215 protein-coding genes, 2 tRNA genes and 1 pseudogene (2 of these 218 running past the window's edge) are annotated in these 222,252 nt (G+C 66.2%); 97 read left to right on the forward strand and 121 right to left on the reverse strand.

Going from position 1 to position 222,252, the window contains the following annotated elements:
* The 4 genes from WAB17_RS05255 to WAB17_RS05270 form a co-directional block, all read right to left on the reverse strand.
* On the reverse strand, nt 1-99 hold the 5' end (the start) of the coding sequence (locus tag WAB17_RS05255) for an Hsp33 family molecular chaperone HslO (protein WP_435418965.1). 807 nt of this gene lie to the left of the window's left edge; 99 of the gene's 906 nt are visible here — the first part of the coding sequence; it begins with the start codon at nt 97-99; its stop codon lies beyond the left edge, outside the window.
* A gap of 48 nt (nt 100-147) precedes the next feature.
* Complete coding sequence (argF, locus tag WAB17_RS05260; protein WP_435418966.1) at nt 148-1,089, reverse strand: ornithine carbamoyltransferase; 942 nt, start codon at nt 1,087-1,089, stop codon at nt 148-150.
* Entirely contained in the window at nt 1,089-2,282 is a 1,194-nt protein-coding gene (locus WAB17_RS05265; protein WP_435418967.1) for an aspartate aminotransferase family protein, read from the reverse strand. Before WAB17_RS05265 ends, argF begins: the two co-directional genes overlap by 1 nt.
* A gap of 125 nt (nt 2,283-2,407) precedes the next feature.
* On the reverse strand, nt 2,408-3,184 hold the full coding sequence (locus WAB17_RS05270) for a cold-shock protein (protein WP_435418968.1): 777 nt from the start codon (nt 3,182-3,184) through the stop codon (nt 2,408-2,410).
* A gap of 276 nt (nt 3,185-3,460) precedes the next feature.
* On the opposite strand from WAB17_RS05270, the gene WAB17_RS05275 reads away from it, so the two are divergent.
* Nucleotides 3,461-3,901, forward strand: a complete 441-nt coding sequence (locus WAB17_RS05275) for a TIGR01244 family sulfur transferase (protein ID WP_435418969.1) — start codon at nt 3,461-3,463, stop codon at nt 3,899-3,901.
* 3 nt (nt 3,902-3,904) lie between these two features.
* On the opposite strand, the gene WAB17_RS05280 is transcribed toward WAB17_RS05275, so the two are convergent.
* Nucleotides 3,905-5,353, reverse strand: coding sequence for an amidohydrolase (locus WAB17_RS05280; RefSeq protein ID WP_435418970.1), 1,449 nt, complete (start codon nt 5,351-5,353; stop codon nt 3,905-3,907).
* Nucleotides 5,354-5,430: 77 nt separating this feature from the next.
* Between WAB17_RS05280 and WAB17_RS05285 the strand changes: the two genes are divergently transcribed.
* Genes WAB17_RS05285 through WAB17_RS05300 form a run of 4 tightly spaced genes read left to right on the forward strand, consistent with a single transcriptional unit; the run spans nt 5,431 to nt 8,781 of the window.
* A complete protein-coding gene (locus WAB17_RS05285; protein WP_435418971.1) occupies nt 5,431-5,865 on the forward strand; it encodes a hypothetical protein in 435 nt (144 codons plus the stop codon).
* Nucleotides 5,858-6,790: a sterol desaturase family protein gene (locus tag WAB17_RS05290; RefSeq protein WP_435418972.1), complete on the forward strand. Its 933-nt coding sequence runs from the start codon at nt 5,858-5,860 to the stop codon at nt 6,788-6,790. Before WAB17_RS05285 ends, WAB17_RS05290 begins: the two co-directional genes overlap by 8 nt.
* A 24-nt stretch (nt 6,791-6,814) precedes the next feature.
* Nucleotides 6,815-8,413: a GMC family oxidoreductase gene (locus WAB17_RS05295; protein WP_435418973.1), complete on the forward strand. Its 1,599-nt coding sequence runs from the start codon at nt 6,815-6,817 to the stop codon at nt 8,411-8,413.
* Nucleotides 8,414-8,448: 35 nt separating this feature from the next.
* On the forward strand, nt 8,449-8,781 hold the full coding sequence (locus WAB17_RS05300) for a DUF1232 domain-containing protein (RefSeq protein ID WP_435418974.1): 333 nt from the start codon (nt 8,449-8,451) through the stop codon (nt 8,779-8,781).
* A 57-nt stretch (nt 8,782-8,838) separates the two neighbouring features.
* On the opposite strand, the gene WAB17_RS05305 is transcribed toward WAB17_RS05300, so the two are convergent.
* The 15 genes from WAB17_RS05305 to WAB17_RS05375 form a co-directional block, all read right to left on the reverse strand.
* Nucleotides 8,839-11,229: a TonB-dependent receptor gene (locus WAB17_RS05305; protein ID WP_435418975.1), complete on the reverse strand. Its 2,391-nt coding sequence runs from the start codon at nt 11,227-11,229 to the stop codon at nt 8,839-8,841.
* 253 nt (nt 11,230-11,482) lie between these two features.
* Nucleotides 11,483-12,805, reverse strand: coding sequence for an ammonium transporter (locus WAB17_RS05310; protein ID WP_435418976.1), 1,323 nt, complete (start codon nt 12,803-12,805; stop codon nt 11,483-11,485).
* Between the two features lie 17 nt (nt 12,806-12,822).
* Nucleotides 12,823-13,161, reverse strand: coding sequence for a P-II family nitrogen regulator (locus WAB17_RS05315; protein ID WP_435418977.1), 339 nt, complete (start codon nt 13,159-13,161; stop codon nt 12,823-12,825).
* A 129-nt stretch (nt 13,162-13,290) separates the two neighbouring features.
* Nucleotides 13,291-13,995 (reverse strand): endonuclease/exonuclease/phosphatase family protein, encoded by a 705-nt coding sequence (locus WAB17_RS05320; protein ID WP_435418978.1) that lies wholly within the window; start codon nt 13,993-13,995, stop codon nt 13,291-13,293.
* A 10-nt stretch (nt 13,996-14,005) separates the two neighbouring features.
* Nucleotides 14,006-14,581 (reverse strand): pyridoxamine 5'-phosphate oxidase family protein, encoded by a 576-nt coding sequence (locus WAB17_RS05325; RefSeq protein WP_435418979.1) that lies wholly within the window; start codon nt 14,579-14,581, stop codon nt 14,006-14,008.
* A 31-nt stretch (nt 14,582-14,612) separates the two neighbouring features.
* A complete protein-coding gene (locus WAB17_RS05330; RefSeq protein WP_435418980.1) occupies nt 14,613-16,157 on the reverse strand; it encodes a peptide chain release factor 3 in 1,545 nt (514 codons plus the stop codon).
* A gap of 20 nt (nt 16,158-16,177) precedes the next feature.
* Nucleotides 16,178-18,565 (reverse strand): phenylalanine--tRNA ligase subunit beta, encoded by a 2,388-nt coding sequence (pheT, locus tag WAB17_RS05335; RefSeq protein ID WP_435418981.1) that lies wholly within the window; start codon nt 18,563-18,565, stop codon nt 16,178-16,180.
* Nucleotides 18,562-19,674: a phenylalanine--tRNA ligase subunit alpha gene (pheS, locus tag WAB17_RS05340; RefSeq protein WP_435418982.1), complete on the reverse strand. Its 1,113-nt coding sequence runs from the start codon at nt 19,672-19,674 to the stop codon at nt 18,562-18,564. Before pheS ends, pheT begins: the two co-directional genes overlap by 4 nt.
* 53 nt (nt 19,675-19,727) lie before the next feature.
* Nucleotides 19,728-20,651 (reverse strand): helix-turn-helix domain-containing protein, encoded by a 924-nt coding sequence (locus WAB17_RS05345; protein WP_435418983.1) that lies wholly within the window; start codon nt 20,649-20,651, stop codon nt 19,728-19,730.
* A gap of 114 nt (nt 20,652-20,765) precedes the next feature.
* Nucleotides 20,766-21,761, reverse strand: a complete 996-nt coding sequence (locus WAB17_RS05350; protein ID WP_435418984.1) for a glycosyltransferase family 2 protein — start codon at nt 21,759-21,761, stop codon at nt 20,766-20,768.
* A 32-nt stretch (nt 21,762-21,793) separates the two neighbouring features.
* Entirely contained in the window at nt 21,794-23,269 is a 1,476-nt protein-coding gene (locus tag WAB17_RS05355; protein WP_435418985.1) for an SGNH/GDSL hydrolase family protein, read from the reverse strand.
* The gene (locus WAB17_RS05360) at nt 23,269-23,619 is read right to left on the reverse strand and encodes a hypothetical protein (RefSeq protein ID WP_435418986.1); all 351 of its coding nucleotides are present in this window, start codon (nt 23,617-23,619) and stop codon (nt 23,269-23,271) included. Before WAB17_RS05360 ends, WAB17_RS05355 begins: the two co-directional genes overlap by 1 nt.
* A 67-nt stretch (nt 23,620-23,686) precedes the next feature.
* Nucleotides 23,687-24,835 (reverse strand): glycosyltransferase, encoded by a 1,149-nt coding sequence (locus WAB17_RS05365; RefSeq protein ID WP_435418987.1) that lies wholly within the window; start codon nt 24,833-24,835, stop codon nt 23,687-23,689.
* Nucleotides 24,832-26,226, reverse strand: coding sequence for a hypothetical protein (locus WAB17_RS05370; protein ID WP_435418988.1), 1,395 nt, complete (start codon nt 26,224-26,226; stop codon nt 24,832-24,834). Before WAB17_RS05370 ends, WAB17_RS05365 begins: the two co-directional genes overlap by 4 nt.
* A complete protein-coding gene (locus WAB17_RS05375; protein ID WP_435418989.1) occupies nt 26,223-27,458 on the reverse strand; it encodes a WcaI family glycosyltransferase in 1,236 nt (411 codons plus the stop codon). Before WAB17_RS05375 ends, WAB17_RS05370 begins: the two co-directional genes overlap by 4 nt.
* A 157-nt stretch (nt 27,459-27,615) precedes the next feature.
* On the opposite strand from WAB17_RS05375, the gene WAB17_RS05380 reads away from it, so the two are divergent.
* The gene (locus WAB17_RS05380; RefSeq protein ID WP_435418990.1) at nt 27,616-27,855 is read left to right on the forward strand and encodes a hypothetical protein; all 240 of its coding nucleotides are present in this window, start codon (nt 27,616-27,618) and stop codon (nt 27,853-27,855) included.
* A 75-nt stretch (nt 27,856-27,930) separates the two neighbouring features.
* On the opposite strand, the gene WAB17_RS05385 is transcribed toward WAB17_RS05380, so the two are convergent.
* From WAB17_RS05385 to WAB17_RS05405, 5 genes are all read right to left on the reverse strand, one after another.
* Nucleotides 27,931-29,382 carry a sugar transferase gene (locus WAB17_RS05385; protein ID WP_435418991.1) on the reverse strand — a complete coding sequence of 484 codons (1,452 nt, stop codon included), beginning with the start codon at nt 29,380-29,382 and terminating at the stop codon, nt 27,931-27,933.
* Between the two features lie 68 nt (nt 29,383-29,450).
* The gene (locus WAB17_RS05390; RefSeq protein WP_435418992.1) at nt 29,451-30,488 is read right to left on the reverse strand and encodes a DNA polymerase III subunit delta; all 1,038 of its coding nucleotides are present in this window, start codon (nt 30,486-30,488) and stop codon (nt 29,451-29,453) included.
* Nucleotides 30,485-30,976 carry an LPS assembly lipoprotein LptE gene (gene lptE, locus WAB17_RS05395; protein ID WP_435418993.1) on the reverse strand — a complete coding sequence of 164 codons (492 nt, stop codon included), beginning with the start codon at nt 30,974-30,976 and terminating at the stop codon, nt 30,485-30,487. Before lptE ends, WAB17_RS05390 begins: the two co-directional genes overlap by 4 nt.
* Nucleotides 30,976-33,489, reverse strand: coding sequence for a leucine--tRNA ligase (gene leuS / locus WAB17_RS05400; RefSeq protein ID WP_435418994.1), 2,514 nt, complete (start codon nt 33,487-33,489; stop codon nt 30,976-30,978). Before leuS ends, lptE begins: the two co-directional genes overlap by 1 nt.
* A gap of 66 nt (nt 33,490-33,555) precedes the next feature.
* Complete coding sequence (locus tag WAB17_RS05405) at nt 33,556-34,008, reverse strand: DUF3576 domain-containing protein (protein WP_435418995.1); 453 nt, start codon at nt 34,006-34,008, stop codon at nt 33,556-33,558.
* Between the two features lie 346 nt (nt 34,009-34,354).
* Between WAB17_RS05405 and WAB17_RS05410 the strand changes: the two genes are divergently transcribed.
* Both WAB17_RS05410 and phbB read left to right on the forward strand, forming a co-directional pair.
* Nucleotides 34,355-35,089 carry a hypothetical protein gene (locus WAB17_RS05410; RefSeq protein ID WP_435418996.1) on the forward strand — a complete coding sequence of 245 codons (735 nt, stop codon included), beginning with the start codon at nt 34,355-34,357 and terminating at the stop codon, nt 35,087-35,089.
* 125 nt (nt 35,090-35,214) lie between these two features.
* Nucleotides 35,215-35,937 carry an acetoacetyl-CoA reductase gene (gene phbB / locus WAB17_RS05415; RefSeq protein WP_435418997.1) on the forward strand — a complete coding sequence of 241 codons (723 nt, stop codon included), beginning with the start codon at nt 35,215-35,217 and terminating at the stop codon, nt 35,935-35,937.
* Between the two features lie 81 nt (nt 35,938-36,018).
* Here phbB and WAB17_RS05420 read toward each other — a convergent pair whose 3' ends face one another.
* Nucleotides 36,019-36,828, reverse strand: coding sequence for a DUF4019 domain-containing protein (locus WAB17_RS05420; RefSeq protein ID WP_435418998.1), 810 nt, complete (start codon nt 36,826-36,828; stop codon nt 36,019-36,021).
* Between the two features lie 86 nt (nt 36,829-36,914).
* Here WAB17_RS05420 and WAB17_RS05425 point away from each other — a divergent pair, with 86 nt between their 5' ends.
* On the forward strand, nt 36,915-37,151 hold the full coding sequence (locus WAB17_RS05425; protein WP_435418999.1) for a ribbon-helix-helix domain-containing protein: 237 nt from the start codon (nt 36,915-36,917) through the stop codon (nt 37,149-37,151).
* Here the strand turns inward: WAB17_RS05425 and WAB17_RS05430 are convergent.
* Entirely contained in the window at nt 37,145-37,369 is a 225-nt protein-coding gene (locus WAB17_RS05430) for a hypothetical protein (RefSeq protein WP_435419000.1), read from the reverse strand. The genes WAB17_RS05425 and WAB17_RS05430 overlap by 7 nt on opposite strands.
* A gap of 58 nt (nt 37,370-37,427) precedes the next feature.
* Entirely contained in the window at nt 37,428-38,711 is a 1,284-nt protein-coding gene (gene murA / locus WAB17_RS05435; protein WP_435419001.1) for a UDP-N-acetylglucosamine 1-carboxyvinyltransferase, read from the reverse strand.
* Nucleotides 38,712-38,822: 111 nt separating this feature from the next.
* Here murA and WAB17_RS05440 point away from each other — a divergent pair, with 111 nt between their 5' ends.
* A complete protein-coding gene (locus WAB17_RS05440; protein ID WP_435419002.1) occupies nt 38,823-39,704 on the forward strand; it encodes a UTP--glucose-1-phosphate uridylyltransferase in 882 nt (293 codons plus the stop codon).
* Nucleotides 39,705-39,970: 266 nt separating this feature from the next.
* On the opposite strand, the gene WAB17_RS05445 is transcribed toward WAB17_RS05440, so the two are convergent.
* From WAB17_RS05445 to glnE, 9 genes are all read right to left on the reverse strand, one after another.
* Nucleotides 39,971-41,704, reverse strand: coding sequence for a flotillin family protein (locus tag WAB17_RS05445; protein WP_435419336.1), 1,734 nt, complete (start codon nt 41,702-41,704; stop codon nt 39,971-39,973).
* 63 nt (nt 41,705-41,767) lie between these two features.
* Entirely contained in the window at nt 41,768-42,400 is a 633-nt protein-coding gene (locus tag WAB17_RS05450; RefSeq protein WP_435419003.1) for a YqiJ family protein, read from the reverse strand.
* A gap of 136 nt (nt 42,401-42,536) precedes the next feature.
* Nucleotides 42,537-43,271: an SDR family NAD(P)-dependent oxidoreductase gene (locus tag WAB17_RS05455; RefSeq protein WP_435419004.1), complete on the reverse strand. Its 735-nt coding sequence runs from the start codon at nt 43,269-43,271 to the stop codon at nt 42,537-42,539.
* Nucleotides 43,268-44,578 (reverse strand): cytochrome P450, encoded by a 1,311-nt coding sequence (locus WAB17_RS05460; protein ID WP_435419337.1) that lies wholly within the window; start codon nt 44,576-44,578, stop codon nt 43,268-43,270. The genes WAB17_RS05455 and WAB17_RS05460 overlap by 4 nt, the downstream gene beginning before the upstream one ends.
* Nucleotides 44,578-46,122 carry an acyl-CoA synthetase gene (locus WAB17_RS05465; protein WP_435419005.1) on the reverse strand — a complete coding sequence of 515 codons (1,545 nt, stop codon included), beginning with the start codon at nt 46,120-46,122 and terminating at the stop codon, nt 44,578-44,580. Before WAB17_RS05465 ends, WAB17_RS05460 begins: the two co-directional genes overlap by 1 nt.
* 164 nt (nt 46,123-46,286) lie before the next feature.
* Nucleotides 46,287-46,958, reverse strand: coding sequence for a M23 family metallopeptidase (locus WAB17_RS05470; protein WP_435419006.1), 672 nt, complete (start codon nt 46,956-46,958; stop codon nt 46,287-46,289).
* Between the two features lie 134 nt (nt 46,959-47,092).
* Nucleotides 47,093-47,884 carry a ferritin-like domain-containing protein gene (locus WAB17_RS05475; RefSeq protein WP_435419338.1) on the reverse strand — a complete coding sequence of 264 codons (792 nt, stop codon included), beginning with the start codon at nt 47,882-47,884 and terminating at the stop codon, nt 47,093-47,095.
* An 8-nt stretch (nt 47,885-47,892) separates the two neighbouring features.
* Nucleotides 47,893-48,366, reverse strand: coding sequence for a peroxiredoxin (locus WAB17_RS05480; protein WP_435419007.1), 474 nt, complete (start codon nt 48,364-48,366; stop codon nt 47,893-47,895).
* Nucleotides 48,363-51,053 carry a bifunctional [glutamate--ammonia ligase]-adenylyl-L-tyrosine phosphorylase/[glutamate--ammonia-ligase] adenylyltransferase gene (glnE, locus tag WAB17_RS05485; RefSeq protein ID WP_435419008.1) on the reverse strand — a complete coding sequence of 897 codons (2,691 nt, stop codon included), beginning with the start codon at nt 51,051-51,053 and terminating at the stop codon, nt 48,363-48,365. Before glnE ends, WAB17_RS05480 begins: the two co-directional genes overlap by 4 nt.
* Before the next feature lie 107 nt (nt 51,054-51,160).
* Between glnE and WAB17_RS05490 the strand changes: the two genes are divergently transcribed.
* From WAB17_RS05490 to WAB17_RS05500, 3 genes are all read left to right on the forward strand, one after another.
* On the forward strand, nt 51,161-52,849 hold the full coding sequence (locus WAB17_RS05490) for a M28 family metallopeptidase (protein WP_435419009.1): 1,689 nt from the start codon (nt 51,161-51,163) through the stop codon (nt 52,847-52,849).
* A gap of 43 nt (nt 52,850-52,892) precedes the next feature.
* Complete coding sequence (locus WAB17_RS05495; protein ID WP_435419010.1) at nt 52,893-53,870, forward strand: agmatine deiminase family protein; 978 nt, start codon at nt 52,893-52,895, stop codon at nt 53,868-53,870.
* 229 nt (nt 53,871-54,099) lie between these two features.
* Nucleotides 54,100-54,879 (forward strand): DUF1223 domain-containing protein, encoded by a 780-nt coding sequence (locus WAB17_RS05500; RefSeq protein WP_435419011.1) that lies wholly within the window; start codon nt 54,100-54,102, stop codon nt 54,877-54,879.
* Here WAB17_RS05500 and WAB17_RS05505 read toward each other — a convergent pair.
* The 4 genes from WAB17_RS05505 to WAB17_RS05520 form a co-directional block, all read right to left on the reverse strand.
* On the reverse strand, nt 54,876-55,616 hold the full coding sequence (locus tag WAB17_RS05505) for a TSUP family transporter (protein ID WP_435419012.1): 741 nt from the start codon (nt 55,614-55,616) through the stop codon (nt 54,876-54,878). The two genes, WAB17_RS05500 and WAB17_RS05505, sit on opposite strands and share 4 nt — an antisense overlap.
* Before the next feature lie 18 nt (nt 55,617-55,634).
* Nucleotides 55,635-57,632 (reverse strand): threonine--tRNA ligase, encoded by a 1,998-nt coding sequence (gene thrS / locus WAB17_RS05510; RefSeq protein ID WP_435419013.1) that lies wholly within the window; start codon nt 57,630-57,632, stop codon nt 55,635-55,637.
* A gap of 298 nt (nt 57,633-57,930) precedes the next feature.
* Nucleotides 57,931-58,188: a hypothetical protein gene (locus WAB17_RS05515; RefSeq protein WP_435419014.1), complete on the reverse strand. Its 258-nt coding sequence runs from the start codon at nt 58,186-58,188 to the stop codon at nt 57,931-57,933.
* A 51-nt stretch (nt 58,189-58,239) separates the two neighbouring features.
* Nucleotides 58,240-59,895, reverse strand: coding sequence for an alkaline phosphatase D family protein (locus tag WAB17_RS05520; protein ID WP_435419015.1), 1,656 nt, complete (start codon nt 59,893-59,895; stop codon nt 58,240-58,242).
* Between the two features lie 64 nt (nt 59,896-59,959).
* On the opposite strand from WAB17_RS05520, the gene WAB17_RS05525 reads away from it, so the two are divergent.
* The 5 genes from WAB17_RS05525 to WAB17_RS05545 all read left to right on the forward strand — a co-directional run bounded on the left by WAB17_RS05525 (nt 59,960) and on the right by WAB17_RS05545 (nt 68,975).
* On the forward strand, nt 59,960-60,691 hold the full coding sequence (locus tag WAB17_RS05525) for an alpha/beta fold hydrolase (protein ID WP_435419016.1): 732 nt from the start codon (nt 59,960-59,962) through the stop codon (nt 60,689-60,691).
* Entirely contained in the window at nt 60,688-61,680 is a 993-nt protein-coding gene (locus WAB17_RS05530; RefSeq protein ID WP_435419017.1) for an LLM class flavin-dependent oxidoreductase, read from the forward strand. The genes WAB17_RS05525 and WAB17_RS05530 overlap by 4 nt, the downstream gene beginning before the upstream one ends.
* Before the next feature lie 132 nt (nt 61,681-61,812).
* On the forward strand, nt 61,813-66,528 hold the full coding sequence (locus WAB17_RS05535; RefSeq protein ID WP_435419018.1) for an NAD-glutamate dehydrogenase: 4,716 nt from the start codon (nt 61,813-61,815) through the stop codon (nt 66,526-66,528).
* A gap of 55 nt (nt 66,529-66,583) precedes the next feature.
* On the forward strand, nt 66,584-67,810 hold the full coding sequence (locus WAB17_RS05540) for an NAD(P)/FAD-dependent oxidoreductase (protein WP_435419019.1): 1,227 nt from the start codon (nt 66,584-66,586) through the stop codon (nt 67,808-67,810).
* Nucleotides 67,811-67,814: 4 nt separating this feature from the next.
* Nucleotides 67,815-68,975 (forward strand): CaiB/BaiF CoA transferase family protein, encoded by a 1,161-nt coding sequence (locus WAB17_RS05545; RefSeq protein ID WP_435419020.1) that lies wholly within the window; start codon nt 67,815-67,817, stop codon nt 68,973-68,975.
* On the opposite strand, the gene queG is transcribed toward WAB17_RS05545, so the two are convergent.
* On the reverse strand, nt 68,962-70,008 hold the full coding sequence (gene queG, locus WAB17_RS05550) for a tRNA epoxyqueuosine(34) reductase QueG (protein WP_435419021.1): 1,047 nt from the start codon (nt 70,006-70,008) through the stop codon (nt 68,962-68,964). The two genes, WAB17_RS05545 and queG, sit on opposite strands and share 14 nt — an antisense overlap.
* Before the next feature lie 101 nt (nt 70,009-70,109).
* Here queG and WAB17_RS05555 point away from each other — a divergent pair, with 101 nt between their 5' ends.
* The 4 genes from WAB17_RS05555 to msrB all read left to right on the forward strand — a co-directional run bounded on the left by WAB17_RS05555 (nt 70,110) and on the right by msrB (nt 74,369).
* Complete coding sequence (locus tag WAB17_RS05555) at nt 70,110-71,081, forward strand: ABC transporter ATP-binding protein (protein WP_435419339.1); 972 nt, start codon at nt 70,110-70,112, stop codon at nt 71,079-71,081.
* The gene (locus WAB17_RS05560) at nt 71,078-72,313 is read left to right on the forward strand and encodes an ABC transporter permease (protein ID WP_435419022.1); all 1,236 of its coding nucleotides are present in this window, start codon (nt 71,078-71,080) and stop codon (nt 72,311-72,313) included. Before WAB17_RS05555 ends, WAB17_RS05560 begins: the two co-directional genes overlap by 4 nt.
* 154 nt (nt 72,314-72,467) lie before the next feature.
* Complete coding sequence (locus WAB17_RS05565; protein ID WP_435419023.1) at nt 72,468-73,805, forward strand: cytochrome P450; 1,338 nt, start codon at nt 72,468-72,470, stop codon at nt 73,803-73,805.
* A gap of 69 nt (nt 73,806-73,874) precedes the next feature.
* Nucleotides 73,875-74,369: a peptide-methionine (R)-S-oxide reductase MsrB gene (gene msrB / locus WAB17_RS05570; protein WP_435419024.1), complete on the forward strand. Its 495-nt coding sequence runs from the start codon at nt 73,875-73,877 to the stop codon at nt 74,367-74,369.
* On the opposite strand, the gene WAB17_RS05575 is transcribed toward msrB, so the two are convergent.
* From WAB17_RS05575 to WAB17_RS05605, 7 genes are all read right to left on the reverse strand, one after another.
* On the reverse strand, nt 74,335-76,140 hold the full coding sequence (locus WAB17_RS05575) for a hypothetical protein (protein WP_435419025.1): 1,806 nt from the start codon (nt 76,138-76,140) through the stop codon (nt 74,335-74,337). The genes msrB and WAB17_RS05575 overlap by 35 nt on opposite strands.
* A 3-nt stretch (nt 76,141-76,143) precedes the next feature.
* Nucleotides 76,144-76,584, reverse strand: a complete 441-nt coding sequence (locus WAB17_RS05580; protein WP_435419026.1) for a GtrA family protein — start codon at nt 76,582-76,584, stop codon at nt 76,144-76,146.
* Entirely contained in the window at nt 76,584-78,176 is a 1,593-nt protein-coding gene (locus tag WAB17_RS05585) for an NAD(P)/FAD-dependent oxidoreductase (RefSeq protein WP_435419027.1), read from the reverse strand. Before WAB17_RS05585 ends, WAB17_RS05580 begins: the two co-directional genes overlap by 1 nt.
* Before the next feature lie 105 nt (nt 78,177-78,281).
* Nucleotides 78,282-78,905: a PilZ domain-containing protein gene (locus WAB17_RS05590; RefSeq protein ID WP_435419028.1), complete on the reverse strand. Its 624-nt coding sequence runs from the start codon at nt 78,903-78,905 to the stop codon at nt 78,282-78,284.
* A gap of 170 nt (nt 78,906-79,075) precedes the next feature.
* A tRNA-Leu gene (locus tag WAB17_RS05595) sits at nt 79,076-79,157 on the reverse strand.
* A gap of 80 nt (nt 79,158-79,237) precedes the next feature.
* A complete protein-coding gene (locus tag WAB17_RS05600; RefSeq protein ID WP_435419029.1) occupies nt 79,238-79,516 on the reverse strand; it encodes an integration host factor subunit beta in 279 nt (92 codons plus the stop codon).
* Nucleotides 79,517-79,686: 170 nt separating this feature from the next.
* A complete protein-coding gene (locus WAB17_RS05605; RefSeq protein ID WP_435419030.1) occupies nt 79,687-80,034 on the reverse strand; it encodes a GntR family transcriptional regulator in 348 nt (115 codons plus the stop codon).
* A gap of 201 nt (nt 80,035-80,235) precedes the next feature.
* On the opposite strand from WAB17_RS05605, the gene WAB17_RS05610 reads away from it, so the two are divergent.
* From WAB17_RS05610 to WAB17_RS05630, 5 genes are read left to right on the forward strand one after another with little or no spacing between them, the layout of a single operon-like run.
* Nucleotides 80,236-81,780 carry a peptide MFS transporter gene (locus WAB17_RS05610; RefSeq protein WP_435419031.1) on the forward strand — a complete coding sequence of 515 codons (1,545 nt, stop codon included), beginning with the start codon at nt 80,236-80,238 and terminating at the stop codon, nt 81,778-81,780.
* A gap of 23 nt (nt 81,781-81,803) precedes the next feature.
* A complete protein-coding gene (locus WAB17_RS05615) occupies nt 81,804-83,168 on the forward strand; it encodes an amidohydrolase (RefSeq protein ID WP_435419032.1) in 1,365 nt (454 codons plus the stop codon).
* A complete protein-coding gene (locus WAB17_RS05620) occupies nt 83,165-84,496 on the forward strand; it encodes an amidohydrolase family protein (protein ID WP_435419033.1) in 1,332 nt (443 codons plus the stop codon). The genes WAB17_RS05615 and WAB17_RS05620 overlap by 4 nt, the downstream gene beginning before the upstream one ends.
* The gene (locus tag WAB17_RS05625) at nt 84,493-84,957 is read left to right on the forward strand and encodes an FKBP-type peptidyl-prolyl cis-trans isomerase (RefSeq protein ID WP_435419034.1); all 465 of its coding nucleotides are present in this window, start codon (nt 84,493-84,495) and stop codon (nt 84,955-84,957) included. The genes WAB17_RS05620 and WAB17_RS05625 overlap by 4 nt, the downstream gene beginning before the upstream one ends.
* A gap of 27 nt (nt 84,958-84,984) precedes the next feature.
* A complete protein-coding gene (locus WAB17_RS05630; RefSeq protein WP_435419035.1) occupies nt 84,985-85,668 on the forward strand; it encodes an NnrU family protein in 684 nt (227 codons plus the stop codon).
* 1 nt (nt 85,669) lies between these two features.
* Here the strand turns inward: WAB17_RS05630 and dxs are convergent, their stop codons facing one another.
* The 7 genes from dxs to rpe all read right to left on the reverse strand — a co-directional run bounded on the left by dxs (nt 85,670) and on the right by rpe (nt 93,294).
* A complete protein-coding gene (gene dxs, locus WAB17_RS05635) occupies nt 85,670-87,607 on the reverse strand; it encodes a 1-deoxy-D-xylulose-5-phosphate synthase (RefSeq protein ID WP_435419036.1) in 1,938 nt (645 codons plus the stop codon).
* Nucleotides 87,608-87,685: 78 nt separating this feature from the next.
* Nucleotides 87,686-88,162 carry a Fur family transcriptional regulator gene (locus WAB17_RS05640; RefSeq protein WP_435419037.1) on the reverse strand — a complete coding sequence of 159 codons (477 nt, stop codon included), beginning with the start codon at nt 88,160-88,162 and terminating at the stop codon, nt 87,686-87,688.
* Nucleotides 88,163-88,199: 37 nt separating this feature from the next.
* Nucleotides 88,200-88,841, reverse strand: a complete 642-nt coding sequence (gene msrA, locus WAB17_RS05645; RefSeq protein ID WP_435419038.1) for a peptide-methionine (S)-S-oxide reductase MsrA — start codon at nt 88,839-88,841, stop codon at nt 88,200-88,202.
* A gap of 38 nt (nt 88,842-88,879) precedes the next feature.
* Nucleotides 88,880-89,014, reverse strand: coding sequence for a hypothetical protein (locus tag WAB17_RS05650; protein WP_435419039.1), 135 nt, complete (start codon nt 89,012-89,014; stop codon nt 88,880-88,882).
* 170 nt (nt 89,015-89,184) lie between these two features.
* A complete protein-coding gene (purH, locus tag WAB17_RS05655) occupies nt 89,185-90,771 on the reverse strand; it encodes a bifunctional phosphoribosylaminoimidazolecarboxamide formyltransferase/IMP cyclohydrolase (protein ID WP_435419040.1) in 1,587 nt (528 codons plus the stop codon).
* Between the two features lie 4 nt (nt 90,772-90,775).
* Nucleotides 90,776-92,632, reverse strand: coding sequence for a heparinase II/III family protein (locus WAB17_RS05660; protein ID WP_435419041.1), 1,857 nt, complete (start codon nt 92,630-92,632; stop codon nt 90,776-90,778).
* Entirely contained in the window at nt 92,629-93,294 is a 666-nt protein-coding gene (gene rpe / locus WAB17_RS05665; RefSeq protein ID WP_435419340.1) for a ribulose-phosphate 3-epimerase, read from the reverse strand. The genes WAB17_RS05660 and rpe overlap by 4 nt, the downstream gene beginning before the upstream one ends.
* A gap of 183 nt (nt 93,295-93,477) precedes the next feature.
* Between rpe and WAB17_RS05670 the strand changes: the two genes are divergently transcribed.
* The 5 genes from WAB17_RS05670 to WAB17_RS05690 all read left to right on the forward strand — a co-directional run bounded on the left by WAB17_RS05670 (nt 93,478) and on the right by WAB17_RS05690 (nt 98,624).
* Entirely contained in the window at nt 93,478-93,744 is a 267-nt protein-coding gene (locus tag WAB17_RS05670; protein ID WP_435419042.1) for a PqqD family protein, read from the forward strand.
* 150 nt (nt 93,745-93,894) lie between these two features.
* Nucleotides 93,895-94,041 carry a hypothetical protein gene (locus tag WAB17_RS05675; RefSeq protein ID WP_435419043.1) on the forward strand — a complete coding sequence of 49 codons (147 nt, stop codon included), beginning with the start codon at nt 93,895-93,897 and terminating at the stop codon, nt 94,039-94,041.
* 319 nt (nt 94,042-94,360) lie between these two features.
* A complete protein-coding gene (locus tag WAB17_RS05680) occupies nt 94,361-96,229 on the forward strand; it encodes an asparagine synthase-related protein (protein ID WP_435419044.1) in 1,869 nt (622 codons plus the stop codon).
* A 63-nt stretch (nt 96,230-96,292) separates the two neighbouring features.
* The gene (locus tag WAB17_RS05685) at nt 96,293-97,987 is read left to right on the forward strand and encodes an ABC transporter ATP-binding protein (protein ID WP_435419045.1); all 1,695 of its coding nucleotides are present in this window, start codon (nt 96,293-96,295) and stop codon (nt 97,985-97,987) included.
* 139 nt (nt 97,988-98,126) lie between these two features.
* Nucleotides 98,127-98,624: a DUF2141 domain-containing protein gene (locus tag WAB17_RS05690; RefSeq protein ID WP_435419046.1), complete on the forward strand. Its 498-nt coding sequence runs from the start codon at nt 98,127-98,129 to the stop codon at nt 98,622-98,624.
* A gap of 3 nt (nt 98,625-98,627) precedes the next feature.
* Here WAB17_RS05690 and WAB17_RS05695 read toward each other — a convergent pair whose 3' ends face one another.
* Together WAB17_RS05695 and WAB17_RS05700 are read right to left on the reverse strand one after the other, a co-directional pair.
* Entirely contained in the window at nt 98,628-99,524 is an 897-nt protein-coding gene (locus tag WAB17_RS05695; RefSeq protein ID WP_435419047.1) for a hypothetical protein, read from the reverse strand.
* Nucleotides 99,521-100,501 (reverse strand): diacylglycerol/lipid kinase family protein, encoded by a 981-nt coding sequence (locus WAB17_RS05700; RefSeq protein ID WP_435419048.1) that lies wholly within the window; start codon nt 100,499-100,501, stop codon nt 99,521-99,523. Before WAB17_RS05700 ends, WAB17_RS05695 begins: the two co-directional genes overlap by 4 nt.
* Nucleotides 100,502-100,668: 167 nt before the next feature.
* Here WAB17_RS05700 and WAB17_RS05705 point away from each other — a divergent pair, with 167 nt between their 5' ends.
* Entirely contained in the window at nt 100,669-102,207 is a 1,539-nt protein-coding gene (locus WAB17_RS05705; protein WP_435419049.1) for a fatty acid--CoA ligase, read from the forward strand.
* Between the two features lie 146 nt (nt 102,208-102,353).
* On the opposite strand, the gene WAB17_RS05710 is transcribed toward WAB17_RS05705, so the two are convergent.
* A tRNA-Arg gene (locus WAB17_RS05710) sits at nt 102,354-102,430 on the reverse strand.
* 122 nt (nt 102,431-102,552) lie between these two features.
* On the opposite strand from WAB17_RS05710, the gene WAB17_RS05715 reads away from it, so the two are divergent.
* The 9 genes and pseudogenes from WAB17_RS05715 to WAB17_RS05755 all read left to right on the forward strand — a co-directional run bounded on the left by WAB17_RS05715 (nt 102,553) and on the right by WAB17_RS05755 (nt 110,838).
* The gene (locus WAB17_RS05715; protein WP_435419050.1) at nt 102,553-102,951 is read left to right on the forward strand and encodes a hypothetical protein; all 399 of its coding nucleotides are present in this window, start codon (nt 102,553-102,555) and stop codon (nt 102,949-102,951) included.
* A gap of 59 nt (nt 102,952-103,010) precedes the next feature.
* Complete coding sequence (locus tag WAB17_RS05720) at nt 103,011-103,514, forward strand: MmcB family DNA repair protein (RefSeq protein WP_435419051.1); 504 nt, start codon at nt 103,011-103,013, stop codon at nt 103,512-103,514.
* Between the two features lie 40 nt (nt 103,515-103,554).
* A complete protein-coding gene (locus WAB17_RS05725) occupies nt 103,555-104,277 on the forward strand; it encodes a sterol desaturase family protein (RefSeq protein WP_435419052.1) in 723 nt (240 codons plus the stop codon).
* Nucleotides 104,235-104,696: a DUF2141 domain-containing protein gene (locus tag WAB17_RS05730; RefSeq protein WP_435419053.1), complete on the forward strand. Its 462-nt coding sequence runs from the start codon at nt 104,235-104,237 to the stop codon at nt 104,694-104,696. The genes WAB17_RS05725 and WAB17_RS05730 overlap by 43 nt, the downstream gene beginning before the upstream one ends.
* A gap of 106 nt (nt 104,697-104,802) precedes the next feature.
* Nucleotides 104,803-105,582, forward strand: a pseudogene (locus tag WAB17_RS05735) (PAS domain-containing protein); the annotation flags it as partial.
* A gap of 1,214 nt (nt 105,583-106,796) precedes the next feature.
* Nucleotides 106,797-107,786 (forward strand): alpha/beta hydrolase, encoded by a 990-nt coding sequence (locus tag WAB17_RS05740; protein ID WP_435419054.1) that lies wholly within the window; start codon nt 106,797-106,799, stop codon nt 107,784-107,786.
* A 9-nt stretch (nt 107,787-107,795) separates the two neighbouring features.
* Nucleotides 107,796-109,151: a M48 family metalloprotease gene (locus WAB17_RS05745; protein ID WP_435419055.1), complete on the forward strand. Its 1,356-nt coding sequence runs from the start codon at nt 107,796-107,798 to the stop codon at nt 109,149-109,151.
* Between the two features lie 11 nt (nt 109,152-109,162).
* The gene (locus WAB17_RS05750) at nt 109,163-109,867 is read left to right on the forward strand and encodes a DsbA family protein (protein WP_435419056.1); all 705 of its coding nucleotides are present in this window, start codon (nt 109,163-109,165) and stop codon (nt 109,865-109,867) included.
* Nucleotides 109,864-110,838 carry a hypothetical protein gene (locus WAB17_RS05755; RefSeq protein WP_435419057.1) on the forward strand — a complete coding sequence of 325 codons (975 nt, stop codon included), beginning with the start codon at nt 109,864-109,866 and terminating at the stop codon, nt 110,836-110,838. The genes WAB17_RS05750 and WAB17_RS05755 overlap by 4 nt, the downstream gene beginning before the upstream one ends.
* Nucleotides 110,839-110,841: 3 nt before the next feature.
* Here WAB17_RS05755 and WAB17_RS05760 read toward each other — a convergent pair whose 3' ends face one another.
* Entirely contained in the window at nt 110,842-111,459 is a 618-nt protein-coding gene (locus tag WAB17_RS05760; protein WP_435419058.1) for an HD domain-containing protein, read from the reverse strand.
* A gap of 90 nt (nt 111,460-111,549) precedes the next feature.
* Here WAB17_RS05760 and WAB17_RS05765 point away from each other — a divergent pair, with 90 nt between their 5' ends.
* Nucleotides 111,550-112,746, forward strand: a complete 1,197-nt coding sequence (locus WAB17_RS05765; protein WP_435419059.1) for a sensor histidine kinase — start codon at nt 111,550-111,552, stop codon at nt 112,744-112,746.
* Between the two features lie 3 nt (nt 112,747-112,749).
* Nucleotides 112,750-113,547 carry a LytR/AlgR family response regulator transcription factor gene (locus tag WAB17_RS05770; protein ID WP_435419060.1) on the forward strand — a complete coding sequence of 266 codons (798 nt, stop codon included), beginning with the start codon at nt 112,750-112,752 and terminating at the stop codon, nt 113,545-113,547.
* Nucleotides 113,548-113,574: 27 nt separating this feature from the next.
* On the opposite strand, the gene WAB17_RS05775 is transcribed toward WAB17_RS05770, so the two are convergent.
* The gene (locus tag WAB17_RS05775; protein ID WP_435419341.1) at nt 113,575-114,942 is read right to left on the reverse strand and encodes an aldehyde dehydrogenase family protein; all 1,368 of its coding nucleotides are present in this window, start codon (nt 114,940-114,942) and stop codon (nt 113,575-113,577) included.
* A gap of 102 nt (nt 114,943-115,044) precedes the next feature.
* Here WAB17_RS05775 and nadC point away from each other — a divergent pair, with 102 nt between their 5' ends.
* Entirely contained in the window at nt 115,045-115,908 is an 864-nt protein-coding gene (nadC, locus tag WAB17_RS05780; RefSeq protein WP_435419061.1) for a carboxylating nicotinate-nucleotide diphosphorylase, read from the forward strand.
* A gap of 26 nt (nt 115,909-115,934) precedes the next feature.
* Nucleotides 115,935-116,603: a ribonuclease T2 family protein gene (locus tag WAB17_RS05785; protein WP_435419062.1), complete on the forward strand. Its 669-nt coding sequence runs from the start codon at nt 115,935-115,937 to the stop codon at nt 116,601-116,603.
* Here WAB17_RS05785 and WAB17_RS05790 read toward each other — a convergent pair.
* Nucleotides 116,600-117,055, reverse strand: coding sequence for a nucleoside deaminase (locus WAB17_RS05790; RefSeq protein ID WP_435419063.1), 456 nt, complete (start codon nt 117,053-117,055; stop codon nt 116,600-116,602). The genes WAB17_RS05785 and WAB17_RS05790 overlap by 4 nt on opposite strands.
* Nucleotides 117,056-117,175: 120 nt before the next feature.
* Between WAB17_RS05790 and rpmB the strand changes: the two genes are divergently transcribed.
* Nucleotides 117,176-117,472: a 50S ribosomal protein L28 gene (gene rpmB, locus WAB17_RS05795; RefSeq protein WP_435419064.1), complete on the forward strand. Its 297-nt coding sequence runs from the start codon at nt 117,176-117,178 to the stop codon at nt 117,470-117,472.
* A gap of 60 nt (nt 117,473-117,532) precedes the next feature.
* Here the strand turns inward: rpmB and WAB17_RS05800 are convergent, their stop codons facing one another.
* From WAB17_RS05800 to xseA, 4 genes are read right to left on the reverse strand one after another with little or no spacing between them, the layout of a single operon-like run.
* Nucleotides 117,533-118,507, reverse strand: coding sequence for an esterase-like activity of phytase family protein (locus tag WAB17_RS05800; protein WP_435419065.1), 975 nt, complete (start codon nt 118,505-118,507; stop codon nt 117,533-117,535).
* A gap of 13 nt (nt 118,508-118,520) precedes the next feature.
* A complete protein-coding gene (locus WAB17_RS05805) occupies nt 118,521-119,387 on the reverse strand; it encodes a M23 family metallopeptidase (protein ID WP_435419066.1) in 867 nt (288 codons plus the stop codon).
* Nucleotides 119,387-119,590, reverse strand: coding sequence for a DUF2093 domain-containing protein (locus WAB17_RS05810; protein WP_435419067.1), 204 nt, complete (start codon nt 119,588-119,590; stop codon nt 119,387-119,389). The genes WAB17_RS05805 and WAB17_RS05810 overlap by 1 nt, the downstream gene beginning before the upstream one ends.
* Nucleotides 119,591-119,614: 24 nt before the next feature.
* The gene (gene xseA / locus WAB17_RS05815; protein ID WP_435419068.1) at nt 119,615-121,078 is read right to left on the reverse strand and encodes an exodeoxyribonuclease VII large subunit; all 1,464 of its coding nucleotides are present in this window, start codon (nt 121,076-121,078) and stop codon (nt 119,615-119,617) included.
* Between xseA and purD the strand changes: the two genes are divergently transcribed.
* Nucleotides 121,077-122,363 (forward strand): phosphoribosylamine--glycine ligase, encoded by a 1,287-nt coding sequence (gene purD, locus WAB17_RS05820; RefSeq protein ID WP_435419069.1) that lies wholly within the window; start codon nt 121,077-121,079, stop codon nt 122,361-122,363. The genes xseA and purD overlap by 2 nt on opposite strands.
* A 159-nt stretch (nt 122,364-122,522) precedes the next feature.
* On the opposite strand, the gene WAB17_RS05825 is transcribed toward purD, so the two are convergent.
* The gene (locus WAB17_RS05825) at nt 122,523-123,338 is read right to left on the reverse strand and encodes a hypothetical protein (protein ID WP_435419070.1); all 816 of its coding nucleotides are present in this window, start codon (nt 123,336-123,338) and stop codon (nt 122,523-122,525) included.
* A 135-nt stretch (nt 123,339-123,473) separates the two neighbouring features.
* Nucleotides 123,474-124,469, reverse strand: coding sequence for an adenosine kinase (locus WAB17_RS05830; RefSeq protein WP_435419071.1), 996 nt, complete (start codon nt 124,467-124,469; stop codon nt 123,474-123,476).
* Nucleotides 124,470-124,608: 139 nt separating this feature from the next.
* Here WAB17_RS05830 and WAB17_RS05835 point away from each other — a divergent pair, with 139 nt between their 5' ends.
* On the forward strand, nt 124,609-125,316 hold the full coding sequence (locus WAB17_RS05835; RefSeq protein WP_435419072.1) for an EI24 domain-containing protein: 708 nt from the start codon (nt 124,609-124,611) through the stop codon (nt 125,314-125,316).
* The gene (locus WAB17_RS05840) at nt 125,309-125,761 is read left to right on the forward strand and encodes a hypothetical protein (protein ID WP_435419073.1); all 453 of its coding nucleotides are present in this window, start codon (nt 125,309-125,311) and stop codon (nt 125,759-125,761) included. The genes WAB17_RS05835 and WAB17_RS05840 overlap by 8 nt, the downstream gene beginning before the upstream one ends.
* Nucleotides 125,762-125,764: 3 nt before the next feature.
* Here WAB17_RS05840 and WAB17_RS05845 read toward each other — a convergent pair whose 3' ends face one another.
* The 12 genes from WAB17_RS05845 to WAB17_RS05900 form a co-directional block, all read right to left on the reverse strand.
* Nucleotides 125,765-126,124 (reverse strand): HesB/IscA family protein, encoded by a 360-nt coding sequence (locus WAB17_RS05845; protein ID WP_435419074.1) that lies wholly within the window; start codon nt 126,122-126,124, stop codon nt 125,765-125,767.
* A complete protein-coding gene (locus WAB17_RS05850) occupies nt 126,124-126,642 on the reverse strand; it encodes an SUF system Fe-S cluster assembly protein (protein ID WP_435419075.1) in 519 nt (172 codons plus the stop codon). The genes WAB17_RS05845 and WAB17_RS05850 overlap by 1 nt, the downstream gene beginning before the upstream one ends.
* The gene (locus WAB17_RS05855) at nt 126,639-127,856 is read right to left on the reverse strand and encodes an aminotransferase class V-fold PLP-dependent enzyme (RefSeq protein ID WP_435419076.1); all 1,218 of its coding nucleotides are present in this window, start codon (nt 127,854-127,856) and stop codon (nt 126,639-126,641) included. The genes WAB17_RS05850 and WAB17_RS05855 overlap by 4 nt, the downstream gene beginning before the upstream one ends.
* The gene (locus WAB17_RS05860; RefSeq protein ID WP_435419077.1) at nt 127,853-128,620 is read right to left on the reverse strand and encodes a SufD family Fe-S cluster assembly protein; all 768 of its coding nucleotides are present in this window, start codon (nt 128,618-128,620) and stop codon (nt 127,853-127,855) included. The genes WAB17_RS05855 and WAB17_RS05860 overlap by 4 nt, the downstream gene beginning before the upstream one ends.
* Nucleotides 128,613-129,374 (reverse strand): Fe-S cluster assembly ATPase SufC, encoded by a 762-nt coding sequence (gene sufC / locus WAB17_RS05865; RefSeq protein ID WP_435419078.1) that lies wholly within the window; start codon nt 129,372-129,374, stop codon nt 128,613-128,615. The genes WAB17_RS05860 and sufC overlap by 8 nt, the downstream gene beginning before the upstream one ends.
* On the reverse strand, nt 129,361-130,008 hold the full coding sequence (locus WAB17_RS05870; RefSeq protein WP_435419079.1) for a hypothetical protein: 648 nt from the start codon (nt 130,006-130,008) through the stop codon (nt 129,361-129,363). Before WAB17_RS05870 ends, sufC begins: the two co-directional genes overlap by 14 nt.
* The gene (locus WAB17_RS05875) at nt 130,005-130,550 is read right to left on the reverse strand and encodes a DUF559 domain-containing protein (protein ID WP_435419080.1); all 546 of its coding nucleotides are present in this window, start codon (nt 130,548-130,550) and stop codon (nt 130,005-130,007) included. Before WAB17_RS05875 ends, WAB17_RS05870 begins: the two co-directional genes overlap by 4 nt.
* A complete protein-coding gene (gene sufB / locus WAB17_RS05880; protein WP_435419081.1) occupies nt 130,547-132,043 on the reverse strand; it encodes a Fe-S cluster assembly protein SufB in 1,497 nt (498 codons plus the stop codon). The genes WAB17_RS05875 and sufB overlap by 4 nt, the downstream gene beginning before the upstream one ends.
* The gene (locus tag WAB17_RS05885) at nt 132,040-132,450 is read right to left on the reverse strand and encodes an SUF system Fe-S cluster assembly regulator (RefSeq protein ID WP_435419082.1); all 411 of its coding nucleotides are present in this window, start codon (nt 132,448-132,450) and stop codon (nt 132,040-132,042) included. The genes sufB and WAB17_RS05885 overlap by 4 nt, the downstream gene beginning before the upstream one ends.
* A 113-nt stretch (nt 132,451-132,563) precedes the next feature.
* On the reverse strand, nt 132,564-133,505 hold the full coding sequence (locus WAB17_RS05890; RefSeq protein ID WP_435419083.1) for a helix-turn-helix domain-containing protein: 942 nt from the start codon (nt 133,503-133,505) through the stop codon (nt 132,564-132,566).
* Nucleotides 133,506-133,605: 100 nt separating this feature from the next.
* The gene (locus WAB17_RS05895) at nt 133,606-134,481 is read right to left on the reverse strand and encodes a helix-turn-helix domain-containing protein (protein WP_435419084.1); all 876 of its coding nucleotides are present in this window, start codon (nt 134,479-134,481) and stop codon (nt 133,606-133,608) included.
* Nucleotides 134,481-136,316: a DUF885 domain-containing protein gene (locus WAB17_RS05900; RefSeq protein ID WP_435419085.1), complete on the reverse strand. Its 1,836-nt coding sequence runs from the start codon at nt 136,314-136,316 to the stop codon at nt 134,481-134,483. Before WAB17_RS05900 ends, WAB17_RS05895 begins: the two co-directional genes overlap by 1 nt.
* Before the next feature lie 266 nt (nt 136,317-136,582).
* On the opposite strand from WAB17_RS05900, the gene WAB17_RS05905 reads away from it, so the two are divergent.
* The 3 genes from WAB17_RS05905 to WAB17_RS05915 are packed head-to-tail and all read left to right on the forward strand — an operon-like array spanning nt 136,583 to nt 141,284.
* Nucleotides 136,583-137,611, forward strand: coding sequence for a quinone-dependent dihydroorotate dehydrogenase (locus WAB17_RS05905; protein ID WP_435419086.1), 1,029 nt, complete (start codon nt 136,583-136,585; stop codon nt 137,609-137,611).
* A gap of 9 nt (nt 137,612-137,620) precedes the next feature.
* Nucleotides 137,621-139,372 (forward strand): gamma-glutamyltransferase, encoded by a 1,752-nt coding sequence (gene ggt / locus WAB17_RS05910; RefSeq protein ID WP_435419087.1) that lies wholly within the window; start codon nt 137,621-137,623, stop codon nt 139,370-139,372.
* A gap of 58 nt (nt 139,373-139,430) precedes the next feature.
* Nucleotides 139,431-141,284 carry an AMP-dependent synthetase/ligase gene (locus WAB17_RS05915; RefSeq protein ID WP_435419088.1) on the forward strand — a complete coding sequence of 618 codons (1,854 nt, stop codon included), beginning with the start codon at nt 139,431-139,433 and terminating at the stop codon, nt 141,282-141,284.
* Here WAB17_RS05915 and WAB17_RS05920 read toward each other — a convergent pair.
* The 5 genes from WAB17_RS05920 to WAB17_RS05940 all read right to left on the reverse strand — a co-directional run bounded on the left by WAB17_RS05920 (nt 141,214) and on the right by WAB17_RS05940 (nt 144,087).
* Nucleotides 141,214-141,753: a hypothetical protein gene (locus WAB17_RS05920; RefSeq protein WP_435419089.1), complete on the reverse strand. Its 540-nt coding sequence runs from the start codon at nt 141,751-141,753 to the stop codon at nt 141,214-141,216. The genes WAB17_RS05915 and WAB17_RS05920 overlap by 71 nt on opposite strands.
* Before the next feature lie 19 nt (nt 141,754-141,772).
* Entirely contained in the window at nt 141,773-142,300 is a 528-nt protein-coding gene (locus WAB17_RS05925; protein ID WP_435419090.1) for a hypothetical protein, read from the reverse strand.
* Nucleotides 142,301-142,429: 129 nt separating this feature from the next.
* Nucleotides 142,430-142,600 (reverse strand): CsbD family protein, encoded by a 171-nt coding sequence (locus tag WAB17_RS05930; protein ID WP_435419091.1) that lies wholly within the window; start codon nt 142,598-142,600, stop codon nt 142,430-142,432.
* Nucleotides 142,601-142,708: 108 nt separating this feature from the next.
* Complete coding sequence (thiS, locus tag WAB17_RS05935) at nt 142,709-143,686, reverse strand: sulfur carrier protein ThiS (protein WP_435419092.1); 978 nt, start codon at nt 143,684-143,686, stop codon at nt 142,709-142,711.
* A gap of 17 nt (nt 143,687-143,703) precedes the next feature.
* Nucleotides 143,704-144,087, reverse strand: a complete 384-nt coding sequence (locus tag WAB17_RS05940; protein WP_435419093.1) for a MerC domain-containing protein — start codon at nt 144,085-144,087, stop codon at nt 143,704-143,706.
* A gap of 82 nt (nt 144,088-144,169) precedes the next feature.
* On the opposite strand from WAB17_RS05940, the gene WAB17_RS05945 reads away from it, so the two are divergent.
* The 4 genes from WAB17_RS05945 (at nt 144,170) to rpsI (ending at nt 146,851) form a co-directional block, all read left to right on the forward strand.
* Nucleotides 144,170-145,246 carry a COX15/CtaA family protein gene (locus tag WAB17_RS05945; protein WP_435419094.1) on the forward strand — a complete coding sequence of 359 codons (1,077 nt, stop codon included), beginning with the start codon at nt 144,170-144,172 and terminating at the stop codon, nt 145,244-145,246.
* Nucleotides 145,246-145,566, forward strand: a complete 321-nt coding sequence (gene cutA / locus WAB17_RS05950) for a divalent-cation tolerance protein CutA (protein ID WP_435419095.1) — start codon at nt 145,246-145,248, stop codon at nt 145,564-145,566. Before WAB17_RS05945 ends, cutA begins: the two co-directional genes overlap by 1 nt.
* A gap of 155 nt (nt 145,567-145,721) precedes the next feature.
* Nucleotides 145,722-146,201 (forward strand): 50S ribosomal protein L13, encoded by a 480-nt coding sequence (gene rplM, locus WAB17_RS05955; protein ID WP_435419096.1) that lies wholly within the window; start codon nt 145,722-145,724, stop codon nt 146,199-146,201.
* Entirely contained in the window at nt 146,201-146,851 is a 651-nt protein-coding gene (rpsI, locus tag WAB17_RS05960; protein WP_435419097.1) for a 30S ribosomal protein S9, read from the forward strand. Before rplM ends, rpsI begins: the two co-directional genes overlap by 1 nt.
* 60 nt (nt 146,852-146,911) lie before the next feature.
* On the opposite strand, the gene WAB17_RS05965 is transcribed toward rpsI, so the two are convergent.
* From WAB17_RS05965 to WAB17_RS05980, 4 genes are read right to left on the reverse strand one after another with little or no spacing between them, the layout of a single operon-like run.
* Entirely contained in the window at nt 146,912-147,715 is an 804-nt protein-coding gene (locus tag WAB17_RS05965; protein WP_435419098.1) for a lipid II flippase Amj family protein, read from the reverse strand.
* Nucleotides 147,716-147,755: 40 nt separating this feature from the next.
* Complete coding sequence (locus WAB17_RS05970; protein ID WP_435419099.1) at nt 147,756-148,613, reverse strand: metallophosphoesterase family protein; 858 nt, start codon at nt 148,611-148,613, stop codon at nt 147,756-147,758.
* Nucleotides 148,606-149,448: a diacylglycerol kinase family protein gene (locus WAB17_RS05975; RefSeq protein ID WP_435419100.1), complete on the reverse strand. Its 843-nt coding sequence runs from the start codon at nt 149,446-149,448 to the stop codon at nt 148,606-148,608. The genes WAB17_RS05970 and WAB17_RS05975 overlap by 8 nt, the downstream gene beginning before the upstream one ends.
* Before the next feature lie 58 nt (nt 149,449-149,506).
* Nucleotides 149,507-149,773 (reverse strand): hypothetical protein, encoded by a 267-nt coding sequence (locus tag WAB17_RS05980; protein ID WP_435419101.1) that lies wholly within the window; start codon nt 149,771-149,773, stop codon nt 149,507-149,509.
* A gap of 204 nt (nt 149,774-149,977) precedes the next feature.
* Between WAB17_RS05980 and WAB17_RS05985 the strand changes: the two genes are divergently transcribed.
* Nucleotides 149,978-150,283, forward strand: a complete 306-nt coding sequence (locus tag WAB17_RS05985) for a UrcA family protein (RefSeq protein ID WP_435419102.1) — start codon at nt 149,978-149,980, stop codon at nt 150,281-150,283.
* A gap of 191 nt (nt 150,284-150,474) precedes the next feature.
* Here WAB17_RS05985 and WAB17_RS05990 read toward each other — a convergent pair whose 3' ends face one another.
* The 3 genes from WAB17_RS05990 to WAB17_RS06000 form a co-directional block, all read right to left on the reverse strand.
* Complete coding sequence (locus WAB17_RS05990; protein ID WP_435419103.1) at nt 150,475-151,224, reverse strand: LytR/AlgR family response regulator transcription factor; 750 nt, start codon at nt 151,222-151,224, stop codon at nt 150,475-150,477.
* Nucleotides 151,221-152,459 carry a sensor histidine kinase gene (locus WAB17_RS05995; protein WP_435419104.1) on the reverse strand — a complete coding sequence of 413 codons (1,239 nt, stop codon included), beginning with the start codon at nt 152,457-152,459 and terminating at the stop codon, nt 151,221-151,223. The genes WAB17_RS05990 and WAB17_RS05995 overlap by 4 nt, the downstream gene beginning before the upstream one ends.
* A gap of 96 nt (nt 152,460-152,555) precedes the next feature.
* The gene (locus WAB17_RS06000; RefSeq protein ID WP_435419342.1) at nt 152,556-154,067 is read right to left on the reverse strand and encodes a fumarate hydratase; all 1,512 of its coding nucleotides are present in this window, start codon (nt 154,065-154,067) and stop codon (nt 152,556-152,558) included.
* Between the two features lie 183 nt (nt 154,068-154,250).
* Here WAB17_RS06000 and WAB17_RS06005 point away from each other — a divergent pair, with 183 nt between their 5' ends.
* The 5 genes from WAB17_RS06005 to WAB17_RS06025 all read left to right on the forward strand — a co-directional run bounded on the left by WAB17_RS06005 (nt 154,251) and on the right by WAB17_RS06025 (nt 159,471).
* Entirely contained in the window at nt 154,251-154,862 is a 612-nt protein-coding gene (locus WAB17_RS06005; RefSeq protein WP_435419105.1) for a protein-L-isoaspartate O-methyltransferase family protein, read from the forward strand.
* 2 nt (nt 154,863-154,864) lie between these two features.
* Nucleotides 154,865-156,331, forward strand: coding sequence for a TolC family outer membrane protein (locus WAB17_RS06010; RefSeq protein WP_435419106.1), 1,467 nt, complete (start codon nt 154,865-154,867; stop codon nt 156,329-156,331).
* Between the two features lie 43 nt (nt 156,332-156,374).
* Nucleotides 156,375-156,857, forward strand: a complete 483-nt coding sequence (locus tag WAB17_RS06015) for a DUF2497 domain-containing protein (protein ID WP_435419107.1) — start codon at nt 156,375-156,377, stop codon at nt 156,855-156,857.
* A gap of 62 nt (nt 156,858-156,919) precedes the next feature.
* Complete coding sequence (locus tag WAB17_RS06020; RefSeq protein ID WP_435419108.1) at nt 156,920-159,103, forward strand: prolyl oligopeptidase family serine peptidase; 2,184 nt, start codon at nt 156,920-156,922, stop codon at nt 159,101-159,103.
* Complete coding sequence (locus WAB17_RS06025) at nt 159,100-159,471, forward strand: (2Fe-2S) ferredoxin domain-containing protein (RefSeq protein WP_435419109.1); 372 nt, start codon at nt 159,100-159,102, stop codon at nt 159,469-159,471. Before WAB17_RS06020 ends, WAB17_RS06025 begins: the two co-directional genes overlap by 4 nt.
* A gap of 10 nt (nt 159,472-159,481) precedes the next feature.
* On the opposite strand, the gene WAB17_RS06030 is transcribed toward WAB17_RS06025, so the two are convergent.
* Nucleotides 159,482-159,775 carry an Rnf-Nqr domain containing protein gene (locus WAB17_RS06030; protein ID WP_435419110.1) on the reverse strand — a complete coding sequence of 98 codons (294 nt, stop codon included), beginning with the start codon at nt 159,773-159,775 and terminating at the stop codon, nt 159,482-159,484.
* Between the two features lie 98 nt (nt 159,776-159,873).
* Here WAB17_RS06030 and WAB17_RS06035 point away from each other — a divergent pair, with 98 nt between their 5' ends.
* The 3 genes from WAB17_RS06035 (at nt 159,874) to xth (ending at nt 161,577) form a co-directional block, all read left to right on the forward strand.
* Nucleotides 159,874-160,305 (forward strand): CBS domain-containing protein, encoded by a 432-nt coding sequence (locus tag WAB17_RS06035; protein WP_435419111.1) that lies wholly within the window; start codon nt 159,874-159,876, stop codon nt 160,303-160,305.
* A 31-nt stretch (nt 160,306-160,336) separates the two neighbouring features.
* On the forward strand, nt 160,337-160,678 hold the full coding sequence (locus WAB17_RS06040) for a HesB/IscA family protein (protein WP_435419112.1): 342 nt from the start codon (nt 160,337-160,339) through the stop codon (nt 160,676-160,678).
* A gap of 101 nt (nt 160,679-160,779) precedes the next feature.
* Nucleotides 160,780-161,577: an exodeoxyribonuclease III gene (xth, locus tag WAB17_RS06045; protein WP_435419113.1), complete on the forward strand. Its 798-nt coding sequence runs from the start codon at nt 160,780-160,782 to the stop codon at nt 161,575-161,577.
* 75 nt (nt 161,578-161,652) lie between these two features.
* On the opposite strand, the gene WAB17_RS06050 is transcribed toward xth, so the two are convergent.
* The 10 genes from WAB17_RS06050 to WAB17_RS06095 form a co-directional block, all read right to left on the reverse strand.
* Nucleotides 161,653-162,321, reverse strand: coding sequence for a cell wall hydrolase (locus tag WAB17_RS06050; protein ID WP_435419114.1), 669 nt, complete (start codon nt 162,319-162,321; stop codon nt 161,653-161,655).
* A gap of 198 nt (nt 162,322-162,519) precedes the next feature.
* The gene (locus tag WAB17_RS06055) at nt 162,520-162,858 is read right to left on the reverse strand and encodes a DUF1491 family protein (RefSeq protein WP_435419115.1); all 339 of its coding nucleotides are present in this window, start codon (nt 162,856-162,858) and stop codon (nt 162,520-162,522) included.
* Nucleotides 162,851-163,339: a PaaI family thioesterase gene (locus tag WAB17_RS06060; RefSeq protein ID WP_435419116.1), complete on the reverse strand. Its 489-nt coding sequence runs from the start codon at nt 163,337-163,339 to the stop codon at nt 162,851-162,853. Before WAB17_RS06060 ends, WAB17_RS06055 begins: the two co-directional genes overlap by 8 nt.
* Nucleotides 163,314-163,775 (reverse strand): PTS sugar transporter subunit IIA, encoded by a 462-nt coding sequence (locus WAB17_RS06065; protein WP_435419117.1) that lies wholly within the window; start codon nt 163,773-163,775, stop codon nt 163,314-163,316. Before WAB17_RS06065 ends, WAB17_RS06060 begins: the two co-directional genes overlap by 26 nt.
* Before the next feature lie 92 nt (nt 163,776-163,867).
* A complete protein-coding gene (hpf, locus tag WAB17_RS06070; RefSeq protein WP_435419118.1) occupies nt 163,868-164,437 on the reverse strand; it encodes a ribosome hibernation-promoting factor, HPF/YfiA family in 570 nt (189 codons plus the stop codon).
* 43 nt (nt 164,438-164,480) lie between these two features.
* The gene (dnaQ, locus tag WAB17_RS06075) at nt 164,481-165,170 is read right to left on the reverse strand and encodes a DNA polymerase III subunit epsilon (protein WP_435419119.1); all 690 of its coding nucleotides are present in this window, start codon (nt 165,168-165,170) and stop codon (nt 164,481-164,483) included.
* A gap of 44 nt (nt 165,171-165,214) precedes the next feature.
* Entirely contained in the window at nt 165,215-165,814 is a 600-nt protein-coding gene (gene coaE / locus WAB17_RS06080; protein ID WP_435419120.1) for a dephospho-CoA kinase, read from the reverse strand.
* A complete protein-coding gene (locus WAB17_RS06085) occupies nt 165,811-166,668 on the reverse strand; it encodes a shikimate dehydrogenase family protein (RefSeq protein ID WP_435419121.1) in 858 nt (285 codons plus the stop codon). Before WAB17_RS06085 ends, coaE begins: the two co-directional genes overlap by 4 nt.
* Entirely contained in the window at nt 166,665-167,252 is a 588-nt protein-coding gene (locus WAB17_RS06090; RefSeq protein WP_435419122.1) for a Maf family protein, read from the reverse strand. Before WAB17_RS06090 ends, WAB17_RS06085 begins: the two co-directional genes overlap by 4 nt.
* The gene (locus tag WAB17_RS06095) at nt 167,249-168,085 is read right to left on the reverse strand and encodes a pyruvate, water dikinase regulatory protein (RefSeq protein ID WP_435419123.1); all 837 of its coding nucleotides are present in this window, start codon (nt 168,083-168,085) and stop codon (nt 167,249-167,251) included. The genes WAB17_RS06090 and WAB17_RS06095 overlap by 4 nt, the downstream gene beginning before the upstream one ends.
* 321 nt (nt 168,086-168,406) lie before the next feature.
* Here WAB17_RS06095 and hemE point away from each other — a divergent pair, with 321 nt between their 5' ends.
* From hemE to WAB17_RS06120, 5 genes are all read left to right on the forward strand, one after another.
* On the forward strand, nt 168,407-169,432 hold the full coding sequence (hemE, locus tag WAB17_RS06100) for a uroporphyrinogen decarboxylase (RefSeq protein WP_435419124.1): 1,026 nt from the start codon (nt 168,407-168,409) through the stop codon (nt 169,430-169,432).
* A gap of 22 nt (nt 169,433-169,454) precedes the next feature.
* Nucleotides 169,455-169,898 (forward strand): CopD family protein, encoded by a 444-nt coding sequence (locus tag WAB17_RS06105; protein WP_435419125.1) that lies wholly within the window; start codon nt 169,455-169,457, stop codon nt 169,896-169,898.
* A gap of 173 nt (nt 169,899-170,071) precedes the next feature.
* Nucleotides 170,072-171,337, forward strand: coding sequence for a transcription termination factor Rho (gene rho, locus WAB17_RS06110; RefSeq protein ID WP_435419126.1), 1,266 nt, complete (start codon nt 170,072-170,074; stop codon nt 171,335-171,337).
* A 92-nt stretch (nt 171,338-171,429) separates the two neighbouring features.
* Entirely contained in the window at nt 171,430-171,819 is a 390-nt protein-coding gene (locus WAB17_RS06115) for a BLUF domain-containing protein (RefSeq protein ID WP_435419127.1), read from the forward strand.
* A 2-nt stretch (nt 171,820-171,821) separates the two neighbouring features.
* A complete protein-coding gene (locus tag WAB17_RS06120; protein WP_435419128.1) occupies nt 171,822-172,349 on the forward strand; it encodes an AAA family ATPase in 528 nt (175 codons plus the stop codon).
* Here the strand turns inward: WAB17_RS06120 and WAB17_RS06125 are convergent.
* Nucleotides 172,346-172,750 carry a nuclear transport factor 2 family protein gene (locus WAB17_RS06125; protein WP_435419129.1) on the reverse strand — a complete coding sequence of 135 codons (405 nt, stop codon included), beginning with the start codon at nt 172,748-172,750 and terminating at the stop codon, nt 172,346-172,348. The two genes, WAB17_RS06120 and WAB17_RS06125, sit on opposite strands and share 4 nt — an antisense overlap.
* A gap of 13 nt (nt 172,751-172,763) precedes the next feature.
* On the reverse strand, nt 172,764-173,462 hold the full coding sequence (locus tag WAB17_RS06130; RefSeq protein WP_435419130.1) for a dienelactone hydrolase family protein: 699 nt from the start codon (nt 173,460-173,462) through the stop codon (nt 172,764-172,766).
* 123 nt (nt 173,463-173,585) lie between these two features.
* Here WAB17_RS06130 and WAB17_RS06135 point away from each other — a divergent pair, with 123 nt between their 5' ends.
* The 12 genes from WAB17_RS06135 to WAB17_RS06190 all read left to right on the forward strand — a co-directional run bounded on the left by WAB17_RS06135 (nt 173,586) and on the right by WAB17_RS06190 (nt 191,103).
* Complete coding sequence (locus tag WAB17_RS06135; RefSeq protein ID WP_435419131.1) at nt 173,586-173,846, forward strand: DUF6489 family protein; 261 nt, start codon at nt 173,586-173,588, stop codon at nt 173,844-173,846.
* 23 nt (nt 173,847-173,869) lie between these two features.
* Nucleotides 173,870-175,147: a tRNA uridine-5-carboxymethylaminomethyl(34) synthesis GTPase MnmE gene (gene mnmE, locus WAB17_RS06140; protein ID WP_435419343.1), complete on the forward strand. Its 1,278-nt coding sequence runs from the start codon at nt 173,870-173,872 to the stop codon at nt 175,145-175,147.
* 69 nt (nt 175,148-175,216) lie between these two features.
* Nucleotides 175,217-177,070, forward strand: coding sequence for a tRNA uridine-5-carboxymethylaminomethyl(34) synthesis enzyme MnmG (gene mnmG, locus WAB17_RS06145; protein ID WP_435419132.1), 1,854 nt, complete (start codon nt 175,217-175,219; stop codon nt 177,068-177,070).
* Nucleotides 177,067-177,714, forward strand: coding sequence for a 16S rRNA (guanine(527)-N(7))-methyltransferase RsmG (gene rsmG, locus WAB17_RS06150; RefSeq protein WP_435419133.1), 648 nt, complete (start codon nt 177,067-177,069; stop codon nt 177,712-177,714). The genes mnmG and rsmG overlap by 4 nt, the downstream gene beginning before the upstream one ends.
* A complete protein-coding gene (locus tag WAB17_RS06155; RefSeq protein WP_435419134.1) occupies nt 177,711-178,487 on the forward strand; it encodes a ParA family protein in 777 nt (258 codons plus the stop codon). Before rsmG ends, WAB17_RS06155 begins: the two co-directional genes overlap by 4 nt.
* Nucleotides 178,484-179,455: a ParB/RepB/Spo0J family partition protein gene (locus WAB17_RS06160; RefSeq protein ID WP_435419135.1), complete on the forward strand. Its 972-nt coding sequence runs from the start codon at nt 178,484-178,486 to the stop codon at nt 179,453-179,455. The genes WAB17_RS06155 and WAB17_RS06160 overlap by 4 nt, the downstream gene beginning before the upstream one ends.
* 304 nt (nt 179,456-179,759) lie before the next feature.
* A complete protein-coding gene (locus WAB17_RS06165; protein WP_435419136.1) occupies nt 179,760-182,342 on the forward strand; it encodes a hypothetical protein in 2,583 nt (860 codons plus the stop codon).
* A gap of 2 nt (nt 182,343-182,344) precedes the next feature.
* Nucleotides 182,345-182,725: a response regulator gene (locus tag WAB17_RS06170; RefSeq protein ID WP_435419137.1), complete on the forward strand. Its 381-nt coding sequence runs from the start codon at nt 182,345-182,347 to the stop codon at nt 182,723-182,725.
* Between the two features lie 8 nt (nt 182,726-182,733).
* On the forward strand, nt 182,734-185,334 hold the full coding sequence (locus WAB17_RS06175; protein ID WP_435419138.1) for a poly-gamma-glutamate biosynthesis protein PgsC/CapC: 2,601 nt from the start codon (nt 182,734-182,736) through the stop codon (nt 185,332-185,334).
* A complete protein-coding gene (locus WAB17_RS06180) occupies nt 185,331-186,104 on the forward strand; it encodes a hypothetical protein (protein ID WP_435419139.1) in 774 nt (257 codons plus the stop codon). The genes WAB17_RS06175 and WAB17_RS06180 overlap by 4 nt, the downstream gene beginning before the upstream one ends.
* Nucleotides 186,101-186,964, forward strand: coding sequence for a hypothetical protein (locus WAB17_RS06185; protein ID WP_435419140.1), 864 nt, complete (start codon nt 186,101-186,103; stop codon nt 186,962-186,964). The genes WAB17_RS06180 and WAB17_RS06185 overlap by 4 nt, the downstream gene beginning before the upstream one ends.
* The gene (locus WAB17_RS06190) at nt 186,961-191,103 is read left to right on the forward strand and encodes a hypothetical protein (protein WP_435419141.1); all 4,143 of its coding nucleotides are present in this window, start codon (nt 186,961-186,963) and stop codon (nt 191,101-191,103) included. Before WAB17_RS06185 ends, WAB17_RS06190 begins: the two co-directional genes overlap by 4 nt.
* 36 nt (nt 191,104-191,139) lie before the next feature.
* Here WAB17_RS06190 and WAB17_RS06195 read toward each other — a convergent pair whose 3' ends face one another.
* The 4 genes from WAB17_RS06195 to WAB17_RS06210 all read right to left on the reverse strand — a co-directional run bounded on the left by WAB17_RS06195 (nt 191,140) and on the right by WAB17_RS06210 (nt 194,544).
* Complete coding sequence (locus tag WAB17_RS06195; protein WP_435419142.1) at nt 191,140-192,078, reverse strand: hypothetical protein; 939 nt, start codon at nt 192,076-192,078, stop codon at nt 191,140-191,142.
* Nucleotides 192,075-192,848 (reverse strand): response regulator, encoded by a 774-nt coding sequence (locus tag WAB17_RS06200; RefSeq protein ID WP_435419143.1) that lies wholly within the window; start codon nt 192,846-192,848, stop codon nt 192,075-192,077. Before WAB17_RS06200 ends, WAB17_RS06195 begins: the two co-directional genes overlap by 4 nt.
* 79 nt (nt 192,849-192,927) lie before the next feature.
* Nucleotides 192,928-193,926 (reverse strand): glycine zipper 2TM domain-containing protein, encoded by a 999-nt coding sequence (locus WAB17_RS06205; protein WP_435419144.1) that lies wholly within the window; start codon nt 193,924-193,926, stop codon nt 192,928-192,930.
* 126 nt (nt 193,927-194,052) lie between these two features.
* Nucleotides 194,053-194,544, reverse strand: a complete 492-nt coding sequence (locus tag WAB17_RS06210) for a GAF domain-containing protein (RefSeq protein WP_435419145.1) — start codon at nt 194,542-194,544, stop codon at nt 194,053-194,055.
* Nucleotides 194,545-194,637: 93 nt separating this feature from the next.
* Here WAB17_RS06210 and WAB17_RS06215 point away from each other — a divergent pair, with 93 nt between their 5' ends.
* Nucleotides 194,638-196,104: a PQQ-dependent sugar dehydrogenase gene (locus tag WAB17_RS06215; protein ID WP_435419146.1), complete on the forward strand. Its 1,467-nt coding sequence runs from the start codon at nt 194,638-194,640 to the stop codon at nt 196,102-196,104.
* 6 nt (nt 196,105-196,110) lie between these two features.
* On the opposite strand, the gene WAB17_RS06220 is transcribed toward WAB17_RS06215, so the two are convergent.
* Both WAB17_RS06220 and WAB17_RS06225 read right to left on the reverse strand, forming a co-directional pair.
* Complete coding sequence (locus WAB17_RS06220; protein ID WP_435419147.1) at nt 196,111-196,935, reverse strand: DUF815 domain-containing protein; 825 nt, start codon at nt 196,933-196,935, stop codon at nt 196,111-196,113.
* Nucleotides 196,936-196,947: 12 nt separating this feature from the next.
* On the reverse strand, nt 196,948-198,687 hold the full coding sequence (locus WAB17_RS06225) for an acyl-CoA dehydrogenase (protein WP_435419344.1): 1,740 nt from the start codon (nt 198,685-198,687) through the stop codon (nt 196,948-196,950).
* Nucleotides 198,688-198,754: 67 nt separating this feature from the next.
* On the opposite strand from WAB17_RS06225, the gene WAB17_RS06230 reads away from it, so the two are divergent.
* Nucleotides 198,755-199,699, forward strand: coding sequence for an L-threonylcarbamoyladenylate synthase (locus WAB17_RS06230; protein WP_435419148.1), 945 nt, complete (start codon nt 198,755-198,757; stop codon nt 199,697-199,699).
* On the opposite strand, the gene WAB17_RS06235 is transcribed toward WAB17_RS06230, so the two are convergent.
* The 6 genes from WAB17_RS06235 to WAB17_RS06260 form a co-directional block, all read right to left on the reverse strand.
* Complete coding sequence (locus WAB17_RS06235) at nt 199,700-200,047, reverse strand: hypothetical protein (protein ID WP_435419149.1); 348 nt, start codon at nt 200,045-200,047, stop codon at nt 199,700-199,702. It lies immediately after the preceding gene.
* Nucleotides 200,048-200,097: 50 nt separating this feature from the next.
* Nucleotides 200,098-200,925, reverse strand: coding sequence for a head GIN domain-containing protein (locus WAB17_RS06240; RefSeq protein ID WP_435419150.1), 828 nt, complete (start codon nt 200,923-200,925; stop codon nt 200,098-200,100).
* A 126-nt stretch (nt 200,926-201,051) separates the two neighbouring features.
* A complete protein-coding gene (locus WAB17_RS06245; RefSeq protein WP_435419151.1) occupies nt 201,052-201,585 on the reverse strand; it encodes a CarD family transcriptional regulator in 534 nt (177 codons plus the stop codon).
* Between the two features lie 270 nt (nt 201,586-201,855).
* Nucleotides 201,856-202,194 (reverse strand): ferredoxin FdxA, encoded by a 339-nt coding sequence (gene fdxA, locus WAB17_RS06250; RefSeq protein WP_435419152.1) that lies wholly within the window; start codon nt 202,192-202,194, stop codon nt 201,856-201,858.
* Nucleotides 202,195-202,246: 52 nt separating this feature from the next.
* Nucleotides 202,247-202,513 (reverse strand): RNA-binding S4 domain-containing protein, encoded by a 267-nt coding sequence (locus WAB17_RS06255; protein ID WP_435419153.1) that lies wholly within the window; start codon nt 202,511-202,513, stop codon nt 202,247-202,249.
* Nucleotides 202,513-205,092 carry a helicase-related protein gene (locus WAB17_RS06260; protein WP_435419154.1) on the reverse strand — a complete coding sequence of 860 codons (2,580 nt, stop codon included), beginning with the start codon at nt 205,090-205,092 and terminating at the stop codon, nt 202,513-202,515. Before WAB17_RS06260 ends, WAB17_RS06255 begins: the two co-directional genes overlap by 1 nt.
* 129 nt (nt 205,093-205,221) lie before the next feature.
* On the opposite strand from WAB17_RS06260, the gene WAB17_RS06265 reads away from it, so the two are divergent.
* The 6 genes from WAB17_RS06265 to WAB17_RS06290 are packed head-to-tail and all read left to right on the forward strand — an operon-like array spanning nt 205,222 to nt 211,930.
* Entirely contained in the window at nt 205,222-206,928 is a 1,707-nt protein-coding gene (locus tag WAB17_RS06265) for a M23 family metallopeptidase (RefSeq protein WP_435419155.1), read from the forward strand.
* A 55-nt stretch (nt 206,929-206,983) separates the two neighbouring features.
* Nucleotides 206,984-207,979, forward strand: a complete 996-nt coding sequence (hemB, locus tag WAB17_RS06270; protein ID WP_435419156.1) for a porphobilinogen synthase — start codon at nt 206,984-206,986, stop codon at nt 207,977-207,979.
* A gap of 8 nt (nt 207,980-207,987) precedes the next feature.
* A complete protein-coding gene (locus WAB17_RS06275; protein WP_435419157.1) occupies nt 207,988-208,545 on the forward strand; it encodes a GNAT family N-acetyltransferase in 558 nt (185 codons plus the stop codon).
* Nucleotides 208,542-210,767, forward strand: a complete 2,226-nt coding sequence (locus tag WAB17_RS06280; RefSeq protein WP_435419158.1) for a spermidine synthase — start codon at nt 208,542-208,544, stop codon at nt 210,765-210,767. Before WAB17_RS06275 ends, WAB17_RS06280 begins: the two co-directional genes overlap by 4 nt.
* Before the next feature lie 12 nt (nt 210,768-210,779).
* A complete protein-coding gene (locus tag WAB17_RS06285; protein WP_435419159.1) occupies nt 210,780-211,367 on the forward strand; it encodes a GNAT family N-acetyltransferase in 588 nt (195 codons plus the stop codon).
* On the forward strand, nt 211,364-211,930 hold the full coding sequence (locus WAB17_RS06290; RefSeq protein WP_435419160.1) for a gamma carbonic anhydrase family protein: 567 nt from the start codon (nt 211,364-211,366) through the stop codon (nt 211,928-211,930). The genes WAB17_RS06285 and WAB17_RS06290 overlap by 4 nt, the downstream gene beginning before the upstream one ends.
* 3 nt (nt 211,931-211,933) lie before the next feature.
* Here WAB17_RS06290 and WAB17_RS06295 read toward each other — a convergent pair whose 3' ends face one another.
* From WAB17_RS06295 to WAB17_RS06310, 4 genes are all read right to left on the reverse strand, one after another.
* Nucleotides 211,934-213,544: a cisplatin damage response ATP-dependent DNA ligase gene (locus WAB17_RS06295; protein WP_435419161.1), complete on the reverse strand. Its 1,611-nt coding sequence runs from the start codon at nt 213,542-213,544 to the stop codon at nt 211,934-211,936.
* Nucleotides 213,545-213,547: 3 nt separating this feature from the next.
* Nucleotides 213,548-214,579 (reverse strand): ligase-associated DNA damage response exonuclease, encoded by a 1,032-nt coding sequence (locus tag WAB17_RS06300; protein WP_435419162.1) that lies wholly within the window; start codon nt 214,577-214,579, stop codon nt 213,548-213,550.
* 66 nt (nt 214,580-214,645) lie between these two features.
* Complete coding sequence (gene clpA / locus WAB17_RS06305; protein ID WP_435419163.1) at nt 214,646-217,015, reverse strand: ATP-dependent Clp protease ATP-binding subunit ClpA; 2,370 nt, start codon at nt 217,013-217,015, stop codon at nt 214,646-214,648.
* A gap of 139 nt (nt 217,016-217,154) precedes the next feature.
* A complete protein-coding gene (locus WAB17_RS06310; protein ID WP_435419165.1) occupies nt 217,155-217,358 on the reverse strand; it encodes a DUF1192 family protein in 204 nt (67 codons plus the stop codon).
* A 123-nt stretch (nt 217,359-217,481) separates the two neighbouring features.
* Between WAB17_RS06310 and WAB17_RS06315 the strand changes: the two genes are divergently transcribed.
* The 6 genes from WAB17_RS06315 to WAB17_RS06340 form a co-directional block, all read left to right on the forward strand.
* Complete coding sequence (locus WAB17_RS06315) at nt 217,482-218,492, forward strand: NAD(P)H-quinone oxidoreductase (RefSeq protein WP_435419166.1); 1,011 nt, start codon at nt 217,482-217,484, stop codon at nt 218,490-218,492.
* Nucleotides 218,485-219,102, forward strand: coding sequence for a glutathione S-transferase family protein (locus WAB17_RS06320; protein ID WP_435419167.1), 618 nt, complete (start codon nt 218,485-218,487; stop codon nt 219,100-219,102). The genes WAB17_RS06315 and WAB17_RS06320 overlap by 8 nt, the downstream gene beginning before the upstream one ends.
* Nucleotides 219,103-219,213: 111 nt before the next feature.
* Entirely contained in the window at nt 219,214-220,107 is an 894-nt protein-coding gene (locus tag WAB17_RS06325; protein ID WP_435419168.1) for a UDP-2,3-diacylglucosamine diphosphatase, read from the forward strand.
* A 101-nt stretch (nt 220,108-220,208) separates the two neighbouring features.
* A complete protein-coding gene (locus WAB17_RS06330; protein ID WP_435419345.1) occupies nt 220,209-221,192 on the forward strand; it encodes a glycosyltransferase family 4 protein in 984 nt (327 codons plus the stop codon).
* Between the two features lie 119 nt (nt 221,193-221,311).
* The gene (locus WAB17_RS06335) at nt 221,312-222,022 is read left to right on the forward strand and encodes a DUF1013 domain-containing protein (protein ID WP_435419169.1); all 711 of its coding nucleotides are present in this window, start codon (nt 221,312-221,314) and stop codon (nt 222,020-222,022) included.
* 98 nt (nt 222,023-222,120) lie between these two features.
* Nucleotides 222,121-222,252 carry the beginning of a long-chain-fatty-acid--CoA ligase gene (locus tag WAB17_RS06340; RefSeq protein WP_435419170.1) on the forward strand. It continues 1,539 nt past the right edge of the window, so the window shows 132 of its 1,671 coding nt (coding positions 1-132); it begins with the start codon at nt 222,121-222,123; the stop codon falls past the right edge of the window.

Below are 222,252 nucleotides of genomic sequence, written 5' to 3' on the forward strand. Positions count from 1 at the left end.
AAGCCGCACGACCCGGCCGCGCGCATTGCGACCGGGAATGGTAAAGGTCAGCAGGCGATCCTCATGGGTCTCGCCATCATCGATCAGATAGTCGCTCATTCGCGCGGATATGGGCAATGCCCGGGCGGAAAGTAAGGGGTGGCCTGGTCAGAGCTTCCCGAAGCACCACAGCAGAACGGACTTCTGGGCATGGATGCGGTTCTCCGCCTCGTCGAACACCACCGATTGCGGCCCCTCGATCACGCTCCCGGTCACTTCCTCGCCGACATGTGCCGGCAGGCAGTGGAGGAAGATGGCGTCGGGCCTGGCCTGCGCCATCAGCCCGTCGTTGACCTGGAACGGGGCCATGGCCGCCAGCTTGTTGTGCGCATGGTCCTGCCCCATCGACACCCAGGTGTCGGTCACGACCACATCCGCCCCGCTGGCCGCCTCGGCCGCATCCCGTGTCAGCGTGACGGTCGCGCCACCCGCGCGCGCCATGTCGACGAAGCGCTGCTCCGGCTCGTAGCCCTGAGGCACCCCGATGCGGACGTTGAACTTCATCAGCCCTGCCGCCTCGAGAATCGAGTGCAGAACGTTGTTCCCGTCGCCAAGCCACGCGATTTCCAGTCCGGGCAGGGCCTTGCGATGCTCGATCATCGTCAACAGGTCGGCGACGATCTGGCAGGGATGCGAGGCATCGGTCAGCCCGTTGATGACCGGCACTGTAGCGTGGCGAGCCATTTCCTCGATCTTGGCATGGTCGTCGGTACGGATCATGATCGCGTCGACCATCCGGCTAAGCACCCTAGCGGTGTCGGCGATACTCTCGCCCCGCCCCAGCTGCATCGCGCCTGCCTCCATCACCATGGCGCTGCCGCCGAGCTGGCGGATGGCAATATCGAAGCTGGCCCGCGTCCGTGTGCTGCTCTTCTCGAAGATCATCGCCAGGACGTGGTCCCTGAGCGGCGTATCGGTATCCGGCTTGCCCTTGGGCCACCCCTGTCGCGCCGCCTTGCGGTCGATCGCGTCACCGATCATGGCCGCGATCGCATCGCCGCCTGCATCGGTCAGGTCGAGGAAGTGACGAACACTCGGTTCAGTGGGCATCAGGCCGCCTCGGGTACCACGAAATCGGCCGCGCCCGCCGACAGCTTGTCGAAGAATTCGTCAATCTCGGCATCGCCAACAACCAGCGGCGGCAGGATGCGCAGGGTGTTGTCGCCCGCCGCCACGGTCAGCAACTGGTGGTTGTCGCGCAGGTGGACGTAGAACGGGCGGCTTTCGACCTTCATCTTGAGGCCGAGCATCAGTCCCTTGCCGCGCACCAGTTCGAACAGGTCGGGATAATTGCCGATGAACTGTTCGAGCCGGGTACGGATCCGTTCGCCCTTCTCGCGTACTTCGGCGAGGAATTCGTCGTTGGCCACAGCCTCCATCACTGCCATGCCGGCCGCCATGGCGAGCGGGTTGCCGCCGTAGGTCGAACCGTGAGTGCCGAACACCATGCCGCGCGCGGCCTTTTCGGTGGCGAGGCAGGCGCCGAGCGGGAAGCCGCCACCTATGCCCTTGGCGGTGGCAAGGATGTCGGGTTCGATGCCGTACTGCTCGTAGGCATAGAGCGTGCCGGTGCGGGCGACCCCGCACTGCACTTCGTCGAGCACCAGCATCAGGTCATGCTCGTCGCAGATCGCGCGCAGGCCCTTCATGAACTCGTCGGAGGCCGGGCGGATGCCGCCCTCGCCCTGGATCGGTTCGACCAGGAAACCGGCGGTCTTCGGGCCGACGAGGCTCTTCGCCATCTCCAGATTGTCGAACTCGCAATACTGGAACCCGGCCAGCAGCGGCAGGAAGCCCTTGTGCATCTTGTCCTGGCTCGAGGCGCTGATGGTCGCCATCGTCCGGCCGTGGAAGGCATTGTGGAAGGTGATGAGCTCGGTCCGCTCCGGATTGCCGCCTTCGCTCTGGTGATAGGCGCGCGCGGTCTTGATCGCGCATTCGACCGCCTCGGCCCCGGAATTCGTGAAGAACACCGTGTCGGCAAAGGTCTTGTCGACCAGCCTTTGCGCCAGCTCCTCGCCCTGCGGGCTCCCATAGAGGTTGGAGACGTGCATCAGCGTCGCCGCCTGCCGCTGGATTGCGCCGATCAGCCCTTCGTGGCTGTGCCCCAGCAGGTTCACCGCGATGCCGCTGGCGAAATCGAGGTAGCGCGTGCCGTCCTCGTCGATCAGGTGGCAGTGCTCGCCGCGCACCGGGCGCACGCCGCTGCGGGGATAGACGGGCATCAGGGCGGTAATGGTCATTGCTTGGGCGTCCTCACGCAGATCGGGAAGTTCAACGACAAATGGCGACCCCTCGCAGGGCCGCCATTGCCGTGTATCTAGGTGCCTTGGCGATGCAGGTCAAACCTGCCGCGCCGTAGCCGGGGTCATTCGCTCACGGGAACGAGGTTGACCGCCGAATGCTTGCCACGTCGGTCGACTTCGAGGTCGAATTCGTACCGCTCGCCTTCGTTGAGCTCGCGCAGGCCCGAACGCTCGACCGCACTGATGTGCACGAAGGCGTCGGGCTGGCCGTCGTCGCGAACGAGGAAGCCGAAGCCCTTCATCGCGTTAAAGAACTTGACCGTGCCAGTGGCCTTTTCGCCGGTCAGCTCGCGGCGCGGGGCCGCAGGTTCGCGTGCCGCGACTGCAATGACGTCGCCGACGACCTGCAGGTCCTGCGCCGAAACCTTTCCGCCGCGGTCGACGAGATTGTATTCGAGCTCCTGCCCTTCAGCGAGGCCTTCGAGGCCGGCGCGTTCGACAGCGCTGATGTGGACGAACACGTCCTCGCCGCCGCCATCCTGCTGGATGAAGCCGAAACCCTTCTGGCTGTTGAAGAACTTGACCGTGCCCTTGCCGGTGCCGACCACCTGGGCGGGCATGCGGCTGAAGCCGCCGCCACCGCCGCCGCCGCCACGGGGGCCACCGCCGAAACCGCCGCGATCGCCACCACGATCGCCGCCGCCGAAGCCGCCGCGTCCACCGCCGCCGCCGCGATCGCCGCCACCGAAGCCGCCACGGTCACCGAAACCGCCGCCGCCGAACCTGTCCGACGGGGGACCGCCGAAATCGCCGCCACCGCCGAAGGGATCGAAACCCTCTTCGCCGAACCCGTCCCGCTTGTCGCGTCCACGCCCGCGACGCCCTCTGTCGTAACCCATAATCCAGTCAGTACCTTGCCACGCACGCCCACTCATATGCACGGACAGGAAAACCGGACGGCGAGGCGTCCCTGTCCACCGGTATGCGAGCTGCCAGGGTTGATTTTCCCGGAAGTTCCCACCCTCATTTCTTCGCACCATAGCCGACAAAGCCGCCCTGTGCGAATACTTTAACGCTGGGCAGGCAATAGCCCGCGATTGTGACATTGTGACAACTTGCGCCGGCGCGCGGGTGCGGGCATCACGCCGCCAGCCACCGCAATGCAAGGACCAGCCATGGCAGATTTCCGTCGCCTGTCGGACAGCATGTTCGCAAGCCCCCAGATCACCGCCGGCGAAGTGGCGGAGGCAGCTGCCCTGGGAATTGCCCTGATCGTCAACAACCGGCCCGACGGCGAATCGCCCGACCAGCCTGACGGTGCCGAGATAGAAGCGGCGGCTCGGGCCCATGGCATGGATTATGTCGCGATCCCGGTTACCGCTGCAGGGTTCAGCGGCCCGCAGGTCGAGGCAATGAACGCAGCCCTTTCGGGCAGCCGGGGCCCCGTTCTCGCCTATTGCCGCTCGGGTACGCGCTCTACCCTGCTGTGGTCGCTGGCCGAAGCTGCCAAAGGCACCGACCTCGACACCATCGCGGACCGCGCCGCGCAGGCGGGGTACGACGTGTCCCCGGTCAGGCCGGCAATGGAGATGCTGGCCGGGAAGGCCGGCGGCTGAGCATTACTGCCGGTAATCGAGCGGCGGATCGCGGTCGCCGAGCAAGGACTTGTACTCGTAATCCGCGCCCCGCGCCGCATCGAATTCCGCTCTGGCAGCGGCCCGCAAGGCAGGATCGGTGAACAGTTCCACCGCCATCAGCGTCATCGCCTTGGCCGCGACCAGCGCGCCCTTGGCCCCGATCGAATTGCCACTGGCGGCAACCGCCTGCCAGCTGTGCGCGCTGGTCCCCGGAACCCATGTGGCGGTCCGGACACCAACAGTCGGGGTGGCCCAGGAGACATCGCCTACATCGGTCGACCCGTAACCGAGCGATTTGGCGTAGGGCTGGACCTCGGCCGCGGACCCAATCGGCCGCGCGGCATCGCCCAGCGACTTCGATATCTCTTCCGCCCATTCGCGCTCGTCTGCGGAATACCGGACCCCGCCGATCTGGCGCAGCTTGGCATCCATCACCCGCGCAAGCGTCTCGTTGACCAGCAGCGAATTGTTACCGTGAATGACTCCCCATTCGACCTGCGTGCCCGTGCCCATGGCCGCGCCCTTCGCAGCCACTTCGAGCCGCGACCAGAGGGCCTCGACTTCCCCCGCGTCCGAATGCCGGACGTAATAGAACACCTCGGCAAAGTCAGGCACGACATTGGGTGCTGAACCGCCTTCGGTGATGACGTAGTGGATGCGGCTGTCCATGCTGGTGTGCTCTCGCAGCATGTTGACCATCATGTTCATCGCCTCGACCCCGTCGAGCGCGCTTCGACCCCGCTCCGGTGCCCCTGCGGCGTGCGAGGAGACCCCCTTGAAACGGAACTTGGCCGAACGATTGGCCAGGCTGGTCTGCGCGGCCGCGCTGTTCTCGTCCGCGGCGTGCCAGTGGATGGCGATATCGACATCGTCGAACAGGCCTTCGCGGGTCATATAGACCTTGCCCGAGCCGCCTTCCTCGGCCGGCGTGCCATAGAGTCTGATCCGGCCCGGCGTGCCGGTTTGCTCGAGCCACTTCTTCGTCGCGATGGCGGCCGTCAGCGAACCGGCGGCGAACAGATTGTGGCCGCAGGCATGCCCGGCGGCCTTTTCGGCGACCGGGTCACGCATGGCAGACGTCGACTGGGTGATGCCCGGCAAGGCGTCGTATTCGGCCAGGATGGCGATCACCGGACCGCCGCTGCCCCATTCGGCGACGAACGCCGTCGGAATCCCGGCCACGCCCTCGGTGACGGTGAAGCCCGCACCACGCAGCTCGTCCTTCAACAGATTGCTGGAGCGCAATTCGAGATAGCCGAGCTCCGCATAGTCCCATATCTGCTTCGCTACCCGCTCGGTCCGCCCGGCTTCTGCCTCCACGGCGGCGAGCGGGTCAGGTGCGGCATCGGTGCCGGCCTGGGCCCACGCTGGCGTTGCAGCGAACATGGCGAGGGCCGGGGCGAGGGCGGGGGCTACGAGAGCAAGTTTCATGGGACAGTCTCCTCGGACCTGTACTTGCCGCGTGCAGCCGCCGAAGGGAAGCCACCGCTCGACAGATTTCCTGCGGCGTGGCAATCGGCCCAGCGATGAATCCGCTGCTGTTCCTCGCGTCGCTCGTGGCCATCCTGGCGCTGGCCGGGCTCGCCCACTGGCTCAGGCTTGGAGCGCCGCCGCGACTGGCAACTGATGCCGATGCACGCGCCGCGGCTGCCGAGGCCGTCGACGGTTTCGAAGCAACCAGGATCGGGCTCGACCGCAATGGGACAAGCGCGCTGTTGCACGACAGCGACGGGCGGGTGCTGCTGCTCAAGCCGCACGGCAACTTTTTCGCCGGTCGCCTTCTGAATGCCTCGTCTCACACTGAACGCTGGATCGACCAGGGCAGGACCTGCCTCCGCATCGTCAGCGGCGAAAAGCGCTTCGGCAGTGTCACGCTCGAAGTCGACGATCCGGACCGTTGGGTCGCAGCGATCGATGCGCTAGGCTCAGTCGATCGTGCCTGACTTTTCTCCCACCGAATATGCCGTGCCCGGATTCGTCGCGCTGGTGCTGATCGAAATGCTGTGGGCGTGGAAGAAACGCCCCGACGCTTACGAGCCGAAGGATACCCTCGTTAGCCTCGCCTTCGGCCTGGGCAGCACGGTGGCGGGGGCACTGCTCGGCGGGTTGGCCCTGTGGGTCTTCATCGCCGCCTACGAGATCCGCCTGTTCGACATCGGCTGGGAATGGTGGGCCTGGGCACTGTGCTTCGTGCTCGACGATCTCGCCTATTACTGGGTCCACCGCGCCGGACACCGCATCCGCTGGTTCTGGGCCAGCCACGTCAACCATCATTCCAGCCAGCACTACAATCTCTCGACCGCGTTGCGGCAGAGCTGGACCGGGGCCTTCACCCTGGGATTCCTCTTCACCCTGCCGCTGGTGCTGCTCGGCTTCCCAATCGCGATGATCCTGATTTGCAAGGGTTTCAACCTGATCTACCAGTTCTGGATCCATACCGAGGCAATCCGGCGGATGCCGCGCTGGTTCGAGGCGGTGATGAACACGCCCAGCCACCACCGGGTCCACCACGCGACCAATCCGCGCTATCTCGACCGCAATTACGCCGGCGTTTTCATTGTCTGGGACAAGCTGTTCGGCACGTTCCAGCCGGAAGTCGATGACGAGAAGATTCGCTACGGGATCGTCAAGCAGCTCGGCAGCTTCAACCTGCTGTGGGCGGTGTTCCACGAATGGATCGGCATCGCCCAGGACCTGTGGCGTGCACCTTGGGGCAGCAAGCTCGGCTACCTGTTGCGCGAGCCAGGCTGGACCCACGACGGCAGCCGCGACACCTCCGACACAATCCGCGCGCGCTGGCTGGCACGGCAAGCCGGAACGCCCGCTACGGCCGAAAAGCCGATTGAACGGGCGGGCGAGCCTGCGTAACACTCCCGTCAAAGGGAGAGCTCGATGAACCGATACGATTATATCGTCATTGGCGGTGGAAGCGCGGGCAGCGCCGTTGCCGGCCGGCTGGCGGTAGACGGCACCCGCAAGGTGTGCCTGCTCGAAGCCGGCGGCCGCAATGACAACATGCTGGTCAAGACGCCCGGTTTCATGCCGTTCCTGCTCAAGAACACCAATTACCGCTATGAAACGGTGCCGCAGAAGGGGCTCAACGGGCGCATCGGTTACCAGCCGCGGGGCAAGGGTCTCGGCGGGTCTTCCGCCATCAACGCGATGGTCTACATTCGCGGCAACCGCTGGGATTATGACAACTGGGCGGCGATGGGCTGTGACGGCTGGTCATACGACGACGTCCTCCCCTGGTTCATCAAGGCCGAAGGCAATGTGCGCGGGGCCGACAGGTACCACGGCGAGAGCGGGCCCCTGTTCGTCTCCGACCAGACAGCGGCCAACCCGACCAGCCATTCCTTCGTTGAGGCGGCGGCGCAATTGCAGCTACCGTGCAACAACGACTTCAACGGCGAAAAACAGGAAGGCTTCGGCCTCTACCAGGTGACACAGCGACAGGGCGAACGCTGGTCCGCCGCGCGCGCCTATGTCGAACCGCTTCGCGGTACGCCCAACTTCGCCATCAGGACGAAGACGCTCGTCGAGCGGCTCATCATCGACAATGGCAAGGTGACCGGCGTGGCCGTGCGCACCGGCGGCTTCGGCGGCAAGCGCGAAATCCTGACGGCGCGCAAGGGCGTGATCCTGTCGGCTGGCGCATTCAATTCGCCCCAGATCCTGATGCTCTCGGGCATCGGCCCGGCGGAGCACCTGAAATCCCATGGCATCGCCGTGAAGCTCGACAAGCCTGCTGTGGGCAGCAACCTGCAGGACCATATCGACTACGTGTCGGGCTGGGAAACCGAGAGCAAGGTACCCATCGGCGATTCGCTCGAAGGTACGGCGCGGATGGCCAAGGCAATCATCGAGCACCGGCGCAAGCGCACCGGCATCATGACCACGCCCTACGCCGAAGCGGGTGGTTTCTGGACGGTCATGCCGGATAGCCCGGCACCCGATGTGCAATGGCATTTCGTCCCCGCCGTGCTCGAAGACCACGGGCGCGAGAAGGTGAAGGGCCACGGCTTTTCGCTGCACGCCTGCGTGCTCCGCCCCGAAAGCCGCGGCACGGTTCGGCTTGGCTCGTCCGACCCTGCGGCACCGCCGCTGATCGATCCCAATTTCCTCGACGACGATCGCGATATTGCCGTGATGCGCGAAGGTGTGCGGCTGTCGCACCGGATTGTCGAAGGTCCAGCCCTGCGCGATTACAAACCGACCGATCGCCACCCCGTCGATCTCGATGACAATGCGCAGTTGGACGAGCTGATCCGCAACCGCGCGGACACCGTCTACCACCCTGTCGGAACTTGTCGGATGGGCGCGGACGAGGATGCCGTTGTCGATACCAGGCTGAAGGCCCGGGGGATCGACGGGCTATGGATCGCCGATGCGTCGATCATGCCCAAGATCGTCAGCGGCAACACCAATGCGCCGAGCATCATGATCGGCGAACGCTGCGCCGATTTCGTCATCGCGGCGGAGCGCGCCTGACGCCGGGACCATCATGGCGCGACCGGCTGCGGTCGTTGAAGCGCGAAGCCCTCGTCGTCTGGCTGGCCGCGAGGGACAGGCGGACACCGGTGGTGTGCAAGGCGGTCGCCCTGGTGGTTGCCGCCTATGCGTTCAGCCCCGTCGACCTGATCCCGGACTTCATTCCCGTCCTCGGACTGCTCGACGACCTCCTGCTGGTGCCGGCGGGCGTATGGCTCGCGCTGCGACTGGCACCCACCGCGCTGGTGGAAGAGTGGCGACAGGACGCCGCCTCGCTGGCGGAAAAGCCGGTCTCGAGAGTGGGCGTGCTCATCGTTTGCGCCGTCTGGCTCGGTGCGGCGCTTGCATGCTGGATCGCTTGGCGCTGATACGACAAGGCCGGGAGCAACGCCCCCGGCCTTGCCTGTGGCCCGTTTCCGGACCTGTCAGAATTCCTTGCGAGCGGTGAAACCGATCGTCCGCGGCTGCCCGACATTGTAGCCGAGCCGCGCGCGCCCGCCGCGCTCGCGGTCGAAGCTCAGCTGGACGTTCTCGTCGAGCAGGTTGTTGGCATAGAGCGTGAAGCTGTAACCGCTGTCCAGTTCCAGGCCGACGCTCATGTTCACCAGTTCGTAGCTGTCGAGCAGCAGGTCGACGGTGGTCGACGCACTGGCCGGTGCCCCGTTGAACGGCAGGCCGTGCACGAAGGTGCGCGGGTTGTTCTCCTGGTCCGCCGGCTGGGTGTAACGCGATCCCACATGGGTCACCGAGGCGGCGATGAAGGCCTGCGCATTGTCGCCGACCGGCCACTCGTAGCTGCCGCTGGCGGCAAGCTGCAGTTTCGGCACGGACGGCAGGCGGTTGCCTTCGCGGATGCCCGTGGCAGGGGCCAGCGCACCTGGCAGGGTGGTGTCGAATTCCGCTTCGACATAGCTGCCCGACAGGTTGAAGTTCAGGCCGTCCAGCGGCGAGTAGCCGAACTCGGCCTCGACCCCTGCGGTATGCGCCTCGGGCACGTTGAAGACGATGCGCGAGGAGCAGCTACCGGCATCCAGCGTCACCTGCAAATTGCTGATGTCGTTGTAGAAGCCGGCCGCATTGAAGGTGAAGCCGTCGCCCTGGGTCTTGATGCCCAGTTCGTAGTTCCACAGCTTCTCGTCGTCGTAGGACTGGAAGCCGCCGAACAGCGCCAGGTCCTGCGCGTTGCAAAGCGGCGTGTTGAGCGGATCGTTGACCCCGCCGAGGCGGAAGCCCTGCGATGCCTGGGCGTTGATGGTGACGCTGGGGCTTAGCTCGTAACTGAGCAGGACGCGCGGGGTGAAGCCGCTCGACGAGGTTTTGTCGACCACGCCCGCATCGCCATTGGCGAACAGGCCGCCAGTGGTGATGATGCGCGTCTCGTCGAAATCGTAATACCGCCCGCCGGCCGTGACCGTCAGCGCGTCGGTCAGGTCGAAGCTGGCTTCACCGAACACGGCGAACTGCTTGATGTCGTAGGGCAGGTCCGAATTGAACGGCGAATCCGCGGGGAATCCGTTCGCAACCGCGGCGGAGGTGCCGGCGCCAAAGCGGGCGTCGGTGAAGGCATCGTAGCCGGGCGTCGGAAGCCGCTGCGCATAGACGCGATCGACTTCGGAATAGAACGCGCCGAGGAGCCACTGCAGCGGGCCGGTGCTGTTGGACGACAGGCGCACTTCCTGCGTGATGGTCTCGAGCTTGGTGGTATCGCGCAGGTTCGACGGCAGGAATACCGCCGAGGCCGGATAGCCGAGATCCACCGAGACCGAACCGGTCAGGGCGCTGGCATCGCGGCTGACGAGGATGTCGCGGTTGATGTAGGAACTGACCGACGTCAGCGTGACCGGGCCGAGATCGGCCTCTGCCGTGATGTCGAACAGCATGGTCTCGTCCTCGAACGCCTCGCGCAGCCGCAAGTGCTGCTCGCGTTCGCCGAGCTGGACGGGATTGGTCGAGTCCGGATTGGCGTAGAGGTTCCAGATTTCCTCGCGGTTGAAGCCGTCGGCCTTGACCGTCTGGAACACGAAGCGCGGGGTGATGCTGAAGCCGGTACCGGAATCGACGGTAAAGGCGATGCGGCCGCCATAGCGCTCGCCCCCGTTGACATTGTCGCCGCCGGCGGGGCCGAAGGCGTCGATGAACCCGGCATACTTGGTGTAGTAGCCGACGATGCGGGCGGCCACCACGTCACTGACGGGGAAGTTGAAGGCACCTTTCAGATGCGCCCCGAAATCGTCTTCGTCGACAGTGTTGAAATTGGCTTCGAACGTGCCTTCGGTCACGCCGATCGTGGGCTGGTTGGTGATGTAGCGGATCGTCCCGCCGACCGATCCGGAACCGAACAGCGTACCCTGCGGGCCGCGCAGCGTTTCCACGCGGTTGAGGTCGAACAGGTCGAGATCGGGCGTGAACAGCGACAGCGAAATGACGCTTTCGTCGAGATAGACGCCGACCTGTTCCTTCACGCCCGGCTGGTCGCGCACGACCTGCCCCGCGGATACGCCGCGAACCGAAACCTGGCTCTGGCCCGGCCCGAGGTTCTGCACGGTCAGGCCGGCCACGTTGCGCGACAGGTCTTCCAGCGTCACCGCACCCGACTTCTGGATGTCTTCCTGCGTCTGGGCATTGATCGAGAAGGGAACGTCCTGGATCGTCGCGTCGCGCTTGGTCGCGGTCACGACGATGACATTGCCGGATCCGCCTTCGGCAGCGGGCTGCTCGGCTTCCTGTGCCAGCGCCGGTGTCGTCGCAGCCAGCGCGCAGCTTGCCATCAGCAGGTGGCGGATACGCAAGGTGGTATGGGATTTCGCAGCGCTCATCGTTGGTCTCCTGCAGTGCGGGTCTCGGGCCCGATGCGCCGGAACTGCATACGAATGCGTTAAAACGCAATCCCGGCCCCGCGGCCGGCCGTCAAAGTCCGGGCAGGTGTGTCGGGCGAGTCACACAGCCGTCACATCGAAAAAAGGGGCCGGAGCTGGTCGCTCCGGCCCTTCGAGGCGTTGTTCGCAGGAGGAACATCGGATGGCGGGGACGGTTGGGAGAGGAGAGGCCGCCCCCGCCAATTCGGTTGGCTCAGTTGTAGGCGCGTTCCCCGTGTTCGGAGATGTCGAGCCCGTTGACTTCGGTTTCCTCGTCGACCCGAAGGCCTGTGACTGCCTTGGCGATGAAGATGGCGATGGCAGTGCCGATGCCTGCAATGACGATGGTGGTCGCCACTGTCAGCAGCTGGGTCACCATCTGCGCGCCGACAACATAATCGTCTCCTCCCGGTCCACCGAGGGCCGGCGAGTAGACAATAGCCGTACCCAGTGCGCCAACGATGCCACCAATACCGTGGATGCCGAATGCATCCAGCGAGTCGTCATAACCGAGCTTCGGCTTCAGCTTGGCGACCGCGAAATAGCACACCGCCGAGGCAACGATCCCGAGCAGGATGGCGCCGAAGGGGCCGCTGTTGCCGGCCGCCGGAGTCACCGCGACGAGGCCGGCTATCACGCCAGAGCAGAAGCCCAGTGCGGAGCCCTTGTGACCGGCCAGCTTCTCGATCACCATCCAGGTCAGTGCACCGGCGGCGGTGGCGACGAAAGTGTTGATCATCGCAAGGCCGGCCGAGGCATTGGCTTCCAATGCCGAGCCGGCGTTGAAGCCGAACCAGCCCACCCACAGCAGGCCCGTACCGACCATGGTCAGCGTGAGGCTGTGCGGCATCATCGGTTCTGTCGGGTAGCCGCGGCGCTTGCCGAGGATATAGGCAGCAACCAGTGCCGAGACGCCGGCGTTGATGTGCACCACGGTGCCTCCGGCGAAGTCGAGCGCGCCCATCACGAAGAACAGGCCGCGCGCTTCCCACACCATGTGAGCGATGGGGAAATAGACGATCGTCAGCCAGATGGTGACGAACACCATGACAGCCGAGAATTTCATCCGCTCAACCGTGGCGCCGAGTACGAGCGCAGCAGTGATGGCAGCGAAGGTCATCTGGAAGCTGATGAAGACATATTCGCTTATGACGACCCCGTCGGTGAAGGTTGCACCAGTCGAATCTGCCGTCACCCCGGCGAGGAAGAACTTGCCCCAACTGATATAGGCGTTGCCTTCCGGTCCGAAGGCGAGGCCGTAGCCCCACATCACCCAGATGAGCATCGCGAGCGCCGCAGTGGCACCGATCTGCGTCATGGTGCTGAGCATGTTCTTGCTGCGGGTCAGGCCGCCGTAGAACAGCGCGAGGCCCGGAAGGATCATCAGCAGCACGAGGATCGTGGAAGTCATCATCCAGGCGTTGTTGCCGGGATCAGGGACAGGCGCCGCCCCGGCGGCTTCCTGCGCCAAGGCAGCGGTGCTTGCGAGGCCGGCTACAGCCAGCGCGCCGGCGCTGCGAAGAAACTTGCGGATCATGGTCATTTCCCCCCGGATCACAGTGCGGTTTCGCCCGTTTCGCCGGTGCGAATGCGGGTTGCGTTGGCAAGGTCGAGCACGAAAATCTTGCCATCGCCGATGGCATCGGTCGCTGCGGTCGCTTGGATGGTCTCGACGATCTGCGGTGCGAGGCCGTCGCTGGCGGCAATCTCGATCTTCACCTTGGGCAGCATGTTCGTGGAATATTCGGCCCCGCGATAAATTTCGGTCTGGCCCTTCTGCCGGCCGAAGCCCTTGACCTCGGTCACGGTCATACCGGCGACACCGATCTTCCCGAGCGCTTCACGCACCTCGTCGAGTTTGAACGGCTTGATGACGGCGATGATGAATTTCATCGGGTCCCCCTGATGGATGGCCGGGCCAAGTCCCGGTCTTCGCACATGCAGCAAGACACGTGCCAAACCGCGCTCAGGGTGTTCGACGGGCGCGCGCAGGTGTAAGCGCGCACGATAAATGCCTATTTTCTAGGCATCGCCTAATATTTGTGCTTCGAGCCATATGGGCAAGTGGTCGGATGCGACCGCAGCCGTTGCGCTGTGGTGCACCCCATGGGAGGCGACTTTCCAGCCGGGCGAAAGGGCGATGCGGTCGAAGCGCGCAACGGGGCGTCGACTGGGGAAACTGGGGCCCGGGGCGATCACGTCCCACGCGCCGAAATGCCTGATCGCCCCGCTTTGCGCCGTCCACTGGTTGAAGTCCCCCAGCAGCACAGTCGGGCAAGCCGCAGGGTGCGCCTCGCAGTGCCCGAGGATCGCGCGGACCTGGTCCGACCGGCGCAGGCCGGACAGGTCGAGATGTGTGCCGACGACGCGGAAGTTGTTGCCGCCATGCGCAAGCACGGCGCAGACCGCACCGCGCGGTTCGAGCGTCGGGATCTCGAGCGGCTCGCTTTCGACAACGTCGATATCGCGCCGAACCAGCAAGGCATTGCCGTGCCAGCCGATCGAGCGAGGCCGGCGGGACACCGGCACCACTTTCCAGTGCGTATCATCGAGCGCGGCCCGCGGCAGCACGCTTTCGCGTTCCCCGAACCGCCGGTCGGCCTCCTGCAGGGCGATGACATCGGCATTGATTTCGCGCAGCACGGCGATGATGCGGGCAGGATCGCGCCGGCCATCGATCCCGACCGCCTTGTGAATGTTGTAGCTCGCGAATTTGAGTGCCGGCATCCCGCCCATGCTAGTCCGGCCGCGTCCCCGGCGCGCCTTCGATGTAGCGATCGGTCGCACGCGCGGGCAGGCCGTCGATGCTGGCGATGCGGGTACTCATCTTCGCCTCCCACTCGCGCGGGTCGGACCCTGCATGCGCCTTGAGCAGCGTCTTGCGCTCGGCCTCCATGCTCATCAGCGGAACGCCCCAGCCGCAGCTGGTCTGGACGCTCTCGACATCGATGACGAAGATCTGCCGCGTGCCCGGCATCAGCGTGAAATGCGCGGCCAGCGCGTCCCATTCCTCGTCCTGCGGCAGCACGGCACGGCCCCGCCCATAAATCCGCAGGATCAGCGCCGGCTGCTGGAAATTGCAGAACATCAGCGTGATGCGGCCATCGGCCCTGAGATGCGCGTGGGTCTCGTTGCCAGACCCGCCCAGATCAAGATAGGCCACCACCGTGGGTGTCAGCACGCGAAAGGCGTCGTATCCCTTGGGGCTGAGGTTGATCCGCGCGCCCGGCGCCGAAGTGGCGACGAAGAACACGGGCTGCTGATCGATCATCGCGACATGCTTGTCGCTCAGCGCGTCGAAGAATTCGGCCATGACGCGATGCTACGCGGCATCGCCAAACTTGTCACCGCTCCTTGGTGGCGGAGAAGGTCAACTCGGGGTTTTTCTCGGCCTGGTAGTTCACGTCCCAGGGGCTCTTGGCAAGGAACACCAGGTCGCCGTCGCGGTCGCGGGCAAGGTTGGCGCGGTTGAAGCTTTCGAACTCGGTCACCGCCTTGCCGTCGCCCTTGACCCAGCGCGCGGTGGCGAAGGGCGAAGCTTCGAGGAAGGCATCGACCTTGTATTCGGCCTCGAGCCGGCTGATCAGCACTTCGAGCTGGAGCTGGCCGACCACACCGACGATCCACTGCGCGCCGATTTCCGGATAGAATACCTGGATCACGCCCTCTTCGGAGAGGTCGTCGAGTGCCTTGCGCAACTGCTTGGTCTTGGTCGGATCGCGCAGCACCACGCGGCGCAGGATCTCCGGCGCGAAATTGGGTAGGCCGGTAAAGCGCACCTGGTTCTTCTCGCTGAGCGTATCTCCCACCCGCAGCGTGCCGTGGTTGGGGATGCCGATGATGTCACCGGCCTCGGCGGTATCGGCCAGCTCGCGGTCCTGCGCGAAGAACAGGATCGGCGAATGGATCGCGATCGGCTTGCCGAGGCCGCTCGGCGTCAGCTTCATGCCGCGTTTGAAGGTGCCCGAAACCTGCCGCATGAAGGCGATCCGGTCGCGGTGGTTGGGGTCCATATTGGCCTGCACCTTGAAGATGAAGCCGGTCACCTCGTCATGGCCCGGGCTGATCGTCTGCTCGCCGGCCGGTTGCGGACGCGGCGGCGGGGCATAACGGGCAATCGCGTCGATCAGCTGCTCGATGCCGAAATTCTTGAGCGCCGAGCCGAAGAACACCGGAGTCAGGTCGCCGTTGCGATAGGCTTCGAGATCGAACTCGGGATAGCCGGCCTTCGCCAGCTCCAGTTCCTCGGCGAATTGCTCGGGGATGGCCGCGCCCATGTCGACCTTGCCGAGGAATTCGCGCGAGCCGCCTTCGGGCCGTGCGATGCCGCCGGTCGCGAAGTCGAGGATGCCCTCGAACTGCCCGCCCATGCCGATGGGCCAGCTCTGCGGCGAAACGTCGAGCGCGAGCTGGTCGGCCACTTCGTCGAGCAGTTCGAAGCCCTCACGCCCTTCGCGGTCGACCTTGTTGACGAAGGTGATGATCGGCACGCTGCGCAGGCGGCACACCTCGAACAGCTTCAGTGTCTGCGGCTCGATGCCCTTTGCCGCATCGATGACCATGATGGCCGAATCGACCGCGGTCAGCGTGCGGTAGGTATCTTCGGAAAAGTCCTCGTGCCCCGGTGTGTCGAGCAGGTTGAAGGTGATGGTTTCAACCCCAGAGTCTGTGGCATAGTCCTTCTCGAAGGTCATCACGCTGGAGGTGACCGAGATGCCGCGCTGTTGCTCGATCTTCATCCAGTCGGACCGCGCCCGGCGGGCCTCGCCGCGCGCCTTGACCGCGCCGGCCTGATGAATCGCACCGCCTTGCAGCAGCAGTTTTTCCGTCAGCGTGGTCTTGCCCGCGTCAGGGTGCGAGATGATCGCGAAGGTACGGCGGTTGGACATAGGTTTTCCAGCGCGCGGGGTTAGCCGCGCAGCTCCGCTCCCAGTTTCGCAGCCGATGCAACCAACGCGTCGGAGATCGCCTTGATCTCGGCATCGGTAAAGGTCTTCTCGCCCGGTTGCAGCGTCGCTTCGATCGCGACCGACTTCTTGCCCTCGGGCACGCCCTGCCCGGCGAAGACATCGAAGATGCGGGCATCGGTGATTGCCGCCTTGTCGGCCCCGCGCACCGTGCGGGCCAGTTCGCCGGCCGCAAGGTCTGCGGGCACGAGGAAAGCGAAGTCGCGGGTGATCGATTGCAATGCCGGCGGGGCATAGGCCTCGCGCGCGAAGCCGCTGCTTTTCTTCGCCGGAATGGCGTCGAGGAAGATCTCGACCGCCACCACCGGCCCATCGATGTCGAAGGCCTTGAGCGTCGCCGGATGCAGCGCACCGAAACGGGCCAGGACGTTCTTGGGCCCGAGCCGCAGCGTGGCCGACTGGCCCGGGTGGAACTGGCCTCCCGCCTCGCCGAAGACCATCAGCTTGTCGACCGGGGCACCCGCCGCCGCGAGCAAGGCCTCGGCCTCGGCCTTGGCATCATAGGCATCGAAGCCCTGCGCCTTGCCGTTGGACCAGCCGCGCGGGGTCTTCTCGCCCGCCAGCACCACGCCCAGCGTCGGCTTCTCGTCGCTCGAACCATCCGCCGCGCGGAAGTACCGCCGCCCGATTTCGAACAGGCGCGAGCCGTCGGCGCCGCGATCGGCGTTGCGCTTGGCGGCGGCGAGCAGGCCGGGGATGAGCGAGGGGCGCATCGCCTTCATGTCCTCGCTGATCGGGTTCTCCAGCGCCCACAACGGCGCGCCGTCAGCGAAGTGTTCTGCATCGGGCACGGGCAGGAACGACCAGGTCACCGCCTCGTGCATCCCGCGCGCGGCTGCAGTGCGGCGCAGCTTGCGCTCGAGCGCCTGTTGCGGGGTCGCCGTAGGCCGCGCAACGCCATCGGCACGCGGCAGGGCGGCGCTGGCAACATTGTCGAGCCCGACGATGCGGACGACTTCCTCGACGAGGTCGGCCGGGCCTTCGATGTCGTGGCGGCGCAACGGGCAGGTGACCTGCCAATCCGCGCCGACCTCGAAACCCAGCGACGCGAGAATACGCTTTTGCTCGTCTTCGGCGACATCGATCCCGCCGAGACGCTTCGTCAGCGTAGGGTCGAATGTGACCACCAGCGGCTCGCTCGGCGCAGCACCGGCGCGAACGACGTCCGAGGCCTCGCCCCCGGCCAGCTCGACGATCAGCCCCGTCAGAAGGTCGAGACCCTCATCGAGGAATGCCGGATCGACCCCGCGCTCGAAGCGGGTGCGGGCATCGGACGACAGGCCCAACTTGCGCCCGGTCACCCCGATGCGCTCCGGATTGAAATAGGCGATCTCGAGCAGAACGTCGGTGGTGTCGTCGCCGACCCCCGAATGCTCGCCGCCCATGATCCCGGCGATATCGTGCACGCCGTTGTCGTCGGCGATCACCGTCATGGTGCTGTCGAGCGTGTAGGTCTTCTCGTTGAGCGCGAGCACCTCCTCGCCATCCCTGGCCCGCCGCGCGACGATGGCGCCGGTCAGCTTGGCGAGGTCATAGGCATGCGCCGGACGGCCATAACCGAGCATCAGGTAGTTGGTGAGGTCGACCAGCAGCGAGATGGGCCTCTGGCCCGCGCTGATCAGGCGCTGCTGCAGCCAGTCGGGCGAGGAACCGTTCTTCACACCCTTGACCACGCGGCCGTAGAACGCCGGGCAACCCTCCGGATCGTCGGTCCGGATTTCGACGGGGCAGGCGTCCGCCGTCTCGAACGAGGGGATCGCGATCGGCTTGAGCGTCCCCAGCCCAGCCGCCGCCAAGTCACGGGCGATGCCGTAGACGCCCATGCAATCGGGGCGGTTGGGCGTAATCGCCACATCGATCACCGGGGAGGCGCCATGGTATTCGGCGAAGCTCGTGCCGACCGGCGCATCGGCGGGCAGTTCGATGATGCCGTTGTGCTCGTCGCCCAGCTCGAGCTCGCGCACCGAGCACATCATGCCGTTCGATTCGACCCCGCGGATGGCGCTCTTGCGCAGTTCCATGCCATTGGCGGGGACGACCGCGCCCGGCAGGCCCAGCACACCCTTCATGCCCGCACGGGCATTGGGCGCACCGCAGACGACCTGCAGCGGAGTGCCTTCACCGGCGTTGACGGTGAGCACCTGCAGCTTGTCGGCATCGGGGTGCGGCACAGCGGTCAGCACTTCGGCGACGCGGAATCCGGCGAGCTTCTCCGCCGGATCCTCGACTCCTTCGACCTCATGGCCAATGCGGTTGAGCCCCTCGACGATCTCCGTCAGGCTCGCCGTGGTTTCGAGATGGTCCCTGAGCCAGGTCAGCGAGAACTTCATGCCCGTGCTCCCACGCCTGCCGACAGGGTCGGTTGGTCGAACGGGCTGAAGCCATAATGGCCCAGCCACCGCGGATCGCCGTCGAAGAAGGCGCGCAGATCGTCCATGCCGTATTTCAGCATGGCGAGCCGGTCGACGCCGACGCCGAAGGCGAAGCCCTGCCACTCGTCAGGGTCGAGCCCCGCCATCTCAATAACGCGGCGGTTGACCATGCCTGACCCAAGCAGTTCCATCCAGCCATGGCCCGGCGCATTGCCGTCTCCGCCAAGGACGCGCCTGATCCCATTGGGCCCGCCGACATCCTGCCAACCCACATCGACCTCGACCGATGGCTCGGTGAAGGGGAAGTAGCTCGGGCGCAGGCGCAGGACGATATCCTCACGCTCGAAGAAGGCCTTGAGGAAGGTTTCCAGCGTCCACTTGAGGTGGCCGAGGTGGATATCCTTGTCGATCACCAGCCCTTCGATCTGGTGGAACATCGGGGTGTGGGTGGCGTCGCTGTCAGACCGGTAAACCCGGCCCGGCGCGATGATGCGGATCGGTGCGCCCTGCGCCATCATGCTGCGAATCTGCACCGGTGAGGTATGCGTGCGCAGCAACATGCGGCGACCCTCTGCATCCACATCGGGAAAGTAGAAGGTGTCATGCATCGCCCGTGCCGGGTGAGTCTCGGCCATGTTGAGCGCGGTGAAATTGTGCCAGTCGTCCTCGATCTCCGGCCCCGTAGCGACGGAGAAGCCGAGATCGGCGAAGATTTCCGCCAGCTCGTCCATCACCTGGCTGACCGGATGGACCGAGCCCATCGGCGAGGCCGGAGCGGGCAGCGTCAGGTCCAGCAATTCGGTGGCAAGGCGCGCTTCCAGCGCCGCGCTTTCCATCGCATCCTTCTTCGCCGCCAGCGCATCGGCGACGGCGGTGCGCAGGCCCTGAACCTTCGGCGCCTCGGTCTGGCGCTGTTCCGCACTCATCGCGCCTAGCGTCTTCATCAGGCCCGAGATCGAGCCCTGCTTGCCGAGGAATTCCACCCGCAGCGCTTCGAGCTGGGCAGCATCGCCCGCCGCGTCGATGCGCGCCAGCGCGTCCTGCTGCAGTGTTTGCAAATCGGTCATTCGGTCCTCGGCTTCAGTCTTGCGCGGTGCCTCTAGCGGCATGTGCGCAATTGCTAAAGCCCAGTTTCGGCCTCGCGCGGCCGGTCGGGATGGAACAGTGCCTGCATGGCCACGCCTGCGCCCGCACTGGTCACTGCCACCGCTGCGCCGACGACCGGGTGCGACAGACCGGCATATTCGCTCGGCGTCATGTGCATGATGGCGCGGAAATCGCGAATGAATTGCGCCTGATCCCAGTAATTGGGGTCGAGCGAATTGATCCAGCGCAGCGAGGGATCGAGCATGTATTTCCCGAGGCTGCGCAGGAACCTTTGACGGCGCAGCAGGGCACCGGGCGAGAACCCGAAGTGCCGCTTGCAGAAGCGCCCGAGCGTCCGGTCGGTCATGTTCACCGCTTCCGCCAGTTCGGCAGCGGATGCGATGTCTTCCGACACGATGTGCAGGTGCACCGCCTGCACTCTTGCCTCGACCGGTCGCCGTCTGGCCAGCAGGGGACGAAATGTCTGTGCAACCAGATCGGCCGCCTGCTCCATGTCGTCGATCTCGTGGCGCAGCGTCGCGAGCATCGCCGGCAGAGACGGATCGAGGGCGCAGGCGGCGGTGTCGGCGAAGCGGTTGGCCATCCCGTCCGCAGGCTGGTCGATGAACCGGGCCCAGCCTGCCGGGGTCAGCCCGATGCCCCAGAACCGCCCACCGGCGACGCGCAGGTGGGTGACCCGGTCCGTCGCGCCCGACAGGATGTTCGCGGGAACCTTCGCCAGCGGCGCGGTGCCGATCGCAGCCGTATAGGTCTCCGCACTACCTGTCCTGAGATTTGCCTCTTCCGGCGGCAACCAGTCTTCGATCACTGTCTCCGCATCGACCTCCGTCCTGTATAAGGACGAGATGTAGGGCGCGAGATCGGGCGCCACGGACGAGAGCCGCAGGCGCAGGCCGTCGTGCGAGTATTCCGTTGTCGGCAATATCCTATCGGCCACGCAACCCTCTTTTCCGGTCGACACTATGGAAGATTGTAAAAGGGTTGCAAGCCCATGATTGCAAAGGCGCTTTCGCATTAGCGCTGCGTTCGCCTCGCTGTGGAGGAGGTCGGCTCAGGCCTCCGGGATGGTGTTTCCTGGCCGGCCAAGCCCAGCGCCCCGAGAGAACGCGCGCAAGTCATGGCCGGTCGCCGCCGAAAGCGCATCGATCTTCGCGTCCATGCCGCCAGCATCCGCCATGGCTGCCTCCAGCTCGACCCGCTTCGCATCGACCAGGAAACGGTACCAGAAGCCCTGTAGCACATGGTAGATCAGCCCCGCCTTTCCGTCGAGGAAGCCAAGTTGGCAGATATACCGGTAGAGGAAGTAGAGCAGCGGCCCGATTCCGGTCGGCAGGCGATTGTACCAGCCGGTTTTATGCGCCCGTGCACGCCGGGCCTGCGCGGTACTGGCGAGGGCTGCACCGTCGCACGCCTCGAACAGCCCGTATTTGCCGATCAGCGCATCGAGCGCCTCGCGCGTGGCATATCCATTGTGCTTGTCGGTGAAGTAGCCGAGACCATGCTCGTTCTGGTCGACGAAAGTGCCCGGGACGTGCAGGATTTCGCCTTGCTCGACGACGATGTGTTCGTCCATCCAGCGCTGCTCTATGTTCCCCAGGCCGGTGCGCCAGATGCGCAGCAATCGCAGCGGCCAGCGCCCGCCATGCCGGATCCAGCGGCCCATGAAGTGGTGTTGCCGATCGAGGCTGATGGCCGTCGTGGCGGGATCCAGCCCCGGCAGGAGACCGGACAGGGTAGCGACGAGATCCTCGCCCAGCCATTCGTCGGCATCGAGCCGCATGGTCCAGTCGGTGTCGATTCCGCAGTTGTCGAGCACCCACTGGAACTGGTCGGCGTAGTTGAGCCACGCCCGTTCGACCACCTCGGCCCCCTGTGCGCGGGCTATCTCGACCGTGCGGTCGGCAGAGCCGCTGTCGACGACGATGGTCCGCATCGCCAGCGGCGCAATGGAGGCAAGGGCCCGGGCGAGGTGGCGCTCTTCGTTCCGGGCCAGAATCACGACGGTGAGCGAGACACGGCTGCGAGCGATCGTGGGGGCGGACGACATGGCCAAGCCTTAGCCTCCGCCCCCGCCGCCCGCTAGAGCGACGCGCGTTCCCGCAGGTGATGGCGCAGCAGGCTCGCGTTGACCGCGCCGAGCGCGCGGTTGCCGTCGGCATTGTAGTGGAAATTGTCCCACCCGACGAAGCGCGGCGCATTGCCCCAGGTATCCGGGCCTACGGTCTCGCCACCTGCAGGGACGTGGCCGGTCACGAAACAGGGGCCGACCTCCCTGACCGGTTCGCCGACGGCGTGGGCGTAACGGGTCGCACCGTCGAAGCCGTAGATCAGCCGTCCGGCGACATAGCCGACGCTGGTGATCGCGACGCGTTCGCGCGTTGCCCCCGTCCCGATCTCGACCACCGAACCGACGCGCAAGTTCGTTGAAGGGCTATCCGTTGCAGTGTTGCAGGTTATCCCGTTGGGATAGCTGACGGTGGCCGGGTGGCCGTCATTGCCAGGGTTGCCGGCAGGCACGGCCATCACCAGGCTCGTCTCGACGCCAACGGGGTCGCCGCCGAAGGCCAGCGGCAGTTCGACAGGGGACAGCCAGCTCCCGCCGCCCTTGCCAATCCCGGCGCGTATCGCATCGAGGACATCAAGGGACCCGGAAGGCCAGCTCTCGATCCCGAACGCGGTGTTGGCCCCTCCCACGACGAGGGTCTGCGGCAGATGGCGGCGGATCCTTTCCACTGTCAGCTCCGCCGCGGCCTCGACGGCGGCAGGGGATTTGCCCCAATCGTTGAGGCCGGCCTGGATGAAGACGACTTCCGGGCGATAGGGCACGAGGTCGGGGAGTACCCGGTCTGGCAGCGCGAGCGCCGCGCCATAGCCATCGGCAACGAAGCCGGTCCCGCCCACGCCGCTCGGCCAGACATCGTCCCAGCCCAGTGCGTGGCCGAACCAGACCGGCCAGTTGGCCGGGTCAGGCGTCGTGAAGCTGTCGCCGAACACGATGCAGCGCGGTCCGCGAAGGCTAGCGGCATAAATCGTGTCCGACGGCGCGGTGAAGATGCCGCAAAAGGCCATCTGCCAGGAAATGATGTCGATCCGGCGGCAGGCGACGGAACCGAAATCGACCGAGACCAGCGTCTGGCCTGAGGTGACGTGGGGTTCCAGCGACACGAACCTGTTGTCGACCCGCAGGAGGAAGCCGAAGGGGTTGTTCTGGACCTCGATCTCCAGCCGGCTGCCTTCGTGATGAAACGACCATTGCTGGCCAAGCCCCGAACGTTGCCCCGGCAGGCCGTAGGTGCAGGTTTCCGCGTCGGCAAATCCATAGCCTGCCGGTCGCGTGCCCGGCAGGCCGCGGCAGAAACTGAAGGCGCCGCCCTGCACCGACGAAGCGATGGGGTAGAAGACCGAACCGCTCGATGACGGCCAGTAGCGGGGCAGGGTGGCAGCAGGCGACTGCGTGATGACCGGGGCCGGATCGGCAAGCTGCAGCGGGGCAAGCTGGGGCGGCAGCAGCGCGGGCCGGGCCGGGGCCGGGCGGGGGATGTGCAGCGCCCCCATCAGTCGAGCACCCAGGCGGTTACCAGCGCGGACGTCTGCTCCGCCTGCAGCGAAACGACCGCCAGCGGCAAGAGGGTGAGGCCGGGCGACAAGGTCAGGGACAGCGACGAACCACTGCCGAGGATGAAGGTGGCCGACCCCGCGCTGTCGCAGTCCACCAGCAAGCCGCGCCCGGGAGCCACTGGCGAATCGGGAAACAGCGGGCGCGCATCCGTGTAGGCCCTTTCCGCGACGGGCAGGGGATGGGACGGGCCGACGCTCTCGGCAGGCTCTCCGATGTTGCCGGTGGCGATTGCGGTCAGGGGAACAAAGCGTGCGGGGTGCCGCACGGGGGGAAGGGTTTCAGGCATGACGACTCCTTTCGAGCCGCCCCGCTAACCGTTTTGGTTACCTGTAGGAAAGTTCTTTCACCAATATTTATCGGGCCATGGCTGCAATGACCTGCTTTGCTGTTTCGCGGATGTCGAAACGATCCCGGAACAGCTGCGCTGCCCGCATGCCCATCGCCTCCCGCTCTTCGGGCGCAAGTGCCTGTATCGTGCGCAGGGCCTGCGCGGTGCAGGCGGCATCGGCCGTGGCCACGACCCCGGCGCCACTGGCGCTGACATGGTCGTGGATGGCAACCTGGTCGCTGATCACCACGGGCCTGCCGCAGCCCAGCGCCTCGGCAACGGCAACGCCGAAGTTTTCCTGGAACGACGGCAGGACCATGGCATCGCAGGCGTGGAGCGCCCCCCACTTGGCCGCCCCGGACAGCATGCCCGGCCAGTGGACCCGCCCGGCAACCCCGAGCGCCGCCGCCCTCGATTTCAGCTGCGCGACATAGGCAGGCTCTCCGGGACCGGCCATGACGAGTTGCAGAACCGGGTCGATGGTCGCTGCGGCAAAGGCTTCGAGCAGGATTTCGCAGCCCTTCTTGGGATGGAGCCGGCCGAGGAACAGCAGGTAACGATTGGCTGCAAGGGTCGGCACGGCATGCCCGAACGCGCTGCGCATGGCCGGATCGAAGGCCGGCGGGCGCGCGGTCCCGAACCCCACGACGCACTCGCGCATGTCGCGCCATCCTGGCCAGGCGCCGGCGGCCAGCGCCCGCTCCGATTCCGCGGTGAAGAACACCGCTTGCGCGCTCCGCAGCAGGGGTCCCTCGTTGACGCGGAACAATTGCCGCTTGACCCATTCCTTGCGCGGCTGGGCGGTGCGGAACCAGGGGTCGAGCATGCCGTGCGGGAACACCCCGTAGGGTACCTTTCCGCCCGGAAGCGCGAGGCGCGCCGCAAGCGTCGCCGCATTCCAAAGGCCATCGACGATCACGGCGTCATAGGTGCCGACATTCCGGCGCAACCATCCGATTGCCCCGCCCGGCCAGGTAAGGCGGTTCGCGCTGCGGTGACCCATGGCGAAAACGGGCGAGGGACAGGACCGGACCCAGGGCTCTTCGGGCGGATCGAGGGTCAGGAGATGCTGCACATGGCCGAGCTCGCGATAGGCCTCGCCCAGCCGCAACACCCCTTCCGTGACCCCGCCCTTCGCCGGGTCGCAATCGGCGACGACATGGAGGATTCTCACGCGCCCGCCCGCGCCCCCTGGCCTAACGGCGCGCGCGATGCGCCGCGCCGGAACAGGGGAGCGAGGACCAGCCTGCCACCATGGATGGTGATCGTCCACGACAGCACGACCAGCTGGAATGCCACCAGCACGCGCTCCGTAGCCCCGAACGGGCTGAATAACACCGACCAGACCAGAGAGACCGAGCAATAGACGACCAGGGGCATCAGCGGCTCGACCCGCCTCAGCAACGAATAGAGCGCTACGAAAGGCAGCAGCAGAACCCACAGCCAGAACAGCCCCCCGGCGATGCCGGCCTCGACCCATGCCCCCATCAGATAGCTGTGCGTCGGGATGAGCCGCTGCTTGCCCTGCCCGGGGTCGAATACGGGAAGGCCCAGCTTCAGCTTGGTGGCGTAGTGCAGGCCGACGTAATAGGGGTCCTTCGCCCAGCTGCCATGGCCGATGATAGGGGAATCGGCGATGGCCCGGACGGACACCAGGCTTTCGGTCCGTCCGCCCAGGAGCAGCGGCACCTCGCCCGAAGTCTGGTCGCGATACTTGATGAGCGCCTCCCGCCCCAGCGCGCCGGTCTCGACGGCTTGCCCGTAAATCCCGGTCGCGCCGACCGCTGCGGCCACGCCGAACAACAGCATCACCGAATAGATCCCCGCCGTCAGGCGCTCGCGAAGACGGACTGAACGGGCGAACACCAGTGCCGCCGCGGCAAGGATGGCGCAGATGAACAGGACCCCGAAGGCCGACCGGGCGGATTGCAGCAACAGGAACACGGCGATCGCCAGGAACAGCAGCGGCGCGAGGTACCTGAGGCGGGGAAAAACGACCGACGCGATCACGAGGCTGCCGATGGTGAGGAGAACCAGCGCGCGATCATAGCCGAATTTCCAGGCGTCGCTCTCGAAATCCTCCGGCACGCCGAAGATCGCGGCGACACCGACCCCCATCGCGAAGGCCACGAGATAGGCCCGGCGACGCGGCAGCCAGAGCCAGAGCGCGAACAACTGCGCGGCAAAGAAAACGATCTTGGCCCATCCGCGCATGAGGTCTTCGATCGGCGTTGCGCGGTACAGGTCGGTCACCACCTGGCCGGTCAGCCATACGCCCAGCAGCACCGCAAGCGGCCAGATACGCGCCAGCCTGGCGTAGGCATCCGGCAGCCGGAGCAGCAGGACCAGAAGCAGGGGGAATGCCAGCAGGTCGATCAGGTAGAGCTGGCCCACGAGCTCGAACATGACGAGCTGACTGAAGGGATAGAGGAAAGCGATCAGGACCCACGGGTCCATCCGGACGGTGGGCTCTGCGGCAAGGCGTGGGGGCGCGAGACTGGCACGAGGCGTCGGCGTCGGCAGGCGCAAGGCCCCGGGCGGCGGATTGCGCGGCGTACGGCTCATCGAGGCGAACCCGCCAGTGTCGCCTCGACGCTGTCGACGAAATTGCGCAGGATCGCCTCGCGCGACCAACGCTCATCGGCCCGCCCACGCGCCGCCTGCCCGAGCGCTTTGCGCCGGGGCCCGTCCTCGGCGAGGCCGACCACTGCCTGCGCCAGCGACGCGGCATCGCCAGCGGGCGTGCGGATGCCGCAGCCCTCCATTTCCAGCGCCAGCGAAGTTCCCTCGTCCGCCGTCGCGATGACCGGTCGCCCCGAGGCGAGCATGTTCGCGAGCTTGGACGGCAGCACCAGGTCGGCCGCATCGGCGAGTTGGGGTAGGAGATGCATATCGGCCATTGCGAGCAATTCCGGCAAGCGTTCGCGCGGCTGGAGCGGGCGCCAGTGCAGGTTGGACGAGGCCGCGGCCGCAGCGCGCACTTCCCCTGCTGCCGGCCCTTCGCCGACAACCGCGAGGTGAATGTCCCTCCTGCCCTCCAAGGCCCTGGCCGCCTCCAGAATGATCCCGATCCCCTGCTTGCGCGCGAGATTGCCGGAATAGAGCGCCAAGGTTCCTTCGGGCAAGCCGAGACTGCGGCGCATCGCGCTGCCCTCGGCGGCTTCCGCCCCGACCCCGGGTTCGGCCCAGTTGCGCAGCTCCATCAGCCCGTCCCCGTGTCCGCGCTTCTGCCCGGCTTTCGCCAGCATGGCCGGGCCGATCGTGCTGACCCGGTCGAAGCGCCGCAGTACCGCGCGCTCGAAGCGCAGGCCGAGCCGGGTAGCCGCGCCGGGCAGGAGCCCGGTGGCGAGCGCGGCTTCCACTTCGAAATCCTGGATATGCAGCCACGACACGGCCCCCGATCGCCGCGCCAGCCGGAGAGCAACGGGCGCGGCCAGCAGGGACGGGGCGATCGCGATGACGAGATCGGGCCTGCCGCCTGCATGCCTCGCAAGGGGGGCCAGCCCTCGCCGGGCGTTGGCGGCGAAGCTGGCATAATGGAGCAACCGGCTGACGGTCCCGGGGTTGGGCGGGACATGATGCGGGACGCGCAACACCTCGACTCCGCTCTCGTGCGAAAGGCGGAAGGACTGCGGGTAGTCGTCATAGCGCCGCCATTGCGGGTAATAGGGGACGCCGCAGACCACGCCCACGCGGTGCCCGCGCGCGGCCAGGGCTTCGGCCCAGCCAGCCGTGTAGGGCCCGATGCCGATCGGCTCGGGCGCGTAGTTCAGCCCGACTAGCCAGATCGACGCCATGGGGCTGCTATCGGGCCGGTGCGAACGAAAATCCAGTCCCGCACGCCCGTGGATGCCGGGAAAGGGTGCCGCACGGGCCTTGGGCGAGTGAAGGGATTCCTTGACCAATTTCGCTTAGAGGATAATGTGCGACGCCATGGTTACGGGAGTTCGAACAATGAAATCACTGCTGCCAATCGCAGTTGCCGCAGCCATGATTACGAGCTCCACTGCCGGGCATGCCGCGACGCGTCCCGAACCGACCCGGCTTTCGCCGCCCGTGGCCGATACCAATGCCATCGCCAATCCCGAAGACGACCGGCGCGAAGTTCCCTTCGAGCTGATCCTTCTCGGCCTTGGCGGCCTGCTCGGCGTGCTGCTGTTCGCCGCCAGCGGAAACGGCAACAGCCCCCGCTGACCGCCCTTCCGTTTCCGAAGCAAGGAAGGCCGCATCCCAGCGGCCTTTTTCTTGCGCACCTTGCCGGCAGATCGTTCAATAGGCGCGGTCGTGGCGCAGCACCATCAGCGTCCGCAGCACGATGGCGAGATCGCCCTTGAGGCTCCAGTCGGCGAGATATTCCAGGTCGGCCTGCAACCGTTCGGACAGGTCCCGTTCCTCGTCCGTACTGCCGCGCAGCCCCCGCACCTGGGCCAGCCCGGTCAGGCCCGGCTTCAACGCATGACGATGCCAGTAGCGCGCATCGACCTCCCAGAAGGCCTTGCTCCCCGCCAGGCTCCCCGATGCGTGCGGGCGCGGTCCGACGATGCTCATCTCGCCGCGCAGCACATTCACCAGTTGCGGCAGTTCGTCGATGCTGTTCCGGCGGATCCTGCGGCCGATATTCGTCAGCCGGTCGTCGCCCCGCCCGGTCGACCGGCGTCCCGCGAAATCGCCCGCGAGCACTTGCATGGAGCGGAACTTGAGCATGCGGAAGAAGCGGTTGCCCCTGCCGGTGCGCTGCTGGACAAACAGGATCGGCCCCCCGTCTTCCAGCTTGATGAGAATTGCGACCGTCGCCAATAACGGCGCCAGCAGCAGGATTGCGCCGCCGGCCACAACGATGTCGAACGCCCGTTTGGCCGCCCGCGAACGCAGGCCGAGAGGCCCCGCGCTGACGACCAGCGTAGTGACGTCGGCGGTGTCGTAGCGCCGCACCGCGAGCGCGCCTAAACCATGCGCAACCTCGCTCACGATTTCGCCGCGCACGCCGCTTGCCTTCAGGGCCCAGGCCCATTTCTCGCGCCGTTCCGGCGGGCAGGTGACGACGACTTCGTCCTGGTTGGCAAGCGCGCGCCCCAGGCGGTCGAGGATGTGCGGATCGTCGCTGTCCGGCGTAATCCCGAGTTCCCGCGCATCGATCGACCTGTTGTTGTCGATCTGCAGGTCGGGCCCGCCGTCGAGGATCAACAAGCGGTTGCGCACATGGCCGCCCCACTTCCTGGCGACCAGCGATACCGCCAGCACCCGGATCGCCGTCATGGCGGCAGCGGTGAATGCCAGTCCCAGCGTGAAGGTGACGCGGGAGAAGGTCGCGCTGGTCTTCAGGTAGAAGGCGACGAATGCGAGCAAGGCCGACGATACGAGCAGCGCCGCGGCCATCCTGCTGGCGGCAAAGCGCCAGTCGAGTAGGGTGCGGATCGAATAGGCACCCTGGTACAGGGCGATGGTCAGGAAGATCGGCAGCAGGAGGTAGGCCTGCCGCAGCGCCTGCGGATCGGGCAGCCTGCCGATATAGAGCGCCCCGGCCAGCAGGAAGCCGCCGATGAGCGCCGCGACGTCGGCTACGACAAGTCCGAGGTAGGCCCGCAGGCGGCGCCGTTCGAGCGACGGCGCCAAGGCAATGGGCCGGGCCGATCGCGCATAGTCGACTTTCGCCGGTACGTTCACAGTTTCAGCGATCCCGTCTGGCGGCGGCGTTGTTCCCGCCTTGGCTACGTAGAACAACCTAGCGCCATTCGCGGAGCGGGGTCAATCCGGCGGCCCCGGTGATGCCGGCTGGAGGGAATGAGCGGCTAGCGGCTGCCCACGCTTGCGGCGAAGCCCGCGATCTCGGCAAGGTCCTGGGCCAGGAGCAGTTCGGCGGACTGGCTGTTGCCCAGCATCGTGCGATGGAGCGCGGTGACCCGGACCACCAAGCGGTCGAGGCGCTTGCCCCGCCAGATCCGGAGCTGGTCGCGAAGGTCGCGTTCGTCCTTCCAGAAGATCCGCCTTGCGGCCTTTTCGGCATCGATCAGCCCGCCGATGTCATTGCTGCGGCCGAGCTTCGCTGCCAGCTGCGCCAGTTGTGCCGTCCGGCGTTCGACGGCCAGCACGATGGCGACGGCATTGATCCCGAGTTCGCGCATCCGGGCCAGTTCGGCCGGCAGCCGTTTCACCTGTCCCGACAGCGCGGCGTTGACGATGGGCATGAAGCCGTCCTCTTCCGTCGCGGCCCCGATGGCGTCCCAGGCGGCGAAATCGGCGGTCCGGGGGGAGGCCGGCGACGCGTCCAGATAGAGCGCCAGCTTGGCGACTTCGGACTGGGCGAGACGCTGGTCGAGGCTGGACGCGCGCGCAATGCGTTCGGCCAGCTCGCCGCCGATCTTCACGCCGGCGGCATCGCCGAGGCTGCGCACGGTGCCGGTCATGCTGCGCAAGTCGGGCGGGTAGAACATCGCGACCAGCGCATCGGCGCGTTTCTCGAGCAATTTGGCGGTGCGGGACTTGTCGGTCGCGCCCGAGGCCACGATCAGCACCGGGCAGGCGGCCCCCGACCCGAGGAAATAATTGCCGACCGCGTCCAGCACCTCGTCGCCGCTGGCCCGCACGAAGATATGCCGAGCGCCGCCGAACAGCGAGCTCGACCGTGCCTCGTCGCCGAGCAGGACCGGATCGCGTTTCAATTCCGGGCCGGGCAATTCGACCCTTTCGCCGGGCTCGGGCAGGGCAGCACAGATCGCCTCGGCTGCGGCGGAGGCGCCGGCCTCGTCGGGGCCGCAGAGGAAGAATACCGAACACTGCCGCGCGAACTTGCCGGCCGCGGCGGGAAAATCGCGCTGGGTCGCCTTCATCGCCCGTTGCGGAGCGTCAGGGACACGCTGGTAACGATCTGGTCGGCAACCTCCCCTGCCAGTCGCTCGAGCGCGGTCTGCTCGGCGGCGATGGTGGCATATTCGCTCGACACGACATCGATCCCGGCATCGGACCCGGCCGTCGCGTCGAGCAGTATCTCGTCCGAAGCGATGTCGACCAGCTGGTAGCGCGCCCGCAGGGTGCGGCGCTCGCGCCCGATCGTATCGTCGTTGAGCAGGCCTAGGCCTTCGAGCCGGTCGTCGAGGCGCACGTCGAGGCGATAGCGCGGGGCCGCCTTGCCGGCGGCGGACAGGCGGTCGTCGAGCGCATTCGCCATCAGCCAGCCGGCCCGGCCCGGCATGGGCGTTACCTGCACGGCAGCAAGCCCCTGGACCGCGGCATTGCCGGCCGCGCCGCCGCCGTAGATCGGTTGCAGGCCGCATCCGGCCAGGGCGAACAACGCCGCGAGAGGCAGCAAGGCGCGCATCAGGTAACGATATTGACCAGCCGGTCGGGCACGACGATCACCTTGCGGACAGTGGCTCCATCGATCGAACGCTGGACCTTCTCGCTGGCGAGCGCAAGGGCTTCGAGGTCTTCGCGTCCCATCCCCTTGGGTGCGGTCAGCGTGTCGCGCAGTTTGCCCATGTGCTGGACGGCGATGGTGACTTCGTCCTCGACCAGCAACGCCGGATCAACTTCGGGCCAGCTTGCTTCTGCCAGCAATCCGGCGCCGCCGATCTTCGACCATGCTTCTTCGGCGAGGTGCGGCATCATCGGTGAAACCATGTGCAGCATGCTGCGGATCGCCTCCGAGCGGGTCGCCGAGGGCGCCGCCTTGTCGATCGCGCTGGCGAGTTCGTAGAGGCGCGCCACGGCCTTGTTGAAGCTCAGCGCCTCGATATCCGCAGCCACCGCGGCAATGGTCTGATGCGTCTTGCGGGCGAGCGGCTTGTCCTCGCCCCCGGCCGCGGGATCGTGCTGGTCGCTGAGGCGCCAGACGCGCTGGACGAAGCGCCAGCAGCCTTCGATCCCGGCCTCCGACCACGGCAAGTCGCGTTCGGGCGGGCTGTCGCTGAGCATGAACCAGCGCACCGCGTCAGCGCCGTAGCGATCGACCATCGTGTCCGGATCGACGACGTTCTTCTTCGACTTGGACATTTTGATGACCCGGCCGACTTCGAGCGGCGCGCCACCGTCCTTCAGCGTAGCCCCTTCGCCGGTGCGGTTCACTTCCTCGGGCGAATAGAACACCTCGCGTCCCTGCTCGCGGCGCGAATAGGTCTCGTGCGTCACCATGCCCTGCGTGAACAGCGAGGCGAACGGCTCCTTCACATCGACCAGGCCGATGTGCGCCAGCGCCCGGGTCCAGAAGCGGGCGTAGAGCAGGTGCAGGATCGCGTGCTCGATGCCGCCGATATATTGCTCGACCGGCAGCCACTTGGCGACCTCGTCACGGTCGAACGGCCTGTCCGCCGGCTGGCTGGCGAAGCGCAGGAAGTACCAGCTCGAATCGACGAAAGTGTCGAGCGTGTCGGTTTCTCGGACAGCCGCCGCACCGCAATCGGGACAGGTGGTGTGCTTCCACGTCGGGTGCCGCAGCAGCGGGTTGCCCGGGGTCCGGAAATCGACATCGTCGGGCAGGGTGACCGGCAGTTGCTCCTTCGGCACCGGCACCACGCCGCAGGTCTCGCAATGGACGAAGGGGATCGGCGTGCCCCAATAGCGCTGGCGGCTGACGCCCCAGTCGCGCAGGCGCCACACGGTGCGCCCCTCGCCGCGGCCCTCGGCCTCGATCCGGCGGATGATGTCGCGCTTCGCATCCTCGACGCTCATCCCGTCGAGGAAGGCCGAGTTCACGATCACGCCGTCGCCCGCCTCGGCCTCGCCAGCGAAAGGCTTGCCCGCCTCTTCCACGCTGGCCGCAACGACACGCGGGATCGGCAAGCCATATTTGGTGGCGAACTCGAAGTCGCGCTGGTCATGCCCGGGCACCGCCATGATCGCGCCGGTGCCGTAATCCATCAGCACGAAGTTGGCGATGAAGACCGGCAGCTCCGCACCGGTGAACGGATGTTTAGCGGTTAGGCCGGTATCGAAGCCGAGCTTCTCTGCGGTTTCCAGCTCGGCCGCCGTAGTGCCGCCCTTCTTGCACAGGGCGATGAAATCGCGCGCGGCATCGCTGTCGAGCGCCTGCGCCACCGGATGATCGGCCGCCACGGCAACGAAGCTCGCCCCGAAAATGGTGTCGGGACGCGTGGTGTAGACCGGCAGCTTGTCGCCGTTCGACAGGTCGAAGCTGAACTCCAGCCCCTGCGACTTGCCGATCCAGTTTTCCTGCATCAGCCGGACCTTGTCGGGCCAGTTCTCGAGACTACCGAGCCCTTCCAGCAGGTCCTCGGCAAAATCGGTGATCTTGAGGAACCACTGCGCCAGCTTGCGCTTTTCGACCTCCGCGCCGCTGCGCCAGCCCTTGCCGTCGATCACCTGCTCGTTGGCGAGCACGGTCATGTCGACCGGGTCCCAGTTGACCTCGCTTTCCTTGCGATAGACGAGGCCGGCCTTGAACAGGTCGATGAACAGCGCCTGCTCGTGGCCGTAGTAGTCGGGTTCGCAGGTCGCCAGCTCGCGGCTCCAGTCGAGCGCGAAGCCAAGGCGCTTCAACTGCGATTTCATGTGTTCGATATTGGCGCGGGTCCAGCCGCCGGGGTGGACGCCCTTCTCCATCGCGGCATTTTCCGCCGGCATGCCGAAAGCGTCCCAGCCCATAGGGTGGAGCACTTCATATCCGCGCATCTTCTTGTAGCGCGCCAGCACGTCACCCATCGTGTAGTTGCGCACATGGCCGACATGGATGCGCCCCGAAGGATAGGGGAACATCTCCAGCACGAAGCTCTTGGGCTTGTTCGAATTGCTGTCGGCGCGGAAGGCCTGCGCCTCGTCCCACGCGGATTGCCAGCGCGCATCGGCCTTGGCCGGATCGAAACGGGTGTCGCTCATGCGGTCCCTCTAGGGATTTTGCGCGATTCTGGAAGGCGTCGCGCGCGCCCGGTCACGGCGGGAGGATCAGCCCGCGACGGCCTGGCGGCGCAGTTCGCGGGCCTTGGTAAGGATAATGTCCTCGAGCTTCTGCACGGTTGCCGCCTGGACCGGCGCCTCGACCCAGGTACCGCCCTGGGCAACCTGGCGGCTGGCGACGACCCGCAGGGCATCGGCACGCAGGTCCTGATCGAGGATGGAGACCGTCAGCTTGACCCGTTCACCCGGGTTCTGGGGGTTGGCATACCAGTCGGTCACGATCACGCCGCCGGCACTGTCGGCCTGCAGCAGGGTGGCGAAGCTGACGGTTTCGATCGCCGCGCGCCAGAGGTAGGCGTTGACCCCGATGGTCGTCACTTGCGAGGCGGCGAGGTCGGCCTCGGGCCGCTCGCGCCCGCCACACGCGGCCAGCGAAGCCAGTGCGGCACCGGTCAGCACCATGCGGGTCAGGGTGCGCGGGCTTGGGAAAGTGATGGCCATGGAAATGCGTGTATCCTCGGGTCTGTCGATGCAGCCTCTATAGCCACCCCGCCGCCTGCGGCAAGTGCCAGCGGCACGTACGGCAGGCAGTGGTGCGGCGATACCGGGCTGCGGAACCAATTGACCGCCCGGGCGCTGTATCGCGCGTGAACGAACAGCGATAAGACGGGTTGGATAACGCGCCTTTGTGGGCCGGATGCAACACTTTGTCACAATGCGGGGCATGGGGTGTGGAAAAACTGGCGCATGGCGAAATTGCGCGTAACTTCACGTTGGGTTCAGCAGGGATTCGCTTGAGCGATTCTCTCCTGACTGGGGGAGCCTTGGACGTAGGATGAAGACCGGCATGACATCGATCCTCAGGCGTGGGCTCGGCCCGGCGCTGGTCGGTGGCGTGGTGCTGGCCTCGCTCCCGACGGCCGGCATGGCGGTGACCAGCGCCGTCTTCGCCCCCATGATCGAACAGGCACCGCGCTTCACCCCGGCAGGGGTCGACCCCGATTTGGCGGAGCGGGTGAACAACCGTTATGCCGCTGCGCGCAAGGCGATGCGTTTCACCCCGGCCGCAGGTCGCACCCCGGCTGACCGGACCGTTACCGTGGCTGTGCGTATCGACGGCGAAACCGCGCGGGCGATTTCGGTACGGTCCGCCATTGCTGCCGAAACCGCACCCGGGCGGCGCGACGGGATCGCTATCGCACCGAGCCGGTTCGATCTCGGCATCGCGCGTGGCTACCAGAGCTTCGTGAAGCCGGCGACCGAACTGCCGAGCGGTATTTCCAAGATCGAAATGCCGGATCTTGCCGATTACACGCCGCGCCAAGGCGCAGCCGCCACCAAGCCAAGCCGGTTCCAGCCGCGTATCTCGCTGGAAAACGAACGCGATGCCGGGCGCGCGCCGCGCACCCTCGAAGGGGCGGGCGAAACACGTTTCGACGTCGGCGGGGCCTACCGCGTGACGCGCAACCTCGACGTGACGGCCGGCGTCCGCCTGTCGCAGGATCGCGGTCGCCTCGCGCCGCTGACCGATGGCGTGGAAGACGACCAGGCGGTCTATGTCGGAACGCAGCTCAAGTTCTGACCCCGTGCTGCTCGCGGCGCGATGAATTCGATTTCAACGACCCCGGTTCGCCGGGGTTTTTCTTTGCCCGCCCCGCTTCGTGACGCTACGTCAACCTAATAAGAACTCGTTTGGAGGATGGAAGAATGGCACGCGTAGCGATCGTAACCGGCGGCACCCGAGGCATTGGCGAGGCGATCTGCCAGCGCCTGAAAAGGCAGGGCCATGTGGTCGTCGCCAACTATGCCGGCAACGACGATGCAGCGAGGAAATTCACCGACGCCACCGGCATCCCCGCCTACAAATGGGACGTCGGCGATCACCAGGCCTGCCTCGACGGATGCGCCCAGGTCGAAGCCGAGCACGGGCCTGTCGACATCGTCATCAACAACGCCGGCATCACCCGCGACGGCACGCTCCACAAGATGAGCTTCGACGACTGGAACGACGTCATGCGCGTCAACCTCGGCGGTTGTTTCAACATGGCCAAGGCGACGTTTCCCGGCATGCGCGAGCGCGGCTGGGGCCGTATCGTCAACATCGGCTCGATCAACGGGCAGGCGGGGCAATACGGCCAGGTGAACTATGCCGCTGCGAAGAGCGGCATCCACGGCTTCACCAAGGCGCTGGCGCAGGAAGGGGCCAAGTTCGGCGTCACCGTCAACGCCATCGCGCCGGGCTATATCGATACCGACATGGTCGCCGCCGTCCCCGCACCGGTGCTGGAAAAGATCGTCGCCAAGATCCCGGTCGGCCGGCTGGGCATGGCGGAGGAAATCGCCCGCGGCGTCGCCTTCCTCACCAGCGAGAATGGCGGCTTCATGACCGGCTCGACCATGAGCATCAATGGTGGGCAGCATATGTATTGAGGGGGCATCGGTAATCCGGCAGGCCGCGCATCCTATTGCAGCTGTTTGAGCCTTGGCATGCCTGCCGGCGCTCCTTTCGTATTACAGCTCGCCGTCAAACGTCAGCCAATAGCCGACCACCCGCCATTTGCCGTCCTCCTCCTGCTGCAGGGCGAGCGTCTCGACGGTGTCCGGCTTTGCCACAAATTGCGTACGGAACTTTACCGACTCATATCCAGCGGGTGGGGCCGGGACAAATTCCTGCGACAAAAATGTCCGCGATAATGTTGCGCCCAGTTTCGGTTGCACGGATTCCGCGGTCTCGGCGAATTTTTGCCGTGTATTCAGTTCACGAAATTGCTTTCCGGTTGCCGCCCAGCTGCCCCCCCAATCATGGGCGTCGACCAATGCGAGCCACTCCTGTGCCGCCAGGACGATTTCATTCTCGGCAGCGACAGCGGCCTGTTCGGCTTGTGCGTCCTCGGTAGCGGCATTTGTTCCAGCCAAGCTGTTGGGCAACAGGCCAAGGGGCGATTGCGGGATCAAGAGCGCAGCGAAAATCAGCGACATGGCAAGAACTCCGGAAGAGATGAGGGAGAAGCGGCGCTTCGCCCACCACCCGACATGAGTGGATGCCGTCTGGCCTGCCACGCCCTCTGCCGCACCCGCATCCCACAAAGCCTTGTCCCCCAGGCTTTCGGGGGTATCCGCAGCCTCCGTCGCAAGCAGCACCCGCGCGGCCTCGCGGCTGCTGGTGACGCCGAGCTTGCGCCGCGCATCCCGGAGGCGCTCGTTGACCGTGTGCACCGACAGGCCCAGCTCGCGCGCGGACGACTTGGCGTCGTGGCCGCGCAACAGGAGGCGCAAGGTTTCCTTTTCCTTGTCGGTCAGGGCGGGCGAGTTGGACGTCATCGGCCATGGTCTACGCCGGCAGAAACCGGCTCTCCACCCCCAATTTTTCGTATCCGCAGCGCGCCTGGAGCGGCTAACGGTGCACCATGCCCGTGCCCTACCATCCCCCCGTGAAGCGATCCGTCGAAATTGCCGGTCACAAGACCAGTATCAGCCTGGAGCCCGTGTTCTGGGACATGCTGCGCTCTGTGGCGGAAAAGGAAAACGCGCCGATCAACGCCTTAGTGGCGCGGATCGACGGTGAAAGGATACGCGCCGCGAACCCTCCCGGGCTCGCAAGCGCGATCCGGGTGTGGCTCGTAGCGCGCCTGCTCGATCAGTAGGTGGCGGGCGGGTCGCTCGCGGGGAAGCTTTCGTCGAGGGTTTCGTCAGTCCGGCTCCAGCGCTGCGGCGTATCGCGCATGGCATCGGCACCGGCATCGCGCACCAGCACGTCGCCCTGGTTGCCGGCGAAGGCCGCGCGGGGGGTGCGGTTGTTCTTCTCGAAATACTTGTACCCGGCATAACCGAGCGCCCCGAGGGCGGCGAGTTTGATCAGCATGGAAAATTCCTTTCTGCGCCCTCAACGTTCGTAGAGGCGGAAAGGTGCCACGCCGGCATCAGTCGTCGCCAACCCGTTCGATATCCGCGCCGACCAGCTGAAGTTTCTCTTCGAGGCGCTCGTAACCGCGGTCGAGGTGGTAGATGCGGCGGACCTGGCTTTCGCCTTCGGCAGCCAGCGCGGCGATAATCAGGCTCATCGACGCGCGCAGGTCGGTCGCCATGACTTCGGCGCCGGTCAGCTTGTCGACCCCCTGGACAATGGCGGTGCGGCCTTCGGTCTCGATGCGGGCGCCCATGCGGGTGAGCTCGGGCACGTGCATGAAGCGGTTTTCGAAAATGGTTTCCTTGAGCACGCTGGTGCCCTCGGCGCGGCACAGCAGGCTCATCAGCTGGGCCTGCATATCGGTGGCGAGGCCGGGATAGGGCGCGGTGGTGAGGTTGGTCGCCTTGAGCGGGCCGTTGGCAGCGACGCGCACGCCCTGCTTCGATCCTTCGACCTCGCAGCCGATCGCCTGCAGCGCATGGAGCGTTGCCAGCATCTCGTCCTCGCGCGCGCCTTCGAGCATCACGTCGCCGCCGGTGATGGCGGCAGCGCAGGCATAGGAGCCCGCTTCGATCCGGTCGGCCATGACACGGTAGGTCGCGCCGTGGAGCCGCTTGACCCCGTGGATGACGAGATCGGACTGGCCGATATTCTCGATCTCCGCCCCCATCGCCACCAGCAGGCGGCACAGGTCGACGATCTCGGGCTCGCGGGCGGCATTGAACAGCCGGCTGGTTCCGTTGGCCAGCACCGCCGCCATGAGCGCATTCTCGGTCGCGCCGACCGAGACGACGGGGAAATCGAAATCGCCGCCGGGTAGGCCGCCATCGGGCGCAACCGCCTTCACATAACCCGCCGCCAGCTCGATCTCCGCACCGAAGGCCTCGAGCGCCTTCAGGTGCAGGTCGATCGGGCGGTTGCCGATGGCGCAGCCGCCCGGCAGCGAGACGGTCGCCTCGCCCATGCGCGCCAGCATCGGGCCGAGCACGAGGATCGAGGCGCGCATCTTGCGCACCAGGTCATAGGGCGCGACAGTCGACGTGATGCGGGTCGCTTCCATGCTCATCACGCGGCCGAAATCCTCAGGGCGGCTGCCCTGGATTACAGTCGTCACGCCGAACTGGTTGATGAGGTGCTGGAAGCCGTCGATATCGGCCAGCCGCGGCAGGTTGCGCAACGTCACCGGTTCCTCGGTGAGAAGCGCGCAGGGGATGAGCGTCAGCGCCGAATTCTTTGCGCCCGAGATGGGGATGGTGCCGGAAAGGCGATTGCCGCCGCGGATAACGAGTTTGTCCATGGGCAAGGCGTTTAGAGGATTCGCAGCCTCGCGCAAACGCAACTGTAATAAGCCTGCACTAAAGCCATCCCGGTTGACGTTGACCCTGTCGCCGCGCAAACCCGGAGCACCATGACCAGCCCCAAACCCATCCGGAAAGCCGTCTTCCCCGTCGCCGGGCTCGGCACCCGCTTCCTCCCGGCGACCAAGGCGATCCCGAAGGAACTGCTGCCGATCGTCGATCGCCCGCTGATCCAGTATGCGGTGGACGAGGCGCGCGAGGCCGGGATCGAGCAGATGATCTTCGTCACCGGGCGCGGCAAGACCGCCATCGTCGAGCATTTCGATATCGCCTACGAGCTCGAGGCGACCATGCGCGAGCGCGGCAAGGACCTGAGCGCGCTGGAGCCGACGCGCGCCACGCCGGGCGATATCATCACCGTGCGCCAGCAGGTGCCGATGGGCCTCGGCCACGCCATCTGGTGCGCGCGCGCCATAGTGGGCGACGAGCCCTTTGCGATCTTCCTGCCCGACGAGCTGATGATCCCTCACAAGGGTGGCACCGGCTGCATGAAGCAGATGGTCGAGGCGTATGGGCAGACCGGAGGCAACCTTATCAGCGTGCTGGAAGTGCCGCACGAGGAAGTCTCCAGCTACGGCGTGATCGATCCGGGTGCCGAGGACGGCGCGCTGACCGAAGTGCGCGGACTGGTCGAGAAACCGCCGGTCGACCAGGCACCGTCCAACAAGATCATCTCGGGCCGCTACATCCTCCAGCCCGAAGTGATGCGGGTGCTCGAAAGCCAGGGCAAGGGCGCTGGCGGCGAGATCCAGCTGACCGACGCCATGGCCCGGATGATCGGCACCCAGCCGTTCCACGCCGTCACCTTCGACGGCCGCCGCTTCGACTGCGGCAGCAAGCTCGGCTTTGTCGAAGCGACGCTGTCGCTGGCGCTGGAGCGGGAGGATATGGGGGACGAGGTGCGGGCGATGGCCCGAAGGCTTCTGCAATAACGCGGTTGCTGGGTTAGGGTGACGATTGCTTGACGAAGTTGACACCGTGTCAATTTCGCGAATGCGCATATTTCGTACTTATTTCATTAATTTAGTCGTGACAGACGATGGTGGAGCCGGAAGGTATGCCCCCGGGGGGCCGCGCTTCCGGTGCATCTTGCGACCACTGCTAGCAGCTAGCACGCCGTGTAGGACAGCGCAGATCGCCAACGAAAACGGGAGCCGAGACGGCCCCCGTTCCCTGTCCCCTCGGCACGGGGTCGGACCTAGGCGTCGTCCGTAGACAAGGGTGCAGGCTTGCCCGCCTTCTTCGCAGCTTTCGTCTTGGCTTCTTCGACCTGACCGGCGACATCGTCGAGCACGTCTGCCAGTTTCGGGACGCCGCCGATTTCATCCGCCGCGCCCTTGGCGAGGCCCGCGAGCGAGCTGCCGTCGAGGCCCAGTTCCTTCATCAACCCGTCGAGCACGGGTGCCTGCGCGCGGTAGGCGAGCGCCGCGCTGACCGCGTCGTTGGCGAGGTTGCCCCCGGACCCCGATGCCCCGCCAAGCGAAGCGGTCGCTCCGCCCGACTTCCCGCCGCCATTGGTCAGCCCATCGACCTGCACGATCTTGATCGAGTCGATCGCTTCCATCGGCTTGGCGCTTTCGCGGATCACCTCCGGCAGGACCTTGAGCAGCGCCATCTTGGTCTGCAGGCTGATCTGGTCCATCGAGAGGATATTGGCCGCCTCGTTGATCGCCCGCTGACCGGCGGCCTCGACCTCGAAGCGGACGCGAGCGGCTTCGGCCCGCAGCTTCTCGGCTTCGGCCGCGCCCTCGGCTTCGCGGCGCACGGCCTCGGCCCGGTTGGCGGCCGCATCGCGTTCGGCCTCGGCATCGACGCGGATCTTGATCGCATCGCGTTCTGCGATCTTCGCCGCTTCGATCAGTTCGATCTTCTTTTGGCGTTCGGCGATTTCGCTCTCACGGCTGGTCGCGACCTGTTCCTCGGCAGCGACCGCCTTCGCACGGGCGGCATCGGCCTCGGCCTTGGCCTGGCTTTCCTCGCGGCTCTTGTTCTGGACCGCGATCTGCTGCTCCTGCCGGGCGATCTCGAGCGCACGCATCTGGTCGATGCGGGCTTCCTCGACCAGCCGGTCGGCCTCGATCTGCTGCGCGTCGACCAGCTTCTTGGCCTCGATCCGCGCGGCATCGGCTTCGCGGGTCCGCTCGGCCTGTTCGCGGGCGATTTCGGCCGCCTGCGCTGCGCGACGGATTTCCACCTCGCGTTCCTGCTCGAGCCGAGCGTATTCCTTGTCGCGCCCGATCTCGAAGCTGCGCTTGTCGGCCTCGAGGTTCTTGGTCTCGATCTGGACGCGGGTGTCCTGCTCGATGTCGTTGCGCGCTTTCTTGCGCAGCTCGATCTGCTCGGTCAGCTTGGTCAGGCCTTCGGCGTCGAAGGCGTTGTTGGCGTTGAAGTGCTCGATGCTCGTCTGGTCGAGCCCGGTCAGCGAGACCGATTCGAGCTCCAACCCGTTCATCGCCAAGTCGTTCGAGCTGACCTGCTGCACCTTCTGCACGAAGTCGGCGCGCTGTTCGTGCAGCTCGTTCATGGTCATGCCGGCCGCAACCGAGCGCAGCGCGTCGACGAACTTGCCTTCGACCAGGTCCTTGAGCATTTCCGGTTGCATGGTGCGCATGCCCAGTGTCTGCGCGGCCATCGCAATGGCTTCGGCATCGGGCTTCACGCGGACGTAGAACTCCGCCTTCACGTCGATCCGCAGGCGGTCCAGCGTGATCAGCGCCTCGGCATCGCGGCGGACCACCGCCAGCACCAGCGTGTTCATGTTGACCGGCATGGTTTCATGGAACACTGGCAGCACCAGCGCACCGCCGTTCATCACGACCTTCTCGCCACCCACACCCGTCCGCACGAAGGCGATTTCCTTCGACGCACGGCGATAGAGCTTGGTCAGGAAAATCAGGACCGCGAGGACCGCGATCACACCCGAGCCGACCATCACCGGTCCGGCGCTGAGAACTTCCAACATGGCTACTCCTTCTTATGTTCTTGTGGGGGCAATTCAGGTGGCAGGGGACAGCCGGCGCTCCGCAACCGGGCTGGCATAGAATGTCTGCCCTTCGCGGCGCACGAGCAGCACCTCGTCACCTGCAAGTATTTCGGATGCGTCTTCATGCGGTTCGACCATCACGTGGTGGGCGTGGCCATGGATATCGCGCACCTTGGCCCGCGCCGGGAAACCGCGCGCGGCGCGCCCGTGCTCGATCACTGCGCGGCGACCTACAAGGCTCTGCAGGCTGACGGCGCTGGTTTCGTCCTGCGGCATGATCCGGGCCAGCGGGCGCACCGCGACAGCCGTGGCCGGGAAGGCCCCGATCAGCGCCAGCACCGATGCCAGCAAGGCATCGAGCGGCGCGCCGAGCAGGCTGTCGGCCAAGCCCTGCATGCCGAAGCCGATGCCGGCGAAGAGGAACAGCAACACCATCAACCAGGCAAAGAACGGCACCCGTCCGATGCCGAGCAGCGTCGTCAGCGCGCCGCCAAGGCCGGCGGCCTCGCCCGGCCCCACATCGGTGTCGAGATCGACGTCTCCATCGAACAGGTCGCCCACGCCGATGATCTGGAAAACGGCCAGCAAGAGCATCGCCGCCAGCGCCACCGTAAACGGCAAATTGCCTCCGGCAAGTATAGTCATGGCCACACCCCCCTGTTCGCCAAAACGATCTTCGGCGTACTGAAAACATTACGTTTTCGCGTAAGATTTATATAGAAACAGGGGCCGATTTTGACCAGCAGAATCGGACAAAATCGGTCGTGCAGGAATCCGATTCCTACAGCGTCAACCCGCCATCCACGACGATCGTCTGCCCCAGCACATAGGCGCTGAGTGGCGAGGCGAGGAACAGCGCCGCGCCCGCCATGTCCGCCGGGGTGCCCATCCGGTGCAAGGGGATGCGGGCCAGCGCGCCCTCCATCCGTTCGGGGTTCTCGGTCGTCACTTTGGTCATCTTGGTGGCGACGAAGCCGGGGGCGATGCCGTTGACGCGGATACCCTCGCCGGCGAAGGCGGCGGCGAGGTTGCGCACGAGCGCCACCGCACCCGCCTTCGACGCACCATAGGCCGGGTTGCCGATGGTCGAGTGATAGGCCGCGGTCGAGCTGACCGCGATCAGCGTACCTTTTGCCGCCGCCAGGGCGGCGCGATATTTGCGCGCGCAGTCCATGATCGAGCTGAGGTTGACCGCCAGCACCCGGTCCCACCCCTCGCGCTCGAACTCGGCGCGCTTGTATTCGACCGCACCCTGGCAGCAGACCAGCACGTCGAGGCTGTCGAAACCCGGCGCGCCGTCGATCTGGTCCGGGTCGCTGACGTCCACCTGCGCATAGTGCAGGCCGGTAAGGTCGGAACCTTCCTCGCCCGAATATTCTGCCGCAGCAGCGCGCGTGCCCCACACATGCACCTCGGCACCACGCTCAAGAAATGCCCGCGCCATGCCGTTGCCGATGCCGCTGGAACCGCCGACGATCAGCACGCGCTGGCCGGTGAAGTTCAGGGGGTCGGTCATGCCGCGGTGAACCGCACGGGAAGCGTCTTGAGCCCGCCGACGAAGGTGGAGGTCGACCGTTCGGGCTTGCCCGCGAGTTCGATGGTCTCGATCCGGTCGAGCAGGGTCTCGAACAGGATCTTCATCTCCAGCCGGGCGAGGTGTAGGCCGAGGCACTGGTGCGCCCCGGCCCCGAAGGCAAGGTGGCGATTGGGGCTGCGCGCGGCGTCGAACTTGCGCGGGTTGTCGAACTGGGCCGGATCGTGGTTGGCGGCGACATAGTTCATCATCAGCCAGTCGCTCTTGCGGATCTGCTGGCCGCCCAGTTCGGTGTCCTCGGCCGCGGTGCGCATGAAGTGCTGCACCGGGGTGGTCCAGCGGATCGCTTCCTCGACAATGCCGCCGAGCAGCGAGCGGTCGGCCTTTACCCTGGCCCATTGCTCCGGGTCCTGCGCCAACGCCTGCATCGCACCCGCGGTGCTGGCCGAAGTCGTATCATGCCCGGCGGTGGCGACGATGATGTAATATCCCGCCATGTCGCGGTCGGGCAGCGGCTCGCCATCGACAGTGGCGTTGGCGATGACGCTCGCCACATCGTCGGTCGGGTTGGCGCGGCGATCCTTGGCGATGCCGGCGAAATAATCCTCAAAGCTCTTTACCGCGCCCGCGACCAGCATCAGCACCTGCTCGGGGGTCATGTTCTCCATGCCGGTGCCCGACAGATCCTTGTCCTGCCCGCCGAACATCTGCTGCGTCAGCATCAGCATGCGCGGCTCGTCTTCCTCGGGCACGCCGAGGATCTGCATGACGACATGGAGCGGATAGGGCGCGGAGACGAGCTTGGCGAAATCGACGACCTGGCCGTTTGCGCCCGCATCGATCAGCTTGTCGACCGCGCGCTGCGCAATCGCCCGGATCTCGCCTTCGATCTTGGCGAGGTTGCGCGGCATGAACCAGTCCTGCGTCAGCCGCCGGTACTTGGGGTGGATCGGCGCGTCGAAGATGACCAGCGAATCGACCAGCATGTCGCTGCCCGTCGCCGCCCGCGAGAACTCGATCGCGGAGTTGAGGCTGAACACCACTGGGCGCGGGTTGTTGAGGAAGGTGGCGTTGTCCTTGCTCATCCGCATCACGTCTTCGTAACGGCTGACGAACCAGAACGGCTCGAACAGGCCTTCCTCTTCAGGCACGATCTTGGCGACCGGCATCTCGCGCCGGACCATGTCGAACGTATCGAGCAGCGGATCCCACGCGGCATAGGCGTGGGGGTCGATCAGCTCGCGGGCGATCTCGGTCGGGATGACGGGATAGTCTGCAGTTGTGGCCATCATGCGTTCTCCGCTGCGGCCGCCCTGGCGGCATACTCGTCACGCAGTTCGCGCTTGTAGAGCTTGCCATTGGCTTCGCGCGGCAGTTCCGGACGGAAGTCGAACAGGCGCGGCATCTTGATGCGCGACAATTGCGGGGCAAGGAAATCGCGCAGCTCCTGCTCGAACTCCTCGCCCGCATCCGCCATGTCGATCGGCTGGACCACCGCGACGACCTGTTCGCCCAGGTCCGGCTCCGGCGCGCCGATCACCGCCGCGTCCATCACCTTGGGGTGGGTCACCAGCAGGTTCTCGATCTCCTGCGGGTAGATATTCACCCCGCCCGAGATGATCATGTGGCTCTTGCGGTCGGTAAGGTAGAGATAGCCGTCCCCGTCGACATGCCCGATATCGCCCAGCGTCATCCAGCCCTTGGGATGCATCGCATCGGCGGTCTTTTCCGGGTCGTTGTGATAGGTCGGCAGGATGTCGTTCTCAAAATAGATCAGCCCGTCGGTGCCAGCCGGGACTTCCTCGCCATCGGGGCCGCAGATGTGCAGCTTGCCGTGGATCGCCACGCCGACCGAACCGGGGTGGGTCAGCCATTCGGGCGAGCGGATCATCGTCATGCCGATGCTTTCCGAACCGGCATAGTATTCGTTCACGATCGGACCCCACCATTCGATCATCGCCTGCTTGACCGGGACCGGACAGGGCGCGGCGGCGTGGAGCGCGCGCTTGTGGCTGGAGAGGTCGTATTTGCTCCGCTCCGCCTCGTCGAGCTTGAGCATGCGGACGAAATGCGTCGGTACCCACTGGCTGTCGGTGACCTTGTACTTCTCGATCGTCTGGAGCGCGAATTCGGGATTGAACCGCTCCATCACCACAACCGTGCCGCCGAGGCGCTGGGCGGTCGTGCACCAGCCTATCGGTGCCGCGTGATAGAGCGGCGCGGGCGAAAGATAGACCATCGAGCCGTCCGTCGGCATCCCGGCACCCATCACCGCGAGGCCCAGCAAGGGGTTTACCGCCTGAATGTCCTGATCCTCGGGCGGAGCCGGGCGAACTCCTTTGGGCCGACCGGTCGTGCCCGAACTGTAGAGCATGATCATGCCCGGCGCCTGGTCGGAAATGGGCTCGTCCGGTTGCGCGGCCAGCGCGTTTTCGAGGCTCTCGCCGCCTTCATCCCCGGCGATCAGCACTGGCAGGTCAGGGCATTCGGCGCGGATGCCTTCGAGCACCTCGGCATATTTGGGCGAAGTAATGAGAAGCCGGGTGCCCGAATCCTTGAGTATATAGGCAATCTCCGGCGCGGTCAGACGGGTCGAGATCGGCACCAGCATGGTTCCGGCTCGCTGCGAACCCCAGACGATCTGCAGGTAATGCGCGTTGTTTTCCATCAGGACGGCAAAGGCATCGTTGGGAGCGAGGCCGCGGCTCCGTAGAAGCTGTGCGAAGCGGTTGGCATAATCGTCCATCGCCCCGTAACTGACCGTCTCGCCAGTGGATCCCATGATGATCGCCGGGTGGTCCGGACGCGATCTGGCGTGCTGAATCGGATGCATTGCAACTCTCCCTTGAGGAAAGTTTTATCCAGCAACCGTTCCGGGGCAAGCTGATTCCGGCGCGGTCACCGGTTGCAAGCGAAAGGGGGCGGCAGGATGTCCCTGCCGCCCCCTTCTCGTGCCCTCCCAAGCACCGGGCCTTTCAGGCCCGAACCGCTGAACGCTTATTCGCCGCCCATTGCCAGTTCGCTCCCCGTGGCGCGCGCGAAAGCTTCCTGCGCTTCGCTTTCGGCCATGTAAGGGATCGGATTGACCGCGACACCGGCGACCCTGACTTCGTAATGGAGGTGCGGTCCGGTCGAACGGCCGGTCGAGCCGACGTAGCCGATCAGCTCGCCCTTCTTCACCCAGCTGCCTTCGGCGGCGACGATGCGCGACAGGTGAGCGTAGCGGGTTTCCATCTCGTTGCCGTGGCCGATCTGGATGTAGTTGCCGTAGCTGGAATACCACTGCGCCATCTGCACGAGGCCGTCGGCGGTAGCATAGACCGGCGTACCGGTCGGCGCGGCCAGGTCGATACCCTTGTGCGACCGGCGCCCGCCGAGCACGGGGTGGGTACGCATGCCGAAACCGCTGGTGAGGGCAGCGCCGTCGAGCGGCATCCGCGAGGGGATGGAAACGGTGGCCACGGGCGGCTTCGACCCGGTGTCGCGATCGAGCTGCTGCCAGCTTGCGAAAAGCTGTTCGAACTGTTCGTCGCCCTTGCCCAGCGGGGTGTCTGCCTGTTCGACTGCGGTCTTGACCTCGACGGCGGCGCTGGTGGCGACAGTGGTAGCGGCGCTGTTGGCCTGGGCCGGTACTGCGGCGATGCCGACGATAGCGGCGGCCACAGTCATCACGCCACGAAATGCGGTTTTGTAAGAAGCGATCACAACCCGTCCTTGCTTGGCAGCGTGCGAAGCTGCCCGACCCGATTTTTGCGGGAACCCCTCCCCGCTTTGCGTGTTGAGAGGGTTAAGTCGGAAAAGATTTACGACGCAACAGCGGCGTAGAAGTCCCGCGATAGTCCGGCTTGAAGACGCGCCGAGTCGTTGAACGGCGGCTTAATCGCACCCCTGAAATGCTGCTTAACGAGCGCGCGCCACCGATTCTCCGGTTGTTCGCCAAGGCTTTTTGCAGCCTGCACGAAATGCTTTGTGCCAAAAGCGACATGGCGAATCTCGTCGTCAAGGATTCTCTGGAGGATGCGAACTCCCTGCCCGTCGCCCTGCGCAGCGACCCGGTCGCGCGTGGCGGGGGTGACGTCGAGCCCCCTTGCTTCGAGCACCATCGGTACGACCGCGAGCCGCGCCATGACGTCATGCCGCGTCGCTTCCGCCGCTTCCCACAGCCCCGCATGGGCAGGCAGCGCGCCGTAGCGACTGCCGAGGCTGCGCAACTTGCGGTCGAGCAGCGCGAAATGCATCGCCTCGTCCGCCGCCACCGACAGGAAATCATCGGTGAATTCGCGCGGCATCTGCGCGCCGAACCGCCCGACCATGTCGAGCGCCAGGTCGATCGCCACGAATTCGATATGCGCGAGGGCATGCCACAGAGCGATTCGCCCTCGCTCCGATCCGCCTTTCCCGCGCCTGGGCATGCAGCTCGGCGACAAAAGCTCGGGTTCGGCAGGCCAGGAGGGGCGATCAGGCATCGCGCAATCGAAGCGCCATGCCAGCCGCCCCAGGCGCCATTGCCGCGCAACGTCACGGGCCGCAAAGGCCTTGGCCCTGGGCGCGGCTGTGAGCAGCGCTGCCCGGATCGCGCCGGCAAGCGAGGGCAGTTTGTCGCTCAAAGCGCCTGCGCTGCCGCCAGCACTTCCTCGACGTGGCCCTTGACCTTCACCTTGTCCCACACCTTGGCAATCCTGCCGTCGGGCCCGACGAGATAGGTGGTACGGACCATGCCCATGTAGGTTTTCCCGTACATGCTCTTCTGCGTCCAGATGCCGAGCGCATCGGACAGTCCGCCTTCCTCGGCATCGGTCGCCAAGGCAACGGCGAGCGAGTGTTTGGCGATGAATTTCGCGTGCTTCTGCGGGGGATCCTTGCTCACGCCGAGCAAGGCGCATCCGGCTGTGTCGAATTCACCTTTCGCGGCAGAGAAGCCGGTGGCTTCGGTGGTGCAGCCCGGTGTGTCGTCCTTGGGATAAAAGAAGATCACCAGCTTCTGCCCGGCAAAATCCGACGGCTTCACACTGCCGCCATCGGGCGTTGCCATTGCGATATCGGGCATCGGGTCGCCCACCCCGGGATAGCTGCTCATGTCTCGATCTCCAGCTTTTCTTGGAACACGGATTGCCATGCGGCGGCGACGCCTTGCCGCGCCTGTGCTAGCGCCTGCAAGAGCGTTTTGGGTCCATCACAGCCACAAGCCCGCGCCAGCACCTCTGCCGCCGCCCCGTCCGGCATCTCGAGATCGGGCGCAAGCAGTCGCGCGCCCACGATCAGCCGGGTCAGGAAATCATGGGCGCTCTGGATCTCGCCCGGCAGCATTCCCCTTTCAATCAGCGCGCCACAGGCCTCGCCCAGCCGGGGGGTCAAGGCCGCCGCGTCGCGCAGCTGCAGGAAATGGACGAGGAACTCGAGATCGACCAGGCCGCCCCGGAGCAGTTTCGCATCGAGGGGGCCCTTGGGCCGCTTGTGCACGGCCATTTCCTCCCGCATGGCCAGCACATCGGCGCGCAAGCCGGCGGCATCGCGCGGCATGGTCAGCACATCATGCAGGACCGTCTCGAGCCGGGAAGCCGGTCCCGCCGGCCCTGCCACCACCCGCGCCCGCGTCAGGGCCATGTGCTCCCAGGTCCACGCTGCCTCGTGCTGGTACTTCGCAAAGGCTTCGACACTCACTGCGAGCGGACCCTGTGCGCCCTGGGGCCGCAGGCGCGTGTCGATTTCGTACAGTGCACCCTCCGACGTCGGCACGCTGAGCGCCGCACTGACCCGCTGGGCCAGCCGGTTGAAATAGAGCGTCGGCCCAATCGGGCGCGGGCCGTCCGATTCGCCTTGGGGGTTGCCCGAAAACAGGAAAACGAGATCCAGATCCGACGCATGGGTCAATGCGCTGCCGCCCAGGCGCCCGAGCCCCAGCACCAGCAGGTCGCTGCCCGCTATCCGCCCGTGAAGCCGTTCGAATTCGGTGCTGGCTTCCTTCACCGCGACCCGCAGCGCGGCTTCGGCGACGCGCGAGAGCCCTTCGGCAATTTCCAGCGGGTCATGCTGCGCTTCGATCAGTTGCACGCCGAGTGCGAACCGCTGTTCGCCGGTGACGATGCGTATACGATCCAGCAGCTTTTCGTAGGGCAAGGCCGCATCGACGGGTCCCATCGCGCGGGCGAGCGTATCGACGTCCCCGGGCAGGTCGAGGGCGCTCCTGTCGATCAGCGTATCGAGCAGGGCTGCATGGCGGGTCAGCGCTTCGGCCAGCGGCGGGGCGAAGGCGAGCACGCGCAGCAACTGGTCGAGCAGGCCGGGCCGGGCGTCCAGCAGGCGGAACAGGTTGATGGCGCTCGGCAGGCTGGCGAGCAGCCGTTCGAACCGAACGATGGCCCGGTCGGGGTCGGCAGCCTTGCCCAAAGCCTCCACCATCGCCGGGAGGATGGCGCGGAAGGCATCGCGGGCGCTGGCGGACCGCAGCGTGCGATAATCGCCGTCGAGCCAGCTCGCGATACGCTCGGCCAGCCGCAGCGCCCGCTCGTCGCCCGCCTGTGCCAGCTCGGCCTCGAGATCCGCGACCGGTCGCGCGCGATCGGGGCTGGTGGTGGTCTCCAGCAGCCGGTCGAACCGCCGCCCGACAGCATCCGTCAGCGCCTCGAGCTCGCCCACCAGGGCCGCACCGTCCGCCAATCCCTCCAGCCGGGCGACATGATCGAGTGCATCGCCGGCCGGAAGCGCGTGGGTCTGGCGATCGTCGATCATCTGCAGCCGGTGTTCGAGCACACGCAGCCGGTCGTAGCTTTCGCCGAGCAGCAGCGCGTCCTCGTCCGAGACGATTCCGGCCTGTGCCAGCGCGTCGAGTGCCGCCCGGGTCCCGCGCAGCCGAAGCGCTGGGTTTCGCCCGCCATGGATCAGCTGGTGGGTCTGGGCGAAAAACTCGATCTCGCGGATGCCGCCGCGCCCTTTCTTGAGATCGAATCCTGGACCGGGGCGCCGGGGCCCCTTGTAGGCATCGCGGATGCGGCTTGTGAGCCGGCCGATTTCCTCGATTGCGCCGAAATCGAGGCTGCGACGCCAGACGAAAGGGGCAATGGTGCCAAGGAACTCCGCGCCTGCGACCACGTCGCCCGAACAGGCCCGTGCGCGAATGAAGGCCGCCCGTTCCCACGCCAGCGCCGAGCTTTCGTAGTGGGTCAGCGCCGCGTCGCGGGAAATCGCCAGGGGGGAAACTTCAGATGCGGGTCGCAGCCTCAGGTCAACGCGGAAAACATAGCCGAGCTCGGTAACGTCGGAAAGCAGCGCCACGATTTCGCGGGCATAGCGTTGCGCCGCCTCGCCCGGCTCGTCCCGTTCGCGCCGTGCCATCCGTTCGGGATCGTAGAGCAGGATCGGGTCGATATCCGAACTGTAGTTGAGTTCGCCCGCGCCATGCTTGCCCAGGGCCAGGGCCATGAAACCGTCGCTGCCCGCACCCTCCACCCGGCGCGCGATGGCCGACGCAATCGCCCGATCGAGGGATCGGTCGGCCAATGCCGACAGCTCGGCCATGACGCGATCGAGCCCGAATGCGCCCGCGAGATCGCCGATGGCCAGCGCCACCGCGTAGGCGAGCCGCTCGCGCCTGAGCGCAGCAGCGATGTCCGGCCCGTCACCCTGCGCCGCAGCCCATGCCAGCGCCTCTTCGCCTTGTCCTTTCGCGAGGAGGCCCGCCAGCTCGGGCTGGCGCTCGAGCCCGCGCGCAAGGAACGGTGCGTGGACCCGCGCCCTCTCCAGTGCCGATTGCCAGTCCGCCGCCATGGGGAAGCCCTGCCTTGCCCCGGGCGCACAAGCAAGCGCCCTTGCACCTTCGGCCCTGCTTTGCGAGAAGGCCCCCAGCCCAGAACCTGAATCGGGGGATGTCCTTCATGAAACGCCTCATCCTTGCTGCCACGGCAGCGCTCTCGCTTGCGGCCTGCGATGCCGTGCCCGGCATGGGCAGCGCGGATACGCTCGATATTCCCGAGGTCGCCAATGGCGAGATCTCCGAAACGACCATGAAAGAGGTCACGAAGACTCTCTCGGCCGACGAATTCGAAGGCCGGATGCCGGGCACCCCGGGCGAAGAAAAGACCGTCGCCTACCTCATCGAGAAATTCCAGGCCGCCGGCCTCAAGCCGGGCAATGGCGAAAGCTGGGTGCAGGAAGTGCCGCTGGTCGAGATTACCGGCAAGGATTACGCACCGCTGACAGTGAAGGGAGAAGGCGTCGACCTCAGTTTCGCCCCGTCGAAGGACTGGGTCGGCGTATCCTACAGGGAAGAGGTGCAGACCTCGCTCGAGAACGCGGAGCTGGTCTTCGTCGGCTACGGCATCAAGGCCGACGAGAAAGGCTGGAACGACTACGCCGGCATCGACATGAAGGGCAAGATTGCCGTCATCCTCGTCAACGATCCCGATTTCGGCACCGAGGGGCTGGACGGTCCATTCGGCGGCAAGGCGATGACCTATTACGGCCGCTGGACCTACAAATACGAAGAGGCCGCCCGCCAGGGCGCGGCCGGCGCGCTCATCGTCCATGACGATGCGCCGGCCTCCTATGGCTGGAACGTGGTCGAATCCTCGTGGACCGGTCCGCAGGCCTATGCCCAGCGGGGCGATAGTCCGCCGCCGCTGACCGATATGAACGGGTGGGTGCAGAAATCCGTCGCCGAACAGATCGCCAAGGCCGCGGGGCAGGACTTCACCAAGCTGGCGGCCGACGCCAAGAAAAAGGGCTTCAAGCCCGTACCGCTCGGGCTGACCGCCTCCACCAGCTTCCGCAACGATATCCGAACCTATAATTCGCAGAACGTCATCGGCATCCTGCCGGGTAGCGAACGGCCCGACGAATATGTCATCCACACCGCGCACTGGGACCACCTCGGCCGGTGCACGCCCGCGCCCGACGGCGACGACATCTGCAACGGCGCGGTCGACAATGCCACCGGCACGGCCGCGCTCGTCGCGCTGGCAGAAGCCCATGCCAAGGCGGGCGCGCCCAAGCGGAGCCTCGTGTTCCTGGCCGTGACTGCGGAAGAGCAGGGTTTGCTCGGGGCCGACTATTACGCCGCCAACCCGGTCTTCCCGCTCAGCCAGACGGTCGGCGGCATCAACATGGACGCCTTCCTGATCGCAGGGCCTTCGAAGGATGTCACCGTGGTCGGCCAGGGCAAGTCGCGGCTCGAGGAATTCCTCGAAGCGGCGCTCGCTGCCGATGGCCGTACGATCACACCCGATCCCTCGCCCGAAGCGGGATACTATTACCGCTCCGACCACTTCGCTTTCGCCAAGCGCGGCGTGCCGATGCTGTATGTCGACGGCGGCGAAGACCTCAAGGAAGGCGGCCGTGCAGCGGGCGCCGCGGCGGCGACCGATTATCGCGAGAACCGCTATCACGGCCCGAAGGATGAATATTCCGAGGATTGGGACTGGTCTGGCGTGATGGCCGACCTGCAGCTGTTCTACCGCATCGGACGGATGCTGGCCGACAGCAGCAGCTGGCCCAACTGGGCGGAAGGCGACGAGTTCAAGGCCAAGCGCGACGAGGATTGCGCCGCTGCCGAAACCGGTTGCTGACGCCAGGGTAGGCCAGAGAAGGCCAGAAAGAGGAAGCCGCGCTATGTCGATCCTCATGCCGCCCGAATGGGCGAGGCAGGACTGGTTGTGGATCGGCTTCCCGCACCTCGCCGACGAATGGCCGGGCTTTCTGGAGGCCGCGCAGGAGCAGATGGCGGACTTCGCCAGCGCCGTAGCGGAGAGCGGCCAGGAAGTGCGGCTGCTGGTGCGCGACGAAGCCAACGAGGCGCGCGCCCGGTCACTGGTGTCGGAAAAGGCAAGGCTGGAGCGCCGGGTCTATGGCGACATCTGGCTACGCGACACCGGGCCTCTGGTACGGGCGGACGGATCGGCGCTGCGCTGCGGCTTCAACGGCTGGGGCGAAAAATACCTGATGCCCGGCGACCAGACCATCGGGGCGGAAGTGGCCCGCGACGCGGGGCTGGCGGTAATCGAGAGCGACTGGATCCTCGAGGGTGGAGCCATCGACGGAGACGGCACCGGGCTGGTCGCGACGACCGAGCAATGCCTGCTCAACCCCAATCGCAATCCGCAGCTGTCGCGCGCCGATATCGAGATGCGGCTGGAACGCGATCTCGGCTTCGACCGCGTGCTGTGGCTCGGCGAGGGCCTCGTCAACGATCACACCGATGGCCATGTCGACAATCTTGCCCGCTTCATAGCGCCCAACCGACTGGTCGTGCCGCGTGCCACCGGCACGGACGATCCCAATGCCGCAATCTATGCCGATGCCAAAAACCGCGCCGAAGCCTTCGGCGTAAAGGTTGAAGCGATACCTTCCCCGGGTCGTATCGAACGGGGCGGCCGGGTCGAGCCGGCGAGTTACGTCAACTTCGCCATCACGACCCATCTCGTCGTCGTCCCGACTTTCGGTTCGCCGCATGACGAGGAGGGTGTCGCCGCGATCGCCGCGCTGTTCCCGGACCGCGACACGATCGGCCTGCCGGGCGACGCCGTGCTGGCAGGCGGCGGCGGCTTCCATTGCGCCAGCCAGCAGATGCCCTCGCTGCCGCTGCGTTAAACCTTTCTTAGCTCCCGGGGCGCAATCTGCGCGGCATGACCAGGTCCCGCGCCGCTTCGATCGCCACAACTGCCGCTGCCGAACTGCGCGGCGCGATCGTCATGTCTTGCGCCCTGGTCCTGATACTCGCCGCAGGCTGGCATCCCTTCTGATCCCTTGCGGAGCGGGTCCGCGTAACCGTTTTCCAGTCGGGCGCGAATGACCTGTCGACTCTTCGACAGGATCGACCATGCACAAACACGTCTGGATCGCACTGGCGCTTGGCGCCGCGTCCCTTACCACCGGCACTCTGGCGCTGAACGGGCGACCGGACATATCGCCCGACCGGGCCGCACCACCCAAAGCCATGTCGGCCGCTGTCGCGCAGCTCCCCGTGGTGGTCGAGTTCTTCACCAGCCAGGGATGTTCCTCCTGCCCGCCCTCCGACCGGCTGGCAGCCAGGCTGGCGCGCGAGCCTGGCGTGGTGGTGATCCAGCGGCCGGTTACATACTGGGACCGGCTCGGATGGCGCGATACGCTGGCATCGCCCGCCAACACTGCCTTGCAGCAGGCCTATTCGCGCAAGGGACTGGCCGGGCGCAACGGGGTCTATACCCCCCAGGCCGTCGTCGCCGGACGCAGCGGCCTCGTCGGTTCGCAGGAGACGGCCTTGCGACAGCGGATTGCCGAGGCGCGCAAGCTCGGCGGGCCGGAAATCCGGTTTCAGGCCAAGCACGACGGCAGCCTTGAGATCATGATCGACAAAGCCGGTGCCCAGCGCGCGCAGGTTCTGCTGGTCGGGCTCGATCGCGAGGAAACGGTCCAGGTCAGCCGGGGCGAGAACGGCGGCCGCAGCCTTGCCTACACTAATATCTGGAAAGGCGAACGCGTGCTGGGCACGCTGGCCGGTGGCACTGCAAGGTACATGATCGATGCCGCCGACAGGACCATTGCCGGGGCAAACCGGTATGCCGTCGTGGTACGCGAGCATGCGGCGGGGCCTGTCCTCGCCGGACGGATGCTGCCCTAGAATAGCCTAACGACGGCGACGATTGCGGTCGCGCCCAGCACCAGGCCGGTAAACCCCCGCCAGGTCCTGTCGGACAGCCGGCCTGCCGCATCGTTTCCGACCCGATTGCCCAGCAGGACCAGCGGGAAGAGTGTCGCTGCAAGGACAGGCAATTGCCATTCCAGCAGTCCGAGCGCAGCGCCCGATCCGAGGCCTGCGATACAGGCCACGGTAAACACCATCAGCATCGACGCCTTGGCGACTTGGCGGGGGATGTCGCGGCCGACGTAATAGGGCACGACGGGCGGTCCCGGCATGCCTGCAAATCCCGTCAGCAGGCCTGCCCCGATGCCGACGGCACCGGTGACGACAGCCCCCGGCTGGCGCGAGGGGCGCGTGGGCAGCATGACGATGGCAAAGGCCGACAGCGCCACGAGGGCGATCAGCAATCTTGCAACGCCCGTTGGTGTTGCCGCCAGCGCCACCATGCCCGGACCGGTTGCCAGGAGAACGAGGCCGGAGATGATCCACGCCGATCGCTCGGCATGGGCGAGGAACTGGCGGATCTCCGTCAGCCCGATGAACAGGCCGAGGAAATTGACCAGCAATACCGATTCCACCGGGGTCAGCGCCAGCGCCAGCACCGGCACCAGCACGATGGCCATGCCGAACCCCGTGACCCCGCGCACGAAGGACGCCACAAGGGTCGCGACCACCGCCACCCCGAGCTGGGTCAGGCTGAAGCCGGCAATGTCCACCCCCCGCCTAGGCCTCGATCAGCGCAGGTCGGGCGGGGTCGCCTCGGCCCGGATCATGGCAATGGCATCGTCGAGCGTCATGACCTTCTGGTGCTCGACCCCCAGCGTGCGGACGGCGACGGTGCCTTCCTCGGCCTCGCGCTTGCCTACGACCAGCAGGTGCGGGACCTTTGCCAGCGAGTGCTCACGCACCTTGTAGTTGATCTTCTCGTTGCGCAGGTCGCTCTCGACCCGGATACCCGCGGCTTCCAGCCTGGCGACGGCCTGCTTGGCGTAGTCGTCCGCCTCCGAGACAATTGTCGCCACCACCGCCTGCGTCGGGGCGAGCCACACCGGCAGGCGGCCGGCGAAGTGTTCGATGAGGATGCCGATGAAACGCTCGTAGCTGCCGAAGATTGCGCGGTGGAGCATCACCGGGCGATGGCGCTCGCCGTCCTCGCCGATATAGCTCGCATCGAGCCGTTCGGGCAGCACGCGGTCGGACTGGATCGTGCCGACCTGCCAGGTGCGGCCGATCGCGTCGGTGAGGTGCCATTCGAGCTTGGGCGCGTAGAACGCCCCTTCGCCGGGCAGTTCTTCCCAGCCGTATTCCTCGGTGGCCAACCCTGCGTCGATCACCGCCTGGCGCAGTTCGTTCTCGGCCTTGTCCCAGTCTTCGTCGGAACCGAAACGCTGTTCGGGACGCAGCGCCAGCTTGACCGCATAGGTGAAGCCGAAGTCCTTGTAGACCTTGTCGGCCAGTTCGCAGAAGCTGCGGACTTCCTCTACAATCTGGTCCTCGCGGCAGAAGATGTGGCCGTCATCCTGCGTGAACTGGCGCACCCGCATCAGCCCGTGGAGCGCGCCGTGCGGCTCGTTGCGGTGGCAGCAGCCGTTCTCGACCAGCCGCAGCGGCAGGTCGCGGTAGGACTTGATACCCTGCTTGAAGATCAGCACGTGCGCCGGGCAGTTCATGGGCTTCAAGGCCATCCACTGCGCATCGTCGGAGACGATCGGACCCTCGTCGGCAATGTTTGGGACCTCGTCGGGGATGACGAACATGTTCTCGCGGTACTTGCCCCAGTGGCCGGACTTTTCCCACTGGCGGGCGTCCATTACCTGCGGGGTCTTCACCTCGCGGCAGTCGGCACCCTGCACCGCGCGGCGGATGTAATCCTCCAGCATGCGGTAGATGGTGTAACCTTGCGGATGCCAGAACACGCTGCCGTGGGCCTCCTCCTGCAGGTGGAACAGGTTCATCTCGCGCCCCAGGCGGCGATGGTCGCGCTTGGCGGCTTCCTCCAGCCGGTGGAGGTGCGCGTCCAATTGCTTCTTGTTGAGCCAGCCGGTGCCGTAGATGCGCGTAAGCTGCGCGTTCTTCTGGTCGCCGCGCCAATAGGCCCCGGCGACGCGCATCAGCTTGAACGCCTGCGGGTCGAGCCTGCCGGTCGAGGGCAGGTGCGGGCCGCGGCACATGTCGAGCCAGTCGTCACCGCTGCGATAGACGGTCAGCTCCTCGCCCTCGGGCAGTTCCTTGGCCCATTCGGCCTTGAAGACCTCGCCTTCGGCCTCCCACTTCTCGATCAGCTGCTGGCGGCTCCACACTTCGCGCGTCAGCGGCTTGTCGGCGCGGATGATCTCGCGCATCTTTTCCTCGATCGCGGGCAGATCGTCCATGCTGAACGGCTCTCGCCCCTCGGGCGCCTTTACGTCGTAATAGAAGCCATCGTCTGTCGCCGGGCCAAAGGTGATCTGCGTGCCGGGCCACAGCGCCTGCACCGCTTCGGCCAGCACGTGGGCGAAGTCGTGCCGGGCCAGTTCCAGCGCCTCGGCCTCGTCGCGGGCAGTGACCAGAGCGAGCTGCGCGTCGCCGTCGAAGGGACGGCCCAGGTCGCGCAGTTCTCCGTCCACGCGGGCGGCGATGGCGGCCTTCGCAAGGCCGGGGCCGATCGCGGCGGCAACGTCGGCGGGCGTCGAGCCCGGTGCCATTTCGCGCACCGAACCGTCAGGCAGGCTGATCTTGAGCAATTCCGTCATCGTCTCATCCGTTCCACTTGGCGAGGCCCATGGCACAAGGGCGCCCGCGCTAGAAGCGGCGTTTGCGGGAAAATCGCGATTTCGGGAGGAAACGCCAGCCACCCGAAACCGGGTGGCGATGTTCGTGCCTAGGCCACGACCATCCGCCCCCGGTTGCCCGAGGTGGTGGTAGTCGTGCCGGTGGTCACACACTTGGCCATGGGCAGCGAATTACGCCGACGGGCCGGTGTTGGCAAGACCAACGAAAAAGGGCCCCGCCGAGCAGGGCCCTTCCGGGGGTCTGCGGTGACCGCTGAGGTCAGGCCGCCTTGGGGGTGGGTATGGTTCCGGGGTGGATAGGCGTAGCGGTATAGGCCCGCTCCTCCGCCGCTTTCTTGTCGAGGTGCTTCTTCACGAAATACCCGCCGACACCGAACGCAATCATGGTGGGGATGCTCATCCGCGCGATGACGGCCGGAACGGCTGCGCCAAGGATTGCCCCGGTCGGGCCGCTGATGCCGCGGGTCTTTTCCGCGATGTTGCCGCCGACGATGGCTCCGATCATTTTACCAAGCATGTGTATCTCCTTCGTTGGTCCGTAAACGGCCAGCGGGGGAGAGAGTTCCGCCTAGTCCGACAGCTTGCGGCTGCCGGCCGGCGAGGTCGCGACGTGGGTGCCGGCCAGCCGTGTGCTGCGCTGGCGGACGGTGTCGAGGAAGCGGTATTCGCTGCTTGCGCGCTGCGGCGTCAGTTCGACCGCCATGTACCCCCGCCGGGCCGTATCGACCCATTTAAGTTGCGGGTTGGTCTCGACCATCGCCGTGGCCAGCCTGTCCGACGGTATCCGACCGAGAAAGGTTTCGAGCCCTGGCGATGTCACGCTCTGCCCGCCAAACTCGACGCCGACCCGCGCACCGCCATGGTCCAGCTCGAACGCCCAGGCGTTGTGGGTATCGCCCGTCAACACGACCAGATTGGCATCGGCTTCGAGCGATGCCTGGAACAGTCGGTCGCGCGCGGCGGGATAACCGTCCCATGCATCGAGGTTCGAAGGTATCCCGGCCTTGCTCGCTACCATGGCCGCCGAAAGGCGCTGCCGCACGAATTCCGGCAAAGTGTCGGTAATCGCGGACTCGATGATGGACGGGGCGCGGGAATTGCCCATGAGCACTTGCTGCGCCAGCACCTGCCACTGCTTGCCAGCGGCCCGCGAGGTCTTGAGACCCTTTGCCAGCCAGGCTTCCTGAACGGCACCCAGCATGCTGCGGGACGGGTCGAGATAGTCGCCCTGGCGGAACGCCGAAAGCGCCCGCATCACCGCTTCGGGGTCGCTTTTCCCGGCGAGAATGTCGGCCACGCTGAACGGCTCGGCGCGCGCGGTGAGACGCGTTTCGATCCGGAAGATGGTTGCCAGATGGCCGATGTCGTAGCTGGCCCAGTCCTCGTCGCTGACCGGCAGCCATTCGCGATAGGCCTGCAGCGCCACCCGCTTGCGGACGGACCACTCGCCTTCGCTCTCCGGCTGGTGGTTCTGCGCCCCGTCGGCATAGCTGTCATTGGCGGTTTCGTGGTCGTCCCACACCATGATCATCGGATAGAGCTGGGTCAGCCGCTGCAAATCCGGGTCGCGGCGATAGATCGCATGGCGCGCCCGGTATTCGGCCAGCGTGACGATTTCGCCGGCAGGATTGAGGACCCGTCCGGCGATGGTCTGTTCCGGGGAGGGATAATTGCCGGCCTGGTATTCGTAGAGATAGTCGCCGGTGTGCACGACGAGATCGAATTCGTCCGCCTCTGCGGCGTGGCGATAGGCGTTGAACCAGCCGAAGCCGATGTTGGCGCAGGAGAACACCGCCATGCGGAAACGCTCGACGTCACCTTCCGGCAAGGTCCGGGTGCGACCTTCGGGCGAGGCGATGCCCGCCGCATCGATGAAGCGATAGGAATACCAAGTGCCGGGCGCGAGGCCCTCGGCTCGCACCTTCAGGCACCAGTCCCGCTCGGGCGAGGCTTCGACCTCGCCGCCGGCCACCACGCGCCCGGTGGTCGGGTCGGTGACTTCCCAGCGCACCTGAGCCGGCTGGGCGGCGACATAGCGGCTCCACAGCAAGACCCCGTCTGCCGAAGGCTCGCCGCTCGCCACGCCATAGGCGAAGCCGTCCTCGCCTGCCTGCGCCGCCAATGGTGCGGCGATCAGGCCCGCACCCAACCCCATCCCCTTCAGCAGGCTGCGCCGGTCGAGCGCACCCACGGGTGTCGCTGCTGGGGGTTCGCTCGGGATCATGCGACTCTCCTCCGAAGGGTCTGCGCTCTTCCCTAAACTGCGTGAAGCCGTCATGACAGGGCCGATGTACGCGCCACGATATTTCACCCTGCCTGCCGGGGGCCGCATGGCCTATCGCCATGCCGAGGGACGTTCCCCCACCCTCGTCTTCCTGCCCGGCTACATGTCCGACATGGAAGGGGGAAAGGCCACCGCGCTGTTCGACTGGGCGCAAGCCCACGGTCAGGCCTGCCTGCTTTTGGACTATACGGGCTGCGGGCGAAGCGAGGGCAACTTCGCCAACGGGACCCTGTCGAAATGGCGCGACGAAGTGCTGGCGCTGATCGACGCGACGATCGACGGGCCCGTGGTGCTGGTCGGATCGTCGATGGGCGGTTGGCTCAACCTCATGATCGGCATCGCCCTTGGGGAGCGGCTGGCGGGGCTGGCAGGAATAGCCGCCGCACCCGACTTCACCGATTGGGGCTACAGCGCGGCCGACAAGGCGAGGCTCGCGGCCGGCCAAACCGTGTACGAGGACAATCCCTACGGTCCGGAACCGCCCCCGATGCACCCGGGCTTCTGGGCCGACGGGCAGGCCAACCGGTTGCTGGGCGGCACCATTCCGCTAAGCTGCCCAGTCCGCCTACTGCACGGACAGGCCGATGCCGATGTGCCCTGGGAAACGAGCATCCGGCTGGCGGCGGCGCTGGCCACCGCCGATGTGGTCGTTACCATGGTGAAGGACGGCGACCACAGGCTCTCGCGCGAACAGGACATCGCGCGCTTGCTGGAAATAGTGGAGGAATTGCTGTGATTGCCCTTTCCGTGCTCGACCTTGTGCCTGTCCGGGAAGGCGGCACTGTGACCGACGCCTTCGCCGCCAGCGCAGAATTGGCCCGGACGGCGGAGCGCGCAGGCTACCGCCGCATCTGGATTGCCGAGCATCACGCGATGGAAGGCATTGCAGGCGGCGCGACGTCTGTTGCCATCGCCCATATCGGGAGCGTCACCAGCACTATCCGCATCGGCTCCGGCGGCATCATGCTGCCGAACCACACCCCCTTCCAGATCGCCGAACAGTTCGGGACGCTCGACGCGCTCTACCCGGGTCGGATCGACCTTGGACTGGGGCGCGCGCCTGGGGCAGGGCCGGAGTTGCAGCGGGCGCTGCGCAAGAATCTCCACGCCGCCAGCGAATACTTCCCGCAGGACGTGATCGAATTGCGCGCGCTGCTGACGGGCGACCTCGACCTGCCGATCAAGGCCACCCCTGGCCATGGCTCGAACGTCGAGATGTGGATGCTCGGCTCCAGCCTGTTCGGCGCGCAGCTCGCGGCCCGGCTGGGCCTGCCCTACGCCTTCGCATCGCATTTCGCGCCCGATCATCTCGACGACGCGCTGGCCATCTACCGACGCGATTTCCAGCCCTCGGCAGCGCTCGAGAAGCCCCATGTGATGGCAGCAATGCAGGTCATCTGCGCGCCGACCGACGAGGAAGCGCAGTTCCTCGCTTCGAGCCAGGCTCAGGCATTCGTTCGACTGCGCACCGGCAATCCCGGCAAGCTGCCGCCCCCGGTCGAAGGCTATCGGGCGAGCCTGCCCGCGCCGGCGCAGGCCATGCTGGCGCACCTGGAGCAGGCGGCCGCCATCGGGTCTGCGGAAACGGTGCGTAACCGCATCCGGGCCTTCATCGAACGTACCCGCGCCGACGAGATCATCACCGCCGGGTCGACCTTCGATCCCGCGGCGCGCTGCCGCTCGCTTGAGCTGACCATGGACGCGCTGGAGCGGATCGAGGCATGAGGTCGGCAGACATACGAAACCGGCGCTTGCGGCCCATGGGACAAAAGCCTATCGGCGAAACAATACTGCGTTAGACGGCAATCATATAATAGTCGCGGCGCGGAGCAGGCTCAGCAGAGGAGCGCTCGCAGGATGAGCAGCACTGAGGACAAGACCGCCGCACCGGTGGACCCCAAACTCGTCAAGACCCTGATCGGCAAGCTGGAAGACGTGATCCTTCCGGGTGACGACCCCTTCGCCAAGGGCGAACTCGAGGAAGCGGCGCGCTTCATCCTGGCGATTGCCATGCGGCGCAAGCAGGGTGAACCGCTGGTCGCGCTGCAATCGGCCCTCGGCGAAAAGCGCATGCTGCGTATCGCGTTGATCAACGACGACATGCCGTTCCTGGTCGATTCCGTGGCCGCCACCATCGCTGCGCATGGCCTGTCCATCAACCGGCTGGTCCACCCGGTATTGCGTGTGGCGCGCGACGAGGGCGGCATCCTCACCGGCTTTCCCGGGAAAGGGGCACCGGTTCCTGCCGAATCGATGATCTACCTCGAGACCGAGCGCGTCGATGCGAGGCTCCGGCGCGAGATCGAGCAAGCGCTCAAGGTGACGCTGGCGGATGTGCAGGCGGCCGTAGTTGATTGGCCCAAGGCCCAGGCGCTCATGCTGGCCGATGCCGAGGCGATTGCCGAACGGGATGCCGAAGGAACCGAACTGCTGCGCTGGCTCAACGATGCCATGCTGACCCAGCTTGGCCATCTCACGCGCAATCGCGACGGATCAGTCGACGAAGTGACCGGCATCTGCCGCAAGAGCGCGCGTGAGATCCTTGCCGATGCGTCGTTCGACCGGGCGTTCGCCTGGTTCGACGGCAAGGGCGGCGAGCGTCAGCTGCCGCTGATCGTCAAGGCCAATCGCACCTCCAACGTCCATCGTCGCGTCCCGCTCGACCTGTTCATCGTGCCGCGCATGGACAGAAAAAAGGTCGCTGCCTTGTCGGTCCACGCCGGGGTCTGGACCAGCGCTGCGCTGGCGTCGAAGCCTTCGGCGGTTCCGCGCCTGCGGACCAGCCTGGCTGCGCTGATGGAGCATTTCGACCTCAATCCTTCCGGCCATACCGGCAAGGCGCTGGTCCACGCGCTGACCGAACTTCCGCACGACCTGACCATCAGCTTCGCGCAGGAGGATATCAGCCGGCTGGCCACGACCATGATGAGCCTGGTCGATCGCCCGCGCCCGCGACTGGCGCTGGTCGAGGCCCCGCTGGCCCGTCACCTCTATGCCTTCGTATGGTTGCCGCGCGACCTGATTTCCACCGACCTCAGGCACCAGGTCACCGCGATGCTGCAGGAAGCGACCGGATCGGAATTGCTCGACTGGGGTCTCGATGTCGAAGGCGGCAACCTCGCGCTGCTGCGTTTCGTCTTCGATATTCGGGACACGGGCAAGGCCTACGACGAGGCCGCGCTGGAGGACCGGCTGCAGGACATGGTCCGCGGCTGGGGCGAAGCGGTCGAGAACGCCCTCGCCGGCCATCATGAACCGGGGCGCGCCGCGGCGCTTGCCTCGCGCTATGCCGATGCCTTCCCGCTGAGCTACCGCACCACGCACGGAGCTGCCGAGGCCGCCACCGATATCGATCGCCTGCGCCGCCTGGCCAGCCACTCGGGCGAGGGGGCCGGCGACGAAGGTGGCGACCGCCGCGATGCTCGGCTCTATCGCCTCGAAGGCGATGCCGCGGACCGGCTGCGGCTCAAGGTGTACCAGAACGAAGGTGCCCTGCCGCTGTCCGATGCCGTCCCGGCGCTCGAGAACTTCGGTTTCCGGGTCATTTCGGAAGTGCCCGCGCCGCTGAACGGCGGCGCGCTCGGCACAGTCCACGACTTCACCGTGGAACTTGCTGGCGGGGGCGATGCCGATGCCTTGCTCGAACGCGCCGATGCCATCGAACAGGCCATCGCGCAGGTTCTCAACGGCCATGCCGAAGACGACAGCTTCAACCGGTTGGTGGCCTCGACCGGTCTTAGCGCCAGCGAGGCCGAATGGCTGCGCGCCTTTTACCGCTACCTGCGCCAGACGGGCATGACCTTCACCATCTATACGGTGGTCGACGCGCTGGCCCGTGCTTCCGACGTCACGCGGGCGCTGGTCCGGCTGTTCGTGGCTCGCCATGATCCGGCCTTCAGCGGCAACCGCGAGGATGCGGCCGAGACTGCGGCTGCGGCCATCAAGTCCGGCCTCGCCAAGGTGGCCGCCATCAACGACGATCGCCTGCTGCGGCTCTATCGCAGCGTGATCGATGCCATCCTGCGGACCAATGCCTTCGCCCCGGCCGGGCGCGAGGCGCTGGCCTTCAAGATCGATTCAGCGCTCCTCCCGAACCTGCCCAAGCCCGTTCCCTGGCGCGAGATCTGGGTCTATTCGCGCCGGGTCGAAGGCATCCACCTGCGCTCTGGCCCGATCGCCCGCGGCGGCCTGCGCTGGTCGGACCGGCGCGACGACTTCCGCACCGAGATCCTCGGCCTGATGAAGGCGCAGAAGGTCAAGAACGCCGTCATCGTCCCCTCCGGCGCCAAGGGCGGCTTCTACCCCAAGCAATTGCCCGACCCGGCCCGCGACCGCGACGGCTGGGCGGCCGAGGGACAGGCCAGCTACGAGCTTTTCATCCGCACGTTGCTCTCGGTCACCGACAACATCGTCGAGGGCAAGGTCGTGCATCCCGATGACGTGGTGATCCGCGACGGCGAGGATCCCTATTTCGTGGTCGCCGCCGACAAGGGCACGGCCAAGTTCTCCGATGTCGCCAACGGTATCGCGCAGGCGCATGACTTCTGGCTCGACGACGCTTTCGCCAGCGGCGGTTCCAACGGATACGACCACAAGGCCATGGGCATCACAGCCAAGGGCGCCTGGGTCAGCGTGCAGCGGCACTTCCTCGAGATGGGCACCGACGTGCAGAGCGAAAGCGTCCGCGTTGCCGGCTGCGGCGACATGTCGGGCGACGTTTTCGGCAACGGCATGCTGCTGTCCAAGGCGATCAAGCTGGTCGCCGCCTTCGATCACCGCCACATCTTCATCGATCCCGATCCCGATCCGGCGAAGAGCTGGAAGGAACGCCAGCGCATGTTCGACCTGCCGCGGTCGAGCTGGGAAGACTACGACGCTTCGTTGATCAGCAAGGGTGGCGGGGTCTATCCGCGCAGCGCCAAGAGCATCAAGCTGTCCAAAGCGGCGCAGAAAGTGCTGGGCATTGATGCAGGCGAGATCGAACCCGATGCGCTGATCAGTGCCATCCTCAAGGCGCCGGTCGACCTGCTGTGGTTCGGCGGCATCGGCACCTATGTCAAAGCCACCAGCGAGAACAACGTGCAGGTGGGCGATCCTGCCAACGACGCATTGCGGGTCGATGCCAGGGCACTGCAGGCCAAGGTCATCGGCGAGGGCGCCAACCTTGGCGTCACGCAGGCTGCGCGAATTGAATTTGCGCTGGAAGGTGGACGGATCAACACCGACTTCATCGACAATTCGGCCGGGGTCGACTGCTCCGACAACGAGGTCAACATCAAGATCGCCCTCGCCGCCGCCAAGCGCGACGGCAAGCTGACCGAAAAGAAGCGCGTCACGCTGCTCGCCGGGATGACCGACGAGGTTTCGGACATCGTGCTCGAAGACAATCGCCTGCAGGCGCTGGCGCTGTCGATCGCCCAGCACGGCGGCGCGGATGCCACCGCATCGCTGCTGCGGGTGTCGGAACGGCTGGAGGAACTGGGATATCTCGACCGGCGTACCGAAGGGCTTGCCGACAACGAGACGCTCAACCGGCGTGCTTCGGACGGGCATGGCCTGACGCGGCCGGAGCTCGCCGTGCTGCTGTCCTACGCCAAGCTGGCGCTGCAGGACGCCATCGAGGCGAGCGACCTGCCCGACGATCCGGCGCTCGAGCGCAACCTCGAGGAGTATTTCCCCGTGCCGATGCGCAAGGCCTACCGGGAGCAGATCGGCAACCACCGGCTGCGGCGCCAGATCATCGCTACCGACCTTGCCAATCGCATTGTCAACCGGCTCGGCATCGTGCACCCCTACGAGCTGGCGGAAGAGGAAAGCGTCGGCCTCGCTGATATCGCCACGGCGTTCATCGCCGCCGAACGGCTGTTCGATGTCCGCTCGATCTGGGACGAGCTCGACGTCGCAAAGATGCCCGAACTGACCCGGGTCATGCTGTTCGACCGCGCTGCGGTCGCCATGCGTATCCAGATGGCCGACGTGCTTCGAGCCGCCCCCGGCCTGACCTCGCCGAGCAAGCTCGTGGCCGAACTGGGCAGCCATGTCGAGCAGCTGCGCAGCGGGACGGAACAACTGATGGGCGCCGAAGGCCGGGCCCAGTCCGGAAGGTTGCGCCGCGAATTCGCGCAGGCGGGCGCTCCCGAAAAGCTGGCCTCTGCGGTCGCGCACCTGTTCGATGTCGACGGTTCCGTCGGGCTGGCCAGGCTGGCGAGCGACGCGGGGATCGAGCCGCGCAGCCTTACCAATGCCTTCACGACGCTGGGCCAGGAACTGGGCCTCGCCTGGGCGCAGGGCACGGCGGCGCTGATGAACCCGTCCGACGTATGGGAACGCCTGCTCGTGGCCGGCCTCGCGCGCGATTTCCAGCAGATGCGGCTGGAGTTCCTGCAGCGACTGTCGCGGCGCAAGGGGATGAAGGAAAACCCCTGCGGCGCGGTCGGAGACTGGCTGGACGAGCATGCGGCAGCGATCGGCCAGTTCAAGGCCATGATCGGCCGGGCGCAGGCACATTCGCCCGTGGCCCCCGCGATGCTGGCGCAGGTCGCGAGCCAGGCCCGGACCATACTGTCGCGCTGATCCCTTCGCCGAAGCTGCTTGACGGCGAGCCCCGGCCCGTCCCATGCGGCGAACCATGGATCACGCCGATATCTGCATCGTCGGGGCCGGGCACGGCGGCGCGCAAGCCGCCATCGCGCTGCGGCAGAAGGGTTTCGAAGGAACCATCGCACTCGTCACCCGCGAGCAGGACCCGCCCTACGAACGCCCGCCCCTGTCGAAGGAATACCTTGCCGGCGAGAAGGCCTTCGAGCGGATCATGATCCGGCCCGAAGCCTTCTGGGTCGACAAGGGCATCGACCTGCAACGCGGCCGTGCGGTGGTGAAGGTCGATCCTCAGGCGCACTGCGTCGTCTTTGCCGACGAAAGCATCCTAACCTATGGCAAGCTGATCTGGGCTGCCGGCGGCGACGCGCGGCGCCTCTCGTGCGAAGGCGGCGACCTTGCCGGGGTCCACACGATCCGCGATCGCCCCGACATAGAGCGGCTCAGGACCGAACTCGACGGCGGCGCCTGCCAGGTTGTCGTCATCGGCGGCGGCTACATCGGGCTCGAAGCTGCGGCCGTGCTGCGCAAGTTCGGCTGCGAGGTCACGGTCGTCGAGGCGCTCGACCGGGTGCTGTCGCGGGTTGCGGGCGAGGACCTGTCGAGCTTCTACCAGGATGCCCACCGGGCCGAGGGAGTCGCGCTCCGCCTGTCGGCCAAGGTCGAGGCACTGGAGGGTATGGACGGCCGGGTCACGGGAGTGCGGCTTGAGGACCTTGAGGTCCTGCCCGCCGAGATGGTGATCGTGGGCATCGGCATCATCCCTGCCATCGGCCCGCTGATCGCGGCAGGGGCGGCCGGATCGAACGGCGTCGATGTCGACGAATTCTGCCGCACGACGCTGGAGGATGTCTATGCCATCGGTGACTGTGCCGCGCATGTGAACGCTTTTGCCGACGGGGCCGTTCTCCGGCTCGAATCGGTGCAGAATGCCAACGACATGGCGACCACCGCCGTGCTGCACATCCTCGGCGAGCCCAAGCCCTACGAGGCTACACCGTGGTTCTGGTCGAACCAGTATGACTTGAAGCTCCAGACCGTCGGCATTTCGCTGGGCTTTGAGGCCACCGTCCTGCGCGGCGATCCGGCGGAACGCAGCTTCTCGGTCGTCTATCTCAGGGGCGGCAGGGTTATCGCGCTCGACTGCGTCAACCGCACCAAGGACTATGTGCAGGGCCGCAAGCTGGTCGAGGCGCGGGCGCAGATCGATCCGCAGGTGCTGGGCGACGGCGACGTGCAGCTGAAGGAGATGCTGTGACGCCATGATCGCGGGCGGCGACGGCAGGCCCATGTTCGAAGGGCTCAAGGTCGTGGACATGACCAGCGTCGTGTTCGGCCCCTATGCAACGCAAATCCTCGCCGATTTCGGGGCCGAGGTGATCAAGGTCGAAGGGCCGACCGGCGATGCCTATCGCTATGGCGCCAAGCCCGCGAAAACCGCCGGCATGGGGCCCGGCTTCATCGCGCTCAATCGCGGCAAGAAATCGGTCGTGCTCGATCTCAAGGACGAGGCCGACAAGGCGGTCATGCGGTCGCTTCTCGCCGAGGCCGATGTCTTCATCCACAACGTCCGGGCCGAGCCGGTCGAGCGGCTCGGATTCGGTTACGAGGCGGTGCGCGCGCTCAATCCCGGCATCATCTATGTCCATTGCGTCGGCTTCGGCTCGGGCGGACCCTATGGCGGGCTGCAAGCTTATGACGACGTCATCCAGGCCGCCACCGGCACCGCCTCGCTGCTCCCTCGCGTCGACGGCGATCCTCGCTATCGCTACCTGCCTTCGCTGATCGCCGACAAGGTCGCGGGGCTCCACGCAGCCTATGCCACCATGGCCGCGATCGTCCACCGGCTGCGCACGGGCGAGGGACAGTTCGTCGAAATGCCGATGTTCGAAAGCTTCACCAGCTTCATGATGAAGGAGCATTTGGACGGGATGACCTTCGACCCGCCCAATGCCGCCGCCGGTTACGCGCGGCAGGTCGATCCCGACCGGCAGCCGTTTCCGACCAAGGACGGCTGGATCAGCATCGTGCCTTACACCCTGCCGCAATTTCCCAAGGTCGTGGCGCTGCTGGGCGATCCCGAGCTAGCGGGGGAAGAGCGGTTCGGGGACCTTCGCGGGATCGCTGCCGCAACCGCCGAACTCTACCGGCGCATGGCCCAGCTGACCCCGGCGAAGACGACCGCCGAATGGCTGGACGTCCTGCGCCCGCACAATGTGCCTTGCATGCCGGCGACCGACATCGACGACGTGCCGGGCGATCCGCACCTCGCGGCAGTCGGCTTCTTCGAGATGTCGGAGCATCCGAGCGAAGGATTGCTCCGCCAGATGCGCGAACCCTCAAGCTTTACCGGCTGGTCCGCTCGATCGCTGGGCCATGCGCCCTTGCTGGGCGAACACACTGGCGAATTCAGGAAGGGCTGAGGCGGTCGAGGGCCCAGTCGGCCGCTTCGGCCACCACCGCGTCTGGATCGGAGCGAAGTCTTTCGACCTGCGGCAGCAGGCCGGCATTGCCGCTGTTGCCGGCCGCGATCAGGCAGTTGCGCACGAAGCGGTTACGCCCGATCCGCTTGATCGGCGAGCCGCTGAACAGCCTGCGGAACCCTGCATCGTCGTGCGCGAGCAAGTCCGCCAAGTCCGGCGAGACCAGCTCTTCCCGTGCAACAAACGCCTGATGGCGCGCGGCGGTATCGGCGAACTTGTTCCACGGGCACACCGCCAAGCAGTCGTCGCAGCCGTAGATGCGGCCCCCCATCGCCTCGCGGAATTCATGCGGGATCGGGCCGGCGTGTTCGATCGTAAGATAGGAGATGCATCGCCGCGCATCGAGTTTGTAGGGCGCCGGAAAGGCATTTGTCGGGCAAGCGACTTGGCACGCGTTACACGATCCGCACCGATCATCGTGCGGAGCATCCGGCTCGATCGACAATGTCGTGTAGATCGCGCCGAGGAACAGCCAGCTGCCATGTTCGCGGCTGACAAGATTGGTGTGCTTGCCCTGCCAGCCGAGGCCAGCCAGTTGCCCGAGCGGCTTTTCCATCACCGGGGCGGTATCGACGAAGACCTTCAGCTCGGTTCCCGGCACCTCCGCCACCAGCCAGCGGGCCAGCGCCTTCAGCGCTTTCTTGACGACGTCGTGATAGTCCCGGCCCTGGGCATAGACCGAAATCTTCGCGTCGCCCTCGGCCAGCGGATCGACCTCGGGCGCGTAGCTCATGCCGAGCGCGATGACCGTCTTCGCTTGCGGCCACATCGACAACGGGCCCTGCCGCACTTCGGCGCGGTCTTCCATCCAGCCCATCGAGCCATGATGTCCGGCATCCAGCCATTCGCGCAGCCGCGCCGCGCGGACCGGATCGTCCTGCGCCGCTGCGAAGCCTATCGCGGCAAATCCCAGCCTTTGCGCTTCGGCGACCAGCCGCGCCTTGAGGTCGGGACTTGCAGCTTCGTTAACCACGCTTATGGTCGCTCCCGTTCACTGGCGGCGGTTAACGCGCCGACATGGATATCGCGCTAGGCCATGCCCCGCTCGCGGGCAACCACGGGGTCGACACTGTTATGGATGCCACGACAAGGGTCGCATCGCAGCCGCTCGCGATCGAGGCTCGCGGCCTCGTCAAGCGGTTCGACGGGCAGCTGGCCGTGGACGGCGTCGACATCGCGGTCCCCGAAGGCGCCATCTACGGTATCCTCGGCCCCAACGGCGCGGGCAAGACCACGACATTGCGGATGCTGCTCGGCATTATCGACCCCGACCAAGGCGTGCGCCGCGTATTCGGCCACGACCGCCCGCACGAGATCGGGCGCCTGATCGGCTATTTGCCCGAGGAACGCGGGCTCTACCCGTCCATGAAAGCCTATGAAGCGATCGGCTTCATGGGCGCCCTGCGCGGCATGTCCATGCGCGACGCCCGTGCCGAGGGCCGCCGCCTGCTGGAAGAACACGGCATGGGCCACGCGGTGGACAAGCAGATCCGCCAGCTTTCGAAAGGCATGGCGCAGACCGTACAATTGCTCGGCACACTGGTGCATCGCCCGCGGCTGGTGGTGCTCGACGAACCGTTCAGCGGGCTCGATGCGATCAACCAGGGCAAGCTCGAACAGCTCATCCGGCGGCTTGCCGACGACGGCACGACGGTGATCTTCTCGACCCATGTCATCCACCATGCCGAGCGCCTGTGCGACGATGTCGCGATCATCGCTGGCGGCAAGGTGCCCTATGCCGGCAGCGTCGAGGCGGCGCGCGACCGCATCCCGGCGCAGGTGCGGCTGGAAACCAAGGCGCGCGACGGGCGCTGGCGCAGCGCCCTGCCCGCCGATGCCCGGCAGGTGGGCGATTTCTGGAACTTCTCGCTGCCCGAAAGCGGGATCGAGCCGCTGTTGCGGGCGCTGATCGAGGGCGAGGCGGGCATCCTCTCGCTGTCGATCGAGCGCGCCGGGCTGCACGATGCCTTCGTCCACATCGCCGGGGAAGCGGCCGCAAGGGCCCTTGCCGCCGATGCGGATGCCGACCGGGAGGGGGGCCGATGAACCGCGCTTCCGCCACCGCTTCGCGACTGCCGCTGATGGCCGCCGCCATGGTCATCGCCCGGCGCGACTTCTTTGCCATCCTGCTGAGCCGGGCTTTCGTTTTCTTCCTGCTCGGCCCGCTGTTCCCGATCGTGGTCGGCGGGCTGGCCGGCGGGATCGGCAGCCAGACGCGGCAGCAGGTTTCGAATCCCGAAATCGCCCTCTTGCTCGCACCCGACGAGCGCGCGGCGATAGAGCGCGCCCATGCGGTGCTCGCGCCGCAGCTGGGCGGCGCCCTGCCGCCGGTGGTGGCCCTGCCCGACCCGCTGTCGGCCAATCCGCAGGCGATCCTGGCCGAGCGACCCGGCAATATTGCTGCCATCCTGTCCGGCACGTTGGCGGACCCGGTGCTGACTGGTCCGCCTGACCAGCTCGACCGGCTCAAGGGCAAGGCGGCGCTGCTGACGGCAACCGCGCTGTCGACGTCGCCCGCCTCGTTCCCGGACATCAGGACCACCGCCGTCACGACCAGCGGCGCCACCGAGCTGTCGGGAAGGATGGTGACCGCGCAGGCCGGGCAGATGCTGCTGTTCCTGCTGACGATGCTGCTCGCGGGCATGGTCCTGTCCAACCTGGTCGAGGAGAAGGCGAACAAGATCATCGAAATCCTCGCCGCGGCGATCCCGATGGACGCCGTCTTCTACGGCAAGCTGTTCGCCATGCTGGCAGTATCGTTTGTGGGCATTGCGGTCTGGGGCAGCGTCGTCGCGGCCATCGTCACGCTGGGCGGCTACAACCTCGATAACCTGCCCGAACCGGCTGTCGGCTGGAGTGCGTTCATCATCCTCGGCATCGCCTATTTCGCCATGGCCTACCTGCTGCTGGGGTCCGTCTTCCTTACCATCGGTTCGCAGGCGAAGACGGTGCGCGAGGTGCAGACGCTGTCGATGCCGGCCACCATGCTGCAGCTGCTGGTCTTCTTTGCCGCCAGCTTTGCCGTCGGCCAGCAGGGCAGCGCCTTCGAATGGGGCGCGGCCATTTTCCCGTTCAGTTCGCCCTTCGCCATGCTCGCCCGCGCGGCCCTGCAGGAAGGGCTGGTGCAACACCTGGTGGCGCTGGCCTGGCAAGGGCTGGCGGTGGCCGTGATGGTCCGGCTGGGCGCGGCGCTGTTCCGCAAGCGCGTGATGCAGTCTGGCAGCGGTGGCAGCACGAAGCGCAGCCTGTTTGGCCGCCGCAAGGCCGGCACCGCCTGACGCGGGCGGGTTGGCCGGCACCGGCAACCGCGGTACCCGCGACGCGAACTAGGTCGCGTTTCGCAACCGACTGTTGACACTGCTGTCAATACAGTCAGGATGCCCCACAATGGCGGCGACCGCGCAAGAGTCGCCCGCGACAGGAGAGACAGCTATGGCAACGATTGCCCCGCAACGGCCCGAATGCCGCAGTTCGCCCACCGCCTATGAGGCGCTGACCGAGCATCTCAAGCACCACCCGGAAGATCGCCTGCACCACCCGCACAAATGGGACGTCAGCCGCAGCGACATCTACTACAACAACACCTGGCACCCGATTTTCCGCGAGATGCGCGCGGCGGGGCCGCTGCACTACATTCCCGAAAGCCCCTTCGGCCCCTATTGGGCGGTGGTCAGCCACAAGGCGATCCAGCATATCGAGGCGTTGCCCGAAACCTTTTCCTCGAGCTGGGAGCATGGCGGAATCACCATCCTCAACCGCCTCGACGACGAAGAGCTGGAGGCGCTGGGCCGCCCGCGCCGCGAGCTGCCGATGTTCATCGCCATGGACCGGCCGCAGCACACCGGCCAGCGCCGCACGGTGGCGCCCAAGTTCACCCCCAGCGGCATGGCCGAGATGGAGGGCGAGATCCGCCAGCGTACCGGCGAACTGCTCGATTCGCTGCCGCGCGGCGAGGTGTTCGACTGGGTCGAGAAGGTCTCGATCGAACTGACAACCGGGATGCTGGCAATCCTGTTCGGCTTCCCGTGGGAAGACCGCCGCCTGCTGACCTATTGGTCCGACTGGTCGGGCGATACCGAGCTCGCCACGGTGCGCGAACTCGACGAGATGCGCTGGGGCATCCTCGAGGAAATGGGGGCCTATTTCCAGTCGCTGTGGATCGAACGGACCCATGACAAGGAGCCGGGTGACGACCTCATTTCGATGATGATCCACTCGCCGGCGATGAACCAGATGAGCCCGCACGAATTCATGGGCAATCTGGTGCTGCTGATCGTGGGCGGGAACGACACCACCCGCAATTCCATGAGCGGGATCATCTACCAGCTCGACAAGAACCCCGACCAGCGCAAGCTCTTCGAACAGAAGCCCGAACTGATCCCCAATGCGGTGCAGGAAATCCTGCGCATGCAGACCCCGCTGGCGCATATGCGCCGCACCTGCACCGAGGATACCGAGGTCTTCGGCCAGACCATCAGGAAGGGCGACAAGGTGGTGCTGTGGTACCTTTCCGCCAATCGCGACGAGGAAGTGTTCGAGAATCCGGACAAGCTCGACATCGAGCGCGAGAACGCCCGCCGCCACATCGCTTTCGGCTACGGCATCCACCGCTGCGTCGGCGCCCGCCTGGCCGAACTGCAACTGCGCGTGCTGCTGGAAGAGCTGCACAAGCGCCGCATGCGGGTGCACGTGGCCGGCGATATCGAGCGGGTGCGGGCGAACTTCGTCCACGGCTTCCGCAAGCTCGAAGTCGAGGTCACGACCTTTTGAGGTGAAACCTTCGGCGGCGCTTCGACGTATATGCAGACAGGAAATCCCTGCGAGGATACGGAGATTCGCATGACAGCCTCACTCGATCGCCGCGGAATGCTCGGCTGGATCGGCGCCGGCGCGTCCTTCGTGGCGCTGGCCGCCTGCGGTTCCGGTCCGGCGGAGGCGAAGAGCTTCCCCGTCAGCAAGACCGATGCCCAATGGCGCAAGCAGCTCACCAGCGCCCAGTATTACGTCCTGCGGCAGGAGGGCACCGAACGGGCCTTCACCTCGCCGCTGGACCGGGAAAAGCGCGCCGGCATGTTCCATTGCGCGGGCTGCAACAATGCGGTCTATTCCTCGAAGCACAAGTTCGACAGCGGCACCGGCTGGCCCAGCTTCTGGCAGGCGGCCGACAGGGGCGCGGTCGGCACCAGCACCGACTACAAGATCGGCTATCCCCGCACCGAGGTACACTGCGCCGATTGCGGGGGGCACCTGGGGCACATCTTCGACGACGGGCCCAAGCCCACCGGCAAGCGGCACTGCATCAACGGGGTGGCGCTGATATTCCGTCCGGCCTGACGCGCCAGACGCGGAACGTCGGCGGGGTGCCCAGCGCGACCGGCTCCAGCCAGGCCGGTGCCCTGCCGTCGCGTAGGAGCGCGGCAAAACTGCCAGTGACGCCGCGTTCGACATAGACATCGGGTTCGATCAGGTCGCTGCACATCACGACATAGCGCGCCTTGTGCTTGGTAATCAGCGTGCGAGCGCGTTCCGGCGTGCCGGTGAAGGCGAGAATGACGTCGCGCATGGCCTGCTCGGCGCGGTGATGCCCGGTGGCGACGACCGCATGGGGCGAATAGAGCACGATCGAGGGCCCGATATCCAGCGGGGCGAAAGCCGTCCCGGGTTCCAGCCTTGCGAGTGCGCGCGCGCTGTCGGCAAGTTCGCAGGTCGATTTCGCCATCTCGAGATTTGCATTGCCCGCCGTGTTGGCCGCCATGGCCCGGGTCGCAAAGCTGAACGGAACGCTCGGCACCAGCACGACCAGCATTGCCGCCGCTATGGCAAGTCGTCCGGCCAGCGGCCCGGGCTCGCGAAGCCGTTCCAGTCCGGCCGCCAGGAGGTAGCCGAGCGGCAAGGCCGCCAGCAGCGAGGCGAAGGCCATCGAGCGCGATACCAGCAGGCCGAGCACGATCATCCCGCCCAGCAGCAGGCTGTACTCGCACCACCAGCGCTTGCGCCATTCGCGCGCGCGCCGCCATAGCCGGAGCGATACGCCCAGAGCGACGACGATGCTGACAAGGGCGGGGTAGAGTGCGGCAGGTTGCTGCCAGTAAGGCTGGCCCTCGCCCACGTTGACATACCAGAAATCGCGCACCACCGGATCGAGCGCGCCGAAAGGCGTGCGCAGGCACTGCGGCGAAACCAGTGCGAAGATTGCTATGCCGGCGAGGCCGGCGACCGCGAGGCCGGCGACCAGCAGGGGCTTCGAAAGCGCGCGCGGCAGGGCCAGCACCGTGACCAAGGCCGCGATCGTCGCGAACATGGCGGCATGCGCCACCGTCGCCGCGTCGCAATACAGCGCGGTTGCGCCCGGCCCTCGCGTCGCCGCAAGGAAGCCGGCCAGTCCGGCACCGAAGGCGGCGAGATAGGCAACCAGCCAGCCGCGCGCGGCATGGCTGCGCCACCAGCGTAGCGCCAGCACGCCGCCGAACAGGGCCGCCAGTGGCAGCAGTTCGAGCGAGATCGACACGCCGGCAGCAAGCGCCAGCCCCGCGATCGCGCCGCCCTGCCAGGCGGTGCGGAGGAAAATCGCCCAGGTCGCCATGGCCACCATCGCGATCTGCCACCCGTGGTGGTCGATCCTCAGCGGCTGGAACTGGAACACCAGCAGGGGCAGGAAGCCCATGCACAGACACACCAGCCCCGCAGTCTCGAGGCCGAACAGGCGCCAGGCGATGCGGCCGATGAAGACCATCGCGAGCAGCAGGGTCAGCAGCGGCACTGCCACCACCGTCACCTGCTCGGCCAGGCCCTGCCCGAGCAGGGGCGCGAGCAGGGCCATCATCCCTGCCAGCGGCAGGTCGACCAGCCGGGACCAGTGCATGGGAACACTACCCAGGGGATCGATGCGATGCTGCTTCAGGTCGAACCAGTCCTGGCCGGCCAGCAGGTCGCGGACCTGCACCAGCCGCAGCACATCGTCGGGATCGGGAAAATCCTGCTTGGCGATGGCGCCCCAGCCGGTGGCGAAGAGCAGGATGGCGACAACCATCCACATCACGGCGATCCGGCGCATCGGCCGTTCGCCTTCGCGCAGGCGCCGATCCTCGATGGAATGACTGGCCATGGCTCAGGCTCCGGTGCGAAACACCACCCGGCTGCGCAGGATCCAGGTGAGCGTGAAGCTGGCCGCCACGGCGAACAGCTTGGCGATGCGCGGGTCCATGCCGGCGAGGTCGCCCGCCCCGACGATCGCCGTGGTCAGCGCCAGCCCGGCCAGGGCCGACACCACGAACAGCGCCTTCTGCTTGGTCCGTTCCGCACCGCGGCCGGCCACACGGTCGCTGAAGACCTTGCGGCTCGACAGCAACCAGTGCGCCAGGATCCCCAGCGCATAGCCGGCGGCCGACGCGATCACCGCGGCAACGCCGAGCGACAGCAACGCCATGAAGCTGCCGAGGTCGATCGCGAGTGCGCCGACGCTGGCCAGCAGGTAGCGGACGAGGACGATGTCCTTGATCCGGGTGAGGAGCGCCAGCATGACGGTGCCCTGCCTTTGTGTCGCGGCCATCAGGCGACGCGGCGGCCTTTGTCGGCGGCAACGCGTTCGGGCACGTCGCGCACCGAAGCGAGGGCGGCGGCCTGGTCCTCGCTGACCGGACGGACCGTTTCGCGGGCGGGCAGGGCCTTCTCGGCACCTTCGTCGCCGGCCTCGTGGTATTCGGCGTCCTCGTTGACGCACCAGATGTCGTACACCCGTTCCCCGGCGAGGATGTTCTCGACCGTCAGCATGGCCGTCATCATCGCGTGGTCCTGGTTGTTGTAGCGGTGCATGCCGTTGCGGCCGACCAGGTGCAGCGTCGGATACTTGTGCTCCAGCTCGCCGCGCATGGCGGCGACATTGGCGGCGTAATCCTCGTCATAGACCGGATAGGCCTTTTCCTGTCGCACCACGGCCCCGCCCTTGACCTTCTTGGGGTCGAGCAGGCCGAGGATCTTCATCTCGGTGGTGGCGAGAGTGACAAGATCGGCATCGGCCATGTCCCATAACCCGTCGCCTTCGAAGCAGAAATATTCGAGCCCGACGCAGGCCATTTTCTCGTCCGGCACCATTTCCGGCGACCACGAACGGAAGTTCTGCACCCGGCCGACCTGCACCTTGCTATCGTGGATGTAGATCCAGTTGTCGGGGAACAGGTCCTCGCCCTCGACCATCAGCGCCACGGTCAGGAAGTCGCGGTAGTTGAGCTTGGTGCCGTTCCAGCTGGTTTCGGGCAGCGGGTGAAGGCGCGCGCCCAGTTCGCGCATCGGCGCCGAACTGATGGCATGGGCCGCCTTGACAATGATCTTCTCGCCGGCCTTGCTGACCGCGCTCATGCGCCAGCCCCCTTGTCCGTCGGAGGCCAGCTGTTCGAGCCCGTGACCCATGATGACCTGGCCCTTGCCGGTGGCGACGATCTTGTCGCGCGCGGCATCCCACATCATGCCCGGGCCCTGCCGCGGATAGCGGAAGGTTTCGAGCAGGGTCTTGGTCGCCATGCCGTCGTTCGGCTTCTTGTTGAGACCGAGCGAACGCTTGAGCCCGTCCATCACCGCGCTCCAGAGCGAAAGGCCCTTGATCCGCTGGGCGGCCCAGTCGGCGCTCATCTCGTTGCACGGCATGCCCCACACCTTCTCGGTGTAGGTCTTGAAGAAGATCGAATAGAGCTTCTTGCCGAACTGGTTGGTGGTCCAGTCCTCGAAGCTCTTGACCTGCTTGATCGGGAAGGCCTTGACCCACAGGTAGCTCGCCATGCAGGCGGTCGAGCGCAGGATGCCGAGGTTCGACAGGGCTTCGAAGGCGCGCAGCGGATAGCTGTAGAACTTGCCTTCGTAATAGATGCGGCTCATCCGCGGGCGCTGGATGAAGTCGTCGGGCAGGATCTCGTTCCACAGGTCGACGACGGCGGCGCTCTTCGAGAAGAAACGGTGTCCGCCGATGTCGAAGCGGTAGCCCTGGTGTTCCACCGTACGGCTGATCCCGCCGACATAGGTTTCGTCCTTCTCGATAATGACCACGGTCTTGCCGGCCTTGGTCAGCAGGTAGCCGGCGGTGAGGCCGGCCGGACCCGCGCCGATAATGGCGACATCGGCGGTGAGTTCGCGAGAAGTGGCGTTGTTCATTGGTGCCCCCGAAACAAGCTGAGTTGAATGCTTGACCGTGGAGTGAAGGAAAATGGTTAGGGACCTCTTAACGCTGCGGGAAAATCGCGCGGATCGGCGCGGCGATCAGACCAGCCTGTGCAACCGGGCGAGACACCAGGCAAAGTCCCGGAACGAAAAGGTTTCCTCCAGCACCAGGCCGTGCACCGTCTCGCGCCGCCAGCGCACCTTGGCGTAGACCGGCGGCAGCCCGTCGATACCCAGCCGGAGCAACTGGTCGCGCGCCCAACTCCGGTCCGCTTCCAGCCGCGCGCCCTGCTGCGAAAGGTTTGTAATCTGCCCGCTGCCGCGTTCCCCGGTGGCAACCACCTCAACTGGCAGTTCCACCTTGATGCGGATGGGACGGCGGGGGTAGCGCGCATCGTCTTCCAGCATCTGGCCGAGGGCTACCGGATCGCGGAACCGGAAGCCGGCCTCGCCTTCCTGTTCCCACACCTTCTCGACGAGATAGGGGCAGCCTTCGCGCAGCTCGATCGCCATGCGTTCGCTGGCGGGCAGCGGATGGAAGGTGCGGATCGAAATCCCCGTGGTGGAGACGTCGCGGATCACGCACAGGAATTCGCCGGACTTGGTGCGCAGCTTGGCCTGCCGCAGCAACAGAGTGTAGCGCGGATCGCGCCGCTGCTCGATGCGCATGGCACCCGGGTCGCGGGGCAGGCTGGTCTGGGCAATCATGTCGGCATGAGGCATCGTGTACGCTCCGTCGCTGGCGCTCCCGCCGGGGAGCGGGCGCGAAGATGCATCGGATACGGCTAGGATTCGGTCAGCGCCTGCCTAGGGGATTGTACGACGGGTGCGGGGCGCCAGCGAACGGGCGAGCCTGGCAGGCCCGGCGGGCCGACCTGGTTCGGGGCACCGCGTGCGGGCGGTGGGACTCGAACCCACACGATCAAGGATCAGGGGATTTTAAGTCCCCGGCGTCTACCATTCCGCCACGCCCGCAACGGCGCGGCCCTAGCGCCAAAGGCGGGCGAAAGGAAAGCGGCAATGCTGCGCGCGCGATCGTAGCGCGGAACCGCAGGCTAGCCGTTGAGAAGGGTACGCATTTCCTTGCCCGGCTTGAAATAGGGCACCGCCTTCGCGGCCACGTCGACCGGTTCGCCCGTGCGCGGGTTGCGCCCCTGCCGCGCCTCGCGCTCGCGCGTCGAGAATGCCCCGAAGCCTCGCAGTTCGACCCGGCCGCCTTCGGCCAGTCGTTCGGAAATGGCATCAAAGAAAATGTCGACGACCTGTTCGATTTCCTCGGCCCGCAAGTCAGGATTGTCGCGCGCCAGAGCCTGCAGCAGTTCGGAACGGATCATGTCTCTCTCCCGGTCACATGGCGGACCACCTGCGACCAGCAATGTTGGGCCCCACCCCCTCGGCCGCGAGCGGCAATGCCGACCGAAGCCGCTGGAATAATGGCAGAAACCCCGACGGAGCGCAAACCATCGCCCGAAATGCCGTCCCGAAGCGGGAAAATCGTTTCTTTTCAGACTTTTTCGTCTGAGAGGAGACGATCGAGCGGGATGCCAAGACGGGCGATCCGGTCGCGAATCCCCGGCCACTCGCTGGCGAGGAAGCTGTCGCGTTCGGCCCGGCGAAGCTTTTCGGCGGCGCCGGCGACGACATACATCCCGACCCCGCGCTGGACCTCCACCAGCCCGTCGAGCTGGAACTGCTGGTAGGCTTTAGCGACCGTCAGCGGGTTGGCCCCCTGCTCGGCGGCAAAGGCGCGCACCGAGGGGAGCATTTCCCCTTCCGGATAGCGCCCGTCGATGATCGCCGCAGCGATGATATCGCGCAGGCGCAGGTAAACGGGTCGGGATGCTGTGCTCATGGGTGCATCAGTGCCATAATACAGCGGGGCAGGTCAAGGAGAATGGCCCCTTGCGCACGAATGGTTCACGCCGGAGAAACATGGTTTCGGCTGAAACAAGTCCTTCACATAGCAAAATGAGCCGCTAGGGTGCCCGCTTTCGGGGGGCCGGGGGACAAGCGGCTTCCGGTTCGGGTAAGAGAAAAAGAGGCACAACCAGACATGGCATCGCAACTACTGCCGCACGGCGATTCCGCCGGGACCATCCTAGGTCATCCCAAGGGGCTGTTCGTCCTGTTCTTCGCCGAGATGTGGGAGCGGTTTTCCTACTACGGCATGCGCGCGCTGCTGATCTTCTATCTGACCAAGCACTGGTTGTTCTCCGACAGCGAAGCAGGTGTGATCTACGGCGCCTATACCGCGCTCGTGTACATCACCCCGGTGCTCGGCGGCTATCTGGCCGACAAATACCTGGGGCAGCGCAAGGCCGTGACCTACGGCGCGGTGCTGCTGACCTTCGGTCACTTCCTGATGGGATTCGAAGGCAATGGCGGACAGGATCCGTCCAGCCTCAACATCTTCTGGCTGGCGCTGGCCTTCATCATCGTCGGCTCGGGCTTCCTCAAGGCCAATATCTCGGTGATCGTCGGCCAGCTCTACCCGCGGACCGACGTGCGGCGCGACGGCGCATACACTATCTTCTACATGGGGATTAACCTCGGCGCGGCGATCGGCTCGCTCCTGTGCGGTTACCTCGGCGAAACCTATGGCTGGGCCTACGGCTTCGGCGCTGCAGGCATCGGCATGCTGCTCGGCCTGATCGTCTTCGTGGGCTTCAAGGGCCTGCTGCTCGGCCGCGGCGAACCGCCCGCGTTGCTCAGCAAGGGCATGGAATGGGGTCTCTATGCCGTCGGTCTCGTTGCCGTCGTCGTGTGCTGGTGGATGGTGCAGAACCAGTCCGTCGTCGGCACGCTGCTGGGTGTCGCCGGTGCGATCCTGGTCGGCTACGTGCTCTTCACTGCCGTAGTCAAACTGCCCGCCGAAGACCGCGACCGGATCTTCGCCGCGCTGTTCCTGATCCTGGGCTCGATCCTGTTCTGGGCACTGTTCGAACAGGCCGGCTCCAGCCTCAACCTCTACACCGATCGCTATGTCGATCGCGGCGGGGTGCCGGCATCTGTGTTCCAGTCGATCAATGCGATTTACATCGTCCTTCTGGCGCCCCTGTTTGCCACGCTGTGGACCTGGCTCGGCCGGCGCGGACTGGAGCCTTCGGCCCCGGCCAAGTTCGGGCTTGCGCTGATGCAGCTGGGTGCAGGCTTCCTGGTGCTGGTTGCGGGCGCCGCGACCGGAAACATGACACCGGTCATCTTCATCTTCCTGATCTACCTGCTGCACACCACCGGCGAGCTGTGCCTCAGCCCCGTGGGCCTCTCGGCGATGAACCGCCTGGCCCCGGCGCACATGGCATCGCTGATCATGGGCACATGGTTCTTCGCCTCGGCCACCGGCAATTTTGCCGCCGGGCTGATCGCCTCGGCAACCGGATCGGAAGCCGCCGCCGGCGAAGGTGCGGGCAAGCAGGTTGTGCTCGACGTGTACTCGCAGATCGGCTGGATCGCGATCGCCGTCGGTGTCGGCGTGCTGCTCGTCAGCCCGCTGATCAAGAAGCTGATGCATCTCGATACGCTGAAGGATGAAAACCTCGCGGGCGAGGAAGAGATCGGCGAACCGCAGGCGGGCGGCGTCCGTCCGGCAGCATCGTAGGTTTGAACAGGGGGCATACGGCCATGCGACTAAGCGCGTTACTCTTATGCGGGGGCGCGCTGGCGCTGGCCGCATGCTCCACCACCGGGACTGCCAAGGAAAGCAAGTCCGCATCCTCCGCCGCAACGGAAGAGCGGGCTGCCCCCTTCCCCTCGACCTACAAGCCCTATCCGGGCGCGCCGACGGCACTGGTCGGCGCAACCGTCTATGACGGAAAGGGCGGGGTGATCGAGGGCGGCACGGTGCTGTTCCGGGACGGCAAGGTCGAAGCGGTCGGGGCCGGCCTTTCGACCGAAGGCTACACTGTCGTCGACGGGACCGGCAAGTTCGTCACGCCCGGGATCATCGACATCCACAGCCACCTTGGCGACTATCCCACGCCCGCGGTCGACGCGCATTCGGACGGTAACGAGGCGACCAGCCCCACCACGCCGGAAGTCTGGGCGGAGCATTCGGTATGGCCGCAGGACCCGGGCTTCACCCGCGCGATGGCCAATGGCGGGATCACGAGCTTGCAGATCCTGCCCGGCTCGGCGAACCTCATGGGCGGCCGTTCGGTCACCTTGAAGAACGTGCCCAGCCGCACGGTGCAGGGGATGAAGTTCCCCGGGGCGCCCTACAGCATGAAGATGGCCTGCGGCGAGAACCCCAAGCGCGTCTATGGCGGGCGCGGGCGGATGCCTTCGACCCGCATGGGCAATTTTGCGGTCAATCGCCAGACCTGGCTCGACGCCAAGGCCTATGACGGCAAGAAACGCGACCTCGCCAAGGAGACGCTGAAGGGCGTGCTCGACGGCGAGATCCTGATCCAGAACCACTGCTACCGCGCCGACGAAATGGCGCTGGTGATCGATATGGCCAAGGAAATGGGCTACAAGGTCGCCGCTTTCCACCATGCCGTGGAAGCCTACAAGATCGGCGACCTGCTGCGCGAGGAAGGCATCTGCTCCGCCATCTGGGCCGACTGGTACGGCTTCAAGATGGAAAGCTACGACGGCATCCGTGAAAACGCCGCCTTCCTGCAGCGCGAAGGGGCCTGCGTGGTGATCCATTCGGACGATGCGAACGGTATCCAGCGCCTGAACCAGGAAGCCGCCAAGGCGCAGGCCGCCGGCCGCCGTGTCGGGATCGATATCCCCGATGCCACGGTGATCGGCTGGATCACCCTCAACGCCGCCAAGGCCATGGGCATCGACACCATGACCGGCAGCCTCGAAAACGGCAAGATGGCCGATGTGGTGCTGTGGAACGGCAATCCGCTGAGCACCTACTCGCGACCGGAAAAGATCTGGATCGACGGGGCGCTGATGTACGACGCGATGGACCGCAAGCGGCGCCCGGTGAGCGATTTCGAGCTCGGCCAGCCCGGTGAAGGAGACGTGAAATGAAGCGCTCAGGCACTCCGCGCCACCTCCGCCCGATCGGCGCGCTCGGCATCGCGCTGGGTCTGGCCGGGGCCTTCGTCGGTTTCAAGGCCAGCGCACAGGATGTCACCATCACCAACGCCCGGCTCGTGACCGGGGACGGCAGTGCGCCGATCGAAGGTGGCACCGTGGTCGTTAGCGGCGGCAGCGTGATCTACGCAGGCGTTGCCGGCGGCGCTCCCACGCGCGGAACGGTGGTCGATGCCGGCGGGCAATGGGTCACCCCGGGCATTTTCATGCCGGTTACCGACCTCGGGCTCTACGATGTCGGCGGGGTCGATGAAACCAACGACACATCGGCCGGCAAGTCGCGCTTCAACGCGGCGCTCGATGCCTCGACGGCGGTCAACTACGCCTCGCAGCATATTGCGGTCAGCCGCAATGCCGGGATCACCCGCGCCTCGATCGTCACGACCCCATCGGGCGCCATCTTCGGCGGCCAGGGCGCGGTGATCGATACCGGCGCGGATGCCAGTCCCATCGTCAAGCCTCGCGCCTTCCAGGTCGTCATCCTGGGCGAACGCGGGGGAGAGATCGCCGGGGGCAGCCGGGTGGCGGCCTATGTCGAACTCGCCAATGCCATGCGCGAGGCGGCGGATTATGCCGCCGGGCGCTGGAGCGGCGATGGCAATTTGCTGACCCGCGCCGATGCGGCGGCGCTGGTGCCGGTGGTGAACGGCAGCCAGCCGCTCTATGTCCGGGTCGAGCGGGCCGCCGATATCCGCGCGGTTCTCGGACTCAGGCAGACCTATCCCGCCCTCAAGCTGGTGCTGCTCGGCGTCGGCGAAGGCTGGATGGTCGCGCGCGACATCGCCGCCGCCGGCGTGCCCGTGATCGCCGATCCGCTGGAGAACCTGCCCGACAGCTTCGAACAGCTCGGCGTCACCCAGAGCAATGTCGGCCGGATGGTCGCTGCCGGGGTCAAGGTCGCGCTCGGCGGGCTTTCCGGGGGCACCAACGAACAGCCCGGCAATGCCCGCCAGTTCGCGGGCAATATCGTCGGCCTTTCCAACATACCCGGCGCGGCCGGGCTGAGCTGGGGCCAGGCTTTTGCCGCCATCTCGTCCGTACCTGCCGAAATTTCGGGTTTCGGCGGCAAGCTGGGCGTGCTGCGCCCCGGCGCGGCCGGCGACGTGGTGATCTGGGACGGCGACCCGCTGGAGGTATCGAGCGGTGTGGTGCGGGTGTTCATCGACGGGGTCGAACAATCGCTCGACAGCCACCAGACCCGCCTGCGCGATCGCTACAAGGATCTCGACGAGAGCGACCTGCCCAAGGCCTACGACTGGTGAGGCTGCTGGCGGCGGCCATGCTGCTGCTGCCCGCGGCAGTGGCAGCGCAGGACGCACCGCCGGTCTATGACGAGGCCTGGCACAATCGCCAGCAGGCGGCAGTGTCCGGCCTTACCGTAGCCGACGGCTGGCAGGTCCTGCCCGGCGGGCTCAAGTGGCGGCGGATCGCCGGTGACGGGAGCGGCCCGCGCCCGACCGTCGAAGACACGGTCACCGTCCACTATGCCGGGACACTGATCGACGGCACCCCTTTCGACAGTTCCTACGAGCGGGGCGAGCCGGCGACGTTTCCGCTCGGCCGGCTGGTAAAGGCTTGGCAACTGGCCATTCCGCAGATGGGCGTGGGCGATACGATCGAACTCTTTGCACCCGCCGACCTCGCCTACGGCCCTGTCGGACGGGGCCCGATCCCGGGCAATGCAACCCTTGTTTTCAAGGTGGAGCTGATCGCAATAGAGTGAACCGGGTTTTCGCGTGGGGAGGGATAGATGGACGGACTGGCAGGATTGATCGCAGCGAGCATTGCTTTCGTCGGTTCCCACTTCGCCATGTCGCATCCGCTGCGTCGAGCCATCGTCAGCATCTTCGGCGAGAAGGGCTTCCAGGCCGTCTATAGCGTGGTCAGTTTCGCCACCATGGGCTGGATGTACCTGGCCTTCCGGGCGACGCCGCCTTCGGTGCCGCTATGGAGCGGATATGACGACATCAGCTGGGCTATCGGCTCCGTGCTGGCTTTGCTGGCCATGGTGTTGCTCGCCGGATCGATGGTGGGCAACCCCGCCCTTCCGGCCCCGGGCGCGGCCGAGGCGGCGCGCAAGGAGCCGCAGGGTGTCTTTCGCGTTACCCGCCACCCGATGATGTGGGGCTTCGCGCTGTGGGCCGTCTCGCACATGATCGCCGCACCGACCGGACGCACACTAGTGGTGGCGCTCGCGGTGCTGATCCTCGCCCTCGTCGGCGCGCATTTCCAGGACGGCAAGAAGGAAGTCCAGATGGGCGAAGCCTGGGCCGAATGGGAGAGCAGGACCAGCTATTGGCCCCGGCTAGGCCAGATCGGCGCGATCCCCGCGAAGACCTGGATCATCGGCGCGGTGATCTGGCTGGCCGCAAGCTGGGCGCATATCCCGGCGGGCGGCGGCGAAGCGGGCGTGTGGCGGTGGCTGCTCGGCTAAGCTAGGCCCGCGCCTCTTCCACCCGCTCGCCTTCATTGGCGCTATTGTGCCGCAGCGCTTTCAGCACGCAGTCGACGATCTGCGGCGCATTCAGCCCGGCGAGGTCGTACTGCTTCTCCGGCGAATCCTGGTCGATGAAGATATCGGGCAGGCGCAGCGTGCGAATCTTGAGGCCACCATCGGTCAGGCCTTCGTCGCTGGCATAGGTGAGCACATGCGCGCCGAGACCGCCGATGGCGCCTTCCTCGATCGTCACGACGACTTCGTGGGTCTTGGCCAGTCGCTCGATCAGCTCGGTGTCGAGCGGCTTGGCGAAGCGCATGTCGGCGATGGTGGTGCTGAGGCCCTTGGCCTCGAGCTGGTCGGCGGCCTTGCGGGCTTCCTCCAGCCGTGTGCCGAGGCTTAGCAAGGCGACCTTGGTGCCTTCCTTGACGATGCGGCCTTTGCCGATTTCCAGCTTCTGTGGGACTTCGGGCAGGTCCACGCCCACCCCGTTGCCGCGCGGATAGCGGAAGGCGATGGGGCCGTCGTCATATTCGGCGGCGGTGTAGGTCATGTGGACCAGTTCCGCCTCGTCGGCGGCGGCCATCACTACCATGTTGGGCAGGGTGGCGAGATAGGTGATGTCGAAGCTGCCCGCATGGGTCGAACCGTCCGCACCGACGAGGCCCGCACGGTCGATCGCGAAACGCACCGGCAGGTTCTGGATCGCGACGTCATGGACCACCTGGTCGTAGGCGCGCTGGAGGAAGGTCGAATAGATCGCCGCGAAGGGCCGCATGCCCTGCGCCGCAAGGCCGGCGGCGAAGGTGACGCCGTGCTGTTCGGCGATGCCGACGTCGAAACTGCGGTCGGGGTGCGCCTTGGCGAACTTGTCGACGCCGGTGCCGCTAGGCATGGCGGCGGTGATGGCGCAGATGCGCGGGTCGCTGTCGGCCAGCTTGGCGAGCGTTTCGCCGAAGACGTTCTGGTAGGCGGGCGGACCGCCGGCGGCAGGCTTGCTCTGCTGGCCGGTGACGACATCGAACTTGGCGACGCCGTGGTACTTGTCGGCGCTGTTCTCGGCCGGGGCATAGCCCTTGCCCTTCTGCGTCACGACATGGATCAGCACCGGTCCCTGCTCGCTGTCGCGGACATTCTCCAGAACCGGCAGCAGGTGGTCGAGATTGTGCCCGTCGATGGGGCCGACGTAATAGAAGCCGAGTTCCTCGAACAATGTCCCGCCGGTCACCATGCCGCGGGTGAATTCCTCCGCCTTCTCCAGCCGCTGGTGGACCCGGCGGCTGAGCTTGGCCGAGATCCGCGAGGCGAGGCTGCGCAGGCCGAGGTATTCGCTGCTCGACACCACGCGCGCGAGGTAGGCCGAGAGGCCGCCCACCGGCGGGGCGATCGACATGTCGTTGTCGTTGAGGATGACGATCAGGCGGTTGCCCGCCCCTTCGGCGTTGTTCATCGCCTCGTAGGCCATGCCCGCGCTCATCGCCCCGTCGCCGATGACGGCGATCGCGCGGCCGGGCTTGTTCATCAACTTGTTGGCGATGGCAAAGCCGAGGCCGGCCGAGATCGAGGTGGAACTGTGCGCCGCACCGAACGGGTCATATTCGCTTTCGCTGCGCTTGGTGAAGCCGGAAAGGCCTCCGCCCTGGCGCAGGGTGCGGATGCGGTCGCGCCGCCCGGTCAAGATCTTGTGCGGATAGCACTGGTGGCCGACATCCCAGATGAGCCGGTCGTCAGGCGTGTTGAAGACGTAATGGATGGCCACGGTCAGTTCGACCACGCCAAGGCCCGAGCCCAGGTGGCCGCCGGTGACGCCGACCGCGCTGATCATTTCCTCGCGCAGCTCGTCGGCGAGCTGGCGCAGTTGTTCGGGCTTCAGCTTACGCAGGTCGGCAGGATAGTCGACCGTGTCGAGCAGCGGGGTGTCGGGACGTGCACTCATCGTCCGGCGGTTACACGCATGAAAGCGCGTTGTCGATGAACCAGTTACACCTGCATCCTTGGAATTACGGTGCAGCGGTCATGCACAATTCGCGCACAGGCCGCGCAGCTCGACCACCGGGCGCACGTCGCTGAAGCCGGCTGCCTCGCCTGCCGCGCGCAACGCACCGGTCAGCTTGTCGTCGTCGAAATGGCTGGCGGTGCCGCAATCGTCGCAGATCAGGAACACGCAGTCATGACGGCACCCGGGGTGGGTGTTGACGAGGAAGGCGTTGGCGCTCTCGATCCGGTTGGCAAGGTTGTTGGCAACGAAGATGTCGAGGATGCGATAGACGCTGTTGGGCGCGACGCGGCTGCCGCGCCGGGCCGACAGGTTGTCGGCTATGTCATAGGCGCTGACCGGCGCGGTATGCCGCGCGAGTTCCTCGAACACTTCGCTGCGCATGCCCGTCCACCGCTCGCCCTTCGCCTCGAGCGCGGTCTGCGCGGCATGGACGAGATCGTCACCCTCGTGTTCGTGGTGCCCGTGATGGGTGCTGTGTGCGTGGCTGGCCATGGCCGGACATATAGCGTGCCCACCACGCCACTTCCAGTCAGCCACGCTTGAAGCCCGCGCGGTAGAAGCCGGGAAACAGCCGCGCCAGTGCGCTGACCTTGGGTTTGTCCCAGGCGACAATGTACCGATGGTCCGGATTTTTCGCCATGAAATCCTGGTGATAGGTTTCAGCAGGGTAGAAGGCCTTGTAACCCTCGATCTTGGTGACGATCGGCTTCTTCCACACGCCGGAGGCTCCCATCTGCTTCAGATAGGCCGCCGCGACCTTGCGCTGTTCGGCGTTCACGGGGACGAGCGCTGCGCGGTACTGGGGGCCGACGTCGGGCCCCTGGCGATTGCGCAGGGTCGGATCGGCGCCGACCGAAAAGAAGATGCGGAGCAACTGGTCGTATCGCACCACCTTGGGATCATAGGTGACGCGCACCGCTTCGGCATGGTCGGTAATCCCGCTCGAGACGAGATCGTAGGTCGCCTGCCTGCTGGTGCCGCCGTGATACCCCGACACGGCGCTCGTCACGCCCTTGGTATGGCTGAAGATCGCCTCGATGCCCCAGAAGCAGCCTCCGGCGAAAACTGCGGTTTTCAGGCCCGCCGTTTCTTTCGCCGCCAGTTTCGGGGCCGGGGCAAGGACCGCCGCTTCACCGGCGATGGCCGCCTGATTGCATCCCGCCAGCGCCAATCCGAGGGCGGCCAGCAGCGGGAGGCTCTTGCGCCGGGCTAGCCCACGGTCGCAGCCACGGCCTGCGGGATCGAGGTCAGCGCTTCGGGCGAAATCTGCAGGACCACGATCAGCGCGCCGATGAGAAAGCCGATGGCGAAATTGCGCGAAAGGTCCGATTTGAGGAAGCTCATGCCTGGTGTCCGTCATGCGATGTGTCCGATTGAAAACTTGTGTAACGCGGCACCGATTGCACCTCGGTTAATGCCCGTGTTGTGTGCCGTTCATTCGAACAGGCACGACGAAGCGTTACAAGCTGGACGTTTTGCGGGGGTCAGGATCGCCCGGCAGCCAGATGGCAAGATCAATGTCGGAAATGGCGCATCCCGGTGAAGACCATCGCCAGCCCTGCCTTGTTGGCCGCCGCGATCACTTCGTCGTCGCGGATCGAGCCACCGGGCTGGATCACCGCTGTCGCGCCTGCTTCCGCAGCGGCGAGCAAGCCGTCGGCGAAGGGAAAGAAGGCGTCCGATGCGACGGCACTGCCGATCGTGCGGGCCTGGGGCCAGCCATGGGTCTCGGCCGCTTCGGCCGCCTTCATCGCTGCGATGCGCGAGCTGTCGCGCCGGTTCATCTGGCCCGCACCGATGCCGGCGGTCGCGCCATCCCTGGCATAGACGATGGCGTTCGACTTGACGTGCCGGGCGACGGTCCAGGCGAACAGGCAATCCTTCAGTTCCTGAGCCGTCGGGGCGCGCTCGGTCACGACCTTGAGATCGGCTTCGGTGATGGCGCCGTTGTCGCGGGTCTGCACCAGCAGCCCGCCGGTTATCGGCTTGACCGTCAGCCCGCCGCGCCGCGGATCGGGCAGGTCCCCGGTGAGCAGCAGGCGCAGGTTCTTCTTGCTGGCAAAAGCGGCGCGGGCGGCGTCATCCGCATCGGGCGCGACGACGACTTCGGTGAAGATTTCACAGATTGCCTCCGCCGTCGGGCCGTCGAGCGGCCGGTTGACCGCGACGATGCCGCCGAAGGCCGAGACGCTGTCGCATTCGAGCGCGGCCTGCCACGCTTCGAGCAGCGAGCCGGCCTGTGCCACGCCGCAGGGGTTGGCGTGCTTCACGATCACGACAGCCGGATCGTCGCCCCTGAATTCGGCGCACAGCTCCAGCGCGGCATCGGCATCGTTGTAGTTGTTGTAGCTCAGTTCCTTGCCCTGCACCTGGCTTGCCTGGGCAATCCCGCGCCCATGTGGCCCCGATGGCGTGTAGAGTGCCGCCTTCTGGTGCGGGTTCTCGCCGTAGCGCAGCTCCACCGGGGCGACGCCGTTGACCGCGAGAAAGCCGGGGAACAGCTGCTGCTGGTCGGCAAACCCGAACCACTGGCTGATCATCGAGTCATAGGCGGCCGTTGCAGCAAAGGCCTTGGCCGCCATGCGCTTGCGGAAATCGAGCGACGTCGCGCCGCCGCCCGCCATCTCGGCGAGAAGCGTGTCGTAATCGGCCGGATCGGTCACGATGGTGACGAAGGCATGGTTCTTGGCCGACGAGCGTACCATCGAGGGCCCGCCGATATCGATGTTCTCGATGATCTCGTCACGCTCCGCCCCGCGCATCACCGTCGCTTCGAAGGGGTAGAGGTTGACGACCACGAGGTCGATGGCGCCGATGGCATGGTCGGCCATGGCGGCGGCGTGTTCCGGGTTGTCGCGCACGGCAAGCAGCCCGCCATGGACCTTGGGGTGCAGCGTCTTGACCCGGCCGTCCATCATTTCGGGAAAGCCGGTCAGGTCAGAGATATCCTGCACGTCGAGCCCGGCCTCGCGCAGCGCCTTGGCGGTGCCGCCGGTCGAAACCAGTTCGACTCCGTGCCCGGCCAGTTTCCGGCCCAGTTCCACCAAGCCGCTCTTGTCGGACACCGACAGCAGTGCCCGTTTGATAACTACATCCGTCACGATACTATCCCATTTGCTTGAGCAGCCAGGAGAACGAGCCCCCGCTGCGCGATGTCATGCCCTGGATCACGAGCTGTTCGATCGGTTGCGGGCGGCCGTTCCCGTCGACCCACAGGCTTTCCTCGATAGCCACTTCGCCGGCGGAATCGCCGCCTACACGGAACTGCCAGAGCCGGCCGTCGGGCAGCGCCAATCCTGCACCCTTGCGATCCTGCGCCAGCCGCAAGTCGATGCCCGGCCCGATGTGGAAGCGGATGGCATAGCCGATCTTGCCGGTCTTGCCGCGCTTGCCGACCGGCAACAGCACGTCTTCGCCCAGCAGTTCGCTGCCGTCGTCGCGCAGCACCAGGATGCGGCGGTGGAGCAGCCCGTAGCGCTGGGCATAGCCGTCATGGCTTGCCTCCAGCCGAGTAGCCCCGCCCCTGCCGGTGCCGACGGTTCTGCGGTCGACCTCGACTTCGTTGACCCCCGCACCCAGCTTGCCCTTTATCAGGACGGCGGTGGAATTGGCATCGTCGAGCACCATGGTCGAATGCGCCGCGGTGGCCCGCAGTCCCTGCTCGATCCGGTGTGGCACCTGGCCGCCCGCAACGCCCGCGCCACCGCAATTGACCACGATCCGCTGGCCGGCAGACGACAGTTCGAACGCAAGGGTCGAGGCGCAGCCGGCGCGGGCGTGGCGCGGCAGGGGCGGCGGCGCGGCGTCGAACTGCAGGATGGTCTTCCCGCCGGTGGCGCGCTGGAAACCCCATTGCCGCACATCGCGCAGCGGGCGGGTGCGCACGCCGCTCGCCCGCACCAGTCCCGCAATCTTCTCGGCCGGCACCGCACCTGCACCCTGCCAATTGCCGAGACCTGCCTCGCCATGCATCAGCGTCAGCAGCGGCGGCACCAGCAGCGCCATCATGCCGGGGATAGCCTCGGGCGGTTCCATCTTCACCGCACGGTAGCAGGCCGACAGCTCCACCAGCAGGGCCAGCGCATCCATCTGCGCGAGCGGGCTGCGCGACAGCACGCCGCCGTCTTCCGCGATCAGGTCGCCCAGCGCATGGGCGAGGCCTGCTTCGGCATAAAGTCGCCGCGGCTTGCCGTCGGTCAGCAACAGGCCGGCAGCCACAAGCGCGGTCCAGCCGGTCACTTCGCCTAGCTTGTCGGTCGCCTTACCGACATTGCGGTCGAGCCAGCGGGCCGTGTCGTCGATGGCTGCGAGCGTACGTCCGCGCAGCGGTTCGGCATGGAGCAGTAGCGGGGCGTGGACCAGCCACGCCAGCAGGCGGTTCCCGACTTGCTCCACGTCCCACGCCGCGGCCTTGCCCGGCTTCGGATTGGCCGCGAGCCACGCGCCATGCACCCTCGCCGCGACCGGCAGAGCCTGCTCGCGCGGACAGCATCCGGCCAGGTCGCGCAACCAGCCATAGCCATGCACGGCCCGCTCGAAAGGCGGGGTCAGCTTGGCGCTGGCCGACGCAAAATCGATCTGCCCGATCGGGGCCTTTACCCCGCACACCAGGAAATGCCCGGCCCGCAGGGCCATGCCCGATGCGCGGTCGCCGGCCAGCGGCGGTTCGACCGTCGCGGTCAGTCGCAGGCCCTGCGGCTTGCGGAACGGGGCCGCCAGCGTCTTGCCGGGGACCCCGATACGATAGGCCAGTCGAACCAGGCGTTCCGCAGGGCTGAGGCGCGGAGCGGCGAGATCGAGCGGGACGAGCGCCCGGGTCGGCTCCAGCACCCTTGCCGCGACCCGGTGCGATTCGGCAGCGACATAGGCTTCGGGCTCGTCGCCGAGCGGAATGGCCATCTGCTCGGGCGGCGAGGCGGCAACATCGCCGGATGGCCGGTGCGAGGTTGCTGCGTCCGTCATCCCGCCAAGCCTTTCAGGGCCCTGATATTGGCCGCATAGGCCGCCGGACCGCCCTTGAATGTTGCCGACCCGGCGACCAGCACATCGGCCCCCGCATCGACACACAATCGCGCCGTCTCCGCGTTGACGCCGCCATCGACTTCGAGGTGGATCGGCTTGCCTAGCCTGTCGATCATCTTGCGGATCGCCTCGACCTTGCGCAGCTGGCTGTGGATGAAGCTTTGTCCGCCGAAGCCGGGATTGACACTCATCACCAAGACGAGGTCCACTTCCTCGAGCAGGTAGTCGAGCATCTTGGCCGGGGTGCCGGGGTTGAGCACAACGCCCGCCTTCTTTCCCAGCGCCCTGATCGCCTGGAGGGTACGATGGATGTGCGGCCCGGCTTCGGGGTGCACGGTGATGATATCGGCGCCGGCCTCGGCAAAGGCTTCGAGATAGGGATCGACCGGTGCGATCATCAGGTGGACGTCGAACGTCTTGGTCGTATGCGAGCGAAGGGCCTGGACCACTGCCGGGCCGATGGTAATGTTGGGAACATAGTGCCCGTCCATCACATCGACATGGATCCAGTCGGCCCCGGCTTCGTCGATGGCGCGCACCTCTTCGCCGAGACGGGCGAAGTCGGCCGACAGGATCGAGGGAGAGATGAGCGGCGTAGCCATGGTCGAACGGTCGCAGGTTCCTTCGCGCCAGCGCGTCATTCGTCCCTAGCGGCCCGCTAACCACGCCGACAGGGACGGGACGCGCCTTTTCCACATCGCCCTACCTCGGGCAGGGCGTCTCACTGCGAAACTTGGGCGCCCGAAAGCTTTACATGGCCGCTACGCCGATAATAGGTTCCGGCCATGAGCCTGCTCGCGAAACACCCGTCTTCGTTCATCGAAACCCTGGTCGACGATGAAATCGTGATCGTCAGCCTCGACCAAGGCAGCTTCTTCAGCCTGAAGGACACGGGCCGCGCGATCTGGGAAAAGATCGACGGGACCCGTTCGCGCGATACAATCCTGGCCGAGCTGCAAGCGGAATACGACGCATCTCAAGACGTGTTGCAGCGCGACCTCGACAGCTTCATCGACGAAATTACGGCAGCGGGCTTCATCCGCCGCGCCTGATGCCGGCACGGCGGCGTAAGGTTTTGTAAATTCTCGTTGATAGTGGCCGCAGCGAAACGATTGAGCGCGAATGGGCTTGTGGGCGTGCTGTGCGCACAGTATGCCCAGCGCACCGGGAAAGCCATAAGGGTCGCCGGCAGGAAGATCGCAATGGTTCAGGAAAAAAAAGTCGCGCGCGCGCCCTGGCGCAAACCGAAACTCCTGTTTCTGGGGGAACTCAGCGACGTCGCCGGCTCGCCAGCCCCGTTGGCACAGATCAATCCGGGTGGGCAAATCCCGTCGGCAGGAAAGTCCTGAAGGGCCTCGCCGCACTGCGACCCTTTGTTGCCAGACCCGGGACACAACACCATTGCCCCTTCTACTAAAGGCCGTTTCCAATTCGACCGTCATTCATGGTATGGACTGCTACCCTCTAAAGTTTGGCAGAGCGGGCGCGAGAGGCAATGATGGTGCGAAACCCGAACGGACAAGAATCATCGCGCCGCCAATGGCTTCCTCTCCGATTGGCGCCGTTAGGTCAAATGGCGGATGTGGCCGGACATCCCGGACCATCAAGCCAGGTCAATCCTGGCGGGCACGTTTCGTTCGGCAAGTTTTCCTGACTCGGGCACGCTGAATGCTTGCTGCCATCAGCGGTGGCGGTGGCTCTGCTTGCGAAGCGCTACGCGGCTGGATTGCCAGCCACGGCTTGGCGGCCGATGGCAAGCCCGTCGACGATGCGCACATCTTCGGCGCGCCGGAGCGGGGCGGGCTGTCCGGGCGGACCGTCTTCGACGGGTGGATCGACAATGCCGCAGAGCTAAGCCAGCGCCTCGCGCTCGACACGGACGATCCCGCGCGCCTTTACGACGCCGCCGTCGCGCGGTGGGGGGACCGCGCCGACCGGAATATCGTCGGCCAGTATGCTGCCGTGACCGCGCTCGGCAACGGGGCTTTGCGACTGGCCCGCTCGCCCATCAATGCGCCGCCCCTGCACTGGGCCCGGATTGGCGAGATCCTTGTCGCCGCCAGCTTGCCGTCGGCGTTTTTCTCCCTCGGCCTGCCCAAGCGTCTCGACTGGGACGTGCTTGCGGACCTGCTCGCCATGGACATGGGCGAAGCGCAGCTGCCGCCGCAGTTCGAGGGTATCCTGCGACTCCCGCTCGGCAGCATTTGCCGTGTATCGGTCGCGGGCGCTTCAGTGGATCGCTGGTATCTGGCGCAGCCCTTGCCCAGCATCGCCGATGCGGACGATGCAGCAGTCCTCGCCCGTTTGGAGCAGCTGTTGGCTGAAGCCTGCCGGGCAGCCTTGCGATCGGCGCAGCGTCCTGCCCTGGCGCTATCTGCGGGCCTGGACTCCCCCACCGTTGCCGACGAGTTGCTGCGCCAGCTCCCGCAAGATCGGGGCCTCAACGCGGTTACTTTCGTACCCGAAAGCGAGGGCGCGTCCGATGCCATGCCCGGGGCCATGGCCGACGAATGGTCGGCGGTGGAGCGTTTTGCAGCGATGCATCCGCGGCTCGCGGTCCACCGGGCCGATCCGGCCCATGGCGGGTTCGACTACCGGTTCCGGGACGTCGCGCGCCAAGCGGCCTGCTTCAATCCCTCGCTGGCGCATTTCGGCTCGCATCACGGGGTCTGGGAAACAGCCAGCAGCCTCGGCTGCGACTGGCTCTTCGGCGCCGACCTTGGCAACCAGACCTTCAGCGCCGACGGTCGCTGGGCCTATGCCGAGGATTTCCGCCGGATGCGATGGGACCGGATGCTGCAGAACCTGCGCGGCAGGGTCCATGACCATCGCCCGCTGTGGCGCAAGGTGCTGGCTCTCGGCGTCATGCCCAACCTGCCGCTTGGCTGGCGGCGGCGCATCAAGGGCTGGGTGCGACCATCGCGCCGCGACGTGCTGGCATGGAATTCGCTGCTCTCGCCGTCCGCCCGCGCGCAGTATCGGGTGCGGGCGGGAATTCGCGGCTCTGCGCCGGCGTGGGAGGGCTTCGCCTTCGCGGCCAGCCGTGCGGAAGCCGCCCGTCGCGATCTCGTGGACCAGGATCGCGAGCATGGCGAGATCACCCTGGCGCTCGAGCTGCGTTACGGCATGCGGTACCGAGACGTGACGTCCTACCGCCCGCTGGTCGAATACTGCATGGCCCTGCCGACCCGCATGTTCGTCCGCGATGGCGAGCATCGCTATCTTGCCCGGCGGCTCGCCCAAGGCCGGATGCCGGAAAGCCAGCGCCTGAGCACGCGCTTCGGTCGCCACGGACCGGACTGGCACAGCCGGATGAAGCCTCGCCTCGGCGAGCTGCTCGCCTATGTCGATGCCGTCGAAGGGCATCCGCGCCTCGCCGCCTTGCTCGATACCGGCCGGATGCGGTCGATGCTCGAGGAATTCCCGGCCGGCGACAGCGCCGACGAATTCGACAATCTGCCCTATGCCCAAGGCCTCGCGCGGGCACTGCTTGCCGCGCAATTCGTCGGGGTGGTGGAAGGTCGCAACGACCTCTAGCGCCATGCCGGGGAGGACAAGCGGCGTCGTGCCTGCTAGCGCCCCAATCTGATGAACCATGCGATGATCAGGCTCCTGCTGTCGTTCGCTGACAGGCGACTGCTGGTGGCCGTCGCCGTGCTGGCTGTGGCGAGCGCTTTGACCGAGGGTGTCGGCTTCGTCATGCTGGTGCCGCTGCTGGCCATGGTCGTCGATCAGGAGGGCGGGGGCCGCGCGGCATCCCCGGTTGCGCGCTGGCTGGACGAGATCCAGTTCGACCCCTCGCTGGCCGTCCTGCTGACCGGTTTCGCGGTGCTCGTTCTGCTGCGGGCAAGCATCGAATACGCCCGCACCACCCTTTCCCTACGGTTTTCGCTGGGCATTGCCGACCGCTTGCGGGCCCGGGCGATTGCCGCCTTGCTCGGCGGAGACTGGCGCGTCCTGTCGAGGATGAAGCAGAGCGAGAACCGTGCGCTGCTGATTTCCGAGATCGATCGCACTGCCCTTGCCGCCGACCAACTGGTGGCCCTGGTGCGAATTGCGATGGGCCTGTTCGCGATCGGCCTGGCCGCGCTCGCCATCTCGCCCCTTGCGGCCCTGGCCGGGGCGATGGCCGGAGCGGGCCTGTTAATCTTCTATGGCGGGATGCGCAGGCGCGCGCATGACCTCGGGGTAAGGCTCGGCGCCCGCTATGGCGAGGTCCACGGCCTGCTGGAAGAAAACCTCGATGCCTTGCGCACCATCAAGAGCTTCGGCGCGGAAGACCGGGTGCGCGGCAGGCTGTTAGCGTCCTTTGCGGAACTCCGGACGGCGCAGGAACGCTTCTCTGCGGACAATGCGCGGGCCCGCGCATTGCTGCAGGTGGGCGGGGCGATCCTTGCCGCCGTTGCCGCCTGGCTCGCGTTGGAGCGGTGGAGCGTTCCGGCGATTGTCGCCATTCCGCTGCTGGCGCTGTTTGCCCGGGCCCTGCCGCAAGTCGGCGCCCTGCTCGACTGCTGGCAGCAATGGATCCATTCCGCGCCATCGCTCGCATCGGCCGACCGGCTGATCCGCGCGGCCGAGGCTGCGGCGGAAACCGTACCGGGCACGGTGGCCAAGGCCCCGGTGTTCGAACGGTGCCTGACGGTCGAGCGGGTGTCGCTCGCCCATCGCGCCGACTTGCCGGCCCTGTCCGACATTTCGTTGACGATGGGCGCGCGGGAAACGATTGCCCTGGTCGGCCCGTCAGGGGCGGGCAAGAGCACGCTGGCCGACATAATGGGCGGGCTGATAGCGCCCGACAGCGGCACGATGGCGATCGACGGTACGCCGCTCGGCCCGGCCATGCGACAGGCCTGGCGCCGGCAGGTCGCCTATGTTGACCAGAGCCCGGCCCTGTTCACCGGCACCGTGCGGGATAATCTGGTATGGGCGGACCAGGCCGCCGATGACGCGCGGCTGCTCGAGGTCCTGCACCTGGCAGCGGCCGGCTTTGTCCTCGACCTGCCCGGCGGTCTCGACTGCCCGTTGGGGGATCGGGGGCGGCAGTTGTCCGGTGGCGAGCGCCAGCGGATCGTGCTGGCACGGGCCCTGCTCCGCCGACCGGCGCTGCTGATCCTCGACGAGGCGACCAGCGCGCTCGATAGAGAGACGGATGCGGCGATCGCGCGGGCCATAGAAGGCCTGGCCGGAACGCTGGCAATCCTGATAATCGGCCATCGCGGCGCCCTGACTGCCCTTGCATCGCGGACCATCCAGCTCGACCAAGGGCGCATTGTCGCGCAATCGCAGAATGCCTAATGCGATGCTTTCAGTCCGTTGCAGAGGGAATTCAGCCGCAATTCACCCCTCACCTGCCATACGCAGCCGCAATCCGCGGGGCAATTCCGCAGCATTCGAACTAGGGACCGGCCTCGCCATAGGGGCCGTGCAACATGGTATGAACTTTTCACCAAAGCTTGCCGCTGTCGGCATGGCGGCGGCGCTGGCCGCAGGCGCGGTCGCAGCGCCGGCGGTGGCGCAGTACCGCCAGCCGATCGGAAACGACCTGGCGCGATGCGGCGCGGGCAAGGGGCCTGCGGTGAAGGTGACCGTCAACGGCATCAAGTCGTCCAGCGGCCGCATCCGCGTGCAATCCTATCGCGCCACCGCCGCCGACTGGCTCGAATCCGGCAAGTGGATCAACCGGATCGAGGCACCTGCACGGGCGGGAACGATGACCTTCTGCATGCCCGTGCCCGCCGCCGGCAGCTATGGCATCGCCGTGCGTCACGACGTCAACGGCAATGGCAAGACCGACATCCGCAGCGATGGCGGTGCCATGTCGAACAACCCGTCGATCAACATCCTCAATCTCGGCAAGCCGAGCTTCAGGAAAACGGCGTTCACCGTCGGCAGCGGCGTCACCGCCATCACCGTCAGCATGCGCTATATGTAGCGGTCAGCCGCGCGGCCCGCGCCGTGCGCGCATGACCTCGACCAGGGCGCCCGGCGCGGCCAGCAGCGGGTGTTTCTCGCGAAAGGGGGTCACTTCGATGGCGACCCCGGTGTGCCGCTCGACCTTCCAGGCGGCATAGTGCGCGGCCCCTTCGAAGGTGGTGGTCGCCTTGGCCAGTCGCAACAGGTTGATCGGCTTCCCAAGTCTCCGCCGCGCTTCCCACCAGCGCCTGATGCGCGCCCGTTCGGCACTGGTCAGCGACGGCACGTAGACCCCGGCCCGCTCGGTAAATCCGATCCCGGCCGCATCCAGCGCAAGCGGCAGCAAGCCTTCGAAATGGGCCCGGTTCGATTCGAGGATCGTGTTTTCGCGCCCCGATTTCTCGACCCGGAACTCGGCCTGGTATGTCGCCTGGAACAGGCCGCGCCAATAGTCGTCCGCAGTTCCGGCAAGCGGTCCGAGCGCCACCGCGAGCCGCGCCGCGGTCCGCGCGGCAGCCGCCACTGCCTCCACCACACGCCGGTCGTAGCCCTCGGCATGCCACACAAGTGCGCTCGGCTGGACGAAGCGCGCCCATACCGTGGTATCCCGGCTATCGCCGTTGCAGGCGCGGACGAACCGGTCGAGCGACATGGTGGCGACCTTTGCCCGCAGGACTTGGCCGGCATCGTTGCGCTCGTGATAGCTGACCCGGGGCCAGATCCGCTCGCGCTGCGGACCCGGCACCAGGAGATAGAAATCGAGCACGCCTTCGAGTTCGCCGGTGCGCAGGTTGGAACCATAGAACAGCGCTGCGACCGCACCTGACTCTGCCGCAAGGCCTTGCGCGAAAGCGCGCACCTCGTCGCGCACCGGGCGGGCGAGTTGCCGTTCCGTCCGCTGCACCAGCGCCGTTGTCATGGCACCACGAAGCTGAGGACTGGCCCCGGCGTGACGCAATACCGTCCCGGCTGGAAAATCTCGCCGTCCAGGATGAAGCGATCGCCGAGATCGAGTTCGATCCGGTCCGTCGCCCGCCGGTGGAGGCCGAGCTGCTCCATCCCGGCGATCTCCCCGCCGCGCAGGATGAGCGGCAGGCGGGCCACGATCCTGCGGCGGAGCTGGTCGATGACGGCCAGCCGCAACGGGCCTTCCTCCGCGCCGAACGGCTTGAGACCGGCCGGAAAGACGGACAGCGAGGAAAGGAAGATGAGCGCGCGCGAGTGCGGGTCGCCATAGGGGGTCCGCTCCAGCTCCTGCATCGCATCGCCGAGCAGGATACGCGCCCGCGCTCCGCGTCGCCAGGGATTGGAATCGCTGCCGAACAGGGCCTGCAGCATACCCCATGCGGTCGTCACCCCGACGGCGAGGCTGTCGAACGCGCCAAGCTTGTGCGCGTCCTGGCCGCTCTCGATTGCGGCGAGGAAGATCCCGGCGCCGAGAATGAAGCCGAGCCGCGTCAGTTCCTGGCCGTCCATCGGCGTCAGCACCATGGGCTGGCGCTGTACCCGGCCCCCGTCGCGGTGGGCGATGATCGCCTGCTCGAGCCCCCAGTTCTTGGGCATGCCGAGATCGACCGTCAGCGCATTGGTCTTGCCGCGCGGAAGGACGGCGATGTCCGGCCATTTGTCTCCGAACACCATGGCCCCGCCCGTCAGCGCGTCGCGCACGGTGCCATCGCCGCCATTGATGACCAGCAATTCGACCCCGCTGTCGACGAAGCGCTGCATCGCATCCTTGAGATCGCGGCGGCGGCGCGGCTGCTCCACGCGGATGACGGGATAGTCCGGTTCGACGATGTTCGCATCGCGATTGCGATGGCTGCGCGGGTTGTACAGCACGCCTGTGACCGGCAGGCCGGGCATGTCGGACAGCTTGGCTGGGCGTGACACGTTCATCGCAGCGCGCCCATGCCGCCAATCGCCCGCCGGTGCCAGCCCTTACGCACCAAAAAAGCGTCGCACTACGCCGACTTTGACTGATGCTGCACATCCCGACACATTCGTGGCCAAACAGACGGCCTCGATCCGATTCGGATGGAGAGACCATGACGGAGAGGACAGCGATGCCAGATTTTCCCGGCCCCGTGACACTGGGTCACGCACTCTCCGCGCAGGCTGCGGAACGACCCCGGCAGGTAGCCCTGCGTTTCGGCGACCGGGTCACCACCTATGCCGAATACGACCGGCACGCGACGCAGATCGCCAACGGGCTCGCGGCGATGGGCTTCGGGAAGGGCGACCGGATCGCCTATCTCGGCAAGAACAGCGACCACGCGGTGGAGCTGTTCCTCGGCACGGTGCGCGGCGGGTTTGTGTTCGTGCCGATCATCTGGCGCCTCGCCCCCGGCGAGGTCGATTTCATCACCAGGGATGCCGGTGCGACGATCCTGTTTGTCGAGGAAGGCTTCGAGAGCGTGCCGTTCGAAGGCCGCAAGATCGTGATGGAGCGCGAATTCGCCGCCTGGCGCGATGCGCAAAACGATGCCCCGGTCGCAACCGCGGTCGATGTGGGCGACGCCATGCTCCAGCTCTACACCTCGGGCACCACCGGCCTGCCCAAGGGCGTAGTTCTCAATCACTACAACGCCACCGCGATGCGTCCGATCCTGCGCGCCTCCGATCTCGAATGGGCCAGCGCCGATCCGGGAAGCTCGATCATCCTTGCCATGCCCTATGGCCACATTGCCGGAGTCGGCACCGCTGGCGGCGCGCTGATGGCGGGCCAGCATCTCATCATCCATGCCGAATTCGATCCGGCCGCCACCATCCGGGATATTCGCGACTACCGAGTCGAGTACATTTTCCTGGTCCCTGCCGCGATCCGCATCGTGCTGTCGCATCCTGACGCCGAGACTGCCGACTTCAGCTCGGTCAAGGGCCTCAACTACGGCGCCAGTCCGATCCCGCTCGACCTGCTCAAGGAAGGGGTCGAGCGGCTCAAATGCGACTTTGCGCAGATGTACGGCATGACGGAAACCTATGGCACCGTCGTCAGTCTGCCGCCCGAAGACCACCGCCCGGGGCGCGAAAAGGTGATGCGCAGCGCCGGCAAGGCGCTGCCCGGTAACGAGCTGCGCATCCTCGACGAGAACCTGCAGCCGCTGCCGCCCGGCCAGATCGGCGAAGTCGCGATCAAGAGTCCTTCGGTGATGATCGGCTACTGGAACCGTCCGGAGGAGACGGCCAGGACGCTGATCGGCGATGGCTGGCTGCGCACCGGCGATGCGGGGATCATGGACGAGGAGGGCTATCTCTACATCCAGGACCGGATCAAGGACATGATCATCTCCGGCGGCGAGAACGTCTATCCGGCCGAGGTAGAAAGTGCGCTGTTCGGGCATGAGGAGGTCGCCGACGTAGCGGTGATCGGCGTGCCCGACGAGAAATGGGGCGAGGCGGTCAAGGCGATCGTCGTACCCAAGCCGGGGTGCTCGCCCGACCCCGACAGCATCATCGCCCATGCGCGGGAACGTATCGCAGGGTTCAAGTGCCCGAAGACGATCGATTTCGTGGATGCCCTGCCGCGCAATCCGTCGGGCAAGATCCTGCGCCGAGAACTGCGCGCGCCCTATTGGGAGGGCAAGGAGCGGGGAGTGAACTGAGGGCGGCTGCGAGAACTGGCGCACCCGACAGGATTGACTTCCGCTCCGCTCCAGACGTCTCCGCCGCTGAGCTGCTCCGACTCCGAACGAGGTTCGAAGCGCCATGATACGCCAAGGGGGCGACTCTCATGCGAGAACCGCCCCCTTGGCGCACCCGACAGGATTCGAACCTGTGACCTCTGCCTTCGGAGGGCAGCGCTCTATCCAGCTGAGCTACGGGTGCATCGCGCGATTGGCGAGGCGCGCGTCTAGCAGAGGGGTCTGCGGCTTGCCAGCCGGAAAAAGCGCCGCCGGGGGCTCGCATTAGCAATTTGGCAAGCGACTCGGGGCTAGGGCAGGATTGTCATGGTCGCAGAGCCCAAACCCTTCGTCGCCGATACCGTTGCAGGCCAGCGCAACCCTGCCCAGTCGCTCAGCGTGCAATGGACCGCGCTGCAGGACGCAGCGGCGGCCGTGGCCGCGCTGGCAGGCCTTTCGCCAGAACGGCCAAGTCCTCAGGTGCGCAACTTCCCGGCTCTGATCAAGGATGTCGGCGGCTGGCGGTTCGAGCTCGCTGCCGATCTTATCGGCGATCTCACCGCCATGATGCGGCCGGGCCTCACGGCGCTGCTGGCGGTCAATGCGCGCGGACAGGATGCCACCGCCGCGGCCGTTACCCTGTGGCGCGAGTTTCACCATGCCCGCAACTCGGTGCTGGCCCTGGTCCCCCAAGGTGGCGAGTTGGGGCCCCGGCGGAGCGCCTGATTGGCCGCCGACACGCTGCCGCACGCTTCCCGCTTGACTGCCGTTCGCTTTCTGTTCCAATGGGCCGGATGGCCAGCCCCGCCCCTCCCTCAACGGAACACCTTCCGGCCGACGCTGCCGCCGTTGCGCGCGGGATCATGCGGCTGTTTGCCCGAAACGACATCTGGTGCCTGCCCGAAATGCCCCTCCGCGGCGGGAGGCGGGCCGATCTCATGGGCATCGACGCGAAGGGGCAAGTGGTCATCGTCGAGATCAAGGTTGCCCGCAGCGACCTGCTGGGGGACGGCAAATGGCCTGACTATCTCGAGCATTGCGACCGCTTCTACTGGGGCATCGCCGCGCATCTCGACCGGGCCCCGCTTGAAACCGAAGCCTTCCGAACGGATTGTTGCGGCCTCATCGTGGCCGATGGATACGACGCCGAAATCCTGCGCCCTGCTCCGACGCGGCCATTGGCAGCGGCCCGGCGCAAGGTCGAGGTCGAGCGCCTGGCCCGCGCCGCCATGCGCCGCACAACGGTTGCCCACGACGCGGGATGCGCCCAGTGGATGCGCGGCGAATAGCCCTTTCGCGCCAGGCGGGTGCTTGGCATAGGAATGGCGGATGTGGCTCGCGATCCTCTCTTCTGCCCTGGCCATGACGGCGATCGTCGGGCTGCGGTACCTTGCCACCAGCGGCTTTTTCGCCTGGCTGACGGCAAGAGTGCGGCCCGGCGCCTATGTCGGCCTCGATCGCCAGATCGGGCGTGAGATTCTCTGGTCGCTAGCCTCGGCGGCAATCTACGGCGTCCCGGCGGGGATCGTGGCCTGGGGCTGGGATACCCGGGGCTGGACCCGGATCTACACCGGCTGGACGGACTTTCCGCTGTGGTACCTGCCGCTATCCGTGCTGCTCTACCTTTTCGCCCATGACACCTGGTTCTACTGGACCCACCGTTGGATGCATCGCCCGAAGGCGTTTCGCCTGGCCCATGCGGTCCACCATGCCAGCCGGCCTCCGACCGCCTGGGCGGCGATGAGTTTCCACCCCGTGGAGGCGCTGACCGGGGCTGTGGTTATTCCGGCGCTGGTCTTTGTCATCCCGATCCACGCGGCTATGCTGGCGCTCGTGCTCGCGGTGATGACGGTCATGGGGGTAACCAATCACATGGGATGGGAGATGTTTCCCCGCAGCCTCGTTCATTCGCGCTTAGGGAATTGGCTGATAACCGCCAGCCACCACCAGCTCCATCACGAGCGGTACAATTGCAACTACGGGCTCTATTTCAGGTTTTGGGATCGGTTATGCGGGACGGACGGGGGCTTGGCCGAGGCATTTCGGCGCTGATACTGACGGCGGCGGCGATCCCGCTGCTCGGCAACGGCGGGGGGCGGACACAGGATGTCAGCGTAACCGTCACCGAACTGAGGTCGGCCAAGGGCAAGGTGCTGGCCTGCCTGACCGCCAAGCCGAAAGCCTTTCCCGACTGCAACAAGGACCCGCAGGCGCTGTCGATGACAGTCGATGCCGGCAACACCGTGCGGTTCACCTTCCGCGGCGTGGCGCCCGGGACCTATGCGATTTCGCTGCTGCACGACGAGAACGGCAACGGCAAGGCCGACAAGGCGCTGATGATCCCCCGCGAAGGATTCGGTTTTTCGCGTGACGCCAAGGTGCAGATGGGCCCGCCCAAGTTTGCCGCGGCCGCGTTTCCCGTGGCAAGCGACCCGGTGCACCAGCGCATCCGGATGCGCTACCTGTTCTGACGTCAGACCGCCACACCGCCGGGAAGGTTTGCGCATCCACTTAACGGGATGTTTACCACGCAGCGTCACAACAGGCCCGAACGCCATGTGAGGGGCTCTGCAAGTGATGGATACGCTGCGCGGACAAATCGGTTCGTTTGACGAAGATACAAGCGACGAGGATTTCGCCGAGGACGATATCTCGCGCGAGGCGCCGCCCAGCCCCGTCGGGCAGGACGAGCGGCGCATGCAGGTGCGCGCCTACAATCACTGGGCGAGCCTGCTGGCGGACCGCAATTTCCCCTCGATCGAGGATCTAGATCCCGAATCGCTGCCCGATTTCGGGCCGTACAGCGTGCTGCTGGACTTCACCGGCGGCGTTGACCATCCCGCAGTGCAATACCTTGGTGAACAACTGGCCGAGGAATGCGGTCCGGCAGGTGCCATCCGCACGCTGGACGACGTGCCGAGCCGGTCGCTGCTGAGCCGCATTACCGACCACTACATGCAGATTCTCGCCAACCAGGCGCCGATCGGATTCGAGGCGGAGTTCGTCAACCAGCGCGGCGCCTCGATCCTGTATCGCGGCATCCTGCTGCCTTTTTCCAGCGACGACGACACGATCGATTTCATCTACGGCGTCATCAACTGGAAGGAAGTCGCCGACCAGCTGACCACCGACGAGCTGCTGCTCGAGGTCGACCAGGCACTGGAGTCCGGCGAGGACGACGATCTCGTCGAGGACAATGCCGTGTCAGCGCTGGAGCGTATGGCCGGCCCGGTCGCCGACTGGGCCGACGGACCCGCCGCGGATCCGGCCTTCGGACAGCAGGGCGCGGGCGAGGACTGGACCGGTGGCGAGGACGACGTGTTCGACCTTTCCGGCTTCGGCGAAGAGGACGAGGACGAGGAAGACGCAGTCGAATTCTCCCTGCCCGACATCGGTGAGGCAGACGAGGAAGACACGATCAATCATGAGGCCTATGCGTCGCTGATGCCGAGCGGCGGCGAGGCCGACAGCGATGTCGGGGCAGCCGACAGCCTTGCCGGACTTGGCGGGTTGCGCAGCAAGCCGGCGAAAAAACCGCTGGACCTTTCGATTACCCAGAGCCTCTCCCCCTACGACGCCGCGCAGGATGGCGGCTTCGACGAGGCCGACGATTTCCCGCTTCCCGCTTTCGGGCAGGAAAACGACCGGTTCGCCAGCCTTCTCGGCAGCGGCTTCGATGCCGACGACGAAGAGGACATGGATGACTGGGCCTCGCCGCTGGAACTGGCAGACGAAGCCACGCTGGACGAAGCCGTTCCTCATCCCGTCGAGGAACCCGTGCCGCCGATGCCGGCCGCAGTACTGCCGGCCGTCGAAGCGCAGCCGGAACCGGAAGCCGGGCCGGAGCCGGAGCCGGAACCTGTCGCCAGCACGCCGCGCCCGATCGATCTTGCCTCGTTCGCGCAGGACGATAGCGAGATGGGCCTGTATGACACGCTGGCCGAAGCCCGCGAACTGGCGCAGATCGCGCATTCGAGCGAAGACCGCACCCGCGGCGCGCTCTACGAAGCTGTCAGCCGCGCCTACGACGTCAGCATCGCTGCCGAGGAAGCGCCCGAGGATTTTGCCGAGCTGATCGCGGAGAACGGCCTGGTCATGCAGGAACGGGCGCCGATGACCCCGGTCGTCAAGCTCGTCTTCGGTGCCGACTACGACAAGACCCGGCTGACCGAGTATGCCGCCGTCCTCAGCCATGCGCGACGCAAGGGTGTCGCCCGGGGCGAACTCAAGGGCTTCCTGGCCTCTGCCACGGGCGGCCTCAAGGGGATCGTCCAGGCCGAGCGACGCCTGCGCAAGGAAGAAGAGGGCAAGGAGGTCGAGCCTGTCGATCAGGTCCGCGCCGCGCTTGCCCGAAAGCTGCGGGCACTCGAACTGCATGGTTTCGACGCCATCGACCCTGAGGGTCCCGAATTCGGCGTCATTGTCATCCGTCGCCTCGGCAATGGCGAGATCGCGGTTCTGGGCGATTGCAGCGACTACGTTGCCCTGGTCGAAAAGGCCGGACGCAAACTCGTCGGCTAAGCCTGCATTCGCCATTTCCCCGGATCGATCTGCCCGCTAGGAGCGACGCCATGTCGCACAGTGGGCCAGGCACGGCCGGGAAAGGTCGCAAGATGGGGTGGATCGTCTGGATCCTGGTGATCGCGGCGGTTCTCGTCGCTATCGTGTTCGGGGTCTGGCGCTGGGCAATGGCCAGCCAGTCGGTCGCCCTGCTCGATCGCGCCGATGCGCTTTTCACAGGATCGGCCGCCGAGGTTTCGGGCCCGCTGCCATTCGGCCCAGCCGCCGAACAGGAACTGGTGGTCGCCCGGCCCGCCGGCGAGGGTACCGGTCGTCCGGTGGTCGTTTTCATCCATGGTGGCAGCTGGTCGCACGGCCGGGCGAGCGAATATGCGTTTGTCGCCCGCAACCTCGCAGCGCGCGGCTTCGTCGGCGTGTCCGCCGGCTACCGCCTGGTGCCGGGCGGCGAATACCCGGCCATGCTGCAAGACGGTGCGGCGGCGGTGCGCTGGGTCGTCGACAACATCGCGAGGCATGGCGGCGACCCGCGCCGCATCGTGCTGATGGGCCATTCGGCTGGCGGGTACAACGCGGTGATGCTGGCGCTCGACCCACGCTGGCTGGAGCAGGCGGGCGTGACGCACGACCGGATTCGCGGTGCCATCGGGCTGGCCGGGCCCTACGATTTCCTTCCCCTCGACAGCCCCGGCACGATTGCCGCTTTCGGCAATGCACCTTCGCTCGAGGCGACCCAGCCGGTCAATTTCGCCAGGGCCGGCGCGCCGGCCTTGCTGCTGCTGACGGGCAGCGACGACACCACCGTCCGGCCCCGCAACAGCAAGGCGCTGGCGCGGGCGATGACAGCAGCCGGATCGCCAGCGGAAGCGGTCGTCGTCCCGGGCATGAGCCATGTCGGCATCCTCCTCGCCATGTCGCGGCCTTTCGAGGGCGAGGGAACCGTGAAGAAGGCGGTGTTCGACTTCCTGGCGCGAACCACGGCGTCTTCGGCCCGCCCTTCGCCGGCGGATTCTTCAGGGGACATTCAGGCGCTGCGGCGCTAGGCACGGGTGATGCGCCTGCTTGCCCGCTGCCTCGCCGCTTTCACTGCACTGGCCTTTGCCGCGCAGCCGGTCATGGCACAGTCGATTCTCCGCGACGCGGAGACCGAGGCGGTCCTGCAGGAGATGTCGGCCCCGCTGGTGCAGGCGGCCGGGCTGCAGCCTGGCAATGTGGACGTGGTGCTGGTCAACGACCAGTCGATCAACGCCTTCGTGGCGGGTGGGCAGGTGGTTTACCTCAATGCCGGCCTGATCAACGCCGCGGACACGGCCAACGAGGTGCAGGGCGTGATTGCCCACGAGCTCGGCCACATTACCGGCGGCCATGTCATTCGTAGCGCCGACAGCTATCGCGCGGCCACCAACATCACCATCCTCTCGCTGTTGCTCGGGGTCGCCGCCATGGCAGCGGGCGCCGGTGATGCCGGCATGGCCGCACTGATGGCCGGGCAGCAGGCGGCACTGGGGAAGTTCCTTTCCTTCAGCCGCGCGCAGGAAAGTTCCGCCGACGCCGCCGGTGCGGACTATCTGTCGAAGGCGGGCATTTCCGGGCGTGGTTCGCTCGATTTCTTCGGCAAGCTGCTTAACCAGGAATTCCGCTACGGCCGCAGCCAGGCCGACGAGGCGCAATACTACCGCACGCATCCGCTTTCGGGGGACCGCATCACGCGGCTGCGCGAAGTCTACGAGATCGATCCGGCGTGGGACAAGCCCGGCGACGCACAGCTTCAGGCCCGGTTCGAGCGGATCAAGGCGAAGCTGTACGGCTATCTTGCCGAACCGGCCTTCGTGCTTCGTGCCTATCCGCGCTCCCGCCAGGATATCCCGGCGCGGTACGCCCGGGCCTACGCCTACCATCGCGATGCGCAGGTGGAGCGCGCCCTCGAAGAAGTCGACGCACTGCTCGCCGCAGCCCCGGACGATCCCTACTTCCTCGAGCTCAAGGGCCAGGTGCTGCTGGAATCGGGGCGGGCGCAAGAGGCGATACCGGCCCTGCGGCAGGCGACGCAGGCGACGGGCAACCATCCGCTGATAGCCACTCTGTTCGGCCACGCGCTGATCGCGACGGAGGACCAGGCCAATTACGCCGAGGCGGAAAAGGTGCTGCGCGCCGCCGTCGCGCGCGATCGCTGGATGCCGTTCGCCTGGTACCAGCTGGGCGTGGTCTACGCAGCGCGCGGCGACATGGCTCGGGCGCGGCTGGCGACTGCCGAGCAGCAGGTCATGCAGCGCCAGTGGCTGCTCGCCCTCGGCAGCGCGCAGGTGGCCGAAGCCGGGCTGCCCGAAGGTTCGCCCGACTGGCTGCGGGCGCAGGACATCCGGCTGCAGGCGCAGGCCGAGCTTGAAGCCGAGCGCGAGCGGCGCTAGCCCTGTCGGCCATGCAGCGCCATGTCCTGACCATAGTCCTCGCCCTTGCCGCCGGTTTCGCCGGTGCTGCGGCCTTCAGCTTCACCGGCCTCGGCGACCGGCAGGTCGAACGCTACCTCCTCGCCAACCCGGAAATCCTGCCCAAGGTCGCAGCCGAGCTGCAGAGCCGCCAGGCGCAGGAGAAGCTCGCCCGTGCGGGACAGGATCTCTATACTCCGTTCAAGGGGGCCGTGCTCGGCAACCCTGAGGGCAAGCATACGCTGGTCAAGTTCACCGATTACAACTGCGGCTATTGCCGCGCCAGCGCGGGCGAGGTGCAGAAACTGATCGCCGCCGATCCGGAGCTCAAGGTGATCATCCGGGAATGGCCGATCTTCGACGGCAGCGAAGTGGTCGCAAGCCTCGCGCTCGCCGCCACCCGCCAGGGCAAGTACGGGGCCTTCCACCAGGCGCTGTTCGAAGGCGGCGACACGACCGAAGCCGGCATTGCCGCGGCTGCGCGCAAGGCAGGCCTCGATTTCGAACGATTGAAGGCCGACGCGGCCGATCCGCAGATTGCCTATGAGCTCGGGCGCAATACCCAGTTCGCCGAGGAGCTCGGCTTCAGCGGCACCCCGAGCTGGATTGCCGGCGGCAAGGCCATGGAAGGCGCCCTGCCGGCCGAAACGCTGGCTGAAGCGATCGCTGCGGGCGGAAGCGGGGGCGCCGGGAAATGACGTCCCGCCGGCGCGCGGTCCTCACCGCCGCCTTTTCTCTGCCTTTTGCGGCCTTTGCCCTGCCCGCCACCGCGGGCCCGGCAAGCCTACCCGAAGGGTTTGCCGAGCTACGGGCCAAGGATGCCCGCGTGGCGCGGATCGGATACGCCCTTGCAACCGGCAATGCCGCATTCTGCGATACGCTGGCGCCTGCGACCGGGCTGTTGCTGCACGATCTTGCCGCCTACGGGAATCGCGACGAATTGCGCGCACAGCTGGGGCTTGGCGGGGATATCGGGGTGCAGTCGATCGTGCCGGGCTCGCCTGCGGCAAAGGCCGGCATCGCGCCGGACCAGACGATCGAAGCGGTCTCCGCAACGCAAGTTGCAGCGATTCCCAACGAGGACCGACGGCGCTGGGCGCGGCTGGTCACGATCAACGAAATAATGGAGCAGTCCCTGCGCGACAGTGGCCAGATCGCGTTGCAAATTGCCGGGCGCGGGTCCGTCACCCTCAAGGGCGTATCTGCCTGTGCTACGCGCTGGGAAGTCGGCGAGCTGGGCCAGCGCGCCGTTGCCGACGGCACCCGGGTGGTGATCGGCGAAAAATTCCCCGGCTTCGGCTGGGAAGATGAACTGCTGGCGGCGGTCATGGCGCATGAACTGGCGCACAATGTGCTGCGGCATCGCGCCTGGCTCGACGCGCGCGGCCGCAAGCAGAAGGATATCCGCCTGACCGAGCGCGAAGCCGACCGGCTGGCACCGTGGCTCCTGGCCAACGCGGGATACGAACCGGCCGCAGCCCTGCGCTTCATGAACACCTGGGGCCCCGATTACAGCGGCGGCATCCTGCGCAAACGCACCCATGACGGGTGGGACGAGCGAGCCGACGCCATGGCGGCGGAAATTCCGCTGGTCGAAGCGCAGCTCGCAGCCGCAGGCCGCGCCGACTGGCGCGCTCATTTCAGGCGCGAGATCGCGCCCGAGGGCTAGGGTTCAGGCCGTTTGTTCGACGGCCTTGGCATACATGGAATTGATCGGCCGCTCGAACACCCGGCGCACCATCGGCTCGAAGAATTCCAGCGGCTCCGACCGGTAGTCCGGATCGAAGGCGGCCTGGTCGTACTTCTCGCAGAATTCAGCGCAGGCGGCGTAGTGGGGGTGGTCCTCGAACCGGTCGCGGATGTTGCGATCCATGCCGAGGTGGTGGAAATAGTAATATCCCTGGAACGCGCCGTGGTTCTGGCAGATCCAGTGGAGTTCTTCCGACACGAAAGGCTTAATGATCGAAGCGGCCACTTCGGGGTGGTTGTAGCTGCCGAGCGTGTCGCCGATGTCGTGCAGCAGGGCCATCACCACATAGGGCTCGTCCCGCCCATCGCGCCAGGCGCGGGTCGCGGTCTGCAGCGAATGCTCGAGCCGGTCGACCGGGAATCCGCCGAAATCGCCATCGAGCAATCGAAGATGGTCGAGCACGCGGTCGGCCAGCCCCTTCGAGAATTCGCGATATTCATGACCGATGATGGCCCAGTCCTCGGCCGTACCCTGCTTCATCTCGCGGAACCTTGCCCGCTCCTGCGCGCTTTCCTGCCCGGGGTGATGTGGTGCGTTCATGGCGTTCTCTCCTGCAGTCACCGTATCAGCTCAGTCCCCGATCATGCAAAAAATCTGACGCAATCGAGCAAATTCGCTAAGACCCGCACCATGGCTGTCCTGCCTTTCCGCCCCACGCCGTTTTTCGAAAACAAGAACCGGGCGTTCTGGAACCTGCAATTCGCGGGCTGGACCGGCGCGGTGGTGCTGCGTTCGATCCAGGGCATCTCCAACGGGCAGAGCGCATCCTACATCATCCTCATGCTGATCGTCGGGGTCACCGGCTTTTCCATCAGCACGCTGCTGTCGCTGGTGTATCGCCGCGTCATCAACCGGTCGCCGCTGGTGACATGGGGTGTGACCGCCGTGGCGCTGGCAGTGGCGGTGGCGGCCTTCGCGCTGGTCGAGGCGTGGGTGGTCGGCCTTTACTTCTCCGACCGCGAGACCACGCTCACCCAGCTGGTGCTGATCTACCTGTTCTTCGATTTCTCGCTGCTGGGTGCCTGGACCGGCCTCTACTACGCCATCAACTTCTTCCTGCAGGTGGAGGAACAGAACGACCGCCTCCTCCGGCTCGAGGCGCAGGCGACGAGCGCCCAGTTGGCGATGCTGCGTTACCAGCTCAACCCGCATTTCCTGTTCAATACGCTCAATTCGATCAGCACGCTGGTGCTCCTGAAACAGACCGAGCCGGCCAACGCCATGCTGACACGGCTGTCCGGTTTCCTTCGCCATACGCTCATCAGCGAACCAGGCGGCAAGGTCACGGTCGCCCAGGAAGTCGAAACGCTGAAGCTCTATCTCGACATCGAACGGATGCGGTTCGAGGAGCGGCTGCGCACGGAATTCGACATTGCGCCGGCCGCCGCCAGCGCCGTCCTGCCGTCGCTCTTGCTGCAACCGCTGGTCGAGAACGCGATCAAATATGCCGTCTCGCCGCAGGAAGAAGGCGCGCGCATCACCCTTTCGGCGCAGCTTGTCGGACCGAGGCTTCGCATCACCGTGTCGGACACCGGACCGGGATTGCAAAGGCCCGAAACGCGCGCCAGCCTGCCGCTCGCGCTGGCCGGCAAACCCGTATCTACCGGAGTGGGCCTTGCCAATATCCGCGACAGGCTTGCGCAGGCCTATGGAGATGACCACCTGTTCGAAATACGCACTCCCGATGACGGCGGCTTCACCGTCGTGATCGAAATCCCCCATGAGTCCGCGAAAGAGGCGCCACTTGCCGGGCCTGCATCCCCCGCCGCCCCTGCCCCCGCCTCCAACGTGGAATCGCTCGACGCGCATCGCGCTACCGGAAGCTGACCAATGACCATTCGCACCATCCTCGTCGATGACGAGAAACTCGCTATCCAGGGCCTCGAACTGCGGCTCGCTCCGTTCGAGGACGTGGAAATCATCGGCACCTGCTCCAACGGGCGCGAGGCCATTCGCAAGATCAAGACCGAGAAGCCCGACCTCGTCTTCCTCGACATCCAGATGCCCGGCTTCGACGGCTTCAGCGTCGTCAAGGGCGTGATGGAAATCGACCCGCCGCTGTTCGTGTTCGTCACCGCCTACCAGGAACATGCGATCCGTGCTTTCGAGGCCAATGCGCTGCATTACCTGATGAAGCCGGTCGACGAGGCGGCGCTGGCCGACACCATCGAACGGGTCCGGCAGCGGCTGGCGGAAAAGCGCAGCGCCGAAGAGGCCGGCAAGCTGATGAACGTGCTGACCGAGGTAGCCCCCGAAGTGGCGGAAGAGCTGGCGGACAGTTCCGAAGAGAGCGGCGAGCGCTTCGAAAAACTCATCAACGTCAAGGATCGCGGCCAGATCTTCCGGGTCGAAGTCGACACGATCGAGCGGATCGAGGCCGCGGGTGATTACATGTGCATCTATACCGCCGAGAACTCGCTGATCCTGCGCGAGACGATGAAAGACCTCGAACGACGGCTGGACCCGCGCGTGTTCCAGCGCGTGCATCGCAGTTGGATCGTCAACCTCGACCTGGTCCGGCAGGTCAAGCCGCACACCAATGGCGAATGCTTCCTGGTGCTGGAAAGCGGTCAGGAGGTGAAGGTTTCCCGCAGCTACCGCGACGTGGTCGCGCGCTTCGTGCACTGAGCCGCGCGCGCCGGGACCGTTCGGTCGTCAGGCCGGGCGGAACACCGTTTTCAGGTTCATAAACTCGTGCAGGCCGAGTTCGGATAGTTCGCGCCCATGGCCGGACCGCTTGATCCCGCCGAAAGGAGCGCGCGGGTCGGACGCGAGCATCCGGTTGATCGCCGTCATGCCCGCTTCGATGTCGCGGACGAACAGCCGCTGTTCTTCCGGATCCTCGGTCCAGACCGATGATCCGAGGCCAAAAGGAATGGCGTTTGCGATCGCTATGGCGTGGCCTGCATCCTCCGCGCGGTAAAGCTGGGCGATGGGCCCGAAGATCTCGTCCTGGGCGGTCTTGCTGCCGGGCTGCACGCCGGTCAGTACCCCTGCCGTGATGTAGGCGCCGGGGCCATCCGGTCGGTTTGCCCCGAACTCGAGCGTCGCACCGTCGCGCTCGGCCTGCGCCAGCTGTTCCACCACGGTTTCGAGCTGTGTCATGCTCGACAGCGGGCCCATGTCGCTCGCCTCGTCGAACGGATCTCCGGCAACCACCGCCTCCATCGCAGCAAAGAAGCGGTCCCTGAAATCGTCATAAATCTCCGCGTGGACGATCAACCGCTTGCCGCAGATGCACGATTGGCCAGTGTTCTGGATCCGGGCCTGCACCGCCTGTTCCACTGCCTTGTCCAGATCGGCCGAGGGCATCACGATGAAGGGGTCCGACCCGCCGAGCTCGAGCACGACTTTCTTGAGATGCTTGCCGGCGGAAGCAGCCACCGCCGCGCCCGCGCCTTCGCTGCCTGTGAGGGTCGCAGCCACGACACGGTGGTCGGCAAGGATGCCGTCGACCGCGCCTGATCCGATCGCAAGGTTCTGGAACAGCCCTCGAGGCGCACCGGCCAGTTCCATCATATCCTCGATCAGCGCAGCGCTGCCCTGCACGATGCTGGCATGCTTCAGCAGGCCGGTATTGCCAGCCATGATCGCCGGGCCGAGGAAGCGCGCGACCTGCCAGTAGGGAAAGTTCCACGGCATGATCGCCAGCACGGTACCCTGCGGCAACCAGTGGCCTTCCGCAGTGCCGTCGTCGCCAAGGTCCCAGTGCAAGGGTTCGAGCATGGCCGGCCCGGCCTTGGCAAGGTGGCGGAACAACTGGGCGCACTTCGCCACTTCCGCCTTCGCACTGCCGATGGTCTTGCCCATCTCCAGCGTCGCCTGGCGCGCCAGCGCATCGGCATTGGCGTCATAGGCATCGGCCAGCCGGTCCAGCACCGCACACCGATCTTCGAGCGGGGAAAGCCGCCAGTCGGCAAAGGCCTTGGCCGACAGCGCCAGCTTCGCCTCGATCTCCTGATCCGAAAGCTCGGCATACTGGGCGAGGGTTTCGCCGGTGGCGGGATTGGTCGTGGTTATCATGGGGGCCTTCATGCGGGATTGATCTTTCGTGATGAACCCGCCGCGCGCGCCTGTTGTTCCTGCCCCTTGAGAGCGAAGGCAAAATCGCGCAGGACCGCAGCCATGAGAGAATTCAACCTGCCCGGCTTCGACCTCGCCCGTTTCGTCCGCGACACTCTGGCCGAGGACCTGGGAGAAGGGCTGCCGGATGGCGGGCGCGACGTCACCTCGGAAAGCGTCATTCCCGCCGATGCCCTCTTTGCCGGGGTGATGGACAGCCGCGATGCGATTGTCGTCGCCGGTTTGCCCATCGCGGCCGCCTTCTTTCGCGCGCTCGAACCGGCGATGGAGATCGACATCCTCGCCGAGGAAGGCGCCGAGGTTCCCGCCGGGACCGACCTGATGCGCCTGTCGGGCAATGCCCGCGCGATGCTGACGGCAGAGCGCAGCGCGCTCAATACCGTGCAACACCTCAGCGGCATCGCCACCATGGCGCGCGAATATGTGACGGCAATGGACAATCCCGCCTGCACCCTGCTCGACACCCGCAAGACCATCCCCGGCCTGCGCCTCCTGGAAAAATACGCGACCCGCATGGGCGGCGCGGCCAATCACCGCATGGGGCTGTGGGATGCGGCGATGATCAAGGACAACCACGTCCTCGTCGCCGGGTCGGTCGGCGAAGCCGTGCGCCGTGCAGTCGAGGCAGGGGTCGAGGAGATCATCTGCGAGGTCGACCGGCTCGACCAGATCGAACCGGCCCTTGCGGCAGGCGCGACCCGGCTGCTGCTCGACAACATGGAGCCGGACGAGCTGCGCGAAGCCGTGGGCATCGTCGCAGGGCGTGTGCCGACCGAGGCCAGCGGCGGGATCAACCTCCGGACCATCAAGGCCAAGGCGGCCACCGGGGTGGATTACATCTCGGTCGGCCGGCTTACCCAAAGTGCCCCTGCCGCCGATATCGGGCTGGATTTCACGCCGCTGTGAGGATTGTCCTCGCATTTCTCACGGCCATGTTCTTCGCGGTCCCGGCGAAGGCACAATCCTACCAGTGCCGCGTGCCCCAGAAGCTGTCGATCCCCGAAACCAAGCAGGATGGCCCAACCCGCCGGCTGCCCGTCACGGGCTATACCTTCGCCATGAGCTGGTCGCCCGAGTTCTGCCGCACGCGGCAGTCCTCGCCGCAGCACCGCGAGCAGTGCTCCGGCCGTAGCGGGCGCTTCGGCATGATCGTGCACGGTCTGTGGCCCGAGGGGCGCAGCAGCTGGCCGCAATACTGCCCCGTCGCGCGGCGGGTGAGCGTGCCGGAGGCGAAGAGGAACCTGTGCATGATGCCCTCGGCCCGGCTGATGGCGCATCAGTGGCGCAAGCACGGCGCCTGCATGACAAGCCGCCCGGAGACCTATTTCAAGGTCACTCGCATGGTCTGGAGCAGTATCCGCCATCCCGACTACGACCGGATGAGCCGCGAGGAAAACCTCACTGCAGGCCGCATTCGCGCCGCCTTCCAGCTCGCCAACCCTGACTGGGAGCCTGATCGCGTCGGGGTGAAGCTCAATTCGCGTGGCTGGCTGGAGGAAGTCCGGCTCTGCTACGGCAAGGACTGGCTCCCGGCGCGCTGCAAGAAGGGCCAGCTTGGTGCGGGCGACAATGTGAGAGCAAGGATCTGGCGGGGGCTCTAGCGGCGGCTTGCGAAAAATCCGCGCAACAGGCCCGCCGCATCCTCCGCCCCCATGCCTGAATAGACCTCCGGCGCGTGCAGACATTGCTCCTGCTCGAACACCCTCGCGCCGTGCTCGACAGCGCCGCCCTTCGGGTCGGTGGCAGCGTAATAGAGGCGGGCGATGCGCGCGTGGCTGATGGCGCCGGCGCACATGGCGCAAGGCTCCAGCGTCACCCACAGGTCGCATTCGTCGAGCCGTTCCTGACCCAGCGCCCTGGCCGCCGCGCGAATCGCGGCAATCTCGGCATGGGCGGTGGGATCGTTATCGGTGCGCGGCGAGTTGTGCGCCATGGCGATGACCTCGTCGCCCTTGACGATCACTGCACCGATCGGCACTTCGCCCGCGGCCTCCGCCTGCCGCGCCTGCTCCAGCGCCAGGCGCATGGGTTCGGGGAGCGGCCAGCGGGTCATGCCGCTGCGCTAGGCCAGCATGCGGTGCCGGTCCAGTCGGTTGTTGACGATTCGCCCCTCCGCCGCTATGCGCGCGCCTTTCCCGGCATCGACCGACAATTTTTTGAGAAGAGACGAACCATGTCGCGCATCTGCGAACTGACCGGCAAGGGCCGCCAGACGGGCCACAATGTGAGCCACGCCAACAACAAGACCAAGCGCGTGTTCCTGCCCAACCTGCAGAACGTCACGCTGCTGAGCGAGAAGCTCGACCGCGGTTTCAAGTTCCGCGTCTCGACCCATGGCCTGCGCTCGGTCGAGCACAATGGCGGGCTCGACAACTGGCTGCTCAAGACCAAGGACGAGAAGCTTTCGGCCAATGCGCTGAAGGTGAAGCGCGAGATCAAGAAAGCGCTGAAGACGGCGGACGCCGCCTAAGCCATTTGGCCGGACTATGCGAAAGGGCGCGCGGGGCAACCTGCGCGCCCTTTGCTGTGTCTAGCGCGGGATGCGGCCGTCCCATTGCAGGCGCAGCAGCAGGGTGCGCTGGAGCTCCGCCCCGTTGTCGTCGGAAATCAGGCTGATCGTGACCGGATAGCGACGGCCGGGATCGACCGCGAGGCCTTCGAAATTGTCGGTCGGAAAGGGGGCCGCAAACCTCGCCAGTTCGCGCGCCTGCCACGCTTTCCCGGCTCTTATCTCCTGCGGATCGGCGACCAGCAGCGCGGCCTCGAACACCGGCCAGTCCAGGACCAGCCGGCGCGCCAGCAACAGCACCCGCCCATCGGGCAGCAAGGTCATGTCGGTCGGGCGGAACCGGTCCGCCAGTTGCAGTCCGAACGCCGCGGGCTTGCCGCCCCGCACCGGATCGCCGTTCCACAGCAAGGCGGGATGGGTGGCGGAGAACCAGCCCTGGCGGCCCTCGCGGACAACGATGAAGCGGCCGTCCGCGAGCCGAATCATCGCCTCGGGCCCGCTATTGCCGCCCCAGTCCGCCATCGCCTGCGGCCTGACCCGCACCGGACCATCCAGCCCCGGCTCGCGCCGCTCGATCATGTTGATTGCCTCGAAGGCCAGCCAGACCTGTCCCCCGGCAGGATCGGCGGTCATCGATTCGATATCGAGCGAATATTTGTCCGGGTCGTAATGCGGGTCAGCCAGCGGGAACAGGCGCAAGTCCTCCGGCCCGTCGCGCCCGATGCGGAAAGTCATCCCCGCGCCTCGATCGCTGGCGGCCAGCATGGTCCCCCCACGCCGTGCGACCAGCGCCGAATACCCGCCGAAATGACTGTTCCGGCTCTGCAAGGTCCATGCGCCCGTGACCCGGAAGGGTCCGACGGTCGGCGGCAAGCCCTCCATCGGACGCACCACGACCGGCGCATCGAGGACCTTGGCCGGCTCGGGACTGCGCACACAGGTACCGAGCGCGAGCACGAGGGCCACGGGAAACAGCAGCAAGCGACGGCGGTTCATGCGGTCGGGAAACTCAATCCATCGGGCCGGTGAACAGCAGCGGGTCGAGCCGCGCATCGCGCCACTTCATGCTCCAGTGCAGATGCGGCCCGGTCGCCCGCCCGGTCGCGCCGATATTGCCGATATGCTGGCCCTGCCGCACCCGCTCCCCTTCGCGCACGACGATGTCCGAACAGTGCAGGAACGCGCTGTTGAGCCCGTTGCCATGATCGATGATCAGCAGGTAGCCTTCAAGCGAGAATGGGGTGGTCGCGGCCAGGGTGACCACGCCGTCGGCGGGGGCGACGAAAGGCGTGCCGCTGGCCCCGGTGGCGATATCGAGGCCGGAATGGTACGCGGCAGGCTCCCCGCGATAGATACGCTGGGAGCCGAACCGGCCCGAAATGCGCCCCTTGACGGGCCAGATGAAACGCTGGGCCCAGCCCCCGCTGTCGGATCCGGCCGCGCGCGCCGCTTCGATTCGCGCTAGTTCGGGCTGGCGGCGGGCAAGGAAGCTCTCGCTCGCACCTCCCGGCTTGCGCGCCACGTCCACATGCTCGATCTGCCAGTTGCGCCGTGCCACGGCGAGCGGCACCGTCAGCAGGCTACCGTCGGCAAGGGTCGCGACAAGATTGGTCGACGGTGCCGAGTCACGGTCGAATGCGGCGAAGAAGCGGCCTTGGGGATCGAGGGTCAGGGGATAATTGCCCATCCGGAGACGAACCGTGCGTGGCGGCGCCTTGCCCCTGATCCAGCCGCCCTGTTCCAGCGCACCCTCGTAGGCGAAGGATGCCGCGGGGGCTTCGGCGGCTGTAGCGGCAGAGTTCGCGCCGGCAAAGGCCGTTGCGGCAAGAACGGCGGTCCCCAGCACGGCCGTGAGGATGCCGCGAACGACCGGCATTACCCCTGCCCGGTCAGGCGGCGGGTCGCGATTTCTGCCGAGGCGTAGGCTTCCTGGTGCTCGACGCTCCAGTAGCGCAGGTCCTCGAGCGGGATTTCCGCCTCGGTGACGGCGCACAGGACGAAGCGGCCGGTGCGCAGCACGCGGAAACCGTTGGGGCCATATTCGAGGCGGGCAGGCTGGGTGCGGGATGACATCAACATAGGCAGCACTCTAGCAGGCGCCGATTAACCGAACAAATCTTCCTGCGCGCCTGGCGAGGGCCGGGGAGTAGATTTGCGCACCGGCTTCGGCGGCGGCCCGCCGACCGGGACGACGGCCAAGGCGCCATCGGCAAATTCGACCGACAGTTGCGGCTCCTTGCCCGCCGCAGCCTTGCTCCGCACCAACGCGCCCGACGCATCATGCACCAGTGCGTAGCCGCGCTGCAGCGGGGCCTTGGGGTCGAGCGAGGCGTGCACGCGCCCCAGCGCGGCGAGCCGCTCCGAGGCTTGCCGGAGGCGCTGCTCGACCAGCGACGGAGCGAGCCGGACCTGTGCCAGCGCCCGGCTCCCGTCGCGCAGCCCCCGTTCCAGCATCTGCGGCGACAGGCGTTGCTTCGCCAGCGCCTCGCGGCCCGCACCCGCCCTGGCACTCAGGCCCTGACGCAGCCTTTCGGCCTGCTCGTCGAGCTTCTGGGCCTGGGGTTGCAGCAGCGCCTCGATCTTCGGCAGGCGTTCGGCCCGGGCGGCCAGCCGCTCGCGGCCCAGCGACAGCGGGCGGAGCACACCGCGTTGCTGCCGGGCGGCGAAATCGCTCAGCGTCGCAGCCAGTTCGCCCCGCACCGGCACCGCCATTTCAGCGGCTGCGGTGGGCGTCGGGGCGCGGCGGTCGGCGGCATAATCGGCAAGCGTGGTATCGGTCTCATGCCCGACCGCGCTGATCACCGGGATCGGCGATTCGGCGATGGCACGGACGACGACTTCCTCGTTGAAGCTCCACAAATCCTCGATCGACCCGCCCCCGCGGGCTACGATCAGCAGGTCAGGGCGCGGGACAGGCCCGCCTGGGGGAATCGCGCCGAAGCCGCGCACCGCCTGCGCCACCTGCTCTGCCGCGCCATGCCCCTGCACAAGCACCGGCCACACCAGAACGTGGCTGGGAAAGCGGTCGGCCAGCCGGTGCAGGATGTCGCGAATCACTGCACCGGTCGGCGATGTCACAACGCCGATCACCCTAGGCAGGAACGGCAGCGCCCGCTTGCGGCTCTGGGCGAACAGCCCCTCTGCCTCGAGCCGCTGGCGGGTCTTCTCGAGCAGCGCCAGCAAGGCCCCCTCGCCCGCCAGTTCGAGGCTTTCGATCACGATCTGGTATTTCGAACGCCCGGGAAAGGTGGTGAGCTTGCCGGTGGCGACGACTTCCAGCCCGTCCTCCGGCACGAAGGCGAGGCGGCCCGTGGTGCCCTTCCACATCACGCCGTCGAGCACGGCCTTGTCGTCCTTGAGCGCGCAGTACAGGTGTCCGCTCGCCGCACGTTTCACTCCCGACAACTCGCCGCGCAGCCGGACGTAACCGAAGCGATCCTCGACCGTGCGCTTGAGCAGGGCGGACAGGGCGCTGACAGTGAGCGGCTCGGCGTTGTCGCCTGCCCGTTCCCGCGCTACCAGCCCGCCAGCACTGTCGTATTCGTCATCTTCGTAGGGGCTTGGCATGAACATCCTTCTGATCGGCGCAGGCGGGCGCGAACATGCGCTGGCCTGGAAGCTGGCGCAATCCCCGAGCGTCGCGAAACTCTACGCCGCCCCCGGCAATCCCGGCATTGCCGAGGAGGCCGAACTGGTCGCGCTCGATGTGGCGGACCATGCGGCGGTGATCGCCTTCTGCCGGGACAAGGCCATCGGCCTCGTCGTCGTCGGACCAGAGGCGCCGCTGGTCGACGGGCTCGGAGATGCACTGCGCGGCGCGGGCTTCGCCGTGTTCGGGCCGGACAAGGCTCCGGCGCAGCTCGAAGGGAGCAAGGGCTTCACCAAGGACCTGTGCGAGCGGGCCGGGATCCCGACCGCAGGCTATGTCCGCACCGCTTCGCTGGAACAGGCGACCGAAGCACTGGGCCGCTTCACCGCGCCCTATGTCCTCAAGGCCGACGGGCTTGCAGCGGGCAAGGGCGTGGTTATCGCCGAAACCCGCGAAGAGGCCGAAGCGGCGCTGGCCGACATGTTCGCCGGAAAGATCCAAAGCCAGTTCGGAGACGCCGGCGCTGAAGTGGTGATCGAGGAATTCATGGCGGGCGAGGAGGCAAGCTTCTTCGCGCTGACCGACGGCACGACTGTCATCCCCTTCGGTACGGCACAGGATCACAAGCGCGTCGGTGACGGAGACATCGGCCCCAACACCGGCGGCATGGGCGCCTATTCCCCCGCCCCGGTGCTGACCGAAGCCTTGCAGGATCAGGTGATGCGCGAGATCGTCGAACCGACTGTCGCCACCCTGCGCGCCGAGGGCATGCCCTATGTCGGGGTGCTTTATGCCGGGCTGATGCTGACCGACGCCGGCCCCAAGCTGATCGAGTACAACGCCCGCTTCGGCGATCCCGAATGCCAGGTGCTGATGATGCGGCTGGACGGGGATCTCGCCGCGCTGCTGCTGGCCTGCGCCGAGGGGCGGCTGACCGAGTTCGGCGAGGCGAAGATGGTCCCCGAAACCGCTCTGACCGTGGTGATGGCCGCCAGGGGCTATCCCGGCACGCCGGAGAAGGGCGGTTCGATCGATCTCGGCTCGGCCGAAGCGAGTGGCGCGAAGATCTTCCACGCCGGCACCGCCACAAAGGACGGCCAGCTCGTCGCCAGCGGCGGCCGCGTGCTCAACGTCACCGCCATGGCCCCGAGCGTCACCGAGGCGCAGCGCAAAGCCTACGCGGCGGTGGATGCGATCGATTTCCCGAGCGGTTTCTGCCGCCGCGACATCGGCTGGCGCGAGGTGGAGCGGGAACGAAGTTAATTTGCTGTCAGATGCGACAATGTATCTGAGGGCAATTCGGTCTTGGTCGACCTTTTCCGATCAACTGACAGGGAGAAGCCTCCAGAATCACGATACTCGTACCGAGGCATTTTCGGATCGAACACAACTCGCGGTTTTGGCGAATTGCTTTGAGCCTTTTTAGCCATGGTTATCCTCCTGCGGATTCAATCGTGTATCAAAATAGTGCTTTCTGCGCACCCATTTGAAGCCCTCGTGCTTCGTCACGACGCATATATCAGTGTCTCCCCCAACGGTGTCGGCACCCGGCAAAAAACGAACATATCCCTTGGTTGTTTCGACAAGGTAATCAGCCAATGCAATTGCATCCTGAACAGGCATCGCTGGTGAGATCAGGGGAGCGTACGTGGACGACTCAATATGAGCCAGAACTGAATCAAGGTTTTCTTCCTTAAGCCCGATATCCAACAGAGCTTGGGGTAGAAATTGGCTGTAGCCGTTTACCAGCCGATTGATCGCTTCTGGCTGGCCATCATACAGGATGTCAAACTCGCCTTCAGAGGCAAGGCATTCGGGCTCCTCACAGTTCCCACTAACAATTTTAATTCGCCAAATCTCACCATGAGTCTGGCCTGAACCATTACCAGCTATCCAGAATTGGAACTCGTGAGGATTGCTGGGTTTTGGATCAAGTAATTGATAATGCTCATCAAAAAAGAAACGCCGAGACTTTTGCGCAACCTCTTCAATAGTGTAGTTTTGTGGATCGACTTGCCACTCAGAGTCAGTGGAACAGAATAGCTCTCGAAGATCCTTCGCGAGCGTGCTGATTGATATAGGTCCAATGTTGCCCATTCCGCATGTCATTGCGGCTATCGGCAAACCCTTGCGCAGATTGAACACCTTATTCCCATGCGCATAGACATTTGCAATCAATGGCCGGCCGTCATTAGTCGCTCCGTCAATCAAAGACGAAGCGCTGTCGGCAGCGAACACGATGCAATCGTGAACCTTGACGGCAACACAAACTGTCATAGGGCAGACCTCACACAAGCCCTTGAATCATAACAGATTGCTCGTGTCAAACACCAGTTGTAAAGCCTTGATTTGAATCCCTTTTGCGGCGAGGCTCTACCCGAGCTTCTCCGCCATCAGCGCCTGCATGTCGGCTTCGGGACGCGGGCCGTAGTGGCTGATGACTTCGGCGGCGGCAATTGCACCGCGCTTGAGGCAGCTTTGCAGGTCAGCGCCGCGGGCATAGCCCGACAGGAAACCGGCGGCGAACTGGTCACCGGCCCCGGTGGTATCGACCACTTTTGCGACAGGCTCGGCAGCGACTTCGGCGCGCTCGCCATGGGCGATGGCAATGGCGCCCTTCTCGCTGCGGGTGGCGATGAGGACCGGCACCTTGCCCGCGACGGCGGCAACGCCGGCTTCGAAGTCGCTCTCACCCGTCAGCGTCGCCAATTCGTGTTCGTTGACGAACAGGATATCGATTACCCCGTCTTCGATCATGGCGCGGAAATCGTCGCCGTGGCGGTCGATGACGAAGCTTTCGCTGGCGGTGAAAGCGATCTTTCGGCCGGCCGCACGCGCGACTTCGATGGCGCGGCGCATCGCCTTGCGCGGTTCTTCAGGATCCCAGAGATAGCCTTCGAGGTAGAGGATCGCGCCGCTGGCGATCAGCTGCTCGTCGAGCGCGGCAGCGGGAAGATATTGTCCCGCGCCGAGGAAGGTGTTCATGGTCCGCTCGCCATCGGGCGTCACGAAGATCAGCACCCGGCCGGTCGCAGGTTCGCCTTGCCGCGCCGGCGTGTCGAAATCGATCCCTGTCGCCCGCATGTCGTGGCGGAACACCTGCCCCAACTGGTCGTCGGCAACCTGCCCGATGAAAGCGCATTGCAGGCCCAAGGTCGAGGCGCCCGCCAGCGTGTTGGCCGCCGAGCCGCCGGAAACCTCGCGCGCCGGGGGCATCGCGGCATAGAGTTCGGCCGCCCGCGCCTCGTCGATCAGCGTCATGCCGCCGCGGTTGAGTTCGAGTTCGACGATCAGCTCCTCGCTGCAGGAGGCGATGACATCGACGACCGCGTTGCCGATGGCGATGAGGTCGTAGCGAGGTTCGGTCATGGGAAATCCGTAATGGGGGGTTGGGAGAGAAAGGTTCCGGCGCGCCTAGCGGCTTGCCGTGCACAGGCCAAGCCCAATTGCCCGCTGCGCTTCTCCGGCGATTGACTTGGGCGCGATGGGGACCCAATCCTGCGCGCCGATGATGAGCCTGCCGACCGCATTCGCCCGCGCCGCCGGGCAATTGGGCGACCCCGCGATCCTGCGGGTTCTGGCGAAGAGCATCGCGGTGACGCTGGCGATCTTTGCGGTGTTCGGCGCGGGTCTGTGGTTGCTGGTCGACAGGGCGGCGAACGCCTGGCTGCTCCCGCTGATGCCCGACGACTACGGGCCGAGCGTCACGGCCGCGGTCACCGCCGCGATCCTGCTGCTCAGCGGCTGGCTGCTGTTTCGCATTCTTGCCATCGCGGTCATCCAGTTCTTCGCCGACGAGATCGTCATGGCGGTGGAACGGCGGCATTATCCGGGCGCCCATGCGCTGGCCCGCGACCTCAGCTTCCGCGAAAGCTTGGGCGAGAGCCTCAAAGGGCTGCGGCGCGCGATCGGCTACAACCTCCTGGCCTTGCCGGTGGCGCTGGCGCTGCTGCTGACCGGGATCGGCACGGTAGCCGTGTTCTGGCTCGTCAATGCCGTGCTGCTCGGCCGCGAATTGCAGGACATGGCCTGGCTGCGCCACCGCACCGACCCGACCGAAGCGCCGCCGCTGCCCGCGACGACCCGCCTGCTGCTGGGCGGGGTGGTGGCCGCATTGTTCGCTGTGCCTTTCGCAAACCTCCTGGCTCCGGTAGTGGGGGCCGCTGCCGCCACCCATCTCGTCCATTCGCGCAGGGAGCGCACCTCCGATGCGTAAATCCGTTCTGCTCTGTTCCTGCCTGCTGCTCGCCGCTTGCGGCGGGAGCGGTACCCGCGTGGCCAGCACCGGCGCACCGTCTGCCGGCATGCCGCCGCAGCGGATGGGGACTATCGGGGTGCCCCCGACCCGCCCGGCGCCGCCGCAGGTCCAGCAGGGCAGCGACGCGCTGGCACCCAAGGTCATGCAGATACCCGGGCTCGAAGGCGTCATCGGTGCCAATGCGCGGGATTTGCAGCGTCAGTTCGGCACCGCACGGCTCGACGTTTACGAAGGCGATGCGCGCAAGCTGCAATTCATTGGCGAGGCCTGCGTCCTCGACGTGTATCTCTACCCGCTGAGCCGGGGGGCCGAGCCGACCGCGACCTATGTCGACGCCCGCCGTTCCAGCGACGCGCTGGATGTCGACCGCGCGGCCTGTGTGGCAGCGCTGAGAGGGCAGTAGGCCCTAAACCATAAAGCTTTCGCCGCAGCCGCAGGCGCCCTTGGCATTGGGATTTTCGAACACGAAGCCGGCGGTGAAATCGTCCTCGACCCAGTCCATCGTGCTACCGACGAGGTAGAGCACCGAGGCACCGTCGATGTAGAAGGTGCCGCCCGGCGTTTCGATCTTCTCGTCGAATTTCGCCTCTTCGCTGACGTGGTCGACCGAATAGGCGAGGCCGGAGCAGCCGCGCCGGGGGGTCGAGAGCTTGACGCCGATGGCATCGGCAGGCGCCTTGCCCATCAGCTCGGCAACACGAGCCTCGGCGCGATCCGTGAGTATGACGGCGGCCTTCCGGGCGGGGCGGGTCTTGGTCTCGGTCATCACAGCATCCCCAGCTCAAGCCGCGCTTCGTCGCTCATCAGGTTCGGGCCCCACGGCGGATCCCACACCAATACCACCTCGGCATCGCGAATGCCGGGGACGCTGGAGGCGCGCAGCTCGACTTCGCCGGGCATGGTCTCGGCCACCGGGCAATGCGGGGTAGTCAGCGTCATGGTGATGGTCGCATCGCCCTCTTCGTCGACCTCCACGCCGTAGATCAGCCCAAGGTCGTAGATATTGACCGGGATTTCCGGGTCGTAGATTTCCTTGAGCGCCGCAATCACCGCTTCGTTGAGCTCGCCGCCGGGCGCGCCGACGGGGATGTTATCGGGCTTTTTCTGCAGGAAACCCTCGAGATAGTCGCGCTTGCGCTCGAGCTTCTCGTGCGGCGTCTCTTCTACAACGTCCTCGACTTTCGCTCGCGGCGGCTTGGGCAGCGTCGCTGCCTCGTCCGCGCTCAGCACCTGCTCGCCGGGAGCCGGGGCGGCGACATAGTCCTTCTTCGCTTCGTCGTTCATCCGAAGATCCTCTGGGTCCTCTCGATCCCGCGCAGCAGTGCGGCGATATCGCTTTCGTCGCTGTAGAGCCCGAAGCTGGCCCGCGCGGTGGCGGGGACGCCCAGATGCTCCATCAGGGGCTGGGCGCAGTGATGGCCGGCCCTGATCGCGACATTTTCTTCATCCAATATGGTGCCGAGGTCGTGCGGATGCACCCCTTCCATCGCGAAGGAGAGGATGCCCGCACTCGATTCCGGGCCGAACAGGCGAATCGAGTTGATCTGCCCCAGCGCCTCGCGCGCCTGCCGGACCAAGGAGTTCTCGTGCTCGTACAGCCGCTCCATTCCCAGCGGCTCGACGTAGTCGATGGCGGCATGGAGCGCGATCGCCTCGGTTATCATCGGCGTCCCCGCCTCGAACCGCTGCGGCGGCGGGGCGTAAGTGGTCTTCTCGAAGGTCACCTTGTCGATCATCGAGCCGCCACCCTGGTATGGCGGCAGAGCATCGAGCAGTTCCTCGCGCGCCCACAGCACGCCGATCCCGGTCGGGCCGTAGAGCTTGTGGCCGGAGAAGACGAAGAAGTCGCAATCGAGCTCGGCCATGTCGAGCCGCATGCGCGGCGCGCTCTGGCAGCCGTCGAGCAGGAGCTTGGCCCCGACCGCATGGGCCGCCTTCGCCGCCCGCTTCACGCCAAGCACGGAACCGAGGACATTGGAGACGTGCGCCAGCGCCACAATCCTGTGCCGTTCGGTCAGGTTCGCCTCCAGCCAGTCGAGATCGATCCGGCCATCGTCGGTCAGCGGGCAGACGTCGATTTCAGCGCCGGTGCGCCCGGCCACCATCTGCCAGGGGACGATGTTCGAATGATGCTCGAGCTGGCTGAGCATGATGCGGTCGCCCGGCTTGAGGTTGGCCCCGCCCCAGCTGCTGGCGACAAGGTTGATCCCTTCGGTCGCCCCGCGCACGAACACGATCTCGGTCTCGGACTGTGCGCCGATGAACTGCGCCACCCGCCGCCGCGCCGCTTCATAGGCGAGCGTCATGTCGGCCGAGCGGGCATAGACCCCCCGGTGAACCGTGGCGTAATCCGGGCCCAGCGCGCGGGCCATGGCATCGATCACCGCCTGCGGCTTCTGCGCCGTCGCAGCGGTGTCGAGATAGTGCCACGGCTGCCCGTCGCGGGTCAGCAGGCCGGGAAAGTCGGCACGCCTCGAAAGGGTGGCGGTATCGCTCACACCGTTTCTCCCGGCGCATCCCCCAGCGCGTCGAGAGCGGCATCGAGCAGGCTCTGCTGTTCGGTCTCGTCGCCGATTGCGATCAGTGCGTCCGCGATGAAGGCCTGCACCAGCAACCGCTTGGCCACCTGCGGCGGGAGACCGCGTGCGGCCATGTAGAAACGGGCGCTCTCGTCGAGCTGGCCGACCGTCGCACCGTGGGCGCACTTCACGTCGTCGGCGAAAATCTCCAGCTGCGGCACGGCGTTGGCGCTCGCGCCCTTCTCCAGCAGCAGGCCCTTGAAGTCCTGCGCCGCGTCGGTGCGCTGCGCGTCGCGCGAGACCTTGATCTCACCGAGGAAATTGCCGGTGCCATGCCCCCAGTGGACGCTGCGGACGGTCTGGTTGGAGGTGGCCTCAGGCTCCGCATGGACAACCTGCGTCACGAACTCACGGACCGCTTCCCCGCCGCCAATGGTGACCCCGCCGAATTCGAAATGCGCACCCTTCGCGAGCGTCACTTCCACTTCCACCCGGCAGGAATCACTTCCCGCGATGACGGTGAACATCTCCGCCCGCGCGCCTTCGCCCAGCGTCAGCCGCACACGATGCAATTCCGGGCTGTCGCTACCGACCACCATGCAATGTGCCCCCGTTTCACCGGCTTCGAGAGTGATGTCCTTCCACTGCCCAAGCGCGTCTACGCCGAGCCGCTCCAGCGCAGCCATGTCGGCATAGCGCCAGGCCTCGTCACGACGGGAGGGGAGGACCGCCAATTCAGGCATCTGCCATCACCGCGTCATAGCCTTCGTTCTCCAGCCGCAGCGCCAGTTCAGGCCCGCCGGTCTGGATGATCCGGCCGCCGGCAAGCACCGACACACGGTCGGGCTTCACCACGTCGAGCAGGCGCTGGTAGTGGGTGATGAGCAGTACGCCTTTCTCGGGCGAGCGCATGATCGCATTGATCCCCTCGCCCACGATCCGCAGCGCATCGATGTCGAGGCCCGAATCGGTCTCGTCGAGCACCGCGAACTGCGGATCGAGGATGCCCATCTGGACCATCTCGGCACGCTTCTTTTCGCCGCCCGAGAAGCCGACGTTCACGTGCCGCTTGAGCATCTCCATGTCCATCTTGAGCAGCCCCGCCTTTTCCTTGGCGAGCTTGAGGAAATCGCCGCCCGACAGCGGCTCCTCACCGCGCGCCTTGCGCTGCGCGTTCAATGCTTCGCGCAGGAACTGGACGTTGGAGACACCCGGAATCTCGACCGGGTACTGGAAGCCAAGAAACATTCCCGCTGCGGCCCGCTCGTGCGGGTCCATCGCCAGTAGGTCATCGCCATTGAACGTCACGCTGCCACCAGTCACCTCGTAACCGGGCCGCCCGCCCAGCACATAGGCGAGCGTCGACTTGCCCGCGCCGTTGGGGCCCATGATGGCGTGCACTTCGCCCGCCGCGACTTCGAGCGTCAGGCCCTTGAGGATCGGCTTGGCGCTTTCGCCTTCGCCGACGGTGGCGTGGAGGTTCTCAATCTTCAGCATTTGTCGTGCCTGTTTCCTGCGTACCCGCCGCGGCGCAGCGGCCGCGTTCGAGCGAAATGAGTTCGTTGTAGCGGTTGAGCTGGTCGCGGTAGCGGGCCAGCGCCTGCTGGTCTTCCGCGGTCTGGTCGCTCTTGCCGGCCAGCGTTTCCACCCGCAGCGCTTCGGCCTGCATATAGCTGCTGCGCTGGTCGAGCAGGGTCTGCACCCCGGCAGCGCAACTGCCATCCAGCGAATAGCCGGACGAATTCGCGAGGCGCGTGCGCACGTTGAGGTCGAGGCTCTGGCCGCGCGCGATATGGATCCGCCGCGCCCGCTCGAAGATCAGCGCAACTTCGTCCGGCGGCGTAGCATCGGTCCCGCCGCTGGCGGCCAGCGCGGCATTGGCCTCGGCCTCCAGCACCGAGGCCCGCTTGGCGCAGCGCGCAATGTCCCTGGTGTATTGCGATTCGAACGTAACGTCGTCGCCGATCGAATAGGAACCGCCGCGCAGGCAGTTATAGTATTCGCCAACATAGGGCTCGATCCGCACGGGGTAATCGAGCGTCCAGCTGGTGGGATCGTCGGGGTAGATGGCGAGCACGCCGGTGCCGGCCTGCTGGGCGACCATGACGAAGGCAAGAGCGGTGGCGATCATGGGCGGGGGCCTTTCCTGTCGGGTGCACCCGCCTTGCGGGGCCGCGAATAATCCTGCTTGGGGTTTTCGGCGGCGTGCTTGCGCGCCGCGGTCTTCTTGTCGCCGAGGCGCATCCGCATGCCGGCGGTGATGCGGGCGAGCACGGCGTCCATGTTCTCGAGGATATCGTCGGCCTTGATCCGCATCACCCGGATGCCGACGGCCTCGAGGCTCTTGTCGCGCCTCTTGGCGACGGTTTCGTTCTGGCCCGGCTCGTCGATAATGATCGCCATGCCGAGGCTGTGGCAGTTGAAATCGACGATCGCGCTGCCGACCACGGCAAAGCGCTTAAAGGTATGGCGGCCGAGATCGGCCTTGGCGAACTTTGCCGCCAGCGCCTTGTGCGCAGGCGAGGCCTCCCGCCGCATCTGCCGCGCCATATCGTGCAGCGCATCGAGGCGGGACTCGGAGATCTCCCACCCGCGCCCGCGCTTCTTGATGGCGGGGGCGGCGTCGCCGGTTTCCGAGGGATCGGGGAGTTGGAGAGTTTTTCGGCTGGTCACCCCACACTCCCCTCAAGCGAAATCGCCAGCAGCTTCTGCGCTTCGACCGCGAACTCCATGGGCAGCTCTTTCAGCACGTCCTTGGCGAAGCCGTTGACGATCAGCGCCACCGCTTCTTCCTCCGGCAGGCCGCGCTGCATGGCGTAGAAGAGCTGGTCGTCGGAAATCTTGCTGGTCGTCGCCTCGTGTTCGATCTGGGCGCTGGGGTTTTTGACCTCGATGTAGGGCACGGTGTGCGCGCCGCATTTGTCGCCGAGCAGCAGGCTGTCGCACTGGGTGAAGTTGCGGACATTGTCGGCATTGGGCCCGACCCGCACTAGCCCGCGATAGGTGTTGTTCGACTTGCCCGCCGAAATACCCTTGGAGATGATCGTCGAACGGCTTCCCCGCCCGTTGTGGATCATCTTGGTGCCGGTATCGGCCTGCTGGTAATTGTTGGTCACCGCAACCGAGTAGAACTCGCCCACGCTGTCCTCGCCGTTCAGCACGCACGAGGGATATTTCCACGTCACCGCGCTGCCGGTCTCGACCTGGGTCCAGCTGATCTTTGACCGTGCGCCCTGGCACAGGCCGCGCTTGGTGACGAAATTGTAGATCCCGCCCACGCCCTCGGCATTGCCGGGATACCAGTTCTGCACGGTCGAATACTTGATCTCCGCATCTTCCATCGCGACCAGTTCGACCACGGCGGCGTGGAGCTGGTTCTCGTCGCGCATCGGCGCGGTGCAGCCTTCCAGGTAGCTGACGTAGCTGCCCTTCTCGGCGATGATCAGCGTGCGTTCGAATTGCCCGGTGTTCTCCGCATTGATGCGGAAATAGGTGCTGAGCTCCATCGGGCAGCGCACGCCTTCAGGCACGTAGACAAACGTGCCGTCTGAAAAGACCGCGCAATTGAGCGTGGCGAAGAAGTTGTCATGCTGCGGCACGACCTTCCCAAGCCACTTCTTTACGAGGTCCGGGTATTCCTTGATCGCCTCGCTGATCGAGAGGAAGATCACACCCGCGCGCTTCAATTCCTCGCGGAAGGTGGTGGCGACGCTGACACTGTCGAACACTGCATCGACCGCGACCTTGCGCGCGCCCTCGACCCCGGCGAGCACTTCCTGCTCCGCCACGGGAATGCCGAGCTTGTCGTAAACCGCCTTGATCTCGGGATCGAGCTCGTCGAGCGAGGCCAGTGTCGGCTTCTTCTTGGGCGCGGCGTAGTAGTAGGCATCCTGGTAGTCGATCGCCGGATAGCCGAGCTTGGCCCAGTCGGGTTCCGCCATCGTCTGCCACAGGCGAAAGGCCTTGAGCCGCCATTCGAGCATCCACTCGGGCTCGCCCTTCTTGGCGCTGATGAACCGGACGGTGTCTTCGCTGAGGCCCTTCTCGGCAAACTCGGTTTCGATGTCGGCCGACCAGCCGTGCTCGTACTCGGCAGCCTTGGCGGCGGCTTCCCTTGCCTCGGCGTCCATTTCAGGCTTGGCCTGGATGTCGATATCTTCGCTCATGCCACTTCTTCTATTCGTGCCAGCCGGGTCAGCGGAATCGCCGCCAGCGCGCCGCGCAGCGCCTCGTTCACCAGCGGCCAGTGCGGCTTGACGGTGCAATTGTGATCGACCGAACAGTCGGTGCCGTCGATGCAGGCCGTCAGCGCGATCGGGCCTTCGACCGCTTCGACGATATCGGCCACGGTAATCGCCGCCGCCGGGCGCGCCAGTTGCAGCCCGCCCCCTGCCCCGCGCACCGAGCGCAAGAGGCCAGCGGCGGTCAGCTTGCTGACGATCTTCTGCACGGTCGGCAGGGGCAGGCCGGTCTCGCCCGCCAGATCGGTCGCGGATACGCGTCCGCCCCCGCAATGGCGGGCGGCGTGGCTCATCGTGACGACAGCGTAATCGGCAAGGTTGGACAGGCGCATGATTTAATCGGACCAAATCGTTCCGATTAGGCAGCTAGGCGCGCAGCGGCGCCGATTCAACGCTATTCCGCTTGTTGCGAGTCGTTAGCAATCGGGCCGGCTCGGCACCGCGGTCACTCGGGCGCCTCGAAGCTGTCGCCGTCGGCATCGACAATGCGGAAATTTCGGGTGTCGAGCAGCTTGTTGAGAATCGGGTTTTCCCCTCCCCCGAGGCGCGACGGGGTCTTGCCGACGAAGATGCCGATCTCGCGGATCAGGTGGGACTGGTCGTAGAAATGCTCCTGGACCGCCGTTACCTGTTCTTCGCTGGTATCGGGCGACGTCAGGATCGCCGCGGCACGGACCGCGCGATACTTGCGCTTCAGCGCGCGCGGATTGAGGCCGAAGTACTTTTCCACCAGCCGCTGGGTCTGGCGGGTCGAATAGGTGCAGGCGGCATAGAGGTCGTCGAGATCGGGATCGAGCGAGGTGCCGAGCCAATGAACCACCTGTTCGACCAGTCGGGCATGGCGTTCGGTCACGCGCTTGATGTGCCGGACGATGAAGGCGCACAGTTCGGCAACCATCTCCTCCTGGCCGATCTCGCCCGCGACATATCGCTGGCGAAGCGATTCGAGCGGTGCATCGTCGCCGAGAAGGTCGGCGATGGAAAAAATCCGGTCGGCATGTTCGTCTGCCGGAAGGTTCGTGAGTGCAGCCCAGCCCAGCGGCGTCAGCGCAGCGCCGAGCGAATGGAACCCTTCGATGAACCGGAAAGGCACGGCCACACTGGTGGGCGACTGCAACGAAAAGGGCGGGACCGGGAAGTCCGGATTGTCGAGGATATCCGCCGCGCCGCGCCCCTTGAGGACGAGGAGGATTTTTCCCACGTCGGCCGGCTGGATGTCGTGGATCGCCGGTTCGTCGCAGCGGAAGTGGAACAGCGTCGTGACGTAACGGCGCAAGTCGGCGGGGGGATCGAAATAGTCGATGGCAACGCGGCCCTCGCCGAGCGGGATACCCCCGCCCTGCTGCCCAGCCGGGCCCGTGCCGTCGATGCCGACCGTGCCGTCCATACTGCGACCTGATTATCCCTGTTCTGTCCGGTATCCTACTCTTGCGCCATTTTCGGACATTATCCAAGTTTTTCGGGGATTCCGCCACGATGGACAGAGATTAGCCTTCGCCCAAGGCGCCAAACAGGTCGACCACGCCGTACCCTTCCGGCGCGAGGGTATCGGCGGCGACACTCGCCTCGCTCTGCTCGAGGATTTTCGGCGTGCGACCGGTGAACAGGCGAATCTCGCGAATCATGTGGGCCTGGTCGAAGAACGCCTCGAGCACTTCGTCGTGGAACTGTGCCCGCAAGTCCATCTGCGAGAGAAGCGTGGCGGCCCGGATCGCGCGATAGCGCCTGATCAGGCCCAGGGGCGGTTTGCCGAAATAGCGCTTGGTCAGCCGCTGCACCTGCCTGTCCGAAAGCCCGGTCGCTTTCACCAGGTCCGGCACCGCCGGCGAAAGGTCGGCCGCGAGCCAGTCGAGTGTCGCAGCGATGAAGCGCAGATGTGCCGGCTTGATGGGCTTGAGAGCCCCCCTGACGACGTCGGCAAGCTGCGCGCACGCAGCCTCCGAATCGAGGGTGCCCTCGGCCAATGCGCGGCCGGTCTGCGCGATGCGGGCAGCAGGCGCCTCGCCCAGCAACGCGTCCGCCTCGAACTTGCGATGGCCGTGGCGATCCACCGGCAATCCGGCGAGTGCAGCCCAGCCGAAGACAGTGAGCGAAACGCCGCAGCACCGCACCGGCCCGGCCATGGAAAAGGGCGCGGCCTCCTGCATCGGCGCGATGACGAAGGCCTCGCTAGAGCGCTCGACTTTATCGGGCGCGAACTGCATCCGCGCCTCCCCCTGCCCGAACGCCATGATCTGCGCCGAATATGCCGGCAGGATATCGTCGAAGCGCGCCTCGTCCGTTTCGAACACGTAGAGCGTGTTGATGTAGCGGGCGAGATCCGCCGGGGCGGCGATGAACCGGAAGCGGAACGCGGGGTCCATTATCCGGCCTTCTTCGTCTCCTCGATCCAGGTGGCGATGTTCTCCTCCAGGATCGACAGGGGAACCGGTCCGCTGCGCAATACGGCATCGTGGAAGGCCCGCATGTCGAACGAGGCACCCAGCTCGGATTGCGCCCGGCTGCGCAATTCCATGATCTTCAGCTTGCCGATCGTATAGGCCGTCGCCTGGCCCGGATATACGATGTAGCGCTCGATCGCCTTGCGAATATCCCCCGGCGGATTGGGAGTGTTCTCGGCCAGGTAACGGATCGCCTCGTCCCGGCTCCAGCGCTTGTGATGGATGCCGGTGTCAACGACCAGGCGGCAGGCGCGCCACAATTCCATCCCCAGCCGCCCGAAGTCGGAATAGGGATCGGTATAGAAGCCCATATCCTTGCCCAGCTCTTCCGAGTAGAGTCCCCAGCCTTCGGTGTAGGCCGTGACCCCGCCGAAACGCCGGAACGGCGGCACGTCGCCCAGTTCGGTCTGGATCGCGCGCTGCAAATGGTGACCGGGCACGCCTTCGTGATAGGCGAGCGCTTCCAGCTCGTTCTTCGACATGTCGCGAAGGTTGTAGAGATTGACATAATACGTCCCCGGCCGCGATCCGTCGGGCGCCGGACTTTGGTAGAAGGCCTTGCCCGCGCTCTTTTCGCGGAATGCCTCGACCGGCTTGATCACCAGCGGCGCCTTGGGCAGCGTATTGAAATACTGCGGCAATTTGGCTTCCATGGCATCCAGCTTGGCCTGCGCGTCGGCGAGGTAGGCCTCGCGCGTGGTATGGAAGAACCGCTGGTCATCGCGCGTGTAGGCAAAGAATTCCTGCAAGGTCCCCTTGAAGCCGACCTGCTGCATGATCCTGCGCATCTCGTCATGGATGCGCGCGACTTCGCGCAGGCCGATCGCGTGGATCTCGTCGGCAGTCAGATCCGTCGTGGTGTAGTTGCCCAGCAGTGCTTCGTAGTAGGCCGCACCGTCGGGCAGGCGCCAGACGCCATCCTCGGTCGGCGCGATCGCCTGCTGCCGCTTCATCTCGGCGAGCAACCGTTCATAGGCCGGGCGGGCCGACCGGTCCCATGCCAGCGCCGAGGCGTTGACAAGTTCGAGCTTCGCCTCGTCGGCAATGGTCAGCGCATCGACCTTGGTGGCGAAGTCCTGCAAGACCGCGTTGGTCTCGCCCGGGCGGATCAGGTTCTCGATATCCGAAATGACGTAAGGATAGACCCAGTCGGGCGGCATCACGCCGCGGCCGGCACGTTCGCGCGATTCGGCGGTCAGCGTGTCGAGCACCGGTCCCAGCCCCTTGATCCGGCTGACATAATCGGCCGCCTGCTTCTCGTCGGAGACGCTGTGGATGTTGATCAGGAACGCCGGCAGGTCGCTCTGCGCGCCGTTCATCTGGTCGAACAGGTAGCCGTTCTCGCGATAGGGCCAGCTGCGCGCGCTTCGCTGCGCTGCGGCATCGAACAGGCGGAAGGACAGCGCGTCGTCGGCTGGCAGACTGGCGAGGTTCCAGCTTTCGCGCATGGTCTGCGCGGCCTGTTGCTGGAGGTCGTATTCCTTGCGGTCACCTTCGTCGGAGACATCGCCCCAGCGGCCGTAGTCATCGTCGCGCACGCCGCGGTAGGCCTTGCCGAGCGGCGAAAGGGCCAGTTGCGCCGCGTCATAACTCTCGAAGAAGGCGTCGATATCCCCGCCGACAGCATCGCCGGCCTGTCGCTCCTGCGGCGTAGAGTATGCGCTCGCCACGTCAGCCCCGGGCTGAGCGCAGGCCGCAAGCGCCAGCGAGGCTGCCCCGATACCGATAACAGATGCAAGCTTGCGAACACGATTCATCGCCGGTCTCCCCTGTGATGGGAAGCATCCATAAGGCATTGGCGCGATGATGCAAAAAAAGGGGGCGGTTACCGGTAAACGGAAACCGCCCCACAAAGTTGAGGAACTCGTTGCATTGCTGCCTCGAGCCCTTCGGGTCGCACATTCGAATTAGCGCAGTGGGTGATTCGCTGATTGTATGAAAACGACAATGGCGCGATCCGCCGGATCCGACCTGTTTCGGGGCGGTCGACAGCGGCTCGGTTAAGCCGCTAGGGACTGGCACCATGATCTTTCCCCTGCTGCGTCCACTGGTCCACATGCTCGATCCCGAAAAGGCGCATCGACTCTCGATCGAAGCCCTGAAGCTGGCGCCGTTGCCGCCGTCGCCCGCATTCGGGGAAGCGCTGGCGAGCGATGTTGCCGGTGTGCGCTTCCCGACCCCCGTCGGGGTGGCTGCGGGATACGACAAGGATGCCGAAGTACCCGATGCGCTGCTGCGGCTGGGTTTCGGCTTCGTCGAGGTCGGCTCCATCACACCGCGACCGCAGAAGGGCAATCCCAGGCCCCGCCTGTTCCGGCTGAGCGAGGACCGGGCGGTGATCAACCGGATGGGCTTCAACAACGGGGGCGTGGCTGCCGCCGAACGCCGCCTCCGGCGCCGAAGCCGCCGTGGCATCGTCGGCATCAATGTCGGCGCCAACAAGGATTCGCCCGACCGGATCGAAGACTATGCCGAGATGACCCGCCGCATGGCGCCCTATGCGGACTATATCACCGCCAATATCTCCAGCCCCAATACCCCGGGCCTGCGCGCGCTGCAGGATGAAGGCGCGCTGACCGCCTTACTCGATGCGGTCATGGAGGCGCGCGGGCCCGAAGGTCCGCCGGTCTTCCTGAAAGTCGCGCCCGATCTCGAACCGGCCGATATCGACGCCATCGCGCGTATCGGCATCGACAAGGGCTTGGGCGCATTGATCGTATCGAACACCACGATTTCGCGCCCGCCCCTGCGCTCGCGCGATGCGGGCGAGACCGGCGGGCTATCGGGCGCGCCGCTCAAGCCGCTGGCGTTGCAACGGCTGCGCGATTTTCGCAAGGCCACGGGCGGGCTGCTACCGCTGGTCGGGGTGGGCGGGATCGCCTCGGCCGACGATGCCTGGGAACGGATCCGGGCCGGGGCAAGCCTGGTCCAGGTCTACTCGGCCATGGTCTACGAGGGCCCGGGACTGGGGCGGACGATCGCGCAGGGCCTCGCGCGCAAGTTGCGCGAGCATGGCATGGCCTCGATTGCCGAGGCGGTAGGAAGCGAGTAGCACCGCCCCATGCTGTTCGATCGCATTGCCGGGCGCTTCGCTGTCCCTCTTTCCGCCGCGGTGTCCGTCGCCTTGGCCCTGGGGGCCTGCGCCCCCCGCTCCGCCGACATTGCCTCGGCCTCAACGCCCGCCGCCGTCGAACAGGCCGCCGGAGCCGTCAGCGCCGCCGATCCCCGGGCCGAAGCGGCCGGCATGGAAATGCTGGCGCAGGGTGGCAATGCGATGGATGCGGCGATCGCCACGATGATCGCGCTGACCGTGGTCGAGCCGCAGAGTTCGGGCATTGGCGGGGGCGGTTTCATCGTCCGCGGCACGGCCGACGGCACTCTCGACACCTACGACGGGCGCGAAACCGCACCGGCGGGGGCCGGGACCGATTGGTTCTTGACGCCCGAAGGCACCGTGCCGCCGATCATGCAATCGGTCCGCAGCGGGCTGAGCGTCGGCGTCCCGGGCAATATCGCGGTCGCCGCCAAGGCCCATGCCGAGCATGGCAAGCTGCCCTGGTCCGCCCTCTTCGGCCCTGCCATCCGCCTGGCCCGCGACGGTTTTGCCATCAATCCCCGGCTGCACGATACGCTGGCCAGGATGCCCGACCACGCCGGGTTCAGCGCTTTCGGCAAGGCACTCTATTTCGATGCCGCAGGCGCGCCGCTCCCGGTCGGTCACGTCATCCGCAACGAGACGCTGGCGCGGACCTTCGAGGCCATCGCCCGCACGGGTCCGGATGCGTTCTACAGCGGCGCGCTGGCGCAGGAAGTGGCGGCGACCGTCGGTGCGGCGACGCCGCGACCCGGCGGCATGACCCCGGCCGACCTTTCCGGCTATAGTGCCAAGGAACGTGCCGGCATCTGCGGCACCTATCGCGCCTACCGCATCTGCGGGATGGGCCCGCCGACATCGGGCGGGATCGCCGTTCTGCAGATTCTCGGACAACTGGAACGCTTCGATCTCGCAGGTCTCGGCGTGCAGAATCCGGCGACCTGGCACCTGTTCGTCGAATCGCAGCGGCTCGCCTATGCCGACCGCGAACTCTACCTTGCCGACCCGGACTATGTGGCGGTCCCGGTCGCGGGACTGCTGGAACCTGCCTACCTTGCCCGGCGCAGCGCCCTGATCGACCCGGCGCGGCGAGCCGCGACCGTGACGGCCGGCACGCCAGCGGGCGCACCGCTGGCCCTCGCAGACGGCGACGAGCCGGTCGAACAGGGTACATCCCACCTCGCTGTCATCGATGGCGATGGCACCATGGTCAGCTATACCTCCACGATCGAGGGTCCGTTCGGATCCGGGCTGATGGCGGGCGGTTTCTTCCTCAACAACGAGCTGACCGATTTCAGCCGCGCGCCGCAGGTGGGCGGGCGGCTAGTCGCCAACCGGGTCGAAGGCGGCAAGCGGCCGCGCAGTTCCATGTCGCCGATGGTGGTGTGGGATCCGCAAGGGCGCCCTGTGCTGGCTATCGGCGCGGCCGGGGGAAGCACCATCCCGGTCCAGACCGCGCGCAGCATCATCGGCATCGTCGATTTCGGGATGTCGGCGGAGGACGCCCTCGGCCTGCCCTTCATCATGGCGATGGGCGAGAATGTGATGGTGGAGAAGGGCACCTGGCTGGAAGCCGCGATTGCCAGCTTCCAGGCGCTCGGGCACACCCAGCTTGCGGCTCGCGAGGCGCCGGTGAAGGGCGGGGCCGTGCTGCGGCGCGACGGCAAGCTCGAAAGCGCGCGCGACCCGCGGCTTTCGGGACAACTCGACACACCCTGATCGCCCGAAACCTCACCGGCTTGCCGCACCGTCAAGGCGGGCCTAGATACCCCACACCATGCGAAGAGGCCTCAGAGGGCCCGAAGAGCAGGAGCAGGAACGCGTGCAACTGAGCGATATCGAAACCGCCAACAACCTTGTCGAGCTGTTCCTCGACCGGGCCGACGCCCGGGGTGACCGGCCCTTCCTCGGCGCCCGGGTGGGCGGGGAGTGGACGACCCGCAGCTGGCGCGAAGTCGCCGATCAGGTCTGCCTGCTGGCGGAAAGCCTGCGCGCACTGGGCCTGGAGGACGGCGACCGGGTGATGCTGGTCAGCGAAAACCGCCCGGAATGGTGCATCGCCGATCTCGCCATCATGGCGGCCGGGTGCGTGACCGTACCGGCCTACACCACCAATACCCAGCGCGATCACATCCACATCCTCGACAATTCGGGCGCGCGGGCCGTGATCGTCTCGACCGACAAGCTATCGGATCCGCTGCTGCCCGCAATCATGCGGACCGGGATCGCCGAGCACATCATCGCCATTGATTCGATCCGCGCGCACCAGTCCGCAGGATCGGAGACAGTGCATTTCTGGGCCAGGCTGGTCGAAGGCGATGCTGCCGCCGCGCGCGAGGCGGTGCGGCGGCGGGTGGCCGGTATCGGGCGCGAGGCGACGGCCTGCATCATCTATACCAGCGGCACCGGCGGTGCCCCGCGCGGGGTGAAGCAGCACCATGGCTCCATCCTCTGCAATGTAACCGGCGCCGCCGAGATCCTCGAACAGGATTTCGGGCTGGACGAGGAAGAGCGTTTCCTGTCGTTCCTGCCGCTGAGCCACGCCTACGAGCACACGGGCGGGCAGTTCCTGCCGATCGGCGTCGGCGCGCAGATCTACTACGCCGAGGGGCTGGAGAAGCTCGCCAGCAATATCGAGGAGACCCGCCCGACGATCATGGTGGTTGTCCCGCGCCTGTTCGAGGTCCTGCGCACGCGGATCATGAAGCAGGTATCGAAGCAGGGCCGGCTGGCCAATTTCATGATGGATCGCGCGCTCGCCATCGGCGAGAAGAAGGCCGAAGGCCGCGGTCGCAAGCGCGACGTGCCGATGGATATCCTGCTGGAACGCCTGCTCCGGCCCAAGATCCGGCAGCGCTTCGGCGGGCGGATCAAGGCGATGGTCAGCGGCGGCGCACCCCTCAATCCCGAAGTCGGCGTGTTCTTCGACGCCATGGGGCTCACCATGCTGCAGGGCTACGGCCAGACGGAAGCCGGGCCGGTCATCAGCTGCAACAGGCCCAAGGTTGGGCTGAAGATGGACACGGTGGGCCCGCCCATGAAGGGTGTCGAAGTGAAGATCGCCGAAGACGGCGAGATCCTGGTGCGCGGCGAACTGGTCATGCACGGCTACTGGCAGAACGAGGCGGAAACGCGCCGCGTGCTCAAGGACGGGTGGCTCCACACCGGCGACATCGGCCATTTAGACGAGAAGGGCCGGATCAAGATCACCGACCGCAAGAAGGACATGATCGTCAACGACAAGGGCGACAACATCGCCCCGCAGAAGGTCGAAGGCATGCTGACCCTGCAGCCCGAAATCGGCCAGGCCATGGTGGCCGGCGACAAGCGGCCCTACATCGTCGGGCTGATCGTGCCGGATGCCGAATGGGCGGTCGACTGGGCCAAGGCCAACGGCAAGAAGTTCGACATGAAAGCCCTGCAGGACCTGCCCGAATTCCGCAGCGCCGTCCGCGCGGCGGTGGACCGGGTCAACCAGGATCTGTCGGTGATAGAAAAGGTCCGCGGCTTCGCCTTCGCCGACGAGGGCTTCACCATCGAGAACGAGGAAATGACGCCGTCTATGAAGATCCGCCGTCACAAGATCCGGGAACGGTATCAGGATCGGCTGGACGGGCTCTATCGGGGGTGATGTTCAGATGCCGGCGCAGCTGTCCCAGCTGATTGCTTAGAGACTTGAAGCCGTCGGTAAGGTTGCAGTGAAACAGGTCGGCCTCGTCCTTCGTTACCGACCATCGCTTGTCGATCGCTTCGTCACCTTTGTGAATGACCATGTCGAATACGGCAATCCAGGAACCATGCCGATCGATTGCCTCGGTGACGACGCCATGGGCCAAGAAGGCCCGCTGAGGTTGAACCTCGTCCCAAAGATTAAGTGCGGTATCGAAGGCCTGCTTTTGCTTCGCCGTGCGTTCAAGCTTTGCCGTCAAAGCAATCAGATCGCCAAGCTTTTGACCCGGTAAGTGACGCACCTTTCGCGCCTTGTTTGCAAGTACGGCCGCTTCCATGCATCTGCCAACCGCATGCTCCGCGCGGGCAAACAAGTTCAGGCAGCTTCCCCGCCACCGGTCAATTTCACAACGGGCGTCATCGTGGGTCAAACAGCTTGTCCTGTTCGTTTCACGCCGCCTCTGCTTCGATAAATTCCGGATAGAAGGTCGGCTGCTGGCGCGACCACCCGGGGGCGGTGGCGGCGGCTTCGCTGAGCGACTGGAGTAGCATCTTGCGCCGTTCGGGCCGGATATCGGGCAGGGCGGCCGCAGCGACGAAGGCGCTGGGCAGCCATGGGCGCGCTTCGGATCCGAGGAGGCGTTCGTAGAGGAACCGGAAGGCGGAGAAGCCCTCGAGCTTTTCCTGCGACAGGTCAAAAGTGGCGAGGTGGATGAGCGATCCGAGAAAACCGTCGATGCGGTCGCCCGCGACCGCACCGGCGACATCGTCGCGCAGGTGCTTCAATTCCTGGTAAGCGACGTACTGGCTGCGGATGGCGGCGTTCTCGTCCGCATTGCGCGCCCAGACCTTGAAGGCATCGCAGCGCCCGAGGCCGATATCGAGACTGCGGCGGATGTAGCGCTGCTCGCACGGCGTGAAGCTGGCGAATTCGCGCATCTCGGCAATGCTGAGGCACTGGAAACCCGTGGTGGCCATTGTCTTTCCCCTGTTTGCCCGCTGGGGGCATGGGGGAGTGTCGCGCAGGATGGTTAATAACGGGTTATGCATGGCAAAAGGGGCCGCACGAGCGTGCGACCCCCTTTATTCTCGCGATGGCAGGTCGGCTCAGATCCGGTTGCCGAGAGCGCCCTCGACCGAACCCTTGACCTGCTGGGCTTCGCCCTTGCGTTCCTGCGCGCGGCCTTCTGCGCGGGTTGCGGGGTTGGTCGATGCCTGTTTCACATTGCCGATCGCTTCGTTGGCAAGACCCTTGGCCTTTTCCTTCAGTTCACCCATTGTTTTTCTCCGTTGCTGGTCGCCGCCTTGCTGGCGGCACACCGGATCAATGGTCTGATTTCATGCAGGTTTCCTCTGCCGCGACGAGCGGAGGCAATGACGCGGCAGTCAGATGAGGCCGGCCAGCGGGCTGGAAGGATCGGCATATTTGCGCGTTCCCATCCGCCCCGAAAGGTAAGCTTCACGCCCGCTTTTCACGGCGAGCTTCATCGCGCGGGCCATGCGGATCGGGTCCTTGGCCTCGGCAATGGCGGTGTTCATCAGCACCCCGTCGCAGCCAAGTTCCATCGCGACGGCCGCATCGCTTGCCGTGCCCACCCCGGCATCGACCAGCACCGGTACGCTCGCACCTTCGACGATGAGGCGGATCGTCACCCGGTTCTGGATGCCGAGGCCCGAACCGATCGGGGCACCAAGCGGCATCACCGCGACGGCCCCGGCATCCTCGAGCTGTTTCGCCGCGATGGGATCGTCGGTGCAATAGACCATCGGCAGGAAGCCTTCCCGGGCCAGCACCTCGCAGGCGCGGATGGTTTCGACCATGTTGGGATAGAGCGTGCGCGCTTCGCCCAGCACCTCCAGCTTGACGAGGTCCCACCCGCCCGCCTCGCGCGCAAGCCGCAGGGTGCGGATCGCATCCTCGGCCGTAAAGCAGCCGGCGGTGTTGGGCAGGTAGGTGATTGTCTTCGGGTCGATGTAATCGGTCAGCATCGGCGCCTTGGGATCGCTGACGTTGACCCGGCGGACCGCTACCGTGACGATCTCCGCCCCCGATGCCTCGACTGCGGCAGCGTTCTGTTCGAAATCCCTGTACTTGCCGGTGCCGACGATCAGGCGGGAGGTGAAGGTGCGGCCTGCGACGGTCCAGCTATCGGACTGCCCGCCGCCGACGAAATGGACGATCTCCAGCGTGTCCCCGTCTGCAAGAGCGATGTCCGCAAGCTGCGAGCGCGGCGCGATGGCGCCGTTGTGCTCGACCGCGACTTTTTCGGGCAGCAAGTCGAGCTCGCGCACCAGCGCGGCGATGGTCGGGGCGGAAGTGCGGCGGGTTTCGCCGTTGACGGTCAGGGTCAGCTGGTCGCTCATGCCGAGCGAAATAGCGGTCAATGCGAATGGCGCAAGTTCAGGATGTGGCCGAGCGAGACGAGCGCCACGCCGATGATCGTCAGCACCGCTTCCTCGATCCCGTGCGGGGCGGCCAGCGCACCGCCCATGAAGCTGAGGCCGGTCATGGCGACGACGAAGGGCGCGCGGCGGCGATGGCGGATCGCCCCCCAGCCGATGGCGACTCCGGCGATGACGCAGGCGATTGCCAGTCCCCAGCGATGGATTTCCGGCGAAAGGAACCACTGACCCCCGATGCCGAGGGCCGAGATCACGGCGATGCTGGCGAGGCAATGCACCAGGCAAAGGCCCGACAGGACGATGCCGGCCCGGTCGAGTCGCGCCCGGAAGGAAGGAATCCGCTGCTCCATGCTGCGGGCCATGTATGATACGGTATATCTTTTCGCAAGCGTTGTTGCAGCGAAGCGGCTTGAAACGGGGCGCGCCTGCGACCATTGGGCTGGCATGGCTACCGTCAGTGCAATCCCGCAGGAGCGAGTCCGCGCGCCCGCCCCTGCCGCTCTCGCCCGCTGGCTCTGGGTCGTCGCGGCCATGGTGGTGACGATCGTCGCCATCGGCGGCATCACGCGGCTGACCGAATCCGGCCTTTCGATTACACAATGGAACCCGGTGTCCGGCACGCTGCCGCCGCTGAGTGAGCAGGCCTGGCTGGAGGAGTTCGCCAAGTACCGCGCCACGCCCGAGTATCGTTTTGAAGCGGGTCCGGCCGGGATGACGCTGGCCGATTTCAAGTTTATCTTCTTCTGGGAGTGGTTCCATCGCCTCATGGGCCGCGCGATCGGCCTCGCCTTTGCACTCCCGCTGCTGTGGTTCTGGGTCAAGGGAATGATTCCGCAGGGCTACAAGCCGCGCTTGCTGGCGCTGCTCGCACTCGGCGGGCTGCAGGGCACCTTCGGCTGGCTCATGGTACGTTCGGGCCTGTCGGGCGAGATGACCGACGTCAGCCACTTCTGGCTGTCGGTCCACCTGCTCACGGCGCTCTTTACCCTGGCGGGCCTCGTGTGGACCGCACTCGACCTGCGCCGCCTGGCCCGGATCCCTGACGCCCGTCCGGCACGCCTGACCGGCGTTGCGATCGTGGCGGGCGCCATCCTGTTCCTGCAATTGCTGCTCGGCGCCTGGGTCGCCGGGCTCAACGCGGGTCCGGTGGCAGGCAGCGGCTTTCCCGAGGGTTGGCCGGGAATGCAGGGTAGGTTCTTCCCTGCCGGCATCGACTGGTCGCGCGGGGCGCTCTGGGCCTTTACCCACGATCCCTACCTGCTCCATTTCCTCCACCGCTGGTGGGCATGGGTCGCGGTCGCGGCGCTGGTGGTGCTGGCACGCAAGGTTCGCCCGTTCGACCGGCGCGCGTCGATTGCCGTGCATTCCGCCTTCGGCACCCAGATTGTCCTCGGGATCGCGACGGTGCTGACCGGCGTCGCCCTGTGGATCGCCGTGGCGCACCAGCTGGTCGGCGCGCTGCTGGTCGCGGCGACCGCCTGGGCCGCCCATGCCGTGGGCACCGCGCGCAAGACCGGCTGATGGCCGCGCTGGTCTACGCCCCCTTTCCCGATCGGGCGAGCGCCCGGGCGGTGGCGGAAACGCTGCTCGGGGAAGGGCTGATCGCCTGTGCCAATCTGCTGGGCGAAATCGAGGCGCTGTACGAATGGAACGGCGAACGCGGCGAAGGGCGCGAGATCGGCGTCCTGTTCAAGACCGATGCCGCGTTGCTGGAGCGAGCCACCGCCCGCATCGAGGCGCTCCACCCCTACGACACGCCCGCAGTCCTCGGCTGGAAATGCGATGCGGCAGGGGCCGGAACAGCCGCCTGGCTCGGAGCGCTCAGGCCCGTCGATTTGTGAGCGGTATTATTTTACCTCTCCCGAAACCCGCCGTAATGCTTGACTTTGCGCCCTGTTCCGACCAATTGGCGCGCCTTGAGCGGGCCCCTGTCGGGATTCGCACATCGCCCGTTGCGCAGGCGCGGGCGCCGAAACACTAAGGAACGAGACCAGCCATGAAGGCGCTTACGAAAGCGACCCGGTCGATCAAGCCGGCCGAGGTCGAAAAGAACTGGCACGTGATCGATGCCGAGGGTCTGGTTGTCGGTCGCCTCGCCGCGATCGTCGCCAACATCCTGCGCGGCAAGCACAAGCCGAGCTACACCCCGCACGTCGATTGCGGTGACCATGTCATCATCCTCAATGCCGGCAAGGTGAAGTTCACCGGCAACAAGATGACCGACAAGGTCTATTACAAGCACACCGGCCACCCCGGCGGCATCAAGGAAACGACCCCGGCCAAGGTGCTGGGCGGCCGCTTTCCCGAGCGCGTGCTGGAAAAGGCCATTGAGCGCATGATTCCGCGAGGGCCCCTGGGCCGGGCGCAGATGAAGGCGCTGCACATCTACAACGGCACCGAGCACCCGCATGACGGCCAGAAGCCGGCTGTGCTCGACGTCGCCTCCATGAACCGCAAGAACAAGGTCACCGCGTGATGGCTGACGAAAAGAACCCCGAAGAAAACACCCCGGAAACCCCCGTGGAAACCGGCGCGGAGACCCCTGCGACCGAAACTCCGGCGGTCGAGGAAACCGCTGCGGAAGCGGCTCCGGCTGAAGAAGCACCCGCCGAAGAGACCAAGGCCGAGAAGGTCACCGATCTTGCCGACCTGGGCAATATCGCCGGTAACGCGCCGCAGGCCGATGCCGCTGCGATCGCTGCCAGCTCGGCGCCGCTGCGCCAGCAGGAGCTCGACAAGCAGGGCCGCGCCTACGCCACCGGTCGCCGCAAGGACGCCGTGGCCCGCGTCTGGGTCAAGCCGGGCAAGGGCGTGGTCACCGTCAACGGGCGCGACCAGGAAATCTACTTCGCCCGTCCGACGCTGCGCCTGATCATCAACCAGCCCTTCGCGATCACCGATCGTGAAGGCCAGTACGATGTCATCGTCACCGTCCGTGGCGGCGGCCTTTCGGGCCAGGCAGGCGCCGTCAAGCACGGCATCGCCCAGGCCCTGTCGAAGTACGAGCCGGAACTGCGCGGCACCGTCAAGGCGGCCGGCTTCCTGACCCGCGACAGCCGCGTGGTCGAGCGCAAGAAGTACGGCAAGGCCAAGGCCCGCCGCAGCTTCCAGTTCTCGAAGCGCTAAACCAACCGTTCACCGGTACACGAGAGGGCGGCCCTGCGGGGTCGCCCTTTTCGTTTGCGCTCAGATCACCCGCGCTACCATGGCAACGGCAAGCGCGGCGGGGAGGAACAGCGCCTGCGCCAGCACCGTGCCGGCGAGCCTGCTGCCCGAGATCCAGATCACCGCACGGCGATATGAGGCTTCGTCCATGTCGCCATCGATGACGTCGTCGGTCAGGACCGACAGGTGCGGATCGATAAAGGCGAACAGCAGGATGGTCGCGAAACCGTTGACCACTGCCGAGAGCTGCGACGCCGTCACCCGGAACTGGGGCTCCAGCACGCCGGCATAGATCGACGCGAAGACGCCGACTGCGAGCAGCGCCTGCGCCAGCACATTGGCCGCCACGATCGACCAGCCGAGTTGCCGGGGCCTCTGCAAGTCGCCCAGCGAACGGACCTTGGGAACCGTCAACGCATCGGCCAGCGTCCGCATGCCCGACGGGGTCGCGCTGCGCAGGGCGAGCTGCATCAGCGACGGACGCTTGCGCATCCCGTCGATCGCCCGCGCGAACAGGCGCTGGCCGGTCGGCATCAGCAGGATACCCACCAGCACGGCGATCGAAGCCGAAGCCATCATCCAGCGAAAGTCGCCCAGCAGCTCAGCCTCGCGGCCGGCATGGATGGCGACTTCCACGCGCTTGGCGACCAGCGGCGCAAGGAAGCCGTTGGACAGCCGCGACACCAGTACCAGCATGTTGAACAGGGCGAAGCTCATCGCGATCCGCCGCGTGCGGACACCGGCGATGCGCGCGGAATAGGCCAGGGCGCCGATCAGGTTGATGATGGCGGTCAACGCACAGAGCAGGGCGAGGTTCGTGTCCATGGACCGCCTCCTACGCCAGGCGCAATGAGACGGCGAGCGCTTAGTGCACGGGCGGATCGACGGCCGGAACCTGCGCGACGGGGGCAACCGGCTCGCCCGGTGCACGGGGCGGCAGGGCGTCGGGCGGCACGTCGTCGATCTGCATCTGCCGGGTATCGATATCCTGCAAATTGCGGACCCGGACCGCCAGCCCGCGCCCGTCCCAGCGTATCTCGTTGAAGCTGGGCGGGGTGGACCGCACGCGCTTCGACAGCGTGCCTGCTCCGATCATCCTGATCGGACCATTGGGCGTATCCTCGCGGATATCGAAAGCGTCGTGCACATGGCCCGACAGGACCGCAACCACCGGCCTCTTCGCCAGTTCCGCCAGTGCCTTGCGGCCACCATGGGTCAACGCAGTGCCGGCGGTGCCCACCTCCCGCAACGGATGGTGCGCCGTCACCACCACCTGCTGGCCGGGCGGGAGGGCATCAATGGTGTCGAGGCACTGCTTCAGCGCGCGCCGCGTGATCCAGCCCTTCGACCAGTTCAGGCGCGGCTGGGCCCGGGCAGCGGTCTTGAGCGGGACGATGGTAAGGCCGGGCAGGTCGAGCCTGCGTTCGACCAGGCTCTCCATCCCGCGAAAGCGGCGATAGGGGGCGACGAAGCGTTCGACCGGGTTGAAATAGGGCATGTCATGATTGCCGACCTCGACCGTGACCGGACGGTCGAGTGCGGTGATCCAGCGGGTGGCAGCGGCAAACTCGCGATGGCGGGCGCGCATGGTGAGGTCGCCCGTTATGGCGATCGCATCGGGCCGGCAGCGGGCGACCTCGCCTTCGAACCAGGCCAGCGCCGCGCGGTCCTCGAGACCGAAATGGATATCGGAGACGTGAAATATCAGTCGGGAGTCAGGCATCGGGCGCGGTCACTAGCAGATCGACCTTGCTGGTGCCCACCGCCAATGTGACCTGTTGCTGGGGGTCGATCGGGTCGCCGTCGACAAGGATCCCTACCGGCGCGCCATCGACGGCGGCGATGGTGACGCGGTCCGCCAGGTCGAAACTGTCGCACGGGCCGGACCGGAAATCGTGGCGCAGCAAGGCGGCAAGGCCCACGGCGAATTCGCCGAGGTCGTCGGCCTTGTAACCTGACAGGGACATGCCGCCCGCAGTCGGCAGCACTTCGACCATCGGATAGCCGTCCTCCCGGCCGATCGCCGGATCGCGGCAGATGACCCTTGCTCCGCCCCTGGTCGTCGCGAAGGCGCGGACGGTTGAGCTGGCGAGACCGGCCAGGTCGAGATCGCGCATCGCCTCGCGCACATCGCTCCAAGACGTCCCGGGGCCGACCATCACGCCGGCCAGCGAGTCCCCGACGGGGCTGGTAATTACGGTCGGACGCCTGCGTCGCGTCCGCCCGCCGCCGACTGCTTCGATGATATCCATGGCAGCGACATCGCCGTGCAGGCGCTTGCTGGCGAGGTTCATCGTGCCGCCGGGCAGGACCAGGGCACTGCCGCTCCATCCCGCCAGACTGCGGATCACGCTGCCGATGGTGCCGTCCCCGCCGAACACCGCGACGATATCGTCGGGCGAGAGTTCACCCGGCGACGGACAGCTGTTGTCGGGCAGATACCGGGCTTCGGGCACGCCCAGCCCCAGCTCTCCCGCCCGCGCCATGAGCGCATCGACGAGCGCCTGGTCGAAGCTACCGCTCCTGTTGTTGGCAACGAAGACGAACCGGCCTGGCATGGCGAGGAAAGCTGCGAGACGGCCCTATGTTCCCGGCGGGCCCAATCATCGCCACCGGTCACCGCCGCCGCGACAGCAGCAGCCACGCGGTAAGCGCATTGAGGCCGGAATAGGTCGCATAAACCCAGGCCACGCCGGGATAGCCCAGCCGGGCGAGCATCAGCGCGGCGACGAGGACGAGGAATTCGAGATAGAGCGACAGCTTGCCGCCGACCCCGCCGCCGATCGCCCGTACGCTGTCCAGGAACGGATGCCTCGCTGCCAGCACCGCCCGGTGCAGCGCGAAATTGGCAATGCCGAGCAGGAAGACGGGGACGAGCGACATGACCCCATTGTGACGCAATCGCTCGTCGAATGCCAAGGGCCCTTCGTCAGCCGATCTCGTCCGCCGGTCCGGAGCGCCGCGCCTCCGTCGATACGATTACGCTTGTGGTCGAACGTCGCGGGCGGCGATCCGGGCGGTCGGCTATCAGGGGTTTGCGCCGGACCACCCCCCATTGCCGGTCCGGCGCAGATGGAGGAACACCCGATGAAATCGACCCTTGCCGCCGTAGCGGCCCTGACCATGGCCGTCGCCGCCCCGCCCGCCCTTGCCGCTGCCCCCTCGCCCGACCTGGTGGTGGAATATGGTGACCTCGATCTCGCCACGGCCGAGGGGCAGGAAGCCCTCGAAGACCGTATCGACGCAGCCGCACGGAAATATTGCGGCGTCGGTTCGCAGCGGACCGGCACGCGCATGCGCCCCTCGACCGCCAAGGTCTGCTATCGCGAGGCCAAGCGGCTCGCCAACCAGCAGTTCGCCGTCATTACCGGTGACGAACGCCGCGGCGGCTGACCCTTGCGGGCGGCCGCAGCGACCCCGGCCGCCCCCTGAGCGCCGGTCCCGACGGGCCGGTACGGACCCCGAGCCGGACGCAGTCCCCCGGCTCGGGGTTTTGCGTTTCCGCGCCATGAAAGCGACGAAGGCTGGACGAAGGCTGGCTGGCAAGCCGGAGCCGCGCAGGAAAATCCTTCGCAGCGAGGCGGCTAGCGCCCTGCCATGGCCTTGACCTTGGGCAGGTAGGTCCGGCCGATCCGCAGGGTGCCGCCGTCTTCCAGCTCGACCGACCAGACCCCCAGCCCGTCATGGCGCAGGCCGCGGATGCGATCCTTGCGCAGGATGGTGGAGCGGTGGATGCGGATGAATTCGCCCGGGTCGAGTCGCTGCTCGAGGCCGGCAATGGTCTGCAACAGCAGGTATGTCCGCGCCGCTTCGCCCTCGCCGACATGGAGGCGGACGTAATCGCGCTCGGCGTCGATGCGTCCGACCTGGGCGGTCTCGATACGGATCAGTTCCGATCGGTGCGGCACCCACAGTTCGTGCAGCCATTCGCCCGAGGCCTGGGTCCGCACTTCGCCGCGCCGGGTCACGGCCCTGTCGATCGCGCGGGCCAGCCGGTCCTGCGCCACCGGCTTCAGCACATAGTCGACCGCCTCGGTGTCGAACGCTTCGACGGCGAAGTGATCATGCGCGGTCACGAAGATGATGGCCGGGCGCGTATCGTGCCCCGCCAGCGTGCGGGCCACGCCGAGGCCGTCCAGCCCGGGCATGGTCATGTCGAGCAGGACGAGGTCGGGCCGCAGCGCGTCGACGAGGCGCAAGGCCGCCTCCCCGTCGCTGGCGGTACCGACGACATTGAGCGCCGGGATCTTGGCGCAGATGACCTGCATCCGCTCGACCGCCAGAGGCTCGTCGTCGACGATAAGGGTACGCAGCGCGGGTGCTTCGTCGCTCATGCCGCAACCTTCCTTTCGATCGGCAGGCGGAGTTCGCTGACATACCCGTCCGCGACCGGGCCCGAAGTGATCGTCGCATCGCGTCCGAAGCGGGCCTCGATTCGGTCCTTCACATTGGCGAGCCCGATGCCGAAGCCCGGCTTGGTGCCCTTGGGCACGCCCGGACCGTCGTCGGTCACGCGGATCACCAGCCGGTCGAATTCCTCGTCGGCGCTAACGACGATGGTCACTGGCCGATTGACCGGAGCAACGCCGTATTTGACCGCATTTTCGACCAGCGGCTGCAGGATCATGCCCGGAACGCGGCACGACGCAAGCGCCGGCGGCAGATCGAAACGGACTTTGAGCCGTTCCGGAAAGCGAAGCATCTCGATGTCGAGATAATGCTGCTGCAGCGCGAACTCGTCTTCCAGCCTTACGTCGGCGGTGGTGTCATCGGCCAGGCTGTGGCGGTAGAAATTGCTCATGGCCTGGATCATTTCCTCCGCCCGTTCGGCCTTGCCGGTCATTACCAGCGAGGACAGCGAATTGAGCGTGTTGAAGAGGAAGTGCGGATTGACCTGGTAGCGCAAGGACCGCAGCTCCGCCGCCTTGGCCGCCGTGCGGAACCGCTCGCCGCGCCGCTCGGCAACCTGCGCCCGTGCGCCGGCCAGCAAGGCGAGATAGAGCGCGGCCCAGGCCAGCAGCAGGAAGTAACGGCTGAGCGCCAGTTCGACCAGGCCGATCCACTGTTCGTCCTCCGCGCTCGACTTGGGCAGGACGACCTGCGCCGTCGCGCCGTCGGGACCAAGCGCCCCTTCGGTGTCGGGCGAATTCGGCACGGGTGCCTCGATGATGATGTTGCCGGCCTCGTCGCGGCCGATCTTGAAGCCGCGGTTCTCCGCCATCCGGCTCTGGACCTGGTCCTGCACCGGGGCGAAGAGCATCTGGTTGGTCTGGGCGGTCAGGATCGCCGCCGGGACGGCCAGCACGAGCGCGGCTACCACTTGCATCCACATGCGGCGGTGGTCGAACAGCCGCAACAGCATCCACATCGCCAGCGTGATGGCGGCACCGGCCAAGCACACCAGTGCCCGGCGCCACAACAACTCGCCGAAGAAGTCGAGCCCGACGATCGAGCTGCGCAGGGTGATGATGACGAAATAGCAGAACCAGAGCCCCGCGATCGAAAGCAGGACGTGGCGCAGCGGAACGCGCGCGGGTTCTTCGGCAGGCTGTGTGTCGTCGGCGGTCATATTACCTGCCAGCGTCTAGACCTGCCGCGGCTGCGGAAACAGCCCCGTTGTCGGACCGACTCGGCACTTGGTCGAGCGTCATCGGCGGTCTGGCCGTCAGCCGAGCAGGTGCTCTTCCGCGATGCGCTTCTTCCATGCCGCCGGGGCCAGCGTATGGACATTGTTGCCGCGCGCGTCGACCGCTACCGTCACCGGCATATCCTTGACGGTGAACTCGTAGATCGCCTCCATGCCGAGATCCTCGAAGGCGACGACTTTCGACTCCTTGATCGCCCGCGCCACAAGGTACGCCGCGCCGCCGGTCGCCATCAGGTAGGCCACCTTGTAGCGGCTGATGACCTCGACCGCGTTGGCGCCGCGTTCGGCCTTGCCGATCATGGCGAGGAGGCCGAGGTCCAGCATCATCTCGGTGAACTTGTCCATCCGGGTGGCGGTGGTAGGGCCGGCCGGGCCAACCACTTCACCCATCACCGGATCGACCGGGCCGACGTAGTAGATCGCGCGCCCTGCAAAGCTGCACGGCAGCTCCTCGCCCTTGGCCAGCATGTCCTGGATGCGCTTGTGCGCCGCATCGCGCCCTGTCAACATCCTGCCCGAGAGCAGCAACCGGTCGCCATATTCCCAGCTGTTGACCTCTTCCTGCGTCAGGTGGTCGAGATCGACGCGCTTCGCGGCGGCATCGGGTTCCCAGTGGACATCGGGCCATTGCGACAGGTCGGGCTGCTCGAGATAGGCCGGGCCGCTGCCGTCGAGGGTAAAGTGCGCATGGCGGGTGGCGGCGCAATTGGGGATCATCGCGATGGGCTTGCCCGCCGCGTGGCAGGGCGCATCGAGGATCTTGACGTCGAGCACGGTCGAGAGCCCGCCCAGCCCCTGAGCGCCGACCCCTTGCGCATTGACCGCGTCGAAAATGTCGATCCGAAGCTGTTCGAGATCGGTCTGCGCCCCGCGCGCCTTGAGCTGCGCCATGTCGATCGGTTCCATTAGCGAGAGCTTGGCGAGCTTCATGCAGTGTTCCGCCGTGCCGCCGATGCCGATGCCGAGCATGCCCGGCGGGCACCAGCCGGCGCCCATCGAAGGGATCTGCTCGACCACCCAGTCGACGATATTGTCGCTCGGGTTCATCATCTTGAACTTGGACTTGTTCTCGCTGCCGCCGCCCTTGGCCGCGACATCGATGGAGACCGTGTTGCCGGGCACCATCTCGACGCTCAGCACGCAAGGCGTGTTGTCGCGGGTGTTGCGGCGGGTGAAGGCCGGGTCGGCGAGGATCGAGGCGCGCAGCTTGTTTTCGGGATGGTTGTAGGCGCGGCGGACGCCTTCATCGACGACGTCCTGCAGGCTCAGCTTCGAATCGAGGCGGCAGTCCTGGCCCCATTTGACGAAGACGTTGACGATGCCGGTATCCTGGCAGATCGGCCGGTGGCCTTCGGCGCACATCCGGCTGTTGGTGAGGATCTGCGCGATCGCGTCCTTTGCCGCCGGGCCCTGCTCCGCCTTGTAGGCTTCGCCCAGCGCGCGGATGTAGTCCATCGGGTGGTAGTAGGAGATGAACTGCAGCGCATCGGCCACGCTTTCGATCAGGTCCTCCTCCCGGATAACCGTCATGTCGCTCATCGAAGCCATACTCCTTTCCGTAGAACCGCCGCGCCATTCGGCGCGCGGCGCGCTAGGCCTTTAGTCGCACGGAGCGCGCTGCGTCAAAGCGCTTGGCGCATCCGGCGTCAGTCTCTAAAGCGGCAATTGACGAGCTGTATTGTTGGTGTAATACAGTTGGCACAACGAGGTACCATGATCGACACTGCTGCCCGACCGCTGGATTTCGCCGCCGCCCGCAAGGCCATGCTGGACAGCCAGTTGCGCACCTCCGGCGTCAACGAGGCCTTCGTGCTGACCCGCATGGGCGCTGTCCCGCGCGAGGATTTCGTGCCCGCAGAAGCGCGCGGCTATTGCTACATGGATCGCGCCATCCCGCTGCCCGGCGGCGGCACGCTGGCCCAGCCGGTCGCCCACGGCAAGCTGCTGATGCTGGCCCGCCCCGAAATGGACGAGCGGGTGCTGGTGGTGGACAATGGCAACGGCTACCTCGGCGCCTTGGTCGCGCCCTTGGCGGGCACGTGCGAGCGTGTCTCCGTGGCCGATGCGGCAGGCGGCAAGCCGGGTGGCAAGGCGGGCAGCAGCTACGACCTCGTCATCGTCGACGGCGCCGTCGAACGCATTCCCGCTGCGCTTGCCAGGCGCGTGGCGCAAGGGGGCCGCGTCGTGACCGGCCTGCTCGACAAGGGGGTAGCCCGCCTGGCGATCGGCCGGCCGTCCGGCAAGGATATCGCCTTCCGCGTGGTCGAGGACATCGCCCTGCCGCGCCTCGCCGCCTTCGATGCGCCGAAGGAGTGGAGCTTCTGACCATGACGCGGCCCGCCAAAGCGAAAGCCGCCTGGCTGGCGGGTGCGGCGCTGCTGGCGTCGGCCCCGGCCGAGGCCGATACCTTGCGCGAGGCGCTGGTCGAAGCCTACAACACCAACCCGACGCTGGCGGCCGCCCGGGCGCAGCAACGCGCCGAGGATGAAAATCCGAACATCCAACGCGCCCAGGGCCTGCCGTCGGTCACCGCGACGGGCCAGTATGTCGAGTTCGTCAAGCCGTCCCCCAATGCCTTTGCCCCGACCGAGCGGGTGTTCAGCATCGGCCCCGACCTCACTGTGCCGCTCTATTCGGGCGGAGCGGTCAAGAACGGCATCGCCGCCGCCAAGGAACGCGTCGCCGCCGGGCGGGCGAACCTGAGAGGGACCGAATCGGCGATCTTCAGCCAGGTCGTCGCCGCTTACATGGACGTGCTGCGCAACCAGGCGCTGGTTTCGCTGAGCGGCAACCAGGTCGAAGTGCTCGGGGTCAACCTGCAGGCCGCGCGCGACCGTTTCGAGATCGGCGACCTGACGCGCACCGACGTGGCGCAGTCCGAATCGCGCCTGGCCCTTGCCACGGCCGACCTGCGCGGGGCGCAGGCGAACCTCATCCAGGCGCGCGAGACCTATATCCAGCTGGTCGGTTCCGCCCCCGACAATCTCGAACCGCCACCGCCCCTGCCGGGATTGCCGTCCGATGCGGCGGTCGCCGAGCAGGTCGCGCTCGAGAACAATCCCGACCTGCTGGCCGCGCGCGAGCGGGCCGAGGCCGCCGGGTTCGATACCGAAGTGGCAGGGGCGGGCAGGCTGCCGAGCGTGTCGGTCTTCGCCGGGCTCGACTACAACGACTATTTCGGCACCCTTGCAGGCGGCGCGCCCGGCCTGTCGCAGACCGAGACCACGGCCAGTACCGGCGTCAGGTTCTCGATCCCGCTGTTCCAGGGCGGGCTGCCCGCCGCACGGCAGAGGCAGGCGGCCGAACGCGAGACGGCGGCGCTCGAGCAGGTGATCGCCGCCGAACGCGACGTCATCGCCCAGACCCGGGCGGCGTTTTCGAGCTACCAGGCATCGTTGCAGGTGATCGAGAGCTCGCAGCTGGCGGTCGAGGCGGCCGAGCTTGGCCTCGAGGGCGTGCGGGCGGAAAATTCGATCGGCAATCGCACCATCCTCGACGTGCTCAATGCCGAACAGGAACTGCTGCAGGCACGGGCGCAATTGGTGACGGCGCGGCGCAACGCCTATGTTGCGGGCTTCTCGCTGCTGGCCGCCATGGGCAAGGCCGAGGCGCGCGATCTCGGGCTCGACGGCGGGGCCCTGTACGACCCCGTCGCCAATTACGAGAGCGTCAATGGACGCATCTGGGACTGGGACCGGCCCGACGATGCTGCCGTGACGTCAACGAGAACGGTTGACATTCCCCCGGCAAATGCGGAGATTCCGGCCGAAGCGGCTGTCTTGCCGCGGCAATAGGGTCAATACCGGCGCTTGATGGCCGGTCGCAGGGGGGAATGGCATGCGCCAGCAGGGCGAAGCTTCGGTCGAGGAAATTCTCGAATCGATCAAGAAAGTGATCGCGCGCGACAACCGCGAGGGGGCTCTCGAGGCTCGCCGGCGGCGCGATATCCCGTCCGAGCCGGAGGGGCCGGCCGATCTCGACGATGCCGAAGAGGAAGTCCTCGAACTCGACGCCGGGGCGATGGTGGCCGACGTATCCGATGCGGGCGCCGAAGCAGAAGGCGACGACGATGTTGAGGGCGAACCGCTGGTGACCGAAGCCGCCCGCGAATCGATGCGCGACAACCTGGCCGCGCTGGCCATGCTGGCCGAACCCGGCGCAAGGCCGCAGATCGTCCGCTCCGGCGAAACCTCGCTCGAAGGGCTCGTGCGCGAAATGCTGCGCCCGATGCTCGGCCAGTGGCTCGACACCAACCTGCCGCCGATGGTGGAGCGGATGGTGCGCGACGAGATTGCCCGAATCGCGGGGAAGAAGGGCTAAGGCCCGCTCCGCCCCCGTAAAAACCCTTGCAGGCAGGCGCCGAGGGCTTAGACCCGCGCGCCATGACAAGATATCTCGGGACTGCGCTGGCGCCGATCTTCGCATTGGGCCTCGCGACTTCGCTTTCGACACCGCTCCTGGCCCAGCAGGCCGCGACCGGCCCCGCCGCACCGATGACCGCGCGCGACCTGGTGACCATGCCGCGGCTGGGCGCACCGGTCGCGTCGCCCGACGGCAGCTTCGCGATCTATTCCGTCACCCTGACCGATCCGGAAACGCTGGCACGCCGCAGCGAGCACTACATCCGCAGCCTCGCGGTCATGGATGCGGCGCCTGTGCGCCTCGACCTGGGCGGCCCGGCCTCGAGCCTCGCCTTCGGCCCCGACGGGTATCTCTATTTCCTCTCCGACCGGCCCGATCAGGGCAGCACGGACGCGGAAGGCGTGAGCGAGATCTGGCGGGCCAGGGTCGCGGCCGATGGCAGCACGGCAGAGATCGGACAGGTCACCGACACCGGCACCGCGCTCGACGGCTTCGCCCTCTCGCCCAAGGGCGATGCGGTGACCGTATGGGCATCGGTCCCGCGCAGCTGCCCGACGCTCGCCTGCACCGCTACGGGCGAGCGGCACCTGCCGGGGCCGGGCAATGGCCGGCTCTACGAGGGGTCGGACGGTTTCGTGCGCCACTGGGACGAATGGGAGACGCCGGGAACCTACAACCGCGCCTTCGTCGTCCGGCTGTCGGGCGGCAAGGCCGCGGACCTCGGCACCGCAATCGACGGGCCGGCAGGGGAGCCGGGATCGCTGACCGGCGACGTGCCGACCAAGCCATTCGGCGGGTCTGAAGAGATCGCCTGGGCCGCCGACGGCAGGTCGGTGTTCTTCACTGCCCGCAAGGCCGACGCGGCGGAACCCTATTCCACCAATCTCGACATCTGGCGCTCGAAGGCGGATGGCGGCGCACCGGAAAACCTCACAGCCGACAATGCGGCGACCGACACCACTCCGGCGGTTTCGCCCGACGGCCGCTGGCTCGCATGGCTGGCGATGGAACGGCCGACCTACGAAGCCGATCGCCAGCGCATCATGCTGCGCGACCTGCGCACGGGCCGGGTCCGCGCGTTGACGCAGGATTTCGACCGCAGCTTCGGCTCGCTCGCCTGGACGCCCGATTCGAAATGGATCGTCGCCACCGCGCAGGACGTGCTCGACACTCCGGCCTTCCGGATCGACCCCGTGAGCGGCCGTATCGATAAGCTCGACCTGATGGCCGGCAACGAGGCGCATATCGCCAATGTCGTGCCCCTGAGCGGCGGGCGCCTGCTGTTCACGCGCGATTCCATCGGGGCACCGGCCGAGCTGTTCCTTTCCGTGAAGTGGCAGCAGGCGAAGCCGCTGACGCAGGTCGCTTCGCCCAAGGTCGGCGCGATGGCGGCGACCGTCACCACGCGCTTCAGCTTTGCCGGGGCGGGCGGCGCCACCGTCTGGGGGCAGATCACCAAGCTCGACGGCGTGCAGGGCACCATGCCCGCCATCCTCTACATCCACGGTGGGCCGCAGGGTTCCTTCAACGACGCCTGGTCGAGCCGCTGGAACCCGCGCGTGCTGGCCAGCCAGGGCTATGCCGTCATCTCGGTCGATTTCCACGGCAGCACGGGATACGGCCAGGCCTTTACCGATGCCATCGGCAAGGATTGGGGCGGCAAGCCGCTGGAGGACCTGCAGAAAGGCCTCGCCGCGGCGCTGGAGCTCGATCCGCAGATCGACGGCGACAGGGCCTGTGCCATGGGCGCAAGCTACGGCGGCTACATGATCAACTGGATCGCCGGCCAGTGGCCCGACCGCTTCGACTGCCTCGTCAACCACAATGGCCTGTTCGACAACCGCGCGTTCTACTTCTCGACCGAGGAAAAGTGGTTCCCGCGCTGGGACTTCGGCGGCTCCTATGCCGAGGCGGCCGAAACCTACGAGAAATGGAACCCGGTGAACCACATCGACAGGTGGAAGACGCCGATGCTGGTGGTGCTGGGCGAGAAGGACTTCCGCGTGCCCTACACGCAGGGGCTCGGCGCCTTCACCGTGCTGCAGGAAAGGGACATTCCCGCCCAGTTGCTGGTCTTCCCGACCGAGAACCACTGGGTGCTGGGGGCGAAGAACTCGCTGCAGTGGCATGACACCGTGTTCGCCTGGCTGGAGCGCTGGCTGAAGCCCGACGCAGCCGATGGGGACGGGGGAACCGGCGAGTGACATCCGTGCGCGAGCTGGAAAAGGCTCGCACGGCCTTCGGCTACATCGGCGGCGACCGGCTGCGGCGCCATATCTTCCTGTGCGCGCTGAGCGAGAAGCAGAAGTGCTGCAAGCGCGAGGACGGCGAGCGCGCCTGGAAATATCTCAAGCGCCGCTTCAGGGAATTGGACCTGGCCGAGACCTACGGGCTCCAGCGGACGAAGGCCGATTGCCTGCAAGTGTGCGCTGCCGGGCCGGTCGCAGTCGTATGGCCGGACGGTGTCTGGTACCATTCGTGTGACGAAGAGACGCTGGAGGCGATCATCCAGCAGCACCTGATCGGCGGCGAGCCGGTCGAACGGTTCCGCCTGAAGCCACCCGAAGGCTGAAGTCCGCGCCTCAGTCCTCGTCCGAGCGGGGCAGGCGGTTATCGACCGATTCGTCGTGGCCCGTCCCGTTCGAAAGGAACACGAGGCCCATCAGCGCGCTCATCAGCATCATGGAAAAGCCGATCCCCAGGCCCACCGCGATAAAGAAATGCGGCGAGACGTCGTCGTTCTGCGTGTAGAGCAGCGCCAGCGCGATCACCACGACGGCCACCGTCGCCAGGAACATGAACCGCATCAGCCGTTTGTACCGCGCCCAGGCGAAGGCCGCGTTTTCCGGATCGTCGAGGGGGGACTTGCCAACCATGGGTGCCTCCTGAACCCGTTGCCCGCGACAGTAAAGCGGCGGATTCGCCAAACGGGGCGATCCGTGGCATCCTGCCGCCCTAGCGGAAGGAGGTTCCCATGGAAGTCGCGCAGCTCATCGCCGGGCGCAGCCCGTCGGATATCATCAGCATCGATGCGGGCCAGCCGGTGCGCGAGGCCATCGCTCTGCTCGCCGGGAAACGCATCGGCGCCCTGCCGGTGATGCAGGACGGTGCGATCGTCGGCATCTTTTCCGAACGCGATGTCATCTACCGCATGGCCGACGAAGGCACCGCCTGCCTCGACAAGCTGGTCGCCCAGGTCATGACCGCGCCGCCGATCACCGTCGAAAAAAGCGCCAGGATCGACGACGCGCTGGGCCTGATGACCCGGCGGCGCATCCGCCACCTGCCGGTGACCGACAATGGCGCCTTCGTCGGGTTCGTGTCGATCGGCGACCTGGTCAAGTCGCGCATGGACGAGGTGGAGCACGAAGCGCAGGCCATGCGCGCCTACATCACCACGGCTTGAGCGCGGGCGCAGGGCACCCTACATCGGTCGCATGACACAAGCCGCCACCATCAACCCGGTCCTGACCGAAGCCGCTGCCGCGCGCGTGCGCTGGATCGCGGAAAAGCAGGGCAAGCCCGCGATTCTCAGGCTGGCGGTCGACGGGGGCGGCTGTTCGGGTTTCCAGTACAGGTTCGAACTGGCCGAGTGCGCCGCCAGCGAAGATACGCTGAGCGAAACCGACGGGGTCAGCCTGCTGGTCGATCCGGTGAGCCTCGACCTCGTTGCCGGTTGCACTGTCGATTTCGTCGAATCGCTCGGCGGCGCAGCGTTCAAGGTCGAAAATCCGCAGGCGGTCGCCGGTTGCGGATGCGGTTCCAGCTTCGGGATCTGATCCGGTAGCGGGGCCGGGCCTCCCTTGGCTTATCGAGGCGCCGGTCATCGCGCCATTCATCGCTCTGGCCATGGCGGGGCGGAGGCCATAAGGCTCTGGCCATGCGCATTGCCACTTTCAACATCAACGGCATCAAGGCACGCCTGCCGCGCCTGATCGAATGGCTCGGGGAAACCCGTCCGGCCGTCGCCTGCCTGCAGGAAATCAAGACGCAGGACGAGGGCTTCCCCGCCGAAGAATTCGAGAAGATCGGCTATCATGCCGTCTGGCACGGGCAGAAAAGCTTCAACGGCGTCGCGATCCTTGCCGACGGGGTAAAGCCGGTCGAGGTCCAGCGGGGGCTGGGGATCGACGGGCCCAAGGAGGACGAGGGAGAACAGGCACGCTATCTCGAAGCGGAGGTAAACGGCGTGCGCATCTGCAACCTCTACCTGCCCAATGGCAATCCCCACCCCGGCCCCAAGTTCGACTACAAGCTGGTCTGGATGGAAAGGCTTCGCGCCCGGATGCGGGCAATATGGGAGGAAGAGGTTCCCGCCGTGGTGCTGGGGGATTTCAACGTGATCCCGGAAGACAAGGATGTCTGGTCGCCCGCAGCCATGGCCAGCGATGCACTGATGCAGCCCGAATCGCGCGATGCCTACCGCCGGCTGCTGGGCGACGGCTGGGCCGACGCGATCGACAGCCGCAATCCGCGCGGCGGGGTTTGGACCTACTGGGATTACCAGGCCGGGGCGTGGCAGCGCGATCACGGCTTTCGCATCGACCACTGCCTGTTGTCGCCGGAACTGGCCGACCGCTTGGTCGCCTGCGGCGTGGACAAGCCCTATCGCGGCCGGGAAAAGGCCAGCGACCATACCCCGGTGTGGGTCGAAGTCGCGATGCCGGCGGCCGGTTGACAGAAGACCCCGCCGCCGCATTGCTGCGACGACGGGGCCCCCTGCGACCCTTACCCCCGGGAGAGGGGGGCGGGCTTAACGGTAGAAGATATGCGTGCTGATGGTCGCGCGGGCTTGCTTGCTGCGGCTCCAGCCCGGTTTCACATATTTCGCATGGAAATAGAGCGCGTCGCCCGCTTCGCTTTCCCACAGGCCCTCGTGCGCGATGCGGGCGATCTTGGTGGCCTGCTGCCAGGCGGTCGAGCCGCGGGCGATGGACGGCATCCGCCCACCCTTGACGAAGGAGAACTGCGACGGCTGAAACACCACGCCGCAGTAATCGCCCGGGAAAATGCCGGAGCTGGCGCGATTGATCACCACCTGCGCAACGGCAAGCTGACCTGTCAGCGGCTCTCCGCGCGATTCGAAATAGATCGCGCCGGCAAGGCATTCGAGCTGGCGGGAAAGCTGCGCAGGCGCTTCGGTGCGCGCAACGAGCTGGGCAAGGCTTGCCGCCCGGCCGGGTTCCGCCTGTTCGGCAGCGCCGCTGTCGTCGCTGTCGGGCAGCGGCTGGACCACTTCTTGCGATACGAACTGCGGGGCGGGTTCGGGGACGGTCTCTTCGACCATCGGGATGCCGACCTCGGCGGCTGGGACCGCTTCGGTGGCTTGGGCGTTGGCACCGGCGAGTTCGGTGTTGCCAACAATCGCGGCGAGGCTGACAGCAAGGGCAGCCACGCCCGCATAACGGGTCTTGCGACTCATCTAGGTTCATCAATGTGCGGTGAGCGCGCCCGGCGCAGGTGGAACCGGTAAGGCAAATGCTGCGTTACGGGTTCGGTAAATACGAGACCTGCCGGCGACTCCCCGTCTGCGTGCTAGCCCGGCAACCGGAATGTCGCCGCACCGCCTGCGCACCAGGAGTTCGGCGGCGCAAATAAATTGTGCAGTTGCGAAGTCAACTTAACGCGGCAGCAATTCGATGAACCGTGCAGGATCCGCGATGTCCACCTCGACGATCCAGAGATCGGAGTCCTGCCGGGCCCTGCGGCTGACGTAATCCGAAAATTCGACTGGATTTTCATTATCTTGGGAGCGACCGGGCACCCAGGACCGGCCACCTTCGGCCTGCGGCAACCTTTCGTAAAATTGCGCGTCGGCGCCATTTTTTATGGTTACGAGAGCAATTGTACCGGCATCGCGTTCGCCTTTGGCAAGCACGGTCGCAAAGCCGTCATGCGTTTCGGCGAGGCGCAGGATTGCCGAGACTTCGAGATGGGCGGGAAGCCGCGAATCAGCCATTGTCGCTGGAAGCGGCATATCCGGCGAGGCCGGACAGCGGGATGTGCGAGCGCATGAAGGTACCCGTCCCGCGACCGATTTCCTCACCTTCAAAGTCGACGAGCCTAGCTTCGGCCACGAAGACCCGCCGGCGCCCGCTGATCCAGCGCCCTTCGGCGACGACCTCGCCGGTTCGCACCGGCTTGGTGAAATGGAGATTGAACGAGGTCGTCAGCAGGAAGCGATCGGTCACCAGCGTGTTTGCGGCATAGAACGCGGCGTCGTCGAGCATCTTGAAATAGATCGTGCCGTGCGCGGCCCCGGCGGCATGATAGCTCGCCTCGGTGACCTGGAAGACCAGCCGCGACCGGCCTTCACCCTCGATATGGAGGCGGGATTCGAACAGCCGGTTGACCGGCGCTGCGGCATAGAGTCGTTCCAGTGCGCGGTAGTGCAGGTCCGCGCCGGTGGAGCCGTCAGGCTGCGTCACGGTCTGCCGCATTGCTGATCAGCGCATAAAGTGCATCGCTGTCGGGTGCTTCCAGAAGGAGGCGATGGGTATCCTCGTCGCGGACCAGGCGCGAAATCGCGGCGAGCGCGTGCAGGTGGGTGGCGCCGGCATTGGCTGCCGAAAGCAGGCCGAAGACAAGGTCGACCGGAAGCCCGTCCGCAGCATCGAAATCGCACGGCTCCGCCAGCCGCAACAGCACCACGGCGGGCCGGCCGATGCCGTCCAGCCGCGCATGGGGGATCGCGATGCCGCGACCGAAGCCGGTGCTGCCGAGCCGCTCGCGCTCCTCGAGGCCGTCGAGCACGGTATCCGCATCGAAACCATAGGCGGCGGCAAACTGACGCGACAGCTGGCGCAGGACATCCTGCTTGCCGGCTGCGGCGAGCGTCGTCACCGCCTGGGGTAGCAATCGGAACAGCGAATCCATGATGCGAGTGGTCTTTCGGCAAGCGGAGGAGCGATCGAAACCCCAACTGTTTCAACAGCTTGTCGGTTCCCCGCAATCCACTTGCGGCAGGCTCAGCGTGGCTCGACCCAACCGATCGATCCATCGCGGCGGCGGTAAACCATATTGTGCCTGCCGGTGCCAGCATTTTTGAAGAACAGCGCATTCGTGTCGCGCAGGTCCAGCATCATCACTGCATCGGCGACGCTCGCTTCGGGAATGTCGACCATGGTTTCCGCAACAACCGGCAAGGCGCCTTCGGGCTCCAGCTCCTCCACGTCGTCGGGTTCGGGCACGAAGATCGTATAGGCCGCCTCTTCCTCGCGCATGGCATGGTCGGCCTGTTCGTGCCGATCCTTGATCCGGCGCTTGTAGCGGCGCAGCTGCTTGTCGATCTTTTCCGCCGCCGCATCGAGCGCAAGGTGGGCGTCCTGCGCCTGGCCATGCGCCTTCAGCACGAGGCCCTGCATCACATGGGTGACGATATCGCAGGCAAAGGCCCCGGCCGGTGCCTTGCCGAAGGTGACATGCGAGCTCAGCGCACGGCTGAAATACTTGTCGACAATGGCGTTGAGGCGGTCAGCGGCATGAAGCTGCAGGGCGGCGCCGGTATCCATCTGGTGACCCGATACACGAATATCCATCCTCGCCTGTCTCCTTCTCGTCCGACTGATGATCAGCTGGCCGCTATCCGTTCCATACCGGCCTCGTAATTCCTTCGAGAAACGCCCGATGGCGGGCCAGTTCCTCGGCGCTCGGCGCATGCGGGCGCGGGGCGCGGAACACCCGCTCGGCCGCCCCTGCGACAAGCGCGGCGGCATCGTCTGCGGCCTGTTCGACCGCGGCATCCAGCACCAGGCCGATCTGCCGGCCGCCGAGCAGTTCGAGATAGACCTGCGCCAGCAATTCCGCATCGAGCAGCGCGCCGTGCTTGACGCGGTGGCTGCGGTCGATGCCGTAGCGGGTGCACAGCGCATCGAGCGAGGCCTTCGCCCCAGGGTGCTTCTTGCGCGCGATGGCGACGGTATCGACCATCCGGTCGAGCGATATCGGCTCGCGCCCGCACAGCACCAGCTCGTTGTTGAGGAAGCCGAAGTCGAACCCGGCATTGTGCGCCACCAGCGGCGCATCGCCGAGGAAATCGAGCAGGGCCTCGGCACCGTCGGCGAACAGCGGCTTGTCGGACAGGAAGGCTGCGGAAAGGCCGTGGACCTCTTCGGCTGCCGACGGCATGTCGCGCTGGGGGTTGTAATAGGCGTGGAAGACCTCGCCAGTCGGGATCCGGCCCATCAGTTCGACACATCCGATTTCCACCAGCCTGTCCCCGGTCTTGGGGTCGAGCCCGGTGGTTTCCGTGTCGAAAACGATTTCACGCATCGGTCATACTATCGGCGCGAAGGCGCGAGTCTGCAAGGCCTTGATTAGCCCTGCTGCCGCGTGAGCAGGGCTATGAGGGCGGCGACCTCGGCCCCGGTTTCCGCCAGCGAGCGGCCGGTGTCGATGACATGGTCGGCCCGGGCGCGCTTTTCGGCATCGGGCACCTGCAGCGAGAGGATGTGTTCGAATTTCTCTTTCGTCATGCCCGGCCGGGCGAGCACCCGGGCGCGCTGGTCCGCGGCAGGTGCGGACACGACCACGACCGTGTCGACCGCTTCGTGCCCGCCCTTTTCGAACAAGAGCGGTATATCGAACACCACCATCGGCCGGTCGGCGTTGTCGGCAAGGAAGCGCGCGCGTCTGCGCCCGACCGCCGGATGGATCAGCGCCTCCAGCCGGGCCAGCGCGGCCTTGTCGGCAAAGACTTTCGCACCGAGTTCCTCGCGCCTGACACCCCCCGGCCCGGTCGAGCCGGGAAAAGCGGCCTCGATGGCATCGATCAGCTCGCCTTCGGGGCCCTGCATGCCGCGCACTTCGGCATCGGCATCGAACACCGGCACGCCGGCCGCCTCGAACATGGCGGCGACGGTCGACTTGCCCATCCCGATCGAACCGGTCAGGCCGATGACGAGGGGGCGCTTCATACCATGAGCCTTTCGCGCAGCTCGGCATCACGATACCGCGGGGGAGCGAGGCCGAAGAATTTCTCGAACGCTTCCGCCGCCTGGCCGATCAGCATCGCCAGCCCGTCGACAGTCGCAAATCCGGCGGCATCGGCCCGGTCCAGCAAGGCTGTGCGGACCGGCGACGTCACGATGTCATAGACGATCGCGCCGGGCGGGGCATGCGACAGGTCGAAGGCCAGCGGCGGCTGGCCGGTCATGCCGAGGGGGGAGGTATTGACGACCAGGTCGAGCAGGCCCTCGCGGTCGTCGAAGGCGAAATCGGTCGGGCCGGAAAAATGGTCGAGCGGCGTCGCATGATGTTCGCCGCCGGGTGCAAGTTCGTCGAGCAATGCGCGCGCCTTGGCCGGATCGCGACCGGCGAGCACCAGGGTGAACCCCTCGCCTGCCAGCCCGGCAACGACGGCGCGGGCGGCACCGCCGGTGCCGAGGATCCGCGCCATGCGGAAGAGATGCGTCTGCCCGAGATGGTCGCGCAGCGGTTCGAGGAACCCGCCGACATCGGTGTTGTATCCGGTCAGCGAGCCGTCCGCCGCCCGCACCACGGTGTTGACCGCGCCGATTAGCGCCGCCAGCGGATCGAGCCTGTCGAGCAGCGGGATGATCGCCTGCTTGTGCGGCATGGTGACATTGCACCCGCGCCATTGCGTGTCTGCCCGTCGCCGCGCGAGATAATCCGCCAGTTCGCCCGCCGCGACGTGACAGGCGCGGTATCCGGCATCGAGCCCCAGCGTCTCGATCCAGAAGCCGTGGATCGCGGGCGACTTCGACTGCGCGATCGGATCGCCGATCACCTCTGCATAGGGCCTGCTCATTCAGGCAGCACTCCGCGAGTGCGCAGGGCTTCGAGCACCGCCAGCAGCGGCATGCCGAGGACAGTGAACTGGTCGCCGATGATGCGTTCGAACAGTTGGACGCCGCGCGCCTCGATCCGGAACACGCCCACGCAGCCGGCAACTTCGGGCCATTCGGCGTCGAGATAGCTTTCGATGAAGGAATCGGAGAGTTCGCGCACATGCAGCGTCGCAAGGCCGTGGTCGATCCAGGTGATCCGGCCGTCCACCGCCAGCGCCGCGGCGCTGTGCAGGCGCATGACCTTGCCGGAAAAGAACCGCAGGTGCTTGGCCGCCTGCTCGCGGCTCGCGGGCTTGTCGAAACGGCGGCCGTCGACCTCGACCAGGCTGTCGCTCCCCAGCACCAGCCGGTGCGGGTCGGCCTGCGATACGGCCACGGCCTTGGCCGCCGCCAGGGCCTGGGCGATTTCCTCGGGATCGGCCCCGTCCATCGCCGCTTCCAGCGCGCGCTCGTCGATATCCGCGGCGCGCGCTTCGAAGGGCACGCCCGCAGCTTCGAGCATGGCGCGGCGCGAGGCGCTCTTTGAGGCAAGCAGGAGTGTCATATCGGTCGTTCCTCGGGCTTGCTGTCGGCGTTGCGGTCGTTGTGCAGCTTGATGATGGCGGCGGCGGTTTCCTCGATCGAGCGCCGGGTCACATCGATCACCGGCCAGTTGTTGTCGGCGAACATCCGGCGGGCGAACTTCACCTCTTCCGCCACCCGGTCCATTTCGACATAGGCGGTCTCGGCGGTCTCGTTGAGCGTGAGCAGGCGGTTGCGGCGGACCTGGACCAGCCGTTCGGGCGCAGTGGTCAGGCCCACGACCATGGGGCGGCGCAACTGGAACAGCTTGGCCGGCGGCGGGCTTTCGATCACCAGTGGAATATTGGCGACCTTGTAGCCGCGGTTGGCGAGATAGATGCTGGTCGGGGTCTTGGAGGAACGCGACACGCCGGCAAGGACGATATCGGCCTCTTCCCAATTGTCCCACCCGACCCCGTCGTCATGGGCGATGGTGTACTGGATCGCCTCGACCCGCTTGAAATAGGCTTCGTCCATGCGGTGCTGGCGGCCGGGCCGGCCATGGGCTTCCTGCCCGAGCTGCACTTCGAGCGCCGCCGTCACCTCGTCCAGCGCATCGACCGCAGGCAGCGACAGCTGGCGGCAATGCTCGCGCAGGGCGGCACGGGTTTCGGCATTGACCAGGGTGAACAGCACCAGGCCCGGATTGGCCGTGAGTTCGGGAATGATCCTCTCGAGGTGCTGCTGCGAGCGGACCATCGGCCAGAAATGGCGCACGACATCGGCGTTCTCGAACTGCGCCAGGGCGGCCTTGGCGATCATTTCCAGCGTCTCGCCGGTGGAATCCGAGAGCAGGTGGAGATGGATGCGCTTCATGGTGCAGGGCTGGCCGGGCTGTGGAGAACCACCGGCATAAACCACGGGATGGATTGGCGGACAAGCAGGGCATGGGATTCCACCCCCGCTGTCCGCGATTCCGCCAAGCGGGATATGGACAGGTGGCGCGCCTTATCCGCAGGCTGGGGATATCGGGGAGAAGTTTGCTTTGACTCAAGGCCTGTGCGGAGTCGCGCTTGCGGTTGGGGGTGGCAAGCCCGGGAGAAATCGGGCAGGCAGGGCTTATGCCCGCTTTCCACAGGGCCAACTGACTCCATCATCCTTCTTATAAATATAATTACTGATTGGATTCCCGAACCGATGCCTGGTCTCCTGCTCGATACATTGCGCGGCACACGCGGCGAACGCGCCCCACTCTGGCTCATGCGGCAGGCAGGCCGGTACCTGCCGGAATATCGCGAATTGCGGGCCGAGAAGGGCGGTTTCCTCGAGCTCGTATACGACAGTCCGGCGGCCTGCGAGATCACCCTGCAGCCGATCCGTCGCTTCGGCTTCGACGGGGCGATCCTGTTTTCCGATATCCTCATCGTGCCGCACGCGATGGGCCAGAACCTGCAGTTCCTCGTCGGCGAAGGGCCGCACCTGTCGCCGAAGCTCGAGGACAGCGAGCTGGAAGGAATGGTCAGCGCGAAGCATCATCTCGACCCGATCTACGAGACCGTCCGGCTATGCCGGGCAGCGCTTAGGGAGGAAACGACCCTGCTCGGCTTTGCCGGAAGCCCCTGGACCGTCGCGACCTACATGGTGGCGGGCGAGGGCAGTCGCGACCAGCAGGCGGCGCGCAGCATGGCCTATACCGATCCTGGCAAGCTGCAGGCGATCGTTGATGCCATCGTCGACGTGACTGTCGAGTATCTCATTGGCCAGATCGATGCCGGCGCCGAAGGGGTGCAGCTGTTCGACAGCTGGGCCGGCAGCCTCGCGCCCGATCAGTTCGAACGCTGGGTCATCGCCCCCAATGCCCGTATCGTCGCCGCGCTCAAGGCGGCGCGGCCGGAGGTGCCGGTTATCGGCTTTCCCAAGGGCGCCGGGGCCAAGCTGCCGGCCTATGCGACGGAAACGGGCGTCGATGCCATGGCACTCGACGAGACGATCGATCCGGTCTGGGCCGACCGCGTGCTGCCCGAAGGGATGCCGGTACAAGGCAATCTCGATCCGCTGCTGATCCTCGCCGGCGGCGAGCAGCTCTCGCGGCGGGCCGAATTCATCCTGGAAAGCCTGAAGGCCCGCCCCCATGTGTTCAATCTCGGCCACGGGATCGACCGGCACACGCCGATCGCCCATGTCGAGCAACTGGTGGCGACGGTGCGCAATTGGCAGGGATGAGCCGGACGGCTAAAGGGGCAGCATGCAAGAATTCCTCGCGATGACCTATTACTGGCTCAAGGCCGGGCATGTCATTTTCATGATTTTCTGGATGGCCGGCCTGTTCATCCTGCCGCGCCAGATGGTGTACATGCATTCCAGCGCCGCGGGATCGGAGGAGGAAGCCCTGTGGGCCGAACGGACCCGGACCCTGTCGAAGGTTATCCTCGTGCCCAGCATCGTGCTGGTGTGGGTGCTCGGCCTCGCGCTGGCTGTCAGCATCGGGGCGTTCTCGCAAGGCTGGTTCCATGCCAAGCTGCTGCTGGTGGTGATCCTCAGCGGCTATCACGGCTGGATGAGCGCGACGGCGAAGAAAATGGCCCGCGGCGAACGGCCGTTGGCGGAGCGGCAGCTGCGGCTGCTGAACGAAGTGCCGGCGCTGATCGCGATCGTCGTGGTCATCCTGGTCATCGTGAAGCCGTTCTGAGCGGCAGTCGGACCGCTCGATTCCCCGATTGACGCGCGTCGGCCCCATCCGTATCTGCTAGGGCCACTGGCCCGGGCACGCCGCGTCCACGACGCGTTGGCCCCGTCTCGCTTTCTCCAAGCCCGATAAGACCGGCCGGCCGAACTCTCATATTTCCCCCAAGGGACACGATTATGCATCTCAGAGACCTCAAAGCGAAAACCCCGGCCGAGCTCGTCTCGATGGCCGAGGAACTCGGTGTCGAAGGCGCGTCGACCATGCGCCGGCAGGACCTGCTGTTCAGCATCCTGCGCGAATTGGCCGAGGACGAGGAGTACGACGAACAGATCATGGGCATCGGCACCATCGAGGTGCTGCAGGACGGCTTCGGCTTCCTGCGCAGCCCTGAGGCGAACTACCTCGCCGGGCCCGACGACATCTACGTCAGCCCGAACCAGGTCCGCAAATGGGGCCTGCGCACCGGCGACACCGTCGAAGGCGAGATCCGCGCCCCGCGCGAAGGCGAGCGGTATTTCGCGCTCACCAGCCTCAAGGCGGTCAATTTCGACGATCCCGACGCGGTGCGGCTGCGGACCAATTTCGACAACCTCACCCCGCTCTATCCCGACAGCAAGCTGATCCTCGACACGGTCGACCCGACGGTGAAGGACAAGAGCGCACGGGTGATCGACATCATCTCGCCGCAGGGCAAGGGCCAGCGTGCGCTGATCGTCGCCCCGCCGCGCACCGGCAAGACCGTGCTGCTGCAGAACATCGCCAAGGCGATCACCGACAATCACCCGGAAGTGTTCCTGCTGGTTCTGCTGGTGGACGAACGGCCCGAGGAAGTCACCGACATGCAGCGCAGCGTGAAGGGCGAGGTGATCTCCTCGACCTTCGACGAGCCGGCGCAGCGCCACGTCCAGGTCGCCGAAATGGTGATCGAGAAGGCCAAGCGGCTGGTCGAGCACAAGCGCGATGTGGTGATCCTGCTCGATTCGATCACCCGCCTCGGCCGCGCCTACAACACCGTGGTGCCCAGTTCGGGCAAGGTGCTGACCGGCGGTGTCGATGCCAACGCCCTGCAGCGCCCCAAGCGCTTCTTCGGCGCCGCCCGCAATATCGAGGAAGGCGGTTCGCTGTCCATCATCGCCACCGCGCTGATCGATACCGGCAGCCGCATGGACGAGGTGATCTTCGAAGAGTTCAAGGGCACCGGTAACTCGGAAATCGTGCTCGACCGCAAGGTCGCCGACAAGCGCATCTTCCCCGCGCTCGACGTGGGCAAGAGCGGCACCCGCAAGGAAGAGCTGCTGGTCGAGAAGGACAAGCTTTCCAAGATGTGGGTGCTGCGCCGCATCCTCATGCAGATGGGCACGGTCGACGCGATGGAGTTCCTCCTCGACAAGATGAAGGATTCCAAGACCAACGAGGACTTCTTCGACACAATGAACCAGTAGGGTTGCCTTGGACAGGATCAATCAGCCTATTGATATCGGGTGATTTTCCGCATAGGCGGCGCTGATCGATTGCTCGGGGGAGGGTAGTGACCATGCGACAATACGTCTACATCAGCACCGCCGAGCACCTCGATCCGGGCGACGTGTCCGCGATCCTCGAATCGTGCCAGCGCAACAATGCCGCACGCAATGTGACCGGGCTGCTGCTCTACAACGGACGCAATTTCCTGCAATTGCTCGAAGGCGAGGGCGACGACCTGCATTGGATCATGCGCCGGATCACGTCGGACGGCAGGCATCATGGCATCTCGCGCTTGTATGACGAGCCTGCCGCAGAGCGGGCGTGCCCCGACTGGCTGATGAAGCGCATTGCGCTTGGCGACCCGGGTGAGGCGCGGCGCGCCCGTCTCGAGGAGGAACTGCCTGCGGGCCTCGACCCGCTCGTGCGGCGGATCATTCTCAACTTCGCATTGCTGAACTGACCGTGCCTGCCAACCGGTTCGCCGTGCTGACCGGTGCACCGGGGGCAGGCAAGACCGCCTTGCTGGAGGCTGCCGCGGAGGCAGGCTGGCCGACATCGCCTGAAGTTGCCCGGGCCCTGCTGCGCGAGCCGGGCGGGATGGCCTTGCGGGCGGACGATCCGCTGGGATTCGCCGAAGCGATGACCGAGGCCCATGTCTGCGAGTTCGAGCGTTTTGCCGGGCACGGCGGGGTCGTGCTGTTCGACCGGGGCCTGCCCGACGTGGCCGGATTCCTCGACGTGTCGGGCCTGCCGGTTCCAGCCGCTATCGACCGGGCCTGCAGGGAGTTCCGCTATGGCGGGCCGATATTCCGCGCACCCGCCTGGGCGGGGATCTACCGGCAGGACAGCGAACGTATCCAGGACTGGGACGCTGCGGTCGCCAGCGACCGGGCAGTGACGGCAGCGTGGCGGCGCTACGGCTACGACCCGGTCGACCTTCCCCAGCTGCCGGTCGGCGAGAGGTTCGCCTTCGTCACGGCGATGCTCTAGCCCTTTGCCGCGGCGAGCTGCGCCGCCATCTGCTCCCACACCTTGTTCACCGCCTTCAGCGGCCGCACCATCACCTTGAAATCGACGATCATGCCGTCCTCGTCGAAGCTCATGAGGTCGATCCCGTTGACGTGGATTCCGTCCATGGTGGTGGTGAATTCGAGCAGCGCATGGTTGCCGTCGGCCATCTCGCGGACATAGCGGAAGTCGCCTTGCCCCAGGGTATTTGCCGCCGCCATCAGATAGGCGGTGACAATCGGCCGGCCGCGCTGCGGGGTATGGACCACCGGCGAGTGAAACACGCAGTCCTCGTGCAGCACCTGCGCGAGGCCGTCGGCAGAGCCTTCGCGGTTGGCCATGTAGTCGTGCCATTTGGCAAGGCCGGGATTGGTGCTGCTCATTGCGGGGTCCTCCTCAGGCCAGGTGTTCTGCGAAAAAGGCGTCGGTGCGCGAATCGGCCAGCTGTGCGCCAGCCTCGTCCCGGCGATTGCCGAACTGAGTCGCGAAACCGTGGTCGAGGCCTTCGTAATCGTGGAGCGTCACCCGCGGATGATCGTCCAGCCCCTCGTGCATGGCTTTCTGCGCCTCGGCATCGACGAAGCCGTCTGCGGTCGGGATGTGCAGCATCAGCGGGTTGGCGATCGCATGGGCCTCGCGCAGCATATCGGGCACGCCGACCGCGTAATATCCGACCGAGGCATCGGCATCGGTGCGCGCCGCGGTCATATAGGCGAGCTTGCCGCCGAGGCAGTAACCGACCGCGCCGACCTTCTTGCCGCCGGTTTCCTCGCGCGCCCACTTGATGGTCGATTCGATGTCCTTGATCCCGTCGTCGGGATTGAACCTGCCAAAGTAATCAAAGGCTTGCTGCAATTCCTCGGGCACGTCGGGATCGAGCTCGATATCGTCGCCCAGCATCCAGAACAGGTCCGGCGCGACGGCGAGGTAGCCTTGCCCCGCCAGCAGGTCGCACTTCTGCCGGATCCCCGGGTTCACCCCGAAAATCTCCTGAATCACGACGATCGCCGCCTTGGGTTCACCGGCGGGCCTCGCGACATAGGCCTTGAAGCTGTGCTCGCCATAGTGCGAGGCGATGGTGGCGTATTCGGACATGGGGGGCTCTCCTGGCGTTGACTCGTTGCGCGATGGCCTATCGCTTGCACAGGCGGCTTGGCAAATCCAATTCGTGGCCCAAATAGGATAGGCGCACAGGCGCGACTCGCGGGAGGAATGGCCATGAAGGTGAATATCGAGATCGACTGCACGCCCGAAGAGGCGCGGAGCTTCATGGGCCTGCCCGACGTCAGCAAGGCCAACAGCGTCTATGTCGACACGATGGCCAAGGCGATGAAGGGTGTGACCAACCCCGACCAGCTTCAGGAAATGGCGAAAGCCATGGCGCCGATGGGGCAGGTAGGCCTGAAGATGTTCCAGAACTTCGTCGAAGGCAGCATGGCCGCCAGCGCCATGCGCAATGCCAAGAAGGACGACGACTGAGCCACCGGTTCCACGTGGAACAGATAGCCGAGACGATTGTCGCGCTGTCGAGCGGGGCGCCGCCTGCCGCCATAGCCGTGGTCCGCGTAAGCGGGAGCGGCGCGGCTGCGGCCCTGGAAACGCTCTGCGGCCGGCTTCCCGAAGCACGTCGCGCCAGTCTGCGGACCTTGCGCGATGCGGCAGGCGCCATCCTGGACGAGGCCCTGGTACTCTGGCTGCCCGGCCCGCACAACGCGACCGGCGAGGATTGTGCGGAATTCCATTGCCACGGGGGCAGGGCCGTCGTCGCCGCGGTCGAACGGGCCTTGCTCGCCATGCCGGGACTGCGCCGTGCGGAACCGGGCGAGTTTACCCGCCGCGCTTTCGCCAATGGCCGCATGGACCTCGCCGAGGCCGAGGGACTGGCCGACCTGCTGTTTGCCGAGACCGAGTTGCAGCGGCAGGTGCTGCAGGCAGCGGCAGGCGGCACGCTGTCCGCGCAGTTCGAAGACTGGCGCTCGCGTCTGCTCGGGCTGGCGGCGCAGGTCGAGGCCGCACTCGATTTCGACGATGAGGACGACGTGGGCGGGTTGAATGCCGCCTTCTTCCATGCCGTGGGCACTCTCCGCGACGACATCGCGGGCTGGCTGGCGCGTCCCCGGGTAGAACGCTTGCGCGACGGCGTGCGGGTTGTTCTCGCGGGCCCGCCAAACGCTGGCAAATCCACTCTTTTCAATGCGTTGCTGAGAAACGAGGCGGCCATCACGTCGCCCATAGCGGGCACTACGCGCGATATCCTGGAGCGGCCGGTGGCGCTCGCCGGCATACCCTTCACCCTCGTCGATACCGCCGGCATCCACGAGGGCGGCAACGATGCGATCGAGGCCATCGGGATCGACCGCGCCCGCGCCGCGCTGGAGCAGGCCGACATCGTGCTGTGGCTGGGGCCGGAGGGCGAGGGACCGGGCGGGGCGTGGGAAATCGAGCCCATGGCCGACGATCCGGCGCATCCGGCAAAGCGAGATCCGAAAGCGACGCTGTCGGCAAGGACCGGACAAGGCGTCGACCACCTGGTCGAGATGCTGGTCGAGACTGCAAGGCAGTTGCTTCCCAGACCCGGCGAGGCGGCGATCAACAACCGCCAGCATGCCCTTCTGGCGGAGGCGCGCGAATCACTCGACGGGATCGACCGGGATCTCGACCTTCTGGTCGCGGCAGAACGCCTGCGCGCGGCCCGCGTAGCCTTCGACCGCCTGATCGGCCGCGCCACGACCGAGGATATGCTCGACGCGCTGTTCGGACGATTCTGCATCGGGAAGTAGTCCCGCCGGGCGGATGTTCCACGTGAAACAGGGTGGCGACCAGAGGCGCTAGCCTGTATGGGGCGCCGCATGCACACCTACGACATCATCGTGGTCGGCGGCGGACATGCCGGCGTCGAGGCGGCCTGCGTCGCTGCACGGATGGGTGTGCGCACGGCATTGGTCAGCTTCGAGCCCGGCAAGATCGGGGCGATGAGCTGTAATCCGGCCATCGGCGGGCTGGGCAAGGGCCATCTGGTGCGCGAGGTCGATGCCTTCGACGGGGTGATCGCGCGGGCGGCCGACGCGGCGGCGATCCATTACCGGATGCTCAACCGTTCCAAGGGCAGCGCCGTGTGGGGGCCGCGGGTGCAGGCCGACCGTAGGCTGTTCCAGGCAGCGGTGCAGGCGATTGTCGCGGCGGAACCCAATCTTACTGTCGTTGCGGGCGAGGCGGCGGCGCTGCGCTTCTCGGGCGGCCGGGTCACGGGAATCGAGCTCGGCGACGGTGCGTCGCTCGAAGCGGAGGCCGTGATCCTGTGTACCGGCACGTTTCTCGGCGGCCGACTGTTTCGCGGCGAGGAACGGCTGACCGGGGGGCGGATCGGCGAGAGCGCTGCATCGCGCCTGGCCGGGCAGATGTATGCGCTGGATCTACCGATGGCGCGCCTCAAGACGGGCACGCCGCCGCGGCTCGACGGACGGACCATCGACTGGGCCGCGCTCGAGGAGCAGCCTTCGGACGGGGAAGGGTGGACCATGTCGGCCATCACCCCGCGCCGGACCAATCCGGAGGTATTCTGCGCCATTACCCGCACCAACGCGCGGGCGCATGACATCATCCGCGCCAATCTCGACCGTTCGCCGCTGTTCTCGGGCGCGATCGGGGCGGCGGGGCCGCGCTATTGCCCCTCTATCGAGGACAAGATCCACCGCTTCGGCGACCGCGACGGGCACCAGGTCTTCCTGGAACCCGAGGGGCTGGGTACGCATCTGGTCTACCCCAACGGCATCAGCACCTCGCTGCCGACGGATGTGCAGCTCGGTATGCTCCGGGCGATGGACGGCCTGTCCCACGTGGAAATGGTCGTGCCCGGCTATGCCGTGGAATATGACCATATCGATCCGCGCGCGCTCACCAGCGGGCTGGAGCTGAAGGATGTCCGCGGGCTCTATTGCGCGGGGCAGATCAACGGCACCACGGGCTATGAAGAAGCGGCGGCGCAGGGCCTGGTGGCGGGGATTCACGCCGCCTGCGCGGTGCAGGGGCGGGCGGCACCCGCGCTCGACCGGGCCAACAGCTACATGGCGGTCATGGTCGACGACCTGACGCTGCAGGGCGTCACGGAGCCCTATCGCATGCTGACCTCGCGCGCGGAATACCGCCTGCGGCTGCGCGCCAACAACGCGTCGACGCGGCTCACGCCGCTGGCATTGGAACTGGGCTGCGTGCGCGAAGAGCGGCGGCGCTGGTTCGGGGAACGGCAGGCGCAGCGTGCGGAGATCGATCGGGCGCTCGATGCGACCGCCAGTGCGAACGACATGAACGCGCTCGGCCACAGCGTGAAGGTCGACGCCGGGCGCATGACGCTGCGAGACTGGCTGCGCTTTCCCGAGATTACCCTCGGCTCGCTCGCTCCGCTGCTGCCCGGATTGCCCGGCGACACCGAACTGGTGAGCGAGATCGAGGAAGAGGCGGCCTATGCCCCTTATCTGGCGCGGCAGGAGGCGGAACTGCGTGAATTGCGCGCGAACGAATCGGTGGCGCTCGCACCCGACTTTGCCTTCGCCGAGGTGCCGGGACTGTCGAACGAGATGATCGAACGCCTGTCGCAAGCGCGGCCGGAGACGCTCGCAGCCGCAGGGCGTGTGCCCGGCGTGACGCCTGCCGCCCTGGCCGTGGTGCTCGTCCATGCCCGCAAACTGGGGCGCAAGGCGGCGTGATTGCCAGCGAACAGGAGGCGCGCGAATTTGTCGCGCAACGCTGCGACGACGCTGCGATGGAACGACTCGAGTGGCTCATCGTCGCGCTGCGGGAGGAAAACCAGCGCCAGAACCTCGTTTCGACGGCTTCGCTCGACCATGTCTGGCAACGGCACATTGCCGATAGCGCGCAATTGCTAGACCATGTTCCACGTGGAACATTGGACGGGCAGCTCTGGATGGACCTGGGGGCAGGTGCGGGCTTCCCGGGGCTCGTGATCGCGGCGATGTGCCCGGAAGTGCGCGTCCTGCTGGTCGAATCGCGCAAGAGGCGCATCGAATGGCTGGAGGCGATGATCGCGAGGCTGGTGCTTTCGGATTGTTCTGTCGCCGGCACGCGGCTGGAGATGCTCGAAGGCCCGCCGGCGCGTGTCATATCGGCACGGGCCTTTGCGCCGCTCGATAAACTCCTGCGCTTGTCCGCAAGGTTTTCCACCGCCGACACCTTATGGGTCTTGCCCAAGGGGCGGTCCGCCGCGCTAGAATTGCAGGGAGTGAGCGGGAAGTGGCAAAGACTGTTCCACGTGGAACAATCGGCAACCGATCCCGAGGCGGCCATCCTGGTCGGGCACGGCACAGTCAAAGGGAAGGGCGCAGCACAATGATCGTCATCGCGGTCGCCAACCAGAAGGGCGGGGTCGGCAAAACCACCACGGCGATCAATATCGCCACGGCCATGGCTGCAACCGGCTGGAAAACCCTGCTGATCGACCTCGATCCGCAAGGCAATGCCTCCACCGGACTGGGCGTCGGTGCCGCCGACCGCGAAATGTCGAGCTATGATCTCCTCGTCGACAATACCCCTGTCGGCGAATGTATTTCATCAACCAGCATCCCCGGCCTCGATATCGTGCCCGCAACCCAGGATCTCAGCGGCGCGGAAGTCGAGCTGGTTTCGATCGAAGATCGCACCGACCGCCTGCGCCAGGCGCTGGCGGATTACGGCGAACACCAGATCTGTTTCATCGACTGCCCGCCATCGCTCGGCCTGTTGACGCTAAATGCGCTCAGCGCCGCCGACACGCTGCTGGTGCCGCTGCAATGCGAATTCTTCGCGCTCGAAGGCCTGAGCCAGTTGCTGCAGACGGTGGAGCGCGTGCAACAGCGCTTCAACCCCGATCTCGGCATCATCGGCGTGGCACTGACGATGTTCGACCGGCGCAACCGCCTGACCGACCAGGTCGCGGACGATGTCAGGGACTGCCTCGGAGAACTGGTTTTTCAATCGGTTATCCCGCGCAATGTGCGCCTGTCGGAAGCGCCGAGCCACGGGTTGCCGGCGCTGGTCTACGACCACTCCTGCGCCGGTAGCCGCGCCTACATGGCCTTGGCGCGGGAACTGATCGGTCGCCTTCCCGAGCAGAGGAAAGCAGCATGAGTGACCGCCCGACCGATCCGATCCGCATTACCGCCCCGCGTCCGGCGGATGCCAAGAAACGCCTGGGTCGCGGGCTGGGCGCGCTGATGGGCGAAACCCGGCGCGAAGAGCCGCTGGTAACCTCTGTCGCCGCAGCCGACGACGCGACTGCCCCGGCACCGGTGCCCGCAAGCGGGCTGGCGACAATCCCGGTTTCCAGGATTACGCCGCTTCCCGGGCAGCCGCGCACCCGTTTCGACGAGGATGCCCTTTCCGAGCTCGCCGCATCGATCGAGGCGCGCGGCGTGATCCAGCCCATCATCGTGCGTCCCAAGGGCGAGGGCACCTACCAGCTCGTCGCGGGGGAGCGGCGCTGGCGTGCGGCGCAGAAGGCGCGCCTCCACCAGATCCCGGCCATCGTCCGCGAACTGGACGACCGCGAGGTCATGGCTCTCGCGCTGATCGAGAATATCCAGCGTGAGGACCTCAACCCGATCGAGGAAGCGCGCGCATACCACCGGCTGTCGGAAGTCGAGGGCATGAGCCAGGTCGAAATTTCCCGGCTGGTCGACAAATCCCGCAGCCACGTCGCGAACCTCCAGCGCCTGCTTTCGCTCCCGGCCGACGTGCTCGCAATGGTCGAGGAAGGCGCCCTGTCGATGGGTCACGCCCGCGCTCTCGTAGGCCATGAGGAGGCGAGCAGTCTCGCCCGCGAGGCGGTGGCGCAGAAGATGTCGGTGCGCGACATCGAAAAGCGGGTCCGCCAGGGCAGCAGCCGCGCAACCGTGCGCAAGCGCACCGCTGCCAGCAGCGATCCGATGAAGGATGCCGATATCGCCGCTGTGCAGGGCCATCTCGAGGATTTTCTCGGCCTGCCGGTCAAGATCAAGACCGATCCCGATCCCCGTTCCGGCGTCGTCACGATCCGCTATCGCACCTTGGATCAACTCGATCTGATCTGCCAGCGGCTTACCGGGGGCGATATTTGATAGATAATTCAGATATTTGACTTGCTCCATGGCAATGCTGGATACGGTCTAAGGCCAGCACGAAATCCCTCGGAAACTAACCCCAAGTTAACCATGTCGCGCTAGTCCGGACCCTCGCAAAGTCCGCAGGGTCCGCTGACCCCGGGCCGATAGCTGGTAGCGGGTTGGGGATGATGGGGAATGCTGATCACGGGAGCTCGCTTCTCCGGCACTCCGCATGCTCCTCGCGACTGCTTCAGACCATGAAGTTGCGCCGCGCAACTCTCGCCGCCCCCGTCGCCGTGCAGAAGACGGTGTGAAAGCCATGCGTTTCCGCAAGCCGATGCAGCTTACCCGCCGCCTCCTGCGCATGCTCGCGCGAGAGGGCATCGGCAGTTGGGTGAGTACGGCATTGGTGGTCGTCGTCCTCGGTACGCTGCACCAGGCCGGTGTTTTCCGTATCGTGGACGGCCAATTGTTCGATCTGGCATCCACCCGCGCTTCGGGCAGCGTTCCCGCCGTGGTAATGGTTCAAACCGACGAACGCTTCGCGCAGTCCGGTCCGGCACGGTTCATCCTGCTGGAGGACGGACTCGCCCGGCTGGGCGCAGAAAAGGTCGGCTACCTCGCTCCGCGCCCGGGCCCTGTAGGCAAATCGATGCGTGGGCGTATCGTCGAGGCGGTGCCCGCCCGGCGGCTGCCCGGGCGAAACACATGGGAGCTGGTGGAGGGACGGTCTGCGGCCGCCATCGAGCCGGCTGCTCGAATCATGGCGCCGGCCGAATACGGCATATACCGCCGCCAGTTGCTTTCTCTCGCCGGTAGGGATGGCCGTCTTGCAACCTTCGAAGCGCGATTGGCCGGTTCGATAGCCGCTGGCCACGGCAGCTTCTATATCCCGATGCCCCGCTCCCAGAGCCTGCCCGTCATCTCCGCGAGCCAGGTGATCGCAGGCGATCTCGCCCGCGGGACGCTGGAGGGCACAGTCGCCATCGTGGTGACGCCCGCCACGATGCGCGGGTCGCTGACGACGCCGCGCTCACCTGCTGCACGGCAAACCAGCGAAGCGGAGTTCCGCGCACTCGCCGTTCAGGCCCTACGCAGCGGCAATGCAGTCTTCCCAGCAAGCGCCTGGCAGGCCTGGCTCATCCTTGCTGCGCTAGGTGCAATCCTCGCGATCACCTATCACCGGATCGATCCCAAGCGGCTGGCCCTGATCGTCCCTTCGCTCGTAACTCTCTGCGTGATGGGGCTTGCGTGGATTGCCCTGCTGTTCGCTGGCCGGATGCTGCCGCTTACCGCCCTTACGCTGCTCCCTTGGATTGTGACTTTCCTGCGCATGCTGACCCGCGAACAGGCGCAGGATCGCCGTCTCGAGGCGACGGCGGCACGGGCGGTGCAGCATGCCTTCGGCCGATCGGTGTTGCGGGAAGGAGCGCGATTGCCCGATCTCCTCTCGAATGCCGCGCGGCTCGCCGGGGTGGGCCGCAGCCTTGTCCTCGAGCAGAAGACCGATGGTTCGCTTAGTGTCCTCCACGTCCATGGCGCCAGCGCGGACGACATCGCGCTTTCATCCCGGGATCTGGTGTCGCTCCTCGACCGCCTGAGGGGCCGCCAAGTCATGCTGGCCGCAGGAAACCTGGTCCAGGGCTGGGACGGAATGGTGCGCATGACCTGGCTCGGCGGGACGGAGCGGGACCTTTTCTGGCTGTTCACCCTTCCCGAATCGAGCGCCCGCCGCAAATCGGCCATGCTGGTCCGCGCCATTGCTGCCTCGTTCCGGGAATTGTTCCGTTGGCGGGCCAACCTCAATGCCCGCCAGCGCCACGATCACTGGTTCGCCCCGATCGACGACAAGGTTGCGAGCGCGATTTCGCTGCTTTCCAATTCTTCGGACCAGATTAGCCACGGCTTCGACACCATCGGGACCGCAGTGATGGTATTCCACATGGTGGGATCGCCGATCCACGCCAACGGCCCGATGCGCGAGATCTGCCGCCAGACCGGGCTGACCGTTACCGAAACCTCGCTGTCGGATGCTCTTGCTAAGCTGACCGAGCTGGAAGGGGACAAGATCGATGCCATCATCCAGCAACTGCTGCTGCATGGCGGCGAGATGCGCGTCCCCATGCGCCGGATCGGGCCTGAAGAGCGGATGTTCCGCATAGCCGCGCCCGCCCGCATGGTGCGAGCGCGCGAGCGCGTTATCGTGCTGGAAGCCGTCGATGTTTCCGAACTGCATCGTGCAGCCGACCTGCGCCAGGCGGTCGCCCGTTTCATGGACCTGCAACTGCGGAACGATTTCGAAGCGATCATGCTGGGCGCCCAGCTCGCCGCCGATCCTAGGGTAACGGCGGACAAGCTTGCCCCGATCGTTGCACGCATCGCGGACTCGACCCGCCGCGCCGTCGGCCGGCTCGATGAAGTGGCGGACCTGGTGCGCCGCGACACCTTTACGCTCGAAGGGGCCTGCTATCCCTTCGAAGCGGCCTCGGTGGTCGCCGAAGCCATCGACAGGTCGACTTCCTTTGCCAAAGAACTGGGCGTTCGGGTCGAGGCCGATCTGCCGGGCGCCTCGGGGTTCACCGTGGCCGAACCGATTGCACTGGGCGCCATGATCCAGGCCATGCTGCGGGTGCTGATTGCCGATACTCCGCAGGGCGATGCGGTGCGGCTGATCCTGCAGGAGGTGGAGGGGCGCACTCATATCCGGATATCCGGTGGCTTCGGCATCGCCTTGGAGCGGCTCTTGCAGCTATTGTCGCACCATGACAACGAAACCGCCGGGGACTTCGGTGCGATTGCCGAAGGGATGGCGCTGGCAGTGCAGTGGGATGCATCCGTATCCTACTGGGGCCGCGAAGCCGACGGTTTCGGATTCAATATCGACCTCAAACGGATCGGCTAGGCATGAAGCGAATCTTGATCGTCGATGATGACACGATCCTCAGCGGGCTGCTGCAACTGACACTGGAGCTCGAAGGTTACGTGGTTGCCAGCGCACCCGACGGGGCCGAGGCGCTGGAAACGCTCGAAACCCGGTCGTTCGATCTCATCATCCTCGATATCGTCATGCCACGCATGGACGGGATCAAGTTCTTGCGGCTGTTTCATGATCGTACGCAAAAACGCGGAGTCCCCGCGCCGCCGATACTGGTGATTTCCTCGGCGGTGGACGAAACCCTCACCGAGCAACACCGCGCGCTCGGTGTTGTGGGCATCGCCCGCAAGCCGGTCCAGCCCGCCAGCCTTGTCGAGCGCGTGGGCAGGGCGCTCGCCGCTGCCGGATAAAGCGGCGGATGGATATCTTCCCGCTTCCCCTGTTTCCCGACGGCGGCCTTGCCAGCTCGGTTATAACCACCGTGTGGGTCGGGGTGTTCGTCCTGTGCTTCTTCAACCTGCGCTTCGGCTGGGTCCTGTCGGGTCTCGTCGTGCCGGGCTATCTCGTCCCGCTGCTTATCGTAAAACCCGCCGCCGCAGCCGTTATCGTCGTCGAGGCCGTGCTTACGTACCTTCTTGTCTGGGCGTTCTCGGAAAAGTTGAGCCGCGGCCGCTTTCCGGCGCTGTTCGGGCGCGACCGGTTCATGGGCCTGATCCTAGCGAGCATCGCGGTGCGCCTGTCCTTCGACGGCTATCTACTGCCGCTACTGGCCGACTGGCTGCAGGAGAATTTCGACCGCCGGTTCGACTGGAACGACAATCTCCAGAGCTTTGGCCTCGTCATCATCTCGCTGCTTGCCAACCAATTCTGGAAACCCGGGCTGGGGCGCGGCCTGCTGGCGGCCGCGGTCACGATCGGGCTGACGGCGCTGATCGTGCGCTACGGCTTGATGGAACTTACCAATTTTCGCATCAGCGGAGTGAGTTACCTCTACGAAGGCATCGCCAGCTCGATCCTTGCCAGCCCGAAAGCCTATATAATCCTGGTGCTGACCGCGATGCTCGCGAGCCACTTCAACGTCCGCTACGGTTGGGATTTCTCGGGTATCCTGATCCCCGCACTGATCGCATTGCAGTGGTACCAGCCAACCAAGGTCCTCACCTCCTTCGCCGAGGCGATCGTCATCTATTTCCTCGCGCGGCTGGTCCTGCGCCTGCCCATGCTGGCGAATGCCACCATCGAAGGGGGACGCAAGCTGCTGCTGTTCTTCAACATCAGCTTCGCCTGGAAAATGCTCGTCGGGTGGGTGATCGTCTGGTGGGGCTTCGACGTCAAGACTACCGACTTCTACGGCTTCGGTTACCTGCTTTCTACGCTCATCGCGATCAAGGCGCATGACAAGAACATCTTCCCTCGCCTCGCGCGTTCGACCTTGCAGGTAAGCCTCGGGGGCGCCGTGCTCGGAAACCTCATCGGCCTCGGCCTGTCCGCTGCGGTTACCCGTGCCCAAACGGGCGCCATGGTCGCTGCTCCTCCGGCAAGCCGATCGTCGGCTTCCCCTCGCCTCGACGCGCTGCTGGTGGGTTCGGTCGGGAATGCCTGGTTGCACAAGGTCCGCGGCGACAGAGAGCCGCTGACGCCCGCCGACGCCGAAACGTTGACGGGGCTGATCGAGATCTTCGAAGCAGGCGCGCCGGAAACCGGCCCGCAACTCGATCTTACTGCCGGGCGCTGGCGCGTGCAGCAGGTGGAGGGTGGCCGCTTTGCCATTTCGCGCGAAGGCCCGGGCGGCGGGGAGATGCTCGTATACGACCCGGCCGGGGCGCGGCGACTTGCGATCGTGGCTGCAGATCCTGCTGCGGCTCCGGGCCTTGCTTTGGCTGCGCTGCAGCTGCAGCGGCGGGAAGGGGCGCGCTGGCTGGTCCTGGGTGCGGCGGCCGCTCCGGCCGCGATCGGCGATCCCGGGGCGACCGATGTATTCCGCAGTGCGACCGAAATGCCGGTCTTGTCGATAAGGGCGGCCGCACCCGGGGACTCATCGCGGGCGATCTTTGCCGGGCGTTCTGCCGAAGTGGTCGATCTTGCGACCCTGCGACGGTCCATCCCCGCGCTGGAGATCTCGCTGACCCCCTTGCCCGGCGAAGTGGAAGGCGACGAGGCGGTGCTGACGCTGGACCAGGCGGCGGTATCGGACCTGGCGCGCTCGGCCTTGCCTGCGAACGCCGCTGCTACAGTCACCGCGCCCTGCACGATGCCCTCGGCCGGCAATGTTTCCGACGGTTGGCGCAGGATGCGTCAGCTCGCCTTTCTCCGCTACGAAATCGCTGCACCATTGCTCGCCGCGGTGGAAAACGGACCGCCACCCGATTCGGCCCGGGCGGCTGCGGCTCTTGGCGGTTTCGACCTCGACAGGTGCCGCTTGGGCGGGCGGGCGCACTGGCGATTATATGCCCCGTTCCGCGACGAGGGATATGCCTTCTTCGCAGAGGGCGCGGCCCTTCAAAAAACGATCCTTGCCTATCGCGATGCCGCCAACCCTTTCGCGGCGCGGGCGGCGGCCGTGCTGGCGCGCGAATGGCAGGCCGACAGCCTGCTGGTCGCAAGCAGGACGGACTCGCTCTTCCGCTCTTCCCGGACCAGTTTCGATGTCATCTGGCAGGAAGTTGCGCGGCGTCAGCGGCCGAGCGAGGAGATATCCCTCGTCCAGCTCCGCGCCGCCCCGCTATCCGCGCTGCGCCGCTCGCGGGGGGATGATATCGTGGTTGCCCGCGACGTCGTGGGGCCGCCCGATAGCGAATTCCTGCCGATCGTCTCGGCCTTCCGCTCGGCCGGGCTGCGTTCGGACCTGGCGGGTACCGATGCTGCATGGGCTGGCTTCGAAAGGCGGACCTCGACTGCCTTGCGCTATCTAGAGCAGGTGGCGCCGCGCCGCTACGTCATTGCGTGGGTTATGGTGCAGCCCCCGCCGCCGGTGCCGGCCCCGCCGCCTCCCGATTCCGATCCGGAATTGCGCCGATGAGCCTGGCCACCCTCGTCCGCACAGGCCTTGCGGCCGTTCTCCTGCTTGCCGCCGCAGCCGTCGGGCTCGTCTCTGGGCCGGCAATCCGGGGCTATCTCGCGGAGGCGCAGTTCTCCACCACGGTCGATGCCGATATCGATAGCCGGTCCCTGGTCTACCGGCTCGATAAAACCAGACCGCTCACATTCTTCTTCACGCAACCGGTTGAGCGGGTGAGGATGCTGTCCCTTGCTGCGGTCGCGCCGCGCTGGCGCAATGCGCCCGACGGATTCGCATACGCCATAGAGCTCCGCCTCTTCGACGGCGCCGGACAGGAAGCCTTGCGACAAAAATTCGACCTTCATTCCGACGCGCCCGACCTAGTCTATGCGACAGGCGAGAACTGGCGGTTTTTCCGCAACAGGCCGGAGCTGGTCGCTGGGCTCGACGATGTCGTCATTGCGCCCCCTCGACCCGTGGTCCGATCGGAATGGCGGCTGGTGGGGGCGGATCCGCGCATAAACTCGGTCGACATAAGGGTCTACGAACGCCAGCCCCTGCTTGCCTCGCAGGCCGCGACGTCTTTCCGCCGCCGCAGCGACGAGGAACGGGTCCGAATGGCCGCTGCCAATGCATTTCCATCGGACATGCTGACGGCCGGGGAGATCGCCAACCTGTCCACCAATATGTGGCGCCCGCTCGGACCGGCCGGCGTTGCAGGGCGCGATTATCGCGCGCTTGTGCTGTACGAAGGCACACGCCGTCCGCCTGCTGGCGAGATCGAGGAGTGAAGCGCAGCCATGTCATCGCCGGCGTCGTCATTGTGGGATTGACTACGGGTCTTGCTGCCGCGCTCCTGCCGCCGCTTCGCACTGCCATCGGCATTGCGAGCCCCGACAGTGCAAGCTTCGCCGCAAGCGAGAACATGTTCGCTGCCGAATTCGCCGGAATGGCGCCCGCCGCAGCGCTCGAGCAATCTGCAGGCTTGGTGCGGACGCCGGCATCGGGTGGATGGAGCGGCGCAGTCTATGCCGAGCCGGCGGACGATTGCCGGGGTCGCGGAATCTATCTCTTCCGCCAGCCTCCTGCCACCGCGCTTGCCATAACGGCGCCGCATCGCGGCTCGGACCGCCATACCGGGACGATCGCTGCCAGGCTGTTTCTCGAAACCGGGGCCGCCGCAGCCGGATGGAATTCGGCACCGCGATACCCCACTGAAACCTGCCCCCATGCGCTGGATCTTGCCCGGGAGCCCGGGCATGCCTTTACTGCATTTGCGACGGCCTTCGCCCGCCGGTTTCCGGAGGGGCGGATCATTCAGTTGCATGGCTTCGACCGTGCCCGGCGTGACACCAAGGCGATGCGTGACGCAGCTGTAATCCTGTCCGATGGCACCATGACGCCCGGCTCCGTGTTGCTCGACCTTGCCGATTGCCTGAGCGTGACGCTCGATCCCTTGCCGGTGCTGGTGTTTCCCCATGAGGCAGGCGAGCTCGGCGCTTTGCGCAATGCACAGGGGGAGGCCCTGCGCGGCATGGGTTTCGACGGTTTCGCCCACATTGAAATGTCGCTGGAACTGCGCGGGCGGCTGGCCGGCGACAGTCGCTTGCGCCAACGCTTCGCGCAATGCCTGGCGGGGCCGGCTGCATGACCCCGGCGCCGCAGGCCGATCTCGCCGCGCGGCTCGAGCGCGGCTACGCGCCGAAGCTCGCGCCGATCTATCACGATCTGCGCGACGAGGTGCTAGCCTATGCGGACGATCGCGCGGCGGCCTTGCCGGCGCGCCGCCATGCGGAGGTGCTGGCGCATTATTGCGAGCGGCAGGCGGAAACAATTGCGGCACTCGGCCGGGCCGAGGCATCCTTCCAGGCCCGTATGGCAAATGCGCTGGACGATGCGGAACAACGTGCGGCAGTGCTGGCCTTTGCGGAACAGATCGGCGCCACGCCCAGGCAGTTGCGCAAGGATGCACAGGCGTTCGACGCCTTTTTCGATAGCGACGCGGTGCTGGAGCGGTTCGGCAAGCGGATTGGCGAGCGCGAGCGCGCCCTGGCCTACGGCCTCGACCGCCTCGGCGTAGCATCGGCCGACGCGCTGGTGGAAGACAGCAGTTTAGGCAACAGTGCCTTCTTTCGCGACGTGTTCCTGCCGCTGCTGGAGCGCATGCGTGGCTGGCCGGGTGATCCGCGCGTCAGGCTTGGGGCGCATCGGTGCGTCCGGATGCTCGCCGCAGCACTCGATCACGAGCCCTCCGAGCCTTGGTTCGATCGTCTCCTCAGCGCGACAAGGCGGGTGTGCCTGGACGAGAGCGAAGCCGTGTGGACGCAATGCGAGGCCATCGATGCATTGCTCGAACTTTCGCCGGAATCGCTGCCTTCGGTGATCGACCGCCGCCTTGCCGCCGAGCTGGAGGTTCGTACCCCCGGCCAGCGTGACAAGGCTCTGTTCGTCCAGCGACACCTGGTCCGCGTGGTGTGCCGCAATTATCATCGTTCCGCCCGGTTTGCCCGTTATGTGCCGGTGTTGTCGAACAGCCGTGACGGGGCGGTACGGCAGGTCTTTGCCGAGGGCTTGCAGCATCTGCCGGTCGATACGGCCAAGGGCCTCCTGACCCGCCTCAGGGTCGATCGGGACCGGCAGGTGCGGGCGGCCATCTTTGCCGATCCGCGCCCCATCCTGCCCCATGTCGGGCCGATGACCTATGTGGCGCATGTTTGCCGGGTCCTTGCCCATGACGAGGACGAGTTCGTGCTGCGAATCGCGCTCGATGCCGCAGCGGCCACCATGGGCTGGCTGCGCGAGCACGACCGGCCCGAGCTGGGAGATGCGGCGGCGCGGCTGCTCGCGTCGCTGGACGGACTGCAAGGACGAACTGAATCCGGCAAGGTTCTCCGCTGGCTGGACGAGGCGCGCGAGCGCATCTGGCTGGCCAACGATGATGCAGCTCTGGAAATCGCTGGGATCATCAGCATCGAGATCGATGGCCAGCGCGAAGGCACGATCCGCCGCGCACGCGACCTGAAGCCCTATCTCGAGTCACACCCCGAGACAGTCGGGCGCGTCATGGCGGTCATCGCGCAGCGCGACTTCGGCCTGTCGCTCCAGACCGGCCTTTTTCCCGGCCTGCAGCGCGGCGAGCTCTTCAAGCGGCGGCTTTGGCGCATCCTGTTCGAAGGGCGCAACAGTGCAACCGACAAGCGTCAGGCATTCCACCACGCCATCGGCCGCCATTACTACGGCTCGATCTGGGCACCCAGCGGCCGGATGTCGGAACTCGCGCCGACCAAGGTGCCGGGCGAGCCGCTGTTCGAGAGCGCCGAAGGGGGGTGGCGAAACTATCTTCCGCTTCTTGACCAGGCGCTCGCGGTTCTCGACAAGGGCGGCGCGGCAGAGATTTTCACCAGCGCCGGTATTACCCGGATCGAGGCTCCGGCCGGCATACTTCGCCGCGGACGCGCCTTCTGGCGGATTTCGCGCGATTTCCCGCGGCTCGCGGCCCAGCGCAACCGGGAACCCCAGGCCTATCTCGAGGCGCTTCGCCAGCTTGGACTCACGATCGCCTTCCGCCCCTATGGGGATGGAGCCGCCGCCGCTAATCCGCGCGTGGTCAAGCTGTTCGGCATCGGCGGTGCATTCTCCGCGATCCCAGTGTTGTGGGACCGGGCGCTCGCCTATTTTTCAACCGTCTACGAAAACAACCTGCTCGAACTGGCGATATTCCTGGTCCTCGCCAGCCTGTGGTTTTTCGGGCGTCACGTAGCACTCGGCTGGCACGCCCGGCGGCTGCGCAGCCGGTTGCCGCTATCGCTTGGCGGGTGGGGTACAAGAGGGAAGTCGGGGACGGAGCGGTTGAAGGCAGGCCTCATCAATGCATTGGGGCCATCGATAGTCTCGAAGACAACCGGCTGCGAAGCCATGTTCCTGCTGGGAACGCCATTCGGCGACCTGACCGAAATGTTCCTGTTCCGCCCCTATGACAAGGCGACGATCTGGGAACAGTACCAGTTGCTAAGGACAAGCGACGGGCTCAAGACGCGGGTGTTCCTGTGGGAGTGCATGGGTCTCAACCCCTCCTATGTGAAGGTCCTGCAGCAGGACTGGATGCGCGACGATATCGGCACCATCACCAACACCTATCCCGACCACGAGGATGTGCAGGGGCCGGCAGGCCGCAACATCCCCGAAGTCATGTGCCAGTTCATCCCGCACGATTCCTTCCTGCTGACGACCGAAGAGGAAATGTTGCCGATCCTCGCCGAAGGAGCCGAAAAGGCCGGCACGCGGATGCAGGCGGTGACGTGGAAGGAGGCGGGGCTGATCCACCAGAGCCTGCTCGATCGCTTCCCCTACGAAGAGCATCCCTACAATATCGCGCTGGTGACCGCGATGGGGGCGGAACTGGGGCTGGAGGCGGATTTCTGCATCAAGGAAATGTCCGACCGGGTGGTGGCCGACCTCGGTGTGCTCAAGACCTATCCGCGTTCGCGCATCAACGGCCGTACCCTGGAATTCGTGATGGGCATGTCGGCCAACGAACGATTCGGGGCGATGGGCAACTGGACCCGGATGGGTTTCATCGACCACGATCTCGGGCGAGATCCGGGCATTTTCGTTTCGACCATCGTCAACAACCGCGCCGACCGCGTGCCGCGCAGCCGGGTCTTTGCACGGATGCTGGTGAACGATGTGGCGGCCGACCGGCACGTACTTATCGGGTCGAACATCGAAGGGCTGCTGGGCTTCATCGACGAGGAATGGGAGGCTTACTCCAGCCAGCTGACGCTGGAAGACAAGGAAATCGACCCGTCGACGAAGTTGGTCCAACTGGCCAAGCACCAGCGGATCGCCGTTACGCAAGAAGAGCTCGATGGGTTGCTCGCGGCGATGGTTGCCGGTGTGGCTCCGGGTGTGGATGGCGCTGTCCTGCGCGAAGCCTCCAGGGTTGGCGGGCTGGCAGCCAGGCTGGGGCAGCTCGATGTCCCGCACGCGGAAGGGATTGCCGCGCACTTTGACCTCCATGCGGGGTTCCATGCCGAATATGTGAAGCTGGCCGAAGACGTGCGCGCAGGCCGTGGCAACGACGCTGCGGTACGCGAACTCCTTCACAAGGCGTTCAAGGCCAAGTTGGTCCCGGTGTTCGACTATTACATGAAGGGAGAGATGATTGTCCGGCTGGTAGCCGACCAGACACCGCCGGGCCTCGTCAACCGCATCATGGGGATGCAGAACATCAAAGGCACAGGCCTCGACTGGGTGTATCGCTGGCAGGCGTGGGAGTCGGCCTCGAAGGCCTGCGACCAGCTGCGCGACGAAGACCCTGGGATGGTCGAGCGCGGGTACCGGTTTCTCGCCTCGTTCCAGGAATATGGTGCGCTGAGCGAGCGGGCGGTGCGCGAGGCCGTCGCGGACCTGCGCAAGCGGATCGACAACGTTCCCGCCATTTCCTTAGCGCAGCTCGACGCGCTCGAAGCGCGGGTCGACGACCAGCTTCGGCAGTTCGAAGGACACGATGCCAATACCGGCAGCGACGCACCGGCCGAAGCGGGCTGGCTAGCGAGGCAGGCAGGAAAATTTCTCGACTTCGCGGAAGCCTTTGCCGATGCGGGCGATGCAGTGCGGCGACGCAAGTCCGCCGACCGGGTTTACAAGGCCCTGATCGCGGAACAGGTGAGCAGCCAAAGGGCGGCGACGGAACTGAAAAAGCTCACTTCCCGCCAGAAGGGGGGCTGGCTGACGAAGGACTTGCAGGATTGGCCGCGCAAGATGTCGGCAAGGCTGAGGGGCGGCTGACCAGCCCGCCGAAAGTCGCGCGGCGCGACTTTGCTGTCAGAAGCGATAGCCGACGATCAGGGCAAACCGGGCCGCATCGTCATCGTAACGCGAATCGTTCGAGGTGCTGATGCGGTATTGCACTCCTGCCTCGGCGAACAGGCCGCGGTCGTCTCGGCCGTAGGCGAATTCCAGCGCTGGCCCGACGAAGCTGTCCGCGCGGCGTGCGCCGGAGGGGTCGCCCAGCGCGATGCGGCTGTCGTATTGCCAGCGCCGGTATTCCAGCGCCGGTTTTAGCCGCAACCGTTCGATTAGCGGCTGGCTATACTCGACCTTGGCACCATAGCGTTCGTAGCTGCGCGAAGGGGCGGCGGTGCTTTCGATGTCTTCATGGAAGGCATCGAACCGCAACCAGTGATAGGATCCAAACCGGCGGTTGTATTGCCCGCCGAGACGCAGGCCCTCGCCCTCCGGATTTCCTGCGAGGTCGTATTGCCTCCAGCGGTAATCGGCGCTGAGACGCAGGCGATCGTTGCCCTCCTGCCATTGCAGCCGGACACCGATGCTTGTCTGATCGGCGCTGGACGCCTCCAGCAGGGCCGTATTCTCGACATGGCGTGCGCGGAGGCGAATCTCGACGGTCTCGCCGATCGCCTGGCGCAGTTCGATCGCGGTGCCATAGCTGGTCCGGTCGGTGCGCTGGTCGTCTTCATATTCGAACCGGGCGGCGTCGACCTCGATCCGGGCACCGCGGGTCTTGCCGAGATCGAAGTCTATCCCGGCTTCACCGCGCAGGACGAAGCCCGAGCTGTCGAATTCCTCGCTCTGTTCGGGATCGAGGCCCGACTGGACGACCCTGAATTCGATTTGTGCATCGGGATCGGCCGTGGGGGGCCCTGCATCGCGGGCAAGTGCAGCTGTGCTGCCCAGGCCAAGCATAGCCGATGCGGCGAGTGCGACTGCGCGCCCGACAAGGCCGATTACAGGATTTGTCACAGGTATCGCTCCAGCGCCGCGCTCGCCTTGGCGAGGACTGGTCGGGCATCCTGGCGGTCGAAAATGGCCGCTACGAGTTCCAATTCGCAGGCGCGGGCGGTTTCCCCCAGCGCCGGCTCGCCGAACGAGCCGGCGGTCCCAGCCAGCTGGTGCAGGATACGGCGCACTTCGGCCAGCATCTCATCGGTGAGGACGGGTTCGCCGAGCGTCCGCTCGATCGCGGCCAGCGTCGATACCTTGCGTTGCCGGAACTGTTCGGCCAGCGCCTCGAAGGCTGCCGATCGAACAGTGCGTGCGCGGCTGCGGGTACCGTGTCCCCAGGCGTGCAGGGTCGCGCGCAAGTCGGATAGCGCGACCGGCTTCTCCAGGAACGCCTGCATGCCGGCCCGGCGGTAGCTCCTCACTTCCTCAAGATCAGTCGCGGCGGTGATGGCGATTATGGGCAGGTCCTCGGCGTTGATCCCTTCGCTACGCAACCGGCGCGCGGTCTCGAGGCCGTCGAGGATCGGCATCATGATATCTACCAGCAGCAGGGAGTAGGGCTCCCCCGACTGCCCGGCCTCCCTAATCATCTCGATCGCTTCCAGGCCGTTTGCAGCGACATCCATGGAAACTTCGAGCCGGTCCGCCATGGCCTGCATCATATCGGCGCTGATGGGCGAGTCCTCGGCCAGCAGCACACGCAAGGGCGGCGCGCCATCCCGCTGCCTGCCGGATAGCGCGTTACCGAGGGCCGTGCCGACCCATGTCGAAGATTTCTCTTCCTTCACGGATCCGCGTATCGCAGCCCATGGTTAACAGCGACCTAAAGAGCCCGTGACCCCGCGGGCTGCCGGCAAAAAGGCCAGGCTATTTGCCCTTGATGTACTTTACCGGCTTGGATTTGATCATCCGGACCTTGCGCTTGGGGGTGGGCGCCGGAGTGACCTTGCGATATGTCACGACGTCTTCCTCGACCCACTCCTCGCGGACGATTTCGCGCACCACCGGCACCATGGGAACCCCCTGGGTTACGACAACGGTGGTCTGCGGCACGACCATGTAGCCGCCGCTCCAGCTGCCGCCCCAGCCATGGCCCCACATCGGCCCTGGGTAGGGGTAATGTCCGTAACCGGGCCAGCGGCCGCCATTTGCATAGGATTCCTCGTAGGTCCGCAGCCAGTTCTTGCAATCTTTCTTGGTCCCGTCCCCGCCGGCAAGTGCGATCGCCTGCCCGATGAACAGGCCGACGAGTCCGCCGACACCTGCCCCGATCAGGGTGCCGCCGAGCCGCTCGCCGTCCGCGATCCGGTTGCCGAGGATCCCCCCGGCCGCCGCTCCGAGTAGTCCGCCACCAATTGCGCCACGATCGGCCTGGCGGCGCCGCTCGCGCAGATAGGCGCGGCAATCGGCAATCCATGCATCGCGGTCGACGACGGGCGGCATGGGCGGATAGGCAGCCTGATAGCCATAATCGCCCTGCGGACCTTGGTAACCGGCAGGCGGATAGGACTGGTAGTGCGGGTAGCCGGGGATGGGCGGGGGCGGTGCCGGGCGGGCATATACCGGCGCCCCGTAGGCGCCTGCTACCGGGTAGTGCGGCGGGGCAGGCGAGACCGTTTCGACCTCGTATTCATAGCTGTGGTCCTCGGCTTCCTCGGCATGCCCCTCCTCGGCGGAGGGCAGGGGCTGGACGACGGGATGGCTGACGAAGACGGGGGGAACCTCGCCCGCAGGCAGGGGCTGGGCGTATTCGTAGACCCGTTCCTCGTATCCCATTTCCTGTCCGAACGCGGGCGCGGCCGAAGCCAGCGCGGCAACGGCGGCGGCGCCGGCGGCAAGCTGGCGGACTTTGCATTCAGGCGACATCGGCGCTCCTCTTCCATTTGGCCGGCCCTGCGCTCTGCGCGCCCGGCGTTAACGGAAAAGTTACCATAACGGCGCAGCGAGTCACGATGCCCGCTGGGCCTGTCCCGTTTCGGGTCGGATAGTTAGCTAAATCGGCTGAATTCGTGGAGCGATCAGCTCTGCGAGCTGCTCTATACCTGCGGCATCCTCTTCACCGAAGCGGGCCTTGAGCGGCGAATCGAGGTCGATAACGCCAATGATTGCGTCGCCCGACCTGATCGGGACGACCAGCTCCGACTGGCTGGCCGCATCGCAGGCAATGTGGCCGGGAAACGCGTGGACGTCGGCCACGAGCTGCGTGACCCCGGTTGCCGCGGCGGTGCCGCAGACGCCTTTGCCGACGCGGATGCGGATACACGCAGGGCGGCCGACGAAGGGGCCGAGTACGAGTTCGTCGCCGATCACGCGATAGAAGCCTGCCCAATTGAGGTCCGGCAGGAACTCCCACAGCAGCGCGGCAAGATTGGCCATGTTGGCCACGGCATCGCTCTCGCCCTGGGTAAGCGCATCGGCGGCCTGGACAAGCTGACGGTACCGTTCGGACGGCGCGAGATCCTGCTGGGGGGCGAAATCGTACATCGTGCCGCGATCTAGGCTTATCGGCGAAGCATGCAAGCGCGGGCAGCCGCAAATTGTTTGCCGCACGCGCAAGGCTCGCCTATCCCGCGCGGCATGACCAAGCTGCGTAAAATTCTCCTCGCCCTGTTCGTCCTGCTCGTCGTTCTCGCCGGTTTCGGCTACTGGGCGACGCGCGGTGATGTCGCCGACCTGCCGATCGAACAGGTGACCGGCGACGATCCCACTCTGGCCGAACCGGACGAGGAAACGATCCCGACCGTGGCGATTGCGGAGCCGGTGGGCTGGGCAGCGGGCGAAGCGCCGACGCCTGCGGCGGGGCTCGAAGTGAAACGTTTCGCCGACGGCCTCGATCATCCGCGCGTGCTGCATCGCCTGCCGAATGGCGATGTGCTGGTGACGCTGACCCGCGCCCCGGCCGGAAAGCCGGGAGACGAAGGCCTGTTCGACAAGGTCCGCGGCTGGATCGAAGGGATGCTGATGGCACGGGCCGGGGCCAAGGGCCCATCGCCCGACCAGCTTGTGCTGCTGCGCGATGCGGACAAGGACGGTGTCGCCGAGACCCGCAAGGTGCTGCGGGACGATCTCGCGTCACCGTCCGGCATCGCCTGGCGCGACGGTACGCTCTATGTCGCCAATCACGATGCGCTGCTTGCCTTTGCCTACGAACTGGGCGCCGATACGGTGGCCGGTGCGCCGCGCAAGTTGATGGACCTGCCGGCAGGCGGCGGACACTGGATGCGCAATATCGAGCTCAACCCCGATGGCAGCAAGCTCTACATCGCGGTCGGATCGGTTTCCAATGTCGGCGAACAGGGCATGGAGGTGGAAGAGGGCCGGGCCATGATCTGGGAGCTGGATACTGCCAGCAACCGCCCTCGCCCCTATGCCGTCGGCCTGCGTAACCCCAACGGGCTCGACTTCAACCCGCTGTCGGGCGAGCTGTGGACAACAGTCAACGAACGCGACATGCTGGGGTCGGACCTGGTGCCCGACTACCTGACCAATGTTCCGGTCGGCGCGCAATACGGTTGGCCCTGGCTCTACTGGGGCGACAATCTCGATGGCCGGGTCAAGGCGCCGCGGCCGCCCTTCATCGTCGAGTATACCCGCCGCCCCGAATACGCCCTCGGCCCGCATGTGGCGGCACTTGGTCTCGTGTTCTCGGCCGAAGGCAACCTGATGGGCGACCGGTTCGGGCGGGGCGCGTTCATTGCCCGCCATGGCTCGTGGAACCGCAAACCGCCGTCCGGCTACGACGTTATCTATGTCGCTTTCGACGAGCGCGGCAATCCGCTGGGCAAGCCGGTGCCGGTCCTGACGGGCTTCCTGAAGGGCGACGGCACGACTCGCGGTCGTCCGACCTGGGTGGAATGGGGGGGGGACGGCTCGCTGCTGGTGAGCGACGATACCGCGGGAATCATCTGGCGCGTGGTGGCGACCGGCGCTGCGCCGGCGGCTGCGCTCGAGCGGGTGAGGGGCACCAGCATGCGGCCGCGCGTTTCGCTCGACGGTGCTCCGACGGCTTCCTTCAACGAGGATTACGCCCGCGAAAGCAACTGAGCCTGGTCAGGACGGCTGCCGCGCCCGCCCGGCCAGTTCGGTGACGAATTGCCAGGCCGTGCGGCCCGATCGTGCCCCGCGCTGCATCGCCCAGGCCAAAGCTTCGCCTTCCTCGAAGGCAAGTCCGCGCGGCTCTGCATAGGCGCGCACCATGGAGAGGTAGTCCGCCTTGTTGCAGGGGTGGAAGCCGATCGACAGGCCGAAGCGGTCGGCCAAGGCCAGCTTGTCGTCCAGCATGTCGCGCTCGTTCATCGCATCGTCGGCCTCGCCTGCCTTGCGGGCGACGATCGAACGCCGATTGGTGGTTACCGCAAGGCGCGTGTTGGCGGGCCGCGCGTCGACCCCGCCTTCAAGCCAGCTGCGCAACAGGCGCGGGCCGGTCGCATCGTCTTCGGCAAAGGCAAGGTCGTCGATGAACAGCAGGAAGCGGCGCTCGACCCCGGCTAGCCGGTAGAACAGCCGTGGCAGGTCCTGCAGCGCGCTCACCCCGAGCTGGACGAGCGCGAGATCGGCACCGCTAGCCTGTGCTGCAGCCACCGCTGAGCGGACCAGCGCCGATTTTCCCATACCGCGCGCACCCCACAGCAGCATGTCATGCGCAGCGTGGCCCTCTGCCAGACGCGCCACATTCTCGACCACCGTGTCGCGCTGCCTATCGATTCCGCGAAACACCGCGAGTGGCGGCGCGGCAATGGCAGCGACGGGGTTGGCGCGGTTCTCACTCCAGCTATAGGCAGCCGCGGTGTTCCAGTCGGTCGGGGCCCGGCGGTCGGGCGCCAGTCGCTCCAGCGCCTCGGCGATACGGGCCAACGGATCGCCTTGGTCGCTCACCGCAACACCCCCTCAGGCCGTGAGTTTCTCGGCATCGAGCGCATAGAGCAAGCCTGCTCCGGCCGTGGCCGATGCCAAGAGGCCGCGGCTCTCGGGCACGATCCGGTCGAGGAAAAAGCGCACCGTGACCGGCTTGGTCTCGGCCAGCGCGGGCGCTTCGCCTGCCTCGACGGCGGCAAGCTGCTTTGTCAGCTGCCAGCCGGCGACCGCGACCGAACACATGGTGGTGAAGGGCACGCTGCCCGCCAGCCGGTCGTCGAGGCTCGCCTCGGACTGCATCCACCGCGCCACCGCAAGGCAGTCTTCGGCCAGCGTCTTGAGCCCTGCCTCGCCCGATGCATCGCGCACGATCTCGGCCAGCAGGCCGGTCAGGGCCTCGCCGCCTGCCAGGCCCAGCTTGCGGGTGACGAGGTCGGCGGCCTGGATGCCGTTGGTGCCTTCGTAAATGGGCGCAATCCGCGCATCGCGGTAATGCTGTGCGGCGCCGGTTTCCTCGACTAAACCCATGCCGCCGTGGACCTGAACACCAAGGCTCGCGACCTCGATGCCGATATCCGTGCCCCACGCCTTCAGCATCGGCACCAGCACTTCGGCACGCTGGCCCGCCGCCTCGTGGCCAAGCGTGCCGCGATCGACCTGGCCGGCGGTGTAATAGAGCAGCGCCCGCGCGCCTTCGGTCAGCGCCTTCATCCGCAGCAGCATGCGCCGCACGTCGGGATGCTCGACGATGGCGACAGGCGACTTGTCGGGCGATCCGGCGCGGGCCGACTGCACCCGGTCGCGGGCATAGGCGAGCGCCTGCTGGGTGGCGCGCTCGCCGATCTGCACGCCCTGGTTGCCGACGTTGATGCGGGCGTTGTTCATCATGGTGAACATGGCGGCGAGGCCGCGGTTCTCCGCTCCGACCATCTCGCCGACGCACGCGCCGTTGTCGCCGTAAGACATGACGCAGGTCGGCGAGGCGTTGATGCCGAGCTTGTGTTCGAGGCTGACGGGCCGCAGGTCGTTGTGCGGTCCGAGCGAGCCGTCATCGTTCACATGGTACTTGGGTACGATGAACAGCGAGATGCCGCGTGTTCCCTCGGGTGCGCCGGGGGTGCGGGCGAGCACGAGATGGATGATGTTGTCCGCCAGCGTGTGATCGCCCCAAGTGATGTAAATCTTCTGGCCCTGGATCAGCCACTTGCCCGCATGTTCGCCGGCGGTGATCGGCGTCGCCGTGGTACGGAGCGCGCCGACATCGCTGCCGGCCTGCGGTTCGGTCAGGTTCATGGTGCCGGACCATTCGCCGCTGACGAGGCGCGGCAGGTATTTCTGCTGCAGATCGCCGCTGCCGTGATGCTCCAGCGCCTCGATCGCGCCGACGCTCAGCATCGGCAGCAGGTTGAAAGCCATGTTGGCGGTACCGAGATTTTCCAGCACGTTGCAGCCGAGGGTGAAGGGCAGGCCCTGTCCGCCGAACTCGGTGGAGGAGGCGATGCTGTTCCAGCCTTGCTCGACATAGGCGCGGTAAGCTTCGGCAAAGCCGTCTGGCAGGCGCACGACGCCGTTTTCGAGCCTCGCCCCTTCGAGGTCGCCGATGCGGTTGAGGGGCGCCCATTCGCCCGCTGCAAAGGCGCCGACGCCCTCGACAATGGCTTCCACCATGTCCGGCTCGGCGGCCGCGAAGCGTTCGCTCTGTGCCAGTTCGGCAATCCCGGCATTGGCGCGAATGGCTAGCAGCTGGTCCTGGGTCGGCGGGGTGTAGGGGATCACGATGCGGGTCCTCTTGGGCTGATGCGTGCTTGGAAATTCGCCGCGACAGATATAGCGGGCAGGCATGACGGGCAAGAACGCTACGGAAACGATACTGGCGGATGCGCAGGGGATCGCGCGCGCCGCGGCGATTCTCGAATCGGGCGGGCTCGTGGCCGTTCCGACTGAGACGGTCTACGGACTCGCCGCGCGGGCCGACAGCGCCGAGGCAGTGGCGAAAATCTACCAAGCCAAGGGCCGGCCGAGCTTCAACCCGTTGATAGTCCATGTCGCCGATCGGGCCGCGGCGGAGCGGCTGGCTGTCTTCGATGAACGTGCGGCCATGCTCGCCGACCTTTTCTGGCCCGGACCGCTGACTTTGGTGCTGCCATTGCGGTACGGAGCCGGCCTTGCCGGGGCGGTCACGGCGGGCCTACCGACGCTGGCCCTGCGGGTTCCGGACCACCCCGTCATGCTGGCGATCCTGCACTCAGTCGGCGCGCCGCTCGCCGCGCCCTCCGCCAACGCCAGCGAGACGGTCAGCCCGACCCGCCCGGACCATGCGCTGAAAACACTGGCAGGCAGGATCGACGCGGTCGTCGATGGTGGCGAGACGCCGCGCGGTCTCGAATCGACGATTGTTGCGCTGCGTTCAGACGGTTCGTGGAGCCTGTTGCGCGAAGGCCCGCTTGCGTCAGCCGAGATTGCGGCCGTTCTGGCAAGCGAAGCGGCGGCAGCCGACGGCACGATCGAAGCGCCGGGCCAGCTCGCGCGCCATTATGCGCCGGGCAAGCCGCTGCGCCTCGATGCCCAATGCGCCGATGCGGATGAATTCCTGCTCGGCTTCGGCCCTGTCCCCGGTGACTGGTCGCTTTCGCCGACCGGCGATCTCGCCGAGGCGGCGGCGCGGCTCTACGCCGGATTGCACAGGGCTGGGGAGGCACAGCAGCCGCGGATCGCCGTCGCGCCGATACCGGAGGAGGGCATTGGCGCCGCCATCAACGACCGGCTGCGCCGCGCGGCCGCCTGATCAGTTCTTGGGTTCGCCCTGCGGTTCCGGCTCTACGGGTAGCGAGCGGCTCAGCACCTGCATTTCCTCGTAGGTTTGGCGGGCCTGGTCGCAGGCCTCGCGCGCGCCGTCGAGGCATTGCTTGCGCTGCTTTTCGTACTCGCGTTCCAGTTTGCCCAGCCGCTCTTCGCGCTTGCGCAGCTCGCGCCCGCGCTTCTCGTCGGCCTCGGACTGGCTGGTGGTGGCAAGATCGACGCCCTTGCTGGCAACCTTGACCGGCAGCGTCACGACGTCAAGCGCCGTCTTGGCGAGGCAGCCCTGCAGGGTGAACCCGGCAGCGACGAGTAACAGGGGACTGGCGACACGCATGGACGGCCCCTACCGCAAGCGGCGTGAGCCGTCCATGAATGAGCTTGTCCTCAGCTGTTGGCTTCAGCTGCCGTAGGCGCCGGAGCCGCGGGTGCGGACGGAGCTTCGGAACCGGCAGGCGCAGTCGGTGCGGCCTTGGCAGTACCGGGCTTGCAGGTGAGCGTACCCGAACCGAAGGCCTCGATCCTGCACTTGGCGCTGCCGGTCACGACGATGTCGCCCGAACCGGCGATGTTCGCTTCGACCTCGCCGTCGGAAGCGAACAGGGCATCGCCCGAGCCGCCGACATTGATCTCGGCCTTGTCGACCTTCAGATCGGCCATCTCCGCCTTGCCCGAGCCGCCGACCGTCATGGTCAGGTTCTTGATCGTGCCCCTGGCCTTGACCGTGCCGCTGCCGCCGATGGTGATCTCGAGGCTCTCGCCCGACAGCGTGCCGGCATCGATGGTGCCGCTGCCGCCGATAGTCACTTCGGCCTTGCTCGCCATGCCGGGCAATGTCGCGTTGCCCGAGCCGGCGATCACGACTTCCTCGGGTTTCGGCATGGTCACGCGGATCGTCGCGGTCCCGCCGTCCTTCCAGCCGTTTTTCTTGCGCATGATGCCGAGTGTGCCGTCTTCGATGTTAAAGCGCAGCGCGTCTACCGCCGCCTGGTCGCCCTCGACGTCGATGTCGAGGGTTTCGCCCTCGGTCACCACCAGCGTGTCCGGCCCGGCCAGCACCACGCCCTTGGGGGCATCGCCGCTCATGTCGAGGTCGGCCAGGGGCACGCCCTTGTTGTCGCCGACCTGGATGTCCATGCCGTCACACCCCGAGGTGACGAGGCCGAGGCCAAGCACCGCAACCGGCATCAATTTCCTCAAAAGCACGTTCAACATGGGGGTCCCTCCGTCGTCCATCTGTATTGCCAATATAATACAGTGCGGTCAGAGGGGCAACCCGGATGCGATAAGGGCCGTCCCTTGCGGAGCGGCCCTCGTCGGATTGCGTCGGCGCCCGGTCGATCAGGCGTCTTCGGTGTTCTCGTAATACTGCGGCGCATGTTCGCGCAGCACGTCGAGGATCTTGCCGAGCGCGGTCGGCTCGTCGGTCTTTTCCATCGCGGCCAGTTCGCGGGCGAGGCGGCTGGAGGCGGCTTCGAAGATCTGCCGTTCCGAATAGCTCTGTTCCGGCTGGTCTTCCGGGCGGAACAGGTCGCGGGTCACTTCGGCGATAGAGACGAGGTCGCCCGAGTTGATCTTCGCTTCGTATTCCTGCGCGCGGCGGCTCCACATGGTGCGCTTGACCTTGGGCTTGCCCTTCAGCGTTTCCATCGCTTCCTTCAGCGTCTTGTCGCTGGAAAGCTTGCGCATGCCGATGGCTTCGACCTTGTTGACCGGAACGCGCAGGGTCATGCGTTCCTTCTCGAAGCGGAGCACGTAGAGTTCGAGCTGCATGCCGGCGATTTCCTCGCTCTGGAGCTCGATCACACGGCCTACGCCGTGCTTGGGATACACAACATAATCGCCAACATCGAAGGCGGGAGCATTGGCTGCCATCTATAGTCCTTTCGTTCTGTCAGGACAAACAGCGCGGACAGGAAAGTTCCGGGGCGACCGCGCCATGCGGGCCGTGCGTGGAACCAAATTGTCGAAGATGCGCGATCCGGCCTTTCCAGATTTTTTTCCGCCCGCGGACTCGGACCGCAGGCAGTTGAAGGATTATATAACAGATTCGCAACAAAATTACCAGAGCAGCAAACAACGCGCCGATTCCGCACCCGAAACCGGCCCTTGCTCGCCCGATCGCACTGTTTCAGCGATGGAAAATCAGTCGCCTTCGCCAGGTTCGGCGCTGAAGTACTTGTCGTACTTGCCTTCTTCGCCCTTGTGGTCGTCGGCCTCGGCCGGCGGATCCTTCTTCTGGGTGATGTTGGGCCACTCGGACGAGAACTTGGCGTTGATTTCGAGCCATTGCTCCAGCCCGTCCTCGGTATCGGGCAGGATCGCCTCGGCCGGACATTCGGGTTCGCACACGCCGCAGTCGATACATTCGCTGGGGTTGATCACCAGCATGTTCTCGCCTTCATAGAAACAATCGACCGGGCAGACCTCGACGCAGTCGGTGTACTTGCACTTGATGCAGGCATCGGTGACGACATAGGTCATGGCAGGCGGTTCCCCTTGAATTCCGGCCCGCTGCTCGGGCCTCAGCGCATCGCTATGTCGGGCGTTTGTTTTGGTCAAGCACGCGATAGCAGCTTTGTGCTTCAGCGGGTGGACCGCGTCTTTCCGGAATGGCCACAATCTCCGCCACCACGACCGAAGCGCCGCGCGGGATCGTCAGCACATCGCCTATCCTCACCGCGTGGCTGGCATGGTCGATACGCCTGCCGTTGACCCTGAGATGCCCCGATTCCACCAGGCTCCGGGCGAGACCGCGGGTCTTGACGAAGCGCAGTCGAACCAGCGCTAGGTCGAGCCGCATCAGCGCACGAGCTTGGCCAGTTCGGCAAACGGATTGCCTGGTACCGGTCCCTCGCGCACCGATCCTGCGGCGGGTGCCTGCTTGCCCCGCTTGTCGGCCCGGCCGCGCTTCGGATTGCTGCCGGAACCGCGCCGCTCGCCGCGTTCGTGCTGCGGCTTGGCACCGGGCCGGTTCGGACGCCAGCTCCACGCATCGGGGGCTGCCGGTCCGAAAGCCCCTTCGGCCAGGGGCCGGCTGCGGTGGAGCCGGAACCCGGCCGCGCCCAGGAGGCGCTGGAAACTCGCCTCGCTGAGCCCGGTCGATACCGCCAGCGCGGGGTCGATCCATACATGGCGCGCTTGGGGCCTCGTACTGCGCGCCTCGTGCGCAGCGCGCAGTAGCTTCTCTGCCACATCGACGCGGATCAACTGGTCACCGGCGGGGCGATACCCGGCTGGAACATGGCGCGATTCGGGCAGGACCGACCGCATCGCCTCTTCGAGCGGCCGGCGGTCGAGGCCTGCCTTGTGGAAAGCGATGCGCGCCGCGGGCTTGAGGAGTGCAGGCGCGAACACATCGAGCGCGCCGAACACCACGCCGAGCTTGCGCAGGAACGGCCGCACTTCCTTGGGCAGGTGGACGATACCCGCCCGTTCGCGGGTCGCGAGGCCGTGGCCGGCGATGAGGTTCAGCAGCAGCGCGCGGGCTTCTGTCCCCGCTGCCGGATCCTTTGAGGCAGCCTGCAAGGCGGCGAGCGGTGCGAGCGGGGCGAGCTGCGCCTTTACCCATTCGGCGATCGCCGCCAGCAGGGTCGCGCGCTCGCGTTCCTCGATGCGGTCGAGCTCGCGTGCCGGTTCGAGACGAGGGTCGAGCACCGAGGCGCCCGGCTGCAGTCGTGCGATATCCTGCCCGGCCCAGCGCACCGCGCCCTGCTCCAGCGCCATCCCGTCGAAGCCGCTATCGCGCAGCTTGCGCGCCTGCTCGGCCAGGATATGTGGCAGCGCCTTTTCGGCGGCGGAGAGCAGCATCTTGCGGTCGGCGAGGTTCGCCTGCGCGTCCACTGCGAAGCGGAAACCGGTGACGATGCCGATATGCTCGCCTTCGACCAGCAGGCCGCCATCGTCCTCGAGCGTTACGGGCAGCAGTTTCGGATCGTTGCCCAGGTTCTTCATCAGGATCGCCGTCCTTCGGTTGACAAAACGTTCGGTCAGCCGCGCGTGCAGGGCGTCGGAGAGCCTCGCCTCCACCCCACGCGCCCGCGCTGCCATCTCGTCGCGGGCGAGCACCCAGTCGGGCCGCTGGCAGATATAGGCCCAGCTGCGGATCGCCGCGATGCGACCCTGTAGCGTGGCAATGTCGCCTTGCATATTGTCGAGCTCGGCAATCCGCGCGCCGACATAGTCCCCGCCGAGGTAGCCCTCACTCAGATCCTGCCACAGGCGGGCGACGAAGCGGGCGTGGGTATCCGGCCCGGACTGGCGGAAGTCGGGCAGCGAGCAGGCCTCCCAGAAGCGCCGGACATTGCCCGGCCCCCTGATGGCCGCAGCAAGCGGTTCCTCGGCGAGCTTCTTCATCACGGCGAGGTCGATCGCCTCGGGCGCGCCGCGCAGTTCAGGCTCGGACGGCTTGGCTTCGAGGTCGGCGATCAGCGTCGCGATGCTGTCGAAGCGCGGCTCCGGATCGCGCCAGTAGAGATGTGTCAGCGGCGCGAAGCGGTGTTCCTCGATCGCGTAGATCTCCTCCTCGGTCAGCTCGGGCATCTGCCCGCGCTGGCCGGCGAGGGTGCCGAAGGTTCCGTCCTTCTGGTGCCGACCCGCGCGCCCCGCGATTTGGGCCATTTCCGCCGGGGTGAGCCGCCGTTGGCGCACGCCGTCGAACTTGGTCAACGAGGCGAAGGCGACATGCTGGACATCGAGATTGAGCCCCATGCCGATGGCGTCGGTGGCGACGATGTGGTCGACCTCGCCCGACTGGAACAATTCCACCTGCCGGTTGCGCGTCTCGGGGCTCAGCGCGCCCATCACCACCGCCGCGCCGCCCCTGAAACGCCGCAGCATTTCCGCCAGCGCATAGACCTGCTCGGCGCTGAAGCCGACGATGGCGCTACGCGGCGGCAGGCGCGACAGCTTGCGCGGGCCGATGTGGGTGAGCGTGGAAAAGCGCGGGCGCGTTTCGATTTGTGCCTTGGACACCAGTTGGCGCAGGACCGGCTCCAGCGTCGAAGACCCCAGGATCATCGTCTCCTCGCGCCCGCGGGCATGGAGCAGGCGGTCGGTGAAGATATGCCCCCGCTCGCGGTCGGCGGCGAGCTGCGCCTCGTCGAGCGCGACGAAGGCGTGGCCGCCGCCTGTTCGGGGCATGGCCTCGGTCGTGCAGAGGAAATAGCGCGCTTGCGGAGGCTCGATCCGCTCCTCGCCGGTGATCAGCGCGACCTGTTTCTCCCCCTTGATCCGCACCACCCGGTCATAGACCTCGCGCGCCAGCAACCGCAGCGGGAAGCCGATCGCCCCGCTCGAATGGCCGCACATCCGCTCGATGGCGAGATGGGTCTTGCCGGTGTTGGTGGGCCCGAGGACCGCCCGGATGGTGCTTTCGCTCACGCGTGCCGATGTGGCACCGCTCGACCTCGTCGGCAAGGTAGGGGGCGAGCTGCCCCCGGTGCCTCGGTGACTTGTCGCACGCAGGACTCCTCCCGGCGCGTCTTAAATCCAAGTTAACTTTAATCCGCCATGGGTTTGGGCCAAGGAGCGCGGCGGGACGGGTCGCCCGGCCAGAAGCCGACCGCTCCGGGATCGATGGAGGACAGTCTGTACCAGGCGCGGGTAGACATGACCGCCCGATACGACGCGGACGAGTACGCCGGCGACTGGCGTGCTGCGGTCCTGTCGCATGCGCAGGTCGTCGATGACGCAGCGCCCCGGGTGCTGCACCGTAGCCGGTCGCTGCGCGAACGGTTCGACGGCTGGCGGCTGTCCCTCGAACAGAAACTCGACCGGATGGACCTTGCACCCGATCTTGCAGAGGATGTCGGCAGCGCCCGCTGGGTTCGCGGCATGGGCACGCTAGTCGGCCTCAGCGCATTCGCATTCGCCTTCTGGCCCGATTTTTCGCCTCTGGAAGCGGCACCGGCACAGCACCTCGATGCGACCGCGCAGGAAGAGCTGCGCAGCCAGGCGATCATGCCGCTGGCCCTGGGCGGAGACAATGGCAGCCACATGGGCGCCACCGCCTTAGTCGGCGACCTGCCCGCAGCGCCCGAACGCCCGCGCATCCAGCTGGTCGCCACGCTCGTGCAGGGCGATGGCTTCGGCCGTATGCTGCAACGGGCCGGCGTCGGAACGGACGAAGCGTCCCGCATTGCCGCCATGGTGTCGCAAGCCATGCCGCTTGCCCAGATCGCACCCGGCACCCAGCTCGACATCACCCTCGGGCGTCGGCCTGCGGCGGGCACCACCCGCCCGGTCGAAGCCATCGAATTCCGCGCGCGCTTTGACCTCGCGCTGGCCATCGCCCGCACCGATTCAGGCGCGCTGACGCTGGTCCGCAAGCCGATCCGGGTCGACGAGACCCCGCTGCGTATCCGCGGCGTCGTCGGCAACAGCCTGTACCGTAGCGCTCGCGCCGCCGGCGCTCCCGCAAGCGCGGTCCAGCAGTATCTACAGGCCGTCGGCGAAAGCGCCGATTTCGACAGCGCCCTGCGCGCAGGCGATACGTACGACATGATCGTGACCTATCGCCGGGCCGCCACGGGCGAGCGCGAGGCGGGCAAGCTGATCTACGCCGGTATCGAGCGGGGCGGCAAACCGACGGCGCAACTGATGCGCTGGGGCAGCGAGGGGCGCTTCTTCGAAGCCTCGGGCGTCGGCGAACAGCGTGCCGGACTGGTTGCACCGGTGCCCGGTCCTGTCGGATCGCGCTTCGGCATGCGTCGCCACCCGATCCTCGGCTATCGCAGGATGCACAGCGGTCTCGATTACCGTGCGGCCTATGGCACCCCCATCCGGGCGGTCACGGACGGCCAGGTTATCGGCGCCGGGCGCATGGGCGGCTGCGGCATCGCGGTCCGGCTCAGCCATGGCGGGGGGCTGCAAACGCGGTACTGCCACATGAGCCGGATGGTCGTCAGCAGCGGGCAGAGCGTCAGTCGCGGCCAGGTGATCGGCTATGTCGGGTCGACCGGCTTGTCGACCGGCGCGCACCTCCACTTCGAGATGTACCGCGGCGGCCGCGCGATCGATCCGCAGTCGGTCAGCTTCGTCAGCAGAGCCCAGCTTGCCGGTGAGGAACTGCGCCGGTTCCGCGAAACGCTCGGCCGGATCATGCAGATCAAGGCAGGGGCCGCCCTCGAGGACATCGAGAAGCGCGGGGAAGAACGGGACCAGCCGGCGCGCGAAATCGACAAGCTGGCGGCCCGTCCGGTCGGGCGGGTCGGGTGACGACCAATACAGGGGCGCATTGCGCTGCTGCCCCGATTGCGGCAACACCGCGCCCATGACCGCCAGCTATCCCGCCACCCGCCTGCGCCGCACGCGTGCCTCCGCCTGGAGCCGCGCCATGTTTCGCGAAACGCAGCTCTCGCCCGCCGACCTGATCTGGCCGATGTTCATCATCGAGGGGCAGGCACAGGAAGAGCCCATCGCCAGCCTGCCCGGCGTCTCGCGCCTGTCGGTCGACGGGATCGTCGCGCGGGCGAAGGAGGCCGTGTCGCTCGGCATCCCCTGCATCGCGCTGTTTCCCAACACGCCGTCTGGCCTGCGCAGCGATGATGGCCGCGAGGCATACAATCCCGACAATTTGATGTGCCGCGCCATCAAGGCCGTGAAGGACGCCTGCGGCAACGATATCGGCGTGCTGACCGATGTCGCGCTAGATCCCTATACCAGCCACGGGCAGGACGGCTTGCTCGACGACAACGGCTATGTCGCCAATGACGCCACGGTGTCGGTACTGGTCGACCAGGCGGTCAACCAGGCCGAGGCGGGTGCCGATATCATTGCCCCGTCGGACATGATGGACGGCCGCGTCCGCGCCATCCGCATGGCGCTGGAGATGGGCGAACATCACAACGTCCAGATCATGGCCTATTCGGCCAAATATGCCTCGGCCTTCTATGGCCCGTTCCGCGATGCGGTGGGCAGCGGCGGCCTGCTGAAGGGCGACAAGAAGAGCTACCAGATGGACCCCGCCAACGCGCTCGAGGCGCTGCGCGAGATCGAGCTGGACATCGCCGAGGGTGCCGACAGCGTGATGGTCAAGCCGGGCCTCGCCTATCTCGACATCATCTGGCGCGCGAAGGAGGCCTTCGGGGTGCCGGTCTTCGCCTACCATGTCAGCGGCGAATATGCCCTGATCGAGGCCGGTGCGGCGGCGGGCGTGGGCGACCGTGACGCGCTGCTGATGGAAAAGCTGATGGCGTTCAAGCGCGCCGGATGCTCGGGTGTGCTGACCTATCACGCCCCTGTTGCGGCGCGCCTCTTGAACGGCTGACGGACACAGTGGGGGGCTTCCGTTACGAAACGGCGCGGCTGGTGCTCCGCGATTGGCGCGACGATGACTGGGCATCGTTCTGGGCCGGTACCAACACGCCCGAGGTGATGCGCTGGCTCGGCGGGGTTGCGGACGATGCCAAGCGCGTCGCCGCGCAGGATCGGCTGCTGTCCTATGAAAGCGATCACGGCCACACCTTCTGGCCGGTCGAGCGGAAGGACGATGGCGAGATCCTCGGCTTCTGCGGCCTCAAGCGCTCCAACCAGCAAAGCGGCCCGCAGGGCATGATGGAGGTCGGGTGGCGCCTGCGGCAGGACGCGTGGGGGCAGGGCTATGCCAAGGAGGCGGCGAGTGCCTCGCTCGACCTCGCGTTCGACCGCTTCGGCGCCGACGAGGTCATCGCGCTGACGGTGGCGGGCAACACGGCAAGTTGGGGATCGATGGAACGGCTGGGGATGGAGCGGCGCGAGGATCTCGACTTCGCCAACGCGGATTTCGATCCGGAAAACCCGGTCATCATCGTCTACGCGATCGGGCGCGCGCAATGGGGGAATGCAAGCACATGACGGGCCATGCTCGCCTGATTTTCATCGTCACCATCCTGGTCGGCAGTTTCCTGCTGTTCCTTGTCCAGCCGCTTGTGGCCCGCATGGCGCTGCCTCTGCTTGGCGGGGCCCCGGCGGTCTGGAACAGCGCCATGCTGGTTTATCAGGCGCTGCTGCTGGGCGGATATGCCTATGCACACGCGCTCTCGCGCCTGTCCCTGCGCCGTCAGGCGGTGGTGCACCTGGGGCTGCTTGCGCTGGCCGGCCTGACGCTGCCGATCGCGCTGGCGGATCTGCCGTCGCCGGCACCCGGCTGGGAAGCGGTGTGGGTCCCGGCCCTGTTCCTCGCCACAGTCGGCCCGGTCTTCTTCGTCGTTTCCGCGCAGGCGCCGCTGATGCAACGCTGGTTTGCTGCCGATGACGGCGCCGGCGATCCTTACTGGCTCTATTCCGCCTCCAACATCGGCAGCTTCGCCGGGCTGGTGTCCTACCCCTTCCTGCTCGAACCCTACCTCCCCATTGCCGGCCAGACCCGGTTGTGGGCCACGGGTTATGCCGTGCTCGTCGTGCTAGTAGTGCTGGCTGTCAGCGCGCGCTGGAACAGCGCGTCCACGGGCAAGGGCGCAGCGATCGCAGAAGAGGAAGTCGCAGCGGGTGGTGCGGCATCGCCCGGCGCGGGGCGCATCCTCACCTGGCTTGCGCTCGCCGCGGTCCCTTCGGGACTGATGCTATCCACGACGACCCATCTCACCACTGACATCGTCGCCATGCCGCTGTTGTGGGTGGTGCCGCTGGGCCTTTATCTCCTCAGTTTCAGTTTCGCCTTTGCCGATCGCAGCGAATTCGCCTCAGCCTGTGCCCGGCTCGCACCCCTGGCGCTGCTGCTGGCAGGGTCCATCGCCATGGTCAGCGGCGGACATGCCTCGCTCGGCTTGCTGTTCGGGTCCCTCGCACTGCTGCTGATTCTCGCGACGGCCCTGCACCGGCGGCTGTACGAACTGCGCCCCGATGCATCGCGCCTGACCCTGTTCTATCTCGTCATGAGCGCGGGCGGGGCGCTCGGCGGGCTGTTTACGGCCCTGATCGCGCCGATTGCCTTCGACTGGGTGTGGGAGCACCCGCTGCTCCTGCTGGCAGCCGCGGCGCTGCTGCCGCTACCGACGCTGGTCGGCTGGCGCGCAAAGGGCAGGGTGTCGCCTAAAGCAGGTCTTGCAGCCATCCTGGCGCTGGCGGCGGCGCTCGCCGCCGCGATGTATTTCGCGTCCGCCAGCGAAAACCATCCTGTGCTTATCGCCACGACCTTCGGCCTTGCCTTGTGCGGCGTGCTGGCGCTCCCATCGCGCTGGGCGCTGCTGGCAATCTTCGCGGCCCTGCTGGTGGCGCGAGGCGGCTGGCAGACGATCGACACAAGCCTCGCCGGGGTGCGGGAACGCAGCTATTTCGGTATCTACACCCGTGACGACGATCCCACGGCGCAAACCCGCTCGTTGCTGCACGGGACGACGGTGCACGGCCTCCAGTTCACCGACCCGCAGCAGCGGCGGGCACCGACGACCTATTACGGCCCCCGCTCGGGCGTCGGGCTTGCACTGACCAGCCTTCCGGCCGGCGGCAGCCCATTGCGGATCGGCGCGGTGGGGCTGGGGACCGGTACGCTCGCCTGCTACGCCCGGCCGGGTCAGGCCTGGACCTTTTTCGAGATCGATCCGGTCGTGGCCCGCTATTCGCGCGACGGCACCTTCTCCTTCATCAGCGATTGCACCCCGGACGCGGACATATTGATCGGCGATGCGCGGCTTGTGCTCGAGAAAGTACCCGCGGGGGCCTTCGACGTGCTCGTGATCGACGCGTTCAGCTCCGACTCGATCCCGCTGCACCTCGTCACGCGCGAGGCGCTCGACATCTACAGCCGCACGCTGGCCGATGACGGCCTGCTGCTGTTCCATATTTCCAACCGCTTCATCGACCTGCGCCCGGCACTGGCGGCCCATGCGGCAGAGCGCGGCTGGCCGGCCATGGTGCGGCTGGATGCGGGCTCGCCCGCACGCTCGGTCAACGGGTCGATCTGGGTGGTGATGGCCCGCGACCAGGCGCGCCTCGACGCCGTTGCCGCCGCCCATCCCGACAGTCCCTGGAGTCCGCTTCCGGCGCCCGCGGGCAAGGTCTGGACCGATGACCACGCCACCATCCTGCCCTATATCATGTGGGAACGCATGGCGGGAACGATGCCGTCAAGCCCCTAGGGGCGGCCGCGGATGAGGGTACCGGACAAGGACAGGGGACCGATGGCGGATATCGTGCTGGAAACCGAACGGCTGGTCCTGCGGACTTTCGACGATGCCGACGCGCGCGAGCAATTCGAACGGCTCAATTCTCCGCTGGTGACCGAGCATCTCGGGGGCCCGCGCGAACTGCACGCCATTGAGGCGAGCCACGACAAAAGCCGGGCCGACTTCGCCCGGGACGGCTTCGGTTTCATGATGATGGTCGAAAAGGCCACCGGGGAGGCCGTCGGCTACGTCGGGTTGAAGCGGGTCGACAACCGCCATGCGAAGAATCCCGGCGATTTCGAAACCGGCTGGCTGGTTCGCGAGGACCGCTGGCGGCGCGGCTATGCCCGTGAAGCGGTCGGCGCGGTGCTCGACTGGGCCTTCACGCGCCACCGCGCCCCGCTCATCGTCGCGATGACCGCCGACCGGAACGTGCCAAGCTGGATGCTGATGGAGAAGCTCGGCATGGAACGGCGCCGCGATCTCGATTTCGACGATCCGGACTATCCGCCGGAAGACAACCCGACGATCCTCTATTCGATCACCCGCGAACAATGGGAGAATTCGCAATGACCCAGACCCGGCCCGGCGTCCGCATCATCCCGATCCACGGCAAGACCCCGCAGATCCACGATAGCGCCTTCATCGCACCCGGCTGCGTCATCGTCGGCGATGTCACCATCGGGGCCGACAGCTCGGTCTGGTACAATTGCGTATTGCGCGCCGACGTCAGCCGCATCGTGATCGGCGCACGCAGCAATGTGCAGGACGGCAGCGTGCTCCACTGCGATCCGCCGAGACCGGGCGATCCCGACGGCTCGCCCCTCATCATTGGCGACGATGTGCTGATCGGGCACATGGCGATGGTGCATGGCTGCACGATCCACGATCGCGGCTTCGTCGGCCTAGGCGCGATCGCCATGAACAAGGCGGTCATCGGCAGCGACGCCATGCTGGCAGCAGGCGCGATGCTGACCGAGGGCAAGGTGATGGAGCCGCGCAGCCTGTGGGCGGGCCGTCCGGCCAAGCCCTTGCGCGACATGGGCGATGCCGCTGTGATGGGGATGCGGATGGGCGTGGCGCACTACGTGGAGAACGCCCGCGCGCACAAGGCGGCGGTGGAGGCGGCAGGCTAGGCCTCAGTCGCGGACGAACGATCGCAGCGTCTCGATCCGGTCGGCCTCGTGCACCGGCTTGTCCCAGCGGATCCGGTGGATGCGCGGGAAGCGCATGGCGAGCCCGCTCTTGTGGCGCTTGCTTTCGTGCACGCTGTCGAAGGCCACTTCGAACACCAGGCTGCGGTCGGTCTCGCGCACCGGGCCGAAACGGTTGACGGTATGCGTGCGCACATGGCGGTCGATTTTTTTCAGTTCCTCGTCGGTGAAGCCGGAATAGGCCTTGCCCACCGGCAACAGCTCCGCGCCCGCATCGGGATCGCCGTCCCAGCAGCCGAAGGTGTAGTCCGAATAAAAGCTGCTCCGCTTGCCGCTGCCGCGCTGGGCATACATCAGCACGCAATCGACCAGTAGCGGGTCGCGCTTCCACTTGTACCACAGCCCGGTGCGCCGCCCGGCGATATAGGGCGAATCCCGGCGCTTGAGCATCAGCCCTTCGATGGCATCGTCGCGCGCCGTTTCCCGGATTGCGGCGAGATGCTCGAAGTCGCGGGCCTCTACGATCTGGCTCAAGTCGAAGTGACTGTCGGGCAAGCGCCCCATCAGGGCTTCGAGCCGCGTCCGGCGCTGGCTCCACGGCAGCTCGCGCAAGTCTGCACCGTCGACGATCAGCGTATCGTAGAGGCGCACGAAGGCGGGATACTCCGCCAGCATTTTCTTGCTGACGGTCTTGCGCCCCAGCCGCTGCTGGAGCGCATTGAAACTCGCCGCGCCGCCTTGGTTCCTCTCGTTGGCTTCACCACCCTGATGCGCGCCGCGCACCAGCAACTCGCCATCCAGCACGGCGGGAAACGGCAGGACGTCGAGCAGTTCGGGGAAGGTCGCCGAAACATCGTCGCCGGAACGCGAATAGATGCGGGTCTCGTCGCCTGCGCGAACCAGTTGCACGCGAATCCCGTCCCATTTCCATTCGGCGGCGTAGTCGGCGAGGTCGACCACCGTTTCTTCCAGCGGGTGGGCGAGCATGAAGGGGCGGAAGGTCGGCAGGCTCTCGGTATCGGGCGGCTCGGCCCCGTGGGCGGCCCAGGCGAACAGCTCCGCATAGGGCGGGGCGAGGCCGTGCCAGTATTCCTCGACCTCCTCCACCCCGACATCGAAGGCCTGCGCGAAGGCGACCTTGGCGAGGCGGCTGGAAATGCCGATCCGCATTGCGCCCGTGGCCAGTTTGAGCAGGGCGTAGCGGCCTGAGGGATCGAGCCGGTCGAGCAGGCCGGTCAGCACCAGCGGCGCGGTCGCCCTTGTGGTCGCGGCGAGGATCGCCACCGTCTCGCTGACGCCCGGTGGCGGCGCGACGTCGCCCATCGGCGAGGGCCACAGCAGGCTCGCCGTCTCCGCCGTATCGCCGACGAAGTCGCGGCTCAGCGTCCACAGCACGGGGTCGATCCGCTGCTGCATCAGCCCGCGAATGGTGGAGCTCTTCACGGCCGGGAAATCCAGCCCGTCGGTCAGTGCTGCCAGCGCCCAACCGCGATCGGGATCGGGCGTCGAGCGGAGATAGTCCGCGATCAGCCGCAGCTTCTCGTTGCGACTGCGGGTGAATACCAGCGCGTCGATCAGGGCGGCGAATTCCTCCACCCGTCAGTCGTCCTCATCCTCGTAACCCACCAGCGCCAGCGCGCGGGCTTTGCGCTGGTGCAATTGGTGCCAGCGCAGCAGCGCCTCCTCGCGGCCGTGTGTGATCCAGCTTTCTTGCGGGTTTACTTCCTCGATAGTGCGGGTGAGTTCGCCCCAATCGGCATGGTCGGAAATCACCAGGGGCAGCTCGACATTGCGTTGCCGCGCGCGTTGCCGGACCCGCATCCAGCCGCTGGCCATGGCGGTGACAGGATCGGGCAGGCGGCGGCTCCAGCGGTCGTTCAGCGCGCTCGGCGGGCAGACCACCACATGGCCGCGCATTTCGTCGACCGTCGCATCGCTGACCAGGCGAAGCTCGCCCAGGTCGACGCCGAATTCCTCGTAGAGCCGGCACATCCGCTCCATCGCGCCGTGCAGGTAGATCGGTGCATGGTGCCCCGCGCGGCGCAGTTCGGCGATGACCCGCTGCGCCTTGCCCAGCGCATAGGCGCCGACCAGCACGCAGGCATCGGGATGCGCCGCCAGCCGATCGAGCAGCTTGGCCATCTCGTCCTCGATCGGCGGATGGGTGAAGAGCGGCAGCCCGAAGGTCGCCTCGGTGATGAAGATGTCGCAGGGCGTCACTTCGAACGGGGCACAGGTGGGATCGGCGCGGCGCTTGTAATCGCCGGTGACGACCACCCGTTCGCCGGCATGTTCGAGCAGGATTTGCGCGCTACCGAGCACATGGCCGGCCGGCACATAGGTCGCATCGACCCCGCCGGCGAGGCGGATGGTCTCGCCATATGCGACCGGCACCGCCTTGTGCAGGATGTCCCCGGCATCGTCCGCCGCCCCGGTGCGATAGCGCAACTGCATGATCGCCAGCGTCTCCGCCGTAGCCACGGTTTTCCCGTGCCCGCCGCGTGCATGGTCGGCATGGCCATGCGTCACGAGCGCACGATCCACCGCGCGCGCCGGGTCGATCCAGCAATCCGCGGGAACAACGTGGATTCCCCACGGTTCGGCTTTGATCCAGGAAAAGGGTGCGGCCATCAGCGCCTCAACGAGAAGGGGCGCGAACCGTTTCCGGCCCGCGCCCCGATTGTTGATTCAGCAGTTTCAGCCTTCGCTGTCGCCAGCCTCCGCCTCGGGCGCTTTTTTCGCTGCGGGCTTCTTCTTCACCGGCGGTTTGCCCTTGACCTTGGCCTTTGCCTTGGGCGGGGCCGGCGTCAGTTCGAAGCTGGGCTTGCCGTCCTTGATGGTGACATGGACCTCGCCGCCGTCGGCCAGCTTGCCGAACAGCAGTTCCTCTGCCAGCGGCTGCTTGATCTTCTCCTGCAGCACGCGGGCCATCGGCCGGGCGCCGTAGAGCTTGTCATAGCCCTTGTCGCCGAGCCATTCGCGGGCGGTCTTGTCGAACTGGATATCGACGTTCTGTTCGGCCAGCTGCAGTTCGAGCTGGAGGATGAACTTGTCGACCACGCGGGCGATGGTTTCCTTGCCGAGGTAACCGAACGGCACGATCGCATCCAAACGGTTGCGGAATTCCGGGCTGAACATCTTCTTGACCGCTTCGTCGCCCGCGTCTTCCTTGCTGACATCGCCGAAGCCGATGCCCTGGCGGGCCATGTCGCTGGCCCCGGCATTGGTGGTCATGATCAGAACGACATTGCGGAAATCGACCGTCTTGCCGTGGTGATCGGTCAGCCGGCCGTTATCCATTACCTGCAGCAGGATGTTGAACAGGTCGGGGTGAGCCTTCTCGATTTCGTCGAGCAGCAGCACGCAGTGCGGGTTCTGGTCGACCGCATCGGTCAAGAGGCCGCCCTGGTCGTAGCCGACATAGCCCGGAGGCGCACCGATCAGGCGGCTGACAGAGTGGCGTTCCATGTATTCCGACATGTCGAAGCGCTTGAGCTCGATCCCCATGATGCTGGCGAGCTGCCGCGCCACCTCGGTCTTGCCGACGCCGGTGGGGCCGGAGAACAGGAAGCTGCCGATCGGCTTGTCCGGATCGCGCAGTCCCGCCCGGCTGAGTTTCATGGCCGTCGCGAGCCGTTCGACGGCTGCGTCCTGCCCGAACACGACATGCTTGAGGTCGCGCTCGAGGTTCTCCAGCGCCTTCTTGTCGTCGCTGCTGACCGATTTCGGCGGGATGCGCGCCATGGTCGCGATGACCGCCTCGATCTCGCGCGCGGTGATCTTCTTCTTGCGGCGGCTCGGGGGCACCAGCATCTGCATCGCGCCGACCTCGTCGATCACGTCGATCGCCTTGTCGGGCAGCTTGCGGTCATTGATATAACGCGCCGACAGCTCGACTGCGGTCTTGATCGCGTCGGGGGTGTAGGTGACCTTGTGATGGTCCTCGAAGGTCGAACGCAGCCCCTTCAGGATCTTGATCGTATCCTCTACCGTCGGCTCGTTGACGTCGATCTTCTGGAACCGGCGCAGCAGCGCGCGATCCTTCTCGAAGTGGTTGCGGAACTCCTTGTAGGTGGTCGAGCCGATGCATCGGATCGTGCCGCCGGACAGGGCGGGCTTGAGCAGGTTGGAGGCATCCATGGCCCCGCCGCTGGTGGCCCCGGCGCCGATCACCGTATGGATCTCGTCGATGAACAGGATCGCGTCGGGCATCTTCTCGAGCTCGCCGACGACCTGCTTCAGCCGCTCCTCGAAATCGCCGCGATAGCGGGTCCCGGCGAGCAGCGCGCCCATGTCGAGCGAGTAGATCACCGCGTCTTCCAGCACTTCGGGCACGTCGCCTTCGACGATCTTGCGCGCGAGGCCTTCCGCGATGGCGGTCTTGCCGACGCCGGGATCGCCGACATAGAGCGGGTTGTTCTTGCTGCGGCGACACAGGATCTGGACCGTGCGGTCGACTTCCGGACCGCGACCGATCAGCGGATCGACCTTGCCGTCCTGCGCCTTCTTGTTGAGGTTGACGGTAAACTGGTCGAGCGCGGTTTCCTTGCCGCCCTTGGCATCGGCGGACTTTTCCTCACCCTGCGATTCCTCGCTCCCCTGCGGCGGCTTGGATTCGAGCTGCTTGCCGCCCTTGCCGATGCCGTGGCTGATGAAGCTGACGGCATCGAGGCGGCTCATGTCCTGTTGCTGCAGGAAATAGACCGCGTAGCTGTCGCGCTCGGAGAACAGGGCCACCAGCACATTGGCGCCGGTCACCGTATCCTTGCCGCTCGACTGGACATGCAGGATGGCGCGCTGGATCACCCGCTGGAAGCCGGCGGTCGGCTGCGGTTCGCTGCTGTCCTCGGTCTGGAGCGACTGGTACTCCTGGTCGAGATACTGCCGCACGACGCCGTTCAGCTCCTCGAGATCGACGCCGCAGGCATTCATCACTTCGGCTGCGTCCTCGTCCTGCACCAGTGCCAGCAGGAGATGCTCCAGCGTGGCGTATTCGTGACGTCGCTCGCGCGCCGAATCGATCGCGGCGTGGAGCGTCTTTTCGAGATTCTGGGCGAAACTGGGCATCAGCGTACTTTCTGGCGGCCGGGAAACCGTTCCCGTGCGGGAGAATATGAACCGTCAATATGAACCGAAGCTATACCTGCAGCGGAGGTATCGACAGCATCGATATGGTGGCTCGCGGCACGATTGCGAGCCCGCCAAATCAAGACGAAGGCTTCCCGAACAGAGCGTCGGCAGCGGCGCGATGGGCATCGGCCCTGGTGCGGTGCGCCTCGATGCGGGCAATTTCGGCCTTCAGGAGATCGATCCGTTCGGCCAACTCGTCCAGCGAATAGGGGCCGAGGTCTTCCCTCGCCAGCGCGCTGGCTGCGTCGCCTCTCGGGCGGGGACGTTCGTCGTCATCCATCGCGGATCATATTCGGCCCGCCGGACGCTTGCTGTCAACTGGCCACAAGGCTAGGTGCGCATCGAGCGCACGGCTGAGGCTTTACGGCGACAGCTTGCGCGCGCGGCAGGGGACGGGCAGGCGATGGCTCAGGAAATACCGGCAGAAATGACGGCAATCGGGTTCGATGCCCCCGGGGGTGCGGAGGTGTTGCGGCCCGAGACCGTCGCCGTCCCGCAGGCCCGGTCGGGCGAGGTGTTGATCCGCGTCGCCTGGGCTGGGGTCAATCGCCCGGACTGCATCCAGCGCGCCGGGCTCTATCCCGCTCCTCCCGGCGCCTCGCCGATCCTCGGGCTGGAAGTTGCCGGCGATGTTGTCGCGGTGGGTGAAGGTGTCGATCCCGGGCATCTGGGGCGTCGCATCTGCGCGCTGACGCCCGGCGGCGGCTATGCCGAATATTGCGCGGCACCGGTCGGGCATTGCCTGCCGGTGCCGGAAGGGTTGTCGCTGCGAGAAGCTGCGGCGCTGCCCGAGACCCTCTTCACCGTGTGGCACAACGTGTTCCAGCGCGGCATGGCGCGCGAGGGCGAAACGCTGCTCGTCCATGGCGGCACCAGCGGTATCGGTACCATGGCGATCATGCTCGCCAAGGCGTTCGAGATGACCGTGATCGTGACCTGCGGCGACGAGGAGAAATGCGCCGCAGCGCGCGAAATCGGTGCCGACCATGCTGTCAACTACAAGGCGGGCGACTTCGTCGAGCAGGTCCAGGCAATAACCGAAGGGAAGGGCGTCGAGATCGTGCTCGACATGGTTTCGGGTGATTATGTCCCGCGCAACCTCAAATGCCTGGCCGAAGGCGGGCGGCATGTGACAATAGCCGTTCTTGGCGGGATGCAGGCCACGATCAACATGGCGGTGGTGATGAGTCGCCGCCTGACGCTGACCGCCTCCACGCTCCGGCCGCGCTCCGATGCATTCAAGACCGCACTGTGCGAGGAAATCGAGCAGGTGGCATGGCCGCTGGTCGCCGACGGCACCCTTCGCCCGGTGATGGACATGGCCTTCCCGCTGGCGCAAGCCGCCGCCGCGCATGCGCGGATGGAGGCGGGTGACCACATCGGCAAGATCGTGCTGGAGGTGAGCGGTGACTGAAGACCTGACGCTCCACGAAGACCCGCGCAGCGGCAATTGCTACAAAATCAAGCTGACTGCCGCGCTCCTGGGGCTGCCGATGGCGACAAGGCAGTATGACATTCTCAAAGGCGAAACCCACACGCCTCAATTTCTAGAAACCGTGAACGCCAACGGGCGCATCCCGGTATTGCAGGTCGGAGATCGTTTCCTGCCGGAAAGCAATGCGGCCTGCTGGTACCTTGCCGAGGGTACGGGGCTGGTTCCCGGGGATCGCTTCGACCGGGCGCAGATGCTGCGCTGGATGTTCTTCGAACAATACAGCCACGAACCCAATATCGCGACGTTGCGCTTCTGGTGCGCTTTCGTCGGGCAGGCCAATCTCAGCGAACAGCAGCGCGGCCAGATGATGCCCAAGCGGATTGCCGGGCATGAGGCTCTGGCGACGATGGACGGTCACCTGAAGGGCCGCGACTGGTTTGCCGGCGATGCCGCCTCGCTCGCCGATATCGCGCTTTTCGCCTATACCCACGTCGCGGAAGAGGGCGGGTTCGAGCTTGCGGCCTATCCCGCGGTGCAGGCCTGGCTCGCGCGCGTGCCGACCCTCAAAGGCTTCGTTCCGATGGCGTGAGGCGTGTCGCTGCGCTGTAGCAATTGCGCCAAACCGTCACCGCACTGCGCAACCCTTGTCACAATCTTGCGGCATCATGACCGTCGATAGCAACGGATCCAGGAGCATTCGATGCTCGACGATGTCGCGAAACACCTGCCGCACGACTTCTCCAACATCGCCCCCTTCGCGCCCGTCGAGCCGTCGGTGCCGGAAAGGCAGGTCGGCGAACGGCGCCGCTACCGGACGATCTGGATCAGCGACGTGCATCTCGGCACCAAGGGCTGCAATGCGGAGTTGCTGATCGATTTCCTCGACCATACCGACAGCGAGACGATGTACCTCGTCGGCGACATCATCGACGGTTGGCGGCTGAAGAAGAAGTTCTACTGGCCCGCCGAACACAATGATATCGTCTGGCGCGTGCTCAAGCGGGCCAAGCGCGGCACGCGGATCGTCTACATCCCCGGCAACCATGACGAGATGATCCGGCCGTTCTGCGGCATGGACTTCGGCGGGGTCGAAATCCGCCGGGCCGCCTTCCACGATACGGCCGACGGCCGCCGGCTGATGGTCCTGCACGGCGACGAATTCGACACCGTCATGCTGGCCCACCGCTGGCTCGCCTTCGTCGGCGACGCGGCCTATCACCTGATGATGAATCTCAACAGCTGGGTAGCCTCCGCCCGTCAGCGGCTCGGCCTGCCTTACTGGTCGATCTCCAAGGCGGCCAAGCACAAGGTCAAGAACGCCGTCGAGTTCATTTCCAGGTACGAGGAAGTGGTGGCCCGGGCCGCGGCCGAACGCGGGGTCGACGGGGTCGTATGCGGCCACATCCACACCGCCGAATTCCGCCGCTTCATCCACGAGGGACGCGAGGTCGAATACTGGAACGACGGCGACTGGGTCGAAGGTTGCAACGCACTGGTAGAGCATTTCGACGGGCGGATGAAAATCCTCCACTGGCCGGACGAGATTGCCGGGCGCGCGGCGAAGCCCGCCGCATCGCTCAAGGAGGCGGCATGAACCATCCGCTGCCCATCGGTGCTGCCGAACGGATCGGCAGCGTGAAGGCCTCGCCGATCGTGCAAAGCATCGCCATCGTCAGCGATGCATGGTTCCCGCAGATGAACGGTGTCGTGCGAACGCTGTCGACGACAGTCGACCTGCTGCGGGTGCGGGGTTTCGACGTCACGGTGATTGCGCCGGACCAGTTCCGCTCCATTCCTTGTCCGACCTACCCGGAAATCCGGCTGGCGCTGAGCTGGCCTGGAGCGGTCGGGCGGCAATTGGCAAGCCTGGCCCCAGATGCGATCCACATCGCTACAGAAGGCCCGCTCGGTCTTGCTGCGCGTGCCTATTGCCTGCGCAGGCACGTGCCCTTCACGACTGCCTACCACACGCAGTTTCCGGATTATTTGGCGCGGCGGACCGGCCTGCCTGCCAGCACCTTCTGGCCATATATCCGCTGGTTCCATCGGTCCGCCAGCGCGGTCATGGTGGCGACCGAAAGCATTCGCGAGGAACTGCGCGCGCAGGGTATCGGCGAGCTGCACCACTGGGGCCGCGGGGTCGATCTGGCGTGTTTCACGCCCGATGCGCCGCCCCCGCCGGAGTTTTCGGACTTCGAGGGCCCGATCCTCCTCTATGTCGGACGGATCGCCGTAGAGAAGAACATCGAGGCTTTCCTCGAGTGCAGCTATCCCGGCACCAAGGTCGTGGTCGGCGATGGCCCGGCTCGGGCGGCGCTCGAGGCGAAATACCCCGAGGCCCGCTTTCTCGGCAAGAGAACCGGGCGCGAGCTGGCTGGATGCTATGCCGGGGCCGACGTTTTCGTGTTTCCGTCGCGCACCGACACATTCGGGTTGGTGCTGATCGAAGCGCTCGCTTGCGGTACGCCGGTCGCGGCCCATCCCGTGGCAGGTCCGATCGACATCGTCACAGACAGGGTAGGGGCCCTGTCCGAGAACCTCGACCGCGCCATCGCTGCGGCGAGGTTCTGCAGCAGGTCGGATTGCGCGGACTATGCCGCGCAATTCACTTGGGAAGCGGCAACGGCGCAGTTCTTGTCGGGGTTGCGCCGTTTCGAGACTGAACGGCAGACGGCATAGGCGCGGGGCAGCGCTGGCGGCATCGAATCCTTGCCCCCGCCGCCGCGATGTCCTAAATGGCCCGGCAAGCGGCCGCTCCGGAAGGGGCGGCCCTTGTATTTTCACGAGGTAGAAACCCCATGGCCGACCAACCCAAACCGCTGATGCCGCACGCGACCGCCACCTGGCTGGTCGATAACACCGGGCTCAGCTTCGACCAGATCGCCGAATTCTGCGGCCTCCATATCCTCGAGGTGCAGGCCATGGCGGACGACCTCGCCGGGTCCAAGTACACCGGCCGCGATCCGGTCCACGCCGGCGAACTGACCCAGGCCGAAATCGAGCGCGGACAGGACGATCCGTCCTACGTGCTCAAGATGCAGAAGGCGCCGCTCGAAGTCACGCGCACCAAGGGCCCGCGCTATACGCCGGTATCGAAGCGGCAGGACAAGCCCGACGGCATCGCCTGGATCCTGCGCAACCACCCGGAAATTACCGACGCGCAGATCGGCAAGCTGATTGGCACCACCCGCACCACCATCGCCGCGATCCGCGACCGCAGCCACTGGAACATCGCCAATATCCAGCCCAAGGATCCGGTGACGCTCGGCCTGTGCTCGCAGCGCGAACTCGACGCGGTCGTCGCCAAGGCGGCCAAGAAGGCCGGTTCCAGCGAAGGTACGGCGCCTGCAGGCGAAAGCACCAGTGACCGCGAGAAGCTGATCGAGGAACTGCGGGCGGAGCGCGAAGCGGCCGGGAAGGCTGCCTCGGAAGCCGCGCAGGAAGCCGAAGCGGCCGCGTGGCTCGAAGCCAAACGTGCACAGGAAGCGGGCGAAGCAGCGGGCGAATAAGCCTGGCGGTTGCAAACAGCTGAAATCGCGCGTTCCCCATCGCGTGCCGCGCGTTCTTTCGTCTTGCGGGCGGAGGGGATTGCCGCCATGCTGCTGACATGGATGTCAGTAAGGTCGCCTATCATCACCCGCAGCCGTGGGACACACAGTTTGCGCAATTGACGGTACCGCAATTGCTCGAACGGTCCGTCGCAGCAAATCCGGCCGCGCCGCTGCTGCATTTTCTCGGG

This window comes from Parerythrobacter aurantius (assembly GCF_045291475.1).
GTDB lineage: Bacteria > Pseudomonadota > Alphaproteobacteria > Sphingomonadales > Sphingomonadaceae > Parerythrobacter > Parerythrobacter aurantius.

What these genes read in the sequence shown, in the direction of transcription:
- argF (WP_435418966.1), bottom strand. Translation starts at nt 1,089, where the DNA reads ATGCCCACTGAACCGAGTGTTCGTCACTTCCTCGACCTGACCGATGCA.
- WAB17_RS05265 (WP_435418967.1), bottom strand. Translation starts at nt 2,282, where the DNA reads ATGACCATTACCGCCCTGATGCCCGTCTATCCCCGCAGCGGCGTGCGC.
- WAB17_RS05270 (WP_435418968.1), bottom strand. Translation starts at nt 3,184, where the DNA reads ATGGGTTACGACAGAGGGCGTCGCGGGCGTGGACGCGACAAGCGGGAC.
- WAB17_RS05275 (WP_435418969.1), top strand. Translation starts at nt 3,461, where the DNA reads ATGGCAGATTTCCGTCGCCTGTCGGACAGCATGTTCGCAAGCCCCCAG.
- WAB17_RS05280 (WP_435418970.1), bottom strand. Translation starts at nt 5,353, where the DNA reads ATGAAACTTGCTCTCGTAGCCCCCGCCCTCGCCCCGGCCCTCGCCATG.
- WAB17_RS05295 (WP_435418973.1), top strand. Translation starts at nt 6,815, where the DNA reads ATGAACCGATACGATTATATCGTCATTGGCGGTGGAAGCGCGGGCAGC.
- WAB17_RS05305 (WP_435418975.1), bottom strand. Translation starts at nt 11,229, where the DNA reads ATGAGCGCTGCGAAATCCCATACCACCTTGCGTATCCGCCACCTGCTG.
- WAB17_RS05310 (WP_435418976.1), bottom strand. Translation starts at nt 12,805, where the DNA reads ATGATCCGCAAGTTTCTTCGCAGCGCCGGCGCGCTGGCTGTAGCCGGC.
- WAB17_RS05315 (WP_435418977.1), bottom strand. Translation starts at nt 13,161, where the DNA reads ATGAAATTCATCATCGCCGTCATCAAGCCGTTCAAACTCGACGAGGTG.
- WAB17_RS05320 (WP_435418978.1), bottom strand. Translation starts at nt 13,995, where the DNA reads ATGCCGGCACTCAAATTCGCGAGCTACAACATTCACAAGGCGGTCGGG.
- WAB17_RS05325 (WP_435418979.1), bottom strand. Translation starts at nt 14,581, where the DNA reads ATGGCCGAATTCTTCGACGCGCTGAGCGACAAGCATGTCGCGATGATC.
- WAB17_RS05330 (WP_435418980.1), bottom strand. Translation starts at nt 16,157, where the DNA reads ATGTCCAACCGCCGTACCTTCGCGATCATCTCGCACCCTGACGCGGGC.
- pheT (WP_435418981.1), bottom strand. Translation starts at nt 18,565, where the DNA reads ATGAAGTTCTCGCTGACCTGGCTCAGGGACCATCTCGAAACCACGGCG.
- pheS (WP_435418982.1), bottom strand. Translation starts at nt 19,674, where the DNA reads ATGACCGATTTGCAAACACTGCAGCAGGACGCGCTGGCGCGCATCGAC.
- WAB17_RS05350 (WP_435418984.1), bottom strand. Translation starts at nt 21,761, where the DNA reads ATGTCGTCCGCCCCCACGATCGCTCGCAGCCGTGTCTCGCTCACCGTC.
- WAB17_RS05355 (WP_435418985.1), bottom strand. Translation starts at nt 23,269, where the DNA reads ATGGGGGCGCTGCACATCCCCCGCCCGGCCCCGGCCCGGCCCGCGCTG.
- WAB17_RS05360 (WP_435418986.1), bottom strand. Translation starts at nt 23,619, where the DNA reads ATGCCTGAAACCCTTCCCCCCGTGCGGCACCCCGCACGCTTTGTTCCC.
- WAB17_RS05370 (WP_435418988.1), bottom strand. Translation starts at nt 26,226, where the DNA reads ATGAGCCGTACGCCGCGCAATCCGCCGCCCGGGGCCTTGCGCCTGCCG.
- WAB17_RS05375 (WP_435418989.1), bottom strand. Translation starts at nt 27,458, where the DNA reads ATGGCGTCGATCTGGCTAGTCGGGCTGAACTACGCGCCCGAGCCGATC.
- WAB17_RS05380 (WP_435418990.1), top strand. Translation starts at nt 27,616, where the DNA reads ATGAAATCACTGCTGCCAATCGCAGTTGCCGCAGCCATGATTACGAGC.
- WAB17_RS05390 (WP_435418992.1), bottom strand. Translation starts at nt 30,488, where the DNA reads ATGAAGGCGACCCAGCGCGATTTTCCCGCCGCGGCCGGCAAGTTCGCG.
- lptE (WP_435418993.1), bottom strand. Translation starts at nt 30,976, where the DNA reads ATGCGCGCCTTGCTGCCTCTCGCGGCGTTGTTCGCCCTGGCCGGATGC.
- leuS (WP_435418994.1), bottom strand. Translation starts at nt 33,489, where the DNA reads ATGAGCGACACCCGTTTCGATCCGGCCAAGGCCGATGCGCGCTGGCAA.
- WAB17_RS05405 (WP_435418995.1), bottom strand. Translation starts at nt 34,008, where the DNA reads ATGGCCATCACTTTCCCAAGCCCGCGCACCCTGACCCGCATGGTGCTG.
- WAB17_RS05410 (WP_435418996.1), top strand. Translation starts at nt 34,355, where the DNA reads ATGACATCGATCCTCAGGCGTGGGCTCGGCCCGGCGCTGGTCGGTGGC.
- phbB (WP_435418997.1), top strand. Translation starts at nt 35,215, where the DNA reads ATGGCACGCGTAGCGATCGTAACCGGCGGCACCCGAGGCATTGGCGAG.
- WAB17_RS05420 (WP_435418998.1), bottom strand. Translation starts at nt 36,828, where the DNA reads ATGACGTCCAACTCGCCCGCCCTGACCGACAAGGAAAAGGAAACCTTG.
- WAB17_RS05425 (WP_435418999.1), top strand. Translation starts at nt 36,915, where the DNA reads ATGCCCGTGCCCTACCATCCCCCCGTGAAGCGATCCGTCGAAATTGCC.
- WAB17_RS05430 (WP_435419000.1), bottom strand. Translation starts at nt 37,369, where the DNA reads ATGCTGATCAAACTCGCCGCCCTCGGGGCGCTCGGTTATGCCGGGTAC.
- murA (WP_435419001.1), bottom strand. Translation starts at nt 38,711, where the DNA reads ATGGACAAACTCGTTATCCGCGGCGGCAATCGCCTTTCCGGCACCATC.
- WAB17_RS05440 (WP_435419002.1), top strand. Translation starts at nt 38,823, where the DNA reads ATGACCAGCCCCAAACCCATCCGGAAAGCCGTCTTCCCCGTCGCCGGG.
- WAB17_RS05445 (WP_435419336.1), bottom strand. Translation starts at nt 41,704, where the DNA reads ATGGTCGGCTCGGGTGTGATCGCGGTCCTCGCGGTCCTGATTTTCCTG.
- WAB17_RS05450 (WP_435419003.1), bottom strand. Translation starts at nt 42,400, where the DNA reads ATGACTATACTTGCCGGAGGCAATTTGCCGTTTACGGTGGCGCTGGCG.
- WAB17_RS05455 (WP_435419004.1), bottom strand. Translation starts at nt 43,271, where the DNA reads ATGACCGACCCCCTGAACTTCACCGGCCAGCGCGTGCTGATCGTCGGC.
- WAB17_RS05460 (WP_435419337.1), bottom strand. Translation starts at nt 44,578, where the DNA reads ATGGCCACAACTGCAGACTATCCCGTCATCCCGACCGAGATCGCCCGC.
- WAB17_RS05465 (WP_435419005.1), bottom strand. Translation starts at nt 46,122, where the DNA reads ATGCATCCGATTCAGCACGCCAGATCGCGTCCGGACCACCCGGCGATC.
- WAB17_RS05470 (WP_435419006.1), bottom strand. Translation starts at nt 46,958, where the DNA reads ATGACTGTGGCCGCCGCTATCGTCGGCATCGCCGCAGTACCGGCCCAG.
- WAB17_RS05480 (WP_435419007.1), bottom strand. Translation starts at nt 48,366, where the DNA reads ATGAGCAGCTATCCCGGGGTGGGCGACCCGATGCCCGATATCGCAATG.
- glnE (WP_435419008.1), bottom strand. Translation starts at nt 51,053, where the DNA reads ATGGCGGCGGACTGGCAATCGGCACTGGAGAGGGCGCGGGTCCACGCA.
- WAB17_RS05490 (WP_435419009.1), top strand. Translation starts at nt 51,161, where the DNA reads ATGAAACGCCTCATCCTTGCTGCCACGGCAGCGCTCTCGCTTGCGGCC.
- WAB17_RS05495 (WP_435419010.1), top strand. Translation starts at nt 52,893, where the DNA reads ATGTCGATCCTCATGCCGCCCGAATGGGCGAGGCAGGACTGGTTGTGG.
- WAB17_RS05500 (WP_435419011.1), top strand. Translation starts at nt 54,100, where the DNA reads ATGCACAAACACGTCTGGATCGCACTGGCGCTTGGCGCCGCGTCCCTT.
- thrS (WP_435419013.1), bottom strand. Translation starts at nt 57,632, where the DNA reads ATGACGGAATTGCTCAAGATCAGCCTGCCTGACGGTTCGGTGCGCGAA.
- WAB17_RS05515 (WP_435419014.1), bottom strand. Translation starts at nt 58,188, where the DNA reads ATGCTTGGTAAAATGATCGGAGCCATCGTCGGCGGCAACATCGCGGAA.
- WAB17_RS05520 (WP_435419015.1), bottom strand. Translation starts at nt 59,895, where the DNA reads ATGATCCCGAGCGAACCCCCAGCAGCGACACCCGTGGGTGCGCTCGAC.
- WAB17_RS05525 (WP_435419016.1), top strand. Translation starts at nt 59,960, where the DNA reads ATGTACGCGCCACGATATTTCACCCTGCCTGCCGGGGGCCGCATGGCC.
- WAB17_RS05535 (WP_435419018.1), top strand. Translation starts at nt 61,813, where the DNA reads ATGAGCAGCACTGAGGACAAGACCGCCGCACCGGTGGACCCCAAACTC.
- WAB17_RS05540 (WP_435419019.1), top strand. Translation starts at nt 66,584, where the DNA reads ATGGATCACGCCGATATCTGCATCGTCGGGGCCGGGCACGGCGGCGCG.
- WAB17_RS05545 (WP_435419020.1), top strand. Translation starts at nt 67,815, where the DNA reads ATGATCGCGGGCGGCGACGGCAGGCCCATGTTCGAAGGGCTCAAGGTC.
- WAB17_RS05555 (WP_435419339.1), top strand. Translation starts at nt 70,110, where the DNA reads ATGGATGCCACGACAAGGGTCGCATCGCAGCCGCTCGCGATCGAGGCT.
- WAB17_RS05560 (WP_435419022.1), top strand. Translation starts at nt 71,078, where the DNA reads ATGAACCGCGCTTCCGCCACCGCTTCGCGACTGCCGCTGATGGCCGCC.
- WAB17_RS05565 (WP_435419023.1), top strand. Translation starts at nt 72,468, where the DNA reads ATGGCAACGATTGCCCCGCAACGGCCCGAATGCCGCAGTTCGCCCACC.
- msrB (WP_435419024.1), top strand. Translation starts at nt 73,875, where the DNA reads ATGACAGCCTCACTCGATCGCCGCGGAATGCTCGGCTGGATCGGCGCC.
- WAB17_RS05575 (WP_435419025.1), bottom strand. Translation starts at nt 76,140, where the DNA reads ATGGCCAGTCATTCCATCGAGGATCGGCGCCTGCGCGAAGGCGAACGG.
- WAB17_RS05580 (WP_435419026.1), bottom strand. Translation starts at nt 76,584, where the DNA reads ATGGCCGCGACACAAAGGCAGGGCACCGTCATGCTGGCGCTCCTCACC.
- WAB17_RS05585 (WP_435419027.1), bottom strand. Translation starts at nt 78,176, where the DNA reads ATGAACAACGCCACTTCTCGCGAACTCACCGCCGATGTCGCCATTATC.
- WAB17_RS05590 (WP_435419028.1), bottom strand. Translation starts at nt 78,905, where the DNA reads ATGCCTCATGCCGACATGATTGCCCAGACCAGCCTGCCCCGCGACCCG.
- WAB17_RS05600 (WP_435419029.1), bottom strand. Translation starts at nt 79,516, where the DNA reads ATGATCCGTTCCGAACTGCTGCAGGCTCTGGCGCGCGACAATCCTGAC.
- WAB17_RS05605 (WP_435419030.1), bottom strand. Translation starts at nt 80,034, where the DNA reads ATGAGCACAGCATCCCGACCCGTTTACCTGCGCCTGCGCGATATCATC.
- WAB17_RS05610 (WP_435419031.1), top strand. Translation starts at nt 80,236, where the DNA reads ATGGCATCGCAACTACTGCCGCACGGCGATTCCGCCGGGACCATCCTA.
- WAB17_RS05615 (WP_435419032.1), top strand. Translation starts at nt 81,804, where the DNA reads ATGCGACTAAGCGCGTTACTCTTATGCGGGGGCGCGCTGGCGCTGGCC.
- WAB17_RS05620 (WP_435419033.1), top strand. Translation starts at nt 83,165, where the DNA reads ATGAAGCGCTCAGGCACTCCGCGCCACCTCCGCCCGATCGGCGCGCTC.
- WAB17_RS05630 (WP_435419035.1), top strand. Translation starts at nt 84,985, where the DNA reads ATGGACGGACTGGCAGGATTGATCGCAGCGAGCATTGCTTTCGTCGGT.
- dxs (WP_435419036.1), bottom strand. Translation starts at nt 87,607, where the DNA reads ATGAGTGCACGTCCCGACACCCCGCTGCTCGACACGGTCGACTATCCT.
- WAB17_RS05640 (WP_435419037.1), bottom strand. Translation starts at nt 88,162, where the DNA reads ATGGCCAGCCACGCACACAGCACCCATCACGGGCACCACGAACACGAG.
- WAB17_RS05650 (WP_435419039.1), bottom strand. Translation starts at nt 89,014, where the DNA reads ATGAGCTTCCTCAAATCGGACCTTTCGCGCAATTTCGCCATCGGCTTT.
- WAB17_RS05660 (WP_435419041.1), bottom strand. Translation starts at nt 92,632, where the DNA reads ATGACGGACGCAGCAACCTCGCACCGGCCATCCGGCGATGTTGCCGCC.
- rpe (WP_435419340.1), bottom strand. Translation starts at nt 93,294, where the DNA reads ATGGCTACGCCGCTCATCTCTCCCTCGATCCTGTCGGCCGACTTCGCC.
- WAB17_RS05670 (WP_435419042.1), top strand. Translation starts at nt 93,478, where the DNA reads ATGAGCCTGCTCGCGAAACACCCGTCTTCGTTCATCGAAACCCTGGTC.
- WAB17_RS05675 (WP_435419043.1), top strand. Translation starts at nt 93,895, where the DNA reads ATGGTTCAGGAAAAAAAAGTCGCGCGCGCGCCCTGGCGCAAACCGAAA.
- WAB17_RS05680 (WP_435419044.1), top strand. Translation starts at nt 94,361, where the DNA reads ATGCTTGCTGCCATCAGCGGTGGCGGTGGCTCTGCTTGCGAAGCGCTA.
- WAB17_RS05685 (WP_435419045.1), top strand. Translation starts at nt 96,293, where the DNA reads ATGATCAGGCTCCTGCTGTCGTTCGCTGACAGGCGACTGCTGGTGGCC.
- WAB17_RS05690 (WP_435419046.1), top strand. Translation starts at nt 98,127, where the DNA reads ATGAACTTTTCACCAAAGCTTGCCGCTGTCGGCATGGCGGCGGCGCTG.
- WAB17_RS05695 (WP_435419047.1), bottom strand. Translation starts at nt 99,524, where the DNA reads ATGACAACGGCGCTGGTGCAGCGGACGGAACGGCAACTCGCCCGCCCG.
- WAB17_RS05700 (WP_435419048.1), bottom strand. Translation starts at nt 100,501, where the DNA reads ATGAACGTGTCACGCCCAGCCAAGCTGTCCGACATGCCCGGCCTGCCG.
- WAB17_RS05705 (WP_435419049.1), top strand. Translation starts at nt 100,669, where the DNA reads ATGCCAGATTTTCCCGGCCCCGTGACACTGGGTCACGCACTCTCCGCG.
- WAB17_RS05715 (WP_435419050.1), top strand. Translation starts at nt 102,553, where the DNA reads ATGGTCGCAGAGCCCAAACCCTTCGTCGCCGATACCGTTGCAGGCCAG.
- WAB17_RS05720 (WP_435419051.1), top strand. Translation starts at nt 103,011, where the DNA reads ATGGGCCGGATGGCCAGCCCCGCCCCTCCCTCAACGGAACACCTTCCG.
- WAB17_RS05725 (WP_435419052.1), top strand. Translation starts at nt 103,555, where the DNA reads ATGTGGCTCGCGATCCTCTCTTCTGCCCTGGCCATGACGGCGATCGTC.
- WAB17_RS05730 (WP_435419053.1), top strand. Translation starts at nt 104,235, where the DNA reads ATGCGGGACGGACGGGGGCTTGGCCGAGGCATTTCGGCGCTGATACTG.
- WAB17_RS05740 (WP_435419054.1), top strand. Translation starts at nt 106,797, where the DNA reads ATGTCGCACAGTGGGCCAGGCACGGCCGGGAAAGGTCGCAAGATGGGG.
- WAB17_RS05745 (WP_435419055.1), top strand. Translation starts at nt 107,796, where the DNA reads ATGCGCCTGCTTGCCCGCTGCCTCGCCGCTTTCACTGCACTGGCCTTT.
- WAB17_RS05750 (WP_435419056.1), top strand. Translation starts at nt 109,163, where the DNA reads ATGCAGCGCCATGTCCTGACCATAGTCCTCGCCCTTGCCGCCGGTTTC.
- WAB17_RS05755 (WP_435419057.1), top strand. Translation starts at nt 109,864, where the DNA reads ATGACGTCCCGCCGGCGCGCGGTCCTCACCGCCGCCTTTTCTCTGCCT.
- WAB17_RS05760 (WP_435419058.1), bottom strand. Translation starts at nt 111,459, where the DNA reads ATGAACGCACCACATCACCCCGGGCAGGAAAGCGCGCAGGAGCGGGCA.
- WAB17_RS05765 (WP_435419059.1), top strand. Translation starts at nt 111,550, where the DNA reads ATGGCTGTCCTGCCTTTCCGCCCCACGCCGTTTTTCGAAAACAAGAAC.
- WAB17_RS05770 (WP_435419060.1), top strand. Translation starts at nt 112,750, where the DNA reads ATGACCATTCGCACCATCCTCGTCGATGACGAGAAACTCGCTATCCAG.
- WAB17_RS05775 (WP_435419341.1), bottom strand. Translation starts at nt 114,942, where the DNA reads ATGATAACCACGACCAATCCCGCCACCGGCGAAACCCTCGCCCAGTAT.
- nadC (WP_435419061.1), top strand. Translation starts at nt 115,045, where the DNA reads ATGAGAGAATTCAACCTGCCCGGCTTCGACCTCGCCCGTTTCGTCCGC.
- WAB17_RS05785 (WP_435419062.1), top strand. Translation starts at nt 115,935, where the DNA reads ATGTTCTTCGCGGTCCCGGCGAAGGCACAATCCTACCAGTGCCGCGTG.
- WAB17_RS05790 (WP_435419063.1), bottom strand. Translation starts at nt 117,055, where the DNA reads ATGACCCGCTGGCCGCTCCCCGAACCCATGCGCCTGGCGCTGGAGCAG.
- rpmB (WP_435419064.1), top strand. Translation starts at nt 117,176, where the DNA reads ATGTCGCGCATCTGCGAACTGACCGGCAAGGGCCGCCAGACGGGCCAC.
- WAB17_RS05800 (WP_435419065.1), bottom strand. Translation starts at nt 118,507, where the DNA reads ATGAACCGCCGTCGCTTGCTGCTGTTTCCCGTGGCCCTCGTGCTCGCG.
- WAB17_RS05805 (WP_435419066.1), bottom strand. Translation starts at nt 119,387, where the DNA reads ATGCCGGTCGTTCGCGGCATCCTCACGGCCGTGCTGGGGACCGCCGTT.
- WAB17_RS05810 (WP_435419067.1), bottom strand. Translation starts at nt 119,590, where the DNA reads ATGTTGATGTCATCCCGCACCCAGCCTGCCCGCCTCGAATATGGCCCC.
- purD (WP_435419069.1), top strand. Translation starts at nt 121,077, where the DNA reads ATGAACATCCTTCTGATCGGCGCAGGCGGGCGCGAACATGCGCTGGCC.
- xseA (WP_435419068.1), bottom strand. Translation starts at nt 121,078, where the DNA reads ATGCCAAGCCCCTACGAAGATGACGAATACGACAGTGCTGGCGGGCTG.
- WAB17_RS05830 (WP_435419071.1), bottom strand. Translation starts at nt 124,469, where the DNA reads ATGACCGAACCTCGCTACGACCTCATCGCCATCGGCAACGCGGTCGTC.
- WAB17_RS05835 (WP_435419072.1), top strand. Translation starts at nt 124,609, where the DNA reads ATGATGAGCCTGCCGACCGCATTCGCCCGCGCCGCCGGGCAATTGGGC.
- WAB17_RS05840 (WP_435419073.1), top strand. Translation starts at nt 125,309, where the DNA reads ATGCGTAAATCCGTTCTGCTCTGTTCCTGCCTGCTGCTCGCCGCTTGC.
- WAB17_RS05845 (WP_435419074.1), bottom strand. Translation starts at nt 126,124, where the DNA reads ATGACCGAGACCAAGACCCGCCCCGCCCGGAAGGCCGCCGTCATACTC.
- WAB17_RS05850 (WP_435419075.1), bottom strand. Translation starts at nt 126,642, where the DNA reads ATGAACGACGAAGCGAAGAAGGACTATGTCGCCGCCCCGGCTCCCGGC.
- WAB17_RS05860 (WP_435419077.1), bottom strand. Translation starts at nt 128,620, where the DNA reads ATGCCTGAATTGGCGGTCCTCCCCTCCCGTCGTGACGAGGCCTGGCGC.
- sufC (WP_435419078.1), bottom strand. Translation starts at nt 129,374, where the DNA reads ATGCTGAAGATTGAGAACCTCCACGCCACCGTCGGCGAAGGCGAAAGC.
- WAB17_RS05870 (WP_435419079.1), bottom strand. Translation starts at nt 130,008, where the DNA reads ATGATCGCCACCGCTCTTGCCTTCGTCATGGTCGCCCAGCAGGCCGGC.
- sufB (WP_435419081.1), bottom strand. Translation starts at nt 132,043, where the DNA reads ATGAGCGAAGATATCGACATCCAGGCCAAGCCTGAAATGGACGCCGAG.
- WAB17_RS05885 (WP_435419082.1), bottom strand. Translation starts at nt 132,450, where the DNA reads ATGCGCCTGTCCAACCTTGCCGATTACGCTGTCGTCACGATGAGCCAC.
- WAB17_RS05890 (WP_435419083.1), bottom strand. Translation starts at nt 133,505, where the DNA reads ATGGACGGCACGGTCGGCATCGACGGCACGGGCCCGGCTGGGCAGCAG.
- WAB17_RS05895 (WP_435419084.1), bottom strand. Translation starts at nt 134,481, where the DNA reads ATGGACCCCGCGTTCCGCTTCCGGTTCATCGCCGCCCCGGCGGATCTC.
- WAB17_RS05900 (WP_435419085.1), bottom strand. Translation starts at nt 136,316, where the DNA reads ATGAATCGTGTTCGCAAGCTTGCATCTGTTATCGGTATCGGGGCAGCC.
- WAB17_RS05905 (WP_435419086.1), top strand. Translation starts at nt 136,583, where the DNA reads ATGATCTTTCCCCTGCTGCGTCCACTGGTCCACATGCTCGATCCCGAA.
- ggt (WP_435419087.1), top strand. Translation starts at nt 137,621, where the DNA reads ATGCTGTTCGATCGCATTGCCGGGCGCTTCGCTGTCCCTCTTTCCGCC.
- WAB17_RS05915 (WP_435419088.1), top strand. Translation starts at nt 139,431, where the DNA reads ATGCGAAGAGGCCTCAGAGGGCCCGAAGAGCAGGAGCAGGAACGCGTG.
- WAB17_RS05925 (WP_435419090.1), bottom strand. Translation starts at nt 142,300, where the DNA reads ATGGCCACCACGGGTTTCCAGTGCCTCAGCATTGCCGAGATGCGCGAA.
- WAB17_RS05930 (WP_435419091.1), bottom strand. Translation starts at nt 142,600, where the DNA reads ATGGGTGAACTGAAGGAAAAGGCCAAGGGTCTTGCCAACGAAGCGATC.
- thiS (WP_435419092.1), bottom strand. Translation starts at nt 143,686, where the DNA reads ATGAGCGACCAGCTGACCCTGACCGTCAACGGCGAAACCCGCCGCACT.
- WAB17_RS05940 (WP_435419093.1), bottom strand. Translation starts at nt 144,087, where the DNA reads ATGGCCCGCAGCATGGAGCAGCGGATTCCTTCCTTCCGGGCGCGACTC.
- WAB17_RS05945 (WP_435419094.1), top strand. Translation starts at nt 144,170, where the DNA reads ATGGCTACCGTCAGTGCAATCCCGCAGGAGCGAGTCCGCGCGCCCGCC.
- cutA (WP_435419095.1), top strand. Translation starts at nt 145,246, where the DNA reads ATGGCCGCGCTGGTCTACGCCCCCTTTCCCGATCGGGCGAGCGCCCGG.
- rplM (WP_435419096.1), top strand. Translation starts at nt 145,722, where the DNA reads ATGAAGGCGCTTACGAAAGCGACCCGGTCGATCAAGCCGGCCGAGGTC.
- rpsI (WP_435419097.1), top strand. Translation starts at nt 146,201, where the DNA reads ATGGCTGACGAAAAGAACCCCGAAGAAAACACCCCGGAAACCCCCGTG.
- WAB17_RS05965 (WP_435419098.1), bottom strand. Translation starts at nt 147,715, where the DNA reads ATGGACACGAACCTCGCCCTGCTCTGTGCGTTGACCGCCATCATCAAC.
- WAB17_RS05970 (WP_435419099.1), bottom strand. Translation starts at nt 148,613, where the DNA reads ATGCCTGACTCCCGACTGATATTTCACGTCTCCGATATCCATTTCGGT.
- WAB17_RS05975 (WP_435419100.1), bottom strand. Translation starts at nt 149,448, where the DNA reads ATGCCAGGCCGGTTCGTCTTCGTTGCCAACAACAGGAGCGGTAGCTTC.
- WAB17_RS05980 (WP_435419101.1), bottom strand. Translation starts at nt 149,773, where the DNA reads ATGTCGCTCGTCCCCGTCTTCCTGCTCGGCATTGCCAATTTCGCGCTG.
- WAB17_RS05985 (WP_435419102.1), top strand. Translation starts at nt 149,978, where the DNA reads ATGAAATCGACCCTTGCCGCCGTAGCGGCCCTGACCATGGCCGTCGCC.
- WAB17_RS05990 (WP_435419103.1), bottom strand. Translation starts at nt 151,224, where the DNA reads ATGAGCGACGAAGCACCCGCGCTGCGTACCCTTATCGTCGACGACGAG.
- WAB17_RS05995 (WP_435419104.1), bottom strand. Translation starts at nt 152,459, where the DNA reads ATGACCGCCGACGACACACAGCCTGCCGAAGAACCCGCGCGCGTTCCG.
- WAB17_RS06000 (WP_435419342.1), bottom strand. Translation starts at nt 154,067, where the DNA reads ATGACGGTTATCCGGGAGGAGGACCTGATCGAAAGCGTGGCCGATGCG.
- WAB17_RS06005 (WP_435419105.1), top strand. Translation starts at nt 154,251, where the DNA reads ATGATCGACACTGCTGCCCGACCGCTGGATTTCGCCGCCGCCCGCAAG.
- WAB17_RS06010 (WP_435419106.1), top strand. Translation starts at nt 154,865, where the DNA reads ATGACGCGGCCCGCCAAAGCGAAAGCCGCCTGGCTGGCGGGTGCGGCG.
- WAB17_RS06015 (WP_435419107.1), top strand. Translation starts at nt 156,375, where the DNA reads ATGCGCCAGCAGGGCGAAGCTTCGGTCGAGGAAATTCTCGAATCGATC.
- WAB17_RS06020 (WP_435419108.1), top strand. Translation starts at nt 156,920, where the DNA reads ATGACAAGATATCTCGGGACTGCGCTGGCGCCGATCTTCGCATTGGGC.
- WAB17_RS06030 (WP_435419110.1), bottom strand. Translation starts at nt 159,775, where the DNA reads ATGGTTGGCAAGTCCCCCCTCGACGATCCGGAAAACGCGGCCTTCGCC.
- WAB17_RS06035 (WP_435419111.1), top strand. Translation starts at nt 159,874, where the DNA reads ATGGAAGTCGCGCAGCTCATCGCCGGGCGCAGCCCGTCGGATATCATC.
- WAB17_RS06040 (WP_435419112.1), top strand. Translation starts at nt 160,337, where the DNA reads ATGACACAAGCCGCCACCATCAACCCGGTCCTGACCGAAGCCGCTGCC.
- xth (WP_435419113.1), top strand. Translation starts at nt 160,780, where the DNA reads ATGCGCATTGCCACTTTCAACATCAACGGCATCAAGGCACGCCTGCCG.
- WAB17_RS06050 (WP_435419114.1), bottom strand. Translation starts at nt 162,321, where the DNA reads ATGAGTCGCAAGACCCGTTATGCGGGCGTGGCTGCCCTTGCTGTCAGC.
- WAB17_RS06055 (WP_435419115.1), bottom strand. Translation starts at nt 162,858, where the DNA reads ATGGCTGATTCGCGGCTTCCCGCCCATCTCGAAGTCTCGGCAATCCTG.
- WAB17_RS06060 (WP_435419116.1), bottom strand. Translation starts at nt 163,339, where the DNA reads ATGCGGCAGACCGTGACGCAGCCTGACGGCTCCACCGGCGCGGACCTG.
- WAB17_RS06065 (WP_435419117.1), bottom strand. Translation starts at nt 163,775, where the DNA reads ATGGATTCGCTGTTCCGATTGCTACCCCAGGCGGTGACGACGCTCGCC.
- hpf (WP_435419118.1), bottom strand. Translation starts at nt 164,437, where the DNA reads ATGGATATTCGTGTATCGGGTCACCAGATGGATACCGGCGCCGCCCTG.
- dnaQ (WP_435419119.1), bottom strand. Translation starts at nt 165,170, where the DNA reads ATGCGTGAAATCGTTTTCGACACGGAAACCACCGGGCTCGACCCCAAG.
- coaE (WP_435419120.1), bottom strand. Translation starts at nt 165,814, where the DNA reads ATGAAGCGCCCCCTCGTCATCGGCCTGACCGGTTCGATCGGGATGGGC.
- WAB17_RS06085 (WP_435419121.1), bottom strand. Translation starts at nt 166,668, where the DNA reads ATGAGCAGGCCCTATGCAGAGGTGATCGGCGATCCGATCGCGCAGTCG.
- WAB17_RS06090 (WP_435419122.1), bottom strand. Translation starts at nt 167,252, where the DNA reads ATGACACTCCTGCTTGCCTCAAAGAGCGCCTCGCGCCGCGCCATGCTC.
- WAB17_RS06095 (WP_435419123.1), bottom strand. Translation starts at nt 168,085, where the DNA reads ATGAAGCGCATCCATCTCCACCTGCTCTCGGATTCCACCGGCGAGACG.
- hemE (WP_435419124.1), top strand. Translation starts at nt 168,407, where the DNA reads ATGCCTGGTCTCCTGCTCGATACATTGCGCGGCACACGCGGCGAACGC.
- WAB17_RS06105 (WP_435419125.1), top strand. Translation starts at nt 169,455, where the DNA reads ATGCAAGAATTCCTCGCGATGACCTATTACTGGCTCAAGGCCGGGCAT.
- rho (WP_435419126.1), top strand. Translation starts at nt 170,072, where the DNA reads ATGCATCTCAGAGACCTCAAAGCGAAAACCCCGGCCGAGCTCGTCTCG.
- WAB17_RS06115 (WP_435419127.1), top strand. Translation starts at nt 171,430, where the DNA reads ATGCGACAATACGTCTACATCAGCACCGCCGAGCACCTCGATCCGGGC.
- WAB17_RS06125 (WP_435419129.1), bottom strand. Translation starts at nt 172,750, where the DNA reads ATGAGCAGCACCAATCCCGGCCTTGCCAAATGGCACGACTACATGGCC.
- WAB17_RS06130 (WP_435419130.1), bottom strand. Translation starts at nt 173,462, where the DNA reads ATGTCCGAATACGCCACCATCGCCTCGCACTATGGCGAGCACAGCTTC.
- WAB17_RS06135 (WP_435419131.1), top strand. Translation starts at nt 173,586, where the DNA reads ATGAAGGTGAATATCGAGATCGACTGCACGCCCGAAGAGGCGCGGAGC.
- mnmG (WP_435419132.1), top strand. Translation starts at nt 175,217, where the DNA reads ATGCACACCTACGACATCATCGTGGTCGGCGGCGGACATGCCGGCGTC.
- WAB17_RS06155 (WP_435419134.1), top strand. Translation starts at nt 177,711, where the DNA reads ATGATCGTCATCGCGGTCGCCAACCAGAAGGGCGGGGTCGGCAAAACC.
- WAB17_RS06160 (WP_435419135.1), top strand. Translation starts at nt 178,484, where the DNA reads ATGAGTGACCGCCCGACCGATCCGATCCGCATTACCGCCCCGCGTCCG.
- WAB17_RS06165 (WP_435419136.1), top strand. Translation starts at nt 179,760, where the DNA reads ATGCGTTTCCGCAAGCCGATGCAGCTTACCCGCCGCCTCCTGCGCATG.
- WAB17_RS06170 (WP_435419137.1), top strand. Translation starts at nt 182,345, where the DNA reads ATGAAGCGAATCTTGATCGTCGATGATGACACGATCCTCAGCGGGCTG.
- WAB17_RS06175 (WP_435419138.1), top strand. Translation starts at nt 182,734, where the DNA reads ATGGATATCTTCCCGCTTCCCCTGTTTCCCGACGGCGGCCTTGCCAGC.
- WAB17_RS06180 (WP_435419139.1), top strand. Translation starts at nt 185,331, where the DNA reads ATGAGCCTGGCCACCCTCGTCCGCACAGGCCTTGCGGCCGTTCTCCTG.
- WAB17_RS06190 (WP_435419141.1), top strand. Translation starts at nt 186,961, where the DNA reads ATGACCCCGGCGCCGCAGGCCGATCTCGCCGCGCGGCTCGAGCGCGGC.
- WAB17_RS06205 (WP_435419144.1), bottom strand. Translation starts at nt 193,926, where the DNA reads ATGTCGCCTGAATGCAAAGTCCGCCAGCTTGCCGCCGGCGCCGCCGCC.
- WAB17_RS06210 (WP_435419145.1), bottom strand. Translation starts at nt 194,544, where the DNA reads ATGTACGATTTCGCCCCCCAGCAGGATCTCGCGCCGTCCGAACGGTAC.
- WAB17_RS06215 (WP_435419146.1), top strand. Translation starts at nt 194,638, where the DNA reads ATGACCAAGCTGCGTAAAATTCTCCTCGCCCTGTTCGTCCTGCTCGTC.
- WAB17_RS06230 (WP_435419148.1), top strand. Translation starts at nt 198,755, where the DNA reads ATGACGGGCAAGAACGCTACGGAAACGATACTGGCGGATGCGCAGGGG.
- WAB17_RS06235 (WP_435419149.1), bottom strand. Translation starts at nt 200,047, where the DNA reads ATGCGTGTCGCCAGTCCCCTGTTACTCGTCGCTGCCGGGTTCACCCTG.
- WAB17_RS06240 (WP_435419150.1), bottom strand. Translation starts at nt 200,925, where the DNA reads ATGTTGAACGTGCTTTTGAGGAAATTGATGCCGGTTGCGGTGCTTGGC.
- WAB17_RS06245 (WP_435419151.1), bottom strand. Translation starts at nt 201,585, where the DNA reads ATGGCAGCCAATGCTCCCGCCTTCGATGTTGGCGATTATGTTGTGTAT.
- fdxA (WP_435419152.1), bottom strand. Translation starts at nt 202,194, where the DNA reads ATGACCTATGTCGTCACCGATGCCTGCATCAAGTGCAAGTACACCGAC.
- WAB17_RS06255 (WP_435419153.1), bottom strand. Translation starts at nt 202,513, where the DNA reads ATGCGGCTCGACCTAGCGCTGGTTCGACTGCGCTTCGTCAAGACCCGC.
- WAB17_RS06265 (WP_435419155.1), top strand. Translation starts at nt 205,222, where the DNA reads ATGGGTTTGGGCCAAGGAGCGCGGCGGGACGGGTCGCCCGGCCAGAAG.
- hemB (WP_435419156.1), top strand. Translation starts at nt 206,984, where the DNA reads ATGACCGCCAGCTATCCCGCCACCCGCCTGCGCCGCACGCGTGCCTCC.
- WAB17_RS06280 (WP_435419158.1), top strand. Translation starts at nt 208,542, where the DNA reads ATGACGGGCCATGCTCGCCTGATTTTCATCGTCACCATCCTGGTCGGC.
- WAB17_RS06285 (WP_435419159.1), top strand. Translation starts at nt 210,780, where the DNA reads ATGAGGGTACCGGACAAGGACAGGGGACCGATGGCGGATATCGTGCTG.
- WAB17_RS06290 (WP_435419160.1), top strand. Translation starts at nt 211,364, where the DNA reads ATGACCCAGACCCGGCCCGGCGTCCGCATCATCCCGATCCACGGCAAG.
- WAB17_RS06300 (WP_435419162.1), bottom strand. Translation starts at nt 214,579, where the DNA reads ATGGCCGCACCCTTTTCCTGGATCAAAGCCGAACCGTGGGGAATCCAC.
- clpA (WP_435419163.1), bottom strand. Translation starts at nt 217,015, where the DNA reads ATGCCCAGTTTCGCCCAGAATCTCGAAAAGACGCTCCACGCCGCGATC.
- WAB17_RS06310 (WP_435419165.1), bottom strand. Translation starts at nt 217,358, where the DNA reads ATGGATGACGACGAACGTCCCCGCCCGAGAGGCGACGCAGCCAGCGCG.
- WAB17_RS06315 (WP_435419166.1), top strand. Translation starts at nt 217,482, where the DNA reads ATGGCTCAGGAAATACCGGCAGAAATGACGGCAATCGGGTTCGATGCC.
- WAB17_RS06325 (WP_435419168.1), top strand. Translation starts at nt 219,214, where the DNA reads ATGCTCGACGATGTCGCGAAACACCTGCCGCACGACTTCTCCAACATC.
- WAB17_RS06330 (WP_435419345.1), top strand. Translation starts at nt 220,209, where the DNA reads ATGAACGGTGTCGTGCGAACGCTGTCGACGACAGTCGACCTGCTGCGG.
- WAB17_RS06335 (WP_435419169.1), top strand. Translation starts at nt 221,312, where the DNA reads ATGGCCGACCAACCCAAACCGCTGATGCCGCACGCGACCGCCACCTGG.